206 protein-coding genes and 10 pseudogenes (2 of these 216 cut by a window edge) are annotated in these 228,923 nt (G+C 70.2%); 101 read left to right on the top strand and 115 right to left on the bottom strand.

Translation table 11 applies throughout. The features are described 5' to 3' along the window. The 11 genes from AB0I51_RS05380 to AB0I51_RS05330 form a co-directional block, all read left to right on the top strand. Positions 1-38, top strand: partial view of an AMP-binding protein gene (locus AB0I51_RS05380; protein WP_362971637.1) — the 3' portion only. The gene continues 1,498 nt to the left of window position 1, outside the view; only the last 38 of its 1,536 coding nucleotides appear in the window; its start codon lies off the left edge, out of view; the stop codon is at positions 36-38. Positions 39-100: 62 nt separating this feature from the next. Next, on the top strand, positions 101-565 hold the full coding sequence (locus tag AB0I51_RS05375; RefSeq protein ID WP_362971635.1) for a hypothetical protein: 465 nt from the start codon (positions 101-103) through the stop codon (positions 563-565). 71 nt (positions 566-636) lie between these two features. Next, the gene (locus AB0I51_RS05370) at positions 637-1,710 is read left to right on the top strand and encodes a cytochrome P450 (protein WP_362971633.1); all 1,074 of its coding nucleotides are present in this window, start codon (positions 637-639) and stop codon (positions 1,708-1,710) included. Positions 1,711-1,728: 18 nt separating this feature from the next. Beyond that, the gene (locus tag AB0I51_RS05365) at positions 1,729-1,965 is read left to right on the top strand and encodes an acyl carrier protein (RefSeq protein ID WP_362971631.1); all 237 of its coding nucleotides are present in this window, start codon (positions 1,729-1,731) and stop codon (positions 1,963-1,965) included. 20 nt (positions 1,966-1,985) lie between these two features. Beyond that, positions 1,986-2,705: an SDR family oxidoreductase gene (locus tag AB0I51_RS05360; protein ID WP_362971629.1), complete on the top strand. Its 720-nt coding sequence runs from the start codon at positions 1,986-1,988 to the stop codon at positions 2,703-2,705. 24 nt (positions 2,706-2,729) lie between these two features. Then, the gene (locus tag AB0I51_RS05355) at positions 2,730-3,551 is read left to right on the top strand and encodes a PAS domain-containing protein (RefSeq protein WP_362971627.1); all 822 of its coding nucleotides are present in this window, start codon (positions 2,730-2,732) and stop codon (positions 3,549-3,551) included. 178 nt (positions 3,552-3,729) lie between these two features. After that, complete coding sequence (locus AB0I51_RS05350) at positions 3,730-5,109, top strand: nitrate/nitrite transporter (protein WP_362971625.1); 1,380 nt, start codon at positions 3,730-3,732, stop codon at positions 5,107-5,109. After that, positions 5,102-7,189 (top strand): molybdopterin oxidoreductase family protein, encoded by a 2,088-nt coding sequence (locus tag AB0I51_RS05345; protein ID WP_362971623.1) that lies wholly within the window; start codon positions 5,102-5,104, stop codon positions 7,187-7,189. Before AB0I51_RS05350 ends, AB0I51_RS05345 begins: the two co-directional genes overlap by 8 nt. Before the next feature lie 4 nt (positions 7,190-7,193). Beyond that, the gene (locus AB0I51_RS05340; RefSeq protein WP_362971621.1) at positions 7,194-8,603 is read left to right on the top strand and encodes an FAD-dependent oxidoreductase; all 1,410 of its coding nucleotides are present in this window, start codon (positions 7,194-7,196) and stop codon (positions 8,601-8,603) included. Beyond that, the gene (locus AB0I51_RS05335; protein WP_362971619.1) at positions 8,585-9,802 is read left to right on the top strand and encodes an FAD-dependent oxidoreductase; all 1,218 of its coding nucleotides are present in this window, start codon (positions 8,585-8,587) and stop codon (positions 9,800-9,802) included. Before AB0I51_RS05340 ends, AB0I51_RS05335 begins: the two co-directional genes overlap by 19 nt. 9 nt (positions 9,803-9,811) lie before the next feature. Next, positions 9,812-10,726, top strand: a complete 915-nt coding sequence (locus AB0I51_RS05330; protein WP_362971902.1) for a 2-hydroxy-3-oxopropionate reductase — start codon at positions 9,812-9,814, stop codon at positions 10,724-10,726. Between the two features lie 317 nt (positions 10,727-11,043). Here the strand turns inward: AB0I51_RS05330 and AB0I51_RS05325 are convergent, their stop codons facing one another. Further along, complete coding sequence (locus AB0I51_RS05325; protein ID WP_362971617.1) at positions 11,044-11,736, bottom strand: response regulator transcription factor; 693 nt, start codon at positions 11,734-11,736, stop codon at positions 11,044-11,046. A 150-nt stretch (positions 11,737-11,886) separates the two neighbouring features. Here AB0I51_RS05325 and AB0I51_RS05320 point away from each other — a divergent pair, with 150 nt between their 5' ends. The 13 genes from AB0I51_RS05320 (at position 11,887) to AB0I51_RS05260 (ending at position 22,945) form a co-directional block, all read left to right on the top strand. Next, positions 11,887-13,020, top strand: coding sequence for a sensor histidine kinase (locus AB0I51_RS05320; RefSeq protein ID WP_362971615.1), 1,134 nt, complete (start codon positions 11,887-11,889; stop codon positions 13,018-13,020). A gap of 179 nt (positions 13,021-13,199) precedes the next feature. Beyond that, positions 13,200-14,123, top strand: coding sequence for an ATP-binding cassette domain-containing protein (locus AB0I51_RS05315; RefSeq protein WP_362971613.1), 924 nt, complete (start codon positions 13,200-13,202; stop codon positions 14,121-14,123). Further along, positions 14,116-14,868, top strand: coding sequence for an ABC transporter permease (locus AB0I51_RS05310; RefSeq protein ID WP_362971611.1), 753 nt, complete (start codon positions 14,116-14,118; stop codon positions 14,866-14,868). The genes AB0I51_RS05315 and AB0I51_RS05310 overlap by 8 nt, the downstream gene beginning before the upstream one ends. A 116-nt stretch (positions 14,869-14,984) precedes the next feature. Next, the gene (locus AB0I51_RS05305; protein ID WP_103079660.1) at positions 14,985-15,113 is read left to right on the top strand and encodes an aborycin family tricyclic lasso peptide; all 129 of its coding nucleotides are present in this window, start codon (positions 14,985-14,987) and stop codon (positions 15,111-15,113) included. A gap of 73 nt (positions 15,114-15,186) precedes the next feature. Then, positions 15,187-17,028 carry a lasso peptide isopeptide bond-forming cyclase gene (locus AB0I51_RS05300; protein ID WP_362971609.1) on the top strand — a complete coding sequence of 614 codons (1,842 nt, stop codon included), beginning with the start codon at positions 15,187-15,189 and terminating at the stop codon, positions 17,026-17,028. Further along, the gene (locus AB0I51_RS05295) at positions 17,025-17,288 is read left to right on the top strand and encodes a lasso peptide biosynthesis PqqD family chaperone (RefSeq protein WP_362971607.1); all 264 of its coding nucleotides are present in this window, start codon (positions 17,025-17,027) and stop codon (positions 17,286-17,288) included. Before AB0I51_RS05300 ends, AB0I51_RS05295 begins: the two co-directional genes overlap by 4 nt. Continuing rightward, positions 17,285-17,734, top strand: a complete 450-nt coding sequence (locus tag AB0I51_RS05290) for a lasso peptide biosynthesis B2 protein (RefSeq protein ID WP_362971605.1) — start codon at positions 17,285-17,287, stop codon at positions 17,732-17,734. The genes AB0I51_RS05295 and AB0I51_RS05290 overlap by 4 nt, the downstream gene beginning before the upstream one ends. Next, complete coding sequence (locus AB0I51_RS05285; RefSeq protein WP_362971603.1) at positions 17,731-18,696, top strand: ATP-binding cassette domain-containing protein; 966 nt, start codon at positions 17,731-17,733, stop codon at positions 18,694-18,696. Before AB0I51_RS05290 ends, AB0I51_RS05285 begins: the two co-directional genes overlap by 4 nt. Further along, positions 18,693-19,562 (top strand): ABC transporter permease, encoded by an 870-nt coding sequence (locus AB0I51_RS05280; RefSeq protein WP_362971601.1) that lies wholly within the window; start codon positions 18,693-18,695, stop codon positions 19,560-19,562. The genes AB0I51_RS05285 and AB0I51_RS05280 overlap by 4 nt, the downstream gene beginning before the upstream one ends. Before the next feature lie 20 nt (positions 19,563-19,582). Next, positions 19,583-20,119, top strand: a complete 537-nt coding sequence (locus AB0I51_RS05275; protein WP_362971600.1) for a MauE/DoxX family redox-associated membrane protein — start codon at positions 19,583-19,585, stop codon at positions 20,117-20,119. Between the two features lie 5 nt (positions 20,120-20,124). Beyond that, the gene (locus tag AB0I51_RS05270) at positions 20,125-20,856 is read left to right on the top strand and encodes a thioredoxin domain-containing protein (RefSeq protein ID WP_362971599.1); all 732 of its coding nucleotides are present in this window, start codon (positions 20,125-20,127) and stop codon (positions 20,854-20,856) included. Continuing rightward, on the top strand, positions 20,853-22,175 hold the full coding sequence (gene mslH, locus AB0I51_RS05265; RefSeq protein WP_362971597.1) for a lasso peptide C-terminal Trp epimerase: 1,323 nt from the start codon (positions 20,853-20,855) through the stop codon (positions 22,173-22,175). The genes AB0I51_RS05270 and mslH overlap by 4 nt, the downstream gene beginning before the upstream one ends. Before the next feature lie 95 nt (positions 22,176-22,270). Next, entirely contained in the window at positions 22,271-22,945 is a 675-nt protein-coding gene (locus tag AB0I51_RS05260; RefSeq protein ID WP_362971900.1) for a response regulator transcription factor, read from the top strand. Positions 22,946-22,963: 18 nt separating this feature from the next. Here the strand turns inward: AB0I51_RS05260 and AB0I51_RS05255 are convergent, their stop codons facing one another. The 3 genes from AB0I51_RS05255 to AB0I51_RS05245 form a co-directional block, all read right to left on the bottom strand. Next, complete coding sequence (locus tag AB0I51_RS05255; protein ID WP_362971595.1) at positions 22,964-24,073, bottom strand: DUF475 domain-containing protein; 1,110 nt, start codon at positions 24,071-24,073, stop codon at positions 22,964-22,966. Between the two features lie 184 nt (positions 24,074-24,257). Next, positions 24,258-25,388 carry a GNAT family N-acetyltransferase gene (locus AB0I51_RS05250; RefSeq protein WP_362971593.1) on the bottom strand — a complete coding sequence of 377 codons (1,131 nt, stop codon included), beginning with the start codon at positions 25,386-25,388 and terminating at the stop codon, positions 24,258-24,260. Between the two features lie 176 nt (positions 25,389-25,564). Next, on the bottom strand, positions 25,565-26,752 hold the full coding sequence (locus AB0I51_RS05245) for an MFS transporter (protein WP_362971591.1): 1,188 nt from the start codon (positions 26,750-26,752) through the stop codon (positions 25,565-25,567). Between the two features lie 71 nt (positions 26,753-26,823). On the opposite strand from AB0I51_RS05245, the gene AB0I51_RS05240 reads away from it, so the two are divergent. From AB0I51_RS05240 to AB0I51_RS05230, 3 genes are all read left to right on the top strand, one after another. Continuing rightward, complete coding sequence (locus tag AB0I51_RS05240; protein WP_362971589.1) at positions 26,824-27,798, top strand: helix-turn-helix domain-containing protein; 975 nt, start codon at positions 26,824-26,826, stop codon at positions 27,796-27,798. 57 nt (positions 27,799-27,855) lie between these two features. Continuing rightward, positions 27,856-28,359 (top strand): glutathione peroxidase, encoded by a 504-nt coding sequence (locus tag AB0I51_RS05235; protein WP_362971587.1) that lies wholly within the window; start codon positions 27,856-27,858, stop codon positions 28,357-28,359. Positions 28,360-28,427: 68 nt separating this feature from the next. Next, positions 28,428-29,309, top strand: coding sequence for a MerR family transcriptional regulator (locus tag AB0I51_RS05230; protein ID WP_362971585.1), 882 nt, complete (start codon positions 28,428-28,430; stop codon positions 29,307-29,309). Between the two features lie 116 nt (positions 29,310-29,425). Here the strand turns inward: AB0I51_RS05230 and AB0I51_RS05225 are convergent, their stop codons facing one another. The 3 genes from AB0I51_RS05225 to AB0I51_RS05215 form a co-directional block, all read right to left on the bottom strand. Then, entirely contained in the window at positions 29,426-29,635 is a 210-nt protein-coding gene (locus AB0I51_RS05225; RefSeq protein ID WP_362971583.1) for a DUF397 domain-containing protein, read from the bottom strand. A 241-nt stretch (positions 29,636-29,876) separates the two neighbouring features. Continuing rightward, positions 29,877-30,734: a helix-turn-helix transcriptional regulator gene (locus tag AB0I51_RS05220; protein ID WP_262062656.1), complete on the bottom strand. Its 858-nt coding sequence runs from the start codon at positions 30,732-30,734 to the stop codon at positions 29,877-29,879. 357 nt (positions 30,735-31,091) lie between these two features. Beyond that, the gene (locus AB0I51_RS05215) at positions 31,092-31,844 is read right to left on the bottom strand and encodes a GPP34 family phosphoprotein (protein ID WP_026179532.1); all 753 of its coding nucleotides are present in this window, start codon (positions 31,842-31,844) and stop codon (positions 31,092-31,094) included. 276 nt (positions 31,845-32,120) lie between these two features. Here AB0I51_RS05215 and AB0I51_RS05210 point away from each other — a divergent pair, with 276 nt between their 5' ends. Continuing rightward, on the top strand, positions 32,121-34,901 hold the full coding sequence (locus tag AB0I51_RS05210; protein WP_362971580.1) for a D-alanyl-D-alanine carboxypeptidase: 2,781 nt from the start codon (positions 32,121-32,123) through the stop codon (positions 34,899-34,901). A 187-nt stretch (positions 34,902-35,088) separates the two neighbouring features. After that, positions 35,089-36,939, top strand: a complete 1,851-nt coding sequence (locus AB0I51_RS05205; protein WP_362971578.1) for an MFS transporter — start codon at positions 35,089-35,091, stop codon at positions 36,937-36,939. 7 nt (positions 36,940-36,946) lie between these two features. Here AB0I51_RS05205 and AB0I51_RS05200 read toward each other — a convergent pair whose 3' ends face one another. Further along, positions 36,947-37,786, bottom strand: a complete 840-nt coding sequence (locus tag AB0I51_RS05200) for a hypothetical protein (RefSeq protein WP_362971576.1) — start codon at positions 37,784-37,786, stop codon at positions 36,947-36,949. A gap of 81 nt (positions 37,787-37,867) precedes the next feature. Between AB0I51_RS05200 and AB0I51_RS05195 the strand changes: the two genes are divergently transcribed. Both AB0I51_RS05195 and AB0I51_RS05190 read left to right on the top strand, forming a co-directional pair. Next, a complete protein-coding gene (locus AB0I51_RS05195; RefSeq protein WP_362971574.1) occupies positions 37,868-38,656 on the top strand; it encodes an SDR family oxidoreductase in 789 nt (262 codons plus the stop codon). 135 nt (positions 38,657-38,791) lie between these two features. Beyond that, positions 38,792-40,372, top strand: a complete 1,581-nt coding sequence (locus AB0I51_RS05190) for a sodium:solute symporter family protein (protein ID WP_362971572.1) — start codon at positions 38,792-38,794, stop codon at positions 40,370-40,372. Positions 40,373-40,382: 10 nt separating this feature from the next. Here the strand turns inward: AB0I51_RS05190 and AB0I51_RS05185 are convergent, their stop codons facing one another. The 6 genes from AB0I51_RS05185 to AB0I51_RS05160 form a co-directional block, all read right to left on the bottom strand. After that, the gene (locus AB0I51_RS05185; protein WP_362971570.1) at positions 40,383-41,519 is read right to left on the bottom strand and encodes an ADP-ribosylglycohydrolase family protein; all 1,137 of its coding nucleotides are present in this window, start codon (positions 41,517-41,519) and stop codon (positions 40,383-40,385) included. A 125-nt stretch (positions 41,520-41,644) separates the two neighbouring features. Next, positions 41,645-41,905: a hypothetical protein gene (locus AB0I51_RS05180; protein ID WP_362971568.1), complete on the bottom strand. Its 261-nt coding sequence runs from the start codon at positions 41,903-41,905 to the stop codon at positions 41,645-41,647. After that, the gene (locus tag AB0I51_RS05175) at positions 41,902-42,249 is read right to left on the bottom strand and encodes a DUF6247 family protein (RefSeq protein WP_362971566.1); all 348 of its coding nucleotides are present in this window, start codon (positions 42,247-42,249) and stop codon (positions 41,902-41,904) included. Before AB0I51_RS05175 ends, AB0I51_RS05180 begins: the two co-directional genes overlap by 4 nt. A gap of 856 nt (positions 42,250-43,105) precedes the next feature. After that, positions 43,106-43,219, bottom strand: a complete 114-nt coding sequence (locus tag AB0I51_RS05170) for a DUF397 domain-containing protein (protein ID WP_362971564.1) — start codon at positions 43,217-43,219, stop codon at positions 43,106-43,108. A gap of 152 nt (positions 43,220-43,371) precedes the next feature. Beyond that, positions 43,372-43,923, bottom strand: a complete 552-nt coding sequence (locus tag AB0I51_RS05165) for a hypothetical protein (RefSeq protein ID WP_362971562.1) — start codon at positions 43,921-43,923, stop codon at positions 43,372-43,374. Between the two features lie 93 nt (positions 43,924-44,016). Further along, positions 44,017-46,602: a bifunctional FO biosynthesis protein CofGH gene (locus AB0I51_RS05160; RefSeq protein WP_362971560.1), complete on the bottom strand. Its 2,586-nt coding sequence runs from the start codon at positions 46,600-46,602 to the stop codon at positions 44,017-44,019. Between the two features lie 240 nt (positions 46,603-46,842). On the opposite strand from AB0I51_RS05160, the gene AB0I51_RS05155 reads away from it, so the two are divergent. After that, a complete protein-coding gene (locus AB0I51_RS05155) occupies positions 46,843-48,372 on the top strand; it encodes a CehA/McbA family metallohydrolase (RefSeq protein ID WP_362971558.1) in 1,530 nt (509 codons plus the stop codon). 9 nt (positions 48,373-48,381) lie between these two features. Here AB0I51_RS05155 and AB0I51_RS05150 read toward each other — a convergent pair whose 3' ends face one another. Both AB0I51_RS05150 and AB0I51_RS05145 read right to left on the bottom strand, forming a co-directional pair. Continuing rightward, positions 48,382-48,855: a GNAT family N-acetyltransferase gene (locus tag AB0I51_RS05150; protein ID WP_362971556.1), complete on the bottom strand. Its 474-nt coding sequence runs from the start codon at positions 48,853-48,855 to the stop codon at positions 48,382-48,384. Continuing rightward, the gene (locus tag AB0I51_RS05145) at positions 48,852-49,676 is read right to left on the bottom strand and encodes an endonuclease/exonuclease/phosphatase family protein (RefSeq protein ID WP_362971554.1); all 825 of its coding nucleotides are present in this window, start codon (positions 49,674-49,676) and stop codon (positions 48,852-48,854) included. The genes AB0I51_RS05150 and AB0I51_RS05145 overlap by 4 nt, the downstream gene beginning before the upstream one ends. A gap of 52 nt (positions 49,677-49,728) precedes the next feature. On the opposite strand from AB0I51_RS05145, the gene AB0I51_RS05140 reads away from it, so the two are divergent. Then, the gene (locus AB0I51_RS05140; protein WP_362971552.1) at positions 49,729-50,121 is read left to right on the top strand and encodes a nitroreductase/quinone reductase family protein; all 393 of its coding nucleotides are present in this window, start codon (positions 49,729-49,731) and stop codon (positions 50,119-50,121) included. An 18-nt stretch (positions 50,122-50,139) separates the two neighbouring features. Here AB0I51_RS05140 and AB0I51_RS05135 read toward each other — a convergent pair whose 3' ends face one another. The 4 genes from AB0I51_RS05135 to AB0I51_RS05120 all read right to left on the bottom strand — a co-directional run bounded on the left by AB0I51_RS05135 (position 50,140) and on the right by AB0I51_RS05120 (position 55,418). Then, positions 50,140-51,603 (bottom strand): aldehyde dehydrogenase family protein, encoded by a 1,464-nt coding sequence (locus tag AB0I51_RS05135; RefSeq protein ID WP_362971550.1) that lies wholly within the window; start codon positions 51,601-51,603, stop codon positions 50,140-50,142. Next, positions 51,600-53,339: a D-aminoacylase gene (locus tag AB0I51_RS05130; protein WP_362971898.1), complete on the bottom strand. Its 1,740-nt coding sequence runs from the start codon at positions 53,337-53,339 to the stop codon at positions 51,600-51,602. Before AB0I51_RS05130 ends, AB0I51_RS05135 begins: the two co-directional genes overlap by 4 nt. Positions 53,340-53,440: 101 nt before the next feature. After that, the gene (locus tag AB0I51_RS05125; RefSeq protein WP_362971548.1) at positions 53,441-54,559 is read right to left on the bottom strand and encodes an LLM class flavin-dependent oxidoreductase; all 1,119 of its coding nucleotides are present in this window, start codon (positions 54,557-54,559) and stop codon (positions 53,441-53,443) included. Positions 54,560-54,647: 88 nt separating this feature from the next. After that, complete coding sequence (locus AB0I51_RS05120; protein WP_362971896.1) at positions 54,648-55,418, bottom strand: SDR family oxidoreductase; 771 nt, start codon at positions 55,416-55,418, stop codon at positions 54,648-54,650. A 253-nt stretch (positions 55,419-55,671) separates the two neighbouring features. Between AB0I51_RS05120 and AB0I51_RS05115 the strand changes: the two are divergent. Continuing rightward, a pseudogene (locus AB0I51_RS05115) lies at positions 55,672-56,304 on the top strand (hypothetical protein); the annotation flags it as partial. Positions 56,305-56,334: 30 nt separating this feature from the next. On the opposite strand, the gene AB0I51_RS05110 reads toward AB0I51_RS05115, so the two are convergent. The 4 genes from AB0I51_RS05110 to AB0I51_RS05095 form a co-directional block, all read right to left on the bottom strand. Then, positions 56,335-56,571 (bottom strand): LuxR C-terminal-related transcriptional regulator, encoded by a 237-nt coding sequence (locus tag AB0I51_RS05110; protein WP_362971546.1) that lies wholly within the window; start codon positions 56,569-56,571, stop codon positions 56,335-56,337. Positions 56,572-56,654: 83 nt separating this feature from the next. After that, a complete protein-coding gene (locus AB0I51_RS05105) occupies positions 56,655-56,990 on the bottom strand; it encodes a hypothetical protein (RefSeq protein WP_362971544.1) in 336 nt (111 codons plus the stop codon). 81 nt (positions 56,991-57,071) lie between these two features. Then, complete coding sequence (locus AB0I51_RS05100) at positions 57,072-57,995, bottom strand: LLM class F420-dependent oxidoreductase (RefSeq protein ID WP_362971542.1); 924 nt, start codon at positions 57,993-57,995, stop codon at positions 57,072-57,074. Continuing rightward, on the bottom strand, positions 57,992-59,236 hold the full coding sequence (locus AB0I51_RS05095) for an amidohydrolase family protein (protein WP_362971540.1): 1,245 nt from the start codon (positions 59,234-59,236) through the stop codon (positions 57,992-57,994). The genes AB0I51_RS05100 and AB0I51_RS05095 overlap by 4 nt, the downstream gene beginning before the upstream one ends. A 209-nt stretch (positions 59,237-59,445) precedes the next feature. Between AB0I51_RS05095 and AB0I51_RS05090 the strand changes: the two genes are divergently transcribed. Both AB0I51_RS05090 and AB0I51_RS05085 read left to right on the top strand, forming a co-directional pair. After that, positions 59,446-62,400: a BTAD domain-containing putative transcriptional regulator gene (locus tag AB0I51_RS05090; RefSeq protein WP_362971538.1), complete on the top strand. Its 2,955-nt coding sequence runs from the start codon at positions 59,446-59,448 to the stop codon at positions 62,398-62,400. A 238-nt stretch (positions 62,401-62,638) separates the two neighbouring features. Continuing rightward, complete coding sequence (locus AB0I51_RS05085; protein ID WP_362971536.1) at positions 62,639-62,821, top strand: hypothetical protein; 183 nt, start codon at positions 62,639-62,641, stop codon at positions 62,819-62,821. An 83-nt stretch (positions 62,822-62,904) separates the two neighbouring features. Here the strand turns inward: AB0I51_RS05085 and AB0I51_RS05080 are convergent, their stop codons facing one another. Genes AB0I51_RS05080 through AB0I51_RS05070 form a run of 3 tightly spaced genes read right to left on the bottom strand, consistent with a single transcriptional unit; the run spans position 62,905 to position 65,180 of the window. Then, positions 62,905-63,282, bottom strand: coding sequence for a hypothetical protein (locus tag AB0I51_RS05080; protein ID WP_362971534.1), 378 nt, complete (start codon positions 63,280-63,282; stop codon positions 62,905-62,907). Positions 63,283-63,300: 18 nt separating this feature from the next. Next, positions 63,301-63,579 carry a hypothetical protein gene (locus AB0I51_RS05075; protein ID WP_362971532.1) on the bottom strand — a complete coding sequence of 93 codons (279 nt, stop codon included), beginning with the start codon at positions 63,577-63,579 and terminating at the stop codon, positions 63,301-63,303. Positions 63,580-63,599: 20 nt separating this feature from the next. After that, positions 63,600-65,180 carry a FadD3 family acyl-CoA ligase gene (locus AB0I51_RS05070; protein ID WP_362971530.1) on the bottom strand — a complete coding sequence of 527 codons (1,581 nt, stop codon included), beginning with the start codon at positions 65,178-65,180 and terminating at the stop codon, positions 63,600-63,602. A gap of 112 nt (positions 65,181-65,292) precedes the next feature. Between AB0I51_RS05070 and AB0I51_RS05065 the strand changes: the two genes are divergently transcribed. Genes AB0I51_RS05065 through AB0I51_RS05055 form a run of 3 tightly spaced genes read left to right on the top strand, consistent with a single transcriptional unit; the run spans position 65,293 to position 67,651 of the window. Beyond that, the gene (locus AB0I51_RS05065; protein ID WP_362971894.1) at positions 65,293-66,441 is read left to right on the top strand and encodes a lipid-transfer protein; all 1,149 of its coding nucleotides are present in this window, start codon (positions 65,293-65,295) and stop codon (positions 66,439-66,441) included. 23 nt (positions 66,442-66,464) lie between these two features. Next, positions 66,465-66,881 carry an OB-fold domain-containing protein gene (locus AB0I51_RS05060; RefSeq protein ID WP_362971529.1) on the top strand — a complete coding sequence of 139 codons (417 nt, stop codon included), beginning with the start codon at positions 66,465-66,467 and terminating at the stop codon, positions 66,879-66,881. Continuing rightward, positions 66,878-67,651, top strand: a complete 774-nt coding sequence (locus AB0I51_RS05055; protein WP_362971528.1) for an enoyl-CoA hydratase/isomerase family protein — start codon at positions 66,878-66,880, stop codon at positions 67,649-67,651. The genes AB0I51_RS05060 and AB0I51_RS05055 overlap by 4 nt, the downstream gene beginning before the upstream one ends. A gap of 3 nt (positions 67,652-67,654) precedes the next feature. Here AB0I51_RS05055 and AB0I51_RS05050 read toward each other — a convergent pair whose 3' ends face one another. From AB0I51_RS05050 to AB0I51_RS05040, 3 genes are all read right to left on the bottom strand, one after another. Continuing rightward, entirely contained in the window at positions 67,655-68,188 is a 534-nt protein-coding gene (locus tag AB0I51_RS05050; RefSeq protein WP_362971526.1) for a hypothetical protein, read from the bottom strand. 32 nt (positions 68,189-68,220) lie between these two features. Further along, positions 68,221-70,566, bottom strand: a complete 2,346-nt coding sequence (locus tag AB0I51_RS05045) for a PQQ-binding-like beta-propeller repeat protein (protein WP_362971524.1) — start codon at positions 70,564-70,566, stop codon at positions 68,221-68,223. 179 nt (positions 70,567-70,745) lie between these two features. Beyond that, positions 70,746-71,468, bottom strand: coding sequence for a VOC family protein (locus tag AB0I51_RS05040; RefSeq protein ID WP_362971522.1), 723 nt, complete (start codon positions 71,466-71,468; stop codon positions 70,746-70,748). A gap of 134 nt (positions 71,469-71,602) precedes the next feature. Here AB0I51_RS05040 and AB0I51_RS05035 point away from each other — a divergent pair, with 134 nt between their 5' ends. Next, entirely contained in the window at positions 71,603-72,238 is a 636-nt protein-coding gene (locus tag AB0I51_RS05035; RefSeq protein ID WP_019075507.1) for a TetR family transcriptional regulator, read from the top strand. 45 nt (positions 72,239-72,283) lie between these two features. Here the strand turns inward: AB0I51_RS05035 and AB0I51_RS05030 are convergent, their stop codons facing one another. Further along, the gene (locus tag AB0I51_RS05030; RefSeq protein WP_362971520.1) at positions 72,284-72,769 is read right to left on the bottom strand and encodes a nitroreductase/quinone reductase family protein; all 486 of its coding nucleotides are present in this window, start codon (positions 72,767-72,769) and stop codon (positions 72,284-72,286) included. Next, complete coding sequence (locus AB0I51_RS05025) at positions 72,766-73,956, bottom strand: acyl-CoA dehydrogenase family protein (protein ID WP_362971518.1); 1,191 nt, start codon at positions 73,954-73,956, stop codon at positions 72,766-72,768. The genes AB0I51_RS05030 and AB0I51_RS05025 overlap by 4 nt, the downstream gene beginning before the upstream one ends. 76 nt (positions 73,957-74,032) lie before the next feature. Here AB0I51_RS05025 and AB0I51_RS05020 point away from each other — a divergent pair, with 76 nt between their 5' ends. Continuing rightward, positions 74,033-75,205: an acetyl-CoA acetyltransferase gene (locus AB0I51_RS05020; RefSeq protein ID WP_362971516.1), complete on the top strand. Its 1,173-nt coding sequence runs from the start codon at positions 74,033-74,035 to the stop codon at positions 75,203-75,205. Between the two features lie 253 nt (positions 75,206-75,458). Here AB0I51_RS05020 and AB0I51_RS05015 read toward each other — a convergent pair whose 3' ends face one another. The 9 genes from AB0I51_RS05015 to AB0I51_RS04975 all read right to left on the bottom strand — a co-directional run bounded on the left by AB0I51_RS05015 (position 75,459) and on the right by AB0I51_RS04975 (position 87,086). Beyond that, on the bottom strand, positions 75,459-76,229 hold the full coding sequence (locus AB0I51_RS05015; RefSeq protein ID WP_362971514.1) for a hypothetical protein: 771 nt from the start codon (positions 76,227-76,229) through the stop codon (positions 75,459-75,461). Positions 76,230-76,298: 69 nt separating this feature from the next. Further along, the gene (locus AB0I51_RS05010; protein ID WP_362971512.1) at positions 76,299-76,838 is read right to left on the bottom strand and encodes an SMI1/KNR4 family protein; all 540 of its coding nucleotides are present in this window, start codon (positions 76,836-76,838) and stop codon (positions 76,299-76,301) included. A gap of 230 nt (positions 76,839-77,068) precedes the next feature. Then, on the bottom strand, positions 77,069-77,689 hold the full coding sequence (locus AB0I51_RS05005) for a hypothetical protein (protein WP_362971510.1): 621 nt from the start codon (positions 77,687-77,689) through the stop codon (positions 77,069-77,071). Next, positions 77,665-83,937: an RHS repeat-associated core domain-containing protein gene (locus tag AB0I51_RS05000; protein WP_362971508.1), complete on the bottom strand. Its 6,273-nt coding sequence runs from the start codon at positions 83,935-83,937 to the stop codon at positions 77,665-77,667. Before AB0I51_RS05000 ends, AB0I51_RS05005 begins: the two co-directional genes overlap by 25 nt. A gap of 65 nt (positions 83,938-84,002) precedes the next feature. Next, positions 84,003-84,680: a pyridoxal 5'-phosphate synthase gene (locus AB0I51_RS04995; protein ID WP_362971506.1), complete on the bottom strand. Its 678-nt coding sequence runs from the start codon at positions 84,678-84,680 to the stop codon at positions 84,003-84,005. A 10-nt stretch (positions 84,681-84,690) separates the two neighbouring features. Continuing rightward, positions 84,691-85,572 (bottom strand): GNAT family N-acetyltransferase, encoded by an 882-nt coding sequence (locus AB0I51_RS04990; RefSeq protein ID WP_362971504.1) that lies wholly within the window; start codon positions 85,570-85,572, stop codon positions 84,691-84,693. After that, positions 85,569-86,168, bottom strand: a complete 600-nt coding sequence (locus tag AB0I51_RS04985; RefSeq protein WP_362971502.1) for a GNAT family N-acetyltransferase — start codon at positions 86,166-86,168, stop codon at positions 85,569-85,571. Before AB0I51_RS04985 ends, AB0I51_RS04990 begins: the two co-directional genes overlap by 4 nt. Before the next feature lie 37 nt (positions 86,169-86,205). Beyond that, positions 86,206-86,637, bottom strand: a complete 432-nt coding sequence (locus AB0I51_RS04980; RefSeq protein ID WP_362971500.1) for a Zn-ribbon domain-containing OB-fold protein — start codon at positions 86,635-86,637, stop codon at positions 86,206-86,208. Continuing rightward, positions 86,634-87,086: a DoxX family protein gene (locus AB0I51_RS04975; RefSeq protein ID WP_362971498.1), complete on the bottom strand. Its 453-nt coding sequence runs from the start codon at positions 87,084-87,086 to the stop codon at positions 86,634-86,636. Before AB0I51_RS04975 ends, AB0I51_RS04980 begins: the two co-directional genes overlap by 4 nt. A gap of 241 nt (positions 87,087-87,327) precedes the next feature. Here AB0I51_RS04975 and AB0I51_RS04970 point away from each other — a divergent pair, with 241 nt between their 5' ends. From AB0I51_RS04970 to AB0I51_RS04950, 5 genes are all read left to right on the top strand, one after another. Beyond that, entirely contained in the window at positions 87,328-88,917 is a 1,590-nt protein-coding gene (locus AB0I51_RS04970; protein WP_362971496.1) for a subtype B tannase, read from the top strand. A gap of 164 nt (positions 88,918-89,081) precedes the next feature. Continuing rightward, positions 89,082-90,275: an NAD(P)/FAD-dependent oxidoreductase gene (locus tag AB0I51_RS04965; RefSeq protein WP_362971494.1), complete on the top strand. Its 1,194-nt coding sequence runs from the start codon at positions 89,082-89,084 to the stop codon at positions 90,273-90,275. Between the two features lie 126 nt (positions 90,276-90,401). Continuing rightward, the gene (locus AB0I51_RS04960) at positions 90,402-92,627 is read left to right on the top strand and encodes an acetate--CoA ligase family protein (protein ID WP_362971492.1); all 2,226 of its coding nucleotides are present in this window, start codon (positions 90,402-90,404) and stop codon (positions 92,625-92,627) included. Beyond that, on the top strand, positions 92,624-93,424 hold the full coding sequence (locus AB0I51_RS04955; RefSeq protein ID WP_362971490.1) for an enoyl-CoA hydratase-related protein: 801 nt from the start codon (positions 92,624-92,626) through the stop codon (positions 93,422-93,424). The genes AB0I51_RS04960 and AB0I51_RS04955 overlap by 4 nt, the downstream gene beginning before the upstream one ends. Positions 93,425-93,461: 37 nt before the next feature. Next, positions 93,462-94,949, top strand: coding sequence for an oxidoreductase (locus AB0I51_RS04950; RefSeq protein ID WP_362971488.1), 1,488 nt, complete (start codon positions 93,462-93,464; stop codon positions 94,947-94,949). A gap of 67 nt (positions 94,950-95,016) precedes the next feature. Here the strand turns inward: AB0I51_RS04950 and AB0I51_RS04945 are convergent, their stop codons facing one another. Beyond that, positions 95,017-95,610, bottom strand: coding sequence for an HAD family acid phosphatase (locus tag AB0I51_RS04945; protein ID WP_362971486.1), 594 nt, complete (start codon positions 95,608-95,610; stop codon positions 95,017-95,019). Positions 95,611-95,833: 223 nt separating this feature from the next. Here AB0I51_RS04945 and AB0I51_RS04940 point away from each other — a divergent pair, with 223 nt between their 5' ends. Further along, positions 95,834-96,442, top strand: a complete 609-nt coding sequence (locus AB0I51_RS04940) for a flavin reductase family protein (protein ID WP_362971484.1) — start codon at positions 95,834-95,836, stop codon at positions 96,440-96,442. A gap of 102 nt (positions 96,443-96,544) precedes the next feature. Then, positions 96,545-97,105 (top strand): VOC family protein, encoded by a 561-nt coding sequence (locus AB0I51_RS04935; RefSeq protein WP_362971482.1) that lies wholly within the window; start codon positions 96,545-96,547, stop codon positions 97,103-97,105. Between the two features lie 232 nt (positions 97,106-97,337). Here the strand turns inward: AB0I51_RS04935 and AB0I51_RS04930 are convergent, their stop codons facing one another. Together AB0I51_RS04930 and AB0I51_RS04925 are read right to left on the bottom strand one after the other, a co-directional pair. Next, complete coding sequence (locus AB0I51_RS04930) at positions 97,338-98,666, bottom strand: hypothetical protein (protein WP_362971480.1); 1,329 nt, start codon at positions 98,664-98,666, stop codon at positions 97,338-97,340. A 202-nt stretch (positions 98,667-98,868) separates the two neighbouring features. Continuing rightward, on the bottom strand, positions 98,869-100,179 hold the full coding sequence (locus AB0I51_RS04925; protein WP_362971478.1) for an MFS transporter: 1,311 nt from the start codon (positions 100,177-100,179) through the stop codon (positions 98,869-98,871). A gap of 84 nt (positions 100,180-100,263) precedes the next feature. Here AB0I51_RS04925 and AB0I51_RS04920 point away from each other — a divergent pair, with 84 nt between their 5' ends. Further along, complete coding sequence (locus tag AB0I51_RS04920; protein ID WP_362971476.1) at positions 100,264-101,325, top strand: helix-turn-helix domain-containing protein; 1,062 nt, start codon at positions 100,264-100,266, stop codon at positions 101,323-101,325. 33 nt (positions 101,326-101,358) lie between these two features. On the opposite strand, the gene AB0I51_RS04915 is transcribed toward AB0I51_RS04920, so the two are convergent. The 5 genes from AB0I51_RS04915 to AB0I51_RS04895 form a co-directional block, all read right to left on the bottom strand. Beyond that, positions 101,359-102,528 carry a beta-propeller fold lactonase family protein gene (locus AB0I51_RS04915; RefSeq protein WP_362971474.1) on the bottom strand — a complete coding sequence of 390 codons (1,170 nt, stop codon included), beginning with the start codon at positions 102,526-102,528 and terminating at the stop codon, positions 101,359-101,361. 179 nt (positions 102,529-102,707) lie between these two features. Beyond that, positions 102,708-103,946 (bottom strand): MFS transporter, encoded by a 1,239-nt coding sequence (locus AB0I51_RS04910; protein WP_362971472.1) that lies wholly within the window; start codon positions 103,944-103,946, stop codon positions 102,708-102,710. A gap of 112 nt (positions 103,947-104,058) precedes the next feature. Then, on the bottom strand, positions 104,059-105,108 hold the full coding sequence (locus AB0I51_RS04905) for a Zn-dependent alcohol dehydrogenase (RefSeq protein ID WP_362971470.1): 1,050 nt from the start codon (positions 105,106-105,108) through the stop codon (positions 104,059-104,061). Continuing rightward, entirely contained in the window at positions 105,108-106,256 is a 1,149-nt protein-coding gene (locus tag AB0I51_RS04900) for an acyl-CoA dehydrogenase family protein (protein ID WP_362971468.1), read from the bottom strand. Before AB0I51_RS04900 ends, AB0I51_RS04905 begins: the two co-directional genes overlap by 1 nt. Before the next feature lie 97 nt (positions 106,257-106,353). Next, positions 106,354-107,265 (bottom strand): SDR family oxidoreductase, encoded by a 912-nt coding sequence (locus AB0I51_RS04895; protein WP_362971466.1) that lies wholly within the window; start codon positions 107,263-107,265, stop codon positions 106,354-106,356. A gap of 95 nt (positions 107,266-107,360) precedes the next feature. Between AB0I51_RS04895 and AB0I51_RS04890 the strand changes: the two genes are divergently transcribed. Continuing rightward, positions 107,361-108,308: a cyclase family protein gene (locus AB0I51_RS04890; RefSeq protein WP_362971464.1), complete on the top strand. Its 948-nt coding sequence runs from the start codon at positions 107,361-107,363 to the stop codon at positions 108,306-108,308. 341 nt (positions 108,309-108,649) lie between these two features. Here AB0I51_RS04890 and AB0I51_RS04885 read toward each other — a convergent pair whose 3' ends face one another. The 4 genes from AB0I51_RS04885 to AB0I51_RS04870 all read right to left on the bottom strand — a co-directional run bounded on the left by AB0I51_RS04885 (position 108,650) and on the right by AB0I51_RS04870 (position 112,862). Then, positions 108,650-109,120 (bottom strand): ATP-binding protein, encoded by a 471-nt coding sequence (locus AB0I51_RS04885; protein ID WP_362971892.1) that lies wholly within the window; start codon positions 109,118-109,120, stop codon positions 108,650-108,652. Between the two features lie 509 nt (positions 109,121-109,629). Beyond that, positions 109,630-110,529 carry an acyl-CoA dehydrogenase family protein gene (locus tag AB0I51_RS04880; protein WP_362971462.1) on the bottom strand — a complete coding sequence of 300 codons (900 nt, stop codon included), beginning with the start codon at positions 110,527-110,529 and terminating at the stop codon, positions 109,630-109,632. 3 nt (positions 110,530-110,532) lie between these two features. Beyond that, positions 110,533-111,666 (bottom strand): acyl-CoA dehydrogenase family protein, encoded by a 1,134-nt coding sequence (locus AB0I51_RS04875; protein ID WP_362971460.1) that lies wholly within the window; start codon positions 111,664-111,666, stop codon positions 110,533-110,535. Further along, positions 111,666-112,862: an amidohydrolase family protein gene (locus AB0I51_RS04870; RefSeq protein WP_362971458.1), complete on the bottom strand. Its 1,197-nt coding sequence runs from the start codon at positions 112,860-112,862 to the stop codon at positions 111,666-111,668. Before AB0I51_RS04870 ends, AB0I51_RS04875 begins: the two co-directional genes overlap by 1 nt. A gap of 86 nt (positions 112,863-112,948) precedes the next feature. Between AB0I51_RS04870 and AB0I51_RS04865 the strand changes: the two genes are divergently transcribed. Further along, complete coding sequence (locus AB0I51_RS04865) at positions 112,949-114,466, top strand: AMP-binding protein (RefSeq protein ID WP_362971456.1); 1,518 nt, start codon at positions 112,949-112,951, stop codon at positions 114,464-114,466. On the opposite strand, the gene AB0I51_RS04860 is transcribed toward AB0I51_RS04865, so the two are convergent. Further along, positions 114,445-114,957: an EF-hand domain-containing protein gene (locus AB0I51_RS04860; protein WP_019075570.1), complete on the bottom strand. Its 513-nt coding sequence runs from the start codon at positions 114,955-114,957 to the stop codon at positions 114,445-114,447. The two genes, AB0I51_RS04865 and AB0I51_RS04860, sit on opposite strands and share 22 nt — an antisense overlap. A gap of 143 nt (positions 114,958-115,100) precedes the next feature. After that, on the bottom strand, positions 115,101-115,526 hold the full coding sequence (locus tag AB0I51_RS04855; RefSeq protein ID WP_362971453.1) for an STAS domain-containing protein: 426 nt from the start codon (positions 115,524-115,526) through the stop codon (positions 115,101-115,103). Positions 115,527-115,847: 321 nt separating this feature from the next. Between AB0I51_RS04855 and AB0I51_RS04850 the strand changes: the two genes are divergently transcribed. Then, positions 115,848-116,429: a sigma-70 family RNA polymerase sigma factor gene (locus AB0I51_RS04850; protein ID WP_362971451.1), complete on the top strand. Its 582-nt coding sequence runs from the start codon at positions 115,848-115,850 to the stop codon at positions 116,427-116,429. A gap of 95 nt (positions 116,430-116,524) precedes the next feature. Further along, positions 116,525-117,715: a maleylpyruvate isomerase N-terminal domain-containing protein gene (locus tag AB0I51_RS04845; protein WP_362971890.1), complete on the top strand. Its 1,191-nt coding sequence runs from the start codon at positions 116,525-116,527 to the stop codon at positions 117,713-117,715. Between the two features lie 149 nt (positions 117,716-117,864). Here the strand turns inward: AB0I51_RS04845 and purU are convergent, their stop codons facing one another. Next, positions 117,865-118,746 (bottom strand): formyltetrahydrofolate deformylase, encoded by an 882-nt coding sequence (gene purU, locus AB0I51_RS04840; protein WP_362971449.1) that lies wholly within the window; start codon positions 118,744-118,746, stop codon positions 117,865-117,867. Positions 118,747-118,826: 80 nt separating this feature from the next. Then, positions 118,827-119,327 carry a hypothetical protein gene (locus AB0I51_RS04835; protein ID WP_362971447.1) on the bottom strand — a complete coding sequence of 167 codons (501 nt, stop codon included), beginning with the start codon at positions 119,325-119,327 and terminating at the stop codon, positions 118,827-118,829. Between the two features lie 117 nt (positions 119,328-119,444). On the opposite strand from AB0I51_RS04835, the gene AB0I51_RS04830 reads away from it, so the two are divergent. After that, positions 119,445-120,761, top strand: a complete 1,317-nt coding sequence (locus AB0I51_RS04830; protein WP_362971445.1) for an ABC transporter substrate-binding protein — start codon at positions 119,445-119,447, stop codon at positions 120,759-120,761. Positions 120,762-120,788: 27 nt separating this feature from the next. Here the strand turns inward: AB0I51_RS04830 and AB0I51_RS04825 are convergent, their stop codons facing one another. Beyond that, positions 120,789-122,492, bottom strand: coding sequence for a hypothetical protein (locus AB0I51_RS04825; RefSeq protein ID WP_362971443.1), 1,704 nt, complete (start codon positions 122,490-122,492; stop codon positions 120,789-120,791). 200 nt (positions 122,493-122,692) lie between these two features. Continuing rightward, positions 122,693-124,078, bottom strand: a complete 1,386-nt coding sequence (locus tag AB0I51_RS04820; RefSeq protein ID WP_362971441.1) for a transcriptional regulator — start codon at positions 124,076-124,078, stop codon at positions 122,693-122,695. 256 nt (positions 124,079-124,334) lie between these two features. Here AB0I51_RS04820 and AB0I51_RS04815 point away from each other — a divergent pair, with 256 nt between their 5' ends. From AB0I51_RS04815 to AB0I51_RS04805, 3 genes are all read left to right on the top strand, one after another. Beyond that, positions 124,335-124,997 (top strand): bifunctional DNA primase/polymerase, encoded by a 663-nt coding sequence (locus AB0I51_RS04815; RefSeq protein ID WP_362971439.1) that lies wholly within the window; start codon positions 124,335-124,337, stop codon positions 124,995-124,997. 84 nt (positions 124,998-125,081) lie between these two features. Continuing rightward, positions 125,082-125,855 carry an ABC transporter ATP-binding protein gene (locus tag AB0I51_RS04810; RefSeq protein ID WP_362971437.1) on the top strand — a complete coding sequence of 258 codons (774 nt, stop codon included), beginning with the start codon at positions 125,082-125,084 and terminating at the stop codon, positions 125,853-125,855. Then, entirely contained in the window at positions 125,852-127,459 is a 1,608-nt protein-coding gene (locus tag AB0I51_RS04805) for a transporter (protein ID WP_362971435.1), read from the top strand. Before AB0I51_RS04810 ends, AB0I51_RS04805 begins: the two co-directional genes overlap by 4 nt. Before the next feature lie 95 nt (positions 127,460-127,554). On the opposite strand, the gene AB0I51_RS04800 is transcribed toward AB0I51_RS04805, so the two are convergent. Continuing rightward, entirely contained in the window at positions 127,555-128,412 is an 858-nt protein-coding gene (locus tag AB0I51_RS04800) for an alpha/beta hydrolase (RefSeq protein WP_362971433.1), read from the bottom strand. A 518-nt stretch (positions 128,413-128,930) separates the two neighbouring features. Further along, on the bottom strand, positions 128,931-129,623 hold the full coding sequence (locus tag AB0I51_RS04795; RefSeq protein ID WP_019075666.1) for a metal-dependent transcriptional regulator: 693 nt from the start codon (positions 129,621-129,623) through the stop codon (positions 128,931-128,933). Between the two features lie 249 nt (positions 129,624-129,872). On the opposite strand from AB0I51_RS04795, the gene AB0I51_RS04790 reads away from it, so the two are divergent. Continuing rightward, positions 129,873-130,628 carry an SIS domain-containing protein gene (locus tag AB0I51_RS04790; RefSeq protein WP_362971431.1) on the top strand — a complete coding sequence of 252 codons (756 nt, stop codon included), beginning with the start codon at positions 129,873-129,875 and terminating at the stop codon, positions 130,626-130,628. 7 nt (positions 130,629-130,635) lie between these two features. Here AB0I51_RS04790 and AB0I51_RS04785 read toward each other — a convergent pair whose 3' ends face one another. After that, complete coding sequence (locus AB0I51_RS04785) at positions 130,636-132,054, bottom strand: PAS domain-containing protein (RefSeq protein WP_362971429.1); 1,419 nt, start codon at positions 132,052-132,054, stop codon at positions 130,636-130,638. 156 nt (positions 132,055-132,210) lie between these two features. On the opposite strand from AB0I51_RS04785, the gene AB0I51_RS04780 reads away from it, so the two are divergent. Further along, positions 132,211-132,825, top strand: coding sequence for a nucleotidyltransferase family protein (locus tag AB0I51_RS04780; RefSeq protein WP_362971427.1), 615 nt, complete (start codon positions 132,211-132,213; stop codon positions 132,823-132,825). A 172-nt stretch (positions 132,826-132,997) separates the two neighbouring features. On the opposite strand, the gene AB0I51_RS04775 is transcribed toward AB0I51_RS04780, so the two are convergent. Then, the gene (locus AB0I51_RS04775) at positions 132,998-133,489 is read right to left on the bottom strand and encodes a DUF3592 domain-containing protein (protein ID WP_362971425.1); all 492 of its coding nucleotides are present in this window, start codon (positions 133,487-133,489) and stop codon (positions 132,998-133,000) included. A gap of 118 nt (positions 133,490-133,607) precedes the next feature. Then, positions 133,608-134,297: a pyridoxamine 5'-phosphate oxidase gene (pdxH, locus tag AB0I51_RS04770; RefSeq protein ID WP_362971423.1), complete on the bottom strand. Its 690-nt coding sequence runs from the start codon at positions 134,295-134,297 to the stop codon at positions 133,608-133,610. Between the two features lie 152 nt (positions 134,298-134,449). Between pdxH and AB0I51_RS04765 the strand changes: the two genes are divergently transcribed. Further along, on the top strand, positions 134,450-135,550 hold the full coding sequence (locus tag AB0I51_RS04765) for a citrate synthase 2 (RefSeq protein WP_362971421.1): 1,101 nt from the start codon (positions 134,450-134,452) through the stop codon (positions 135,548-135,550). A gap of 97 nt (positions 135,551-135,647) precedes the next feature. Here AB0I51_RS04765 and AB0I51_RS04760 read toward each other — a convergent pair whose 3' ends face one another. The 12 genes from AB0I51_RS04760 to AB0I51_RS04705 all read right to left on the bottom strand — a co-directional run bounded on the left by AB0I51_RS04760 (position 135,648) and on the right by AB0I51_RS04705 (position 150,635). Further along, the gene (locus AB0I51_RS04760) at positions 135,648-136,262 is read right to left on the bottom strand and encodes a TetR/AcrR family transcriptional regulator (RefSeq protein WP_362971419.1); all 615 of its coding nucleotides are present in this window, start codon (positions 136,260-136,262) and stop codon (positions 135,648-135,650) included. Then, complete coding sequence (locus tag AB0I51_RS04755) at positions 136,250-136,984, bottom strand: enoyl-CoA hydratase family protein (RefSeq protein ID WP_362971417.1); 735 nt, start codon at positions 136,982-136,984, stop codon at positions 136,250-136,252. Before AB0I51_RS04755 ends, AB0I51_RS04760 begins: the two co-directional genes overlap by 13 nt. After that, positions 136,981-138,558: a 4-coumarate--CoA ligase family protein gene (locus AB0I51_RS04750; RefSeq protein ID WP_362971415.1), complete on the bottom strand. Its 1,578-nt coding sequence runs from the start codon at positions 138,556-138,558 to the stop codon at positions 136,981-136,983. Before AB0I51_RS04750 ends, AB0I51_RS04755 begins: the two co-directional genes overlap by 4 nt. Before the next feature lie 39 nt (positions 138,559-138,597). Beyond that, a complete protein-coding gene (locus tag AB0I51_RS04745; protein WP_362971413.1) occupies positions 138,598-139,728 on the bottom strand; it encodes an acyl-CoA dehydrogenase family protein in 1,131 nt (376 codons plus the stop codon). 70 nt (positions 139,729-139,798) lie between these two features. Continuing rightward, a complete protein-coding gene (locus AB0I51_RS04740; protein WP_362971411.1) occupies positions 139,799-141,649 on the bottom strand; it encodes a biotin carboxylase N-terminal domain-containing protein in 1,851 nt (616 codons plus the stop codon). Positions 141,650-141,657: 8 nt separating this feature from the next. Beyond that, complete coding sequence (locus tag AB0I51_RS04735; RefSeq protein ID WP_362971409.1) at positions 141,658-143,256, bottom strand: carboxyl transferase domain-containing protein; 1,599 nt, start codon at positions 143,254-143,256, stop codon at positions 141,658-141,660. Next, positions 143,253-144,956, bottom strand: coding sequence for an acyclic terpene utilization AtuA family protein (locus AB0I51_RS04730; RefSeq protein ID WP_362971407.1), 1,704 nt, complete (start codon positions 144,954-144,956; stop codon positions 143,253-143,255). The genes AB0I51_RS04735 and AB0I51_RS04730 overlap by 4 nt, the downstream gene beginning before the upstream one ends. Then, the gene (locus tag AB0I51_RS04725) at positions 144,953-145,753 is read right to left on the bottom strand and encodes a TIGR03084 family metal-binding protein (protein ID WP_362971405.1); all 801 of its coding nucleotides are present in this window, start codon (positions 145,751-145,753) and stop codon (positions 144,953-144,955) included. Before AB0I51_RS04725 ends, AB0I51_RS04730 begins: the two co-directional genes overlap by 4 nt. 98 nt (positions 145,754-145,851) lie before the next feature. After that, positions 145,852-146,772, bottom strand: a complete 921-nt coding sequence (locus tag AB0I51_RS04720; RefSeq protein ID WP_362971403.1) for an EamA family transporter — start codon at positions 146,770-146,772, stop codon at positions 145,852-145,854. A gap of 173 nt (positions 146,773-146,945) precedes the next feature. Next, complete coding sequence (locus tag AB0I51_RS04715) at positions 146,946-149,021, bottom strand: ABC transporter ATP-binding protein (protein ID WP_362971888.1); 2,076 nt, start codon at positions 149,019-149,021, stop codon at positions 146,946-146,948. A gap of 112 nt (positions 149,022-149,133) precedes the next feature. Then, on the bottom strand, positions 149,134-149,262 hold the full coding sequence (locus AB0I51_RS04710; protein ID WP_317882125.1) for a hypothetical protein: 129 nt from the start codon (positions 149,260-149,262) through the stop codon (positions 149,134-149,136). Positions 149,263-149,510: 248 nt separating this feature from the next. After that, positions 149,511-150,635, bottom strand: a complete 1,125-nt coding sequence (locus tag AB0I51_RS04705; protein WP_362971401.1) for a peptidoglycan bridge formation glycyltransferase FemA/FemB family protein — start codon at positions 150,633-150,635, stop codon at positions 149,511-149,513. A gap of 206 nt (positions 150,636-150,841) precedes the next feature. On the opposite strand from AB0I51_RS04705, the gene AB0I51_RS04700 reads away from it, so the two are divergent. Next, on the top strand, positions 150,842-151,390 hold the full coding sequence (locus tag AB0I51_RS04700) for an N-acetyltransferase (RefSeq protein WP_362971398.1): 549 nt from the start codon (positions 150,842-150,844) through the stop codon (positions 151,388-151,390). An 80-nt stretch (positions 151,391-151,470) separates the two neighbouring features. Next, positions 151,471-152,001 (top strand): helix-turn-helix domain-containing protein, encoded by a 531-nt coding sequence (locus AB0I51_RS04695; RefSeq protein WP_362971396.1) that lies wholly within the window; start codon positions 151,471-151,473, stop codon positions 151,999-152,001. A 464-nt stretch (positions 152,002-152,465) separates the two neighbouring features. On the opposite strand, the pseudogene AB0I51_RS04690 reads toward AB0I51_RS04695, so the two are convergent. Both AB0I51_RS04690 and AB0I51_RS04685 read right to left on the bottom strand, forming a co-directional pair. Next, positions 152,466-153,221 (bottom strand): annotated as a pseudogene (locus AB0I51_RS04690) (metallophosphoesterase family protein); the annotation flags it as partial. Continuing rightward, complete coding sequence (locus tag AB0I51_RS04685; RefSeq protein ID WP_362971394.1) at positions 153,218-156,070, bottom strand: FAD-binding and (Fe-S)-binding domain-containing protein; 2,853 nt, start codon at positions 156,068-156,070, stop codon at positions 153,218-153,220. The pseudogene AB0I51_RS04690 and the gene AB0I51_RS04685, both read right to left, overlap by 4 nt. Before the next feature lie 197 nt (positions 156,071-156,267). Between AB0I51_RS04685 and AB0I51_RS04680 the strand changes: the two genes are divergently transcribed. The 8 genes from AB0I51_RS04680 (at position 156,268) to AB0I51_RS04645 (ending at position 164,188) form a co-directional block, all read left to right on the top strand. Then, positions 156,268-158,070: an ATP-binding protein gene (locus AB0I51_RS04680; protein WP_362971392.1), complete on the top strand. Its 1,803-nt coding sequence runs from the start codon at positions 156,268-156,270 to the stop codon at positions 158,068-158,070. Continuing rightward, positions 158,067-158,474: a roadblock/LC7 domain-containing protein gene (locus AB0I51_RS04675; protein WP_266771250.1), complete on the top strand. Its 408-nt coding sequence runs from the start codon at positions 158,067-158,069 to the stop codon at positions 158,472-158,474. Before AB0I51_RS04680 ends, AB0I51_RS04675 begins: the two co-directional genes overlap by 4 nt. After that, positions 158,471-158,815: a DUF742 domain-containing protein gene (locus tag AB0I51_RS04670; protein ID WP_362971390.1), complete on the top strand. Its 345-nt coding sequence runs from the start codon at positions 158,471-158,473 to the stop codon at positions 158,813-158,815. The genes AB0I51_RS04675 and AB0I51_RS04670 overlap by 4 nt, the downstream gene beginning before the upstream one ends. Next, a complete protein-coding gene (locus AB0I51_RS04665) occupies positions 158,796-159,434 on the top strand; it encodes an ATP/GTP-binding protein (RefSeq protein ID WP_362971388.1) in 639 nt (212 codons plus the stop codon). Before AB0I51_RS04670 ends, AB0I51_RS04665 begins: the two co-directional genes overlap by 20 nt. Continuing rightward, on the top strand, positions 159,431-160,636 hold the full coding sequence (locus AB0I51_RS04660) for a cytochrome P450 (RefSeq protein ID WP_362971386.1): 1,206 nt from the start codon (positions 159,431-159,433) through the stop codon (positions 160,634-160,636). The genes AB0I51_RS04665 and AB0I51_RS04660 overlap by 4 nt, the downstream gene beginning before the upstream one ends. A gap of 53 nt (positions 160,637-160,689) precedes the next feature. Continuing rightward, positions 160,690-161,904 carry a cytochrome P450 gene (locus AB0I51_RS04655; RefSeq protein WP_362971384.1) on the top strand — a complete coding sequence of 405 codons (1,215 nt, stop codon included), beginning with the start codon at positions 160,690-160,692 and terminating at the stop codon, positions 161,902-161,904. Positions 161,905-161,991: 87 nt separating this feature from the next. After that, positions 161,992-163,110, top strand: coding sequence for a phosphoserine transaminase (gene serC / locus AB0I51_RS04650; protein WP_362971382.1), 1,119 nt, complete (start codon positions 161,992-161,994; stop codon positions 163,108-163,110). A gap of 265 nt (positions 163,111-163,375) precedes the next feature. Then, positions 163,376-164,188 carry an acyl carrier protein gene (locus AB0I51_RS04645; RefSeq protein WP_362971380.1) on the top strand — a complete coding sequence of 271 codons (813 nt, stop codon included), beginning with the start codon at positions 163,376-163,378 and terminating at the stop codon, positions 164,186-164,188. A 1-nt stretch (position 164,189) separates the two neighbouring features. Here the strand turns inward: AB0I51_RS04645 and AB0I51_RS04640 are convergent, their stop codons facing one another. Beyond that, positions 164,190-164,375, bottom strand: coding sequence for a DUF397 domain-containing protein (locus AB0I51_RS04640; RefSeq protein ID WP_362971377.1), 186 nt, complete (start codon positions 164,373-164,375; stop codon positions 164,190-164,192). Beyond that, on the bottom strand, positions 164,372-165,241 hold the full coding sequence (locus AB0I51_RS04635; RefSeq protein ID WP_362971886.1) for a helix-turn-helix transcriptional regulator: 870 nt from the start codon (positions 165,239-165,241) through the stop codon (positions 164,372-164,374). Before AB0I51_RS04635 ends, AB0I51_RS04640 begins: the two co-directional genes overlap by 4 nt. Positions 165,242-165,428: 187 nt before the next feature. On the opposite strand from AB0I51_RS04635, the gene AB0I51_RS04630 reads away from it, so the two are divergent. Beyond that, on the top strand, positions 165,429-165,848 hold the full coding sequence (locus tag AB0I51_RS04630) for an ATP-binding protein (RefSeq protein WP_362971375.1): 420 nt from the start codon (positions 165,429-165,431) through the stop codon (positions 165,846-165,848). Between the two features lie 934 nt (positions 165,849-166,782). On the opposite strand, the gene AB0I51_RS04625 is transcribed toward AB0I51_RS04630, so the two are convergent. Together AB0I51_RS04625 and AB0I51_RS04620 are read right to left on the bottom strand one after the other, a co-directional pair. Next, complete coding sequence (locus AB0I51_RS04625; protein ID WP_362971373.1) at positions 166,783-167,310, bottom strand: hypothetical protein; 528 nt, start codon at positions 167,308-167,310, stop codon at positions 166,783-166,785. A 376-nt stretch (positions 167,311-167,686) separates the two neighbouring features. Next, the gene (locus tag AB0I51_RS04620) at positions 167,687-167,983 is read right to left on the bottom strand and encodes a hypothetical protein (RefSeq protein WP_362971371.1); all 297 of its coding nucleotides are present in this window, start codon (positions 167,981-167,983) and stop codon (positions 167,687-167,689) included. 119 nt (positions 167,984-168,102) lie between these two features. Here AB0I51_RS04620 and AB0I51_RS04615 point away from each other — a divergent pair, with 119 nt between their 5' ends. Then, positions 168,103-168,783, top strand: coding sequence for a hypothetical protein (locus AB0I51_RS04615; RefSeq protein ID WP_362971369.1), 681 nt, complete (start codon positions 168,103-168,105; stop codon positions 168,781-168,783). Here the strand turns inward: AB0I51_RS04615 and AB0I51_RS04610 are convergent. The 4 genes and pseudogenes from AB0I51_RS04610 to AB0I51_RS04595 form a co-directional block, all read right to left on the bottom strand. Further along, positions 168,782-169,012: pseudogene (locus tag AB0I51_RS04610) on the bottom strand (hypothetical protein); the annotation flags it as partial. The gene AB0I51_RS04615 and the pseudogene AB0I51_RS04610 overlap by 2 nt on opposite strands. 4 nt (positions 169,013-169,016) lie before the next feature. Next, positions 169,017-170,543 carry a cellulase family glycosylhydrolase gene (locus tag AB0I51_RS04605; protein ID WP_362971367.1) on the bottom strand — a complete coding sequence of 509 codons (1,527 nt, stop codon included), beginning with the start codon at positions 170,541-170,543 and terminating at the stop codon, positions 169,017-169,019. 126 nt (positions 170,544-170,669) lie between these two features. Continuing rightward, the gene (locus AB0I51_RS04600) at positions 170,670-171,545 is read right to left on the bottom strand and encodes an ABC transporter permease (protein WP_362971365.1); all 876 of its coding nucleotides are present in this window, start codon (positions 171,543-171,545) and stop codon (positions 170,670-170,672) included. Then, positions 171,542-172,537: an ATP-binding cassette domain-containing protein gene (locus AB0I51_RS04595; protein ID WP_362971363.1), complete on the bottom strand. Its 996-nt coding sequence runs from the start codon at positions 172,535-172,537 to the stop codon at positions 171,542-171,544. Before AB0I51_RS04595 ends, AB0I51_RS04600 begins: the two co-directional genes overlap by 4 nt. 85 nt (positions 172,538-172,622) lie before the next feature. Between AB0I51_RS04595 and AB0I51_RS04590 the strand changes: the two genes are divergently transcribed. Then, positions 172,623-173,396 (top strand): TetR/AcrR family transcriptional regulator, encoded by a 774-nt coding sequence (locus AB0I51_RS04590; protein WP_362971361.1) that lies wholly within the window; start codon positions 172,623-172,625, stop codon positions 173,394-173,396. A gap of 15 nt (positions 173,397-173,411) precedes the next feature. Here AB0I51_RS04590 and AB0I51_RS04585 read toward each other — a convergent pair whose 3' ends face one another. Then, positions 173,412-174,416 (bottom strand): WD40 repeat domain-containing protein, encoded by a 1,005-nt coding sequence (locus AB0I51_RS04585; RefSeq protein WP_362971359.1) that lies wholly within the window; start codon positions 174,414-174,416, stop codon positions 173,412-173,414. Between the two features lie 78 nt (positions 174,417-174,494). Here AB0I51_RS04585 and AB0I51_RS04580 point away from each other — a divergent pair, with 78 nt between their 5' ends. Next, positions 174,495-175,271, top strand: a complete 777-nt coding sequence (locus tag AB0I51_RS04580) for an SGNH/GDSL hydrolase family protein (protein WP_362971357.1) — start codon at positions 174,495-174,497, stop codon at positions 175,269-175,271. Here the strand turns inward: AB0I51_RS04580 and AB0I51_RS04575 are convergent. Next, positions 175,202-175,978: a Stf0 family sulfotransferase gene (locus AB0I51_RS04575; protein WP_362971355.1), complete on the bottom strand. Its 777-nt coding sequence runs from the start codon at positions 175,976-175,978 to the stop codon at positions 175,202-175,204. The two genes, AB0I51_RS04580 and AB0I51_RS04575, sit on opposite strands and share 70 nt — an antisense overlap. A gap of 147 nt (positions 175,979-176,125) precedes the next feature. Here AB0I51_RS04575 and AB0I51_RS04570 point away from each other — a divergent pair, with 147 nt between their 5' ends. Together AB0I51_RS04570 and AB0I51_RS04565 are read left to right on the top strand one after the other, a co-directional pair. Next, on the top strand, positions 176,126-176,719 hold the full coding sequence (locus tag AB0I51_RS04570) for a Uma2 family endonuclease (RefSeq protein ID WP_362971353.1): 594 nt from the start codon (positions 176,126-176,128) through the stop codon (positions 176,717-176,719). 43 nt (positions 176,720-176,762) lie between these two features. Then, a pseudogene (locus AB0I51_RS04565) lies at positions 176,763-176,912 on the top strand (aldo/keto reductase); the annotation flags it as partial. 84 nt (positions 176,913-176,996) lie between these two features. Here AB0I51_RS04565 and AB0I51_RS04560 read toward each other — a convergent pair. Together AB0I51_RS04560 and AB0I51_RS04555 are read right to left on the bottom strand one after the other, a co-directional pair. After that, complete coding sequence (locus tag AB0I51_RS04560; protein WP_362971351.1) at positions 176,997-177,989, bottom strand: aldo/keto reductase; 993 nt, start codon at positions 177,987-177,989, stop codon at positions 176,997-176,999. A gap of 276 nt (positions 177,990-178,265) precedes the next feature. Next, a pseudogene (locus AB0I51_RS04555) lies at positions 178,266-178,745 on the bottom strand (transposase); the annotation flags it as partial. Between AB0I51_RS04555 and AB0I51_RS04550 the strand changes: the two are divergent. Beyond that, a pseudogene (locus AB0I51_RS04550) lies at positions 178,746-179,138 on the top strand (aldo/keto reductase); the annotation flags it as partial. It abuts the pseudogene before it with no gap. Between the two features lie 199 nt (positions 179,139-179,337). Here AB0I51_RS04550 and thpR read toward each other — a convergent pair. After that, the gene (thpR, locus tag AB0I51_RS04545; RefSeq protein WP_362971349.1) at positions 179,338-179,910 is read right to left on the bottom strand and encodes an RNA 2',3'-cyclic phosphodiesterase; all 573 of its coding nucleotides are present in this window, start codon (positions 179,908-179,910) and stop codon (positions 179,338-179,340) included. 41 nt (positions 179,911-179,951) lie between these two features. Between thpR and AB0I51_RS04540 the strand changes: the two genes are divergently transcribed. Beyond that, positions 179,952-180,464, top strand: a complete 513-nt coding sequence (locus AB0I51_RS04540; protein WP_362971347.1) for a GNAT family N-acetyltransferase — start codon at positions 179,952-179,954, stop codon at positions 180,462-180,464. Between the two features lie 15 nt (positions 180,465-180,479). Here the strand turns inward: AB0I51_RS04540 and AB0I51_RS04535 are convergent, their stop codons facing one another. Together AB0I51_RS04535 and AB0I51_RS04530 are read right to left on the bottom strand one after the other, a co-directional pair. Continuing rightward, positions 180,480-181,832, bottom strand: a complete 1,353-nt coding sequence (locus tag AB0I51_RS04535; RefSeq protein WP_362971345.1) for an MFS transporter — start codon at positions 181,830-181,832, stop codon at positions 180,480-180,482. Positions 181,833-181,857: 25 nt separating this feature from the next. Next, a complete protein-coding gene (locus AB0I51_RS04530) occupies positions 181,858-182,295 on the bottom strand; it encodes a MarR family transcriptional regulator (protein WP_362971343.1) in 438 nt (145 codons plus the stop codon). A 163-nt stretch (positions 182,296-182,458) separates the two neighbouring features. On the opposite strand from AB0I51_RS04530, the gene AB0I51_RS04525 reads away from it, so the two are divergent. Together AB0I51_RS04525 and AB0I51_RS04520 are read left to right on the top strand one after the other, a co-directional pair. Then, positions 182,459-182,641 carry a ribbon-helix-helix protein, CopG family gene (locus tag AB0I51_RS04525; protein WP_362971884.1) on the top strand — a complete coding sequence of 61 codons (183 nt, stop codon included), beginning with the start codon at positions 182,459-182,461 and terminating at the stop codon, positions 182,639-182,641. A 90-nt stretch (positions 182,642-182,731) separates the two neighbouring features. Next, a complete protein-coding gene (locus AB0I51_RS04520; protein WP_362971341.1) occupies positions 182,732-183,787 on the top strand; it encodes a hypothetical protein in 1,056 nt (351 codons plus the stop codon). 24 nt (positions 183,788-183,811) lie between these two features. Here the strand turns inward: AB0I51_RS04520 and AB0I51_RS04515 are convergent, their stop codons facing one another. Then, entirely contained in the window at positions 183,812-185,206 is a 1,395-nt protein-coding gene (locus AB0I51_RS04515) for an NCS2 family permease (RefSeq protein WP_362971339.1), read from the bottom strand. 132 nt (positions 185,207-185,338) lie between these two features. Here AB0I51_RS04515 and AB0I51_RS04510 point away from each other — a divergent pair, with 132 nt between their 5' ends. Both AB0I51_RS04510 and AB0I51_RS04505 read left to right on the top strand, forming a co-directional pair. After that, a complete protein-coding gene (locus AB0I51_RS04510; RefSeq protein ID WP_362971337.1) occupies positions 185,339-185,608 on the top strand; it encodes a DUF2530 domain-containing protein in 270 nt (89 codons plus the stop codon). A gap of 113 nt (positions 185,609-185,721) precedes the next feature. Then, on the top strand, positions 185,722-188,118 hold the full coding sequence (locus tag AB0I51_RS04505; protein WP_362971335.1) for a cation-translocating P-type ATPase: 2,397 nt from the start codon (positions 185,722-185,724) through the stop codon (positions 188,116-188,118). A 22-nt stretch (positions 188,119-188,140) separates the two neighbouring features. On the opposite strand, the gene AB0I51_RS04500 is transcribed toward AB0I51_RS04505, so the two are convergent. The 5 genes and pseudogenes from AB0I51_RS04500 to AB0I51_RS04480 form a co-directional block, all read right to left on the bottom strand. Then, on the bottom strand, positions 188,141-188,920 hold the full coding sequence (locus tag AB0I51_RS04500) for a calcium-binding protein (RefSeq protein WP_362971333.1): 780 nt from the start codon (positions 188,918-188,920) through the stop codon (positions 188,141-188,143). Between the two features lie 420 nt (positions 188,921-189,340). Continuing rightward, entirely contained in the window at positions 189,341-192,466 is a 3,126-nt protein-coding gene (locus tag AB0I51_RS04495) for a molecular chaperone Hsp90 (protein ID WP_362971331.1), read from the bottom strand. A gap of 253 nt (positions 192,467-192,719) precedes the next feature. Further along, complete coding sequence (locus AB0I51_RS04490) at positions 192,720-193,388, bottom strand: Type 1 glutamine amidotransferase-like domain-containing protein (RefSeq protein ID WP_362971329.1); 669 nt, start codon at positions 193,386-193,388, stop codon at positions 192,720-192,722. Continuing rightward, positions 193,385-193,603 (bottom strand): DUF397 domain-containing protein, encoded by a 219-nt coding sequence (locus AB0I51_RS04485; protein WP_362971327.1) that lies wholly within the window; start codon positions 193,601-193,603, stop codon positions 193,385-193,387. The genes AB0I51_RS04490 and AB0I51_RS04485 overlap by 4 nt, the downstream gene beginning before the upstream one ends. Then, positions 193,600-194,476, bottom strand: a pseudogene (locus tag AB0I51_RS04480) (helix-turn-helix transcriptional regulator). The gene AB0I51_RS04485 and the pseudogene AB0I51_RS04480 overlap by 4 nt, the downstream one beginning before the upstream one ends. Positions 194,477-194,633: 157 nt before the next feature. Between AB0I51_RS04480 and AB0I51_RS04475 the strand changes: the two are divergent. From AB0I51_RS04475 to AB0I51_RS04460, 4 genes and pseudogenes are all read left to right on the top strand, one after another. Beyond that, positions 194,634-194,978 (top strand): annotated as a pseudogene (locus AB0I51_RS04475) (ATP-binding protein); the annotation flags it as partial. 35 nt (positions 194,979-195,013) lie between these two features. Further along, positions 195,014-195,426 (top strand): annotated as a pseudogene (locus AB0I51_RS04470) (helix-turn-helix domain-containing protein); the annotation flags it as partial. A 67-nt stretch (positions 195,427-195,493) separates the two neighbouring features. Continuing rightward, on the top strand, positions 195,494-195,841 hold the full coding sequence (locus tag AB0I51_RS04465) for a hypothetical protein (protein WP_362971325.1): 348 nt from the start codon (positions 195,494-195,496) through the stop codon (positions 195,839-195,841). After that, positions 195,838-196,095: a hypothetical protein gene (locus AB0I51_RS04460; RefSeq protein WP_362971323.1), complete on the top strand. Its 258-nt coding sequence runs from the start codon at positions 195,838-195,840 to the stop codon at positions 196,093-196,095. The genes AB0I51_RS04465 and AB0I51_RS04460 overlap by 4 nt, the downstream gene beginning before the upstream one ends. A 27-nt stretch (positions 196,096-196,122) precedes the next feature. Here AB0I51_RS04460 and AB0I51_RS04455 read toward each other — a convergent pair whose 3' ends face one another. Beyond that, positions 196,123-197,049, bottom strand: a complete 927-nt coding sequence (locus AB0I51_RS04455) for a DUF3027 domain-containing protein (protein ID WP_362971321.1) — start codon at positions 197,047-197,049, stop codon at positions 196,123-196,125. A 421-nt stretch (positions 197,050-197,470) separates the two neighbouring features. Between AB0I51_RS04455 and AB0I51_RS04450 the strand changes: the two genes are divergently transcribed. The 4 genes from AB0I51_RS04450 (at position 197,471) to AB0I51_RS04435 (ending at position 200,930) form a co-directional block, all read left to right on the top strand. Beyond that, positions 197,471-198,895 (top strand): MFS transporter, encoded by a 1,425-nt coding sequence (locus AB0I51_RS04450; protein WP_362971319.1) that lies wholly within the window; start codon positions 197,471-197,473, stop codon positions 198,893-198,895. A gap of 72 nt (positions 198,896-198,967) precedes the next feature. Next, positions 198,968-199,432 (top strand): DUF2771 domain-containing protein, encoded by a 465-nt coding sequence (locus tag AB0I51_RS04445; RefSeq protein ID WP_093632010.1) that lies wholly within the window; start codon positions 198,968-198,970, stop codon positions 199,430-199,432. Beyond that, positions 199,402-200,082: a futalosine hydrolase gene (locus tag AB0I51_RS04440; protein ID WP_362971883.1), complete on the top strand. Its 681-nt coding sequence runs from the start codon at positions 199,402-199,404 to the stop codon at positions 200,080-200,082. Before AB0I51_RS04445 ends, AB0I51_RS04440 begins: the two co-directional genes overlap by 31 nt. Further along, positions 200,079-200,930: a 1,4-dihydroxy-6-naphthoate synthase gene (locus AB0I51_RS04435; protein ID WP_362971317.1), complete on the top strand. Its 852-nt coding sequence runs from the start codon at positions 200,079-200,081 to the stop codon at positions 200,928-200,930. The genes AB0I51_RS04440 and AB0I51_RS04435 overlap by 4 nt, the downstream gene beginning before the upstream one ends. A 126-nt stretch (positions 200,931-201,056) precedes the next feature. Here the strand turns inward: AB0I51_RS04435 and AB0I51_RS04430 are convergent, their stop codons facing one another. Further along, a complete protein-coding gene (locus AB0I51_RS04430) occupies positions 201,057-201,440 on the bottom strand; it encodes a cold-shock protein (RefSeq protein ID WP_019072514.1) in 384 nt (127 codons plus the stop codon). Positions 201,441-201,578: 138 nt separating this feature from the next. Here AB0I51_RS04430 and AB0I51_RS04425 point away from each other — a divergent pair, with 138 nt between their 5' ends. Next, positions 201,579-201,827, top strand: a complete 249-nt coding sequence (locus AB0I51_RS04425) for a hypothetical protein (protein ID WP_026179132.1) — start codon at positions 201,579-201,581, stop codon at positions 201,825-201,827. Here the strand turns inward: AB0I51_RS04425 and AB0I51_RS04420 are convergent. Continuing rightward, positions 201,806-202,450, bottom strand: coding sequence for a haloacid dehalogenase-like hydrolase (locus tag AB0I51_RS04420; RefSeq protein ID WP_362971315.1), 645 nt, complete (start codon positions 202,448-202,450; stop codon positions 201,806-201,808). The two genes, AB0I51_RS04425 and AB0I51_RS04420, sit on opposite strands and share 22 nt — an antisense overlap. Positions 202,451-202,530: 80 nt before the next feature. Next, positions 202,531-203,511 (bottom strand): hypothetical protein, encoded by a 981-nt coding sequence (locus AB0I51_RS04415; RefSeq protein ID WP_362971313.1) that lies wholly within the window; start codon positions 203,509-203,511, stop codon positions 202,531-202,533. A gap of 130 nt (positions 203,512-203,641) precedes the next feature. Here AB0I51_RS04415 and AB0I51_RS04410 point away from each other — a divergent pair, with 130 nt between their 5' ends. Next, positions 203,642-206,215, top strand: a complete 2,574-nt coding sequence (locus AB0I51_RS04410) for a helicase C-terminal domain-containing protein (protein ID WP_362971311.1) — start codon at positions 203,642-203,644, stop codon at positions 206,213-206,215. 10 nt (positions 206,216-206,225) lie between these two features. Here the strand turns inward: AB0I51_RS04410 and AB0I51_RS04405 are convergent, their stop codons facing one another. The 6 genes from AB0I51_RS04405 to fxsA all read right to left on the bottom strand — a co-directional run bounded on the left by AB0I51_RS04405 (position 206,226) and on the right by fxsA (position 214,980). Next, entirely contained in the window at positions 206,226-206,708 is a 483-nt protein-coding gene (locus AB0I51_RS04405; protein WP_362971309.1) for an NUDIX domain-containing protein, read from the bottom strand. Beyond that, the gene (locus tag AB0I51_RS04400; RefSeq protein WP_362971307.1) at positions 206,692-207,786 is read right to left on the bottom strand and encodes an HEXXH motif-containing putative peptide modification protein; all 1,095 of its coding nucleotides are present in this window, start codon (positions 207,784-207,786) and stop codon (positions 206,692-206,694) included. The genes AB0I51_RS04405 and AB0I51_RS04400 overlap by 17 nt, the downstream gene beginning before the upstream one ends. A gap of 56 nt (positions 207,787-207,842) precedes the next feature. Next, positions 207,843-209,054, bottom strand: coding sequence for an FxsB family cyclophane-forming radical SAM/SPASM peptide maturase (locus AB0I51_RS04395; protein WP_362971305.1), 1,212 nt, complete (start codon positions 209,052-209,054; stop codon positions 207,843-207,845). 151 nt (positions 209,055-209,205) lie between these two features. Then, positions 209,206-213,228: an FxSxx-COOH system tetratricopeptide repeat protein gene (fxsT, locus tag AB0I51_RS04390; protein WP_362971303.1), complete on the bottom strand. Its 4,023-nt coding sequence runs from the start codon at positions 213,226-213,228 to the stop codon at positions 209,206-209,208. Continuing rightward, the gene (gene fsxC, locus AB0I51_RS04385) at positions 213,212-214,609 is read right to left on the bottom strand and encodes an FxsC protein (RefSeq protein ID WP_362971301.1); all 1,398 of its coding nucleotides are present in this window, start codon (positions 214,607-214,609) and stop codon (positions 213,212-213,214) included. Before fsxC ends, fxsT begins: the two co-directional genes overlap by 17 nt. A 188-nt stretch (positions 214,610-214,797) precedes the next feature. Continuing rightward, positions 214,798-214,980, bottom strand: coding sequence for an FxSxx-COOH cyclophane-containing RiPP peptide (gene fxsA, locus AB0I51_RS04380; protein ID WP_362971299.1), 183 nt, complete (start codon positions 214,978-214,980; stop codon positions 214,798-214,800). Positions 214,981-215,188: 208 nt separating this feature from the next. On the opposite strand from fxsA, the gene AB0I51_RS04375 reads away from it, so the two are divergent. Next, on the top strand, positions 215,189-216,832 hold the full coding sequence (locus AB0I51_RS04375) for a DNA repair helicase XPB (RefSeq protein ID WP_362971297.1): 1,644 nt from the start codon (positions 215,189-215,191) through the stop codon (positions 216,830-216,832). Positions 216,833-216,864: 32 nt separating this feature from the next. Here the strand turns inward: AB0I51_RS04375 and AB0I51_RS04370 are convergent, their stop codons facing one another. After that, entirely contained in the window at positions 216,865-217,047 is a 183-nt protein-coding gene (locus AB0I51_RS04370; protein WP_362971295.1) for a hypothetical protein, read from the bottom strand. Positions 217,048-217,327: 280 nt separating this feature from the next. Between AB0I51_RS04370 and AB0I51_RS04365 the strand changes: the two genes are divergently transcribed. Continuing rightward, the gene (locus AB0I51_RS04365) at positions 217,328-219,403 is read left to right on the top strand and encodes a UvrD-helicase domain-containing protein (protein WP_362971293.1); all 2,076 of its coding nucleotides are present in this window, start codon (positions 217,328-217,330) and stop codon (positions 219,401-219,403) included. On the opposite strand, the gene AB0I51_RS04360 is transcribed toward AB0I51_RS04365, so the two are convergent. Next, complete coding sequence (locus tag AB0I51_RS04360; protein ID WP_362971291.1) at positions 219,400-219,729, bottom strand: ArsR family transcriptional regulator; 330 nt, start codon at positions 219,727-219,729, stop codon at positions 219,400-219,402. The genes AB0I51_RS04365 and AB0I51_RS04360 overlap by 4 nt on opposite strands. Before the next feature lie 105 nt (positions 219,730-219,834). Between AB0I51_RS04360 and AB0I51_RS04355 the strand changes: the two genes are divergently transcribed. Then, complete coding sequence (locus AB0I51_RS04355) at positions 219,835-221,016, top strand: MFS transporter (protein ID WP_362971289.1); 1,182 nt, start codon at positions 219,835-219,837, stop codon at positions 221,014-221,016. Between the two features lie 35 nt (positions 221,017-221,051). On the opposite strand, the gene AB0I51_RS04350 is transcribed toward AB0I51_RS04355, so the two are convergent. Together AB0I51_RS04350 and AB0I51_RS04345 are read right to left on the bottom strand one after the other, a co-directional pair. Next, positions 221,052-221,741, bottom strand: a complete 690-nt coding sequence (locus AB0I51_RS04350) for a copper homeostasis protein CutC (RefSeq protein WP_362971287.1) — start codon at positions 221,739-221,741, stop codon at positions 221,052-221,054. A 117-nt stretch (positions 221,742-221,858) separates the two neighbouring features. Next, positions 221,859-222,576 (bottom strand): annotated as a pseudogene (locus AB0I51_RS04345) (maleylpyruvate isomerase family mycothiol-dependent enzyme). A gap of 44 nt (positions 222,577-222,620) precedes the next feature. Between AB0I51_RS04345 and AB0I51_RS04340 the strand changes: the two are divergent. Beyond that, positions 222,621-223,283 (top strand): hypothetical protein, encoded by a 663-nt coding sequence (locus tag AB0I51_RS04340; protein WP_362971285.1) that lies wholly within the window; start codon positions 222,621-222,623, stop codon positions 223,281-223,283. Positions 223,284-223,347: 64 nt separating this feature from the next. After that, a complete protein-coding gene (locus tag AB0I51_RS04335; RefSeq protein ID WP_362971283.1) occupies positions 223,348-224,415 on the top strand; it encodes a GNAT family N-acetyltransferase in 1,068 nt (355 codons plus the stop codon). A gap of 13 nt (positions 224,416-224,428) precedes the next feature. Here the strand turns inward: AB0I51_RS04335 and AB0I51_RS04330 are convergent, their stop codons facing one another. Together AB0I51_RS04330 and AB0I51_RS04325 are read right to left on the bottom strand one after the other, a co-directional pair. Beyond that, positions 224,429-224,695: a DUF4031 domain-containing protein gene (locus tag AB0I51_RS04330; protein WP_362971281.1), complete on the bottom strand. Its 267-nt coding sequence runs from the start codon at positions 224,693-224,695 to the stop codon at positions 224,429-224,431. After that, entirely contained in the window at positions 224,692-225,066 is a 375-nt protein-coding gene (locus AB0I51_RS04325) for a hypothetical protein (protein WP_362971279.1), read from the bottom strand. The genes AB0I51_RS04330 and AB0I51_RS04325 overlap by 4 nt, the downstream gene beginning before the upstream one ends. A 55-nt stretch (positions 225,067-225,121) precedes the next feature. Between AB0I51_RS04325 and AB0I51_RS04320 the strand changes: the two genes are divergently transcribed. The 4 genes from AB0I51_RS04320 to AB0I51_RS04305 form a co-directional block, all read left to right on the top strand. Then, complete coding sequence (locus AB0I51_RS04320; protein WP_362971277.1) at positions 225,122-226,033, top strand: MurR/RpiR family transcriptional regulator; 912 nt, start codon at positions 225,122-225,124, stop codon at positions 226,031-226,033. Between the two features lie 53 nt (positions 226,034-226,086). After that, entirely contained in the window at positions 226,087-227,022 is a 936-nt protein-coding gene (murQ, locus tag AB0I51_RS04315) for an N-acetylmuramic acid 6-phosphate etherase (protein ID WP_362971275.1), read from the top strand. A gap of 16 nt (positions 227,023-227,038) precedes the next feature. Further along, entirely contained in the window at positions 227,039-228,412 is a 1,374-nt protein-coding gene (locus tag AB0I51_RS04310) for a PTS transporter subunit EIIC (protein WP_362971273.1), read from the top strand. Between the two features lie 127 nt (positions 228,413-228,539). After that, positions 228,540-228,923 carry the 5' portion of an RICIN domain-containing protein gene (locus AB0I51_RS04305; protein WP_362971271.1) on the top strand. 129 nt of this gene lie beyond the right edge of the window, so 384 of the gene's 513 nt are visible here — the first part of the coding sequence; it begins with the start codon at positions 228,540-228,542; its stop codon lies off the right edge, out of view.

Below are 228,923 nucleotides of genomic sequence, written 5' to 3'. Positions count from 1 at the left end.
AGAGGGAGCTCTCGGCGCGCTTCGGCTACACCTCCTGAGCGCCCGCCCAGATTCCCGAACCACAGGTGCCAGACCCCGTGCACAGGCAAGGAATCAAATCTTGAGTACACAGAATCGTACGGAAGAGAAATTCTCCGTTGCGCTCGAATCCATCCAGAGTAAGCGACGGATTGAACGAGTACAGGAGGCGGCGAACGCCCTCCTCGATCGCTATTCCGCACAGCCCGACCCCGAAGAACGCCTGAAGCTGACCTTTGAGCTCATCCGACGAAACTTCACCCCGGAAATAGCCATCGTCTTCGGAAGCCTGGCCTTGGGCACCGACGGGCTGGTCGGGTTTGCTGGTACCGAAGCCGTGCCTCTCGTACCTTCTGAGGGACTCAGAGGCCAGGCGATTTTCCACTGCAAAATATATGGCCCCGGTGGTAGGAACGGATCGCTCACCGCGTTCTACACGGAACCCGGCTCCATGGGACTGACCAACGCCGAATGGCTCTCAGCTATGCGGCTGCTGGCCGGTATCAGCGGCCTGGGCGTCGGGGGGCATGTGACATGCCCGGCGTAGCGACGATGGGGTCTCCGGCGAGTCTTCTGTCACAGCCGTACTGGTACCGGCACTTGCCGGCAGAGGCTGACGTGCACCAGCTGGACGAGGGGCTCTTCGCCGTGACGAGCAACGCGGCCGTGCAGGAAGCGCTGGCCCACCCCTTGATCGTGGCTGAGCACCCACTCAAGGCCAGCGCGCGCGCCTTCGGCCCCAATGTGCTCGACGCCGATGGGCCGAGTCACAGGGCTTTCCGCGCCCTACTGGCGCCGATTCTGTCCGCCGGGCGCATCGCGGAGTACAAACAGGCGCTGATGCCCAGGCTCATTCACGGCCTGGCGGACAGCCTGGCGGGCATCGAGACTGACAACTTCTACGACTCCTTCGCGCACAAAGTGCCGTACGGAATCGTGTGCACGATCCTCGGTATCGACGCCTCGCTGGAGGACCGGTTCCACAAGCTGACGCGGCCGCTGGCGCGGCTTCTGGACTATCCCACCCAGGAGACCGACGAGACGCACGCCAACGTCGCCGAGCTGCTGCGGCTGATCGAAGAACAGCGGGCTGCCAGGACCGGCGGCGGACAGTCCCTGCTGGAGACGATCGAGCGGACCCGAGACCGCAAGGGCATCTCACTGACGGACGGCGAAGTGCGGTCCACGGCGCTGCTGTTCTTCCTGGCCGGTACCGAAACCAGCAGCGCGTTCATCACCTCGCTCGTGTACTGCTTGGGCCGTGGCATCTTCCGCCTGGACGAACTTCTCGACGAGGCGATCCGGGACGCGTACATCGAAGAGGTCCTGAGGCTGTATCCACCGGTGCAGACGATCGTCCGGTTCGCAAGCGAGGACCTGACCGTTCAAGGCGTGGAAGTACCACGGCACTCGGCGGTACTGGCCTCGATAGCCGGAGCCAACCGCGACCCTCGGGTCTTCAACCACCCTGACCGGTTTCAGACGGGCAGGAGCCTGAAGGGCTCGATTCCCTTTGCGGCCGGAGCACACGCCTGCCCGGGAGCGATGCTCGCCAAGACGGAGTTCTCTCTGCTCATCCAGGAGATCATCCAGCGCTGCTCGGACGTCGTCATCACCCGCGATCGCCTCGGCATGGAGAGCCAGTCGTTCTCCCATCCCACCGACTTTTCTGTCGAGTTCAGGACAAGGTAAAGAAGGAGAGAGAGCACAGTGGAAAGCAAGATAGTGTCGCTGCGCAAGTGGCTCGACGGCCTGCACGAGGCGCCGCTCGACATCCAGGACGACACCGACCTGATCCAGTCGGGCGCGGTGACCAGCCTCCAGTTCGTCCAGATGGTGATCGAGATCGAGCGCCTGCACGGTCAGAAGCTGGATCCGGGCGTCATCACCATCGAGTCCATGCGCACGCTCAAGGCCATCGAGACGGCCGTCTTCCAGGCCGCTTGATGGGAGTCAACGCCTCCCCGGTGGCGGTGGTCTCCGGAACCTCGTCCGGGATCGGCGCGGCCGTGGCAACGGAGTTCCTCCGCCGGAAGTACACCGTCATCGGCCTGTCTCGACGCGGCAACCCTGCCCTCGCGAAGGAAAACAGCTACGTCGACTGCGTCGCCGACCTGCGTGACGCTGAAGCTGTGCAGGCCGCTCTCGCTTCCGCCGCCGATGCCGCCGCGGACGGGGTCAAGGCCGTGGTGCTCAACGCCGGCGCCTCACCGGATCCGGTCGACCTGGTCAAGGTCGAGTGGCCGGTAGCGGCGGAAACCTACGAGACCAACATCCGCACGGCACTGAACCTCATCCAGACAACGGCTCCGCTGCTCAAACAGAGCGGCGGAGGCTCAATGACGTTCGTCGGGGCGAGCCTGGCGAACGGCTACAAGCCCGAACGCTGGGCGTACGCGGCCAGCAAGGCCGCGATGACGACCTTGATGCGAGCGTGCTCGGTCGAGTTCGCCGACGACGGCGTCGTGGCGAACGAGGTACGTCCCGGCCCCGTGGCAACCGCCATGACGATGGCTGGGCTGGATGGCGAGGTGAGCGACCAGATCATCCGCGCCATCAACGCGGGATTCGGAACGGACTGGCTCAAGTCGCCGCGCACCGTGGCGGAGTGGATCGTCGCCATCGCCGAGTTCCCGTCGAACGGACCCACCGGTCAGGTCTTCAACTACAGCCGCAAGGTTTTGTAACAAGAGAAAGGCAGACAGACAACCATGTCCAACTACCCCTCTTCCGAGCAGCTTCTCGACCTGTTCAACTGGGCCTCCCCCGGCATGCTGGTCACCGACGCCGACGGCACCGTGGCGCTGGCCAACAAGGCCGCCGCGGAGCTTCTGGGAGGCAACGCCGCGGCCGGCACCAAGCTCGCCGATGCACTGGGTATCGACGACTACGACGCCCTGCTGGCGGCCGGGACGCCGGTTGAGAACCAGGCGGCGACCTTCACGAACCCCGACTTCGCATCCGGGTACGCCAACGTCGGCTTCGGTGAGGTCGACGGCAAGACCTACGGCTTCTGGGCCCTGCGACCGGTCACCACCCACCCCACCCCGTCCCCTGCGTCGGGCGAGGGCTCCTCCACCGCCCAGGCATGGATCAAACAGGTTGACCACGCCAACGAGTCCTACACGCCGGTCGGTGAGGACGCGCTCAAGTTCATCCAGGCGTACTACGACAACTGCCCGGTCGCCATCCATCTCATCGAGGAGGACGGCACGGTCGCCCACGCGAACTGGAAGGACGTCGCGATCGTCGGGGCGAGCGAGCAGCCGGACACCTACGTCGGCCACCACATCCGGCACATCTACGCCGACCAGGACGTCGTAGAGGACTTCCTGGGCCGATGGGGCGAGGACGCGCCAATCATCGACTTCCGCGCGGACTTCCTCAACAAGGGGGAGCGGGTCCCGGTGGTGATCTTCTCCACGGCCAAGGTCGAGGACAACAAGCTGAAGAACACCCGCTGCTTCGTCTTCCCCGACAGCCACCCGGATCGCGAGCGGGACAAGGTCAAGGCACTGGACCTCAGCTTCTGAGCCGCCTGACGCCACAAGCCGCGTTCCAGACCGTCTCGTTGTCGATGCCCTCGGTCTGAGACGCGCTCCGCCCCTTCCGCTGAAACAGCGGTGCTCAACCGATACGCCGGGCCCCGGCGAGCAACCCTCGCCGGGGCCTGTCTGTGCCCACAAAGCCCGTCACGCACCCGGAGTGAACATGGCTCACACATCTGCCCGACGAGACGGCTGGCTCACCGGCTGGGATCCCGAGGACGAAGATGCCTGGCACAAAGGAGGCCATCGTGTAGCCCGCCGCAACCTCATCCTCTCCGTCCTCTCCGAGCACGTCGGGTTCTCGGTATGGACGCTGTGGTCCGTCCTCGTCCTGTTCATGTCTCCCGAGATCGGCCTCGGCTTCAGTCCTGGTGAGAAGTTCCTGCTGGTTGCCACGCCCACCATCGTCGGCTCACTGCTGCGCCTGCCCTACAGCTACGCGGTGACCCGGTTCGGCGGACGGAACTGGACCGTGTTCGCCACCGGGATCTTGCTCGTGCCCACGCTCCTGGCCTTGTACTTCGTGCAGCGACCGGGCACCCCTCTGTGGGTATTCCTGGCAATCGGCGCTCTGGCGGGCGTCGGCGGAGGCAACTTCGCCTCCTCGATGACGAACATCACCGCCTTCTACCCGCAGCGCCATCAGGGCTGGGCACTCGGTCTCAACGCGGGCGGCGGAAACCTCGGCGTCGCGGCGGTCCAGCTCATCGGACTCACGGTCATCTCCGTCGCGGGCGATACCCACCCCTCGTACGTCGCGGCCGTATACCTGCCGCTGATCGTTGTGGTCGCACTGCTGTCGGCCTGGAAGATGGACAACGTCGACGCCGTACGGGCCGAGCCCGGCGCCCAACGCGAGGCGGTCCGAGACCACGACACCTGGTGGATCTCGCTTCTCTACATCGGTACGTTCGGCTCGTTCATCGGCTACGGCTTTGCTCTCGGCCTCGTCCTGCAGAACGAATTCGGAGCCTCGCCGCAAGAAGCCGTCAGCTACACGTTCCTCGGCCCGCTGTTGGGATCCTTCTCCCGTCCGCTGGGCGGCTGGCTGGCCGACCGCTTGGGCGGCGCGCGGGTGACCTTCTGGAACTTCCTCGGCATGGGTGTCGGCACCGTCGTACTCATCGTGGCGTCCAAGCAAAACTCCTTCGGCACGTTCATCGCCGGCTTCATCGCCTTGTTCATCCTGAGCGGCCTCGGCAACGGCTCCACATACAAGATGATCCCGGCCGTCTTCGCGAAGAAGGCCGAGGACGAGGTCACTTCCGGCCGCAACGCGAGTGATGCCTTCGCCCGGACCCGGCGCTTGTCCGGTGCGGTCATCGCCATCGCCGGAGCCATCGGCGCGCTCGGCGGTGCCGCCATCAACCTCGCGTTCAAGCTCTCCTACACCAACGGATCCGGATCCGGCGCCTCCGCCTTCATCGCCTTCCTCACCTACTACGTGCTGTGCATGGCCGTGCTCCGAACCGTCTACCTGCGCCGCATTCCGGCCGAGGACAAGAAGGACACAGACCCCGTGAAGGAAATCAGCAGTGTCTGAACTGCCCGCCCCCGTACCCGAAGCGAACACCCACTGCCCGTACTGCGCCCTGCAGTGTGGCACGCAGCTGCGCGGCGACTCGGAGGTCGGGGTCAAGGTGCAGCCAACGAACTTTCCGGTCAACCGCGGCCGGCTATGTCAAAAAGGCTGGACCGCCACCGAGGTGCTGAACACCGCTGACCGGCTGACCCGACCGCTCGTCCGCGGTGCAGACGGTCGACTCAAAGCAGCCTCCTGGGACAGTGCCCTGGACACCGTGGCAGAGGGCCTGCAGAGGATCCGCGCCCAGCACGGCACGGATGCCGCGGCGGTCTTCGGCGGCGGCGGTCTGACCAATGAGAAGGCATACATGCTGGGCAAGTTCGCCCGCCTCGCCCTGGGCACCAGCCAGATCGACTACAACGGCCGGTTCTGCATGTCGTCCGCCGCGGCGGCCGGCAACGCGGCGTTCGGCCTGGACAGGGGCCTGCCCTTCCCTGTTACCGATCTCAGTAGCGCAGAGACGGTACTGCTGGCAGGCGCGAACGTCGCCGAGACCATGCCGCCTCTGATGCAACACCTCGACCAGGCTCAACTCATCGTCATGGATCCCCGGCGCACCGCCACCGCCCGGCGCGCGGCGCTTCATCTGCAGCCCATGCCGGGCACCGACCTCGCGCTCGCGCTCGGCCTACTGCATGTCGCCCTCGTGGAAGGGCTGATCGACCGAAGTTACGTCTACGAGCGCACCCTCGGCTTCGACGCCGCGGCGCAACGGGCAATGGCATGGTGGCCGGAGCGGGTCGAAGAGGTCACCGGTGTGCCCGCAGGCACGCAACGCAAGGCGGTCCGGATGCTCGCCGAGGCCCGAAGCGCGTATGTCCTGACTGGTAGAGGCGTCGAGCAGCACAGCAAGGGCACCGACACCGTCGCGGGATTCGTCAACGTCGCGCTCGCCCTTGGCCTGCCAGGGCAGTTCGGCAGCGGGTACGGATGCCTCACCGGCCAGGGCAACGGCCAAGGCGGCCGGGAACACGGGCAGAAGGCCGACCAACTGCCTGGCTACCGGCCTATTACCGATCCGGCAGCGCGCGCCCACGTCGCCCACGTATGGGGCGTGGCACCGGATGATCTGCCAGGCCCCGGACGTACCGCCTACGAACTCCTGGACGCGCTGGGCCGTGAACAGGGCCCGCGAGGGCTCCTGGTGTTCGGTTCAAATCCCGCCGTCTCTGCCCCGCACGCCTCGCACGTGGCAGAGCGGCTCGCGTCACTCGATCTCCTGGTCGTGGCCGACTTCGTGCCCTCTGAAACGGCCCGCATGGCTGATGTGGTGCTGCCCGTCACGCAGTGGGCCGAGGAGGAGGGAACGATGACCAACCTCGAAGGCCGCGTACTGCGCCGTCGTTCGCTGCTGCCACCTCCGTCCGAGGTACGGAGCGACCTTCATGTCCTGCACGACATCGCCGTACGGCTGGGCGAGCCTGCAAACCGCTATCCGACAGATCCGCAAGAGGTGTTCGAGGAGTTGCGCGCCGCGTCTCGCGGCGGTAAGGCCGACTACTCCGGCATTTCCTACGAGCGTCTGGATGCCGGCGAGACCCTGCACTGGCCCTGCCCTGATGCCCGGGACCCGCACCCCGGCACGCCGAGGCTCTTCTTGGACCGGTTCGCGCACGCCGACGGCAAGGCCCGGTTCGCAGACGTGGACTATCGAGGGCCAGCAGAGGAGATCAGTCCCGCCTATCCTCTCTACGCCACGACCGGCAGGGTGCTGGCCCACTATCAGTCGGGCGCCCAGACCCGCCGCATCGCGGAGTTGAACGAGGCCGTTCCCGCGGCATTCCTAGAAATCCACCCCGACACCGCAGCCCGGTGCGGGCTGGCCGACCACAACCTCGCCCTGGTTGCCTCCGCGCGCGGCAGCATGACGGCCCGGGTCCGAACAGACGTGACGATGCGCCTGGACACCGTCTTCGTGCCCTTCCATTTTCCGGACGAGAGCCGAGCCAACCTGTTCACCCACCCTGCGCTGGATCCTCACAGCGGTATGCCCGAGTTCAAGGTGTGCGCCGTGCGGATCGCCCCCTATCAGGAGTGACACCTTGAGCAACATCCTCATCGTCGGCAACGGGCCAGCGGCTCAGCGGCTCGTGGAACGAATGCGCTACCACGGTTATGAGGGAACTCTCACCGTGCTGGGTTCCGAACTGGAGACCTCCTGCCGTCAGTCGGCGTCTCCGTTCAGTTCCGTAACGCCGTACGCCTCCGACACCCTCGGCTTGTCCTCTCTGCCCACGATCCACATCCACGTGGCTTCTGCGGTAACCAGCATCGATCCGGAACACCACCGCGTACTGGCACAAGTGAGTGGGGCAGAGGTCGCGTATTCCTACGACACTCTGGTCCTCGCCCCAGAGACCCGCCCCCTGATACCTGACATCCCTGGCCTGGTCAGTGCCGAAGGGCACCTGACGGAGGGCGTTGTCGCACCAGGCACAGCCGCCATCTTGCCGCGGATCACAGGGAACGCCGTCGTCGTCCTCGGAGAGGGCCCCCACGCGGTGGAAACAGCAAGCGTGCTCGCCGCTCGCCGTGGCAAAACCACCCTGGTCTGCGCCACCCCCCAGCCCCTGTCCACGCATCTGGGCGAAACCTGCAGCGGCATGCTCTCCGAGCAACTGGAGCAAGTCGGGGTCACCGTGATCGCCGGGAGGCCCGCTGTGCGCCGTCTACCGGGCAGTCTCTGTCTGGTAGACGGGACCACAGTGCCCGCTGACACGCTCATCCTGTGCACCGGGGCCGCTCCCGACACCCGTCTCGCTCGCGAAGCGGGTCTGGACGTCCGCAACGGGACAGTGGTCAATGACCAGTTGCGTACCAGCGACCCGCGTATCCACGCCATCGGTGACTGCGCTGAACACGACGGCCAGGTCATGGCTGGTCTCAGCGCCGCCTGGGAGCAGGCAGAAACCCTCGCCGAGATCCTCACCGGCCGCGCTGCGGACTATCGACCCCGCCCCGCCTCACTGCGTCTGCGCACCGATGTGGCGGACGTGTCCGCCATCGGCTCACTCGCCGATCTGCATCAGCCCGGTACTCGGTTGATCAGCCTGACCGACCGGGCCAACCGACGGTACGCGCGTCTCGCACTGCGCGACGAACGCGTCGTTGCGGCTGTGCTGCTCGGCCTCCCTCAGGCCATCGCCACGATCGGGCTCCTCCACAGGCGCATGGAGCGCCTTCCCTCCGACCGGCTCGGCTTGCTGCTGGACCTGCCTCCCAGGCTGGCGTCTGACAGCGCCGCAGCCGACGAGAAGACTCCGATCTGCCTGTGCAACAACGTTTCGAAGCAGACGCTGCTCCACGCATGGCGAGCAGGCTCCCGCACGGTCACTGCGCTCGCCGAGGCGACCCGTGCCACAACGGGCTGCGGCGGCTGCAGTCAGTCCGTCGAGGAGCTGTGCGACCTCTGGACGCGCGAGACCCGATACGAATGGGAGAAGGCATCGTGACGCGGACACTCCTCGTCATCGGGCACGGCATGGTGGGCCACCGGCTCGTCGATCAGCTCAGAGCTCTGGACACCGACCATGCCTGGCGCATCGTCATCGCAGCAGAGGAGCACTACCCCGCGTACGACCGCGTCGGCTTGTCCTCGTACCTGGATGGCAAGAGCAAGAGTGACCTCACCCTTGCCGGAGCGGACTTCCTCACCGACCCCCGTATGGATCTTCTATTGGGATGCCCTGTCATCTCGGTGGATCGGACCGCTCGTACGGCGCAGACAACCCACGGCGACCGGATCTCCTATGACGCCCTGGTACTGGCCACCGGTTCACGCCCGTTCGTCCCCCCGGTTCCCGGTAACAATCTGACCGGCTGTTTCGTGTACCGCACCTTCGACGACCTCGATGCCCTGCGCGCCGCCGCGCGTCCCGGGCGCCCGGGCGTCGTCGTCGGGGGCGGACTTCTCGGTCTGGAGGCAGCGAACGCATTGCGTCTGCTCGGCATGCGCCCCCATGTCGTGGAAACCGGCCCTCACTTGATGCCGGCACAGCTCGACTCGGGCGCCGGACGCGTGCTTCATCAGCATGTCACGGAGCTGGGCCTGCGTGTGCACTGCGGCACAGCGACAGCCTCGATCGACACCGGGGCCAACGGCAAGGTGCGTGCCGTCACGCTCTCGGACGGCACGGTTCTGGAGGCCGACCTGGTTGTCTTCTCCGCCGGCATCCGACCACGGGATGAACTGGCCGATGCCATGGGCCTCGAGCGCGGTGAGCGCGGTGGCTTCGCCGTCGACGATCTCTGCCGCACCGCTGACGAGCGGGTATGGGCCATCGGTGAATGCGCAGCCGTGAACGGACGCTGCTACGGCCTGGTCGCTCCCGGATACCGCATGGCCGAGAGCGTGGCACACCAGTTGACGGGGCAGAAGCCTGAACCCTTCACCAGCACGGACAACTCCACCACTCTCAAGCTCCTCGGCGTGAAGATCGCGGCCTTCGGCGCCGTCAGGCCCGACCACGGCCGCGCGGTCGAAGTCGTCTTTGCCGAAGGAACCGACCGCTACGCCAAGATCCTTCTGAACGAGGACAGCGGTGACCTGCTGGGCGGAATCCTCGCCGGAGACACCGGCTCCTGGACGGCGATCCGTTCCCTCGTCGGTCACCGGCCGCCCACAGACCTGGAGCAACTGCTCCTCCCTTGAACGTCTCCTCTGCCACCACCCTCACAAAGGAACCTCACGTTGAAGACGATCGGCTTCCTCGGCCTCGGCACCATGGGCAGCCCGATGGCTGTCAACCTGTGCAGAGCCGGACACACCGTGTACGGCTGGAACCGCAGCGACGGCAGGACGGGGCCCTTGCTGGCAGCAGGTGGCCGAGCCGCGATGTCGATACGCGAAGCGGTCCGCGACGCCGACATCGTGATCACGATGCTGCCGGACGCCCCCCAAGTAGAGAAGGTCGCCTACAGCCCTGACGGAATCCTGGCCAACGCCCGGCCGGGAGCCCTGCTGATCGACATGTCCACCATCGCCCCGCAGAATTCGATCAAGCTGGCCAGCAACGCCGACGAACAGGGAATTCGCGTTCTGGATGCCCCGGTTGCAGGCGGCGAGGCCGGTGCCATCGAAGGCATCCTGTCCGTCATGGTCGGTGGGGAAGCCAACGACTTCGAGGAGGCGAAGCCCGTCTTCGAAGCGCTGGGCAGGACCATCACGCACTGCGGCTCCCATGGCCTTGGTCAGACGGTGAAAGCCGCCAACCAACTGATCCTGGCGATCAACATTCAGGCGTGCGCGGAAGCCATCATCTTCCTCGAAAAGTCGGGTGTGGATCTCGAAGCCGCCCTCGACGTCCTGAGCGGCGGCCTCGCCGGCTCCAACGTCCTCACCCGCAAGAGGACCAACTTCCTGGATCGCGACTACACGCCCAGCTTCAAGATGGCCCTCCACCACAAGGACATGGGCATCGTCGCCGACACCGCACGCGCGATCGGCGCCGCCATCCCCCTGGGCAGCATCGCCGCCCAGCTCGTGGCGTCCGCCGTGACCCGTGGAGATGCAGCCCTCGACCACTCCGCCCTGCTCCGGGGCGTCGAACTCCTCAGCGGATACGACCATGAGTAAGGCAACGCGCCCATAGGCCGTCACCACACAGGAACAGCTTCGTCGCAGGCAGGAACGCCCCCGCACGCGTGAGCGATGCGTGAGCGGATGGCGGAGCAGCACCCGTCATGAGCTGGATCAAGAATCATGCCGGACGGCACTGACCTGCGAGGACAGCGCCACCCGGCATGAACCAGCACCCCCGATCATGGATTCGATCCCACTCCTAGAGCGGGTGTCGCAGGTTCGAATCCTGCCGGGGGCACCATGCACCACGTCGCCGACCCGGGGTTTCCTCCCCGGGGAGGCGCTCCGTGCGCGCTCGGGCTCCGGTGTTGTCAGGCGTGCTGCGGCAGTACCGTGTCCGGCTGGTCGCCGAAGCCGGCGTCCCGTGCGCGCAGTACGGCGGCGGCCCGGTCGTGCACCTCCAGTTTGGTGAAGATGCGGGAGACGTAGTTGCGTACGGTCTTCTCGGCGAGGAAGAGGCGCCGGGCGATCTGGCGGTTGTTCATGCCGTCCGCGAGCAGTTCCAGTATCTCGGTCTCCCTGCTGGTCAGTTGGGAGAACTCGGGCGGCTCGGGGAGTCTTTGGATCGTGGCGAAGAAGCTGCTGAAGCGGGCCGCGATCGTCGGGCTGAACGCGGCTCCCCCGCGGGCCACGATGTGCAGGGACTGGAACAGTTCCTCCGGCGACGCGATCCGCGCGAGATAGCCGTTCACGCCGAGACGGAGGGCGGAGACGATGACGTCGTCGTAGTCGTTCTGCGACACCACGACGATCTGCGGGCGGGACTTCTCCTGGCGGTACAGGGAGACGATCCAGGCGACGTTCCTGCAGATGGCGCGCTTTGACGGTGGTTCGGCGATGAGCACGACGTCGGGGCGGAGCGGGTTGTTCTCCAGACATCGAAGGCCGTGGGACTCGTCGACCGCTGTGCCGATGAGGTTGACGCTGTCGTCCTGTTCGACGATCGCCTCGAGTCCGGCCAGGGACACCGGGTCCTCGCTGAGAATGAACAGGTTGATCCGCATAGCTTTGCACCCCCGTGGTAAGCGTTGAACGCCTGCAAAGACCGTGCCAGCCTAGGCAGACGAAACGGACGGACCGCAGCGACTTAAGCGGTCATGGTCCTGTTCCGGCCGTGTTGGACGTCCGGCTGATCAGGCGCATAGGTTCAGGACATGGGAGATGTCTCGCGCCGACGCCTGATCCTCCTCGACGGGGCGGCGGCCCTCGGGTTCGCCCTGCTTCCACAACTGACGCTGGTACGGCCCGACGGCGGCGGTGCGCCCGGTGGGCTGACCGTGTCGCTGCTCTCGTTCGCCACCGCGCTGCCGCTCGTCGTACGGCGGTTGTGGCCCGTCGCGGTGTTCGCGATCGTCCTCGTCGCGTCCTGTGCGGCGCTGGCCGCCGGTCTCGGCCCTGTCGTCTTCCTCGCCGCCGCCTACGCCCTGTACCTGGTCGCGACGACACGGCGACGGCAGTCGGACCGGTCGGCGGTGATCGTCGGCGGGGCGTGCACGGCGGGCGCGGCCCTGCTGACGGTGACGGGCGGGCAGCACTACACGGGCGGCACCCTGGCAGTTCAACTGTTGTTCGGGTTACTGATGTTGGGGGCGACGTGGGCCGCGGGGACGGCCGTACGGGAGCGGCGCGAGAGCCTGCGGCGGACCATCGTGCAGGCGGCCGAGCAGGCCAAGGTCGAGGAACGTATACGGATCGCCCGGGACATCCACGACGTCGTCACCCACAGCGTGGGCCTGATCGCGATCAAGGCCGGGGTCGCCAACCACGTCATCGCCACCCACCCCGAGGAGGCCAAGGAGGCCCTCACCGTCATCGAGGACATCAGCCGCAGGGCGCTGCGCGACATGCGGGCCACGCTCAAGGTGCTGCGCCGGGAACACGTCGACCAGCAGCAGGACCTCCAGCCGGTGCCCGGACTGTCGGACCTCCCCTCCCTCGTCCGTACGGCCGAGGCGGCGGGCGTCAGCGTCGACCTGCGCTCCGACTGTGCGGAGGAACCGCCCGACGGGGTCGCGCTGACCGCCTTCCGGATCGTCCAGGAGGCCCTGACCAACGTCGTCAAACACGCTGCTCCGACCCGCTGCCTGGTCAGCGTGACCGCACAGGACGGCGTGCTGACGATCGGCGTCACCGACGACGGCCCCGGCCCCGGGCACCGACCGACCGTGCCCGGCGGCAACATGGGGCTCGTCGGGATGAGGGAACGGGCCGTCGCGCACGGCGGGACCCTCACCGCGGGCCCCGGCCCCGGCGCGGGCTTCCGGATCCTCGCGACACTGCCGTACTAGCGCCACGCCGATCGCCCTACGTGACCGTACTGGTGCCACGCGAGCCGCCCTACGTCACGCCCGCCGCATATGGCTGAAACAGTCTCATACCCCGGTATGGGTCCGGTCCGCGGAACCGGCCCGTGTCGTCCCGACCCCGGTCCGATGTGTGGTGCGGCCGGCGCGGCCAGACTCGTCGCGTGATTGACGTCCAGAACCTGACCAAGCGGTACGGGCCGGCCACCGTCGTGGACGGTCTGACCTTCACGGTGCGGCCCGGAGCCGTCACCGGCTTCCTCGGCCCCAACGGCGCCGGGAAGTCGACCACTCTGCGGATGCTGCTGGGCCTGACCCGCCCCGACACCGGAACGGCGCGGATCGACGGACACGCCTACGGCGACCTGACCTACCCCCTGCGCCACATCGGCGCCGTGCTGGAGACCTCGGCCCCGCACCGCGGTCTGACCGCGCGCGACCATCTGCGCTGGCTCGCCCAGAGCAACCGGATCGCCCGCGGCCGGGTCGACGAGGTCCTGGAGGCGGTCGGGCTGGCGGACGCGGCCCGGCGCCGGACCGGCACCTTCTCCCTCGGTATGGGCCAGCGGCTGGGCCTGGCCGCCGCGCTCCTCGGGGACCCGCCCGTGCTCGTGCTCGACGAGCCGGTCAACGGCCTGGACACCGAGGGCATCCGCTGGCTTCGCGACCTGCTCCGCTCGATGGCCGCCGAGGGCCGTACCGTCCTCATCTCCAGCCATGTGATGAGCGAGATGGCCCTGGTCGCCGATCATCTGGTCGTCATCAGCCGGGGCCGCCTTCTCGCCGACACCGGGATGTCGGACTTCATCGAGCGTCACGGACGGTCGTACGTCCGGGTCCGCACCACCGAACCCGACCGGCTCGGACGGGAGTTGGAAGGTCGCGGCGCCACTGTGAGCCGGGTTCCCGGCAGCGGTCTGGACGTCGTGGGCATGGCGGCCGCGGACGTCAGCCGGATCGCCGCGGCGGGCGGCTTCCCTCTCGACGAACTCGCCACCCACGCCGGGTCGTTGGAGGAGACGTTCCTCGACGTCATCGGAGAGGGCCGCCACGCCCTCGGTGAGGAAGGCAGGAACACGCATGTCTGAGACCCTCGCGGCGGTCCGCGCCGAGACCACCAAGCTGCGCGGTATTCGCGGCACGCAGATCTCACTGCTGCTGTTCGCCGCGGTCAGCGTCCTCATCGCCGCCCTTGACGGCTGGTCCGCGAAGAACGCGCTGGAGTCCGACAACCCGAGCCTGCGTTCCGACTTCACCCCGGAGCAGGCCGGTCTCGACGGCATCCTCTACGGCCAGTTGGCGCTGATCGTGTTCGGTGTGCTCGTCGTCACCAGCGAGTACACGTCCGGCATGATCCGTGTCTCCCTGCTCGCCGTGCCCCGGCGCGGACGGCTCTACATGGCGAAAACGGTCGTCACCGCCCTGGCGGCGGTGACCGTGTCCGTCCCCGTCACCGTCCTCGGCTATCTGGCCACCCAGGCGGCTCTCGGGTCCCACGGTTCCTCGCTCGGCGCGAGCGGTGTCCCGCGCGCCCTGGCCGGGGCGGTCGTCTATCTGACCCTGATGTGCCTGTTCGCGGCCGGTATCGCAGCGATCGCCCGCAACGCCGTCGTACCGCTGGCCGTACTGCTGCCGATGGTGCTCGCCGGGACGCACATCCTGTCCCTCATCGGGGCCACCAAGGAGATGGCCCGGTACTTCCCCGACCAGGCGGGAAACGAACTGCTCACCGTCCGCTCCCCGCACACGGCCTTCGGCTTCACGGTGCTGCTCGCCTGGACTCTCGCCGCCCTCGGCTGGGGCTGGGTGCGCCAGCGCCGTTGGGACAGCTGACAGGACGGGTGTGGGACAACTGCCCCATGCCGGTGGGACATTCCGCCCCGTAACTTCCGTGACAGATCACAGGCCGAACAAGGTCGGCCTGACCGATCCGATACGGGAGGTCCCCCATGTCCGCGATCTACGAACCCCCCATGCTCCAGGAAGTCGGCGACTTCGAGGAGCTCACGAAGTGCCTCGGCGTCGGAAGCTGCAACGACTTCGCCGGCTGCGGCTACGCGATCGTCTGCTTCTGGTGATCACGTCCGGTGCCGGTGCGTTCACACGCACCGGCACCACCCGGGGCAACGAGGAGACGGGGAACGAGGCGACATGGAATTCGTGGTTCTTCCGGACTGCCCGGCGGGTGCCGCGGCGGCCGGCCGGCTGCGGGCGACGCGGCGTATCGACCACGCGTCGGGGCGGCCCTGGATCGTCGGCGACTGGCCCGGAGCCGAGGCCGTCGTCGTCGGGGCGGGCCCACGGCGGATGGTCGTACTGGGCCGCACCCGGCTCGACGAGACCGCCGCTACGGCGGCGCTCGGCCGGCTGCGCTCACTGCACGACGTGGACGCGACCGCGTCCCGACTGCCGGGAAACTTCCACCTGTTGGTTTCACTGGACGGCAGGACCAGGGTGCAGGGTTCGGCCGTCGGCGTACGACAGATCTTCACGGCCGTCGTCGACGGGGTCACCGTCGCCGCGAGCGGGGTGGAGCCCCTGCTGCGGCTGACCGGCGCCGGCCTCGACGAGACCGTGCTCGCCGCCCGCCTGCTGGCCCCGGGCGGACCACCCTGGCCACTCGCCCAACGCCCCGTCCGCCGGGGCGTCGAGGCGCTCGCCACCGGCCACTGGCTGGAACTGGACCCGGGCGGCCGGGCCCGGCAGATCCGCTGGTGGGAACTCCCGGAGCCGTCGCTCACGCTCGCGGAGGGCGCGGCCGCCGTCCGCTCCGCGCTGGACGACGCGATCACCACCCGGGTCGCCGCGGGCGGCACCCTCAGCGCCGACCTGTCCGGCGGCCTGGACTCCACCTCACTGTGCTTCCTCGCCCACGCGGCCGGGGCCGACCTGGTCACGTACCACGTGATGCCGATCGACAGCGCCAACGCGGACACGATGTGGGCCCAGCGGGCCGCGGAGTGCCTGCCGGCGGCCCGGCACCACACGCTGTCCGCCGACCGCGCCGAGAACCTGTTCGACATCGGCTACACCGCCGACCTGGTGGGCGCGGCCCCGGAAGGTCCCTCGACCTGGGCCTCCGGACTGGCCCACATCCAGGACCTGGCCAAGCGGGCCACGGCGGAGGGCGCCACGCTGCACCTGACCGGTTTCGGCGGTGACGAGCTGTTCGGCCGGATGCCCGCCTGCGCCTGGTCCCTGGCCCGGGCCACCCCGGTCGGCGGGCTGCGGCTGGTCAACCGCTACCGGCTGGCCAATCGCTGGCCGTGGCGGGCGACCGTACGCTCGCTGCTGGACCGGTCGACGTTCGCGCGGAACCTCGGCCGGGTCGCCGCCCGCATCGACGCCCCGCCCCCGCCCGTCGACGAACCCGACTTCGGCTGGGTGTTCGCGCCCCGCATGCCGGCCTGGGCGACCCCCGACGCCGTGGCCGCGGTCCGCACCCTGCTCACCGACGCCGCCACCGAGGGACCCGGGCCCCTGGACGCCGACCGGGCCCGGCACCAGGCGCTCGCCTCGCTCGTCTTCGAGGGAACCACCGTCCGCCAGGTCAACACCGCCCTCGGGGACGCCGGCATCACCTGGGACGCGCCGTTCCTCGACGACCGGGTGGTGGAGGCGGCCCTGGCCACCCGGATCGACCAGCGCCTGCTCGGCGGCCGGTTCAAGCCGCTGCTCACCTCGGCCGCACAGGGTCTCGTCCCCGCGGACATCCTGGGCCGCCGCGACAAGGGCGAGTTCAGCGCGGAGGCGTTCCGGGGCCTGGCCCGCAACCGGGCCCGGATCCTGGAACTGTGCGAGGACTCCCAGCTCGCCCGGCTCGGCCTCATCGACCCGGCGGCCTTCCGGTCCGCGGTGCTGAACCCGGGGCCGATGTCCCATCACCTGCAGCCGATCGACACCACCGTGGCCTGCGAGAGCTGGCTGCGGACCCACCCGGAGACACACCCCCTGCCACCCGCCCGGAACACCCCCACGGGAGAACTCCGATGAAGCTGACCCTCGCCCGCGACGTCACCCTCACCGACATCGAGTCCGGGGCCGTACTCCTCGACGGGCGCCACGGCCGCTACTGGCAGTTGAACCACTCCGGCGCGGGCGTCCTGCGCCAACTCCTCGACGGACAGGCGCCCGACACGGCCGCCGCCGGCCTGTGCGCCGCGGCCCCGGTCAGCGACGACCAGGCACGGCAGGACGTCCAGGCACTCATCGACGCGCTCAGCGCGGCCAAGCTCGTGGAGGTGGCCTCGTGACCACCCCCGCCGTGGCGGAACAGGCCCCGCGGCTGCCCTGGTGCCGGCAGTTCGGCCCCCGGTGCGCCGCGGGGGCGGCCCGGCTGCTGGTCCGGTTGCCGCCGGCCCGGCTGCACCGCGTGCTGGGCGTGGTCAGCAAGGGGTCCCGGCCCGCCGGATACGCCGAGGTGGCGTACGCCCGCCGGTCCGTCGTCTCGGTCAGCACCCGCTGCGCGGGCCTCGGCTGCCTGCAGCGCTCCGTGGCCACCGTCCTGCTGTGCCGGGCGCACGGCAGGTGGGCCGACTGGTGCACGGGATTCAGGACCGAACCGTTCGGCGCGCACGCCTGGGTGGAGGCCGGCGGGCGGCCGGTGGACGAGCCGGGCGAACTCAGCGTGTTCCGCACGGTCCTGGCGGTCCGCCGCCCGGACGAACGCCGGAACACCCCTGAAAGGAGTCGCTCATGACTGCGATCCGGGCCGAGGGCCTCTACGCGTACTACGGCACGACGCCGGCCGTGAACGGGCTCGACCTGACCGTGCCCACGGGCAGCGTGTACGGCTTCCTCGGGCCGAACGGCGCGGGCAAGACCACCACCATCAACATGCTGACCACCCTGCTGCGGCCCACCGCGGGCCGCGCCGAGGTGGCCGGCTTCGACGTCGCCGCCCGGCCCGCCGAGGTCCGCCGCCGTATCGGCATCGTGTTCCAGGAGTCGACCCTCGACCTGGATCTCACCGCCGCCGAGAACCTCCGCTTCCAGGCCGACCTGTGCGGTCTTTCCCGGCGCGCGTCCCGCGACGCGATCGCCTCGATGCTCGACCTGATGGACCTCTCCGAGCGCCGCAGGGTGCCGGTACGGCAGTTCTCCACCGGACTGCGCCGCCGTCTGGAGATCGCGCGTGGCCTGCTCGCCGAGCCCAGCGTGCTGTTCCTCGACGAGCCGACGACCGGGCTGGACGCCCAGACCCGCGCCGCCGTCTGGGAGCACCTGGAGCGGCTGCGGCGGGAGCGGGGCATCACGGTCTTCGTCACCACCCATCAACTGGACGAGGCCGAGCACTGCGACCGGATCGCGATCATCGACCGGGGCAAGGTGGTCACGGAGGGCACGCCCGCGGACCTCAAGTCCGTCATCGGAGCCGACCTCGTCGTCCTGCGCACCGACGACGACGAGCGCGCCGCCGAAGTCCTCGGCGACCGGTTCGGTCTCCCGGCGGAGTCCACTCCGGACGGCCTGCTGCTCCGGGTGGAGCGCGCGGCGGCCCTGGTGCCGCGTCTGTGCACCGGACTCGGCGTGACCGTACGCGAGGTCGCCATCGCCCCGCCGACGCTCGACGACGTCTTCCTGCACCACACCGGTCTCGCCATCCGGGAGAGCCCGACCGGTCCACGCACGCTCGGCAACCTCGGGGAAGGACTGCGATGAGCCGGACCGACACCGCACCCGCCGCACTCAGCGACGTCACCGCCGCCGCGCCACCGACCGACCGGTCCCGCAACCCGGCACGCCCCGTCCTGCTGCTCTGGCGGCGGGAGATGACCCGGCTGCGGCACAACCCCGTGCGCCTGGCCATGGGCCTGGTGACACCCCTGCTGTTCCTCGTCGTCCTCGGCACCGGCCTCGACGCGGCGTCGTCCAGCCTCGGCAAGGCCCAGCTGAACGACTACCGGGCCTACTTGTTCCCCGGCACGCTGGTCATGTCGGTGCAGGCACCGGCGATCGCGGTGGGCATCTCGCTGGTGTGGGACCGCAGGCTGGGGGTGCTGCGCCAGATGCTCGTGGCACCGTTCCCGCGCGCGTCCATCGTGTTCGGACTGGCTCTCGGCGGCGCCACCACCGGCGCGGTCTACGGCCTCATGGTGCTGTCCGTCGGCGGGATCGCGAGCATCCGCTACACGCCGATGCTGCTGGTCGTCCTGCTCGAACTCCTGCTGGTCTCCCTCATGTTCACCTCGCTCGGGCTGCTCGCCGCCGTCACCATCCGGCAGGTCGACACCTTCCAGGTCGTGGTGAACCTGAGCCTGATGCCGCTGATGTTCTTCTCCGGCGCGATGTTCCCGCCCAACGGCCTGCCCGGCTGGCTCGACACCGTCGTCAAGCTCAACCCGCTGACGTACGGGGTCGACGCGGTCCGCCGGACCCTGCCGGGACCGAGCGTGCTCACCTCGGAGCAGACCCGGCTGATGCTCGGCGACTGGCACCCGCCCGTGGCCGCCGAACTGGGTGTCCTGGCCGCCCTCACCGCGGTCGCGCTGGGTCTCGCCGGCTACCGGTTCTCCCGTACGTCATGAGCCGGGGAGGACAGAGCACGGTGGACGCGAGCGCGACGGACGCGGGCACGGCGGATGCCACCAGGAGGGCGAACAGCCGTACCACGGCCGGGAATCGGGCGGGCGCGGCACGGCTCGCAGCCCGGCTGCTGCTGGCGGCGGTCCTGGCCTACGCCGGCCTGGTGAAGATCGGGGACCTCACGGAGGCCGGCCGGACGGTCGCGCTCTACCGCATCGTGCCCGACGGCTGGGCCCAACTCGTCGGTGGTGTCCTGCCGTTCGTCGAGGTGGCGCTCGCGCTGCTGCTCGTGGCCGGGCTGGCCACCAGGGCGGCGGCGGCCGGTGCGGCCGTCCTGCTGGTCGCGTACGCGGCGGCCATCGCCTCGGTGTGGGCACGGGGAATGTCCATCGACTGCGGCTGTTTCGGCGGCGGAGGCACGCTCAGCGGTGGCGCCGCACGCGGTTACGCGCTCGACATCGCGCGCGACCTGCTGCTGCTCGGCGCGGCCGCCCTCCTGGTCCGGAATCCCCGCACCCGATACGCGCTGGACAGCTGGGTCCTGGACCCGAAGGAGTGAGGGGCATGACGAGCACACAGACGACGGACGCCACGGTGCGGGAGATGGTGCACCGACGGCACCGGCGACGGCGCACGGTGCTGGTGTCGCTGCTGGCCGCTTTGGTGGTGGTCGGCGCCGCACTGGTCGGCGCGGGCCTGGTCCGGGCGAACAACACGGCCCCCGGCAAGGCACCGAGCCGCGTACCGGCCGGGCTCGCCGCCGACAAGTCGGGCGTGGCCGCCTCCAGCGGCGCCGTACGCGTCGACGTGTATCTCGACTACCTCTGCCCCGAATGCCGTCGTACCGAACGGGCCCTGACCACCGCCCTGGACGGTCTGCGGTCGCACGGCGGGGTGAGCGTCGTCTTCCATCCGGTCGCCTTCCTCGACGGCCGCAGCACACCCTCGGGCTACTCGACACAGGCGGCCTCCGCGGCTGCCTGCGCGGCGGACGCGGGGAGGTTCGAGCAGTACTCCACGGTCCTGTTCTCGAAGCAGCCCGCCGAACAGGGCCCCGGGCTCAGCGAGGCCCAGCTGATCGCGGCGGGCCGGGACGCCGGCATCACCTCGGCGTCCTTCGCCCGCTGCGTCGAGGACGCCCCGTACCTGCCCTGGGTGCGGTACGTCTCCGATCTCGCCGCGTCCCGGAAGGTGGCGCTGACTCCGACCGTGCTGGTGGCGGGCCGACGCGTCGACGTCACCGGCTCCGATCCGGGTGGCGCGCTGACCGGCGCGGTCACGGCGGCCCGGCGGTGACCCGGCTGACCGTGGCCCTGTCCGGCGACTGCATGGCGACACGGGGAGCGCTGATCGGCTCCGACCCGGCCGCCGGACAGCTCCGCGAACTCCTCCACGGCGCCGACTTCGCCGTCACCAACCTGGAGGTGGTGCCCGGCGACGGACGCGGGCATCCGGTGCGCAACGCGGCCGGTGGCGGCTGTCTTATCGCGGACTCCGGTGTCCTGGACGAGATCACGGCGGCCGGGTTCACCGTGCTGGGCTGCGCCAACAACCACGCCATGGACCTGGGCACGGAGGGTGTGCTCGGCACCGTGGACCAACTCCGGTCCAGGCGGATCCCGTTCGCCGGGATCGGCGCCGACCTCACCACGGCACGCCGGCCCGTCTACGTCGACCGGCCGGGCGGCAGCCTGGCGCTGCTCGCCTGCACCGCGACGTTCCTGCCCGGGCAGGAAGCGGCCGATCCGTCGCCGGAGCTGCCCGGACGGCCGGGCCTCAACCCGCTGCGCCACTCCGCGACCCTGCGGGTGACGGCCCCGCAGATGGACGTGCTGCGGGCGATCGACGCCGAGACGGGCCTGCGCGCCCGCCGGGCCGAGGCCCGCTCCCTCCTCGGCGTCGACCCCGCCATCCTCGGATCCGACCGGCTCAGTCTCTTCGGCACCCGCTTCCTGACGGCGGACGAACCGGGCTTCACGACCGAGTGCGATCCGCGCGACCTCGACGAGCTCTCCCGCTGGGTCGGCGAGGCCCGCCTCCGCGCGGACCTCGTCGTGGTGAGCGTGCACTCCCACGAGCCCGGCCCGACGCCCGAGACACCGGGCGAGTTCCTGCGAGCCTTCGCCCACCGCATGATCGACGAGGGCGCGGACGTCGTGGTCGGGCACGGCCCGCATTTCCTCCGCGGCATCGAGCTGTACCGGAACAGACCGATCTTCTACAGCCTCGGCAACATCGTCAGCCAGATCGAACTCACCGACCGCGTCTCCGCCGAGGACTACGCCAAGGTCCCCACCGACCGGCCGCCCACGCCGGGCCGCTACTACGACCGGCTGAGCGGCCACGGCACCCGGTTGTTCGCCCCGCACCGCCGCTACTGGCAGTCGCTCGTGCCGGTCCTCACCTTCGACGAGGGCACCCTGGTGACGGCCCGACTCCATCCCGTCGAGCTCGGCTTCGGCCTGCCGGTGCACCGCAGGGGACGCCCCCGCCTGGCCGGCCGAACCGAGGCCAAGGAGATCCTCACCGAGGTCGCCCGGCTGTCGGAGCCGTACGGTACGACGGTCGGGGCGGAGGCCGACGGAACGGCGGAACTGCTTCCGAACATGGCGTGAAGAGCCTTGCGGGGCGCGCGGGTTGACGGGAGAGCCTGGCTAAAATGCCCGATGTCACCAAGCTCTACGAACGGACGAGGAACCGGGGAACACGCATGGCGGAGGCGGTCCGGGTACTGATCGCGGACGACCAGGCGCTGCTGCGCGGAAGCTTCCGGGTCCTCGTCGACTCCACACCCGGCATGGAGGTCGTCGGCGAGGCGGGCGACGGCGCCACGGCGGTCCGGCTGGCCCGTGAACTCGCCCCGGACGTCGTCCTGATGGACCTCCGGATGCCGGTGCTCGACGGTATCTCGGCCACCCGGGAGATCTGCTCCGACGAGACGCTGGCCGGCGTCCGGGTGCTGGCCCTGACCATGTTCGACATGGACGAGTACGTCTACCCGGCCCTCCAGGCGGGCGCCAGCGGCTTCATGCTGAAGGACGCCTCACCGTCCGACCTGGTCGACGGCATCCGGGTCATCGCCACGGGCGAGGGTGTCCTGGCCCCGACGGTCACCCGACGCCTCATCGCCAACTTCTCCCGGCGCGGCGAGCCGACCCGCCCCGCTCCACGTCTCGTCGGCCTCACCAAACGCGAACACGAGGTCCTCGTCCTGATCGCCAACGGCCTGTCCAACGCGGAGATCTCCGACCGCCTGGTCATCAGCATGCCGACCGTGAAGACCCACATCGGCAGCCTTCTTGCCAAACTGCACGCCCGGGACCGCGCGCAGCTGGTCATCATCGCGTACGAGAGCGGCCTGGCGGAGCGCGGAATGCCGACGTGACCCGGAGCGCGCTCGCGGTCAGGGAACCCTGGCCGCGTCCACGGGCGTCGCTTCCCCCTCCGTCTCCGCAAGCACCCGGTTCCGCCGCACCGACGACCAGAACGACCAGCCGATCAGGAGGACGCCGACGAGGCCGGTGATGACCTCGTTGATCTGGTACTGGATGGTGACCATGAGGATCACGGCGAGGGCGCCGATCGCGTAGTGCGCGCCGTGCTCCAGGTAGACGTAGTCGTCCAACGTGCCCTGGCGGACCAGGTAGACCGTCAGCGAGCGGACGTACATCGCTCCGATGCCGAGACCCAGCGCCATGAGCACGATGTCGTTGGTGATCGCGAAGGCGCCGATCACGCCGTCGAAGGAGAACGACGCGTCCAGGACTTCGAGGTACAGGAACATGAAGAACGCGGCCTGGCCCGCCAGCACCACCGCCGAGCGTTCGCCCTCGCGTTCCCGTTCCTCCTCCGCCTCCAGGCGGCTCTCGAAGAAGCCGGAGAGGCCGCCGACGATCATGTACGTGATCAGGCCCGCGATGCCGGAGACGAGAACCGTCTGTGCCTTGTCCGCGTGGACGCCGCCGTGCTGGTGGGCGTGGGTCGCGAAGGTGAAGGACGTGATCAGCAGGACGATCAGGGCGAGGCAGACCGAGAGCATGTCGACCTTGCCGAGCTTGGCGAGCGGGCGTTCCAGCCAGTCCAGCCACTGGATGTCCCGGTCCTCGAAGATGAAGTCGAGGAAGATCATCAGCAGGAACATGCCGCCGAAGGCCGCGATCGCCGGGTGGGCGTCGGTGACCAGCTGTTCGTAGCGGTCCTTGTCGGTCAGGGCCAGGTTGACCGCGTCGATCGGGTTCTTCTTGGCGGTGACGGCGACGATGACCACCGGGAAGGCCAGCCGCATGCCGAAGACGGCGATGAGGACGCCCACCGTGAGGAAGATCTTCTGCCAGAAGGTGGACATCTTCTTCAGGATCCCGGCGTTGACCACCGCGTTGTCGAAGGACAGCGAGATCTCCAGAACGGCCAGGATCGCGATGACGCCGAACGCCGTCCAGCCGCCGTACCAGACTCCCAGGGCCAGGCCGAGCGCGGTGACCGCGAACGACCAGCGGAAGGTCTTCAGAAGCACGGGTTGCCCCTTCCTGTTGTCGCGCGGTCGCCCGCGGGCCGGGTACCCAACAACTCCGACCTTCATCGGCGTTGTCTACCACGGCCGCCTGTCGTGCGGGTGACGGGGCCGATCAGGAGCACGAAAAAGGGGCCCTCGGCCTTCCCGGCCGAGGGCCCCTTCCGGAGTCGACGTTGCCGCGTCGTCACTTCTTGAGCGCCGGCCGGCCCGACGTGCGCAGCGCGCCCACCGCCTTCAGCAGGCGGTCCGCCGGGTCGCGCAGGGACTGGTGGGCCAGGACCGTGTTGCGCAGGCCGCGGACCGGCCGGCGCCACAGGCGGTGGGCCGTGGCCACCGGGTGGGGGCGGGTGGCGAAACCTTCCCCCACGCGCAGTTCGCGGGTCTTGAGCCAGTCCTTCCACTCCTTGTCGCCGCGCCCCAGGTCCATGAGGCGGACGCCGTGCCGGCCCGCCTCCTCGGCCATCCTGAGGTGCATGATCAACCCGGGTGAGTAGTAACGGAGTTCGGGGTCGTACGCCGTGAACCAGGCCGCGAACAGCGTGCGGGACGTCGGTCCGAAGTGGGCGGCGACCGGGCGGTCCCCCGCGTAGAGGACCGACAGGACGCCGGTGAAGTGTTCCTCGCGGACCCGGAAGAAATGGTCCACCAGATCCACGATCCAGGGGCGGGCGAAGCGGTCCATGCGGCCGGTCCTGCGGTACTGGGCGGACTTCCACCGCATCAGCGTGTGCAGCACCTCGGGGTTCCGGTCGTCGTAGACGAAACGCATCTCTCCGAGGTCGCGGCCCAGCCGCCGTTCCTTCTTCAGCGTCGTCTTGGCGATGCCGGGGTACGCGCCGCGCAGCCACTCCGCGTAGGGGACCTCGCCGTCGCCGTCCTTGAGATCGATCACCGGGGAGGCGAAGGTGCCCGTGACATGGCGGCCGAACGGCTGCTGTTCCTCCACCAGATGGTCGAACTCGAAGACCGACAGGCCGCAGGCGCGCAGGAGTTGCTGAACGTCCCAGGTGACACCGGGCCGGTGCACCAGGGCCTGGCAGTCGGAGAGACCGAGGCCGATGGCCCGGCCGACGCCGAAGGGGTTGCGTTCGTACGGGAAGAAGCCGACCGGCTCCCCGCCCTCGTGCAGCACCGCCACCTGCGCGCCACCGCGGTGGCGGCCCACGCCGTCCGCGAACTCCGGTGCCAGGAAAGGGTTCGCGTAGTCCGGCGACTCGTCCATCGCCTTGTGCCAGGCCTGGCGGAGCGAGGTGCTCAACTCCTCCGGTCTGTGGATCGTGATGTCCGCCTTGCCATTGGATCGCATGGATCGCATGAGCGACCGTCCCCCCACATTTCCCCCACGACGCGTCGTCCGCGCCCTTGCCTACTCGTTCCACGGTACGACGAGACACGAACAGTTCGGCAGGTCTCAAACGTCGCGAAACAGTACGGACGCTGTCAAGGATGCCTGTGGTCACGGAAAAGCACGGATCGCCCGACCGGGAACGATCAGGACACTCCGGCGGAGACAGTCACCGGCCGGTCCTGTCGGGCGCATGCCGCCAACACCCCTGTCACGGCTGCCGATCCGGCCGCCATGAAGGTCATCGCCGTTCCGGGGGAGGACAGTTGGGCCACCGTGCCCGCGAGGGCCGCGCCGACGCCCTGCATGGCGAGCAGGCCCGCGGAACGCAACCCGAGGGCGTGGCCCGCGAGTTCGTCGGGGGTGAGTTCCATCAGGCGTTCCTGGAGGACGAGGCTCGCGCCGTAGCCGACGGAGGCGACGCACACGGCGATCGCCGCCCACGGCATGCCCGGCCGCAGCGCGAAGAACAGGTACGGCGCGGCCAGCAGCAGGCGCAGCGGGATGTCGAGGCGGGTGCGCAGGGCGGCCGGCACGAAGCGGCCGAGGGTCAGGTCGCCGACGAACATGCCCAGCGCCGCGCTCGCGAACAGCGTGCCCGCGGCCCCGGAGTCGTAGGGGACGTAGAGGGATTCGCAGCCGACCACCAGGCCGTTGGGGACCCACAGGCCCAGGTAGGTGAGGCGGCGGGGCCGGGAGGACCACAGGAGGGCGTTCGTGCGCCAGGTCGCCGAGACCGAGGGGCGGCCGGTGGAGCGGGGCGGGCGGGCGGTCAGGCCGAGGCGGACGACGAGGCTCGTGGTGGCGTAGAGGGCCGCGGCGAGGAGCAGACACAGGCGCGGGGAGAGGAGGGCCAGCAGGGCGCCGCCCGTCGCGAAGCCGGTGACCTGCATCAGGCCGGTGGCCATGTTGAAGACCGAACGCCCCAGCAGGAAGCCGTTCTTGGGCAGGATCTCGTTCAGCAGGCCCCCGCTCACTCCCCCGGCCAGCGAGGCGATCAGGCCCTCCGCGAACACGACGCCGAAGGCCGCCCCGATCGGCAGGCCGGGCAGTGCCAGCAGTGCCGTACAGACCGCGAAGGCGGAGTTGACGCCGGCCAGGGTGGCGCGCGGGGGCAGCCGGTCGGAGCCGGAGAGGAAGAGGGTCGCGCCGAGCAGTTGGGCCAGTTGCGGTCCGAACATGCTCACCGCCGACAGCAGCGGCGAGTTCGTCGCCCGGTAGACCAGTGTGGCGAGCGCCAGCCCGCTGATCGTCTGGGCCGCGTTCTGGACGGCGTAGGAGAGGAAGAACGGCGTGTACTCGGGGGTGCGGAAGAGCTCGCGGTAGCTGCGCATGGGCGGAGTCTGCGGCGGTGCGCGCGGGGGTCGTACTCTTTCGCGCGGATGCGAAACAACCGGGGGTGCGGATGGGTTGGTGGCAGATCAACGCCGACACCCTCGCCCGGAGCCGGTTCGTGCTGTCGTCGTTCACCGAGACCTTCGCCGCGCTGAGACTGCTGCACACAGGGATGGCCGCGCACCGCGGCGAGCAGTTGTGGCTGCGGGACCATCTGCCGGGCTACCGGCGGCTGTTGGCGGCCGATCCGGTCACCGGACTGCTGGTGCGGGCGGGCCTCGGACGGGACTGGACCGCCGACTTCCTCTCCCCCACGCCCAGGGACCGGGAGCCGTTCGAGGCGGCCGTCGCACGGGTGCGGGCGGTACCTCCCGCCACCGCGCGGGCCGACCTCAGGGTCTCCCTCGCCGGACCGCTCCCCGCCGCCCTGGAACGCGACGACCTGCCCGAGCGGGCGGCTCGGCTCCTGGAGTACGTGTGGGAGGAGACCGTACGGCCGTCCTGGGAGCGGCGTCGGCGCGTCCTGGAGGCCGATGTGGTCGCGCGCACCGCACAGGTGAGCCGGGGCGGCTGGGCGGCCGTGCTGGACGCGCTGCGGCCCGGGCGGACGCGGTGGCTCGGGGAGAACCGGCTCCAGGTGAATCTGCACGAGTATCCGCCGCGCGAGATCTCCGGCGCGGAACTGGTCTTCGTGCCGGTGACGTCGAACGAGTCGAACGGCGGGTGGGTGTCGTGGGAGGAGCCCGACCGGTACGCCATCGTCTACCCGTGCGCGGGGGCGCTCGCCGACCGGGACGGGCGGCCGGCGCCCGCGGCCCTCGGCGCGCTGCTGGGGACGGCCAGGGCCGGGGTGCTGGTGCTGCTCTCCGCGCCGATGAGCACCAGCCAGCTGACCGCCGTGACCGGTCAGGGGCTCGGCTCGGTGGGCCGGCATCTGAGGGTGCTGCTGGACGCGGGGCTCGTGGAGCGGCGGCGGGCGGGGCGCTCGGTGCTGTATTCGCGGACGGCGGCCGGGGAGGTCGTGGTGAAAGCCGCCGGTGTGTAGGTCCGAAGGCGCGGGGCCCCCGGCGAGAACGACATTTACCGGAGTTAGCATCCGGTTATGACGACTACAGAGAACACGGGTCCCCTCGCCGTCGAGATCGGGTCGCTCAAGGGCGGCTCCGCGGACCTCTCGCAGTACGCGGGCAAGGCCGTCCTCGTGGTGAACGTGGCCTCCAAGTGCGGGCTGACCCCCCAGTACACGGGCCTCGAACGACTCCAGGAGCGGTACGCGGCACAGGGCTTCACCGTGCTGGGCGTGCCCTGCAACCAGTTCCTCGGGCAGGAGCCCGGCAGCGCCGAGGAAATCGCCGAGTTCTGCTCGGCGACCTACGGCGTGACCTTCCCGCTGACCGAGAAGGTCGAGGTCAACGGCGACGGCCGGCACGAGCTGTACGACCGGCTCGTCGGCTTCGCGGACGCGGAGGGCCACACCGGCGACATCCGCTGGAACTTCGAGAAGTTCCTCATCGGCCGCGACGGCGCGGTCGTCGCCCGCTTCTCCCCGCAGACCGAGCCGGAGTCGGCGGAGGTCGTGGCGGCGGTGGAGGGTTCCCTCGCCTGAGAGGGTGTTGACCTTGCCCCTGGGGCAGGGCTGAGCGTCCTTGTCGCCGGGCGGAAAGGAACCGCCCGGTGACGGAGGATGCAGGCGTGGACGACGAACTGCTGACCATCGGCGCGTTCGCGGCCCGGGCACGGCTTTCGGCCAAAGCGCTGCGGCTGTACGACCGCCTCGGGCTGCTGACCCCGGACCGGGTCGACGCGGCCAGCGGCTACCGCTACTACCGCGCCGGCCAGGTCGAGCGGGCCCGACTCGTGGCGCTGCTACGGCAGTTGGACATGCCGCTGGCCCGGATCGCCGAGCTGGTCGAGGCGGACGGGACGGACGCGGCCGAACTCCTCGCCGCGTACTGGACGGACGTCGAGACCCGGATCGCCGGGCAGCGCACGCTCGCCGAGTACCTCCGTGCACGCCTTTCGGGGAGGAGCTCCGAGATGTACGGAAAATTCGTGGTCGAGACGGTCGAGGTACCCGAGCAGGTGCTGATCACCGAGACCCGGCACACCCTCGCGGACGAGTTGCCGGCCTGGATCGGGGCCTCGCTCGGGCGTCTGGAGGCGGCGGCCGAGGAGTGCGGGGGCACGAGCGGTTCGCCGTTCGTCGTCTATCACTCCGAGGTGTCGACGGAGAGCGACGGGCCGGCCGAGTCCTGTGTACCGGTCGCGGACGAGGCGGCGGCGCGGGCGTGGGCCGCGCGGCAGGGCCGGACCCGGCAGACGACGGTGCGGGTGGAGCCGGCCCGGCGGCTGGCGTATACCCGCATCACCAAGGCGCAGGTGGCGCATCCGCAGATCATGGCCGCGTTCGAGGCGGTGGAGCAGTGGGTCGCCGCGAAGGGCCTGCGGTACGCCGGTCCGTGCCGCGAGGTGTACTTCGCGGACTGGACGGCCGCTGGGCCCGGGGACGCGGTGTGCGACGTGGCGTTCCCAGTGGAAGGCGATCCGTCCCAGTAGCCGTGGCACGGGCCAGTCGGTCGCTTGGGTGGTCATGGCCGAGCCCCCTCGGCCGGGACGGCGGACCAGTCGAGAGGGCTCTTTCGGTGTACTTATGAAATTGGAGTGGTCATCCGTCACGCGAGGCCGACAGCCCCCCTGCCGACCTCGGCCACGAAGGCGTTCCACGCGTCGACGGGAAACGCCAGCGTGGGGCCGTCGAGGGTCTTGGAGTCCCGTACGGCCAACGCCGCGAGAGCTGGGGACGTGACCTCGACACACGCACCGTTTCCGGCCGAGTACGAGGACTTGATCCAGTTGTCGTTGGCGCCTTGCTGAATTGCCATTTTTGCTCCGGTTACGCCAGTTGATGAGTCGCTGTCCCCGCGCGTCCCGTCCGGCCACGAACACTCCGGACGTACAACACGGTTTGCGCCAAAGCCTGTTGCTCGATGGCGCGATCGACGCTACTCGCCAACATCGGTAGGCGAAGCGGCCATTCACTCGACCGGGTGGCATATTCCCCTGGTGCTTCCATCCTGGCTGGTGGAAGGTGTAAGGTGCGGCACCTTCCACCGGACGGGCCTCTCAGCGGGCGTACTCCTTCGCGATGTCCGCGATGAACTGATGCGACTGGTCCACGTTCAGGGCCTGGGCGCGCAGATGCTCGTACATGACGCTGTACTTCTGCACGTCGGCCGCCTTCTCCAGGTACAGGTCGCTGGTGACACCCTCGATGTACACGACGCTGGAGTCCGCCGCGTCGGGGAACTCCAGGATGGCGTACTGACCGTTGAGACCGGGGTGTGCGCCCACCTCGTACGGCAGCACCTGCACGGTGACGTGCGGCAGTTGGGACATCTCGGCGAGATTCTCCAGCTGCTCGCGCATCACCTGGCGGCCCCCGACGACCCGGCGCAGGGCCGCCTCGTCCAGCACCGTCCACAGACGCAGCGGGGATTCCGCGGCGGAGACACGTTCCTGCCGGCGCAGCCGCACCTCGACACGCTTCTGGATGTCGCTCGGCGAGGTCTCGGGCAGCGCTCCCCGGATGAGCGCCTCGGCGTAGGGCCGGGTCTGCAACAGGCCCGGGATGATCTGGGGTTCGTAGGCCCGCAGTGACGCCGCGTCCGTCTCCAGGCCGATGTAGACGCTGTACGGGATGTCGCCGAAGGAGTGCCACCAGCCCTGCTGGCGCGAGTCCTTGGCCATCTGCATCAGCGAGTCGACGATCCGGACGTCCTCGACCTCGTAGACCCCGCACAGATCGCGGACGTCACGCTGGCTGATGCTGCGCCGGCCGTTCTCCAGCCGGCTGATCTTCGACTGCGACACCAGCAGCCGCTCGGCGACCTCTTCGGCCGTCATGCCCTTGAGCTCTCGGAGCCGACGCAACTCCTGGCCCAACCGGCGTCGCCTGACGGTGGGATTGACACTTGACGCCACGGGAACGTGCACCTCCGGCTGCATGCCTCTGCTTGCCACTGCTTGCTGCTACTTGCTGCTCACTGCTTGCCACTTTGCGTATCTGCTGTTGAGCAGACTGCCACCAAGGTGGTTTCTACCGCTGGGAAACGGTGGATATGCGGCAGGTACTGGCCAGGTTCCGGTTTCCCCCGGTGTCCGTAGATGCGGCCGAGCGGGGTGGAGTGACGTTACGTCTACTCCACCCCGCTCGGACCAGCGGCTCCCGAACCGGGTCTTGGGGACTGGCGGTGCGGCGGTACTGCGTGTGGTGCGGTCGTGCGGTGGTACCGGTCGTGCGTTGCTCTGCGGTGCCGGCGTGCGCCGTGGAACTGCGGCTCAGTGAGCCACGGCGCGCGCCATGGTGCCGCGGTGCGGCTGCATCGGAACACCACGAGCCGGTTCCGGTGGCCTTGATCCGGGCGCGGCCTGACGGCCGGCCGGGGCCGGGCTGCGGCGTGGCTGTGCCGCCACACCGTTCTGGACGTCCATCACGGCGTGCGCCACGAGTCCGCCCATGGGGTCGTGCCTGATCAGGTCCCGCAGCCGGGAGCGGGACGAACGTCCCTCGTTACCCGGATACAGGTGCTTGCCCAGACCCACCGCGTGCGCCAGTGCGGCGAGCGCGGCCGTCCGCGGGTCCGGCGGTACGCCGGTGCGGATCGCGGAATCGAGTCGCGCCCTGATCTCACGGCTGATCTCGTTGTCCGTCGCCTGATAGCGAGTCGTGGGCAACACCCCGCACATTTGTCCCGCCACGGCATGCACCATGCCGCACCGCTCCAGATGCGAGAGGTAGGTCTGGCGAAGTCCCAGTCGGGGTCCGCCAATCCAGTTCACTGCACGCACGGGAGCGCCACGCCTTCGCAGCAACTCCAACGCGCAGTCCAAAGTTGGATCTCCAGTCGGCCGTGGGACTACCACGGCGATACGATCCCCGTCTGGGGCTATCCGTCCGGCCAGCGCCAGCTCCACTAGCTGTGCTCCGGCCAGACCGAGGTCGAGCGACTGCGGCTGCGCAGTGGTACCCGTGGCCGGGTCCAATGCCAGCAGCAGAAGCTCCTCCGGAAGTGTTCTGCGGCTCCTGCCCATCCATGCCTCCCCGCGTGGATGAATGACAGGGTGACCCCTCTCACATTGGTCTGTCGAGAGCGCGTGACCGCTTCGTAGTGGAACCGGTAGGTATGTCGTTCTCGTCTACCGCAGGGGTCAAGCCCGCACACAGGACACTGGTACATCGTTCGGACAACGGTGTTTGATGCGTTGTCCGGGCCGCGGGTAGGAGATTTACCGGCTGTTTTCAGCTGTTTTTGTAGCTGTCTCGGCTATCTCGGTCGGTTCGGTTGACGCACGGTGGGCGTGCGGCTCATGGAGGAGGCATCGGTGGCGGGCGAGTCCCCCGACAGGTCGAAGCAGCGCGAGTCGTCGGCAGAACCGACGCCGGGGAGCGCGAGTCCGGTTCCCGAGGCGAGGTCCGAACGCGACCCGCGCATGGCGGTGGCCCGGGAGGCCACGTCGACGTCGTCCCAGCGCGGGGGTGTGGACACCGCGACGAAGGTCTTCTCGATCCGGGAACTGCGGGCGGGGGCGGCCGAGGACGACGAGGCCAACGAGTCTGATGATGCCGGTGAGGCCGACGGGTCCCGCGAAGCGGCGGGCGCCGGCGAAGCCGGTGACTCGGAGGGCCCCGAGCCTGCCGAGGGCACCGAAGTCTCCGAGGACGTCGAGGGCGCGGAAGCCTCCGGAGCCGACGATGCGCAGAACCCTTCCGCCAAGGGCACCCCGGCGGGCGATGCCCGGCTGCGGGCGGCTGTGGCGGCCTGGGTGGCGGGGTCGGACGACGAGCCCGAGGACTCGGAGGACTCGGAGGACTCGGACGGCCGGGAGCCTGCCGGGGCTGAGGCTGCCGACGACGCGGGCGAGGCTTCTACGGCCGAGGACGCGGCGAAGTCCGCCGAGAGCGCGGAGACCGTGGTCGTGGCGACCCGACCCGCGAAGGGGCGCTCCCAGGACGCGGAGGGCGCTACGGAGGCCGAGGAGGGCTCCGTGAGTGCCGTGGCGGCCGACGCGGCCGACGCCGGGCAGGGTGCCGGCTCCGAGGACGGTCCGCAGGACGCGGTTCCTGGGACCGCCGAAGCTGACGGGGCCGACGGGGCCGGAGCCGACGACGAGATCGCGGACGCCCGTCCGGAGGCCACCGGCACTCCCGAGGACGCGGCTCCCGACCCGGACGAGACGCCGGAGACCGACGGGGACGCGGACCAGGAACCACAGGACGCCGCCCCCTCCGCATCCGAGGACGAGCCGGAGGACACCACCCCCGACTCGTCCGCAGCCGAGCCGGAGGACACCGCACCGGACACGTCCGAGGACGAGCCGGAGGACACGGCACCTCGCACATCCGAGGACGAGCCGGAAGACGCGGCACCCCGTGCATCCGAGGACGAGCCGGAAGACGCGGCACCCGAGCCGCAAGACACTCCCCCGGCCTCCGAAGCACCCACCACTCCCGGGCCGGAGGCCGCCGACGGCGCTCGCGCCCCACAGGCTCCGCCCGCAGCCGACGATGCGACCCGCACAGGTGGTGCGGGTGGGAAGACCAGGGCGGACGACGGCGTAGCCGAGGGCGTCGATCAGCCCACCGCGATCTTCAAGGCCGTGCGGCCGCCCAAGCCCGCGGTGGACCAGCCGACGACCACTCTCAAGGCGCCCAAAGCCCCCGAGGCTCCCGAGGCCCCTGCCGAGCGCACCAGCAAGTTCGTCGCGCTGAAGCCCCTCGACGAGCCTCGGGCTCCCCGCGCGCCCCGCCCGGACGCGACCCGCCCCGTCGCCCAGGTCGGCCCCGAGCGCACCACCCAGCAGCCGCTTCCCCCGAAGCCCCCGCTGGACCTCCTCGCCGAGCTGACCAACACTCCGCCACCGCCGGAAACCCCGGTCCGCACGGCGATCCGCAGGGTCAAGATCTGGACCCCGCTGGTCGTCCTCCTGGCGATCGTGTTTGCAGTAGTGCAGGCTCTGAGGCCGCTGCCGACGCCCTCCCTCACGCTCACCGCCGACGACTCGTACACCTTCGCCGGCAGCAAGGCGAACCTCCCGTGGCCGAGCGAGGGCCAGGGGTGGATGGACGTCAACGGCATCGGCACGATGGGCAGCTTCGGCAAGCAGACGCCGGTCGCCATCGGCTCGGTCGCCAAGGCGATGACGGCGTACATCGTCCTCAAGGACCACCCGCTGAAGTCGGGTGCGGAGGGCGCGAAGATCACCGTGGACGCGACCGCCGAGAAGGAGGGCGGTTACGACAAGGACGGCGAGTCCACCCTCAACACCGTCAAGGCCGGCGACGTCCTCACCGAGAAGCAGGCGCTGTCGGCGATCATGATCCCGTCGGCGAACAACATCGCGCGGCTGCTGGCCCGCTGGGACGCGGGCTCCGAGGCGGCGTTCATCAAGAAGATGAACGACACCGCCAAGTCGCTGGGAATGACGAACACGACGTACACGGACGCCTCGGGCCTGAAGGAGACCACGGTCTCCACCGCCGAGGACCAGGTGAAGCTGGGCAACCAACTGGTCAAGATCCAGGCGCTGATGGACATCACCAAGCTGCCGAGCTGGGTCGACCCGTCCGGCAAGAAGTGGACCAACTACAACCGCCTGGTGCCGTACAACAACTCGCTGGGCATCAAGACCGGCACCACCACCGCGGCCGGCGGCAACCTGCTCTTCGCCGCCACCAAGGAGGTCGGCGGTGAGACGGCCGTCGTCGTCGGCGCGATCCTCGGCCAGCACACCGCGCCGATCATCGACACCGTCAACGCGGTCAGCAAGACGGCGATGCTCGCGGCGCAGGACGCGATGACCTCGGCGAAGATCCTCAAGAAGGGTGACGTCGTCGGGTACGTCGACGACCAGCTCGGCGGTCACACCCCGGTCGTCGTCACCAAGGACGTCGCCGCGGTCGGCTGGGCCGGCCTCAAGGTGAAGCTGTCCTTCGCCCCCGACGCCGTACCGCACACCGCGAAGGCCGGCACCAAGGTGGGCACGCTCACCGTGGGCGACGGTTCGGGCGGCGCGGTCAAGGTGCCGGTCGCCCTGCAGAAGGATCTCGCGGAACCGGCCCTGACCGCGAAGCTGAAGCGTCTCGGCTGACCCACGAGGCGTTGTACGTCACCGCACCCCGCCGACCGGCCACCCGCACGGGAGCCGACCGGCGGGGTGCGTGCTAGCGTCGCGAATCGGGGCACGTCGCCGGTCCGGTGGACGTGGCGTCGAACAGGCCGGGAACGGGACGGGACGCGGCCGGGAACAGAAGACGGGACACGGGGAGTGCCTTCAGGTGGCCACAGCGGAGCCGACACGCGCCGACGATGCCGATCCGGGCCCGGGAGCCGGCCCGCGAATACACCTGCCCGTGCACCACACGGACCACGACGCGACACGTAGCGGAAGCACCCGCCGGGCGGAGCTCGTCGACCGCCTCCGCGCCCCCTTCCTCCGTCACCCGGTGATCGGCTTCACGCTGCTCTCCGGGGTCCTGCACATCGCCTGGTTCTTCACGTTCGCGAACAGCGGCGGCGATCTCGCCGCACAGGACGCCTGGGCGGAGTTCGTCGGCCGGCACCCGGACTCGGCGTACAACCTCGCCTGGTACGGCGGCATGCACCCGGTGTCGTACAGCGTGGTGTCGCCGTATCTGATGTCGGTCCTCGGTGTGCGTACGACGATGATGATCGCCGGGACGATCTCGGCGGGCCTGCTCACCCTGATCCTGATCCGCAGCCGCTCGGTGAAGAACCCGCTGTGGGCCTCGCTCGCGGGTGTCTTCGCGCTGCTGTGCAACGCGGCGTCGGGCCGGGTGACGTACGGCCTGGGCATGGTGTTCGGGCTCGGCGCGGTGGCCGTCGTCTTCTGCTGGCCGTACCGCTGGCGCTACAAACGCTGGGCGAAGGCCCTGTGCGCGGCCCCCCTGGCCGCACTCGCGACGATGTCCTCGCCGGTGGCCGGGTTGTTCGTCGGGCTGGTCGCCGTGGCCCTCTTCCTCCAGAAGCGCCGCCCCGGCGCCTGGGCTCTCGGCCTCGCGCCCGCGGCAGTGGTAGCAGTGTCCGCTTGGCTGTTCCCGTTCTCCGGCACCCAGCCGATGCTGTTCGGCTCGATGATCCTGCCGCTGATCTCCGGGGTCCTCGTCTACTTCCTGGTGCCGCGCGAGTGGACGACCGTGCGGATCACGGCGGCCGTGTACAGCATCGGGGTCATCCTGGTCTGGCTGGTCAGCTCGCAGATCGGCTCGAACATAAGCCGGCTGGCGATGCTGTTCGCCGGTGTGGCCCTGATCTCCGCGCTGCCGTTCGCCGTGCCGCGCTCGCGCAAGTGGTACGCGATCGTGCTGTCCTTCGTCGGCTTCACCGGCTGGATCGGCTTCAAGTCGGTCGACGACGTCGTCAACACGGCCCCCGCCGCGTCCTGGTCGCACGAACTCGCGCCCCTGGTCAACGAACTCCAGGAGGTCGGCGCCGAGCGTGGCCGGGTCGAGGTCGTCCCGGCCCGCTCCCACATCGAGGCCTCCGCGCTCGCGCCGTACGTCAACCTGGCCCGCGGCTGGAACCGCCAGGCCGACATGGAGCGCAACCCCCTCTTCTACGACGACACGCTCAACTCGGCGAACTACCACGAGTGGTTGCAGCGCTGGGCCGTCCACTACGTGGTGCTGCCGAAGGACAAGCCGGACGGTGACGGCGGCGAGCGCGAACGGGACCTGGTGCAGCGCGGGATGCCGTATCTGAAGCAGGTCTGGGGCGACGCGAACTGGCAGCTGTTCCAGGTCACCGACCCGGCGCCGCTCGCCGAGCCGAACGCGGTCGTCGACCGGGCCGAGCAGGGCGAGCTGACCATCGAGGTCAAGAAGAAGGGCCGGATCCTCATCCGCATCCCGTACTCGCCGTGGCTGAGCGTCGTCGACGCGAAGGGCAAGAGCCTCAAGCCGCCGCAGGAGACCGAGGCGTCCAAGCACCGCGCCGAAGGCACGCCGAAGACGTTCGACAATCTCAACGGCTGCCTGATGGAGACCGCGGAGGACTCCAAGGGCGACAAGTGGACGGTGCTGCTGGCCCCGAAGGCGGGGACATATCGGTTGGCGGCGCCTTACCAGTTGCCCCGGGGTACGCCCTGCCCCGACGAGTTGAAGAAGTAGTCAGGAGTCAGCGGAGCCGGTCGACGTACTTGTCGGTGCCGGGGACGGTGGGAATGAAGGGCGCCACCAACTCAACCGTCCCCAGGCCCGATTCGGCCACGGCCGTGTCCAGTCCCGTGAAGTACTCCTCCCAGCAGTCCCGGGGATCGGCCTCCAGGAACCAGAGCAGCGTGAGCCGGGTGTCGACCCCCTCGACCTGTTTGACGTAGGTCATGCGGTCGCCCGGCAGCGGGGTGGGACGGAACACGGTCACCATCGCGGCCGGGGAGCCCGCGAGCCGCTTGGGCAGGTGCCGGGAGCGCAGCCACTCCAGCAACTCGGCGCGCTGCTCCGCCGATTCACTGTCGACGACCTCCAACACCAGCCCGGCATAAGGGTGGTCGAGGGCGTGGAAGTCCCTCGGTCCGGCCGCGCCGTCGCGGTACACGGTCGCCTCGTGGTCCTGGAACGCGGTGAAGACGTGCGTACGGTCCTGGTAGACCCGGCCGTCGCGGTTGAGCCGTTTGTTGATGCCGACGGTCCACTTCATGTGGTCGTCGTAGCGGCCCTCGGTGACCCAGTACGTGGAGAGGTAGCAGCCGGCGGTGACGGGCTGGGCGATCGCCGACTTCTCGGGGTGGCGCAGGAGTTGGAGGTCGCGGGTGGCGACCCAGCGGCGGCCGGCGTACATCCAGGGCATGGCCATCGCGCCGGCGTAGTAGTGGTCGTCCTCGTACCAGCGGTTGTAGGCGTACTCGTGGCCGGGATGCGGTTCGACCATGGTGATCAGCGCGTGGCCGGGCCGGACTCCGTACGGTCCTACGGCGGCCAGTTCGGCGTACACGTCGCTCCGGGTGTCCTCGCTCACGTCGCTCCCCTTCCGTCCTCCGCCGGTCGCCCATACTCTGACGCCCCGTCAGATAAACCGCCAGACCCCGGGAGGGATCGGATGTCGCTGCTCGCGGGCAAGACCGTCGTCGTCTCGGGGGTCGGGGCCGGACTCGGCCACCAGGTCGCCGCCGCCGTCGTACGGGACGGGGGAAATGCCGTTCTCGGCGCGCGGACGGAGGCGCATCTCGCCAAGTCGGCCGCCGAGATCGATCCGGACGGGTCGCACACGGCGTACCGGTCGACCGACATCACGGACGAGGGACAGTGCGAGGCGCTGGCGGAGATGGCGCGGGAGCGGTTCGGGCGGATCGACGCGGTGGTCCATGTGGCCGCGTGGGACAGCTACTTCGGCGGGATCGAGGACGCGGACTTCGCCACCTGGCAGTCGGTGATCGACGTGAACCTGCTCGGGACGCTGCGGATGACGCGGGCGTGCCTGCCCTCGCTGAAGGAGGCGGGCGGCGGCTCGGTCGTCTTCATCGGGACGCAGTCGGCGGTGGCCGCGCCCTCGCAGGTGCGGCAGGCGGCGTACGCGGCGTCGAAGGGGGCGCTGACGAGCGCGATGTACTCGCTGGCAAGGGAGTTGGGGCCGTACCGGATCCGGGTGAACACCGTGCTGCCGGGGTGGATGTGGGGGCCGCCGGTGGAGGCGTACGTGCAGTTCACCGCACACACGGAGAAGGTGCCGGAGGCGGAGGTCCTGAAGCGGCTGTCCGACCGGATGGCGCTGCCGGAGCTGGCGACGGACGGGGATGTGGCCGACGCGGCGGTGTTCCTGGCGTCGGAACGGGCGCGGGCGATCACGGGTCAGTCGTTGCTGGTCAACGCTGGGGAGCTGATGCGATGAGTTCTTGTATGTGAACACAGAACATCAATCCGAACGATTTTACTTCCCTTTGACCGTGCGCTTACTTGTCGTGCTCACGCGCGACCGCCCACGATGAGCCCCGGGCTGAACCGGCTCAATCGTGGGAGGGCGCATATGAACGGGCTCGACTGGGCCGTGCTCATCGGCTATTTCGGCGTGATGGTGGCCATCGGCGTGTGGTCGCACAAGCGTGTCGACAGCGTGAGCGACTTCTTCACCGCCGGCGGCAAGATGCCCTGGTGGCTGTCCGGCATCTCGCACCACATGTCGGGCTACAGCGCGGTCATGTTCACCGGCTACGCGGGCATCGCCTACACCTACGGCGTCACGTCCTTCATCACCTGGTCGTTCCCGATCGCGCTGGGCATCGCCATCGGCTCCAAACTGTTCGCGCCGCGCATCAACCGGCTGCGCTCCCGCCTCCGTGTGGCGTCCCCTCTCGAGTACTTGAAGAACCGCTACAACCTGCGCACCCAACAGGCGCTCGCCTGGTCCGGGATGCTGCTGAAGATCGTGGACGTGGCCGCGAAGTGGGCGGCGATCGCGACCCTGCTCTCCGTGTTCACGGGTGTGTCCCTGAACCAGGGCATCCTCATCACCGGCGCGATCACGGCGGTCTACTGCACGATCGGCGGCCTGTGGGCGGACGCGCTGACCGAACTCGGCCAGTTCGTCATTCAGTTGCTCGCCGGCATCTCCATGTTCGTCGCCGTCGTACTGAAGCTGAACGACAAGGGCATCGGATTCCTCGGCGCCTGGGACGAACCGGCGCTCCAGGGCCACGGCAAACCGCTCGTCGGCCCCTACGGCACGGTGTTCCTGCTCGCCTTCCTCTTCATCAAGCTCTTCGAGTACAACGGCGGCATGCTCAACCAGGCCCAGCGCTACATGGCCACCAAGAGCCCCCACGAGGCCGAGCGTTCGGCCCGGCTGTCGGCGGCGCTGTGGCTGATCTGGCCGACGGTCCTCTTCTTCCCCATGTGGATGTCCCCGCTCCTGGTCCACGCACAGAAGCCGGACGGCTCCGACTCCTACGGCCTGATGACCGAACAGCTGCTGCCGCACGGGCTGTTGGGCCTGGTCGTCGTCGGCTTCTTCTCCCACACGATGGCCATGTGCTCGTCCGACGCGAACGCGATCGCGGCCGTCTTCACGAGGGACGTGGCACCGGTCGTATCGGCCAAGGCCCGTGCGTGGAACGACCGTTCGGGCCTGATCGCGGCCCGCGTGACCACGGTCGTCTTCCTGGGCCTGTCGATGGCGGTGGCGACGCAGGTCAACTCGCCCACGTTCAAGGACATCATCACCGTCGTCATCAAATGGGTCGCGGGTCTCATGGGCCCGATCGCGATCCCGATGATGCTCGGTCTGCTCCGCCCCTTCCGCAAGTCCGGCCCCACGGCGGCCCTGACGAGCTGGGCGGCGGGCCTGTTCGCCTTCTGGCTGGTCAACTACCCCATCAACTGGGAGGTCGACGGCGGCGTCCCGCTCCAGTACCAGGTGTCGATACCCCTCGCGGTCTCCCTGGTCCTCTACATCCTCATCGGCTACCTGAAGCCCGAGGACACCCCGGAGCGGGACGCCCTGATCGAACGGATCAACGGCGGCGGGGACGACGACGGGGACGCGGTCGCGGTGGCCGTACCGGCACGGGCGGGAGCGGGGGACGACGTGGTGGGCAGCAGCCAGCCGTGACGACCACCGGCTAAACCCCTCTCGGATACCGGGCGATCCAGCCCGGAGAGGCCCCGGCGGGCCCGTGCAACGCGGGCCCCTGGGTCATCTCCACGGCGAAGTCGTCCGCGAGCACGAGCAGTGTGGGACGGCCCTCCAGCTCGGCCAGCCAGGCCGGCGGCAGGGCCGTCTCGCCGTACAACGCACCGAGCAGCCCACCGGTGAGCGCACCGGCAACCCCGGACGGCCCACCGTGGTTCACGGCAAGGCACAACGCGTGCCGTACGTCCTCCCCGACGAGCGCGCAGTACACAGCCCCCGAGAGCACCCCCTCCGCGCTCCCCTCCCCCACGAGCTCCTCGACCCGCCCCGAGGTCGGCATCCCCTGCCGCACGGCACCGAGGGCTCGCTGCAGCCCGTCGGAGACGGCCTGATGCCCGGGCCGGGCGGCCAGCAGCGCAAGCGCCCGCTGCACAGCCGCGTCGAGACTCTCCCCGCGCGCGAGCCCATGCACAACGACGGCGTACGCACCTGCCGCCAGATACCCCACCGGATGCCCATGGGTCTGCGCCGCGCACTCCACCGCAAGCTGCATCACGAGCTGCGGCTCCCACCCGACGAGCAACCCGAAGGGCGCGGAACGGGCAGCCGCCTCGCCCCCCACCTCACCGGGATTCTTGGGCGCGTCGAGAGTTCCCATCCGCTCGTCCCCAAACCCCAGCAAACAGGCCCGAGTCGGATCCCGCCGAGCGTAGAGCCACTCCTCGCGCGCGAGCCACCCGTCGTCCTTACGACGTTCATCGGGCCCCCAGTCGTGCTGGGTGGCGGCCCACCGCAGATACGCCCGGTGCAGATCGGTGGGCGGATGCCAGGCCCCGGTGTCACGCCTCACCTGCGCCCGGATGAGCCCGTCGACGGTGAACAGGCTGAGCTGCGTGAGATGAGTGACGGCCCCGCGCCGCCCGTACCCGAACGCGAGATCCACGAGGCCCTCCGCGCCGTAGGCCTCCCGGATCTCGTCCATCGCCAACAGGTCGACGGGCGACCCGAGCGCGTCCCCCACGGCGGCCCCCAGCAACGTCCCCCGCACCCGGCTCCGAAAGTCCTGCTGCTCCCCCCGCCCCCAGACGGCCCCGGCTGCGGTTGCGGTTGCGGTTGCGGCACTCACCAAGACCTCCTCAGGCGCCGTCCATACGTACGAGTCAGCTCAGCACTGTAATCGAACGGGGACGGTGAGTTGAGGGGGTGGATCGGCATGTGCGGCATTGCCGGAATCGCGCAGGACGGTCGCCGTCAGCCGTACCAGGTGACATTGCAGACGTAGACACACGCGTGACGGGGTACAGGCAGGAAGCTGATGAAGCCGCGCCCGCCGAGGATGTCGAATTCGCGCAACCCACCCTCGCGGTCGAGAGGCCTGCCGACCTTCACGGAGTCGTGTCCCAGCGCCGCCAGTTCGGTGGCCAGGCGCTCCACCTCCGCCACCACACCAGTTGGCAGACCATCGGTGACGTACTCGGCACTCGGGTTGTAATCCCAGGCCCAGTCCGTCACAGTCCCGCCTCCGCCTCGGCCGTCTCCCGGATCGCGCGGATCTCGGTGATGGCCTCAGTCGGGTCCTGCTCCCCCGTGTCCACGACGCGTTCAAGTGCACGGAGGCGGGCGGCTCGTTCCGGGTGGCGCTCGACAGCCACGAAGACGGCCCAGGAGTGCACGAAGGCTCGAAGCGGCGCGAGGCTCTGCGTCTGCTGCGCGTTCGTCGTCGCTTCGAAGAGGTGCTGTGTGAGGGCCGGGATCCGGCTCGGCGCGATCCGCGCGACGGCAGCCCGCAACGCGTCCGGGGTCAGCTCGGGCATGGGGATCAGCGGTCCGTACGGGCCGTCGGTCTGGGCACTCACGGTGACCTCCGGTGCGGATGGGGCGGTCTTCGTACCGTACCGGCGAATACGGCGGTGGGGTGCTCGGGCAGCACTCGTCATCGGGTTCACTTCCGGGTCTCTGGATTTGGGGGCTGTGCTACGCCGCCGTGGCATACGGACGGCAGTCCCGACAGCGCCCCGGCCCCGAGGCCCGGAAAGCCCGGTCGCAGCCGTCGCAGTTCTGGAGCGGGTCGGGGCGGGCGGCGACCGCATCCGGCTGTGACTCGAAAGGTGGCGGCAGAAGCTCGGTGAGGCGATGGGCCAGGAAGCCTGCCGGGTGGTGTACGCCTTCCCGTGGCAGCCCTGCCGCGAGCGTTCGTCGTACCTACCTCGTCGGGGGCCACCCCGCGCTCCAACCAGACAGCCACGGCCGGGGCCAGCCGGTGGACGTCCCGCTCGGCGAGATGAAGGCGGGGGTCGCGGGTGCGAAGGCCGGCCAGTACGTCACGGGCAGCCGAGAGATCGTGTGTATCCGGGGCGGGAACCGGAAGCGGGGCGGACTGCGTCAACTGCCCCGGTTGCTCGGGCTCCTTGGGGTCCGGGGCCGGTTCGCGGCGGGGAGCGGGAGCTGTGCGAGTCCTGCGGAGGTGGGGCGGCTTGTTGTACGAGGTTGTCCGCGTCACGATCTGCCCCGACGGAAGGCGCTCCTTGGTGCGGGTCAGATAGCCGTGCTGCTCCAACTCGCGCGGCGCCGAGGCGATCCGCGTCTCTCCCTCGGGGAACTTCGCCGCCAGGACCTTGATACCGACGAGGCTTCCGGACGGCAGCGACTGGATGTGGGTGGCCAGGCCGATGGCCGTCAGCGACAGCTCGGGGTGCTGGGCCAGATAGTTTCCTACGACCGTGAATTCTTGGTTGTATCGAAGTAGGCGACCTCCACGCAATCGCCCCCCGAGTTGGAGTAGCTGCTCTTGCGCCAGTGAACTGCGCGCGGATCCCCCTCAGCCACGCCCACCTCCCCGTGCGCGCGGGCCGGCGGTGCCGAGACATCCGTCGCGCGTCCATCCACTGTAGTCGGGCACGAAGTAGCCGTGGAGGGGCGCGGGGATGATTGGCCAAAGCCGGTCGTGCTGCTTGTCCACCTTCCGGGGAACCGCACGACTACTTGACCACGATCACCTTCGTGCTCGTCGTCCCGAACGTCCACAGTGCCGCGCCGTCCGCCTTCCCCATCCGCACACCCCCCGTCTCCTTCCCCGCGGCCGGTGGCGGGGACGAGCCGTCGACGGCGTTGGAGAAGGCGATGTTGAGGCCGGACTTGGTGGCGAAGTAGACGATGTTCTCGATCTGGACGCCGTCGGAGCCGGTCGTGGCGTCCTTGCGGACCGACACCGTGTAGGTGCCAGGGTCGGGGCTCACCGTGCCGGGCCAGACCGGGAACGTACGGCCGGCCTTGTCGCTCGCGTCGACCAGCCAGACCCGTTTCTGGCCGACGGAGTAGACGATGCGCCGCCCGGTGCCGGAGGAGGCGGGTACCGCGGCGGCCGTGACGCGCGGCTCGGGAGACTTGGACGCGTGCGCGGACGCCGAGGCGCTGGGGCGGGCGGCGGACGCCTTCGGGTGCGGCCCCTTGTCGGCCTGCACGGCCAGGACCGTGACCGCGGCGATCGCTCCCACCGTCAGACCGGTCACCCAGACCTTCGAGGCAGGCACGGGCACGCATCTCCTCAGCTACTCACAGCCCCCACATCCCGATCGAACAGGGGTCGGATCATCGTACCGGCCCCTGTCCGGCCCCCCAGACCCTCAGTCCAGCACCGGCAGCAGCTCCGGCAGGTGCCCGTCCGAGACGGACGCGGCCCGCTGCCGCTCCTCCGGCACCTCCCCGTACAGCGTGGTGCGCGGTCGCGCCGGCCGGCCCGCCAGTTCCGCTACGGCGACCAGGTCACGCACCGACTTGTAGGAGCCGTACGACGAACCCGCCATCCGCGAGATCGTCTCCTCCATCAGCGTGCCGCCGAGGTCGTTCGCGCCGGAGCGCAGCATCTCCGCCGCGCCCTCCGAACCCAGCTTCACCCAGCTCGTCTGGATGTTGGGGATCCAGGGATGGAGCAGCAGTCTCGCCATCGCCACCACCGCCCTGTTGTCGCGCATCGTCGGACCCGGGCGCGCGATGCCCGCCAGGTACACCGGCGCGTTGGTGTGGATGAACGGAAGTGTCACGAACTCCGTGAAGCCGCCCGTGCGTTGCTGGATTCCGGCCAGGGTCCGCAGGTGGCCCAGCCAGTGCCTCGGCTGGTCCACATGGCCGTACATCATCGTCGAGCTCGACCGGATGCCCAACTCGTGTGCCGTCGTGACGACTTCGATCCAGGTCGCCGTCGGCAGCTTGCCCTTGGTGAGGACCCAGCGGACCTCGTCGTCGAGGATCTCCGCCGCCGTGCCGGGGATGGTGTCGAGGCCCGCCTCCTTCGCCGCCGTCAGCCACTCACGGATGGAGAGACCGGTGCGCGTCGCGCCGTTGACGACCTCCATGGGGGAGAAGGCGTGGACGTGCATGCCGGGGACGCGTTCCTTGACCGCCTTCGCGATGTCGAAGTAGGCCGTGCCGGGCAGGTCGGGGTGGATACCGCCCTGCATGCAGACCTCGACTGCCCCGACCTCCCAGGCCTGTTGGGCCCGGTCCGCCACCTGGTCGAGCGAGAGCGTGTACGCGTCCGCGTCCGTGCGGCGTTGCGCGAAGGCGCAGAAGCGGCAGCCCGTGTAGCAGACGTTCGTGAAGTTGATGTTCCGCGTGACGATGTACGTCACCTCGTCACCGACCACCGACTTCCGCACGTCGTCCGCGATCCGCGTCAGCGCGTCCAGTGCCGGGCCGTCCGCGTGCAGCAGGGCGAGCGCTTCCGCGTCGGTGAGCCGGGTGGGGTCGTCGGCCGCCGTCGCCAGTGCCTGCCGTACGTCCGTGTCGATGCGCTCGGGCACCATGCCGGGCGCCGCCGCCTCACGCAGGGCGGCCCAGTCGCCGTAGACCTCGTCGAAGTCGTCACGGCGGTCGGACGTACGGCCCTCCGTGTCGATCGTGGTGTGGAGATCCGTACGGCCGGACGCCACGAACGCCTCCTCCGGCTCCTGCCAGGCGTGGCCCTCCACCACCGCGTCCTCGCGCGCCAGGCCCGTCTCCGGGTCGGCCAGGGCCCGTACGTGCGGCAGCAGGCGTGGGTCCAGCCAGGGTTCGCCGCGGCCCACGAACTCCGGGTAGACGCACAGGCGTTCGCGGAGTTCGAAGCCCGCCTTGGCGGACTGCTCGCGCAGCAACTCGATCTGGGGCCAGGGGCGTTCGGGGTTCACATGGTCGATGGTGAGGGGGGACACCCCGCCCCAGTCGTCGATGCCCGCGCCGATCAGGCGCTTGTACTCCGAGTCGACGAGGTTCGGGGGAGCCTGAAGGCAGGCGGACGGGCCCATGATGTGGCGGGCCACCGCGACCGTCGCCACCAGCTCGTCCAACTCCGCGTCCGGCATGCCCCGCATCGCCGTGTCCGGCTTGGCGCGGAAGTTCTGGATGATGAGTTCCTGGATGCCGTGGTAGGACCGGGAGATCTTCCGCAGCGCGAAGAGGGAGTCCGCACGCTCCTCGTACGTCTCGCCGATACCGATCAGGATGCCGGAGGTGAAGGGGACGGACGAGCGGCCCGCGTCCTCCAACACCCGCAGGCGCACGGCGGGCTCCTTGTCCGGGGAGCCGTAGTGCGGGGCGCCGGGCTCAGACCAGAGACGGGTCGCGGTCGTCTCCAGCATCATGCCCATGCTCGGGGCGACCGGCTTCAGGCGCTGGAAGTCCGTCCAGGTCATCACGCCGGGGTTGAGGTGGGGCAGCAGGCCCGTCTCCTCCAGGATGCGGACGGAGATGGCGCGGACGTAGGCGATCGTGTCGTCGTAGCCGTGCGCGTCGAGCCACTCGCGCGCCTCCGGCCAGCGGTCCTCGGGCTTGTCGCCGAGGGTGATGAGGGCTTCCTTGCAGCCGAGGGCCGCACCCTTGCGGGCGATGTCGAGAACCTCGTCCGGGGACATGAACATGCCGTGGCCGGCTCGGCGGAGCTTGCCGGGGACGGTGACGAAGGTGCAGTAGTGGCACTTGTCGCGGCACAGGCGGGTGAGGGGGATGAAGACGCTCTTCGAGTACGTGATCACACCGGGGCGGCCGGCGGCCTCCAGGCCCGCGTCACGCACCCGGGCGGCGGACGCGGTGAGGTCGTCCAGGGCCTCGCCGCGGGCCTGGAGCAGCACCGCCGCTTCCGTCACGTCGAGGGCGACGCCGTCACGGGCGCGTTTGAGGGCGCGACGCATGGAGTTCTCGGTCGGGCCGGTTCCGGAGCTCGCGGGTGTCGTCATCCTTCGAGCATACGATCGGTCTGATCAGGCCAAAGAGGGGCGCCCGATTCATTCCGGCCGGGCAGGTCGTTACACGGTGTCACTGGCAGTGGGAGCACTCCGCACTCCCCCGTGCCGGCTCCGGTTTCCCGTCACCCGCCGATTCCCTTTCCTTGTCCCGGAGTTCACAGCCGACTATCAGAGTCGTACAGGTCACCTCTGCACCATCCCCGTCACTCACGACACCCCGGGAGCAGCAGCATGTGCGACGACGATCACGGAAACGGCATCGGCCGGCGCGCGCTGTTCGTGACGGGCGCAGCCGCCGCGCTTACGTTGGGAAGCGTGAGCTTCGCGAGCGGCGCCGAGGCCGCGGCAGACGGCGACCAGGAGAGCCGGACGGTTCGGGGCACCCTCCCGACCGGCTCGCCCGACTACGTGTACGTCCCCGTCGAGGTCCCGGCGGGGGTCAGCGAGCTCAGGGTGGCGTACACCTACGACAGACCGTCCGTCCCGGCCGGCACCCAGGGCAACGCCCTCGACATCGGCGTCTTCGACCAGCACGGCACGGACCTCGGCGGCCGGGGCTTCCGCGGCTGGTCGGGCGGGGCGCGCACGGAGTTCTTCGTCCGCGCCGACGACGCGACGCCCGGCTACGTCCCCGGCCCGGTGCACGCCGGCACCTGGCACGTCGCGCTGGGCCCGTACACGGTGTCCCCGCAGGGGCTGTCGTACGAGCTCACGATCACGCTGACGTACGGCGAACCGGGCGTCGCCCCGGAGCCGGTGTACCCGCCGGAGCGGGCGAAGGGGCGGGGCCGGGACTGGTACCGGGGCGACTGCCACCTCCACTCCTGGTACTCGGACGGGCGCCGCACACCCGCCGAGATCGCGGCGCTGGCGCGGGCGGCGGGCCTGGACTTCATCAACACGTCGGAGCACAACACCCACTCCTCGCACCCCCATTGGGCCTCGGAGGCGGGTGACGACCTGCTGATCCTGCTCGGCGAGGAGGTCACGACCCGCAACGGTCACGTCGTCGCCCTCGGCACCGAGCCCGGCACCTTCGTCGACTGGCGGTACCGGGCGCGCGACAACCGCTTCGGCCGGTTCGCCCGCGAGATCCGCCGCTCCGGCGGCCTGGTCGTACCCGCGCATCCGCATGCCACCTGCATCGGCTGTGCCTGGAAGTTCGGCTTCGGGGAGGCGGACGCGGTCGAGGTGTGGAACGGCCCCTACACGCCCGACGACGAGGTGGCCCTGGCCTCCTGGGACGCGACCCTCGTGGCCTCCGTCCGGGAGAACCGGGAGTGGCTCCCGGCGATGGGCAACAGCGACGCCCACCGCGAACCGGACGCGGTCGGTCTGCCCCAGACCGTCGTCCTGGCCGACGACTTGACGAGGGCGGCGATCCAGGACGGTATTCGGGCAGGGCGTTCCTATGTCGCCGAGTCGAAGAACGTCTCCCTGGCCTTCACGGCGACGGGGACAAAGGGCGAACACGCCGGTATCGGCGAGCGGTTGAAGGTGGCCGCCGAAACCCCGGTCACGGTACGGCTGGAGGTCACGGGCGCCCCGCGCTGCACCGTCCGCCTCGTGACCGACCAGGGCGTGCTGTTCACCAGCGATCCACTGCCGGTCGCGGGCGCGGGCACCGTGGAATGGCGGACGACTCCGGCCTACGCGGCTTACGTACGGGCCGAGTTGAGGCACGAGACGGCGGCGGGGGTGGTGCCGGGGGCACTGGCGGCGTTCACGAATCCGATCTTCCTGGGTGACGCCGGACGGTGAGCCAGGGGCTCAGCGAGCGGGCGGCCCCTGGTCCGGCGGTCGGCTCAGGAGCCGCCCGGACGACGCGAAGCCCAGCCGCTCGTACACCGGCACCGCCCTGCGACCGGAGTGGACCGTCACGCGAAGGGACCCGAGGTGTGCCGCATGCTCCGCAGCGGCCTCCACGAGCGCCGAGCCGATCCCCGTGCCTCGGTGCTCGGGCATGACGAAGACGCTCTGGATGTCCGCGGACAGCCGACTCGTCGCTCCGGGGCTCGGCACACGGGGGACGGGCGCGACCCAGGCCATGCCGACGATCTCGGGGCCGAGGAGCCGGGCGGCGAACGCGAGATGCTGGTCCCGGTGGGCGGACCACCACTGCGCGAGTTCGGCCGCGAACGCGTCCAGGGACGGCTGTGCCGGCTCCTCACCACGGGTGTCCAGCCACAGCAGCCGGGCCAAGCCGGCGGTGTCGTCGTCCGCGTGCGCCTGGCCGATCCTCACGAGGTGAACCCGTCGCTCAGGTCGACGACAACGGCCGCGTGATCCGTCGGCCACACCCCGTCGACCGGCCCGTCCCCCGCCCGCCGTACGCCCCGCACATGCCCGAGCCCGCCCTTCCCCGTCGGCACCACGAAGACGTAGTCGATGCGGACACTGGGCCCGAACGTGCCCGCCACATAGGGATTCGCGAGGTCCCAGGTGGCGGAGGGAGCACCCGGCTCCGCGAAGTCCCAGGCGTCGACGAGGACTTGGCCGGGCACGGGCGGTGCCGTCTTGTAGCCGCCGAAGAGGCGGACCTCGTCGGAGTCCGGCCAGGCGTTGAAGTCGCCGGTGACGACGGGCGGGAACGGGCCGTCGCCGGTGTGTGCGGCGACGAACTCGGCGAGTGCGGTGACCTGTTGGCACCGTACGGCCGAGGCGTCGGTGGCGGAGGAGAGGTGGACGGTGAAGAAGGGCACGCGGTGGTGGGGCGCGTCGAGCGCCGCGTACAGCGCGAGCCGGCCGCCGTCCCCGTCGCCCGGCGGCAGCGGCAGTACGGCCCGCTCGGCGACGGGCCAGCGGCTGAGGATCGCGTTGCCGATGCCGACGGTGGGGTCGCCGAGGCGCCGCTGCCAGAACCCGGGGTCGTGAGAGGCTCCCCACGTCCAGTGCATACCGAGCTCACCGGCGAGCCACGCGGCGAGATTCGTACCCTCGGCGTCCCACACCTCCTGCAACCCGACGACATCGGGCCGCAGTTCACGCAACACGGCGAGAATCGCCTGCTGCCGGGCCTCCCAGGGGCCGTACCGCCACCACAGGTTCCATGTCACGACGCGCACGGGATCATTGAAGTCCACGGACGCAGCCAGCCGACAGGAGATCCGGAAACCGATGCCGAGCACACCCGAGTCCAAGTACCGCAGCATCCGCCGAATCCAGCGGGTGCTGAACCCGGTCACCCGCCGCCTACCCACCCAGACCGTCCTGGAGACCACCGGCCGCGTCTCCGGGCAGCCGCGCCGCACCCCGCTCGGCGGACGCCGTGTCGGCGACACCTTCTGGCTGGTCTCGGAGTTCGGCGAACTCTCCCACTACGTCCGCAACATCAAGGCGAACCCGGAGGTCCGGGTCCGCATCATGGGCCGCTGGCACACCGGTACGGCACACCTGCTCGCGGACGACGATCCCCGCGCCCGCCTGCGCACCCTGCCCCGCTTCAACAGCGCGGCGGTGAAGGCGATGGGGTCGAACCTGCTGACGGTGCGGGTGGATCTGCGGGACTGAACCTCCAGGGCCGTTTCCTCACCCCGGCCAGACGATCGCCTGCACCTCGCTGTACGCGTGCAGCGCGTACGAGCCGACGTCCCGGCCGACGCCGCTCTTCTTGAAGCCTCCGAACGGAGCCTCCATGTTGCGGCCGACCGTGTTGACTCCGACCCCGCCGGCCCGCAGCAGCCGTGCCACGCGGAAGGCCCGTGCCACGTCGCCGGACCAGACGTAGTCGATGAGGCCGTAGTCGCTGTCGTTGGCGAGGGCGATCCCTTCCTCCTCCTCGTCGAAGGGGGTCACCACGACGACCGGACCGAAGATCTCCTCGCGCACGACGCGCATCTCGGCGGTGCAGTCGGCCAGGACGGTGGGGGCGACATGGAACCCCGGCCCGTCGGACGGGCGTTCGCCGCCCGCGACGACCACCGCGCCTTCCTTGCGGCCCAGTTCGACGTACGACTCCACGCGCTCCCGGTGCGCCGCCGAGATCACCGGCCCGACCACCGTGTCCGGCGAGCGCGGGTCACCGACCTTCAACCGACCCGCGTAGGCGGCCAGTTGCTCAACAACCCGGTCGTACACGCCCCGTTGGGCCAGCACCCGCGTCGGCGCCGTGCAGATCTGCCCGCTGTAGAAGGAGAAGGTCGTGCCGATCCCGGAGACGGCGGAGGCGAGGTCCGCGTCGTCGAAGACGACCGCCGCGCCCTTGCCCCCCAGCTCCATCAACTGCCGCTTCATGCCCCGCCCGCACACCTCGGCGATCCGCTGTCCGACCGCCGTGGACCCGGTGAAGCTGACCATGTCGACGTCCGGCGACTCCACGGCCGCCTCCCCGACCTCCACGGCACGCCCGTTGACGACGTTCACGACCCCGCGCGGCACCCCGGCCGCCTCCAGCGCCTCCGCCATCCGGTAGACGGACAGCGGGTCCTGCGGGGCGGGTTTCACGACGACCGTGTTGCCCATGGCGAGGGCGGGGGCGATCTTCCCGGCGGGGTTCGCCCACGGGTTGTTGTACGAGGTGATGCACGTGACGACACCGACCGGCTGCCGTACGGCAAGCGCCCCCATGACGGCCGCCCGCCCGAACGGTCCGGCCTCGTTGACCTGCGGCGGGATCGCCCACTCGGCCGGCTCCACGGTCGCGTACCGCCGGAACCGGGCCGCGGCCACCCCTACCTGCATGCCCCGCGCGGTCCCGGTCGTGGCGCCGGTCTCCGCCTGGCCGAGTTCGGCGTACGGCACCAGCTTGCCGCGGATGATGTCCGCCGCCCGACCGAGGATCGCCGCGCGTTCCTCGGGCGGTGTGCGCGACCACGGCCCGAAGGCGTCCCGGGCGGCAACAGCCGCGGCGAACACCTGCTCCCGCGAGGCCTCCGGCGCCCACCCCACGGTCTCCTCGGTCGCGGGATCGACCACGGCGTAGTGCCCGCCGTCCGGCTCGACCCACTCCCCGCCGACGAACAACCGCTGCCCGTCCGACACTTGGGAACTCACCTGGTGCTCACCGTCCTGGTGTCCCGCCCCGACCGCAGCACCCGCCCCGGCACGGACCCGCTCACCACGTCGTCCCGGATGGCTTCGACTCCGTTGACCCACACGGCCCGTATCCCGATCGCCTTGGAGTCCAGGCGCGGGCTGTCACCCGGCAGGTCGTGCACCAGGGTGGCCTTGCCGGCGTCGATCCGCTCCGGGTCGAAGAGCACCAGGTCCGCATGCCAGCCCTCCCGCACCTGCCCGCGCTCCCGCAGCCCGAACAGCCGCGCCGGATCGTCGGTCAGCATCTTCACCGCCTGCTCCAGCCCGACCAGCTTCCGCCCTCGCAGACAGTCCCCGATGAACCGGGTCGTGTACGGCGCCCCGCACATCCGGTCCAGATGCGCCCCCGCGTCGGAACCGCCGAGCAGCACGTCCTCGTGCTGCCAGGTCTCGGCACGCAGGGCCCAGGAGGCCGGGTCGTTGTCGGAGGGCATCGGCCACAACACGGTCCGCAGCCCGTCGGCCGCACAGATCTCGACCAGGCACTCGAAGGGCTCCTGACCGCGCTCGGCGGCGATGTCCTTGACCACCCGCCCGGTCAGCCCCTCGTTGGCCTCGCTGTACGTGTCCCCGATCACATACCGCCCGAAGTTCGCGAGCCGCCGGAAGACCCCGGCCTCCTTGCTGTTCGCCCGCAGCAGCATCTGCGCACGTACGCCGGGTTCGCGCAGCGTGGCGATCCGCTCCGGCACGGGCAGGCTCAGGATCGGCCCCCACCCGGGTATCAGGTTCAGCGCACAGAAGGTGCCGAGGGACATGTTCATCGGCGTGAGGATCGGCATGGTGAGCGCGACGACCCGGCCGCCGGCCTTCCGCGCCCGCTCGCTCGCGAACAGCTGCCGGGGCACGCGCTCGGGGACGGCGGCATCGATGGTCAGCACATTCCAGTTCAACGGCCGCCCCGCCACCGCGCTCATCTCGACGAACAGATCGATCTCCGCGTCACTGAACTGATCCAGACACCCGGCGACGATCGCCTCGATCTGCGTCCCCTCGTGCTCCCCGACGGCCCGTGAGAGGGCCAGCAGCTCCTCCGGCCGGGCGTGCCGCGAGGCGACGGGCTGTCCGTCGCCGTCCGAGTGGGTGGAGGACTGGGTGGTGGAGAAACCCCAGGCGCCCGCGTCCATGGCATCGTGCAACAGCCTTACGATCTCGGCGAGTTGCTCCTCGCTGGGCTGCCCGCCGACCGCATCCGGCCCCATCACGTACCGGCGCAGGGCACAGTGCCCGACCATGAACCCGGCGTTGACGGCGATCCGCCCTTCGAGCGCGTCCAGATACTCGCCGAAACCACGCCAGCTCCAGGGCGCCCCCTCCTCCAGCGCGACCAGCGACATCCCCTCGACCTTGGACATCATGCGGCGCGTGTAGTCGGCGTCCCCCGGTTTCAGGGGCGCGAGCGTGAACCCACAGTTCCCGGCGGCGACGGTCGTCACGCCGTGGTTGAGGGAGGGCGTCGCATACGGGTCCCAGAACAGCTGGGCGTCGTAGTGGGTGTGGGGGTCGACGAATCCGGGCGCGAGCACGAGATCGTGCGCGTCTTCACTGGTGCGGGACTCCTCGGTGATCGTCCCGATCGCGGCGATCCGCCCGTCCCGCATGCCGACATCGGCGGTGTACGCGGGCGCGCCCGTCCCGTCCACGACGGTCGCACCCTTGATGACGTGATCAAACACAGGGTGACTCCTTGAGATACGTGACGCATACCTACCTAGGGGCGCGGGGCTGTATCGATTTGCGGCTGTCGCCGCGTGAGCGCGACCAGCCCCCACACACCCGCAGCCGCCGTACAACCTCAGGCGGTCTCCCGGAACCGCGTAGTCCGATGAACAGGATCCGTGTCGATCTTCGGAATCACGTGCTCCCCGATCAACCGAATCGTCTGCAGCGTCTCCTCCTTCGGCACCCCCACCGGCAACCCGAAGCTCAGCTGATCCGCCCCGGCCTGTTCCCACCGCTTGCACTGCGTGAGCACCTCGTCCGGATCCCCGCAGATCAACAGCTCTTCCTCCACGAGGAGTTCGACGAACTCGGGCGTGTACTCGGGCAGCGTCTCCGGCCACACGGGGAACCCCTCGGGCCGCGGGAACGTGTCGTGGTACCGGAACACCAGCGAGGGCAGATAGTGCAGCCCCCCGCTCGTGGCGATCCGGATCGCCTCGTCGTGCGTGGGAGCACAGATCGCCGTCGTCGTCACCATCACGTTGTCGTTGACGAACGCCCCCACCGGCTCGGCGTTCACGATCGCCGTCTTGTACTGCTCCAGCACCCACTCCATGTCGGAGACCTTCTGGATGCTGAACCCTAGGACGCCCAGCCCCTTACGGGCGGCCATGGCGTACGACGGAGGCGAGCCGGCGGCGTACCACATCGCGGGGTGCGCCTTGCCGTACGGCTTGGGCAGGATCTTGCGCGGCGGCAGCTGCCAGTGCTTGCCCTGGAAGCCGACGTACTCGTCCTGGAGCCACATCTTGGGGAACTCGGCGATGGTCTCTTCCCAGATCTCCTTGGTGTAGTTCATGTCGGTGACGCCCGGTATGAACCCGAGGATCTCGTGCGACCCGGCACCCCGCCCGCTGCCGAACTCGAAGCGGTTGCCGGAGAGATGGTCGAGCATGGCGACCTTCTCGGCGACCTTCACCGGGTGGTTGACCTGGGCGAGCGGGTTGAAGATTCCCGAGCCGAGGTGGATGCGTTCCGTCGCGTGGGCGAGGTAGCCGAGGTAGACGTCGTTCGCCGAGAGGTGCGAGTACTCCTCCAGGAAGTGGTGCTCGGAGGCCCAGGCGTACTTGAAACCGGACTTGTCCGCCTGGATGACGTACTCGGTCTCCTCCATCAGCGCCTTGTGCTCGGCCAGCGGGTCCGTTTCGGCACGCTTGCCCACGTATCCCTGTACAAAGAGCCCGAATTCCAAGGAGGTTCACCGTCCCAAGTCCAGGTGGTACCTATGAGTGCTACGACTTTCTGACGTAGCGTCAGATTCGTCAATAGATGACGCCCCGTCAGATGACGCTGACTCCCGCCAGCCAGCCCCCGTCGATCACGAAGGGCTGCCCGGTGATGTAGGAGGAGTCGTCACAGCTCAGGAAGAGCGCGAGGCGGGCGACCTCCGCCGGCTTCCCGATCCGGCCCAGCGGCACGAGCTTGCGGTACAGCTCGTCCAGGGCCCGGGACATCTCCTCCGCGTCGGCGTCCGGGTCGAGTTGGGCCGGGTTGGACATCGCCGTGTCGATGGCGCCGGGGCACATCGCGTTGACCCGTATCCGCCGGCTCGCCAACTCCAGCGCGGCGACCCGGGTGAGCCCGAGGATCGCGTGCTTGGTCGCCGCGTACGTCCCCACGGCAGCCATCCCCGTCAGCGCCGTGTACGAGGCCGTGTTGACGATCGTGCCGCCGTCCTCCATCGCCGCCGCCACGGTCTTGATCCCGAGGAAGCAGCCGACCTGGTTGACCCGCACGACCTGCATGAACTCGTCGAGAGGCGTGTCCACAAGGGAGTTGAACCGCAGGATCCCCGCGTTGTTGACCAGCCCGTCGATCCGCCCGTACATCTCCTTCGCGGCCCCCACGGCGGCCCCCCAGTCCGCCTCCTCGCCGACATCGAGATGCACATAGGACGCGCCCAACTCCTTGGCCAGCGCCTCCCCTTGCTCATCCAGCACATCCGCCACGACGACGCTCGCGCCCTCCGCCGCGAACAGCCGCGCCTCCTGCTCCCCCTGCCCGCGCGCCGCTCCGGTGACCAGAACGACACGCCCGTCCAGCTTGCCCATGCGGGCCTCCTCGGGATCGGTGGATGCGGGCATCGTAGCGCCGCATCTGACGAAGCGTCAGATGCGGAGACGGGGCACCTTCAACGGGAGGCAGGCCTTGCACAAGCACACTTGAAGTGACCGCAGAGTAGGAACATTCAACCCTGGCCATATCTCTGCTTGACTCCAAGAATGCCGGTCGTGGCAAAGCGGAGATTACGCAACAGGAAAGTCAGGTACGTCGCGATCGCCGCGGCACTCGCCACCGGCGGCGGACAAACTCGCCGACTGCCGGTTCATCGACGTCCAGTTCAAGGCGAACAGCCTCGGACCCAACGAACGCGTCTCCGCGGTGACCGACAACTGCGGTTCCACGGGCACCGCGACGAAGACCTTCAACGTCAGCACCTCGGTGACGAGGACCATTCAACTGGAGGAGGGGTCCACCACCGATGCCGGCACGAAACTCGGGAACTCGTTCTTCGAGATCGGTCTGAAGTTCAGCACGTCGACCATCAACATCACCCGTGACGACAAGACGACCACCTTGGCGTTCAGCCGGACGGACACCGTGCAGGCCGACAGCATCGCCTTCTGCATGTGGTCCGCCAAGCGCACCGATGTGAGCGGATTCCTCAGGGCCACGTACAAAGAAGCGCAGGACGGACAGACGGTGTTCTTCGCGCCCAGCGAGGGGGCGGCGACGGTACACGTCTTCCATCCCCAGATCCTGAACAACGGAACGCCCGACGGGCGGCTGTGGCTGCGGAACGTGAAATGTGGAACGAACGAGGCCAGTGGAATCCAGAACTCGACGAATTCCCTTCGGTCGGAACCCGGATTCGGTCAGGGCGGCGACAACATCGCCGACGTGGAGATACCGTTGACGGAGATCCCGGCACCGTGATCGCCCCGATCTCCCGGGTTCGCCCGGTTCTCAGGTGCGAAGCACGGGCGTGGTTCCCAGCCGGCGCAGGACCGCGTCCGTGCCGCTCCTGGCGTCCAGCTTGGCGTAGATGTTGCTGAGGTTGTTGCGGACGGTCTTCTCGCTCAGCCGTAGGCGCTGCCCGATCTGCCGCGCGCCCAGGCCGGTCGACAGGAGTTCCATGATCTGCTGCTCGCGGGGCGAGAGCAGCGCGCGCAGCCGCTCCATCACGTCGTCGGCCGCGGCCATTCGCTGGGCTCCCACCCGGAGGGCGGCGGCCGCGGACGGCGAGAGGTAGATGTGCCCGCTGGCGGCCGCCTTGGCCGCCGAGGTCAGTAGCTGGTCGCAGTAGTCGGCCTCGACCAGATAGCCCGCCCCGCCCCGCTCCGGAACACCTCGACCACCGTCCCGGTGTCCCGGCGCGGACTGATGACGATCACCGGAATGCCCCGGGATCCGAAGTGGTCCAGCAGCCCGGGGAAGGACACGGCCTGATCCACGCAGCGCAGCAGGACGACGTCCGCCGTGGTCTCGCGCGGCCCGTGGTGGGGCGGTGACAGACTCAGCACGTCGCTGACGAACGGGTCGTCCGGGGTCGGCCAGTCGTCAGGGGGCCAGGGATTCCCGGCGGAGGCCAGCAGGACGGTGAGCCGCTGGGAGGATCGCACTTCGGGGTCCTTCCGCCGGAGCCATGGCGTCCGTACGTCCGCATACGCGGCTCGGCGTGACCGTGTTCAAACAGGGCGTGATCAGAGCAGGGGCGCCACCTCTGTGCCGAACTCGCTTATCTGGTCGGTTAGTTCGGTGCGGTCGCGGCAGCGGAACCGCACCTGGATCTGGTCCACACCCATCGCCCGGTAGGCGCGGAGGGACTCGGCGAGGCAGTCGGGGGCTCCGGTGAGCGTACGCCGCCCGACCTCCCAGCCGGGCTCACCGACGTACAACGGCTCGGTGATGGCCCCGAACACGAACGGCCCCTCCACGGCGGCCTCTTCGCGCAGCCGCCGGATCCGCTCGATCTGCGCGGGCAGCCGGTCGCGCGGGTCGCCCTGCGGCAGCCAGCCGTCCGCCTTGAGGGCGGCCCGGCGTACGGCGGCGGGTGAGGAGCCGCCGACCCAGATGGGCACGTGCTCCCGCGCGGGCCTGGGCCGCTGTCCCAGCCCCTGGAAGTCGTACAACTTGCCGTGGTGCTCGGGGAATTCGTCCGGGCCGAGGGCGGCGCGCAGGGCGTCGATCGACTCGTCGAGGACGGGCCCGCGGCGGTCGAAGTCGACGCCCAGCGCCTCGAACTCCTCCCGTACGTGCCCGGCGCCGACCCCGAGGAGCAGCCGGCCCCCGCTGAGGTGGTCGAGGGTGGCGTACTGCTTGGCGGTGATCAGCGGATGGCGCAGCCCAACGACCGCCACGTGGCTGAGCAGTTGGACCCGCTCGGTCACTCCCGCCAGGAAGGAGAGGGTGGCGACGGGGTCGTACCAGATGGTGCTCATCGCGGCGGCGAGGCGGCGCGGGACGCCGACGTGGTCGCAGCCCGCGATGTAGTCGAAGCCGGAGCGGTCGGCGGCGCGGGCGATCTCGACGAGGTCGGCGGGGCCCGCGTCGGCCTCCCAGGGTTCGGCGTAGATGGTGCTCTGGGACTGGACGGGCAGCTGGATGCCGTAGGCGAGGCCGCTCACTCGGGGCCCTCCCACAGGCCTTCCGGCGTCAGCCCCAGCAACTCGATCGCGTTCCCGCGCACGATCCGCTCGACCACGTCCGGTGCCAGGTGGCCCATCTGTGCCTCGCCGACCTCGCGGGACTTGGGCCAAGTGGAGTCGGAGTGGGGGTAGTCGGTCTCGTACAGCACATTCCCGACGCCTATGGAGTCGAGGTTCTTCAGGCCGAAGGCGTCGTCGAAGAAGCAGCCGTAGACGTGCTCGGTGAAGAGTTCGGACGGCGGGCGGTGGACCTTGTCGGCGACGCCGCCCCAGGCGCGGTTCTCCTCCCAGACCACGTCGGCGCGCTCCAGGATGTAGGGGATCCAGCCGATCTGGCCCTCGGCGTACATGACCTTGAGGTCGGGGAAGCGTTCGAACTTGCCGCTCATCAGCCAATCCACCATCGAGTAGCAGCAGTTGGCGAAGGTGATGGTGGAGCCGACCGCCGGCGGGGCGTCGGCGGAGGTGGAGGGCATACGGCTGCTGGAGCCGATGTGCATGGCGATGACCGTGCGGGTCTCGGCGCAGGCCGCCAGGAAGGGGTCCCAGTCGTCGGTGTGGATGGACGGCAGGCCGAGGTGCGGGGGTATCTCGGAGAAGGCGACGGCGCGGACGCCGCGGGCCGCGTTGCGGCGGACCTCGGCGGCGGCCAACTCCGCGTCCCAGAGCGGGATGAGGGGAAGGGGTATGAGGCGGCCCTGCGCCTGGGGGCCGCACCACTCCTCCACCATCCAGTCGTTGTAGGCACGGACGCAGAGCAGCCCGAGCTCGCGGTCGGCGGCCTCGGTGAACGTCTGGCCGCAGAAGCGCGGGAAGGTCGGGAAACACAGCGCGGACTGGACGTGGTTGACGTCCATGTCGGCGAGCCGGGACGGAACGTCGTACGACCCCGGACGCATCTGCTCGTAAGTGATGACTTCGAGCTTGATCTCGTCCCTGCTGTAGCCGACTGCGGTGTCGAGGCGGGTGAGCGGGCGGTGCAGATCCTCGTACACCCACCAGTCGCCGATCGGTCCGTCGTCGCCCGGCTCGCCCATCACGGGCTTGAACCGGCCGCCGAGGAACGTCATTTCCTTCAGCGGCGCGCGCACTACGCGCGGGCCGGTGTCCAGGTACTTCTTGGGCAGCCGGTGCTGCCAGACGTCGGGGGGCTCCACGGTGTGGTCGTCGACGGAGATGATCGGAGGGAGGGTCGTCTGGTCGGTGTTCTGGGTGTCCATGGCGCCACGGTAGCGCCGATCTGACGACCCGTCAGCTAGCTGGATCCGGGTTCGGGGTGCTCGGTTCTGTGCGGAACTGCGCGCAGGCCGTGTGAGGGCCTTGTGATATCCCGCGCGGCGACCTGTGAGCGGTGTCTCCGAGTGCTGACGCGACCGCCGCGAACAAGGCAAACTGTCGTAGTTATCAGGCATGCCTAGGGGGAACGGCGATGGACGGTGGACCGCGAGTACCGGAGCAGCGGCGCCCCGACTCCGACTCGGAAGAGTCGACGGCGCTGTGCTTCAGCGTGCTCGGTCCGGTACGTGCCTGGCGGGGCCCCGATTCCCTCGCCACCGGCTCGCCGCAGCAACGCGCCCTGCTGGCCGCGCTGTTGCTGCGCGAGGGCCGCACGGCGACCGCCGCCGAGCTGATCGACGCCCTGTGGGGCGAGGAACCGCCCTCGCAGGCGCTGGCCGCGGTGCGCACCTACGCGTCCCGGCTGCGCAAGGCGCTGGACGCCGGGGTGCTGGTCAGCGAGTCGGGCGGGTACGCCGTACGGGGCCTGCCCGAGGGCGCGCTGGACGCGGCGGTGGCGCAGGACCTGGCGATGGAGGCGGAGAAGGCGAAGTCGGCGGGCGACCTGTGCCACGCACGGGACCTGCTGGGCCGCGCGCTCGCCCTGTGGGACGGGGAGGCGCTGGCCGGCGTACCCGGCCCCTACGCGGAGGCGCAGCGCGTCCGCCTGGAGGAGTGGCGGCTCCAACTCCTGGAATCCCGCCTCGACATGGACCTGGAGCAGGGCTGCCACGCGGAGGCGGTCAGCGAGCTGACGGCCCTGACGGCCGCACATCCCCTCCGGGAACGCCTCCGTGAGCTGCTGATGCTCGCGCTGTACCGCTCCGGCCGCCAGGCCGAGGCCCTCGCGGTGTACGCCGACACCAGGCGCCTGCTCGCCGACGAACTGGGCGTGGACCCGCGCCCCGGTCTGCGCGAGCTCCAGCAGCGCATCCTCCAGGCCGACCCGGGCCTCGCGGAACCGTCCGCACCGGCGCCGGAGACCGCGCCCGCACCGGTTCGTCCCCACCAACTCCCGGCGACGGTCCCGGACTTCACGGGCCGCGCGGCCTTCGTGTCGGAACTGAGCGAGGTCCTGGCATCGGCCGAAGGCCGCGTCATGGCGGTCTCGGCGCTGGCCGGCATCGGCGGCGTCGGCAAGACGACCCTCGCGGTCCACGTCGCCCACCAGGCCCGGTCCGCTTTCCCCGACGGCCAGTTGTACGTCGACCTCCAGGGCGCGGGCTCGCGTGCGGCGGAACCGGAGACCGTACTCGGCGCGTTCCTGCGGGCGCTCGGCACCGCGGACTCCGCGATACCGGACTCCCTGGAGGAACGCTCGGCGCTGTACCGGTCGGTGCTGGACGGCCGCCGGATCCTGGTGCTGCTGGACAACGCGCGGGACGCGGCCCAGGTCAGGCCGCTGCTGCCGGGCACGGAAGGCTGCGCGGCGCTGGTGACTTCGCGGGTGCGGATGGTGGACCTGGCGGGAGCCCATCTCATCGACCTCGACGTGATGTCGCCCGAGGAGGCGTTGCAGCTCTTCACGAAGATCGTGGGCACCGAACGCGTCGCCGCCGAACGGGAATCCGCCCTGGACGTGGTCGCCGCGTGCGGCTTCCTCCCCCTGGCGATCCGCATCGCTGCCTCCCGGCTCGCGGCCCGCCGCACCTGGACGGTCTCGGTCCTCGCGGCGAAACTCGCCGACGAACGGCGGCGGTTGGACGAGTTGCAGGCCGGCGATCTGGCCGTGAAGGCAACCTTCGAGCTGGGCTACGGCCAGTTGGAGCCGGCGCAGGCGCGCGCGTTCCGCCTCCTTGGGCTGCCCGACGGCCCGGACATCTCCCTCGCCGCGGCAGCGGCCGTACTGGACCTGCCCGTCGAGGAGACCGAGGACCTGCTGGAGTCCCTCGTCGACACGTCGCTGGTCGAGTCGGCGGCTCCGGGGCGGTATCGCTACCACGACCTGGTACGGCTCTACGCGCGTGCGTGCGCCGAGCGGGACGAGCGGCCGCCGAGCGAGCGGGATGCGGCGGTTTCGCGGTTGCTGGACTTCTATCTGGCCACGGCGGCGGGGGTGTACGGGATCGAACGGCCGGGAGACCGGCTGGTGGACCACCTGGAGGTCACCCAGCATCCGGGCCTGGTCTTCGACGACCGGCATCGCGCCCAGGACTGGCTGTTCGCCGAGGCCAACAGCCTCCTCGCGTTCGTCCAGCAGTGCGCGCGGAGTTCCACACTGCGGCGATCGGTCGACCTCCTCTGGGCCGCGAAGGATCTCGCCGAATCGGGCGCCAACGCCAAGCAGTACGAGGCCGCCGCCGTTGTCCTGCGTGACGCGGCCGAGGAGGCGGACGACCCTCAGGCGTGGAGCCGCGCGCTCACGACACTGACCAACGTCCATCTGGTGGCCGGCCGCTTCGACCAGGCGGACGAGCAGGCACGCCGGGCCATGGAACTGGCCCGGATCGCGGACGACCTGGCCCCTGGCTGCTGGGCCGCGAACGACCGCGGCATCATCGCGCTCTACCAGGGCCGCCACGCGGACGGCGAGGCATATCTGCAACAGGCCATCGAGAGCTTCCGGCTGGACAAGAACCTCGCCGGCGAAGCGAGCGCCCTGTGCAATCTCTCGCGTATCCATCTGGCCATGGGCCAGATCACCAGCGCGGTGGAACTCGCGCAGCAGGGCATCGTCATCTACGACCAGTTGGGCCACACCCTGCGCGGCGCCAACGGCCGCTACGCCCTGGGGCTCGCGCTCACCGGGCAGATGCGGCTCGACGCCGCCGTGGACCGGCTGACCGAGGCGCTGGAGATCTTCCGGGACAGCAGACAGCGGCTGTGGGAGGGGATGACCCTCTTCCGGCTCTCGGAGGCGCACCTCGCGGGGCACCGGTCCGCGGACGCCGCGGCTCTGGCGGAACAGGCTCTCGCCGTCCTGCGGGGAATCGGTGGCGAGTGGCGGCGCGGCAACGTCCTGACCGTTCTGGGCCGCGCGCTCAACGGGCTGAACCAGAGCGTCCGGGCACAGGCCTGCTGGCAGGAGGCTCTCGTCATCTTCGATCAGCTGGGTTCGCCGGAGGCCGCGGAGGTGCGGTCGCTCCTCCGCCCGGCGGCTGCCGCCTAGGGGCCGCCGCGTCCTCGGGGAGGTGCCCGGGAGACCAGCTTCCGGGCCGCGACGGGGCGTTCATCGTTCGTTTATCGCGCCGGGTCACTCTTGGTTCATCGATCCGTCGCGTCGGGGGGCAGACGGGTCAGCGGTGATCACCACCGCTAGGGTGAATGACCCTGATATGCCCGCCCGGAGGCCCTCGGGGGAGTCGCCGGGCGGGTATTGCCCATCACATAACGGGAGTTGCAAGTCCATGAGCGATGTCAAGAAGGACTCCGTGGTCAAGCCGCTCGACAACCACGCCACGGACGTCGAGAACGTAGTCACCACACTCGACAACCACGCGACCGACGAAGAAGCAGCCATCGTCCTGGACGCCGCCGCCGACGGCACGGTGTCCCCGCTCGACAATCACGCGACGGACGAGAAGGCCTGAGCCGGTCTGCTCCGACGGGGGATCGGCCGCGGTGGCACCGAGGGGGAGCCGCCGCGGCCGACGTGTGTCCGGGGGCCGGAGTCCTACAGGCCTCTGACGGCCACTCCCGGCGGGCACAGCTTCCGCATGTCGTCCACGTCGGACGTGTACAGCACGACACCGCCCGGCTGACGCCCGGCGACGACCGCGAGGGCGGCGTCGATTGCGTATTTGTGGCCGTGCAAGCCGGTGTCACGCAGGAGGTCGATCGCGGCGTCGGCGATCTCCCGCGTCACGGGGTCCACGACGATGCGGGACATCACCCACGTCCAGGCCTCCCGTCGGACCTGGCTGTGGTGGGCCTCGATCAGGGTCGTCGAACTGGTCACCACCCGAAGCCCCTTCTTGTGGGCAACCGCCAGCAGAGCCGCCATCCCGCGGTCCCGCAGCGCCGCCCGCGACAGGCCTTCGCTGTCCAGCACCAAACAGCCGAGTGACATTCAGCCCGCCAACGGAAGCTCGCGACGACCGGACGCGGCGGCTTCGTCGAACTGGTGCTCAGCATCGCCCAGCTCGGACCCCGCCGCCAGTTCCTCGGGGGTGAGCGGCCCGCCGCTCTCCTCCTGCATCCACGCCACCAGCTCCCCCAGCCGATCCCGCTCGTGCTGACGCTCTACGGCTCTGGTGACATACGCGCTGAACCCCCCGCTCCCGACCTCCCGCCGAATCTCCTCGGCAAGCTCTTCCGGCAGCGTGACGGTGTACTTCTTCGTTGCCATACCAATCGCCGTACCGTGCGTCACGACCCCCGCAATTCCCCCTTGACCACCTTCCCGCTCGCGTTCCGAGGCAGCTCCCCCACGAACTCCACGACCCTCGGCACCTTGTAGTTCGCCATCTCGCGCCGGGCCCAGGCGATCAGGTCGTCGGACGTGAGGGTCACCCCCGGCCGGCGTACGACATACGCCTTCCCGACCTCTCCCAGCCGCGCGTCCGGTACGCCGATCACCGCGACGTCGGACACATCGGGATGCAGACCCAGCAGTTGCTCTATCTCCGCCGGGTACGCGTTGAAGCCGCCGACGATGAACATGTCCTTGATCCGGTCGGTGATCCGGAGGTTGCCGTCGGCGTCCAGGACGCCCACGTCACCCGTGTGCAGCCAGCCGTCCTCCCCCAGGACCTCCGCCGTCGCCGCCGGGTCCTCGTAGTAGCCGCGCATCACGTTGAAGCCGCGGACCAGCACCTCGCCCGGGGAGCCGAGCGGCGCCTCCACCCGGATCTCCGTGCCCGGGATCGCCCGGCCCGACGTCGACGCGATCACCGACGGGTCGTCCCCGCGCCGGCACATGGTGACGATGCCACTGGCCTCCGAGAGGCCGTACGCCGTCAGGACCGTGTCCACGCCCAGTTCGCCCCGCAGCCGCTCCACCAGCCGCAGCGGCACCACCGCCGCGCCCGTGACCACGAGCCGCAGCGCGGAGAGGTCGTGCGCGTCCCGGGCCGGGTGGTCGAGGAGGGACTGGTGGAGAGTGGGTGGGCCGGGGAGGACGGAGACGCGTTCCGCGGCGATGTTCGCCAGCACCGTGTCCACGTTGAACACCGGCTGCGGGATCATCGTCGCGCCCCGCATCAGACAGGCGATCACGCCCGCCTTGTAGCCGAAGGTGTGGAAGAGCGGGTTCACGATCAGATAGCGGTCGCCCTGCCGCAGCCCCGCCAGGTCGCTCCAGATCTCGTAGCTGCGGAGTGTCTGCGCGTGGGTGATCACCGCGCCCTTCGGGCGGCCCGTCGTGCCCGAGGTGAAGATGATGTCCGAGACCGTCGAGCCGTCCAACTCCCGGGCCCGCTCCCGTACTTCCGCCTCGCCCACGCCCTCGCCGCCCGCCAGGAAGTCCTTCCAGGTGCGGAAGTCGGCAGGGGCGTCGTCCGCCAGCACCACCACCTGCTCCAGTGCCGGGAGCCCGGGCAACGGTCCGTCGCCCGCCCCCTCCCCCGCCGCCCGGCGCAGCGAGGCCACGTACGACGTCCCCAGGAACGTCCCGGTCACGAACAGCAGCCGCGCCCCGCTGTTGCGCAGCACGTACGCCGCTTCGGTCCCCTTGAAGCGCGTGTTCAGGGGCACCAGTACCGCGCCCGCCGACACCGCGCCGAGCGCGGAGACGATCCAGTCCAGCGAGTTCGGCGCCCAGATGCCGACCCGGTCGCCGACCTCGACACCGGCGGCGAGGCAGGCGGCCGCCGCGCGTTCCACCCGGGCGCCCAGTTCGGCGTACGAGATCCTCGTCCGGCCGTCCACGACCGCCTCGGCGTCCGCGTACCGTTCCGCGGCCGACCGGACCAGGCCCGGGATGCCGCCCCACTCCTCGTCTCCGCGCATGAACGGCCTCCCTGTACCAGTAGCTGACTGTCCGTCAGATTAGCTGTAGCCTGACGCCCTGTCAGCTGCCCCGGTGTCACGCGGAGGTGCACGGAGAATGGCCGGACAGCGCATGGCCGGACTGAAGGACGCGACCGCGATCGTCGGCATCGGACAGACCTCCTTCGCGAAGCAACTCCCCGAGGACGAACGGACCTTGGCCTGTCGCGCCGTACTCGCCGCGCTCGACGACGCGGGCATCGCCCCGGGCGAGGTCGACGCCCTCGCCTCCTACACGATGGAGGAGACCGACGAGGTCGAGCTCGCCAAGGCGGTCGGTTTCGGGGACCTGACCTTCTTCAGCAAGATCGGGTACGGGGGCGGGGGTTCCTGCGCGACCGTCGCGCATCTCGCCACCGCCATCGCCGCCGGGCAGGCGACGGTGGGCGTGGCCTGGCGGTCGCGGAAGCGCGGCAGCGGCCCCAGACCCTGGACCAACACCGCCCGCCAACTCCCCACCCCCGCCCAGTGGACCCGCCCTTTCGGGCTCCTCCGGCCGGCAGATGAAATAGCCATGCTCACGCGCCGCTACATGTACGAGTACGGCGCCACCCGGGACCACCTTTTCAACGTCGCCCTCGCCTGCCGGAACCGCGCCAACCAGAACCCGGCCGCGATCATGTACGACCGCCCGCTCACCCGCGAGATGTACATGACCTCCCGCTGGATCAGCGAACCTCTCTGCCTCTTCGACAACTGCCTTGAGACGGACGGGGCGTTGGCCTGTGTCGTCGTCTCGCGCGAGCGCGCCCGTGACTGCCGCCGCACCCCGGTCCACATCCACTCCGCCGCCCAGGGCCTCCCCGCCCAGCACCACGGCATGGTCAACTACTGGAACGACGACCCCCTTACCGGCCCCGCCTGGACCGCCGCCCGACACCTGTGGAAACACGCCGACTTCACCCCGCAGGACGTCGATGTCGCCCAGATCTACGACGCGTTCACCGCCCTCGTCCCGCTCTCCTTGGAGGGCTACGGCTTCTGCGGGCGGGGCGAGGGTGGCGGGTTCACGGAAGGGGGCGCCCTCGAAATCGGCGGGCGGCTCCCCCTCAACACCAGCGGCGGCGGGCTCTCCGAGGCGTACGTCCACGGCTTCAACCTGATCAACGAGGGCGTACGGCAGTTGCGCGGCACCAGCACCGCCCAGGTCCCGGACGCCGCCACCTGCCTGGTCACGGCGGGCGAGGGCGTGCCCACCTCCGCCCTGCTGCTCACGAAGTGAAATGAAACGAGGAGTCGACCGCCATGCTCACTCCCCTCACCGACACCGACGGCGCCCCCTTCTGGCAGTACGCCCGCGCAGGCGAACTCCGCGTCCAGACCTGTGCCGACTGCGCCGAACCCCGCTTCCCGCCCCGCCCCTGCTGCCCCCACTGCCAGTCCTTCGCGAGCGAGTGGCGGCAGGTGAGCGGGCGGGGGAGGGTCTGGTCGTACGTCTTCCCGCATCCGCCTCTGCTGCCCGACTACGCCGCCGTCGCGCCGTACAACGTGATCGTCGTCGAGCTGGTCGACGCACCACGGATCCGGCTGGTCGGAAATCTCGTGAGCGAAGCGGGGGCCGCTATCAACTCCCTCTCCCCGAACCGAATTCGGATCGGGGCGCGGGTGCAGGTCGTGTTCGACGCGGACGGGCTTCCGCAGTGGGTTCTGGAGCGGCCATGACGCTGCGGATCGCCGCCGACAAGGACACCGGTGTCGCCGTCGTCACTCTCGACCGGCCGCACAAGCTGAACGCCGTCGACCTCACCATGGCCGCCGAACTGGCCGCCGTATGGCGGGAGTTGCGGTTCGACGACACCGTACGGGCCGTCGTTCTCACCGGGGCCGGAGAGCGGGCCTTCTGCACCGGACTCGACCGGGACGCGGTCGTGCCGCAGCCCAACTCGGCCTACATGCAGGACGATCCGCTGCTCAACATCGGGCCGAAGGCCAACGACCTGTGGAAGCCGGTGATCTCCGCCGTGTCCGGGATGGCCTGCGGCGGGGCCTTCTATCTGCTGGGCGAGAGCGAGTTCGTCGTCGCCGATCCGACCGCCGTGTTCTTCGACCCGCACACCACCTACGGCATGGTCAGCGCGTACGAGTCGGTGCTGATGGCGCACCGGATGCCGTACGGCGAGGTGGCGCGGATGATGCTCATGGGGACGGCGGAGCGGATCTCGGCGCGGCGGGCGTACGACATCGGGCTGGTGTCAGAACTCGCACCGCCCGGCGGGGCGTTGGAGGCCGCCGTGCGCTGCGCGACCGTCATCGCCGGGTATCCGACCGAGGGTGTCCAGGGCACCGTACGGGCACTGTGGGCGGCGAAGGAGGCGGCGCGGGCGCAGGCCTATGCGCAGGCTCCGCCGCTGATCGCGCTCGGGAACCTGCCCGGCGAACGGCAGGCGGAGCTGTTCGCCGGGCGGCGGAGCGGCGAGTTCCGGACCCGGTGAGGGTCAGGTCCCCGGGGTCGCCCTGGGGTCGACCTCACAGTGGTCGATCGGGGTGGAGGTACCGAGCACGCGCACCCGGACGGTCGCCCTGCCCTTCGCCGGGACCTTGACGTCCGCGTAGTCGAAGTCGACCTCGTTGTCCTGGGCGTCCTTGAAGGTGACGTCGACGGAGAAGGTGGCCTTGCGGTCGTTCGGGTTGCTGACCTCGACCGTCGCGTACCGCTTCTGCTCGGTCGCACAGCTCACCAGCTTCGCCGTACCGTCCTGAAGGCCGCCGGTGCCGCTGCCCGAGGAGGCCGTGGAGGTGGGTGTGGAGCGGTAGTTGGGCCGGTGGGTGTACGAACTGCCGCCCGACGAACCGCCCGTTGTACTGGTCGAGGCGTCGTGGTCCTGGCTCGAACTGCTGCACCCGCCCCCACCGCTGCCGCTCCGGTGCCGGCTGCTGCTGTGGTGCCGTCCGGTGGAGAAGCCGGTGAGGGTGAGAACCGTCAGTGCCAGTACTGCCGTGAATCTGAGCCTGCGCCCCCGCGTTTGCATCCGATCATGGTACCGACCTCGACGGGCGCCGCTCACGCGGTCCTTGCGGTGCCCGTCCCCTTCTCCGCGTCGAGGGCGTACACACAGCGGTCCTTGCTGCACGCGTACACGACGCCGTCTCTCACCACCGGTGCCCCGGTGATCTCGCCGCCGGTCGCGAGCTTCCAGCGGAGCCTGCCGTCGTCGGCCTTGAGGGTGTAGAGGAGGTGGTCTGTGGACCCGAAGTGGATACGGCCCTCGGCGACCGCGGGGGCGCCCACGATGTCGCCGCCCGCCTGGAAGCGCCATTTGGGGGTGCCGGTGACCGCGTCGAGCGTGTAGAGACCCTTGCCGCTGCCGACGTGGACGTGTCCGGCGGCGACCAGGACGGGTTCGATGGAGGCACGCGGTTCGGTCGCGATGCGCCAGCGGTCGCGGCCGTCGGCGGCGTCGAGGGCGTAGACCGTGCCGAGGTAGTCGGCGAGGTAGATGCCGCCGCCGGTGACCGCGGGGCCGGGGGCGAAGGTCGGCGCGCAGAGGAAGACGGCCGGGGCCTCGAAGTGCCAGCGGACCCGGCCGCTCGCCACCTCGACGGACAGGACCCGGGTGCCGGCGGTGACGTAGACCTGACCGTCCGGGGCGGCGGTGATCCGTACGGGTACGCCCCCGCAGGAGGCCGCGTCGCCGATCGGGTACGACCAGCGTTCCTTGCCCGTCCGGGCGTCGAGGGCGCGCAGCCGGGCGTCCTGCCACACGTACACGGTGCCGTCGTGCAGCGCCGGGCCGGCCTCCGGGGACTCGAAGTCGGTCTGCGCGCCGGTCAGCTGCCACAGCTGCTGCCCGGTGGCCGCCTCCCATGCCTGCACTCCGCCGCCGCGCGTGCCGGTGACGACGGTGCCGCGGTCGGCCTTGAGGGAGTACACCCAGGCCTCGGTGGACAACCGCCACAGGTCACCGCCCTCGCGGGCGTCCAGGGCGAAGAGGGTGGGGCCGTCCGAGGCGTGGATACGGCCGTCCGCGACCGCCATCGACCAGGCGACGTCCCTGGTCTTGAAGGAGCGGCGGCCGGTCTGCACGTCCAGGGCGTGCACCTCGAAGGAGGTGACGTAGACGAGGTCGCCGGCGACGGTCGGGGTGCCCCAGACGTCGTTCGACATGCGGAACCGCCAGGGGCGCCAGCCGGAGGCGGTTTCCGGGGGCAGCGGGGGCGGTGCGGGTACGGCGGGTCCCACGGCGGCGTCGGTGCCGTTGACGCCGGGGCGGGGCCGGGACCAGGAGGCGACGAGGCCGGCCTCCGGAGGGGGTGCCTTCACGGCGGCGGCGCGGGCGTCGGCGACGCGCGGGCCGGGGCCGATCGGTACCGGGGCGCCGGCCAGCCGTACGGGCCCGGTGTCGGGGGCGCCGGCCGGGACGGGCACGACGGGGTCGTGGGAGGGCGGCGGCGGTACGGCGGCGCGGCCACCGCCGCTGCGGCCCGCGGTGGGCGTCGGTTTCACGGGCGGGCGTCCACCGCGGCGGGTCTCGATCAGGGTCACCGCGCGCTCGGGCAGCCAGGCCGAGGCCGTACCGCTGTCGTCGGAGCCGGAGCCGAAGAGGTGGGGCGCGAGCTGGGCCTGGAGGTCGGCCGGATTCGGGCGGCCGGTGGCCTCCATCTGCATACAGGACTCGATGAGGGGCCGCAGTTCGTCCGGGAGGCCGGCGAGGTCGGGGCCCTCGCGCAGCAGCATGAAGACGGTCTCGACCGGGTTGGCGCCGTGGAACGGGGGGTGTCCGGTGGCGGCGAACACGAGCATCGAGCCGAGGGAGAAGACGTCGCTCGCGCCCGTGACGCTGCGGGAGTCCTTGGCCTGCTCGGGGGACATGTAGGCGGGCGTACCCACCGCCACATTCGTCATCGTCAAACGGGTGTTCGACACACCGGAGGCGATACCGAAGTCGATGACCCGCGGCCCGTCCTCGACGACGAGCACATTGGACGGTTTGAGGTCACGGTGAACGAGACCCGCCCCGTGAATGGACTGCAGCGCCTCCGCGACCCCCGCCGCGAGCCAGCGCACCGCCTGGGCCGGCATCGGCCCGCACTCGTTCACTATCTCTTCGAGGGAGGGCGCCGGCACGTACGCGGTGGCCAGCCACGGCACGGCCGCCCGTGGATCGGCGTCGACCACGGCAGCCGTATAGAACCCGGAGACGGCCCGCGCGGCTTCCACCTCACGCGTGAAACGGACCCGGAACAGCTGGTCCTCGGCGAGTTCCGTCCGCACGGTCTTGATCGCCACACGCCGGCCGGACGCCGAGCGCGCGAGATAGACCAGCCCCATGCCGCCCGCGCCCAGCCGTCCCAGCACCTCGAACGGCCCGATCCGCCGCGGATCGTGCTGCGTCAGCTGATCCACCACTTGCCTGCCACCTCCCCGTACGGGCCGCGCCACCCACATATGTACGCGACCCCGTGCAGCGTCTCACCACCGCACCGCCATGGCGGCACGCACCCTGATTCTTCCTGGCCGGGCCACAGGTTGCGAACCCGGCGACTAATCGGGGTGTCTCGGCATATCTCCGGACAAAAATCCAGGTGTCAGCGTTGCTGCAGCGCGAACGACGCCCCTTGATTGTCGGTGACGACGGCCACTTTTCCGTACGACGTCTCGAAGGGCGGAACCTGAACCCGCCCGCCGAGCCGCTGCACGGCCCCCAGAACGGCGGTGAGGTCCTCGACCCGGAAGTGAACGAGGAAATGCGGCGGCATCTCCACCGGGAAGACGTCGGAGACGGGCGCCCGTCCGAAGTCGGGAGCGGCCTCCGGCCCGAAGAGGGCGTCTGTGAAAAGTCCGCCGTAGAAAGTGTTCGCGGTCTCCGTGTCGCGGGTGTACAGCTCGGCCCAGCCGAAGGTGCCCGCCTTGTGCCGGAGGCCGAAACCGGGGTGCCGGGCCGCCTGCCACAGCCCGAAGACGGCACCCTCCGGATCGGCGGCGAGGGCCGCCGTGCCCAGCTCCCCCACGGGAATCGGCGCCATGACCTCCTGTCCGCCGGCGGCCCGGATCCGCCCGGTCAGCCGCACCACGTCCGGCGTCGCGAAGTACACCGTCCACACGGTCGGCATCCGCCCGTCCGCCTTGTGGGCGAGCCCCGCGACCGCCTCGCCGTCCTTGCGGGCCCATACGGAGCCGCCGTACGCCTCCTCGAAGGTCCACCCGAAGAGCTCACCGTAGAACCGCCTGCCCGCAGCCAGGTCCGGCAGCTGCGCGTCCACCCAGCAGGGGACGCCCTCTCCGTACGCGGATGCCCTGTTTTCGGCCATACCGTCAAAGTAGCGGCGACACACGCACCCCGCAGACCAGGCACACCACCCTCCGGACCCTCGTGCACCCCATTTGCAGTCGGCCGAATCGCGCTCCGATCACCCCTCGGTAAGCTGACGGCATGACAGGACAAGTGCGTACCGTCGACGGCCGCGTGGCCGGCCGGCGTGGGCAGGCGACCCGGCAGAAGCTGCTCGACTGCCTAAGCGAGATGCTCAGCTCCTCCCCCTACCGGGACGTCAAAGTCATCGATGTCGCCCGGAAGGCGGGGACTTCACCCGCGACCTTCTACCAGTACTTCCCGGACGTCGAAGGCGCCGTCCTGGAAATCGCCGAGCAAATGGCCACGGAGGGCGGGCAGTTGACCGAACTGCTCGCCGGCCGGTCATGGGTCGGCAAGGCCGGCTGGCAGACCTCGCAGGAACTGGTGGACGGGTTCCTGGAGTTCTGGCGCAGGAACGACGCGATCCTGCGGGTCGTCGACCTCGGAGCGGCCGAGGGCGACAAACGCTTCTACAAGATCCGCATGAAGATCCTCAACTCCGTGAACAACTCCCTCTCGGACGCGGTCGCCGAACTGCAGTCCAAGGGCAGGGTCGACAAGGACGTGAACCCGGCGGCGGTCGCCGGTTCACTGGTCGCGATGCTCGCGGCGGTCGCCTCGCACCAGAAGGGTTTCCAGACGTGGGGCGTCAAGCAGGCTGAACTCAAGCCGAATCTGGCGCTGTTGGTCCACCTGGGCGTGACCGGCAAGAAGCCGACGAAGTAGCGGTTCCTGCTTCCAGGTCCCAAGTCCTGTCTCGCGGGCGGCGGTTCACCCAGGTGGACCGTCGCCTGCCCTGCGTGTGATCCGGAACAGCCGGATCTCCCGGTCGACCCGCGCCTGGTACACGGCGTACGGCGGCCAGAAGACCAGCGCCGCCTTCCACACCTCGGCCCGCTCATCGCCCTCCAACAACCGGGCGGTTACCGGGATTTCCTCCCCCTTCCAACTGATCTCCGCGTCGGGATGGACCATGAGGTTGCGGGTCCAGGCCGGGTGGCCCGTGCGCCCGAAGTTGGAGCCGATCAGAATCCACCCGTCCTCAACAGGCATGCAGGCGAGCGGAGTACTCCGCCGCTGTCCGCTCCGCGCACCCCTCGCGGTCAGGATCACCCCCGGCAGCATCTGCGCACTGAGCAGCACCTTTCCGCGCGTAAGCCGGTGCACGGCCCGATCGAGGGCGGGAATGACATGCGGGGCGACGCGAGCGAACCCGGGCGTCGAGGACACTTTCTGCACCAGCCGCACACCGATCACACCGTCACCTCACGGCTCTCGAAGAGACGCGCACCCTCGGCGGCGTGCGCCCGCAGCCGGTGCACCGGCCCGAAGAGCAGTTCGTCGCCGGCGGCACGCTTGAAATAGAGATGGGCCTCGTGCTCCCAGGTGAAACCGATCCCCCCGTGCAACTGGATCCCTTCGGCGGCAGCCCCGCGCAGGGCCTCCAGCGCCTGAGCGAGGGCGAGCCCGCCGACCCGCTCCCCGTTGCCGGTGGCCCAGGCGGCGTAGTAGGCAGCCGACCTGGCCGCCTGCACCTGCACATACACATCGGCCAACCGGTGCTTCACCGCCTGGAACGACCCGATCGCCCGCCCGAACTGCTCACGCTGCTTGACGTGTTGAACGGTCAGCTCCAGCACACGGTCGGCAGCCCCGACGGCCTCGGCGGCGAGCACGGCGGCGGCGGTGTCACCGAGCACGGAGAGCGCTCGCAGCACCCGCGGGCTGTCATCGGCACCCAGCAACTCCCCTTCCACGTCCCGCAGTTCGAGCCGCGCCTGCGGCCGGGTCGCATCGAGGGAGGTCTGCCGGGTCCGTACGAGCCCGGCCGCGTCCTCCGCGACGAGGAAGAGGAGAGTCCGCGACCGGGCGAACCCGCCGGTATGGGCGGCGACCAGGAGCAACTGGGCACTGTGCCCATCGAGAACCTGCGCGACCTGCCCGTACAACCGCCAGCCGCCGTCGCCCAGTTGCCTGGCCTGCACACCGCCCGCCCGCCCGCCGCCGGCCCACTCGCCGTCGTTGGGGCCGGTGAGGGCGAGGGCGGTGGTGAGGGCGGTGCCGGGAACGGCGAGGGCGGCGGTCAGGGAGCCGGCGGCGATCCGGGGCAGCAGCCGGGCGCGCTGGGCCTCGGTGCCGAGTTCCAGAACGAGCGGCGCGACGAGCACTGCGGTGGCGAGGAGCGCCGCGGGCGCCAGGAAACGGCCGGTCTCCTCTGCCGCGAGGGCGAGTTCGGTCGGCGAGCAGCCGACACCGCCGTAGGCCTCGGGGAGGGCGAGTCCGGGCAGGCCGAGCTGCTGGGCCAGGGCGGTCCAGAGGGCGGGGTCGTGTCCGGCGGGGGTATCGACGGCGGCACGCAACTCGTGGGGACCGCACCGCTTTTGGAGCAGTTCGCGGAGGGTACGGCGGATCTCGTCCTGCTCGGCGGTGAAGCTGGCGTCCATGACACTTCCCTCCAGATCTGACGGTCCGTCATATTAGGAGTCCGGGCACGATATGCACAGAGGGAGGAGGCCCCTCATGACACCGGGGAGCCGCAAGGTCGCCGTGGTGGGCGTGGCACTGTCCGACTGCGGGCGGGTCGACGACACAACCCCCTACGCCCTGCCCGCCCAGGCGGCCCGCCGCGCACTTGCGGACGCGGGCCTGGACCGGTCCGTGGTGGACGGCTTCGCGTCGGCGGGTCTGGGCACGCTGCCGCCGGTGGAGGTGGCCGAGTACCTGGGCCTGCGTCCCACCTGGGTCGACTCCACCGCGGTCGGCGGCTCCACCTGGGAGGTCATGGCGGCGCACGCGGCGGACGCGATAGCGGCGGGCCACGCGAACGCCGTGCTGTTGGTCTACGGCTCCACGGCCCGCGCCGACATCAAGGCCGGCCGCAGAACCGGCAACCTCTCCTTCGGCGCACGGGGCCCGCTCCAGTTCGAGGTCCCCTACGGCCACACGCTGATCGCCAAGTACGCGATGGCCGCGCGCCGCCACATGCTCGAATTCGGCACGACCGTCGAGCAGTTGGCGGAGGTGGCGGTACAGGCCCGCGCCAACGCCGCCCTCAACCCCGAGGCGATGTTCCGCGACCCGATCACCGTGGACGACGTCCTCTCCGGCCCGATGATCGCCGACCCCTTCACCAAACTGCACTGCTGCATACGGTCCGACGGCGGAGCGGCGGTACTGCTGGCCGCCGAGGAGTACGTACGCGACTGCCGTACGGCACCGGTCTGGATACTCGGCACCGGAGAACACGTCTCGCACGCCGCGATGTCCGAGTGGCCCGACTTCACGGTCTCCCCGGCGGCGGTGAGCGGCCGACTGGCCTTCGAACGGGCCGGCGTCCGCCCCGAGGAGATCGACTTCGCGGAGATCTACGACGCGTTCACCTACATGACGCTGGTGACGCTGGAGGATCTGGGCTTCTGCGCGAAGGGTGAAGGCGGCGCCTTCGTGGAGAAGGGACGACTGCGGGTGGCGGGCGGCGAACTCCCCGTGAACACGGACGGGGGCGGCCTGTCGGCCCAACATCCGGGTATGCGGGGGCTGTTCCTGCTGGTGGAGGCGGTACGGCAGCTGCGGGGGGAGGCTGGAGCCCGGCAAGTCACCGGCGGGGACGGGGAGTTGCCGCGCCTGGGGGTCGCCTCGGGTACGGGCGGGTGGTTCTGCTCGTCGGGGACGGTGGTGTTGGGGCGGGGGTGAGCGCCGCCGGCTCTCGGGCCGAGCGATGATGACCGCCTCGTCGGTGGCCTGGATGCGCAGGGTGTCGGCGACGGCGTCAAGCGTGAGCCGGAAGCCCCTGCGTACGGTGACTGTGGAGTACGTGACGTACGCGTCGGGGAGCTGATCGCGCGAGGCGTCAACTAAGCGCATCCCGCGCCCGGTCGACGCCTGGCGCGGGGCGCACACCTGTCTCACTCCTCCGCTCGCGGTAGAGGAGTGGTGCGGGTGTGGATCAGGCGAGCTTGTCGGCCTGTGCGGTCACCAGGTCGGCAGGGAAGGTGAAGTCCTTGCCGGAGACCATGGAGCCCGCGTTGCTCACGACAAAGTGAGCCAGAGTGGCACCCTCACGGAAGACGACGACCTTCCACGGCGCGGAGACACCGTCGACGGGCGTCGCGGCGCTGAACGCGACCGCTTCCTCGCCGACCGCCGGCGCCTTGTCCTGCCCCACCTTGCTCGCCTTCAGCAGCTCACCGGCCGCGGTCCACTGGAACCCGCCCGCACACGCGGTGACCGCGTCGGCGACCGACTTCAGCGCGGCAGCGGCATCGTCCGGGCCGGCGTAGGAGGCCAGGGTGACCATGCCGACATTGATATCGACGGCCTCCTCCTCGGCTGTGAGCTCATCGGCACCGTTCCCCGTCACCCGCCGCGACACCTTCGCCTCCGGCTCCCCCACCGCAGACCCGGCCACCGCCCGCCCCAACGGCTCACACCCAGCACCGGTCACCTTCACCGCATCCGCGGCAGTGACCTCGGCCTTCGTAGCCGCCTTCACCTCGTACCCCGCCACATCCGCCTTCACCAGCGACGCCTTGTCCAACTCCTCGGCAGTCAACGGCTTTACGGCGGTGGCAGCGGACGTCTCCACACCAGCCGACGCCGACGAGTCCGCTCCGCCGGCCGCCTCGCCGCTGTCGGAGCCCCCACAGCCGGTGAGCACGGTGAGAGATATCAGGGTGGAGGCAACGAAGACGGAGGTACGGAAACGAGGGTGACGCACGCAGGATCTGTTCACGATATCGCGTTAACTTTCTCTTTGAATTAGTTACAGGCGTCCGACCGGACGCTCTCAGAAGCTCCCCGAAGCCCTGAATTCATGAACCAGCAACGGGAAGGAGCTGGAAAGAATTTCCGATCGAACCTCTCCGGTCAGCAGTTGGACAAGGAGTTCGACACACCCGACATCGAAGGATTCCCACCAGTCACCCCTGGCTTCGTTGACCATGACGGTCCACTCGTCTGGGCGACTCCCTGGCTCAACAAGCCAGTAGAGATATTCACCGTTGTCCGTCGAAGCCCAGGGTATTACTCGGGCACCAGGCGATTCCAATTGCGTTGGCTTCGGCTCGCCGTCCTCCCACAACATCTCGAATGCCTCGTCATGCTCCGCGACGGACCGGAGCAGTTCGTAATGACGATTCGGACAGCGAGGCTCAAGCACCCACAGATACCCGTCGACCCGGCCACCCCCGAAGGTGTCCATCAAATCTCGGTAATCACTGGGCAGTCCGACCCCGAGTTCGCCGGTCACACCTCCCCAGTCCGTCAGCCGGGTAACACCTTCAGGAGGCGTGACAAGCCGGCTCAACCGCTCGACATGTATGTTCATGGTTTCGACCTGTTGAAAACCGTCTGGAATATGCCAGGTCCGCCCATCCCACCGCGAACAGGAGCGATTATCACGCATGCCGGATCTGTTTGCGATAACCTTTTCGATTCCTCTGTGAAATGCCACAGAAGACCGACCGAAACATTTCGACCGATCCCCACGCGCGCGAGGACCGGAAGAGCTCAGCAAGGCCACGACCAAATAGCTTCGGCCACCCAGCCCTCCCCACATCAAATGAACCGGGTAACCTGCCCCAGTGCCGTTCGGGTACGGAGATTTCCCTGCTCAGCAATCTCAAGAACGCTGTGTCGAACTTCCGGATCAGAGCTGCCAAGCCGCACCAGGGTCGAGATCTGGTCGCTGATCTCCAAACCCTCCAGGGGGCTCAGGTCGGGAATCGTTCCCGCAGGAATAAAAACAGCTGCCGTCGTTTCGTTTCCCTCACTCAACAAAGAATCGAATTGTTGATGAATGTCAAGACCGAGCGTCGAGCACCAATCCGACCAGTCATTCAATTCCATCCCATCAGCGAAGAATCGCAGGACCATTTCAGAAGCCATTGAGTACAACTCGCCGATTTCTTCAGGAGCATCCTCAGAACGCTCCGGGTCGATTACTTCACGTAGCGCCTCAAGAACTTCCCGCATCCGATTTGGCAACGTCTCAGGGAACCACATTCCGGACCTTGTCACATCTTCGTACAGGCCTGACGGGGCCCGCCAAAAAAGGATCGGAAGCACCCTGTAGATACACATGGCTCCCGAGACGAGCACGGCATCCGTCGCAGCATCCGCAAGTAGGCGGGTCAGGGACTCGTGCGACATCTCTACGGCTTCCAAAACATCCTCCATGGAGAGTTGCTCTTGCTGCTCTTGAACTCTGGGCCGCCAATCGTAGCCCCTTCATTACCGAGAAGGGGCGTGCATCTCGCCCAGCAGACACCTGTCGACGTACCCCCCTCCACAATGTCCCATTTTCCGTCCAGAGCTTGGATTATCGACTCCTCCGCATGTCCTTCGAGTTGGACAAATATCTCTCCTGGATTCAAGGAATTGTTCTTTTTCCAACCTGTAGGCATGTACGTCTTGTTGCTCGCTACCCAGGTCTCGACCCGACTCGGATCGGCAATATTCCTGACACGCACCACTGCTGTCGTTCCACTCCAACCGGCTTCTGACTGAAGCTGGGTGGCGCGATCCATCAGTTGTTGTGCGCCAGCCTCCGTACCACCACAATTGTGTACGAGAACGGGCGTCCCGCCCGCCACCACATAGTACGTATGCAGCATCGCAACGGTCAGGTTGTGAACCGTCGCATCCAGCGCCGTCCACCGCTCCACCGCCGTGATCTGGACGTACGTGCCGGCGCTGGTGCGCAGCCACTCGCCCGCCGTGAGGTCGGTCGCGTCGATCCAGTCGCCCAGCTCGGGGACCCAGAAGGGGTGGCCGGCGGTCGCGGTGACCTGGGCGGTCTTCGTGCCCTTCTTGCCGTCGGTGTCGACGGTGACCTTGACCAGGTGCTTGACGCCCTTGCCCAGGATCTCGGCGGTGACCGTCTGCGCCACCGTCTCGCCCGTCTCCGGGTCGGTCGCCAGGACCTTGTCGCCCGCCTTGACGTCCTTGATCTTCTTGGTGGAGCCGTCGGCCATGAGGACCCGGGTGTCGGGGGTGAAGCTGTTGGCCGTGCAGCTCGCGCCTTCGGAGCCGCCGCCGCCTTCGCCGCCGCCGGAGTTGTCCTTGCCGGACCCGTCGCGCGAGCCCCCGGACTTCTCGTCCGCCTTGCCTCCGCCCTTGGAGCCCTTGGACTGGGCCTGGGCGCGTGCCTTTGTCTGGACCGGGTTGCCCTTGGCGCCCTTCGAGCCCGTGTGGGATTTCTTCCTCGCCGCCTCCGCGGCGCGTTTCGCCGCTTCTCTCGCCTTGCGTTTGGCCTCCGCTGCCGCGGCCTCCGCCGCCTTCTTCGCCTTGATCAGCGCCACCTTGGCGGCCTTGGCCGCCTTCATGCCGATCTCGGCCGCGCGCTTGGCCGCCTTGAACGCCTTGACCGCGCTCATCGTGCCCTTGAAGGCACGCCACATCTTCTTGCCCTTGGAGAAGACGCTGGTCCAGGGGATGGCGTCCATCAACAGGCTGCCGCACGCCCACAGGTCGCCCTGGGTGAAGCAGCCGACCACGTCGTTCCAGCCGATGAACTCCTTGAACACGGCCCAGCCGGTCGCCAGGATCACATCGCCGATCGAACGGCTCAGGGTCTTCTGGTAGGCGGCGATCTTCGCGTCCAGTGCCGCGATCGACGCGTCGAAACTCGACGCCGACGACGTCAACCCCGACGGATCCGCGTACGTGACCGGGTTGTTGTTCGCATACGAGTAGCCGTTCGCCTGGAGCGGGTCGCTCTCGTCCAGGACCGGGTCCGCCGAGATGAAACGGCCGGTGGCCGAGTCGTACTCCCGGGCGCCCATATGGGTCAGGCCCGTCTCCACGTCGTCGTCGCCCGTGTGGAAACCGGTGTGGGAACGCGCGGTCGTGCTCACCGCACGGTCCTCGCCCCACGGGTCCCGCTTCGTGACCCGCACGGTCATCCCGCCGTCGAGGCGGACCTCCGCCAGCGGGGTGCCGTTGAGGTCCGTCGCCTGGGCGTAGACGTGTTCGCTTGCGCCGGCCGTGTTGTCGACGCCCTCGCGGAAGCGGGTCACCGACGGGCCGCCGATGCCCGCGTACGTCCGCTCGACGTAGCGGACCTTCCCGGCCGTCGTCAGCGACACCTTCGTGTCGGGCAGGTTGAGCACCGCGCCCGCGCTCGTGCGCTCCAGCAGACGGTTGCCCATCGCGTCGTAGACGTACGTCGTCTTCGACGCGGGCTTCCACAGCTGGCCCGCCACTGTCGAGCTGCACGCGGCGAGCGTCAGGTCGGTGCCGACCGTCGATGCCGGCGCCGCCAGGCACAGGCCGGTCGAGACATGCTTGACCTGACCCGTGCTCAGCGTCTGCCAGCGCTGGGCCGCCACCGCGTTGTCGCAGGCCTGGATCAGGGCTGCCGCTCCGGCCGCCGTACCGTTCGGCTGGACGCAGCGCCCGCCCACCACCAGCTGACCGACTGTGGCGTCCTCGACGGTGCCGTCGCTGTTGGTGTCGGCGGCCTTCAGGCGCACCTGCTGCGACCTGCTGCCGTTGCAGACGTACACCTGCATCGCCGTGCCGGCCGTCGTGCTGCCGCCCGACAGGTCCATGCACAGGCCGCCGACGCCGATCCAGGCCCCCGACCCGTCGGCGCCGAAGCCGGTCACGGACTCGACCTTGCCGTCCCATGTCCAGGTCATCGTCTGCGCTGTGTCGCCGCCGGTGGAACGGGTCTCCATCTCGCCCGCGGCGTCGTAGGTCTGCGTCGAGCGGGCGGTCACCTGCGCGCCCGCCGCCGTCGTCGACGACGTGGTGTACGAGGTCAGCGTGTGCGGCTGGGCGTTCTTGGCGGTGGTGCTGGTTCCGTAGGCGTAGTCCGTGACCGTGTCGCCCTTGGTGTCGGTCGCCCCGGAGGTGAACGTCGGGTCGGCCTTGTGGACCGTCTTCTTCGTGCGGTTGCCCAGCACGTCGTAGTCGTACGACTGCCAGTAACCGTCGTTGCCGGACGAGACGTTGACCGTGTTGTCGGAGTAGACGGGCTCGGCCGTCGACTTGCCCGTGGCCACACAGGCTCCGCCGCCCGGTGTCGTCCACGCCTCCTTGAGCTGGCCGAGGGCGTCGTACGTGAAGCACTGCTGGTCGGTCGTTGTGCCCATACGGTCGGCGACCGACAGCACATTGCCCGACGCGTCGTAGGAGTACGAGCGCCTACTGACCTCGCTGCCCGGCACGACCGTCGTGTCCGTGGCGCTCTCCCGGACGAGCCTGCTGGTCGAAAGCTCGCCGGTCGACTCGTTGAACGTGTTCTCCTGCCACAGCCGGTGGCCCTGCTCACCGGTCGTGGAACGCAGCACCTGCCCGTACGGCGAGTAGGCGGCCTCCGACGAGTACCAGTCCTTGCCGGAGACCGAGGTCGGCAGGCCCGCCGCGTTGTAGCGGGTGATCACGTCCTCGGCGTCCAGACCGCCGGCCGCCGGGGCCGTGTACGTCTCCAACTGGCCGTCGTCGTTGTACTTGTACGTGTACTTGTACTGGGTGGCGAAACCGTCGGCCGTCTGCCCGGCCGTCGAGCCGGGCGGCAGCGCCACGGTCATGTCCGTGGGCTGGTAGTCGGCCGTGTAGCCGCCGATCGTCGTCGTGTACGCCTTGCCGTCCGTGTAGCGGGTCGCCGAGACGAGCTGGCCCTTTCCGCCGCTCGCGCCGTCGTAGGCGTACGTCTGCGCGAGGGTGGAGGTCGTCGAGCCCTTCGGGGTGACCTTGACCTGCTCCACGCGGTTCAGCCGCTCGTAGCCGTACGAGACGGTCTGACCGCGGGCGTCGGTCGCCTTGTCCACCCGGCCGTAGGCGTCGTAGTCGGTGTGCGTCGCGCCCGTGTCCGGGTCCGTGGTGTCCGTGACCCGGCCCAGCGCGTCGTACGTCCACGTCCGTGTGTTGCCGACGTCGTCGGTGGAGGTCACCATGTCGCCGCGCAGGTCGTAGTCGTACGTCGTGGTGATCGCGCCCGCCTCGGTCAGCGCGGTGTCGGCGAAGGTGTCCTGACGGGTCGTGCGGCCCAGCGCGTCGGTCCACACCCGGGAGGCGGGCGTGCCCTTGGGCTGGCGGACGACCGTGTAGTCGAGGGCGTACTCGTAGCGGGTGCGGCGGTCGACCGTCGGCACGGCCTTGCCGGCGTTGGTGAACGTCTCGCCCGTCTGCGGGTAGGAGTTGTGCACCGGTGTGACGGTCAGTACCCGGCCCAGGCCGTCGTACGTGTACGAGGTCGCGTTGGGGACCAGCGACTCCGAGGCGGGGACCACCAGTTCCGTGCTCGGGTCGCCCTCCATGTAGTACGCGTTGCGGGTGTAGCGGACCTGGCCGGCGCTGTTGTGGAGCGTGTCGGTGACCAGCCGGCCGCCGCCCACGGCCGGGGTCTGGGTCTGACGCTCGCGGCCCAGGCCGTCGTAGATCGTGGTGGAGGACTCGTACGTCCCGTCGCCCGCCGCGGTGTTCGGGTTGTCGGCGAGGGACCGTGTCACCACCGACACCGGCTTGTCCGGGTCGATGTTGTACGCGTACGTGACCGTCGGGTCGTCCGTGGCGGTCTGGGTGGCGTCCCAGGCGGCGACGGCGCGCCCGAGCGGGTCGTACTCGTAGGACTCGGTCCGGTTGTTGGCGTCCGTGGGCTTGAGGGTGGTACCGCGTCCGGGTTCCAGGACGGTGGTGTCGGTGAAGCCCGCGACCACGGCGCCGTCGACGACCTTGTTCCCGGTGACCGTCTCGATCTTGTAGACCTGACCGCTCGACGGCGTGTACGTCGTGGTGTTGTACACCCCGGTCGGGTCGGTGACCTTCGTGACGCGGCCGGTGGAGTCGTACTCGGTGCGCGACTCGGGGTGGGTGGTCTCCCAGCCGGTGCCGGCGCCGGTCGGCGCCTCCGTCCTGGTGACCAGGCCCTTGGCGGGTGTGGCGGTGGACGAGGTGGCGCCGTCGTAGAACATGCGCGAGGCGCTGACCAGGGTGGTGCCCGTCGAGCTGGACAGGTCCGTGGAACAGGTGCTGGTGCCGGTGGTGGCGACGGTCCGGGCGACCAGGCCGACCAGGTAGTTCGTGCCCGAGGTGTTGTGCACGTACGAGGTCGCGGTGCACGACTCGTCGCCGGAGACGGCTGTGTCGCCGTACTCCTTGACCTTCGTCGGCAGACCGTAGGTGGAGTCGTACTCGGTCTCGGAGGTCACCGTGTGCAGGGTCAGCTTGTCGGAGGCCTTGCCCGAGGCCTTGGAGATGGTCGAGGTACTGCCGAGCGTCACGCGCTCGGAGACCACGTCCGGGCCGTCGGTACGGTCGCGGGTGGCCAGGCGGACCGGGGCGTCCGGGAAGTTGACGGTGCGGGCGACCCAGCCCGTGGTGGTGTCGGCCGACGCGTCCGGGTAGGTGAGCGACTCGGCGACCATGCCGGCGTACGCCTTGCGGTCGGTGGCCAGGGTCGCGCCGGTGACGTCGGTCGTCACTACCGAGCGCTTGACGTCGTCGGAGGACTTCTCCGGAGTGTCGTCGGCGAGGACGTCGTCGTCCATGCCGCGGAAGTAGCGGGTGACGGACTTGGAGGCGGCGCTGCCGCCGACCGCGTCCGTGGTGCCGGTGGTCGTGGTCACGAGCGGGAAGCCGCGGAAGTCGTCCCAGGTGCGCTTCTTGGGGCGGGAGAACTCCGACTGGCTCTTGGCCCACAGCGCGCCGTCGACGGCGTCGTCGTAGGTCTCGTACGTGTACGTCGTCACGATGTCCTTCGCGTCGGCGAGACGCGGGAACTCGGTGATCTTGTCGACGACATACTTGTGGAACCAGGAGATCCGTTTGTCCTCCAGCTCACCGTCGGCGTGCCAGTACGCCGGGTAGCACAGGGAGTGGTTCCTGTCGGTGGTCGGGCGGCCCGAACCGGTGAGGCACTTGCCCTCGGGGTCCTTGTAGTCGACGTGGGTACGGCCGCCGTACTCGGAGACGACGTCCTGGATACGCAGTCGCGCGAACAGCGGGGACGTGTCGGAGGAGCCGTTCTTGACGCGGTTCGGCAACGCGTTCTGGTTGTGGCCGAAGGACACCGGGTTGAGGCGGTCGGTGGAGCCGTCCACCGCGTAGCCGGTACGGGTGACGGACTCCAGCCAGAGCGCGGTGTACTCACCGGTGAGGTTCCAGGGGAAGGACTGCTTCAGCCCCCAGGAGTCGACCTTCGACAGCGAGGTCGTGGTCGTCGAATCGCCGTCCAGGCCACAGGCGTTGCGCTGACCGGTCTCGTTGCCGTCGGCGTCCGAGGAGTACTCGGTCAGTGTCACGCCCTGCTCGCGCTGGGTGCAGGAGTCGACCGAGGCGAGGCGCTTGCGGGAGAAGAAGGTGGGGGCGTACGTACCGCACTTCTTTCCGGTCGCGCAGGCGAGGTCGGCGGGGGTGTCGAACCAGGGCCGGGTCCGGTCGGACTGCTTGGAGTCGAAGTTGGCGTTCGAGCACGCCACGTTCAGCGCGGGGTCCTCGAAGCAGCGCTCCCGGGTGTGACCACGTACGGCACACCGAACGGGGCTCAGGGCCAGAGCAGTTCTCTGGCCCAGCCCCGCTCCTCACGCACATAACTCAGTCGAACATGCCGCCGTAGCGCGTCCCCTTGGAAAAACTCGGCCTCGTCAGGGAAGACGCGGTACAGGGTCCAGGACGGAACCGGTGTCTGTGGCTCGCGTTGGGCGAGTTCCCAGGCTGCTTCGGAGGTTTGGGTCAGCTCGTCCAAGGACGGGAGGACTTCGCTCTGGTGGCCGGTCAGTGCTGCTGCCAGGGCTCCTGTCGAGCGGGCGTGCAGGTCCGCCCGGGATTCGGCGGGGGTTGCCGGGAGGACCGGGCCGCGCAGGCGGATCTGGCGGCCCAGGCGGGGCCAGTAGAAGGAGAGGGCGGCGTAGGCGAAGTGCGTCAACTGGTGGCCTTTGCGGCTTGTGGCGTGGGTCGCGAAGGACCAGCCTTCCTCGTCCGCGCCGTGCAGCATCACCATTCGTACGTCGGGGAGCCCCTCGTCGTCCCTCGTCGCCAGGGACATCACGTGCGGCTCGGTCTCCCCCGCCGCCACCGCCTCCGCGAACCACGTGGTGAAGAGGGCGAGGGGGGTGTCCGGTGCCGTCGTCGGGTCGAACGCCCGTAGTTCGGTCGTCTCGGGGGCCCATACCCGTAGGGACTTCAGCAGGTCGTGGAGGTCCGGTCCGGTTTCCGTTGCCATAAGTCGAGTATCACCTTTGACCGGTGCCGGGTCCGAAGTCGTATGCGGTGAAGTCCGCGACCGGGCGGTATCCGATCCGTTGGTAGAGGGCGTTGCTGGTCGGGTTCGCGAGGTCGGTGAAGAGCAGGACCTCGGCCGCGCCCGCCGCGCGCGCGGCCCGGCTGACCTCCGCCGTGGCGGCGCCGGCGTAGCCGCGGCCCCGCAGGTCCGCCGGGGTGTACACGGGGGCGACCCGGATCTGGCCGGCCACCTTCGCCGTGACTCCGGCCATCGACACCGGTGTTCCGTCGGGGGTCTCCCAGAGCGTGACGCCGCCGTAGGAGATCCGTGCGTCGGCCCATTCGGCCGAGCCGATCATGGCGCCGTGCTCGCCGATCGCCTGTACGAACTCACCGTGCCAGCGCATGAGTTGTTTGCGGTCCTTTGCCACCGCGACTCTCGGGCTGCCGGGAGGGGAAGGCGCTGGGATCGTCAACTCGCCCAAGCGGTAGAGGCGTTGGCGGACGCTGATCTCGCCTTCGGCTCCGGTTCGTCCTCGCCACGCCTCCGCGAAGGCCGTCGCCGTGTCCTGTTCGGCCATGACGCCGGGCAACTCGGTTCCCCGGTCGGCGAGTCGGGAGGCCAGTGCTTCGGCCTCGTCGGGGGTGAGGCGGGTCGACATGAGGCGGCCGGGGGGTGTGCGGAAGTAGGCGGCCGTGACAGTGCCGTCGCGTTCCAGGACGCCGAACTCGGGGTCGTCGTCGCCGTAGATGTGCCGCCCGCGTCTGCGCAGGGTGTCCGTCACCGTCAGTTGAATGGTGTGGTGTGCGGGGCGGGACTGGAGGAAGTCCCCTGCCAGGAGCAGGAACTGGTCCAGGTCCGCGGTGAGGTGCCAGGTGGGGATCGTCGTCACAGTTCTACCTCCGGGTCGGTCGCCAGGCGGCCGTGCAGATGGACGTCGCGGAAGGCGTCGCGGCGGCCCGCCTCGAACATCGCCCCGCGCAGTGTCCCCTCGGCGGGGAAGCCGCAGCGTTCGGCGATGTGGCAGGAGACGTGGTGGCCGAGGGCGTGGCCGAGTTCGAGGCGGTGCAGGCCCAGGTCGGTCAGGGCCCAGCGGGCGGCGAGGGTGAGGGCACGGATCGCGACGTGCCGGCCGCGGGCCTCGGGGAGGGTCCAGTAGCCGACGCGGGCGACGCTGATGAGGCGGTCGATGTCGTTGACGCCGATGTGTCCGAGGGTCGTGCCGTCGGCGGCGTCCATGACTCGGAACGAGGCGCTGACGCCGTCCTCGGCGCCCTCGGCGCGGGAGCGGAGCGAGTTGCGGGCTCCGGTGAGGTCCGTGATGGGGCGGAGTGGGGTGTTCCAGCGCTGGAAGTCGGGGTCGGACACTCCGCGCAGCCAGTCCGCGACATCGGTGTCGTCGTCGGGGTTCCAGGGGCGCAGCCGCAGTCCGTGGCCGTTCAGCTCGGGCAGGGGGTGCTGAACGGACCGCTCGCGTATGTGGGCCATCGCGCCATTGAACCAAGTGCCCCGTGCACCGGGTGTGTCATTTTCCCCCGGGCGGAAGCCTGAACACCGGCACTCCCTCCCGGAACACCGCCTCGACCGGCGTTCCGGCCCTCAGGGCGGCCGGGTCGGAGTCCACCAGTTCCGTCATCATGCGCGGGCCCTCCGCCAGGTCGACGACGGCGGCGACGTACGGCACCCGTCGTCCGAAGGGCGGCAGGTCGTTGCGGTGGACGACGGACCAGGTGTAGAGGGTGGCGCGGCCGCTCGCGGTCTCCCAGGTGACGTTCTCGCTCCAGCAGTGGGGGCAGAACTCGCGCGGGTAGTGGTGGGGCCGGCCGCAGTCGGCGCAGTGGCGGATCAGCAGTCTGCCCTGGCCGGCCGCGTCCCAGTAGGTCCGGGTGAACGCGTCGGGCTCGGGGAGGTCGAAGCGGAGTTCCGAGCGGGGGTCGGAGCGCGGCTCGCGGGTCATCGGAACCATCCGATCGCGTCGTCCAGCGACCACACCTGCCAGGACATCGCGAACAGGGCCACGACCGAGATGAGCGCCATCATCGCGTTCTGCCCCTGCTCCGCCCAGTCGTGGATCATGAGGGTGAAGTAGAGGACGTTGAGGAGCAGGCCTCCGACGAGGGCGACCGGGGTGAGGAGTCCCGCGACCAGGCCGAGGCCGACGGCGAGTTCGGCGTAGACGACGATGTACGCCATGGTGCGCGGGCGTGGGGCGACCATCACGTCGAAGCCCGAACGGACCGCGGTCCAGCGGTGTTCGGCGGCGACGTCGGCGGCCCAGGCGATGCCGGTGCCGCGTTCGAACCAGGCTTTCTTGTCCTTGTGCCGCCAGCTCTCCAGCCACCACAGGCCGAGTCCTATGCGGAGGACCGCGAGCCATTCCGCTCCGTCGAGCCAGATCGCATCCATGAATCTGACGGTACGTCAGAAGCTGGAGAAAGCCGAGAGGGGGCCATGAAAATCCTGTGCGCGGGCCGTGCCGCTGTGGGCCGGCCATGAATCCCGGCAGATTGTTGACGATTTCGTTCGCCGCCGATTACGTTCGCAAGCGCAAGGCCAGGAAGCGGTCCGGAAGACGCGGTCGGGAACGGTCAGGAAGACGAGAGGCAGCACGGTGAAGCACAGGGCAGTGAAGCGCAGGACGGTAGTCATGGGCATCGGCGCCACCGCCGGTGTCGCGGCGGTCGGCGGCATCGCGCTCAGCGCGAACGCGAGCGACTCGAAGTCGTCGTCGTCCTCGGACGCCCTGGTCTTCGACCCGGACGCCTACACGAAGCTCACGAAGACGATCACGGACGCCGAGGGCACGGAGCACAAGGTCGTCTACCACTTCTGGAAGGCGATCACCTACGTCGCCGAGCCGGTGGACGCCACCTACCAGTCGCTGATCGTCAGCGCCCCGGTGGAGATCGACGGCAAGGCGGTCGACGCGAGCAACGCGCCGATCCTGTTCGCCAACTCCGTCGGCGGCTACCTGCCCGCCTCCGTGGCGACCGCCACCGAGGTCGGCGGAGGCGGTTCGGCGATGGGCGGCGGCGCGGCCCCCAGCGGCGCGCCCAGCGCGTCTTCGTCCGCAGGCGCCTCCGCCCCCGGCGCCAACGGCAACACCAACGCCACCGGCGGCGCGACCTCCAGCAACCAGCTCCTCGCGCTGGCCGCCGGCTACGTCGTGATCGAGCCCGGCGCCCGCGGCCGTACCCTCAAGAACTCCAGTGGCGAGTACTACGGCACCGCCCCGGCCGCGATCGTCGACCTCAAGGCGGCCGTCCGGTACATCAGGTCCAACAAGGGCCGCATCCCCGGCAACGTCGAGCGAATCGTTTCGGCAGGCACCAGCGCGGGTGGCGCCCTCTCCTCCCTGCTGGGCGCGTCCGGCGACAGCCCGATCTACGACAAGTACCTCAAGGAGATCGGCGCGGCCGACGCCTCCGACGCGATCTTCGCGACCGGTGCCTGGTGCCCGATCACCGACCTGGAGCACGCGGACGGCGCCTACGAGTGGAACTGGGGCGCCAACGACCTCAGCACCGGCAAGCAGGTGGACCAGACGGTGTCGAAGGCGCTGCAGGCGCAGTTCGCCGAGTACCAGGCCGGCCTGAAGCTGCGCGGCCTCGGCGGCTTCGGTCCGCTCAGCGCCCGCAACCTCGACGAGTACATGGTCGAGCAGTACCTGGAGCCGTCGGCCACCACCTACCTCGCCGCCCTCTCCGACTCCGCCCGCGAGACCTATCTGAAGGCCAACACCTTCATCACCTGGTCCGGCGGCAAGGCCACCTTCACCTGGGCCGACTTCCTCACCCACGTCGGCGCCCGCAAGAAGGACACCCCGGCCTTCGACGCCTTCGACCTGTCGGCCGGCGAGAACAACGAGTTCGGCACGGGCACGACCCAGGCCCGCCACTTCACGGCGTACGGCGCGAAGAACGACTCGACGGGCCTCAGCAGCAAGCGCGTCGCGAGCGACATCCCCGCGAAGCTCGACCTGATGAACCCGATGCACCACCTGGTCGCGAAGGTGAACCCGAACCGCTCCAGGCACTGGTGGATCCGGCTCGGCACCAAGGACTCGGACACCGCGCTGACGGTCGCCGCCAACCTCGCCGCCCGCCTCGACAACCTGGGCGACGACGTGAACCACATCTACTACTGGGACGAGGGCCACGGCGCCAACACCGACCCGGGCGACTTCATCAAGTGGATCGCCCAGGTGACCGGCCACAAGGCCAAGCGCGGCAAGTAGTCCGCGAGGGCGGGGCGGGTCCCGCGACCGCGCTCACCCCGCCCCCACAACCAGAGGCTCTACGCCACCGATCCCACCCGGTCCTCCACACCCGTGATCAATCCGCAACCAATTCCGGTCTTGACCGAGACCCATCAACGTGGGACGTGATTACGCTCGCGCTCATGGCCGACTCCACAGCGTCTCCGACCCCGGCGCCGCAGAACCACGCAGACCGCCCCGTGTACGTCGTCGGCGGCGGCCCCGGCGGACTCGCCGCCGCGTACGCGCTGCGCGCGCGGGGCATCCGTGCCGTCGTACTGGAGCGGTCGGACCGGGTCGGGGCGTCCTGGCGCGGGCACTACGACCGCCTCCACCTGCACACCACTCGCCGGCTCTCGGGGCTGCCGGGCCTCGCGATCCCGCGCCGTTTCGGGCGCTGGGTCTCGCGCGACGACGTGGTGCGTTATCTGGAGAAATACGCGGAGGTCCACGAGCTGGAGATCGTCACCGGTGTCGAGGTCTCCCGCATCGAGCGCTCGGCCGACGGCACCGGCTGGCTGCTGCACGCCACCGGCGGCCGTGAGCTGACCGGCCGCGCGGTCGTCGTCGCCACCGGCACCAACCACACCCCCCGGGTGCCCGACTGGCCCGGCCGCGACACCTACACCGGCGAGCTGCTGCACGCCGCCGACTACCGCAACCCGCAGCCGTACGCGGGCCGGGACGTCCTGGTCGTCGGCGTCGGCAACACGGGTGCGGAGATCGCGGTCGACCTGGTGGAGGGCGGCGCGGCGCGCGTACGGCTCGCGGTGCGCACCACCCCGCACATCGTGCGCCGCTCGACCGCGGGCTGGGCGGCCCAGTACACGGGCATCGTCGTACGGCGGCTGCCGGTCCGTCTCGTCGACCGGCTCGCGGGGCCGATGGCCAGGCTGAGCGTGCCGGACCTGGCGGCGCAGGGGCTGGCGCGGCCCGACACGGGGCTGTACAGCCGGGTCAAGGACGGGTCGATCCCGGTGCAGGACGTCGGTCTGATCGACGCGGTGCGCAAGGGGCGGGTGGAGGTCGTGGCGGCCGTGGAGTCGTTCGAGGACGGCAAGGTGGTGCTGGCCGACGGTGAGCGGATCGAGCCGGACGCCGTCGTCGCGGCCACGGGTTACGTCCGTTCACTGGAGGGTCTGGTCGGCCATCTCGGTGTGCTGGACGCGCGCGGCAGGCCGGTCGTGCACGGCGCCCGCTCCCCGAAGGACGCGCCCGGCCTGTACTTCACCGGCTTCACCAACCCCATCAGCGGCATGCTCCGCGAGCTGGCGATCGACGCGGAGAAGATCGCGAAGGCCCTCGCCAGGTCCGTCCGCAAAAGTGCCGTGAGCTAGGACCTGTCCCGGGTTCCGACCGTTCTTTGCGTGCACGACAGTTCCTGACGCAGTGTCAGTTCAGTAATCTGACAGTGCGTCAGTTAATTGTGCTGTCACGACTGTCACACAGGAGCGGGCGGACCGATGCTTGGATCAACCCACGGCACCCTCACCACCGACTCCCGCCGGGCCCGGGTCATCGCCTGCGGTGAGCAACCCGGCCCCGCCGTCCACGGAAGGCCCGCCGACGTCGACGATCTCGATGTCGGCGGGCGGCCGTTGTACGCCGGCGTACCCGACCTGGACCGTTTCTTCCGCCCCGAGACGGTCGCCGTGATCGGCGCCTCGGACGCGGAGGGACGCCCGAACACGGGCATCACCCGCCAACTCATGGCCTGGGCCGACCGGGTGGGGGCGCGCCTGCATCCGGTGCATCCCACCCGTACGACGGTCTTCGGCGTCCCCTGCTTCCCCTCCGTCCCCGATCTCCCCGAACAGGTCGACCTGGCCGTGGTGCTGGTGGCCGACCCGCTCCCCGTGATCGAGCAACTGGCAGAGGCCAAGGTGAAGTTCGCGGTCGCCTTCGCGTCCGGCTTCGCGGAGACGGGCGAGGAGGGCGCACTGGCGCAGGAGCAACTCGCCGCCGCCGTAGGCCGGTCCGGGCTCCGTCTGCTCGGCCCGAACACCAACCTCAACGCCTTCGAGAACTTCCGCGAGGACCTCGACGGCCCCGCGATCGCCCTCATCACCCAGTCGGGCCACCAGGGCCGCCCGGTCTTCGCCCTGCAGGAGCTCGGCATCCGCCTCTCCCACTGGGCACCCACCGGCAACGAGGCCGATCTGGAGACGGCCGACTTCATCTCCTACTTCGCCGAACGCCCCGAAGTCGGCGCCATCGCCTGCTACTTGGAGGGCCTCAAGGACGGCCGCGCCTTCCTCCTCGCCGCCGACCGCGCCGCCCGCCGCAAGGTGCCCGTCGTCGCGGTGAAGGTCGGCCGCACCGAGACCGGGGCCCGCACCGCCGCCTCCCACACCGGCAAACTCACCGGCGCGGACACGGTGGTGGACGCGGCGATGCGCCAGTACGGCGTGCTCCGCGTCGACGGCCTCGACGAACTCCAGGACACCGCGAGCCTGTTGGCGCGGGCGAAGGCTCCCGTCGCCGACGGGGTCGTCGTGTACTCGATCTCCGGCGGAACGGGCGCCCACTTCGCCGACCTGGCGAGCGAGGCGGGACTGCACCTGCCACAGCTGTCCACGGCCAAGCAGGCCGAACTGCACGAGTGGATACCGCCGTACCTGAGCGTGGCGAACCCGGTGGACAACGGCGGTCACCCGGTGGGCGACTGGCGCGGCCGGAGGATCATCGACGCGATCCTCGACGACCCGGAGGTGGGCGTACTGGTGTGCCCGATCACGGGCCCCTTCCCGCCGCTGAGCGACAAGCTGGTCGAGGACCTCGTCGCCGCGGCCGAACGCACCGACAAGCTGGTGTGCGTGGTGTGGGGTTCACCGGTCGGCACCGAACCGGCGTACCGGGAAGTCCTGTTGGGCTCCTCCCGGGTGGCCACCTTCCGCACGGTCGGCAACTGCATCACGGCGCTGCGCGCCTACTTCTCCCACCACCGCTTCGTCCGCGCCTACCGGTCCCCCTTCGACGAGGCCCCCCGCGCCCTCTCCCCCTCCTTCCGCAAGGCCCAGGCCCTGATGCGCCCGGGTCAGCAGCTGAGCGAGCACGCGGCGAAACAACTGCTGCGAGCCTACGGCATCCGGGTGCCCCGCGAGCAGCTGGTGACCAGCGCGGCGGCGGCCGTACGGGCGGCGGGGCTGGTGGGCTACCCGGTGGTGATGAAGGCGTCGGGCGGCCAGATAGCGCACAAGACGGAACTGGGCCTGGTAAAGGTCGGACTGACCTCGGCCAGCCAAGTCCGGGACGCCTACCGCGAGTTGACGGACATCGCCCGCTACGAGGACGTGACCCTGGACGGTGTGCTGGTCTGCCAGATGGTCGAGCGGGGCGTCGAGATGGTGGTCGGCGTCACCCAGGACGACCTGTTCGGGCCGACGGTGACGGTCGGCCTTGGCGGGGTGCTGGTCGAGGTGTTGCGGGACGTGGCGGTACGTGTGCCACCGTTCGGGGAGGACCAGGCGGGCGCGATGCTCGGCGAGCTGCGCGGCCGTCCCCTGCTCGACGGGGTACGGGGGCGCCCTCCGGCGGACCTGGACGCGCTGGTGGAGGTGATCCTGCGGGTGCAGCGCATGGCCCTCGAACTGGGCGACGTGCTCTCCGAGTTGGACATCAACCCGCTGATGGTGCTGCCCCGGGGGCAGGGCGCGGTGGCCCTGGACGCGCTGGCGGTTTGCCGATGACCGGGCCGACGTCGGAGATCACGCACACCGTCACGGACGGCGTCACGTACCTCACCCTCAACCGTCCCGAGACTCTCAACGCCCTCACCCCGCCCCAACGGGACCAGTTGATCGCCCTGTTGGCCGAGGCGTCGGCCGACCCTTCCGTACGGGCGGTGGTCCTCACCGGCACCGGGCGGGGCTTCTGCGCGGGCGCGGACCTGAGGGGAGGCGGGACGGCGACCGCCGAACGGGTGGCCGGGGACGTGGCCCGCACGATCCGCCTGGGCGCGCAACGTCTGATCGCAGCCGTCCTGGACTGCGAGAAACCGGTGATCGCCGCGGTGAACGGCACGGCGGCGGGCCTGGGCGCGCACCTGGCTCTCGCCTGCGACCTCGTCCTGGCCGCGGAGTCGGCGCGCTTCATCGAGGTGTTCGTACGCCGGGGCCTGGTCCCGGACGGCGGCGGCGCCTATCTGCTCCCCCGCCTGATCGGCCCGCAACGGGCGAAGGAGCTGATGTTCTTCGGCGACGCCCTGACCGCCACGGACGCGGAACGCCTCGGCCTCGTCAACCGGGTGGTGCCGGACGGGGAGCTGGAGAAGACGACCCGCGAGTGGGCGCGGCGCCTGGCAACCGGCCCGACCCGCGCCCTCGCCCTCACCAAGCAGCTCGTCAACGCCTCCCTGGACAGCGACCGGACGTCGGCGTTCGCGGCGGAGGCGGCGGCCCAGGAGATCAACATGACGACGGAGGACGCGAGGGAGGGCGTGGCGAGCTTCGTGGAGCGGCGGAGTCCGGAGTACCGGGGGCGCTGACGCCCACACCGGAGGCCTTGGTCTCTACGCTGTGTCGATGCTGTCGTACGAGGAAATGACCCCGCCCGAACGGGAGTTGTGGAACGCCTTCCCCGAAGGCCGCCTGGTGGACCTGCGCGTGGGCGCACCGGACGAGAACGATCCTGCGGAAGGACCGGGCTGGGGACCCGAGCGCACGCTTCGGGCCGCTGTCGTGACGGCACTGGCGCGGGGAGCCAACACCGCACCGCCGGGGGCGGTCACCGCGCTGCGGGTCATCGGCGCGCGGATCACCGGTCGGCTCGACCTGGCCGGCGCGGAGATCGGGCACCTGTTGCGGTTCGAGGGCTGCTGGTTCGAGGAGGGGCCGAGTCTCGACGGAGCCGCCACCCGGACGATCGGGTTCGTCGGCTGCCAAGTCCCCGGCATCGACGCCGCGTTGGCCTCCGTCGAGGGCACCCTCGACCTGAGGCGTTCGGTTCTGCACGGCAGGCTCTCGCTCATGCGGGCGCGGATCGCGGGCGAACTGCAGCTGGGCGGGGCGGTGTTGTCGGACCCGGAGGGCTGGGCGCTGTTCGCCGGAGGTCTGGTCATGGAGGGTGGGGTCTTCTGCCGTCGGGGATTCACGGCCCACGGGGGCATACGCCTGCTGGGGGCCCACCTGCCCGGCGGCCTGTTCATGGAGGGCGCCAGACTGGACAACCCCGACGGCCCGGCGCTCCTCGCGGACAACGCCGTGGCCCAGACCCTGGTCTTCTCGCAGGGGTTCACCGCCACCGGGACCGTGCAGCTGCGCGGCGCCCAGATATCCGATCAACTCACCTTCGACGGCGCCTTTTTGAGCGGCGCGGACATGGCCCTGGACTGTTCGCGGATGCGGGCGGGGGAGCTCCACTTCACGCCCGCCGCAGCCCCGTCCGGTGCGGTGGACCTGCGCGGGGCCCACGTCTCGGTCCTGCACGACGGCGAGAACAGCTGGCCGGGCGTCGTACGGCTTCAGGGTTTCGACTACGTCTCCATCCAGTCCGAGGACGGTCTGCGGGGGTATGACGTGGCCCGCCGCGTCGAGTGGGTCCGCCGCGAGCCCGGCTACGCCCCGCAGCCCTACGAGCAGTTGGCGAGCTGGTACCGGCAGGTCGGCCACGAGGACGACGCCCGCAAGGTGCTGCTGGCCAAGCAGCGCCACCGTCGCGGCACTCTGCATCCGGCGGGACGGGTGTGGGGACAGCTGCTCGACGCCCTGGTCGGCTACGGCTACCGCCCCTGGCTGGCCGGAGTGTGGATCCTGGCGCTGACCGCCCTCGGCACGGCCGTCTTCGGCGGCGAGACGCCGAAGCCGGTCCAGACCGGCCAGGGCCCGTCGTTCAACGCCTTCGTCTACACCCTCGACCTGCTGATCCCGATCGGCGGCCTCGGCCAGCGCACCGCCTGGTACTGGCCGGACGGCAGCCTCTCGCAATGGCTCTCCTACACCCTGATCGCGGCCGGCTGGCTGCTGACGACGGCGGTCGTCGCGGGCGTGACACGGTCGTTGAACAAGAGCTGAACAAGAACCGGGACCCCCGCCGACGTGGTCGGCGGGGGTCCCGGGGGTGCCGGGAGTGCGGCGCTCGTCAGTCCAACAGGCCGTCGTAGTCGGGCAGCTTGTACGTCGTGTCGGCGTAACCGCCCGTCAGGTCCGTCGTGTTGTTGCCGATGTTGGCGACGATGTCGTATCCGTTCGCCTCGATCGCCTTGCGCTGGGAGGTCTTGAAGTCGGCGACGCTCTCGCTCGCGATGTCGATGAGCGTGCGGGTGTAGAGGCCGTCGACGGTGTAACCGACGTTCGTCAGGTTGTACTTGGTGGCCACGTCGATCAGGTTGGTGCGGGCGCTGACGAAGAAGACGCTGACCCCCTTGGCGTGCGCGTCCTTGGCCAGGGCGAGTACCGGTGCGGTGGCCGGGGTGGGGTAGCCGCCCTCGAAGTAGGACGCCAGCGAGGTGTTGTCGATGTCGAGGACGATCGCCAGCCTGGCGCCCGAGGTGTTGGCGGCGGCGCGGGAGTCGACGTAGGTCTGCGCGGGGCCGGTGACGGCGGCGACGTCGGACAGCCACTGGGACTCGGTGACGGTCGAGTCGGCGGCCTGCGCGGGCAGGGCGGCGGCGAGGGTCAGGGCGAGGCCGGCCACGGCGGCAACTGCGGTGCCGCGTGCGGTGAGACGGTTCATCGGGTGGATGCTCCTCGGGGTCGCGGCGGCCACCGGTTCCGTACCGGCGGCGGTCGTTGCGGAACTCTGCTGCGGGCGGGTGTGCGGGGAGTGACTCAGGGAGGTCCGTGCGGCGTCGTAACTCCCATGTTCTTCCCGGGAGTCTGTGAACGAGCTGTCGGAACCCCCCGGCGCCCCGCACCCCTTCCTATCTGATGACCCGTCAGCTTCAATGGGTGGTGTGATGGGACACGCAGGAGCGGCCGCCGCCGCCGTCCGCTACCTCAGGTCGTCCGGAGGCGCTCCGGCCGCGCAGCCTGTCGAGGCGCTGCCGCGGCCGGAGCTCCGGTGCGTCGCGGACGACGAGCGCGCACCGGTCGAGCACGGCGAATTCCGGCGCGTACTGGGCCACTTCGCGACCGGCGTGACGGTGATCACCGCCCCCGCGGCGGCCGGCGAACCCGGCCCCGCCGGCTTCGCCTGCCAGTCGTTCTCCGCGCTCTCCCTCGACCCGCCGCTCGTCGTCTTCATGGTCGGCCGTACGTCCACGACCTGGCCCCGCATCGCCCGCGCCGGCGTCTTCTGCGTCAACGTACTCGGCGCCCACCAGGGCGAGTTGTGCCGCGGCTTCGCGGCCAGCGGCACCGACAAGTTCGCGGGCGTCCCGTACGACGCGTCCCCGGTCTCCCGCTCCCCACGGCTCACCGGCGCCGCCGCCTGGATCGACTGCACGATCCACGCGGTGCACACCGGGGGCGACCATCTGATCGTGGTGGGCCGGGTGGACGGGCTGGGTGTCATGGGGAACGGCGACGATGCGCCCCTGCTGTTCCACCGGGGCCGGTTCCTCTGAGCGTCGCCAGGACAGAAGCCGGCCGATCACCAATAGGCCAGAAGCTGACCCAACCTGCCCCTAGCGTCGCCCCGACACCTGGCAGCGACGAAGGGGCACCCGATGACCGACCGACAGCACACCCACACTCACACCCGTGCCAATGCCACTCCGGAGGGCTACACCACCGTCGCGCCATGGGTCGTCACCGACGACACCGGAGCCTTTCTCAACTTCGTCGCGGCGGCGTTCGGCGGGGAGGAGCTCGGGCGGGTGGTGACCGAGAGCGGGTCGATCGGGCACGGGGAGATCCGAGTCGGGGACACCGTCGTGCCGGCCTTCGACCGAAGCGCGGACTGGCCCGTGCTGCCGAGCCTGCTGCGCGTGTTCGTGCCGGACGCGGACGAGGCGTTCGCCCGGGCCGTCGACGCCGGCGCCCAGGTCGTCACCCCCCTCGCGAACCACGCCTTCGGACAGCGTGGCGGCCGGGTCAAGGATCCCTTCGGCAACATCTGGTGGGTGGTCGCCCAGGTGGAACACGTTCCCGAGACCGAGATGTGGGAACGGCTGCGGCAACCCGAGTACGCCGAGGCCATGCGCATCGCCCAGGAGACCTTCGACGCCGAACTCAGCGGCCGGGGCCAGGGACGCAGCAGCGCGCCCGTGCGGACGACGACCGGGTGACGGAGCGGAGCAACCGGCTGACGGACCGGGACAGACACGGACCGAAACAGACGCGTGTCCCGGCGTCCCAGGGCCGACCGGACACCCGGGCCGACCGGGCCCCGGGGCCGGCAAGTCGCCTTTCGGACCACGACGGCATGCTGGTGGCCTCGCACGACGGAAGCAGGCCGACACCGTCCGGTCGACGGCGGCGGCCACACCCGCCTCCCGCCGGGCGACCCGTCACCCGTCCCTAGTCGGACGCCGGCACGAACACCGTCTGTGAGACGGCCGACTGGAAGTTGTCGTCGGCGTCGAAGACCGCGCGGTAGTAGCCGGCGGCACTCTGGTCGAGGTCCGCGGCGAAATCGTTGCCGTCACCGCCCCAGGAGGCCTCGACCGTGGTGAGCGTCGTCCAGTTCACGCCGTCGGGCGAGTACTGGAGACGGACGTAGATCCAGGCGGGCGTCCATCCGTCGGGGAAGTCGATGAGCCCCTCGGCGTGGACCTGCCCCGGGCCGGATCGGGCGGCCGTGAAGGCCGTGAACTTCGACGCCCGGTGCACATGGACGGTGTCGCTCGTACCGGTCCCGGCCTGGAGGAACGGATCGTCCGAGGTGTCCAGGGCGAACTGGAAGTGGCCGCCCTGCCAGGGCGTGTACTCCATGGTGAAGGTGCCGTCGCCGGCCGTGGTGAAGCGGCCCACCAAATCGGTCTGCGCGTCGTCGGGGCCGAACAGGACACCGCCCGGGCGTCCGGCCAGCGGCACCCAGCCGTCCGCGGTCTTCTGCTCGACCTTGACGTTCACCGTGACCGGCCGACCGAGGTCGACGTCGGTCGCACTCACCGTGGACGTGAACCGGGTGGGGATCTGGTCGACACCGATCTGCACGGGCTCGGACTCCCCGTACAGGACCGCCGGTGTGCCACCGTCCATACCGAAGACGGCCTGGACGGGCGCGGCGTAGTCGAGTCGCACCGACGCGGTGAAATGCCCAGAGGCGTCGGTGGTCACCGTGGTCTGCGTCAGGTAGTCGACATTGATCTCGACCTGGCGTGCCGCGAGCGGCCTGACCTGGCGGGTCGGCCAGCGACCGTACAGCGTGCCCTCCACCCGCACATCACGGTGTTCCCGGTCGATGGCGGTGCGGTCGACGGCAAGCGCGCCGAACTTCGCCACGACGTAGTAGGCGAAGTCCCCCGCGGACTGCCGCAGCACATGAGCGCCGTCGGCGTCCGTCACCTCCACGTCGACGCGATAGGAGCCGAACTCGGGCAGCTTCAGTGGCTTCTTGGTGCGCCAGGTACCGTCCTGACGGGTGCCGGAGAAGAGCCGGAAGTCCTTGGTCCCGATCTCGGCGACCTCGGTCTGCGAGGTGTACGAGACCAGGTGTGCCGTGATGCCCGTGATGCCGGCCGAGGACCGGGCACCGATCTGCAGGGTCCCCAGGTCGTCCGACACACTCGTCGCGAACATGACCTCCGGCGGATCCGCGGCGTGCGCCGCCGTCACACCTCCCATGCCGAGCGCGGCGGCCGCGACGGCCACCGTGATCCATCTGCGCAGTCTCTGCAACACCACTGCCGATCCCCACCCCTGACGCGTTTCGGAACGGCGGGGGTCAGTTCCGGACCGCCCGCCCGGCCATCCGGCCATCCGGGTCTTTATACCGATCACCCAGCACGGACGCGCAGCAATTAGGCGCGGGCGGGAGCTTCGGAGGACTCGGCCAAGTAGGCCTGGGCCGAGCGGAGTTGGTACGGCTCCGGTGCCGGGTCCGCCGTTACATCGCCAACGCCGCCGCAGGTGTCAAGCCCCGCCGCCGGATGACCAGCGCCATCAGCGCCGCCACCGCGCACAGCGCCCCGGACACGTACCAGACCATGTCGTACGAGCCGAACGCGTCCCGTGCGACCCCGCCCAGGAAGGCGACGAGCGCCGCGCCGATCTGGTGCGAGGCGAGCACCCAGCCGAAGACGATCGCGCTGTCCTCGCCGTACTGCTCGCGGCACAGGGCGAGGGTCGGAGGGACGGTGGCGACCCAGTCGAGGCCGTAGAAGACGATGAAGAAGAGCATGGGCGGGTGGACCGTCGGCGCCAGCAGCATGGGGAGGAAGAGGAGGGAGATGCCGCGCAGGGCGTAGTAGACGGCGAGCAGTCGGCGGGGTTCGAAGCGGTCGGTGAACCAGCCGGAGGCGATCGTGCCGACCACGTCGAAGACGCCGATCACCGCGAGCAGCGAGGCCGCGGCCGTGATGGGCATGCCGTGGTCGTGGGCCGCGGGCACGAAGTGGGTCTGGATCAGGCCGTTGGTGGAGGCGCCGCAGATCGCGAAGGTGCCGGCCAGCAGCCAGAACGGGCCGGTGCGGACCGCCTTGAACAGGACGGTGACCGTGCGGCGGGCCGCGCCCTGCACCGGTTCCGGCTTGGGGACGAACTCGGTCGCGCCGTACGGCTTCGCGCCCACGTCCGCCGGGTGGTCGCGCAGCAGCAGCCACACGAAGGGGACGACCGCGAGCGCCGCGAGGGAGACGGTCACGGCCGCCGGGCGCCAGCTGTGCTCCTCGACTATCCAGGACAGCAGCGGCAGGAAGATCAGCTGGCCGGAGGCCGAGGCGGCGGTGAGGATGCCGGTGACCAGCCCCTTCCGTTCGGTGAACCAGCGGTTGGTGACCGTCGCGGCGAAGGCCAGCGCCATCGAACCGCTGCCCAGACCGACCAACAGGCCCCAGCACAGCAGGAGTTGCCAGGGGGCGGTCATCCACACCGTCAGGCCGGAGCCGAGCGCGATCACGGTCAGCGCGACGGCGACGACGCGCCGGATGCCGAAGCGGTCCATCAGCGCCGCCGCGAAGGGGGCCGTCAGTCCGTACAGCGCGAGGTTGATGGAGGCCGCGGCCCCGATCGTGCCGCGCGACCAGCCGAACTCCTGGTGCAGCGGATCGATCAGCAGGCCCGGCAGCGAACGGAAGGCCGCCGCGCCGATGATCGTCACGAAGGTGACGGCGGCGACGAACCAGGCGCGGTGGATGCGGGTGCGCCGGGCGGGCGTGGCCTCGTTCACGGCTGTGGTCGGTTCGGTTGTCTGGGTCACGCCATACAGCTTCCGGCCTGCGGCCGGTCCGATCCATTGGCCCGGGGGACAGCATTCGCTAGGATCGGGCCATACAATCGGGTCATGGCCACAGCCACAGCTGCCACCTCCGACGGTTTCCGCCCGCACCGCGTAGTCGTGCTCGCCCTCGACGGACTGCTCCCCTTCGAGCTGGGCATTCCGCACCGGATCTTCGGCCGCCCCAGGGACGCCGAGGGGCGGCTGCTGTACGAGGTCGTCACCTGCTCGGTCCGGCCACCGGGCCCCGTCGACACCGACGCCGACTTCGCCGTCCAGGTCCCGAACGGCCCGGAGGCGCTGGCCACCGCCGACACCGTGATCGTCCCGGCGTCGTACGAACTCGGCCCGGTCTTCGAGAAGGGTGTCCTCACCCCCGAACTCGCCGCCGCCTTCGCCCACATCCGCCCCGGCACCCGCCTCGCGTCCATCTGCACGGGCGTCTACGTCCTCGCCGCCGCAGGTCTCCTCGACGGGCGCCCGGCGACCACGCACTGGGCGGACGCCGAGCGCTTCCAGCGGCTCTTCCCGCGGATCGAGGTCGACGCGGACGTGCTGTTCATCGACGACGGCGACGTCCTGACCTCGGCGGGTGTCGCGGCCGGGATCGATCTGTGCCTGCACATGGTCCGCCGGGACTTCGGCACGGCGGTCGCCAACGACGTGGCCCGCCGCACGGTCGTACCGCCGCACCGCGACGGCGGGCAGGCGCAGTACATCCACCGCCCGGTCCCCGACCCGCAGTTGGCGACCACGACCGCCGCCCGCGCCTGGGCGCTGGGCCGGCTGCACGAACCGATCCAGCTGCGCGACATGGCGGAGCAGGAGGCGATGTCCGTGCGCACCTTCACCCGCCGCTTCCGCGAGGAGGTCGGGGTCAGCCCCGGCCAGTGGCTCACCCAGCAGCGTGTCGAACGCGCCCGGCACCTGCTGGAGTCCACCGACCTGTCCATGGACCAGGTGGCCACGGACGCGGGCTTCGGCACCGCCCAGTCGATGCGCCAGCATCTGCAGGCGGCGCTCGGAGTCACTCCGACGGCATACCGCCGCACGTTCCGCACGGGCACCGCCGGCAGGTCCGAGGGCAACGGGTCCAGGAGCTACGGCGGTGTCGGCGCCGCACCCTGAACCCGCGCCCCGGGCATCTCGCCCCCTTGCCGGTCAGCCCGCGACGATGCCCTCCCCGCCGACGGCGCCCGGCACCACGACCGAGCCGATCCCGGTGAGCGACCCGTTCTTGTCGACGCGGAACTCGTCGACGATGCCCTTGATTCCGGTCTGGACGTACAGGTACCGGCCGTCCGAGGAGGCCGCCGCGTCCACCGTGCCGGCGTCGGTGGCGGTGTTGCCCAGCGCCGTCAACTTGCCCTGGGGGCCCACCCGGTAGCCGGACACCGTGCCGCTGGCGGCGTTGGAGACATACACGTTGCCTGCGGCGGTGACCGCCCAGCAGGTGGCGGTCTGGCCGGTCGCGACCGTGCCCTTCGCGGTCAGTGCGCCGTCACGGGCGACGGCGAAGGTGCCCACCGAGTTCGTCCCGGCCTCCGTCACATGGATCCGTCCGGCGGAGTCGAAGTCGAAGCCGAACGGCACGGCCCCCGGCAGCAAGGTCACCACGGGCTGCGCGGAAGGCCCGCCGTACCGGCCGACCGGGAAGACGTCGATGCTCTGTCCGGCGGCCTTGGTGGTGACCACGAGCTTGGAACCGTCGGGCGTGAAGGAGATCTGTCCTACGGCCGAAGCGGCCGTGCCCAGGCCGAGTTCGCGGTGCCAGGCCGGGACCCCGACCAGCCGCTCGCCGTTCCGCACGAAGCCCTGTATCGAACCGCCGCCGAGCGCGTTGGCGACGTAGACCCGGTCGCCGTGGAAGGTGACGCCGACCGGGAACTGCCCGCCGCTGGAGATCTCCTGGACGCGGCGCAGGTGGGTGCCGTGCACGGCGAAGACGGTCACGGTGTCGCTGCCCGCATTGACGGCGTAGAGCAGCTGGTTGTGCCGGTCGTAGGCGAGCGACCCCTGCGAGGCCAGGTGGTCGGCGACGGTGCCGGCCAGGACTCCGCCCTTGCCCCCGGTGCGGTAGACGCCCTTCTGGCCGAGGGTGCCGTCGGCGGCACGCTCATAGGCGACCACGGAGTTGGCGGTCGTGTCGTCGGTCTGCACGAACACCGTCGAACTGCCTTGGTGCGCACGGGAGTCGGAGCCGCGGTGCCCGTCGGCGGCACTGGCGGCGGGGGCGGCGAAGAGGGCCGCGGCGGCGAGCGCGACGGCGCCCGTACCCGCCGTGCGGGCGATCCGGACGGCGCGGGAGGCACGGGCCTTGGCGAGAGCCATGTGTGGGTACTCCTCTTACGGAAAACGGCATGCGGAACGAACGCGGAGCGCGGGATCAGGAGCCGGCGGAGCGACTCGCGCTCACTGCCGGACGGCTGTAACGCTAGCCCGCGACCGCAGTACACAAGCGGACAAAAAGCACGCCGTGGCCCGACGTCCGAGCTTCGTAAGAATCACCGTCAACTCCGCTTCGAGGCACCTGACTTCGCCGCCGACCGCACTACGGCGACATCGACACCCCGCGCCACCCGGCCCGCGCGCCGCACCTCACCCCACCACCCGGTCACGGTCAGCAGCGCGGTCAGGACCGCCCCCGCCAGAATCGCCGTCGACGGCGCCGCGACCTTGAGCAGCGCCCCGGCCAGCGACCCCGTCGCCGCGTAACCCGCGCCCGCCGCCGCGTACATGACCGAGTAACCGGCGGCCAGGGCGCCGGGCGGCAGCACCTCGCGCAGAGACAGGTTGCGGGTGATCATCGCGCCCGACTGGAGCGTGCCGCCCGCGACGAGCGCGACCGCGATCACGGGCGTGGCCGGTATCAGCGCGGCGAGAACCACGCAGGCCGAGGTCCCGAGGGTCAGCACCAGGCTGCGGGTGCGCAGCAGTCCCGGCCAGCCGCGCAGGCCGTGGACGAACGCGCCGAGGCCGCCGCCCACCGCCATCCCGGTCAGCAGCGGACCGGACCAGCCGACACCGATGCCGCGCTGTTCGAGCAGGGCGGGCAGGACAAGTTCCGACAGCCCGAGGACGGCGAGACTGGCCGCGCCGGTGACGTAGACCGGCCAGGCACCGACCAGCACCCGGAGCACCGGAGCGCCGGCCCCGTCCGCCCCGTCCGCCCCGCCCGCGTCCCAGCCCGCCGGCAGCAGCCACAGCCCCCCGACCGAGGACGCCATCAGACCGGCCGCGAGCAGCAGCGGAACGCGCGCCGCGACGCCGAGCGCCAGCCCGGCCACGGCGGCCGGGGAGAGCGCCCAGACCACCGCCATGAGTATCGACTCGACGGACAGTGCCTGCGCCACGGACCGCTCCGGCACCAGTGAACCGAGCAGGGTGCGCAGCGCACCGGTCGCGGCGGCCGGCGCGGCCCCGGCGAGACAGGCGAACCCGGCGAGGACGACGGGATGCGCGCCCGGGAACATCCCGAGCCCCAGGAAGCCCGCCGCGCCGAGCACGAGCCCGGCCGCCAGCTGCCCCCGGGGCCGCTCCGGCCGCAGCCGCATCCCGAGCACCGGGGCGCCGACGATCTCCCCGAGGACGTACGCCGCCGCGATGACCGCGCCCAGCGAGTAACCGCCGGGCCGCTCCCGCACCAGGAAGACCAGGGCGAGCGGGGCCATGGCCACGGGCATACGGGCGCCGATGGCGGTGCAGGCCCAGGTCAGGACCTGTCGGGAGACGACGTCGCGGTAGGTCATGCAGGCACGCTACGGTCCGGGACCGACAACGCCCCACGGGATTTCCCCACCTGTGGACAACTCCCGTCGTGCACCCGTCACGCACCCGCCGGGACACGAGAGCCCCGGACCGTCAGAAGGTCAGAACGCCCCGGGCCACCCGCCCCGCCTCCGCGTCCGCCGCCGCCTTCTCGAAGTCCTCGACGGGATAGGTCTCGGTCACCAACTCGTCGAGCATCAGCCGCCCTTCGCGGTACAGCCGGGCGTACAGGGCGATGTCCCGCTGCGGCCGGGAGGATCCGTACCGGCATCCGAGGATGGACTTGTCCAGGTACATGGACGAGACGAGGAAGGACGCCTCGGCGGTGGCCGCGGGCACCCCCAGCAGAATGGCCTGCCCGTGCCGGTCCAGCAGATCGACGGCCTGCCGGATCAGCTCCACCCGCCCCACGCACTCAAACGCGTGATCGGCCCCGTTCGGCAGAATCTCCCGCACGCCGTCCGTCGAGGTGAGGAAGTGCGTGGCGCCGAACTGTCGTGCCACGCCCTCCTTCGCGGGGTTCGCGTCGACGGCGACGATCGTCGACGCCCCGGCGATCCGCGCCCCTTGAATGACATTGAGCCCGATCCCCCCGGTCCCGATGACGACGACGCTCTCCCCCCGGTCGACCCGCGCCCGGTTCAGCACGGCGCCGACCCCCGTCAGCACCCCGCACCCGATGAGCGCGGCGGACGGCATCGGAATGTCCTTCGGTATCCGCACGGCCTGCACGGCCTTGACCACGGTCCGTTCGGCGAAGGCGGAGTTGGAGGCGAACTGGTGGACCGGCTGCCCACCCCGCGTGAACGGCTTCCCCGGCCGTCCGATGGCCTGCCGGCACATGGTCGGCCGCCCCCGGTCGCACTCGGCGCAGGTCCCGCAGTTGGCGAGCGTGGACAGGGCCACATGGTCTCCGGGCGCCACATGGGTGACGCCCACACCCACGGCCTCCACCACTCCCGCACCCTCATGCCCCAACACCACAGGAACGGGGAAAGGTATGGTCCCGTCGACAACGGACAGATCGCTGTGACACAGCCCGGCCGCCGAAATGGCGACCAGCACTTCCCCCGCCCCGGGCTCCCGCACCTCCAGATCCCCCACGACCTGGATCTGCTTGCCGTCGAAGACCACACCGCGCATCAGACGACCCCCTTGGGTTCCCTGGGCAGACCGAGCACCCGCTCGGCGATGATCGTGCGCTGAACCTGGTCCGAGCCGCCGTAGATCGTGTCGGCCCGCGAGAAGAGGAACAGGTGCTGGAACAGGTCGAGTTCGTACGACAGCGACGGCGACCAGTCCACCGGCCCCACCGCCGCCCCGGCCCCCCGCACCGACATCGCCAGCTCCCCGAGCCGCTGATGCCACCCGCCCCACAACAGCTTGGCCACACTGGGCGCCCCGGCGTCCCCGGCCCGCCCCAGCGTCCGCAGGGCGTTCCACCGCATGGTCCGCAACTCGGCCCACTGCCGCACGAGTCGATCGCGTACGACGGGATCGAGCACGGCACCCGAAGCGACGGCGGCCTCGACGACCCGCCCCAACTCCCGTGCGAACCCGACCTGTTGGGCAAGGGTGGACACCCCCCGCTCGAACCCGAGCAGACTCATGGCGACACCCCAGCCCCCACCCTCACCCCCCACGAGATGCTCGCTCCGCGCCGACGCCCCGTCGAAGAACACCTCGTTGAACTCGCTGGTCCCGGTCAGCTGCCGGATGGGCCGCACCTCGATACGCCCCGGCTGATCCATGGGCACCAGCAGAAAACTCAGCCCGTGATGCCGCCGCGACCCCGCCTCGGTCCGCGCCAGCACAAAACACCAGTCGGCCTCATGGGCGAGCGAGGTCCAGATCTTCTGCCCGCTGATCCGATACCCGTCCGCCTCCCGTACGGCCACGGTCCGCACCCCGGCCAGATCGGACCCCGCCCCTGGCTCGCTGTACCCCTGACACCACAACTCGTCCCCGGCGGCAATGGCAGGCAGGAAGCGGGACTTCTGCGCGTCGGTGCCGTGTGCGATGAGGGTGGGGGCGAGCAGGTTCTCACCTATGTGCCCGGACCGGGGCGGGGCGGCCGACCGCGCGTACTCCTCGGCCCAGGCGACCTGTTGAGTGAGCGTGGCGCTGCGATTCCCGTACCCGGATTCGGGCCAACCCAGCCCGATCCACCCGCTCTTGCCGAGAGTGCGTTCCCAAGCCCGCCGATCCTGGCCACTTTCGGCATGCGCAGAAAGCCAGGCCCGAGCTTCCACCCGAAACTCTTCGTCCTCACCAGCGAATCCAAAATCCACAGGGGCTCCTAAAAACACCGCTCAGGTTTCCCACCCAAGGGGCGCGGGGAACTGCGCGACCAGCCCCGACGCACCCGCAACACAACGCACCGCCCCACTAGGCGTTGGGCCGGCTCCCCTCCCGCGCAGCCCTCTCCATCTCCTGCAACCGAGAAAGCATCGGCATCGGATCCACCCCCACAGACCCCGGCAGAAACTCCGCGATCCTTTCAGCCGTCCATCCGCCGGAGGCGTATGCCGCCCGCAGCTCCCGAGGCTGTGCCCACACCGCGATCTTCGGCCCGGCAACGGTATAGACCTGCCCGGTGATCCCGACCTCCCGAGCCGAATCCGACAGCAGATAGACGACCAGCGCCGCCACGTCCTCCGGCGACCCGATCTCCGCCAACTCCATGGGAACGTTCGCCGACATCCGCGTACGAGCGACAGGCGCCACCGCGTTGGCGGTCACCCCGTACTTGTTCAGGCCCAGCGCGGCGCTCCGCACCAGCGAGATGATCCCGCCCTTGGCCGCGCTGTAATTGGCCTGCGAGACCGATCCTTGATGATTCCCGCTGGTGAACCCGATCAACGTCCCGCCCCGCTGTTTCCGCATGACGGCCGACGCAGCCCGAAAGACGGTGAACGTCCCCTTCAAATGTGTGGCGAGAACGGGATCCCACTCTTCCTCGGACATGTTGAAGAGCATCCGCTCCCGCAGAATCCCGGCAACACACACCACACCGTCGAGCCGCCCGTACGAGGACATCGCGGCATCCACAACGCGCTGCCCACCGGCCATCGTGGAAATGTCGTCGGCGACGGCGACGGCCTCGCCCCCCGCCGCCTCGATCTCCTTGACCACACCCTCGGCTATCTCGCTCGTCGGTGACGCGCCGTCCATCGAGACGCCGTAGTCGTTGACGACGACCCGCGCCCCCTCGGCCGCCGCGGCGAGCGCGACCGCCCGGCCGATGCCCCGGCCCGCGCCCGTGACGGCGACGACCTTGCCTGCCAAGAAGTTCCCCATGTCCGGCCCCTCCCGCAGTTTCTGACGGTCCGTTAGATTCGAATCAGATTCTACGACCCGTCAGATGCCTGAGGACAAGCCCCGGGGAGGCCCCGATGTCACTGCCGACGTCACCGCCATCACTTGGTCCGGAGTTCCACGACATCGCCAAGCGCGTGAACAACTGGGGCCGTTGGGGACCGGACGACGAGATCGGCACCCTGAACCTGATCACCGACGAGGTGGTCCGGGCGGCAGCCACCGAGATCCGGACCGGCCGCCGCATCCCGCTCGCCCTCCCTCTCCAGCACGACGGCGTCCAGACGGGGATGATCCCGGGCAGGGTCAACCCGCTGCACGCGATGGTGCAGATCAACCAGGAGCTCTTCGGCCCGGGGACGGTCGCATGCAGCGACGACGCGGTGACAATGGGGCTGCAGGCGGGCACGCACTGGGACGCGCTGACCCATGTCTCGCACTCGGGGAAGGTCTACAACGGCCGCCCGGCCGGCACCGTGACCGCGCACGGGGGCGCCGAGTTCAGCGGTATCGACAAGGCGCGGCACATCGTCTCGCGCGGGATCCTGCTCGACGTGGCACGAGCGCGGGGCGTCGACCGGCTGGCGGGCGGGCACGCGGTCACCCCGGAGGACCTGGAGGCGGCCGAGGAATTCGCGGGCGCACAAGTCCGCGCGGGCGACATCGTGCTCGTAAGGACCGGGCAGGTGCAGGTGTATCTGGCCGGCGACAAGCAGGGGTACGGCTATCCGTCCCCCGGTCTTTCGGTCCGTACGCCGGAGTGGTTCCACGCGCGGGATGTCGCGGCGGTCGCCGACGACACCCTCACCTTCGAGATATTTCCGCCGGAGATCGAGGACTTGTGGCTGCCGGTGCACGCCCTCGACCTGGTCGAGATGGGGATGCTGCAGGGGCAGAACTGGAATCTCGAAGAGTTGTCCACAGCTTGTGGACAAGAGAACCGCTTCACGTTCTTCCTGTCGGCGATGCCCGAACCTTTCGTGGGCGCCACGGGAACCCCGGTGGCCCCCATCGCCATCCTCTAAGACAGTCCGGTTTTGACGAGGGCCGGACTTACGGTCGGATGGCGGCGCGCTGCTGCCCGCCCCGAGCACGGCACCGCGCTGCCGCCATCCGACTCCGGCGTACCCGTCCCGGCCCCCGGCCCCGAGGGAACCCACGCCGAACACGACCCACACTCGCCGAGGGCCCCCGTCACCGAAGCCCTCGTCGTCCCCTCGCGGCGAATCGCTGCCCATAAGCGTGACCAAACGGTCACGTCGCGTCAACGCCCATCCGAGGATTTGTTCCTTAAGAACCAATTTGCCGCAGGGCGCGCGCGGAAGCACGGCCCGGCGCATCTCCGCCCGGCACTTGCAGACAGCACCTACACGACTTCGTACGCGAAACCCTCGAAGCCCCCGTACGCCGTGACACCGCCCCCGAACGCGGCGGCCGCGTCCCGGGGTTGACTGCCCCGGTCCAGCTCGCACCAGATGCGCTTGCCGGTGCCCTCCGCGCTCCAGCCCCAGCGGTCGGCGAGGCCGTCCACCAGCGCCAGTCCGCGACCGCCGGTCTCGTCACCGTCCGCGCAACGCGGCACGGGGGCCGTACAGCTGGTGTCGGCGACCTCAAGACGGACCGTGGCCGACTCGTCCGCCTCGTCCGGCAGGGAGAGCCGCAGCACGGCCGGACAGCCGGTGTGCACCACCGCGTTGGTGACGAGCTCGGAGACGAGCAGGATCAGCGTCTCCGCCAGCGGTTCGTCTGCTCCTATCCCGGACCCGGCGAGCCGGGAGCGCGCCCATCTCCTGGCCCGCCCCACCTCTGCGGGGTCGGGCCGGATCTCCAGCTGCACTTGAAGCACCTGCACCGCTCACACCATCCGAACCGGCGGACACATAGCCTCGCGCCTCACGAGGGCCACGATCGTAGCCATTTTCTGCATGGCCAGAACAACGACCGGAGCCAGGGTCACGGAACGTGAATCCCTTGCGAGACAGCATGATTGACGTTCCGTCACCCCAACAAGCGCTTCGGGCATATTCCAGCGCGAAGGAGTACGCGTGCGGGATACTGTGCGACGCTCATTGCGGAGAGTCGAACAGGCAGGGGTGAAAGCCCGTTCTGCCATACGAACTGCGGAGCGCACCGCCCGATCCGGAGCCGCCCCACAGGCAACACCGGCATGGCTCGTACCTTGAACCACTCGCATCCCACACAAGGTACCGGAGCCCCGAGGCGACTCCAGGCCGTGACGAGTCACGCCTGGGACACAACCCGATATCAACGCTGTGTGATTCCTGTGTGCCACGATCCGCGACACCGTTGTCGGAGCCGTTCCGGTCGCCGCAGGCAGGGGCCCCACTACACCGCTCCGCCCACCAGATCGACCGCGAGCAGCTCCTCACTCTCCGTGCTTCCACCGCCACGCTGGGCCCGCACCCACGCCCGTTTCAGATGCAGATGGACCTCGGACTCCCAGGTGAAACCCATCCCCCCATGCACCTGCAGACAGTCCCGGGCACCGCGCACGGCGGCCTCGTCGGCCAGCAGCCGGGCCGCCGCGATGTCCACCGGATCACCGGTCACGGCCGCCGCGTACACCGCGGCCCGCGCCACCTCGACCCGCACCAGCGACCGCGCGCACAGCTGCTTCACGGCCTGGAACGCCCCGATCGGCTGCCCGAACTGCTCACGCGTCCGGGCGTGTTGCACCGCGAGCCCACACACCCGCCCGGCCGTACCGAGCTGCTCGGCAGCGGTCAGCAGAACGGCCACGGGGTCGGTGCGCGCCGGCGCCGGCACCCGGTGCAGCGGCGTCAACGGATCCACCGACCGCAGCGCTACGGCCCCCTCGGCCCCCGGCAGCACGACATCGGCCTCCTCCAGCCACTCCACGAGCCTGCCGTCGGCAGCGGCGACAACGGTTTCCCCAGTGGCGGCCCCTGGAACCACCCCGGCAGCAAGATGCGTAGCGACCAACGGCCCGGGCACCAAGGCCGCCCCGACTTCCTCAAACACCAACACGGCTTCGGGCAACCCGAGTCCGGCACCTCCATCGGCTTCAGGCAGTCGCAGGGAAAACACACCGAGCTCTCCGAGAGCCCGCCAGAAACCCCGGTTCAGGGGCGCGGGGCTGTGTGCATCGGCGGCTCCGCCGCGGGGCGCGCCCCGCCCCCACCCACCCGCACCCGACCAACGACCGATCACATCCCGCACTGCGTCCCGCAAGACCCTTTGATCATCGGTCAGTTGAAACCGCATGGCTCACCTCCCCTTCGGCAACCCGAGAATCCGCTCGGCGACGATGTTCTGCTGAATCTGCGAGGTCCCGGCGGCGATCGTGTACGACAGCGACGACAGTCGGTCGAGCACCCAAGGCCGCTCCAGATCCAGCGACTCCACCCCCAGGACCTCCGCCGCCGCGTCATACAGCTCCTGACGGGCGTGCGAGTAGCGGAGTTTGAAGACCGAGCCGCCCACACCCGGGACGCCGCCGGAGGCTTCCGCCTCGCTCACATTCCACTGCGTGAGCCGCCACAACGCCCGGAACTCGGCATTCAGCCGCCCCAGTTGCCGCCGGAGCACGGGATCGTCCCACCGCCCGTTCCGCCGCGCCTCGTCGGCCAGCTCGCCCAACACCCGCCGACAGGCGACGACCTCACCCACGAAGGCCGTACCGCGCTCGAAGGACAGCGTCACCATCGTCACGCGCCAGCCGTCGTTCTCGTCCCCGACCCGGTTGGCCACCGGCACCCGCACCTCGTCGAGGAACACCTCGGCGAACTCCGCGGACCCGGCGAGCGTCCGCAGCGGCCGTACGGTGATGCCCGCCGCGTCCATGGGCATGGCGAGCCAGCTGATCCCCCGGTGCTTCGGCGCGGAAGGGTCCGTACGGACCAACAACTCGCACCAGTCGGCGACTTCGGCATGCGAGGTCCAGATCTTGGAACCGGTCACCACGTAGTCGTCGCCGTCCCGCCACGCGCGCGTGCGCAACGACGCGAGGTCGGAACCGGCCTCGGGTTCGCTGAAGCCCTGGCACCACACCTCGTCGCCCCGCAGCACGGGCGGCAGCCAGCGCTCCCGCTGCTCGGGCGTGCCCTCGGCGGCGATCGTCGGCCCCGCGTGCAGCAGCCCCACGAAATTGGCCCCGACGTAGGGCGCGCCCGCCTTCTCGGTCTCCTCCAGGAAGATGAGGCGGGTGGTCGGGGAGGCGTCCCAGTGCACGTCCGCGTACCCGGCGTCGTACAACATCCGCTGCCAGCCGAGGTCGTAGACGCGCCTGCCCGGCCAGTCGTCCGGGGACGGCTTCGCGGGGAGGGTGGGGAGCACCTTGGCGAGCCACTCCCGCAGTCGGGCCCGGTACTCGTCCTCCTCGGCCGTGTACGAGAGGTCCATTACCGGTCGAGGTCCAGGCCCAGCATGCGGATCGCGTTGCCCCGCATGAGCTTGTAGACGGTCTCGTCGTCGAGGCCCTTGACGTGGTCGAGGGCGACCTCCCTGGTGTTCGGGAAGGTCGAGTCGACGTGCGGGTAGTCGGTCTCGAAGGTGGCGTTGTCCCGGCCCACCACGTCCAGCGAGGCGACCCCGTGCTTGTCGCGGAAGAAGCAGCAGAACATCTGGCGGTAGTAGTACGTGGAGGGCGGGTCCGGGATGAGGTCACGGACCCCGCCCCACGCGCGGTGCTCCTCCCAGACGTCGTCGGCCCGTTCCAGGGCGTACGGGATCCAGCCCATCTGACCTTCGGAGTAGGCGAGTTTGAGGGTCGGGAACTTCACCAGGACCCCGCTGAAGAGGAAGTCCATCATCGAGGCCATGGCGTTGTTGAAGGAGAGGGAGGCCTGTACGGCTGGGGGTGCGTCCGGGGAGGCGGCGGGCATCTGGGAGCTGCTGCCGATGTGCATGTTGACGACCGTGCCGGTCTCCTGGCAGACGGCGAAGAACGGGTCCCAGTAGCCGGAGTGGATGGACGGCAGTCCGAGGTAGGTGGGGATCTCGGAGAAGGTGACCGCGCGGACGCCGCGGGCCGCGTTGCGCCGGATCTCCCCGACCGCCAGCTCGACGTCCCACAAAGGGATCAGGCAGAGCGGGATGAGCCGGCCGCCGCTGTCGCCGCACCACTCCTCGACCATCCAGTCGTTGTAGGCGCGGACGCAGGCGAGCGCGACCTCCTTGTCGTGCGCCTCGGCGAAGGTCTGGCCGCAGAAGCGCGGGAAGGTCGGGAAGCAGAGCGAGCCCTCGACATGGTTGAGGTCCATGTCCGCGAGCCGCGCCTTGGGGTCCCAGCAACCCCTGCGCATCTGCTCGCGGGTGATGCCCTCCAGGGTCATCTCGTCGCGGTCGAAGCCGACGGCGGCGATGTTGCGCTTGTACGGGAACTTGAGATCTTCGTAGATCCACCAGTCGGTGGGCGGGCCGTCCGGGTCCATCGTGATCTGGTATTTGCCCGCCACGTAGGCGAGTTCACCGATTCCGGCGGTGAGCGGCTGGGGGCCGCGCTCGCGGTACTTCGCCGGCAGCCAGGTCTCGAAGAGGTGCGCGGGTTCGATCACGTGGTCGTCGACGCTGATGATGCGGGGCAGTTCGGTGGTCATGGGTTCCCCTCCGCCGGACGGTACTTATCTGATGACCCGTCAGATAGCATGTCACCTGACGAGTCGTCAGCCAAGGAGGGGGCACCATGAACGAGACGCCGTACTCCCTGAGTTCCGCCCCCACGCTGTGGGAACTGGTCGTCCGCCGCGCCGACTTGACCCCGGACCGGCCCGTTTTCCTCCAGGACGACCGCGCCCTGACCTTCGGCGAGCTGCGGGACCGGGCGGAGCGGGTGGCGGCGGGCCTGTACGGCATGGGCGTACGGCCCGGCACGGTCGTCGCCTGGCAGCTGCCCACCCGGATCGAGACCGCCCTGCTCTCCTTCGCGCTGGCCCGCCTGGGCGCCGTCCAGACACCGGTGATCCCCTTCTACCGGGACCGCGAAGTCGGCTTCGCACTGCGGGAGTCGAAGGCCGAGTACTTCGCGGTGCCGGGCACCTGGCGCGGCTTCGACCACACGGAGATGGCGCGGCGACTCGGCGCGAAGGGGATCTTCGAGGCGTACGAGAGTGATCAACTCCCGGACGGAGACCCGGCCTTGTTGCCCTCGCCGCCCGCCGACGGCACCTCCGTCCGCTGGATCTACTGGACCTCCGGCACCACCTCCGACCCCAAGGGCGTGCTGCACACGGACCGTTCACTGATCGCGGGTGGCTCGTGCCTCGCGCACGCGCTGCGGCTGACGGCGGACGACGTGGGGTCGATGGCCTTCCCGTATGCGCACATCGCGGGGCCCGACTACACGGTGATGCTGCTGCTGTACGGCTTCCCGGCGGTGATGTTCGAGCAGTTCGCGCTGCCGGACGCGCTGGAGGGCTACCGCAAGCACGGGGTGACGGTGGCCGGCGGGTCGACCGCCTTCTACTCCATGTTCCTTGCCGAGCAGCGCAAGCAGCCCGGCACTCCCGTGATTCCCTCGCTACGGCTGCTCGCGGGCGGCGGTGCCCCCAAGCCGCCGGAGGTCTACCACTCCGTCGTACGGGAGATGGGGGTCCAGCTCACCCACGGCTACGGCATGACCGAGGTGCCGATGATCACCATGGGCGACCCGGAGGACACGACCGAGAACCTGGCCACGACCGAGGGACGGCCGCCGGAGGGGATGGAGATACGGATCGCGGACGGCGGGGAGGTGCGGCTGCGCGGGGAGGCCGTGTGTCAGGGGTACTTGGACCCGGCGCAGACCGCGGAGGCCTTCGACGCGGACGGGTTCCTGCGCACCGGGGACCTGGGGGTCCTGACCGACAGCGGGCATCTCGTCCTCACCGGGCGGCTCAAGGACGTGATCATCCGCAAGGGCGAGAACATCTCCGCGAAGGAGATCGAGGATCTGCTCGCCGCGCATCCGGACGTCGGGGACGTGGCCGTCGTGGGGCTGCCGGACGCGGAGCGCGGGGAGCGGGTGTGCGCGGTGGTCGAACAGCCGCCGGGGGCCGGTGAGTTGACCTTGTCCGTGGTGACGGACTATCTGCGCGCGGAAGGGCTGTCCGTGCACAAGCTGCCGGAGCAGCTGGAGATCGTGGACGCCCTTCCGCGCAACGAGACGCTGCGCAAGGTGCTCAAGTACAAGCTGCGGGAGCGTTATTCGGGAACGGTGAAGTAGCGGGCGAAGGCGGAGACGATCTCCGCCTCGCCGACCTTGCCGTCGCTGTCCGTGTCGAGGGCGTCGGCCGCCATGGCGGCGATGTCGTCGGGCACCCCGAGTGCCTTGAGGACGCGCACGGTGTCCGCGATGGTGGCCGAGCCGTCGCCGTCCGGGTCCGCGACGTCGAGAGCCGCGTGCAGGAAGGGGCGGCCGATCTCGGCGAAGCGCTCCGGGTTGTCGCGCAGCCGCTTGACCGCGCCGCCCACGAACTCCTCACGGCTGACGCGCTGGTCGCCGTCCCGGTCGGCGATGCCCGCCATGCCCTGCCAGAACGCCTCGGCGCCGATGTACAGGGCCTGACCCTTGTCGGAGCGGGCCGCCGTACCGAACTCCGCGAGCAGCGCCTTGGCCGCCGAGTTGAAGTCCTCGCGGTCGATGAAGCCGTTGCCGTCCTGGTCGAAGGTGGCGAACCGGGCGGCGATGCGTCGCTCGTACTCGGTGCTGACCATGTCTTTCGGGCCGCCTTACTCATGTGGGGGTGCACTTGGCAGGGAGCGTACGACGCCGGAGCGGGTCCGGGAGCAGGAAAACGTCGCTTGTACCAAGACCGGGGAAATTCCGAAACAACGGCGTCACCCCGGAAACCGACGCGTCACGCCGAGAGGGGGTCCGCCTCTTCTTCGGGCTCCTCTTCCGTGGCCGCCATCACATCGGGATAGACGTCGAAGAGGCGGCGCACTCCGAGGGCGCCGAGCACCCGGTTGACGTGCGAGCCTCCCCCAATCTCGAATTCGCCCGATCGGGAGGTGCCCCCATCCGCGCCCTGCGCGGGCAGGATCAGCCGCAGATGCCCCTGGCAGGACCGGATCAGACGGCGGGCGGCGATCAGGACGCCGACCCCGCTGGAGTCGCAGAACAGCACCTCGGAGAGGTCCACGACCAGGCTGTGGTGGCCGTCCGCCACCACGTCGTGCACCCGCTGGCGCAGCACCGGCGAGGTCACCAGGTCCAGTTCGCCGGACACCAGGAGCACGGACCAGCCGCCGCGCTCGCCGTCGTTCACTTTGAAGGCCACCATCGCGCCTTTCGCTAGCCGGAACTCCCGGAAACCGTCCGGAAACGGAAGCCGTACCTACGCTTCCTTGCAGCGCGGCTGCCCAGCGGCCGTTCCCTGAAACACAGGGACAGAAACGGAAACCGGTCCGAAGAGGCTTGTTTTAGTCGCCTTCGATCCTGTTCGATCAGTTGTGGACCGGGTAGGCGCACGTCCGCTACCACTCGCGTCCCTTCGGGGGCGTGCGATTGCACGAAGGGGCGTGCGCTGTCCGAGGTGCCGACTACATTCGAAGAGACGGTGGGCGCACGCTTGACTTGGGCACGGACACGGTGAGGGGGCCTCATGGCGACGAAGGACGCACCGCCCCGATGGGACCGCAAGATGCAGCAGCGGCTGGCCCGCGGCGAGGCGGCGGCCCTCGGTGAGCTCTACGACCGCTTCGCCTCCCTCGTGCACGCCCTCGCCCACCGCGTCCTCGGCGACGAACGCGCCGCCGACGGCATCACCCGTGAGGTCTTCGCCCACGTGTGGGAACACCCCGACACCTACGACCCCAAGCAGGGCCCACTGCGCTCCTGGGTGGCCGCACTGACCGCCCGCCTCGCCGTGCAGCGGCTGCGCGCCACCGAGACCGCCGCCCTCGCCCAGGACGGCCGGGGCTCCACCGAGGAACTGGAGCGCAAGGTCCGCCGCGCCTCCGTCGCCGCCCGCGCCGACTACATCGTCACGTCCATGCCCGCCCCGCTGCGGGCCGCCCTGGAGCTGGCCTACTTCCAGCGCCGCGACTACCGCCAGACCGCCGTCGACCTCGGCGTCACCGAGGACGAGGCCCGCCGCCGGCTGCGCCTGGGCCTCCAACTCCTGTCCACCGCCCACGACACCGGCGCACCGCCGGAACCAGCGGGACCAGGGGGTGCGGTGTGAGCGACGCGAACGACGAGCACGACGACCACGAGGCGTACGACGGGAGTCCGTCCGGGGAGAGCGAGGGCCGGGGGTCCGTGCCGCCGCGCATCCCCATGCCCCGGGCCTCTGTGGAGGACGGTGGAAGGCCGTTGCCCGAGCTCGACGAGTCCGCGTCCCGGCCCGCAACGCTGGTGCTGGAACACCCGGTACTGAAGGCGCTGCTCGGCGCGTGGGCGCTGGCCGCGTGCTCGGCGGCGGAGACGGCCGCCGTGGAGGAACACCTCGGCGAGTGCGGCTCCTGCGCGGACGAGGCGCTGCGGCTGCGCGGAGCGGTCGGCCTGCTGCACCCCGTCGAACCCCTCGACCTCGACCCCGGCCTGCGCACCCGCGTCCTCACCGGCTCCTTCGACCGCCGGCCACCGCGCATCCCGGTCCCCGAGTGGGCGACGCCGTACGACGCCGAGACCGCGCGCCTGGACGCCCTGCTGCAGGACATTGGCGACGCCGAGTGGCACGCGCCCGTGCGGCTGCGCTGGTTCGACGGACAGGCCCCGACGAGCCGCCGTACGACCGTCGCCGGGGTCATCGCGCATCTGCTGACCGTCGACGGCCTGGTCGCGACGGCGCTGGGCCTGGACGACCCGCTGACCGGGGAAGCGGCCGACAAGGCCACGAATCCCGCCGCGCGCACCGAGGCGTACTGGCGGGCGTCGTACTTCCCGCCCACCCGCTCCATCCGCGCGCCCTGGCGCGAACAGAGCCACACCATCGTCCGTACGGTCTCGTTCACCGGCACCACCACCGGCAAACGGGCCGTGTCCTACGGCGACTTCGAGCTGCCGCTGCACGACGCGATGCTCGACCGGGCCTTCGAGTGCTGGGTCCACGCGGAGGACATCGCGGACGCCGTGGACTATCCCTACGAACCGCCGTCACCGCGCAGCCTGAACCGGATGATCGACCTCGCGGCCCGCATGCTGCCCGCGATACTGGCCGAGCGAAGGCGCCACGGGTTGGCCGCGCCGGCCGAGGGGCGGCATCTGGTGCCGGCCGGCGATCCCGGGCGCAGCCTGCGGCTGGAGATCGAGGGGCACGGCGGGGGTGAGTGGTTGATCCCTCTCGACTCACCCGGCGCGGTGGGGTCGGCCGAGCGTGAAGTGGCCCATATCGCCCTGGACGGCGTGGAGTTCTGTCATCTGGCGGCTGGGCATGTGTCGCCGGAGGACGCGGCTGCGGGGCAGTTGGGGGATCGGGGGGCGATCAGGGATGTGCTGTTCGCGACGGCGTCGTTGAGCCGGATGTAGCGGGGCGGCTGCGGGTGCGTTGTGGCTGGTCGCGCAGTTCCCCGCGCCCCCAAAAACGAAACTGGGCCCGAGTTGCGAAGGGGCGCGGGAAACTGCGCGAACGGCCCCCACCGGCCCGCAGCCGCCCACGCACCAGAACCCCCGAGCTCCTAGGCGAACACAACCGTCCGGCGCCCGTTGAGCAGAATCCGCCGCTCCGCGTGCCACTTGACGGCCCGCGCCAACGCCTGGCACTCCACGTCACGCCCGATCGCCACCAGCTGGTCCGGAGTCACGTCGTGCCCCACCCGCTCGACCTCCTGCTCGATGATCGGGCCCTCGTCGAGGTCGGCGGTCACATAGTGGGCCGTCGCGCCGATCAGCTTGACGCCCCGCGCGTGCGCCTGGTGGTACGGCTTCGCGCCCTTGAAGCTCGGCAGGAACGAGTGGTGGATGTTGATGATCCGGCCGCTGAGCGCCTTGCAGAGGTCGTCCGAGAGGACCTGCATGTAGCGGGCGAGGACGACGAGTTCGACGTTCTCCTCGCGGACCAGGTCCAGGACCCGCGCCTCGGCCTCGGCCTTGTTGTCCTTCGTCACCGGGATGTGGTGGAAGGGGATGTGGTACGACTCCACCAGCTCGGCGAAGTCGGTGTGGTTGGACACCACGGCCGCGATCTCCACGGGGAGCGCCCCGATACGGGCGCGGAACAGCAGGTCGTTCAGGCAGTGGCCGAACTTGCTGACCATGAGGACGATGCGCATCTTCTCGTCGGCCCGGTTGATCTGCCAGTCCATGTGGAAGGAGTCACCGATCGCCGCGAAGCTCGCGCGCAGCTTGTCCACGGTCACCGGAGGCTCCGCGGAGAAGTGGACGCGCATGAAGAAGAGACCCGTGTCGTGGTCGCCGAACTGCTGGCTGTCCTCGATGTTGCAGCCGGTCATGAAGAGGTAGCTCGACACGGCGTGCACGATGCCCTGCTTGTCGGGGCAGGACAGGGTCAGGACGTACTGGTCGGCGGGCGCCGCGGCTCGGGTGGACTGCGCGTTCATGCGGAACAGGGTCCCATATCCCCCTGAGCAGGGGGACCGGCGTCCGCCACCCGGACCGGCGGCCCGCGCCGGTCGGCGGACTACGCGGACCGCGTCATGATCTGCAGCACCTCGAGCGTGCGCGGCGGCGCGTCCGGGTTCTCCCCGTCGCTCGCCGCCATCCGCACGTGCGCGTCGCGTGCCGCCCGCACCGCTTCCGGCCACGCCTGGTGGTCGACGTACGCGGAGACCGGGGCGTCGGGCCCGACCTGGTGCATGATCCGCAGCACGCGCAGGACGGCGGAGTCGACGAGGGCCGCCTCCTGGGAGTCCCGGAAGATCGTGCCGACGTATTTCTCGGCGGACCAGTTGTCCAGCCAGGTGTCCTCGACGAGGCGGTAGACGGCGTCGGTTACGTCCCCGTACCCGTCGACACCGGCCAGCCAGACGTTCTGCTGGAACACCGGATCGGAGAGCATGTGCAGCGCGGAACGCACGTTGCTGCGCCAGCGCCACCACGGCATGTCGTTCAGTGGCATGCCGCCCATGGTGGAGGAGCGACGGGGGCGACGGGAAGAGTTCTCCGGAGCTTGCACGGTCATCGATCGTACGTTCCTTGTCACACTCACAGGAACGCCCCCCGCAATTCACCTCCGCGTCACCACTTGTTGACCACGAGTCACTCCCGGGTTGGCCATGTGGCGGAAGCGTGTGTGTACATGACCGGCAGGCGGCGCAACCACAGCACCTTCCTCCCCACGATCACCCGGCCCGTCAGAGCCGCCGTCATGTCGGCGGCGGCACTGGTGGCATGCGCGTCGTTCGCGGCCGGCTGCGGGGTCATCCCCGGGACCACGGGGGGCTCCGGGGATGACCCGATCACCGTGATGACCTGGGCGCCCTGGGACACCAGCGCGACCAACAAACCCGGCATGCCCGCCATGGCGACGGCGTACGCGAAGTGGATCAACAAGCACGGCGGTCTCAACGGCCGCAAACTCAAGGTCCTGACCTGCAACGACCACAACACCAGCGTCTCCGCGGCGCAGTGCGCCCGGCAGGCCGTCAAGGAGAACGTCGTCGCGGTCGTCGGCTCCTACAGCGAGTTCAGCGACTCGTTCTTCGCCCCGCTGGAGGGCGCCGGCATCCCGTACATCGGCGGCTACGGCGTGACGAGCGAGGAGTTCACCCGCGCCCTGTCCTACCCCGTCAACGGCGGCCAGCCCGCGCTGCTGGCCGGTCTCGGCAAGGAACTCGCCCCCGGCTGCGGCACGGTCACCCTGGTCCGGCCCGACTCCATCGCGGGCGACGACCTGCCCCCGCTGCTGAACGCGGGGCTCACGGCGGGCGGGCACTCGCAGGCCACCGACCAGCTCGCGGCGGACGACGCCACCGAGTACTCCAGCCAGGCCACGCGCGCGCTGGAGAGCGCGTCCGGCGGCTCCTCGTCGAAGGAGGGGTGCGTGGTGCCCTCGCTCGGGGACCGCACCGACACCTTCATGGACTCCTTCCGGCGTGCGCGCGCGGACTATCCCGCCGTGCACACCGCGACCGTGCTCGGCAGCGTCGACCAGACCGAGATCAACGCTACGGGCGGGCAGTCCGGGCCGTACGAGGGGTCGTACATCACCGGCTGGTACCCGGTCGCGGGCGACCCGCGCTGGGACCCGATGAAGAAGGCCGTCGCCGAGGTGGCCTTCGGCGACAACCGCATCGACCCGGCGGACGCGGGAGTGGAGACGACCTGGATCGCGTACACCGCGTTCAAGACCGTCGTGAACTCGCTCGGCAACGGCGAGGTGACCGCCGACACCGTACGGCGCGCCCTCGACGACGGCGTCAAGGTCACCACGGGCGGGCTCACGCCGACGCTCCAGTGGAGCTCGACCGACGACGACGATCTCGCCTCCGTGGGTCTCTCCCGCCTGGTCAACGCCTCGGTGACCCTTCAGGTCGTACGCAAGGGCGTTCTGGTGTCGGCGAAGAAGGGGTTCTTCGACATGACGGGGACGCTGGAGAGCGCGAACCTCGACTGAGGTCCGCGCCCGTCCGTTCCTGTCTCCTCAGAGCTGGGTCGGCTGGCGCTGGGTCAGACCGTAGGTCTTCGCGATCGTGTTCCAGAGCGCGGCGGCCTTGGTCTTCTGGTTGCTGGCGACGCCGCTCGCCGCGTTGCCGGCCGCGGTCTGGCCGGTGGTGCGGGCCTGGCCCTTCTTGCAGCCGTGCTTGCCCGCGGCCTGGTCGGCCCAGGCCGCGTAGTGGTTGTCCGCGGACGCGGACGCCTTCCACGCGTTGGTGAGGGCGCTGGTCAGGGCCGCATTGTCAGGCAGCTTGTCCACCGTCAACTGCGAGAGTTTCGTGACCAGTTCGGTGCGCTGCTGGGCCGCGTCCCGCAGGTCGGAGGCGGAGTCTCCGAGGCTGTTGCAGGCCTTCACATTGCCCACCGCGCGGATCACCGAGGCACGGCTGCTGCCGCTGTCGGCCAGCAACTTGTCCAGGGCGACGGCCTGTTCCTTGGCGGCGTCGGTGCCCGCCGAAGAGGAACCGTCGGTCGCGGGCGACGTGGCGGCGACCGTCTTGTTGTCGTCGCTCTTGCTGCCGCCACCGCTGAGCAGCGCCCCGGCACCGACCCCGAGGATCGCGATGACGATCCCGACCCCGGCGATCAGCGGCACCCGCGAACGGCGCCCGCCCCGGCCGTCGTCGTCCTGCCCGGGCGGGGCGTAGGAGGGATCGGCGTAGGCGGGTTGGGCGTACGACGGCTGCGCGTAGCCCTGCTGTCCGTGGCCCGGCCGGCCGTAGCCCGGCTGCTCGGCCCGCGGCGGCTGCTGGAAGCGCGGCAGCTGCTGCGTGGACCCGGCCGGAGCCTCCCCGCCGCGGAAGAGGTTGTCGAACTCGGCGGGCGGCTGCCGGTCCTCCGCCCCGCCCCCGTACCCGGGAGCGCCGCCCTGTGCGGGCACCGGCGGGAGGAACTGCGTGGGCTGCGCGTCGGGATGCGCGGCCGGCGGCATCGGCCCGGCACCGCCGGACACCTCGGGCGGCAGCGCCCCCGGCAGCACGGGCGGGATGAACTGTGTCGCCCCCTCGTCCGCCGGGGCGGCCGGGACCGGCGGCAGGAACTGGGTGGCACCCTCGTCGCCGGGAATGTTGACCACCGGCGGGATGTACTGCGTCGCGCCCTCGTCGGCCGGCGGCAGCGGGGCGCTGGGGAACGCGGACGAGGCGGAGGACGCGGGGGGCAGGGGCGCGCCGCCCGAACCGGAAGCGCCGTATCCGTAGCCGTAGTCCTGTGCGCCGGATCCGTAGCCCTGTGCGCCCGCCCCGTACCCGGCGGACTGCTCCGGGGCGTATCCCGGTGCCGGCGAGTACTCCTGTGCGTACGACTGCTGCTGCACGCCGTAGGCCGCGTGCTGGGCGCTCTCCTGCGGCAGCGCCCCCGGCTGGCTCGGGATGCCCTCCTGGGCGCCCCACGGGGACGGCTGCTCGGGCGCGGTGCCCCACTGCTGCGGTTGCTGCTGTGCGTCGCCCCAGCCCTGGCCCGGCGGCGGGGCCGGGGTCCGGTGCTGCGGGTCGTGCTGCTGGTCCGGGCCCCACGAGCCGCCCCAGGCCTGGCCGCTCGGGGGCGTGCTCGGCGGCTGCCCTGCCGACTGCTGGTTACCGCGTCCGCCCGTCATACCCGGATGGAGGGGTTCACCTCCGTCGGAGGGCAGCACGATGCCTTCGCGCGCGGGCCGCGCCGAGGGCTCCTCGCCCTGTCCACTCTGCGTCACCGGGACTCCTACGAATGGGGGACCTTCGGGATCGTCGGTTCACGCTACCGGGTACCCCGAGCCCGGTGCCACGCAGCACTGGACTGGACCTCTCCACTTGTGACCCCGGTAACAGTTCCGGCCCCTCATCCGCGCCAAATCCCGTCCTTCGTCCTCCTTTCGCCACCGGATCACCACCGGAGGCTTCTTTCACTCCCGGTTCACGCGGCGGCCTGCAACTCCATCCGCGCCCCGAACTCCCGCACCACCGGCTCGTCCCGGTACGGCTCCAGGCGCTGCTGGAGGTCCTCCAGGTACTCGGCGCCCCGGTTGGACCGCAGCGAACCGAGCAACTCCACCGCTTTGAGGCCCGTGTTGCAGGCCTGCTCGACCTCGCGCTGCTGCACCTGCGCGCTCGCCAGCAGTACATAGCCGATGGCCCGGCGGCGCGCCCGTGACTCCGGGTGCCCGTCCAGGGACTCCTGCGCGCACCTGGCCGCCGCCTCGGCCTGCCCGAGGTCGCGGTGGCAGTGCGCCAACTCGTCGGCGAGATACGCCTCGTCGAAGTGCCCGATCCACGCCGGGTCGTCCCCGGACGACGGATCCGCCGCGTCCAGCGCGCTCACCGCACGCCCCGACGCCAGCTGCGCGGACCGCGCGTCACCCATCAGGGCGTGCCCGCGCGCCTCCGCCGCGTGGAACATCGCCTCGGCCCGCGGGGTCACACGACCGCGTGCCCCCTCCTGCGCCGCCCGCGCCAACTGCGCGATCTCACGCGGGTTCCCGAGCTGCGCGGCGAGATGACTCATGGACGCGGCGAGGACGTACCCGCCGTATCCCCGGTCCCCGGCCGCCTGCGCGAGGCGCAGCGCCTGGATGTAGTACCGCTGCGCCAGGCCGGGTTGACCGGTGTCGACGGCCATGTAGCCGGCGAGTTCCGTCAACCGGGCGACGGCGGCGAACAGTTCACGCCCCACGGCCTCCCGGTACGAGCCCGCCAGCAGCCCGGAGACGACACTGTTGAGGTAGTGCACGACGACCGGGCGGACATGCCCGCTGCCGTACTGGTGGTCCAGCTCGCCGAGCGCCTGCGTCATCGCGCGCACGGCCGCCACGTCGGACTGGCCCACCCGCGGCCCCGCCGCGCGCGCGACCTGCGAGTCCGGCGAGGAGATCAGCCAGTCGCGGCTCGGCTCGACCAGCGCGGACGCGGCGACCGACGAACCGGACAGGAAGTCCCGGCGCCCCACGTCACTGCGCCACAGCTCACACACCTGCTCGATGGCCCCGAGCACGGTCGGCGAGAACTGCAGGCCCACACCCGACGCGAGATTCTTGCCGTTGGCCATGCCGATCTCGTCGATCGTGACCGTACGGCCCAGCTTGCGGCCCAGCGCCTCGGCGATGACCGCCGGAGCCCGCCCGCGCGGCTGCTGTCCCCGCAGCCAACGGGCCACGGACGTCTTGTCGTAGCGCAGGTCGAGACCGTGCTCGGCGCCGCACATGTTGACCCGGCGGGCCAGCCCGGCGTTCGAGCACCCCGCCTCCTGGATGAGCGCCTGCAGCCGTTCGTTCGGCTGCCGCGCGACAAGTGGCCTTGCGGCCATGGCGTACCCCCTGGGAACAACCCCTGAAGCGAAAAGATCCGGCCGAGAAGATCAATGCCCAGCGAACATGGCGAAAATGCGAAGCATGCGAGGAATGCCGGGGTGAAGGCTCGTGGCCGCCCCTCACGTGGCTACCCCGATCCCGCCCTCGGTCCTCCCGCGCGCCCCCGCACATGCCTCCATGCGCCCCAGTTGCGGAATCGATGCTCCTCCCCCGCGCGCGCTACAGCCGTAACCCGAGGTGGGTGCGGGAGTTGTGTTGGGCGTGGAAGAGACGATCGCGGGCACCGAAGCCGCTCAGATTCCGAAGCAGCGCGGGGAATCGCTGCTGGAGACAGCCGTACGCTACGCCGAGGAGCGCCACTGGGACGTCTTTCCCGGCACCTGGCTGGAAGCCGTCGACGGGGTGCAGCGCTGCTCGTGCGAGGACCCCGCGTGCGCCGCACCCGGCGCACATCCGGCGCGTGAGGACTGGGCGACGCAGGCGACGGGCAGTGCGACGGTCGCGCGCCGGATGTGGCAGAAGCAGCCGGGGGCATCGATTCTGCTGCCGACCGGACGGACGTTCGACGCGATCTCCGTTCCGGAGACCGCGGGGTTCCTGGCGCTGGCGCGGATGGAGCGCATGGAGTTGACGCTGGGTCCTGTCACGTTGACGCCGTCGCGGCGGATGGAGTTCTTCGTGCTGCCGGGTGCGTCGGTGAAGGTGCCGGATCTGGTGCGGAAGATCGGCTGGTCGCCGTCGTCGCTGGATCTTGTGGTGCTGGGCGAGGGTGGGTATGTGGCCGCGCCGCCCACCCGGTTCGGGTCCCGGGGGGCTGTGCAGTGGGCCTGCCGGCCGACCGCGGCCAACCGTTGGCTGCCGGATGCGGAGGAGTTGATCTCGCCGCTCGCCTATGCGTGTGGGCGGGATCGGTAGTTCGGCGGGCGCGGGTCCGGTGGGGGCTGGTCGCGCGGTTCCCCGCGCCCCTTGGGGAGGACCCCTGACCGTAGGCTGCAAGGTATGACGTCTCCTGCCGTGCGTGTGCGTGGGCTCTGGAAGCGGTTCGGGCAGCAGGTTGCTGTTGCCGGGATCGATCTGGAGTTGCCTGCCGGGAAGTTCATCGGGCTGGTCGGGCCGAACGGGGCCGGGAAGACCACCACCCTCTCGATGGTGACCGGGTTGCTGCGGCCCGATCAGGGGACGGTCGAGGTCGTCGGGCACGACGTCTGGGCGGATCCGGTGGCCGTGAAGGCGCGGATCGGGGTGCTGCCCGAGGGGCTCCGGCTCTTCGAGCGGCTCTCGGGGCGTGAACTCCTCGGCTACAGCGGGCGGTTGCGGGGGCTGCCCGGGGCCGAGGTCGACAAGCGGGTCACGCAGTTGCTGGACGTGCTCGACCTGGCCGGGGCGCAGCACAAGCTCGTCGTCGACTACTCCACCGGTATGCGCAAGAAGATCGGGCTCGCCGCCGCTCTCCTCCACAACCCCGAAGTCCTCTTCCTGGACGAGCCGTTCGAGGGTGTCGACCCGGTCTCCGCACAGATCATCCGGGGCGTCCTGGAGCGCTACACCGCCTCCGGCGCCACCGTCGTCTTCTCCTCCCACGTCATGGAACTCGTCGAGTCGCTCTGCGACTGGGTGGCCGTCATGGCCGCCGGCCGCATCCGCGCCCAGGGCACCCTGGCCGAGGTGCGCGGCGAGGCCCCCACCCTCCAGCAGGCGTTCCTCGAACTCGTCGGCGCCGGCGCCCGCGACCACGGCTCCGACCTCGACTGGCTGGGCGGCGGCACCCGATGACCGACACCACGCCCCCGGCCTCGATCACTCCCGTCTTCGTACGTCTGAAGCTGTCGTTGTTGCGCAACGGTCTACGGCAGTCCGGGGGCCGGCGGGCCGCGTATGCCGCGTCGGCGGTCGTGGCGCTGCTGTTCGCGGCGCTCCAGCTGCTCGGGCTGATCGCTTTGCGCGGGGATGCGCACGCCGACTCCGTGGTGGTCGTCCTGGTGTCGGTGCTGGGGCTGGGCTGGGCGGTGATGCCGCTGTTCTTCCCGACCGGTGACGAGACCCTCGACCCGACCCGCCTGGTGATGCTGCCACTGCGGCCCCGGCCTCTCGTACGGGCGCTGCTGGCGGCCTCGTTGGTCGGCATCGGTCCGCTGTTCACGCTGGTGCTGCTGCTCGGTTCGGTGATCGCGGTCGCGCACGGCGCCGCCGCCTGTGTCACGGCGGTCCTGGCGCTCCCGCTCTCCCTGCTGGTCTGTGTGGCCCTCGCGCGGGCCGTCGCCGCCGCCAACATCCGCCTGCTGACCAGCCGGAAGGGCCGGGACCTCGCGGTGCTGAGCGGGCTGGTGATCGCGGTCGGGGCGCAGTTGGTCAACTTCGGCGCGCAGCGCCTGGGTTCGTCCGGGCTGTCCCAACTCGACCCGGCGGCCCAGGTGTTGCGCTGGGTGCCGCCCGCGTCGGCGGTCGGCGCGGTGGACTCTGCGAGCAAGGGCTCCTACAGCCTCGCCGTCGTCCAACTCGCCGTGTCGGCAGGCGCTTTGGCGGCCCTGCTGTTCCTCTGGTCGCGCAGTCTCACCAAGTTGATGACCTCGCCCGACGGCTCCACCCTGCAGTCCGCCGAACCGGCCGCGAAGGACAGGGCGTCCGCCGGTGGTCTGGCCCGTCTCCTCCCGGCCGGCCGCACCGGCACGGTCATGGAACGCAGCCTGCGCTATGTCTGGCGTGACCCCAAGACCAAGGCGGCGTGGGTGACTTCACTGGCGATCGGTCTGATCGTGCCGGTGTTCAACGCGCTGCAGGGCACGGGCTCGGTCTACTTCGCGTGCTTCGCCGCCGGGATGCTCGGCATCCAGATGTACAACCAGTTCGGGCAGGACACCTCCGCGTTCTGGATGGTCGCGATGACGATCTCCACGACCAGGGACGCCTACGTCGAACTCCGCGCCCGCGCCCTCGCGTTGCTGCTGATCACCGTGCCGTACGCGGCGCTGGTGACCATCCTGACGACGGCGATGCTCGGCGACTGGCACCGGCTCCCGGAGGTCCTCGGCCTCTCCTTCGCCCTCCTCGGCGCGATGCTCGCGACCGGCGCCTGGACCTCGGCCCGCTTCCCGTACTCGATCCCCCAGGGCGGCCACAAGAACGTCGCCCCCGGCCAGGCCGGTCTGGCCTGGATCTCCATCTTCGGCGGCATGATCTCGGCGGCCCTGATCTGCTCCCCCGTCATCACCCTCACGATCTGGTCCAACGTGAGCGCGGACGGGGACAGGTGGAGCTGGCTGCTGCTGCCGGTGGGGGCGGGGTACGGCGCGGCGATCACTTACGCGGGGCTGCGGCTGGCGGCACCGGGAACGGCGAGGCGGCTGCCGGAAATCCTGGCGGCGGTCAGCAAGGGGTGACTTGCGGCTTTGCCGTCAGGGACGCGGGGAACTGCGCGACCAGCCACAACGCACCCGCACCCGCCCCACAACCGCCCCCACCCCCATGGGCGATCTCACACCAGCACCCCGTCGAGAAACGGCTCGACAGCCGCCCGCCAAGCCGCCGGCTGGTCGTAGTGCACCAGATGCCCGGCGTCGGCAACCTCCGCATACTCCCCTCGGGGAAGCACCCGCACCATCTCCTGCGCCTCGGCTCGCCCCAACTCCCCGTCCAGGCCCCGCACCACAAGCGCAGGGCACTGAACCTGGGCCAGCTCCTCCCAGTGCGCGTCGTACACCCACGTCTCCCGCGACTTCAGCATCTGCTCCGGCTCGAACACCGGCCGCCACCCGTCGGGAGACTCCTGCATGACCTCGGCGTAGAACTCCCCCCGGGAGGGATTGGGCCGCTCCACCCACGGGTCGTCCTCGCCGAACCACTTGCGGACATCCGCGAGCGTGGCGAAGGGCACGGGCCAGGACTTGAACCAGTCGGACCACTCCCGCTGCGAGGCCGCGCCCAGCGCGGACGCCCGCATGTCGCAGATGATCAGCCCCCGCACCAGATCGGGCCGCTTCGCGGCGAGCTGCCACGCGGTCAGCGCGCCCATCGCGTGGCCGACGAGGACGACCGGGGCGAGCCCCAGCTGTTCCAACGCGGCCTCCGCGTCCTCGACGTAGGCCTCACGGGTGAACGCCGCCTGCGGCGGCTTGTCGCTCCGGCCGTGGCCGCGCTGGTCGAGTGCGACCGCGCGGTGCCGTTCGGAGAGCCAGCGGGCGGTGGACGCCCAGTGCGAGGCGCGGCCCATCAGGCCGTGCAGTAAGAGAACTCCGGGTGCCCGCTCGATCTCCCCCGATTTGGGCGGGTCCGCGAACTCCCATGCGGCCAGGCGTACGCCGCCTGCCCCGGTCACGTCGATGCGCCGCGTCATTGGTCCTGGCACCCCCCTAGCCACGCTCTGCCGCTTGTGCCGTTCGTTCCTGCTGCTGTCTCTTCTCTTGCTCGTCTCTTCCTACAGGTCACGCCCCGCGCGTTTCATCACCCACAGGTTATCGAATACAGATTCGATAATGCGGTCTCCGGCGGCAACACCCCTCGTTCGAGTGACCCGGCTCAAGGAATGATCGCCGCCGCCGGGGGGAGATCTCCTCCGGGAGGCGGACCGCTCGGGGAAACCGGTCCGAAGGGGATGACCTTGAGAGCTCGGGGCTCCGGGTCAGAACAGGGGAGGACAGGCCCCGGCGCCGCACGGCGCCGGGGCCTTCCCCACGTTTGCGGCACATCCTCCCGCCCCCTCACGGTCATATGCCTCACGCGACAGCCTGGCACGCGAAACGTCCCCGCGCTGCGATTCAGCGCACTGAATCTTGGAAACTCCGCGACCGGCGGAACGTCACAACTGCCTCTCCAGCCCCGCGAGTTGACGGTCCCGCCGGGCGAAAGGCACGGTCAGCGCTTGGCGACGAACACATGCGAGGCGATGTCCGAGTCCAGCTCGGCCGCCTCGCCACCGCTGCCCACCAGCACCCCGCCCGCCGACTCCGTCACACTCACCACCGAGCCGGGCTGCACACCCGCGCGGCGCAGTGTGTACATCAGCTGGGCGTCCGTCTGGATGGGCTCGCCGATCCGGCGCACCACGACCGTCTTGCCGTCCAGGCCCGGGTCCAGCTCGGCCAGCGACACCATGCCCTCGTCGAGGAACGGGTCGGCCCCGTCCTTCTCGCCCAGCTCCTCGAGACCGGGGATCGGATTGCCGTACGGCGACTCCGTGGGGTGGCGCAGCAGCTCCAGGACCCGCCGCTCCACGGCCTCGCTCATCACGTGCTCCCAGCGGCAGGCCTCGGCGTGCACCTGCTCCCACTCCAGGCCGATCACGTCGACGAGCAGACACTCGGCGAGCCGGTGCTTGCGCATCACACGCGTGGCCAGGCGGCGGCCCTCGTCGGTCAGCTCCAGATGGCGGTCGCTGGCGACGGCCACCAGACCGTCGCGCTCCATGCGTGCCACCGTCTGGCTCACCGTCGGGCCGCTCTGGTCGAGCCGCTCGGCGATGCGGGCGCGCATGGGGACCACACCTTCCTCCTCCAGCTCGAGGATGGTGCGGAGATACATCTCCGTGGTGTCGATCAGTCCGGACATACGTGCCCCTCGATTACCTCTGCCCGAAGCTCGGCGGCTCCGCGGCGCGTGCGCTGGCCCTGGACTCAATTCTGACGCATCGCACTGACAACCGTGCCGCACCGTTGAAACCAGCCGGTTACGGCGGTCCGCGAACCCCCTCTCCGCCCGCTCCGCAGCGGACCGGATCGCCCTCGACGCCGTATTGACATCCACTTGGTCCAGACCGCACGGTGATCCGCGACACAAACTCACCGAGGGGGCTCCCGCATGAGCGACCGTACGCCGGCCGGCCAGTTCTTCGACGCCGCGATCACCCTGCTCCAGCGGGTCAGCGACGAAGAGGCCGACTCCGTCGGGGCGGCCGGCACGCTCCTCGCGGACACCGTGGCCGACGGCGGGCGCCTCTTCGCCTTCGGCGCCGGGCACTCCTCGCTCGCCGCGCAGGACCTCGTCTACCGCGCGGGCGGCCTCGCCCTGATGAACCTGCTCGTGGTGCCCGGAGTCCTCGGCGTCGACGTCATGCCGGCCACGCTGGGCTCCGCCCTGGAGCGCGTCGACGGCCTCGCGGGCGTGGTCCTGGAGACGTCACCGCTGCGCTCCGGCGACGCCCTGGTGATCATCTCGCTGTCCGGGCGCAACGCCCTGCCCGTGGAGATGGCCATGAAGGCCCGCGCCCTCGGCGTCCGCGTCATCGGCGTGACCTCGGTGGCCTACGCCTCGGAGACGACGTCACGGCACTCCTCGGGGACATATCTCAAGGACCACTGCGACGTCGTACTCGACTCGAAGATCGCGATCGGCGACGCGGAACTCACCCACGACGCCATCCCCGCCCCCTTCGCCCCCGCCTCCACGGTCGTCACCGCGGCCCTCCTCCAGGCCGTCATGGCGACGACGGCGGCGACCCTGGCCGACCGCGGCATCGAACCGCCGCTGCTGCGCTCCGGGAACGTGGACGGCGGCCACGAGTGGAACGGCCGGGTGTTCGAGGAGTACCGGGACCGGATCTTCTACCAGTACTGAGCCACCCCTACTGCTTCCCGCCCGCCTCCGCCGCCAGATCCAGCGCCGCCGCGATCCGTACGGCCACGTCCTCGGCGTAGATCGAGTCGGACCGTTCGAACTGGCTGCGGCCCGCCCCGCGCAGGAACGTCACCACACCCAGCGTCCGGCCCCGGCTGCGCAGCACCGCGCACAGCGCGTGCACGGCGTCCTGGGGCCACTGGCGGGCCCGGGCCCACTCCCGGGCCTGCTCGGGCGGGGCGGTGCCGATGCCGGCCCGCACCGAGCCGACGCGTTCGACGCACTGCAGGGCGGGATGCCCCTCTCCGTAGCGCACGGGCAGCCCGGCCGCGCCGGACAGCAGGCTGGGTCCCGGCGCCCCCGTGGGCGTGGCGGCGACCCGGACGAGCCGTACGGCCGCTGCCGGCGCGGCGTCGGTATCGTTCAACGATCCGCCCACGACCCGGTCGACGAGCGCGTGGTCGGCGAAGCCGGCGAGGGCGAAGTCGAGGTGGACGGTGGCCGCGTCGCGCGGGTCCTCGCACTCGGCGGCGGCGCGCGCGGCCCGGTGCAGCTGCTGGGCGCGGAAGCGCAGTAGCGAGGCCTCCTGCTCGATCTGCTTGGCCTCGGTGACGTCCTGGAAGAGCCAGCCGACGCCGAGCGGCACCGGTTCCTCGGTGAGCGGCGAGGCCAGCCGCAGGAACCCGCTCCGCCAGCAGCGCCGCAGATGCCCCTCGGGCGTCCGTACGCTCACCCAGATCTCGGCCGGCGCGGGCGGCGCGCCCTCGGCCAGCACATGTGTGAGCGCGGCCTCCAACTCCTCGACACCCTGGGCCAGCAGCTCGCCGAGAGGCCGTCCGAGGACGGAGGTGCGCCCGGTGCCGAGCGCCCGCGCGGCATGCGCGTTGACGACGGCGGGCCGCAGATCGGCGTCTACGAGCACGACCCCCCAGGAGGCGTCCTCGAAAAGAGCCTCACTGAGGGCGATCGACCGCTCCAGGTCGATCTGGGCATGCACCTCACTGAAGGCGCAGTAGACCCCGGCGGGCTTCCCGTCGGGCCCGCGCACGGCGGCGGACTGCGTGCGCACGAGCACCCGCCCGCCGTCCTTGGTCAGCAGGGCGAATTCATTCACCTGCCGCCCGGGAGCCTGCATGGCGGACATCAGCCGCCCCTCGACCTCCTCGGCGTCCGCACTCCGTACGGCCCACCCGGCCAGCCCCTGCCGCCCCACGGCCTCGGCCGCGGTCCAGCCGAGAATGCGCTCGGCCTCACGGTTCCAGTGGGTCAGCACCCCGTCGGCGTCGAAGGCACACAGTGCCGCGTCCATTCCGTCCAGCAACGCGGCGAGCAGATCGGACCCGCCGACCGCCTCGGGACCACCGTCCCGCTCGGGCTCGTCGGGACCCAACTCGTCGGTGGTCCCACTACGCCGGGAAGCACTCACCTGGACCCCCTGCTGCAGGCTGCGTCCGCGGACACGGAGCGTCGGTTCACTCACTCACCATCATTCAACTCGAACGTGACGCAGCACACACCGCGTTCCCGCAAGATTGAGGGAATCGTTGTACGGCGCCGCTTCCGGCACCGGCACACTCGACCGATGCCCGCCCGCCTCCCCCTGGACGAACAGCTCACCGCGCTGCGGACGACGCTGTCCCGCAACCGGACCCTCCTGGAAGTCCTCGACCGCACCGCGGCTCTCGGCCTCCCCGACTGGTACCTGACCGCGGGCTGCCTCTTCCAAACGATCTGGAACGCGGTCACCGGCCGTCCCCCGGCCCACGGCATCAAGGACTACGACGTCTTCTACTACGACTCCACGGACCTCTCCTGGGAGGCGGAGGACACGGCGATCCGGGCCGGCCGCGAAACCTTCGCCGGTCTCCCCGCCGAGGTGGAGATCCGCAACGAGGCCCGGGTCCACCTCTGGTACGAGGAGAAATTCGGCTCCCCGTGCCCGCCTTACGACTCCGTGGAGTCCGCGATCGACTCCTTCGCGTCGACCACCTGCTGCCTCGCCGTACGCCTCAAGGAGGACGGCGACTGGCGCGTCTACGCCCCGCACGGCCTCTCCGACATCTTCAACCTCGTCGTACGCCCGAACCCGGTTCAGGCACCACAGGAGGTCTACGAGACGAAGGCGGCCCGCTGGCAGCGGGTCTGGCCGGAGCTGACGGTGCTGCCGTGGCCTATGCCGTCCGCGAAAAGCGGTTGATCCGTCGGCGCGGGGTTCTTAGGGTGGCCAGTACTTCGGAAAGGAGGTGGTTCGGCAGATGTATGAATACCGGACGGAAGAGGTGGCTGCGGGCTAGTTGCCCGCCGTCGTACTCGGTTCGGCGCCGGGCCCGCGTGTGCGAGTCGCACGCAACCGGCCTAACCCAACGCAGTCACCCGACCCGCGAGCTCGCCGGTACGTCCGGCCGGCTCCCCCGCCGTGAGGCGGAGGGACCTGAGCTCGCGGGTCGTCTGCGTGTCAGGCGCGCGACGATCGTTGCGATCACGACCGTTGCCAGGCCGATTCCGCCGAAGATCAGGGGCAGCAGCCACAGGGAGGCGAAGCCGTTGATCCGCGCGTCCCCGGGGGAGTCCGCGTGGTAGAGGACCTCGACGCGGTCGCCCGTCTCGTACGACGGCGGATTCGAGCCCGTGGAGCCGCGGAACGTGCGCCGTGCGCCGTGTGCCGGGGTGAACTCGACGACCGGGTACGCCATCGGGCCGCTGTTGGCGCGGCTCGTGCGGGAGGTGCCGGTGCTGTGGCCGGGCCGCCGGTCCAGGGACACGACCGTGCCCGGGGCGCGGTCCGCGCCCGTCAGGAACGAGACCGACACCCCGGCCAGGATCAGCCCGACGGTCAGGAACAGCGATCCGAACGTGATCACTCCGACGAGGATCCATCGGCGGGCGCCCAGCCCGCCCGACTGAAACCGAAACCGCACGTCATCCCCTGTCCCTGGGCCGGAGTCAGGGACCTTATCCCAGGTCCGGGACCGGAAGAGTTCAGGGGCTGAGGCGCTCCACCCGCCAGCTGCCGTCCTGTTGCGCGGTGTAGCGGAGGCGGTCGTGAAGGCGGTTCTCGCGGCCCTGCCAGAACTCGACCGTCTGCGGGGCGATGCGGAAGCCGCCCCAGTGGGGCGGGACCGGGACCCGTTCGCCCTCGGGGTAGCGGGCGGCCAACTCGGCGTAGGACGACTCCAGTTCGGTCCGGGAGGCGATCACCGAGGACTGGGCGCTGGCCCAGGCGCCGAGCTGGGAGCCGTGCGGGCGGGTGCGGAAGTACGCGGCGGTCTCGTCCCGGCCGGTACGGCGGGCGGTACCGGTGACCAGGACCTGGCGGGCCATCGGGTGCCAGGGGAAGAGCAGGGAGACGTACGGGTTGGCGGCGAGTTCGCGGGCCTTGCGGGACTCGTAGTTCGTGTAGAAGACGAAGCCCTGGTCGTCGTAGTCCTTGAGGAGGACCGTGCGGGAGCTGGGGCGTCCCTCGGGGTCGGCGGTGGAGACGACCATGGCGTTGGGCTCGTAGACCAGCTCCTGGACGACGGCCTCCTCGAACCAGCGGCCGAACTGGGCCATGGGAGCGGCGGCCAGGTCGCTCTCGTCGAGGCCCGCCATCCGGTACTGCTTGCGCATCGCGGCGGGGTCGAGGCGGGGATCACGGGCGGCGGGGTCGCGGTCGGTCACGGCGGTCATCTTGCCGTACGGCCGGTGCGGCCACGAGTTCGGGTGGCACTGAGTGCCGCAGCCCTCCCTATCCGTGGCACCCGGCGTTATGGTGCTGATGTCTCTACCTTCGGCCCGCGAGTCCCCCGCGACCGTGGAGCCACAGCATGAGGAGCCGCCTGATGTCCGACTTCGTACCCGGTCTCGAAGGAGTCGTCGCGTTCGAGACGGAGATCGCCGAACCGGACAAGGAAGGCGGCGCCCTGCGGTACCGGGGCGTCGACATCGAGGATCTGGTCGGTCATGTCTCGTTCGGCAACGTCTGGGGGCTGCTCGTCGACGGCGCCTTCAACCCCGGACTGCCGCCCGCCGAGCCGTTCCCGATCCCGGTGCACTCCGGTGACATCCGCGTCGACGTGCAGTCCGCGCTGGCCATGCTCGCGCCCGTGTGGGGCCTCAAGCCGCTCCTCGACATCGACGAGGAGCAGGCCCGCGACGACCTCGCCCGCGCGGCCGTCATGGCGCTGTCCTACGTCGCCCAGTCCGCGCGCGGGCAGGGGAACGCGATGGTGCCGCAGCGCGAGATCGACAAGGCGCAGTCCGTCGTCGAGCGGTTCATGATCCGGTGGCGGGGCGAGCCCGATCCGAAGCATGTCGCGGCTGTCGATGCCTACTGGACGTCCGCCGCCGAGCACGGCATGAACGCGTCGACGTTCACGGCTCGGGTCATCGCGTCGACCGGGGCCGATGTCGCCGCCGCGCTGTCGGGGGCCGTGGGCGCCATGTCCGGGCCGCTGCACGGTGGTGCGCCGTCCCGTGTGCTCGGGATGATCGAGGAGATCGAGCGGACGGGGGACGCCGAGGCGTACGTCAAGCAGGCGCTCGACAAGGGTGAGCGGTTGATGGGGTTCGGGCACCGGGTGTACCGGGCCGAGGATCCCCGGGCACGTGTACTGCGGCGTACGGCGCGGGAGTTGGGGGCACCGCGGTTCGAGATCGCGGAGGCGTTGGAGAAGGCCGCGCTCGCGGAGTTGCATGCTCGGCGTCCCGACCGGGTGCTGGCGACCAACGTCGAGTTCTGGGCGGCGATCGTTCTCGACTTCGCCGAGGTGCCGGCGCACATGTTCACGTCGATGTTCACGTGTGCGCGGACCGCGGGGTGGTCGGCACACATTCTTGAGCAGAAGCGGACGGGGCGGTTGGTGCGGCCGTCCGCGCGGTATGTGGGGCCTGCGAGTCGCGGTCCGCAGGAGATCGAGGGGTTTGGGGACATCGCCCACTGAGAGGGGTGGACCGGTTCGTGGGCGAGTGCGGGTGCGGGTGCGTGGGGGCTGGTCGCGCCCACGCGGCGGAGCCGCAAGTCGGCACAGCCCCGCGCCCCTAAAGGGCGCCCTCCAGCAGGTGGGTCCATTGGGCGACGACCCTCTCCCTGCGTCCCCTGTCGTCCGTGAGCAGGTTCGCCAGGCCCAGGCCTCTTGCCATGTCCAGGAGGCCCTGGACCGTCTCTCGTACGCCCGGTCTCGACTCGTCCGCGCCCAGGAGGTCCACGGCGATTCTGTGGGTCTCTCGGCCTACTCTCGCCTCCAACTCCGTTACCCGGGGCCGGAGTTGGTCCTCGTTCGACGCGGCCACCCATAGGTGGAGGGCCGCGCGGAACAGGGGGCCCGTGTAGAGGTCGACCAGGGCCTCGACCACTGCGCGGCGGTCTTCGGCGCCCTCCGGGAACAGAGCCCGGAGGGCCGTGGAGCGTTCCTCGGCCACGTACTCGACGGCCGCCGTGAAGAGGTCCTCGCGGGTGGGGAAGTGGTGTTGGGCGGCGCCCCGGGAGACGCCGGCGCGTTCGGCCACGACGGCTACCGTGGAGCCCGCCCAGCCGTGTTCGGCGAGGCAGGACACGGCGGCTTCCAGGAGGCGCTGCCGGGTGGCCCGGCTGCGGTCCTGCTTGGGTCTGCGGTCGACCGTGCCCGGCGCGGGCGCCGCGCTCACACCAGCCATACGGGGTCCCGTCGTTCGAGGAAGGCCGTCATCCCCTCGCGGGCCTGCGCGGAGGCGAACAGCCGTGCCGAGAGCGCGGTCAGGTCGGCCGCGTCCCGGTCGAAGGTTTCCAGCACCCTAGCCGTGAGCAGCCGTTTCGTCTCGGCCAGGGCCTCGGGGGCGGAGCGGCGCAGGCCGTCGAGGACGGGGGCGAGGGATTCGTCCACGTCCTCTCCCGCTGTCGTCAGCAGGCCGATGCGGGCCGCTTCCGGCGCGTCGAAGCGTTCGCCGGTGAGGTAGTAGCGGGCGAGGGCGCGGGGGTCCGTGCGGGGCAGGAGCGGGAGGGAGATCACCGCCGGGGCGACCCCGATCCGTACCTCCGTGAACGCGAAGGTGGCCGCTCCGGATGCCACCGCGATGTCGCAGGCCGCGAGGAGGCCCAGACCGCCCGCCCGTACGTGGCCCGTCACTCGGGCGACGACCGGCTTGGGCGTCTCCACGATCTGGCGGAGCAGGGCGACCAGGGCGTCCGGGGGCGGTGGGTTCCGTAGGTCCGCGCCCGCGCAGAACGTGTTCCCGGTGTGGGTCAGGACGATCGCCCGTACGTCCGTGTCCTTGGCGCAGTCGGTGAGGGCGTCCGCCAACTCGGCCACCAGGGGCGCCGACAGCGCGTTGCGGGTGTCCGGTGAGTCCAGGCTGAGGGTCTCGATGCCACGTTCGCGTGTCCGGCCGATCGGTGTCATGAGCGGCCTCGGAGTTCGCGGCGCAGGATCTTGCCGGAGGCGGCGCGCGGGACGGCGTCGATGAAGGTGACCCGGCGGACCCGCTTGTAGGGGGCGACGCGTTCGGCGACGTACATCATGACCTCGCCTTCGGAGAGTTCGGAGGGTTCTACGGCCGCCTCTTGGCGGACCACGTAGGCGTGCGGGACCTCGTTGTTGTCCTCGTTGTACTCGCCCACCACGGCCGCGTCGGCGATGCCCGGGTGGGTGAGCAGGAGTGCCTCCAGTTCGGCGGGGGCCACCTGGAAGCCCTTGTACTTGATGAGTTCCTTGACCCGGTCGACGACGAACGTCCAGCCGCCGGCGTCCACATGGCCGATGTCCCCGGTGTGCAGCCAGCCGTCCTCGTCGATCATCGCGGCGGTCTCGTCGGGGCGGCCCAGGTAGCCCTTCATCACCTGGGGGCCGCGGATGAGGAGTTCGCCGGCCTCTCCGATGCCGAGGTCCTTGGCGGGGTCGTCGAGGGAGACGATCCGCATCTCGGTACCGGCGATGAGTTTGCCGACCGTGCCCGGGGGTGCCGTGGGCATGTCCCGCACGGGGACCACATGGGTGCCCGGGGACAGTTCCGTCATGCCGTACGCCTGGCCCACGGGCGGCAGGCCGAGGCGCCTGGAGCAGGCCGCGGCGAGGTTCGCGTCGAGGGGGGCGGCGGCGCTGATGATGTACTTCAGGGACGAGAGGTCGTACTGCGCGACCGCCGGGTGCTTGGCCAGGGCCAGGACGATCGGCGGGGCGACGTAGAGACCGGTGATGCGGTGGTTCTGGATGGCCGCGAGGAAGGTTTCGAGGTCGAAACGGGGCAGCACGACTACCGCGGCGCCCTTCCGCAGGGGTGCGTTCATCAGGGCCGTGAGGCCGTAGATGTGGAAGAACGGCAGGACGGCGAGGATGCGGTCGCCCGGGCCGGCGGGGACCGCAGGCTCCAACTGGGCCAGGTTCGTGGCTATTTGACTGTGTGTCAGCATCACGCCCTTGGGGACGCCGGTCGTTCCCGAGGAGTACGGGAGGGCCGCGACGTCCTCCACGGGGTCGATGTCGACCACCGGCTCGGGGGCCGTCGAGGCGAGCATGTCGGCCAGCGAGCGGTGTCCGGGCGCACTGTCGCAGACGAATATCTCCTCGACGCCGCCCGCGAGTTCGGCCGCGCGGCGGGCCGCCTCCAGGAGCGGTGACACGGTGACGATCCAGCGGGCCGCCGAGTCCCGCAGCTGCTTGGCGAACTCCTCCGGCGTGGCGAGCGGGTGCACCGTCGTGACGGAGGCACCCGCGCGCGTGGCGGCGTAGAAGGCCAGCGGGAAGGCGACCGTGTTCGGGCTGTGCAGCGCGAGGACGTCCCCCTTGCGCACGCCCGCGTCGGCGAGGCCCGCCGCGATACTGCGATGGAACCGGTCCACCTGGGCGTACGTGAGGGTGGTGCCGTCCGTGCCGTCGATCAGCGCGGGCTCGTCCGCGAACTCCGCGACCCGGGCCAACACCGCGTCGTGGATGGGGAGTTCTACGGCCGGAACGTCTGCGTACTCGCTGCGGAACATGGTTCCTCCTGGCACGAACTGACATGGGCCGCCGAGTGACTAGTACGACTTGGGCAGGCCCAGGGTCTGGTGGGAGACGTAGTTGAGAATCATCTCCCGGCTCACCGGAGCAATACGAGCCACACGCGCGGCGGTTATCAACGACGCGAGCCCGAACTCGCGCGTGAGGCCGTTCCCGCCGAGGGTGTGCACGGACTGGTCCACGGCCCGCACGCACGCCTCCCCCGCCGCGTACTTGGCCATGTTCGCCGCCTCGCCCGCCCCGACGTCGTCCCCCGCGTCGTACAGATACGCCGCCTTCTGCATCATCAGACGGGCCAGTTCGAGGTCGATGTGCGCCTGTGCGAGCGGGTGCGCGATGGCCTGGTGGGCGCCGATGGGGGCGTCCCACACGGTGCGGTCGCGCGCGTACTCGACGGCGCGGGCGAGCGCGTAGCGGCCCATGCCGATCGCGAAGGCGGCCGTCATGATGCGTTCCGGGTTGAGGCCGGCGAAGAGCTGCAGCAGACCCGCGTCCTCGTCGCCGACGAGCGCCTCGGCGGGCAGTCGTACGTCGTCCAGGGTCAGCTCGAACTGCTTCTCCGCCGCCTGGAGTTCCATGTCGATCTGGCGGCGCGTGAAGCCCTCCGCGTCGCGCGGGACGATGAACAGGCAGGGCTTGAGGCGGCCCGTGCGGGCGTCTTCCGTGCGGCCGACGATCAGGGTCGCGTCGGCGAGGTCCACCCCGGAGATGAAGACCTTGCGGCCGGTGAGCAGCCAGTCCGCGCCGTCCCTGCGGGCGGTGGTGGTGATGCGGTGGCTGTTGGAGCCGGCGTCGGGTTCGGTGATGCCGAAGGCCATCGTGCGGGTGCCGTCGGCGATTCCGGGGAGCCAGTCACGTTTCTGTTCTGCTGTGCCGAAGCGGGCGATTACCGTGCCGCAGATTGCCGGTGAGACGACCATCATCAACAGGGGGCAGCCTGCTGCTCCCAACTCCTCCAGGACTATGGAGAGTTCGGAGATACCGCCGCCTCCGCCTCCGTATTCCTCGGGGAGGTTGACGCCCAGGTAGCCGAGTTTGGCCGCCTCGGACCAGAGTTGTTCTCGGTCGTAGTCGCGGCCGTGGCGTTTGCCCAGGGCGGAGACGGCCGCGCGTAGGGCCTTGTGTTCTTCGGTTTCGGTGGTGGGCATGTGGCTCCCTCGTTGTGGCTGGTCGTGCTCGCGCGGCGGTAGCCGCATATCGATACAGTCCCGCGTCCCTTCAGGTGGGCTGGACTATCGCCAATAGAGAGGCGAGGGGCACCTGTTGGCCAGGCACCGCATTCAGGGCCGTCAGTCGGCCTGTGACCGGGGCTGTGATCTTGTGTTCCATCTTCATCGCCTCCAGCCAGAGGAGGGGGTCTCCGGCCTTCACGGATGCCCCTACGGCCAGGCCCTCCGCGACTCTCACCACCGTGCCCGGCATCGGTGCCAGCAGGGAGCCGGGGGCCAGTTGGGCGGTCGGGTCGGGGAAGCGGGGCAGGGCCGTCAGGGTCGTCGCGTTCACGTGCACCTTGTCGGCGTTGTACTGGGCTACCTCGAACTTCCTTCGTACGCCGTCCACTTCGAGTACGACCAGGCCCGCGTCCGCGTGGATGACGCGCACCCCTTCCGCGGTCAGGCCGTCCCTCGTGTGGCGGTAGTGGACCTCGTGCTCCTCGCCCGCCATGACGTAGCGCTTGGTCTGTGGCTGGGACGGGAGGTTGCGCCAGCCGGTGGCGAAGCGGGAGCGGCCGTGGGTGTCGGCCAGGGCCGCGGCCAGGGGGGCGTGCGGGTCCGGGGCCGAGGTGGTGAGTTCGGTGAGGTGACGGTCGTAGAAGCCCGTGTCCATGTGGGCGGTGGTGAACTCCTTGTGGCGCAGGGAGCGTACGAGAAGGTCGCGGTTGGTGAGCGGGCCGTGGACCGTCGCCCGGTCGAGGGCTCCGGCGAGTTTGCGGACGGCTTCGGCGCGGGTGGGGGCGTGTGCGACGACCTTGGCGAGCATCGGGTCGTAGTGGACGCCGATGTCGTCGCCGTCGGCGTAGCCGGTGTCGAGGCGGACGCCGTCCGGGACGGACAGGCGGTGCAGGGTGCCGGTCTGGGGAGTCCAGTCGGCCGCCGGGTCCTCGGCGTAGAGGCGGGCCTCCACGGCGTGGCCGCGGGGGCGGGGAGGGGCTGTCTCCAGGGGCTCGCCCTCCGCGATCCGTAGTTGCAGGGCCACCAGGTCGATGCCGAACACGGCCTCCGTGACGGGGTGTTCGACCTGGAGGCGGGTGTTCATTTCGAGGAAGTGGGGCCTGCCGTCGGGGGAGATGAGGAACTCGACCGTCCCTGCGCCCTCGTAGGCGACCGCGCGGGCGGCGCGTACGGCCGACTCGCCCAGTTCCCGCGCGAGTTCCTCGGTGAGGCCCGGCGCCGGGGACTCCTCGATCACCTTCTGGTGGCGGCGCTGGAGGGAGCAGTCGCGGGTGCCGAGGGCCCAGACCGTGCCGTGGGTGTCGGCGAGGATCTGCACCTCGACGTGCCGGCCGCCCTCCACGTAGGGCTCGACAAAGACCTCACCGTCACCGAAGGCGCTGGTGGCCTCCGCTCGGGCCGCCGTCAACTCGGCGTCGAGGTCGGCGAGTTGGCGTACGACGCGCATACCGCGGCCGCCACCGCCCGCCGCCGCCTTCACCAGGACGGGGAGGTCGGCCTCGGTGACATGGTCCAGGGAGGCGATCCCCATGAGTTCCTTTGCGCGGGTCTTGGAGGCCATCGCCTCGATCGCCTCGGGGGGCGGTCCGATCCACACCAGGCCGGCGTCCAGGACGGCGCGGGCGAAGTCGGCGTTCTCGGAGAGGAAGCCGTAGCCGGGGTGCACCGCGTCCGCGCCCGACGCGACGGCCGCCTTCACGATCGACTCACCCCGCAGGTACGTCTCTTGGGGCGTCGCTCCGGGCAGCCGTACCGTCGCGTCGGCCACGCGTGCGTGCAGCGCGTGCTCGTCGGCGTCGGAGTGCACGGCGACGGTCCGGATGCCCAGTTCGCGGCAGGTGCGGAAGACCCGGCAGGCGATCTCGCCCCGGTTGGCGACCAGTACTGTCGAAATCACGTGATCCCTCACATCCGGAAGACGCCGAAGCCACCGCGCGCGCCCTCGAAGGGCGCCGTGTGGAGGGCGGACAGGCACAGGCCGAGGACGGTGCGGGTGTCGCGCGGGTCGATGACACCGTCGTCGTACAGCCGCCCCGACAGGAACATCGGCAGGGACTCCGACTCGATCTGCTGCTCCACCATGGTGCGCAGCGCCGCGTCCGCCTCCTCGTCGTAGGGCTGCCCCTTGGCCACGGCCGACTGGCGGGCGACGATCGACAGGACGCCGGCGAGCTGCTGGGGGCCCATGACGGCGGACTTGGCGCTGGGCCAGGCGAAGAGGAAGCGGGGGTCGTAGGCGCGCCCGCACATGCCGTAGTGGCCGGCGCCGTACGAGGCGCCCATGAGTACGGACAGGTGCGGTACGCGGCTGTTGCTGACGGCGTTGATCATCATCGCGCCGTGTTTGATGATGCCGCCCTGCTCGTACTCCTTGCCGACCATGTAGCCGGTGGTGTTGTGCAGGAAGAGGAGGGGGATGTCGCGCTGGTTGGCCAACTGGATGAACTGGGCGGCCTTTTGGGACTCCTGGCTGAACAGCACGCCCTGCGCATTGGCGAGGATGCCGACGGGATAGCCGTGCAGGGTGGCCCAACCGGTCACCAGGCTGGAGCCGTAGAGGGGCTTGAACTCGTCGAAGTCGGACGCGTCGACGAGGCGGGCGACGACCTCGCGCGGGTCGAAGGGGGTCTTGAGATCCCCCGGGACGATGCCCAGCAGCTCGTCCTCGTCGTACTTGGGGGGTGCGGCCGGGCCCGGATCGTCGTACGCCTTGCGGTGGTTGAGGCGGGCGACGACGCGGCGCGCCTGCCGCAGCGCGTCCTGCTCGTCCACGGCGAAGTGGTCGGCGAGTCCCGACACACGCGCGTGCATCTCGGCGCCGCCGAGCGACTCGTCGTCGCTCTCCTCGCCGGTCGCCATCTTCACGAGCGGCGGCCCGCCGAGGAACACCTTGGCGCGCTCCTTGACCATGATCACGTGGTCGGACATGCCGGGGATGTACGCGCCGCCCGCGGTCGAGTTCCCGAAGACGACCGCGATGGTGGGGATACCGGCGGCCGAAAGGCGGGTCAGGTCACGGAAGATGGCGCCGCCGGGGATGAAGATCTCCTTCTGGGAAGGGAGATCGGCGCCGCCCGACTCGACGAGGCTGATGCAGGGGAGCCGGTTGGCGAGCGCGATGTCGTTCGCGCGCAGGGCCTTCTTCAGCGACCAGGGATTGCTCGCGCCCCCGCGCACGGTGGGGTCGTTGGCGGTGATCAGGCACTCCACGCCCTCGACGACCCCGATGCCGGTGACGAGCGCGGCGCCGACCGCGTAGTCGCTGCCCCAGGCGGCGAGCGGCGACAGTTCGAGGAAGGGCGTGTCGGGGTCGAGCAGCAGCTCGATGCGCTCGCGGGCGAGCAACTTGCCGCGTTTTAGGTGCCGTTCGACGTACTTCGGCCCGCCGCCCGCGAGCGCCTTCGCGTGCTCGGCGTCCAGTTCGGTGAGCTTGGCGAGCATGGCCTCGCGGTTGGCCCGGTAGTCGGGACCGTTGATGTCCAGGGCGGACGGAAGGACGGTCACAGCAGGGCCTCCGGAATGTCCAGTCGACGGGAACGCAGCCACTCGCCCAGGGCCTTGGCCTGCGGATCGAAACGGTGCTGGGCGGCGACCCCCTCGCCGAGAATGCCCTCGACGACGAAGTTGAGGGCACGAAGATTGGGCAGGACATGTCGGACGACCGTGAACTCCTCGGTCTCCGGAAGGAGTTGGCGGAACCGCTCGACGGTCAGCGCATGGGCGAGCCAGCGCCAGGCCTCATCCGTACGCGCCCACATCCCCACGTTGGCGTTCCCTCCCTTGTCACCGCTACGGGCCCCGGCGACCAGACCAAGGGCCGCCCGCACCGTGGGCCCGTCCGGCGGAGGCTCGGGGAGGGCAGGCTCTGGAACGTCTTCCAGTACGAGGGTGTCGTGGGCCGGGGCCACAGCAACCCGGCGCCCGTCGTGGAGGACGGCCGCATGGTCGACGGCGCCATGGGGGACATACACATCGTCGAAGACGCCATAGGGCGCTCCCTTTCCAGGTGGGGTCAGCACATGGAAGCCCGGGTAACTGGCCAGCGCGAGCTCGACGGCAGCCGCACTCAGCGCCCGCCCGACAACCTCCTGATCGGCATCCCGGACGACGAGCCGAAGCAGCGCACTGGCGGTCTCCTCGGTCGGCGCGTCTGCGTGATCTGTACGGGCGAGATCCCAACGGAGTTCACCGGGCCGGGACTTGGCCGCGCCGAACGCGAGGTCCATCTGTTCCTGGACGAGAGCGGCCTTGCGCTCGATGTCGAGCCCGGTGAGCACGAAGGCGACCTCGTTGCGGAAGCCCCCCAGCCGGTTGAGACCGACCTTGAGCGTCGACGGCGGAGCCTCCCCCCGCACCCCGTCGATCCGCACCCGATCGGGCCCGTCCTCGCCCAGCCGTACGGTGTCGAGGCGGGCGGTGACATCGGGACCGGCATACCGCGCCCCCTGCGTCTCGTAGAGAAGCTGAGCGGTGACGGTACCGACGTCGACGACTCCCCCCGTGCCCGGATGCTTGGTGATGACGGACGAACCGTCCTCATGGATCTCGGCCAGCGGAAAGCCGGGGTGGCGAAGCTTCTCCGCCGCATGCTCGGTGAAGAAGGCGTAGTTGCCGCCGGTGGCCTGGGTCCCGCACTCCAGCACATGTCCGGCGACCACGGCACCCGCGAGCCGGTCGTGGTCGCCGGGCCCCCACCCGAAGTGGGCGACAGCGGGTCCGGTGACCAGGGCCGCGTCGGTGACCCGCCCGGTGACCACGACATCGGCCCCCGCGCCGAGACAGGCGGCGATGCCGAACCCGCCGAGATAGGCATGAGCGGCGAGTGACCCCGGATACCGGGCGACGAGATCGTCCCCCTCGACGTGCGCGACCCGCACGGACATCCCCAGCCGGTCGGCCAACTTCCGTACGGCATCGGCGAGTCCGGCCGGATTGAGCCCACCGGCGTTGGTGACGATCCGCACCCCGCGATCGTGTGCGAGACCGAGACACTCCTCCAACTGCTTCAGGAAAGTGCGGGCGTACCCGGCACTCGGGTCCTTCAGCCGGTCCCGGCCCAGGATGAGCATGGTGAGCTCGGCGAGATAGTCGCCGGTGAGGACGTCGAGCTGTCCACCGGTGAGCATCTCGCGCAGGGCGTCGAAGCGGTCGCCGTAGAAGCCGGAGGCATTGCCTATTCGGAGGGGCGCGGGGCGGGGACTCACTGACCGGCCCCCTTCGACTTCGGCTGTCGCCCGGCACCGGGTGGGCCCGCGAACGCCTGGGCGATGTCGAGCCATCGACCGGCATCGGGTCCTACGGCCTCCACCGCGAGGTCGGCGCGGTGGGCTCGCTGGGTGACGAGAAGACAGAAGTCGAGGGCGGGCCCGGTGACACGCTGCGGAGCGTCGCCGGGACCGTAGGTCCACAACTCACCGGAGGGTGCGACGAGTTCGACCCGGAAGTCCTCACTCGGCGCCGTCAGCCCATGCACACCGAAGGCGAAGTCGCGCGCCCGTACACCAATACGCGCCACATGCCGGAGCCGGTCCGTAGGCGTCCTGACCACACCTACCGCGTCCGCCACGTCCTGGCCGTGGGCCCAGGTCTCCATGAGCCGACCGGTGGCCATGGAGGCGGCCGACATGGGTGGGCCGTACCAGGGGAAGCGGGTCTTTGCGGGTGCGGCGTACAGGGCGGCCAACAGGGCCGTCCGGCCGGCCCGCCAGTCCGCAAGAAGCTGGGCGGGAGGCTTCGCGGCACCCTCCTCCGCACCCTGGTCCACGAACGACTCGGGTGCGGCGAGCGCCTTCTCGACCAGCGCACCGAACGCGTCCTCGTCCGTCACGGCGAGCAAGGCCGAGTGGTCGGTCCAGGCCAGGTGGGCGATCTGGTGGGCGACGGTCCAGCGGGCGGCGGGAGTCGCGACCGCCCAGCCCTCCGGGCTCAACTCGGCGATCAGCCGGTCGAGTTCCTCGCTCTCCTCACGCAGGTCGTCGAACACGTGCGTTGGATCGGACATGAGGGGAGCATGGCAGGGGCGCCAGAAACAATCAAGCGTGCTTGCATTATTTGGGTGGGATGGTGTTTACGTGTGTGGTGAAGTCGCCGTTGGGCCGCCTACGCCTGAGGAGCAACCCCAGCAGCCTCCTCAGCCGCCTCCCGCTTCGCCTTCCCCCGCCCCACCTGAGTCCGCACAGCCCCCATGCTCGCCCCGATAACCAGCCCAATGGCCAGGACTTCAGCGACAGACAGTGCCTGGTGCAGGATCAGGAAGCCCGCCGTCGCAGCGATGGCAGGCTCCAGGCTCATCAGGATGGCGAAGGTGGAAGCAGGCAGCCGTCGCAGCGCCAGAAGTTCGAGCGTGTAGGGAAGAACGGAAGAAAGAACCGCCACCGCCGACCCGAGCGCGATGGTCACAGGGTTCAGCAGCCTCGTACCCGACTCCGCGACACCGAGCGGCAGAAACACCACCGCCGCCACGACCATCGCCAGCGCCAACCCGTCGGCCTGCGGAAAGCGGCGGCCCGTACACGCACTGAAGACGATGTACGTCGCCCACATGGCGCCGGCACCCAGCGCGAAGGCCACCCCCACAGGGTCCAGGCTGCCGAAGCCTCCCCCGCCGAGCAGGAACACACCCGCGAGGGCGAGTCCCGCCCACACCGCGTTCAGCGCACGCCGAGATGTCAGCACAGACAGGGCGAGTGGGCCCAGTACCTCCAGGGTCACCGCCGGTCCCAGCGGGATGCGGGCCAGTGACTGGTAGAAGAGCCCGTTCATGGCGGCCATCGTGACACCGAAGACGACGACCGTGCCCCAGTCCGTACGCGAGTGACCGCGCAGGCTCGGGCGGCAGACCACGAGCAGAACCACCGCCGCCACCAGCAGGCGAAGCGTCACCACACCCAGCGATCCCGCCCGCGGAATCATCGTCACCGCCAGTGCCCCACCGAACTGCACCGAGATCCCCCCGGCCAGCACGAGGCCCACCGGACCGAACCGGCGAGGGGCGGCAACCGGGGTCGGGCTCGCCGCCACGGGGGCGGTCGTAGACGTACTGGGGATGCTCACGGCGCTTCCAGGGGATCAGTTCGGGGTTCGTTCATCATGGTGCACTGCTCGGTCCATGGTAATGGACTGAGACAGGTGTGAGAACCCTTTATGCAACTGTCCTGGAGCCGTCCTGCCTGCCCCTCCGGATGATCAGTGACTCAGATGCCGCTCCAGGGAACCTCGTCACGGAACAGCGGCCGACCGTCGGGGAGGGTGGTGGGCAGAGGCCCGAAGAGCGGATCGGAGGCGTACTCGGCCTCGACGTACGCAGGTTGGTACACCGGCTGCGTCTGTTGCACTTGCTGCGCCTGATGCATCTGCTGTGGCTGCGGCGCCCAGCTCTCCACGAAGACCGGAGGCACGGCGTACTGAACCCCTGCCGCCACCCCCACCCCCACCCCGACCCCTGCCCCCGCCTCGGCGAACAACGGCAACCGCAACTCCCCGGTGTCCATCACCGCGTTGTTCTGCGAACGGTGCAGCCGCGAGTACGCCCCGCCCCGCGCCATCAGCTCGTCATGCCGCCCCGTCTCCACGATCCGGCCCCGGTCGACGACCAGGATCCGGTCGGCGTCGGGGGCGAGGTTGAGGTCATGGGTGATCATGATCGTCGTACGGCCGGCCATCAGCCGTCGCAGCGGTTTCACGACCCGCCGGGCGGCCATCGAGTCCAGCCCGGTCGTCGGTTCGTCGAGGACGAGGACCGGGGCGTCGCGCAGGATCGCCCGGGCGATCGCCAGCCGTTGGAGCTGACCGCCGGACAGGCGGGCCGAGTTGGGGTCGACCCTCGTGTCGTAGCCGTCGGGCAGGCGGAGGATGAACTCGTGGGCGTCGGCCGCGATCGCCGCGTCCATGATCGCCTGTTCGCTCGCGCCGGGTCGGCCGCAGGCGATGTTCGCGCGGACGGTGTCGTGCAGGACGAGGGTCTCCTGCGGGAGCAGGGTCACGTACTCGCGCAGGCGGGCGAGCGGGAGGTCCCGCAACGGGACGCCGTCGAGAAGGACTTCGCCGGCGTCGGGGTCGTAGAAGCGGAGCAGCATCTTGGAGACCGTGGACTTGCCGGCGCCGCTGGGGCCGGTGACGATCACCAACTCGCCGGGGTTGACGGTGAAGGAGAGGCCCTCCAGGGCCGTCCGGTCGGCGCCCGGGTAGCTGAACGAGACGTCGCGGAGTTCGACCGTGCCGTCGGGACGGCCGAACTCCGTGCCGTGGCCGGGGTCGGCGACCGACGGTCGTACGTCCAGGATCTCGATCAGGCGCTCGGCGCCGGCGGTGGCGGCGGTGATGGTGAGGCCGAGTTGGGCCAGGCCGCGGACGGGCGGGTAGAGGTAGCCCAAGAAGGCGGAGAAGGCGAGGAGTTGGCCGAGGGTCATGCGGCCGGTGGAGATCTCCCAGGCGCCGATGCCGATGACGGCGAGCACGCACACGGTCTCGATGACGCTGACGAGTTGCTCGTACGCCTCGTTGAGGCGGGTCGAGCGGACGGAGGCGCGGAACCAGGCGCTCGCCTCCTCGTTCAGGCGTCGGCGTTCCGCGTCGCGGCGGCCGTAGGCCTGGGTGAGCACGATGTTGCCGAGGGACTCCTCGACGACGGAGGTGATCGCGCCGTCGGCGACCCGGCCCTCGCGCGAGACGTCCTTGATGGAGCCGGAGAAGCGGCGGGCGGCCAGCCAGAAGAGGGGGGCGAGGACGAAGGTGGCCGCGGCGAGGTCCCAGCGCAGCCAGAACGCGGCGGCGGCGTAGAAGAGTGCGGAGAAGACGGCCGAAGCGGTGCCTACGACGCCGGAGACCACGAGCGTCTCGATCGCCTCGACGTCACTGGTGAGGCGGGACAACAGGTCGCCCTGGCGGTGCCGTTGGAAGAAGTGCGGCGGCAACTGCTGTACGTGGTCGAAGACATGCTCGCGCAGCCTCATCACGAAGCGTTCGGTGGCCCAGGCGGCGAGGGAGTTGCCGGCGTAGGCGACGACCGCGCCGACGAGCGCGACACCCAGCCATTTGACGGCTGGGCTCCAGAACGCGGCGAGCGATCCCTTCGCCAGGGCGCGGTCGGTGAGGTCGCTGAAGAGGAGGATCGACTCGGTCTCGGCGAGTGCGGCGACCACCGTGCACACCCAGACGAGGATCAGCCAGCGTCTGAGGCCAACGGTGAGCGGCCAGAAACGGCGGAAAGCCGTGCGGGCGGGAATGGTGGGGGTTTCGTCGCCCTCGTATTCGAGGTCTTCCTCTTCCATATCCATGTCCACAACGCCCTCCACTTTCCGTCATCAGAATTCTTTGGATTTTCGAATTCAGGAAAGAAAAGAGGGCCGACTGCGTGGGTCGGCCCTCCTCACTACTGCCGGATCAGCTGTCCTGGCCGGGCAGCGGCTTCGGCAGCGGCTTCGGCGCGTGCTTCTTGCGGGGCTTCGGGGGCGGGGGCGGCAGCTGCTGCTTCTTGGGCTTGGGCAGCGGGGCGAGCTTGTTGAGGCCCATTCCGAACTCCTAGGTTGTGCAGAGGATTTTGTGCGTCAAAGTCGAGCGTTTTACCGCCCGGGGAATTCCCGACACCGATGAACTTACACGCCCCCGACGCCAAGAAGCAGCAAAGTCGGCAAGCGAACGGCAAGCAGGTGCTGTGAATACCTATGCGAATCCTGAGCGACGTCCGCCAACCTGAGAGTTCTCTAATAAACCTGAGAACAGCCTTAACGAACCTGTGCTTCCGCCCTCAGGCGAGGCCCTCAGCGGCGCGCCATGTAGAGGTCCAGCGCCTTGTGCAGCAGCCGGTTGAGGGGGAAGTCCCACTCCCCCAGGTACTCGACGGCCTCACCACCGGCGCCGGCCTTGAAGCGGAGCAGCCCCAGCAGGTGGTTCGATTCCTCCAGGGTGTCGGTGATGCCCCTGAAGTCGTATACGGCGGCGCCGAGTTGATGGGCGTCGGCCATCATGCGCCACTGCATCGCGTTGTTGGGCTGCACTTCGCGCTTGCGGCTGGTGGAGGCGCCGTAGGAGTACCAGACGTGCCGGCCGACGGTCAGCATCGTGGCCGCGGCGAGGATGTCGCCGTCGTGGTGGGCGAGGTAGAGGCGCATGCGGTCGGGGTGTTCGGTGGTGAGGGCGGTCCACATGCGCTGGAAGTAGGGCAGGGGGCGCGGGATGAAGCGGTCACGTTCGGCGGTCTCGGCGTAGAGCTCGTAGAAGGCGGGGAGTTCGTCGTAGCCGCCCCGGACCACCTTCACGCCGGCCTTCTCGGCCTTCTTGATGTTGCGGCGCCACTGCTGGTTGAGGCCTCGGTGGATCTCGTCCAACGACCGTCCGGCGAACGGCACTTGGAACACGTACCGCGGCTGCCCGGCCGCGAACCCGTCCTCTCCCCCGGGCTCCGTCTGCTGCCAGCCGGCGCGGCGCAGTCGGTTGGCGATCTCGTAGGCACGCGGTTCGTAGGACGTGGGCTCCGCGTCCCGCAGCCGCCGCGCGTCCGGGTCGGCGATCGCCGCCTTCACCGCGTCCGCGCTCCACCGCCGTACGACGACGGGCGGCCCCATCTTCACCGTGAACGCGCCCTGCGACTTGAGATGCGCGAGCATCGGGTCGAGCCAGCGGTCGAGATCGGCGGCGTGCCAGTCGATCACCGGCCCCTCGGGCAGATAGGCGAGGTACTTCTTCAACTTGGGCACGGGCCGGTACAACACGAGCCCGACCCCGACCAACTCCCCACTCCCCTCGAACCACCCGAGACTCTCCGCCCGCCAGTCGGGCTTCACCTCGCCCCACGACGGCACCTGCATATGACTGGCGGAGGGGCGGGTCGCGACGAACGCCAGGTGTTCGTCGCGGGTGATGGGCCGGAGGCAGAGGCTGGTCATACGCAGGGCTCCCTACTGATGATCGAACCGCCAGCGTAGGAGCCCACTCCGGTGGGAGCTCGTACTGCAGCTCGCAGAGGTGGCCGGCCTTGACCGTGGCGGTCGCCTCGATGGGGCGTTCGAGTGCAATTCGGTGTCACTCACCGCCAATCCTTCGGGCTTCAAACCGTGTGCGAGCGACTGAGACGGGCCCTTACCCTCCGGTCATGGATCTTCGCGAAGAACTTCCGGGCGACAGAGAGTCTGTGCGGGACCTCCACCTGCGGGCGTTCGGTGACCACGGCCTTGTAGTGGCCGACCTGGTCGATACCCTGCGGGACACGATCACGACCGCGGACGGTCTCTCCCTGGTCGCCGAGCTCGACAGGCAGATCGTCGGGCACATCATGTTCACCCGCAGTCTGCTCGATGCCCCTCGGCAACTGGTTGAGGTGCAAGTGCTCAGCCCATTGGCCGTCATGCCCGAGCATCACAGGCACGGTATCGGCTCGGCCCTGGTCCGACACGGGCTGCGGACCCTCGCCGAGCGGGCTGTCCCTCTGGTCTTCCTGGAGGGCGATCCGAGCTACTACTCCCGCTTCGGCTTCGAGCCCGGGGCCGACCAGGGCTTCCGAAAACCATCCCTGCGCATTCCAGATGGAGCTTTCCAGGCCCTCAGACTCCCGGAGTACGAGCCGTGGATGACGGGGACACTGGTCTACGCAGAGCCGTTCTGGCGGCACGACGCAGTCGGCCTCCGCGACCCCAGCGCATAGTGCCGCGAGAGCCTCTGCACCTGTCGTGAGGCGCCGTGCGGTTGCTGGTCCGGACGGCGCGATGTCGCCAGGCCGTCCGGGTGGCAGAACAAGTACGCGTCGGCCAGATCGAGGACGCGGGGCAGCGCCTGCACCGGATCGTCCGCCGAGGCACTGGGTCTGTGGTGACCTGGCGGCAAGCCCAGATGATGCCGCTGTCCGCGCAGGGCATGCCCGTCGCGAAGATCGCCGAGGTCGCCTTCACCAGCGCGGACCGGGTCCGGGACGGGATCCACGACTTCAACGCCGATGGCTTCGAAGCGCTCTGCCCGAAGTTCGGAGACGGTCGGCCAAGAACGTTCGCCCTGCCCGAGCGGCGCGAGAACAAGAAGACCGCCAAGTCCAAGCCGGCTGAGCGCGGTCTGCCGTCTTCGACCCGGAGTCCCGCCAAGCCGGTCGGCTTCCTGGTCGCCGCGGGGTGGTCGACGACATCAGCCACGAGGGCCTGCGCATCCTGCCCCAACCGGGAGCCCCCGTCCCCGACGGCGGGCGACCTACACCCGACCGCACAGGGTCCCGGCACGTGTTGGCCAGGTCGGCCTGGGCAAGGACAAGCTTCTCCCCTCACCTGACCACGAAGAAGGACGCCCTGGTCGGCGACTGGGCCGCGGCGCACATGGTGGAATTCGCCTACCCGCCGACCACCAGCTCACGGCCCACCGCATCGAGGCCCAGTTCACCACAAGGAACAGGGCAGCATGATCCGCCGCCACGTCCTCTGGCGGCACGAGCACGCCGCTGACGAGTAGGCGCTTGGAGGTCAAGTCCGGCCTCGGCCACCAGGCCCTCCCAGTGCATGGGGAACGCCCCTGATCCAGGCGGACCGGCCCGGCTCCTTCGCGGCGATGCGCTCCAACGCCTCGGTGAACCGCCCGCGCTCGGCCGAATCCATCATGCCGAGCTCATGGGCGACCTCTTCCAGGGTGCTCAACGCCGCATGCGAGTCGTGCCCCGCCTCGACGAGGTCCTCCAAGGTCGCCATCGTCGTCAGCAGGGCCCTGACCACTTCGTCTCCCTGAACCACAGCTTCTCCCCGTCGCCCGTCCCGCGGTCCGAACGTCTCCAGTGCCTCCGTGTCCGAGGCCCGTGCGTTGAGGTAGTAGTCCGCCCAGTCGGCGATCTCCGGGTAGGCGGACTCGCGGACGAGGCGGGTGATCGCGGTGGGGATGTCGTACGGCGTGACGCGCAGGTCCGTGCCGGGGCCCAGCAGGCACCAGTGGGCGCCGGTGCGGCCGTAGGGCATGCCGACGCTGCCGGGGTTGACGATCAGGCGGCCGTGGGCGAGGCGGACGTACGGCATGTGGGTGTGGCCGCAGACCACTGTGCGGATGTCTTCGGCGAGGTCGGCCAGGACCTCTGCCCAGCGGGACGAGCGAGTGTCGACCAGGACGACTTCCTCGTCGTCCCGGGGAGTCGAGTGGCAGAAGAGGACCTTGCCCAGGCCTCGGACCGAGAGGGTCAGGGTTGCGGGGAGGGTGGCGAGGAAGTCGATCTGGTCGGGGCGGAGGGCCGTTGCCGCGCAGGGGGCGATCGGGTCGGGGATTTCGGTGCGTTCGCCTCTGCGGTACTCGACCAGTTCGCGGTCCGCGTTGCCCGAGATCCACAGGGCTCGGTCGTCCTGCTCGCGCAACAGGTCTACGACTTCCGCCGGTTGGGGGCCGGCCGTGATGTCGCCGGTGAGAACGACGCGGTCGGCGGCGGCCACCTCCGGTTCGGCGAGGACCGCCTCCAGGGCGGGGAGCACGCCGTGGATGTCGGAGAGGACCGCTACCCGGTCCAGTTCGCCAGTCACTTTCCGTCCGCCTCCAACGCCTCCGCCAGGACCTCGGCCAGGTGCCTGCCCCGTACCCCTGCCAGCTGTTCCAACTGCGTGCGGCACGAGAAGCCGTCCGCCAGGACCACCGCGTTCTGCGGGGCCTCCCGTACGGAGGGGAGGAGTTGTTCCTCCGCGCAGGTCGCCGACACCTCGTAGTGCCCCTTCTCGAAGCCGAAGTTGCCCGCCAGCCCGCAGCAGCCGCCGGACAGTTCGCCCGTGATGCCGGCCGCCGCGCGCAGCCTGCGGTCCGCGGTGTCGCCGAGTGCCGCGTGCTGGTGGCAGTGGGTCTGGCCGACGGCCGGGCGGTCGACTCGGGGCGGGGTCCAGTCGGGGGCGAGGCGTTCCAGGGCCTCGGCGAGGGTGAGGACCGAGGCGGCGAGGCGGGCCGCCCGGGGGTCGTCGGGGAGGAGTTCGGGAAGGTCGGTGCGGAGCGCCGCGGCGCAGCTCGGCTCCAGGACGACCACGGGCGGGGCGCCCTCGGCGGCCACCAACACGCCCATCCCGTCCAGTGTGCGGCGCATGACCTCGCGGGCGCGGTTCAGTTGGCCCGTCGACACATACGTGAGTCCGCAGCAGACGGGCTTCCCCGCCATCACCGGCAGGACGGGGAGCACGCCCAGTCCCGCCGCCTCCAGTACCCGCACGGCCGCGTGGCCGACGGACGGTGAGAGGTGCTCCGTGAAGGTGTCCGGCCACAGGTGGACATGGCCGCGGGCGGGCGTCTCCACGTACTCCACTCCGTCATGCGTGTTCCGCCGTGACTCCGCCCGGACCTCGCGCCGCCACGCCCGCGTGAACGGCACTCCCGCCACCCGCGGGATCTCCCGCTCCCCCGCGATCCCGCCCAGCCGTTTCGCCAGGGCCGCCAACGGCCCCACCGAGGCGAGGGAGTTGACCAGCCACGCGGTGCGGGTGCGTGCCACCAGCCGGAGCCAGCGCGGCAGCCAACCCATCGTGTAGTGGGACGCGGGCCGACGCCGGCCTCCGTAGTGGTGGTGCAGGAACTCCGCCTTGTACGTGGCCATGTCGACCCCGACCGGGCAGTCCGTGCGGCAGCCCTTGCAGGACAGGCACAGGTCCAGCGCGTCCCGGACCTCCGTCGACTGCCAGCCGTCGGTGACCAGTTCGCCCGCGAGCATCTCGTGCAGCAGCCGGGCCCGCCCGCGCGTGGAGTGCGCCTCATCGCCGGTGGCCCGGAACGACGGGCACATCACCGAGGCCCCGGACACCTCTGCCGTACGGCACTTGGCGACCCCCACGCAGCGCCGTACCGCCGCCGCGAAGTCGCCGCCGTCGGACGGATAGCCGAAGGCCACGTCCACCGGTTCGCGGGGCAGGACGGCGAAGCGGAGGTTCGTGTCGAGGGGGGCGGGCCTCACCAGCATCCCGGGATTGAGGAGGTCGTCCGGGTCCCATACCTCCTTCGCCCGCTCGAAGAGGGTCACCATCTCGTCGCCGTACATCTTCGGCAGCAGCTCCGCGCGGGCCTGGCCGTCGCCGTGTTCGCCGGAGAGGGAGCCGCCGTGGGCCACCACCAGGTCGGCCAGGTCCTCGGAGAAGCGGCGGAAGCGGCCGATGCCCGGCTCGGTCAGCAGGTCGAAGTCGATGCGGACGTGGATGCAGCCGTCCCCGAAGTGGCCGTAGGGCGTGCCGCGCAGGCCGTATGTCCCCAACAACCCCCTGAAGTCCCTCAGATACGTGCCCAGTTGAGCCGGTGGTACCGCGCAGTCCTCCCAGCCGGGCCACGCCTCGGAGCCGTCCGGCATCCGTGTCGCCGTACCGCTGGCGTCCTCACGGATGCGCCACAGCGCGCGTTGGACTGCCGGGTCCGTCACCACGAGGGAGTCGACGACGTCGGCCGCGCGGACGATCGCCCCGGCGCGCGCGTGCGCCTCGGCCGCCGTGTCGCCGCCCGTTTCCACGAACAGCCAGGCGCCGCCCCGGGGGAGGTCGGCCGTGGACCGCACCAGGTCGGCGGCCATCCCCTCGACCGTGAGCGGCCCGTGGACCAGCAGGCCCGCCGCCGCCTGCGCCGCCGCGCTCTCGTCGGCGTACGCGAGCACGGCGAGGGCACGGGCGCGGGGTGCCTCGACGAGTCGTACGACCGCTTCCGTGAGGATGCCCAGCGTGCCCTCGCTGCCGCAGAAGGAGCGGGCGACGTCGGCGCCCTTCTCGGGGAGGAGGGCGTCCAGGGCGTAGCCCGAGATACGGCGGGGGAGGTCGGGGAAGCCGGTGCGCAGGCGGGCCAACTCGCCCTCCACGAGGGGGCGTAGACCCGATGGGGCGCCCGTCCAGTCGCGGCCGAGGCGCAGGGCGTCGCCGCGTGCGGTGAGGACCGACAGCTCGCTCACGTTGTCCGCCGTCGTGCCCCAGGCGACCGAGTGGGAGCCGCAGGAGTTGTTGCCGATCATGCCGCCGAGGGTGCAGCGGCTGTGCGTCGAGGGGTCGGGGCCGAAGCGCAACCCGTGTGGGGCGGCGGCCTGCTGGAGGCGGTCGAGGACCAGGCCGGGCTGGACGACGGCCGTGCGGGCGGCGGGGTCCAGGGACACCAGGCCGTTCATGTGGCGGGTGAAGTCGAGGACGACGCCGGTGCCGGTCGCCTGGCCGGCGATGGAGGTGCCGCCGCCGCGTGCCACGACCGGCACTCCGTGCGCCCGGCAGGCGGCGAGGGTCGCCGCCACGTCGTCGGCGTCACGGGGCGCGACGACGCCCAGCGGAACGCGTCGGTAGTTGGACGCGTCCATCGTCGTCAGCGCCCGGGACGTGACGTCGAAGCCGACCTCGCCCCGGACGGTCCTCGTCAGCTCAGCCTGAAGATCCGCCATGCCCCCAGCATGAAGGGATTCTGTAAACGCATCCAGAACCTCCCCAGTTCGATCACTAACTCTCATATAGTGACCGTCAGTTGAGCACCCGGTGTCGCTTCTCGCCCAGGAACCCGACGAGCACCCCCCGAGGACACGACCGAGGACGACAGAGGACCCGACCAAAGACGCCCGAGGACCGACCGAGGACCCCCTTCATGACCGCCCCCATGCTTCCCGGCGAACGACCCACCTTCCGCACCCTCGCCCCCGCGCCGCTGCTCACCGCCGTCCTGGCCGGACTCGCGGTCGCCGGCGCGGTCTCCGTGGCCCCCAGTTCGCAGCGCCTCGCGGTCGCCTGCGCGGCCGGCGCCGGCGCGCTGCTGCTGTGCGCGGCCGTCGCGGCCGCCGCGCACGCCTACCAGACCGCGCGTGTCACCCGCCGCCGGTTGGAGGCCGTCACCCTGGACGCGGGCCGGCTGCTGCAGGAACGGGCGCGGCTGAGCACGGAGTTGGACCGCGAGCGCGTTCAGCTGACCGAGGAGCTGACCCATGAGCGGGCTCGGCTGACCGCGGAACTCACGCAGGAACGCGCCCGGTTGACCTCCGAGTTCTCCCAGGAGCGGATGCGGCTCACCACGTCCTTCGCGGAGGAGCGCAGCCGCCTCACGGAGGAATCCACCCTGGAGCGGGCCCGACTGACCGCCGAGAACAAGCAGTTGGCCGAACGGGCCCGCCGGGACTCCCACGAGCGCGCCGCCGCGCTCTCCGCGACCGCCAACGCGGCGGGCCGTATGCAGGCGCTGGCCACCGGCATGCTCGCCGACCTGCGCGCGATGGAGGAGCGGCACTCCGACGAGGACGTCCTCGCCGACCTGCTGCACCTGGACCACCGCACCGCGCAGGCGGGCCGTCTCGCCGACTCCGTCGCCGTCCTCACCGGCGCCCGCTCCGGCCGCCGCTGGGCCCGCCCGATCGCCATGGAGTCGATCCTGCGCGGCGCGATGGGCCGGATCAGCGGCTACCAGCGGGTGCGGGTGCACTCCGCGAGCGATGCCGCCGTCGCCGGGCACGCGGCCGAGGGCGTGATGCACGCGCTCGCCGAACTCCTCGACAACGCCGCGAACTTCTCGCCGCCGACCGCCGAGGTGCATGTCTACGTCGAAGAAGTGCCCGCCGGTGTCATCCTCTCGGTGGAGGACAGCGGACTGGTCATGGGTGACATCCAACTCCGGCGCGCCGAACGGGCCGTGAGCGGCGACTCCGCCGAGCTGGGCGGTCTCACCGGCACCCGTCTCGGCCTCGCGGTCGTCGGCCGGCTGGCCCGCAAGTACGGGCTGAAGGTGTCGTACCGGCCCTCCGCGCGCGGCGGCACGGGTGTCCTGATGCTCGTACCGCAGGACATCCTGGTGCCGCAGGACACCCCGGCGGCTCCGCAGGAGGCCGTCGCGCTTCCCGAGCCGGTCGCGGTGTCGCGCCCGGAGCCGGAGACCGTGCCGGAACCGCTCGTCCCGGGACAGCTGCGCGTGTCGTACGCCTCCGCGCGCGCCGGCTCCGAGCTGGACCCGGACCCGGTCCCCACGCACGAGTCACCGGACCGCGACGAGCTGTCCGACGCCTTGTCCGAGGTCCTGGCCGAGTCTCGGCCGGAGGTTCCGGGCGGCCTCCCGGAAGGCCTGCCCAAGCGGCGCCGGGGCCAGGCGCTGGCGGCGGCCGAGCGTTCCCGCGCGCGTGCGGAGGCCGCGGCCTCCCTGTCGCACCCCGCGCCCACGGCCGACGACACCCTGGCCCGGGCCGCCCGCTTCAACAGCTTCCGCCAGGCCGTACGCGGCGCGATGACCGAGCAGTTGCCGCCCGTACCGGAGTCCGGCGCGGCAGCCGAACGGTCGGCACCGGTAAAGGAGTTCGGCACGACGGCCGAACCGTCCGCGTCCGTAACGGAGTCGGAGCCGGAGCCGGAGCGCTCCGAACACGCCACGTCCCTCACCCACCCGTACCCGGAAGGCAACCCCACCTCATGACCGGCACGACCACCGCCGACGAGAAGCTCACCTGGCTCATCGAGGGCCTCCTGGAGCGCACCCCGGGCGCGCGCCACGCGCTGGTGCTGTCCCGGGACGGCCTGAAGCTGTGCCGGACGCCCGAGCTCTCCGTCGACCAGGCCGACCAGCTCGCCGCGATCGCGGCCGGGATCCAGTCGCTGTCGCACGGGGCGTCGGTGGAGTTCGGGGACGGCAGCGGGGGTGTGCGCTCCGCGATGACGGAGTTCTACGGCGGGGTGCTGTTCATCGTCGAGGCCGGTGAGGGCGCGCACCTGGCGCTCGTCACCACGGAGGACGCGGACGCCGGTCTGATCGGGCACAACATGAGCGAGCTGGTCGAGCAGCTCGGCGAGCACCTGCGCGCGGAACCCCGTACGTCATGAGCCGCCCCGGCAGGGACGACTCACCCGACCGCCTCTACACGCTCACCGGAGGCCGCACCCGTTCCGCACCGGACAACCCGTTCGACCTGGTGACCCTCGTGGTCGCCGAGGACGATCCGGTGACCGGTATGCAGTCGGAGCACGCGGCGATCCTGCGGCTCACCGAACACCCCACCGCGGTGGTGGAGTTGGCGGCCGAACTGCGGCTCCCGGTGAGCATCACCAAGATCCTCCTCTCCGACCTTCTCGCGGCCGGCCGGGTCAGTGCCCGGCATCCGCGGAGGGCCGTGTCCGATCCCGACGTCCTGGAACAGGTGCTCGTTGGACTCCGCAACCTCTGACGCGCGCACCCCCTTGGGTGCCTCCGCCGACAACGGCATCAAGATCGTGGTCGTCGGCGGCTTCGGCGTCGGCAAGACCACACTGGTCCGTTCGGTCAGCGAGATACGTCCCCTCAACACCGAGGAGACGATGACGAAGGCCGGCGAGGCCGTCGACGACATCAGCGAGGTGCGCGGCAAGTCCGCGACGACCGTCGCCTTCGACTTCGGCCGCATCACGCTCGACGCCCGCAATGTGCTGTACCTGTTCGGCGCCCCCGGCCAGGAACGCTTCTGGTTCCTCTGGGACCGCCTGTTCTCCGGCACGCTCGGCGCGGTCGTCCTCGTCGACACCCGCCGGATCGGCGACTCCTGGTACGCCATCGACCGCCTCGAACACCACGGCACCCCCTTCATCGTGGCCTGCAACGACTTCGGCGGCCCCGCCTACACCCCGCAGCAGATCCGCGAGGCCCTCGACCTCGACCCGCACGTCCCCCTCCTGGAGTGCGACGCCCGCTCCCGCGCGTCCGCGAAACAGGTCCTGATCACCCTGGTCGAGCACGTCAGGAGTTCCTACGGCACCCAGGGTCCCGCCCGTCTCCAAGTCCCCGTCCCCCACCAGGAGTTGGCCCTGTGACCGCGCCCGTACCGCTGAGTGGACCCAGGTTCCAGACCGAACCGGCGCGGCTGTACCGGGAGATGCGGCGCGAGCACGGCTCCGTGACGCCCGTGGTGCTGGACGGCGGCATCCCGGCCTGGCTGGTGCTCGGTTACCGCGAACTGCACCAGGTCACCGGAGATCCGGTCCTGTTCAGCCGTGACTCGGACCTGTGGAGCCAGTGGGACCACATCCCCGACGACTGGCCGCTGCTGCCGATGATCGGCCGCAAGCAGCCGTCGATCCTGTACACGGTCGGCGAACGGCACCGTGAGCGCGTCGGCATGATCAGCGACGCGCTGGAGGCCGTGGACCCCTCCGAACTGCGGTCGTACGCCGAGAAGTTCGCGGACGAGCTGATCGACGGGATCTGCGCCAAGGGCGAGGCGGACATCGTCGGCGACTACGCGATGCTGCTGCCGGTGCGGGTGCTGGCCCGGCTCTACGGCTTCCGGGACGAGCAGGGTCCGGGTCTGGTCACCGCGCTCAACGACATGATCGACGGCCGGGATCGCGCGATCGCCGGGCAGACCCATCTCGCCACGTCCATGGGGCGGTTGCTGGCCGACCGGAAGGACGAGCCGGCCGACGACGTCGTATCGCGGATGCTGGCGCACGAGTCCGGCTTCGACGACGTGGAGATCGCCCAGGACCTGATGGTGATGATGGCGGCCGGTCACCAGCCGACCGCCGACTGGATCGGCAACTCGCTGCGCCTGATGCTGACCGACGACCGTTTCGCGGCCTCCCTCTTCGGTGGCCGCAACAGTGTCGCCGAGGCGATGAACGAGGTCCTGTGGGAGGACACCCCGACCCAGAACGTGGCCGGGCGCTGGGCCTCCCGCGACACCCAGCTCGGCGGCCGGCGCATCCGCACCGGCGACCTGCTGCTGCTCGGCCTCCAGGGCGCCAACTCCGACCCGCAGGTCCGCACCGACGGCTCCGCGCTCACCGGCGGCAACAACGCGCACTTCTCCTTCGGACACGGGGAGCACCGGTGTCCGTTCCCCGCGCAGGAGGTCGCCGAGGTCATCGCGCGGACCGGCATCGAGGTCGTACTGGACCGGCTGCCCGACATCGACCTGGCGGTCCCCGCCGAGTCCCTGACGCGCCGGCCCTCGCCGTGGCTGCGGGGACTGACCGCGCTGCCGGTGCGGTTCACGCCCGTACCCGCGCTCTGAGTTCCGAGTTCCGACTTCCGATCTTCGAGCCCTGCCCTTGGAGGCACGCCCGTATGAGCACGCGCATCGTTCTGGACCCCTTCGTCGGCGACCTGGACGGCGAGAGCGCCAGGCTTCGCGCGGCCGGTCCGCTGGCCGCCGTAGAACTCCCCGGTGGGGTGCCCGTATGGGCCGTGACCCATCACGCCGAGGCGAAACAGCTGCTCACGGATCCGCGGCTGGTGAAGGACATCAATGTCTGGGGGGCCTGGCAGCGCGGGGAGATACCCCCGGACTGGCCGCTGATCGGGCTGGCGAACCCGGGCCGTTCCATGCTGACCGTGGACGGCGCCGACCACCGCCGGATGCGCACGCTGGTCGCGCAGGCGCTCACCCCGCGCCGGGTGGAGCAGATGCGGGAGCGGATCGCGAAGCTGACGGAGGGCCTGCTCGACGGAGTCGAGGCGGCCGAGGGTGAAGTCGTGGACCTCAAGGCGGAGTTCGCGTATCCGCTGCCCATGTACGTCATCGCCGACCTCATGGGCATAGCGGAGTCGCAACTCCCGCGCCTGAAGGAGCTGTTCGAGAAGTTCTTCTCGACGCAGACGCCGCCGGCCGAGGTGATCGCGACGCTGACGGAGCTCGCGGGCATCATGGCGCAGACGGTCGCGGCGAAGCGCGCGGAGCCGGGTGACGACCTGACCTCGGCCCTCATCGCGGCCTCCGAGGACGGCGACCACCTCACCGACGAGGAAATCGTCTCCACGCTGCAGCTAATGGTCGCGGCGGGCCACGAGACGACGATCTCGCTGATCGTCAACGCGGTCGTCAACCTGTCGACGCACCCCGTCCAGCGCGCCCTGGTGCTGGCCGGCGAGGCCGACTGGTCCTCGGTGGTCGAGGAGACCCTGCGCCACTCCACACCCACCTCGCACGTCCTGATCCGCTTCGCCACGGAGGACGTCCAGGTCGGCGACAAGGTCCTCCCGGCCGGGGACGCGCTGATCGTGTCGTACGCCGCGATCGGCCGCGACGAGCAGGCCCACGGCCCGACGGCCGGCGAGTTCGACATCACGCGCACCAGCGAGAACCGGCACATCTCCTTCGGCCACGGCCCGCACGTCTGCCCCGGCGCGGCCCTGTCCCGGCTGGAGGCGGACGTGGCCCTGCCGGCCCTCTACGAGCGCTTCCCGCACCTGGACCTGGCGGTCCCGGCGTCCGAGCTTCGCAACAAGCCGGTGGTGACGCAGAACGACATCTTCGAGCTGCCGGTGCGGCTGACGTCGTAGATCATCGTCGGTCCAGGGGCCGGAGCGGTCGTCTCATCGAACGGACGCGTTTCCGTCCGGTTTCACCGAGGGGATACGCTCCGGCTCGTGGCTGATATCGAGATTCCCGCTGACATCAAGCCCGCCGACGGACGGTTCGGCGCTGGCCCCTCCAAGGTGCGGACGGAGGCGCTGGACGCGCTGGCCGCCACCGGTACGTCTCTGCTGGGCACCTCCCACCGCCAGGCCCCGGTGAAGAACCTGGTCGGCAAGGTGCGCGAGGGCGTCTCCGCGCTCTTCTCCCTCCCCGAGGGCTACGAGGTCGTCCTCGGCAACGGCGGCTCGACGGCCTTCTGGGACATCGCGACCCACGGCCTCATCGAGAACAAGTCGCAGCACCTGACTTTCGGCGAGTTCAGCTCCAAGTTCGCCAAGGCGGCCAAGCTGGCCCCGTGGCTGGCCGAGCCGACCGTCATCTCCTCCGACCCCGGCACGCACCCGGAGCCGGCCGCCGAGGCGGGCGTCGACGTGTACGCGTTCACGCACAACGAGACGTCGACGGGTGTGGCCGCGCCCATCAAGCGCGTCGCGGGCGCCGACGAGGGCGCGCTGGTCCTGGTGGACGCCACCTCGGGCGCGGGCGGCCTGCCGGTCGACATCGCCGAGACGGACGTCTACTACTTCGCTCCGCAGAAGTCCTTCGCCTCCGACGGCGGCCTGTGGATCGGCGTCTTCTCCCCCGCCGCGATCGAGCGCGCGGAGCGCGTCCACGCCTCCGGCCGCCACGTCCCGGAGTTCTTCTCGCTCCCGACCGCGATCGACAACTCGCGCAAGAACCAGACCTACAACACCCCGGCCCTGGCCACGCTGTTCCTCCTCAACGAGCAGCTTGAGTGGATCAACAGCCAGGGCGGCCTGGCCTGGTCGACGGCCCGCACGAAGGACTCCTCCAGCCGCCTCTACAGCTGGGCCGAGGGCTCCAAGTACGCGACCCCCTTCGTCGCGGACGCCACCAAGCGCTCGCAGGTCATCGGCACCATCGACTTCGCCGACGAGATCGACGCGGCGGCGATCGCCAAGGTCCTGCGCGCCAACGGCATCGTCGACACCGAGCCGTACCGCAAGCTCGGCCGCAACCAGCTCCGCGTCGCGATGTTCCCGGCGATCGACCCGGCGGACGTCGAGGCGCTGACGAAGTGCATCGACTATGTGATCGAGAAGCTCTGACTTCTCGGCCACGAATTTTCGGCTACGACACCGAAGGCGCCCCGCGGAGCTGGTTGCGGGGCGCCTTCGGTGTCGTAGAAGACGGCGGGCGGCGTACGCCCGACATCGAGGTGAACCCGGAACCGGGACAAATCAACCCCCCGCCACAGCCGCGTAACAGGGAAGGCACAGAGAACAACTCCCACCCCGCTCCACCGGTCGAACCTGCCGCGTCGCACCCTCGCGGCGCAACTCCCGCACTCCCGCACGAAGTTGGAGTTGCCCCATGACCAGGAAGTCCCTGCCTACGCGGCTCGCCGTCACCGCCGCACTGCTGCTCGCCGCCGGCGTCCTGTCCGCGCCCACCGCCTCCGCGGCGCCCTCGGACGCCTCCCCCGGCGACACGTACGTGCTGACGGTGACCACCAACCCGGCCGCCACCAGCTACGGCAACCGCCGCGTCGACGTCACCGGCACGGTCACCAAGGCCGACGGCACGCCCGCGCCCAACATCCCCGTCACCGTCCAGGAAGTCGTCAAGTTCACCACCTGGAACCCGTGGGGCGACCCGATCGACCCCACCTACTACGAGCCGCGCGACCTGGGCACGCCGGTCACCGACGCGAACGGGAAGTTCACCATCCCGGGCGTCGACATCGACCACACGGGCGGCAGCAGCCTGCTCAACGTCCAGCAGGGGGTGGAGATCACAGCCCTCTACGACGAGGACGGCGACCTCAACACCCCGCAGGACGGCTACTACGCGGACACCATCGTGAACGCCAAGGCCCTTACCAGTTCGGTCAGTTACCGCGTCAGCAAGAGGAAGGTGAAGGCCGGCGACATCCTCACCGTCTCGGGCAGGGTCACCCTCCCCAAGGGGGTCCAACCCGCGGGCACCGAGGTCTTTCTGCAGACCTACTGGGAGCAGGAGTACGACGTGAAGACGATCGCCACGTACGGCGGCTACTTCGTCCTGTCGGTCCGCGTCTCGGGCTACGGCGACACGTTTGCGCTGCGCACGGCGCCGCGGGACTTGTACGTGGCGGGGGCGCAGCAGGCCCTGCCGATCACCAACACGTCTTCGTCCCGCGGGTAGTTCAGAGGTACTGGACGAAGCTGCGCCAGGCTTCCCGGGAGACGGTGAGGAGGGGGGCACCGTCTCCCGGGCGCTGCTTGCTGTCGCGGACGGCTCGGCCGTGGTCGGTTGTGTCGGCGACCTCTACGCAGGCGTTCTCCTGCCCGGAGTACGAGGACTTCCAGAAGGGGCTTACAACCTTGGTCACGATGTGTCTTCCTTCAAGCTCCGCAGTACGCCCCGGATGAGCTTCGCGCTCGCGTCCGGCGTCAACGCTGACGATCGTAGTAGGTCGTATGCATTGGCGTAAGCGGCAAGATCCTCTGCGCCTTCAAGGACCGAGGTGCCTCGCAGGTTGTCCATGGCGACGGCTTCGACCGTCGGCTCCTCGTCGAAGCTGAAGGAGTAGAAGGCGGAGGAGTAGCCGGCCAGGACTCCCGCGCTGAACGGCAGTACCTGCACGGTGACGTTCTTCCGCTCTCCGATCTCAAGGATCGCGGACAGCTGCTCCCGGTGAATCCCGACGTTCACCAACGGGTGCGCGACAACACCCTCCCAGAGAATGACCGAGTACGACGCCCCGCCCTCGTCGATCTTCGCCTGCCGTCCCATCCGCACCTTCACCAGCTGGTCGATCCTTTCCGGCTCAAGGTAGTGGGGACCGCCGGCGATAACTGACTCCGCGTAGGCCGGAGTTTGCAGGAGTCCCGGCACCGTGACCGGCTGCCACTCGCGGATGTAGGTGGCGTCGTCCTCCAACGCGATGTGGTCGACGTAGTCCGGTCGCAGGTGTGCGGCATGCTCAAGCCACCAGCCCCGGTTCTTCGAGTTCTTGGCCAACTCCTCCAGCTTGCTGCGTACTTCCGGGTCCGTGACGCCGTACGCATCCAGCAGCAGCCGCACTTCGATCACGCGTGGGGTGGCGTGGCCGCTCTCGACGCGGCTGATCCTGGCCTGACTTGATGCGATCACATCGGCGGCCTGCGGCTGGTCGAACTTGGCAGCCAGCCTGTACTGCCTGAGTGCCGTACCCAAGCGCCTGCTGCGCACCGTCGGTCGTCCACCTGCGGGCATGGGCCCTCCCCTCTTCTGCGGCAACGATGCCACACCGAGCGTCAACCTCAGGGCTACATCACTCGATCGAGTGACACTCACGAATATATTCGACGATTCACATTGCGCGGATCTGGAATCCACCCCTAGCTTCATGAACGCGCCGCAGCGCAACCCACCTTGACGGCACATCAGGACGGAGTTCCCCATGCCCGCGTCCGAGAGCTTCCGCATCCCCAAGCACCGCCGGCACGTCCCCGCCGCCCGCCAACGCGTCCGCAAGACCCTCGCCGACTGGGGCATCACCGACGAACTCGCCGACGCCGTAACCCTGTTGGCGAACGAACTGGTCACCAACGCCGTGACCCACTGCCGGGTCTCCCACTCCCAGATCAAGGTCGAACTCACCCTCGACGGCGCGGAGTTGGTCCTGGAGGTCTCCGACCCGGACCGGGACAGCCTCCCCCGGCCTCACGACTCGACCCCGGACGAGGAGGGCGGCCGGGGCCTCGCGCTCGTCGCCGCGCTGGCCGACGACTGGGGGTGCCGACAGGAGCCGTACGCGAAGTGCGTGTGGGCGAGGTTCGACCTGGAGGGGGTTCGGGCTCATGCTCCGGCGACTTCATGAGGCCGCGGCCCGCCTCCTCCGTCCCCGAACCCCCTTGAGCGACAAGGATCTTGTACGGGAACCCCGGACACCGGACCCATATGTCTGGCTCCTCCTGAACCCCTACGACACACGCTGGCACAGCCCACCGCACCGGCAACTCCCGCCATGGCAGGGCGAGAACGACCCCGTCCACCCCTACGTGCTGTGCTCAGACGTCGAGGTCCCGACGGACTCAGGCGGCGATCCGCCCGGTATCGGCTCCGTACGCGGCGGATGCGGCGCTCGGCGTACCAGTCCTCGATCACGACGGGGCGTTCGTCCGCCATCGTGAAGGCACTGGCGGGACTGACGCTGCGGCCGGCCGGGCCTGCTCGTTCGCCGCGATCGGTGCCGACCCGGGCGGCTCCGACGCCCTCCCCAAACACAACGTCGGCCTTCATGACCACAACGGGTCACAAAGGCCGACGTCACGATCGAGGTTAACCGGGGGGATCTATGGCTTTGGTCCATCCTACCGAGAGTCCCCAAGAACCACTTGTCTTTGCACTAACCGATACAGCAACGTTCTTGTGGCTGCGCTTTAGACCTATTTCATTGAATTGTCCGGGGTCGCCGTTCGCACAGACAACGGTGCAGCTCACGAAAGAGCCGACATTAACATCGATGGTCCCGGAACCCGAACAGATCACTGCCACTTCCAGGGTTCCCCGCTGAATTTGAGGGATTTCTGGGAACGAGTGAGGTCCAGTCTTTCCGCCCACTTCGATGAACTTTTTCTGCGCATCTGGAAGTTGGGGTGGAATGCGAGGGTCTGCGGTGGCGGAAGTCGGGGCGGAATGCCCACCGGGTGAAGCCGTTTCAACCGGTGCTTCACTCGTGGTTGTCCGGTCCCCGGTTGACGTCGCGCTGGTGCATCCGGCCAATGCGAGGAGGGCTACTGGAATGACTATCCCTATTCGCCCCATGTGTACCATCCAACACACATGGGACCGTAGCCTGTCACATTATTGTGCGTCAGATAGCAGGTGTGATGCTGGTAGTAGGCGATGCCGGTGAACTTGCGGCGCCATACACCGCATTGTGCATGGACGGTCTTTCCCGGAGGAACGTTCTTGACGTGGACCGCGTTGCCGAGTTCAGCGGTAACCGATGCATGCAACGTGACGCTGAATTGGGTGGCGGTGAAGTCCATGTCTTGTTTTTCATGGGTTCCGTTATAGTTCGACTGGCCTGCACCTACAGCGAAGTGGTATTTGCCGCCGAGGGAAGCGGGCTTGAACCACTTGCTCTCGTCGCAGTCACCAGCTGCGGGGCATTTCTGTCCCGGCGCGCACGTGTCACCGGGGATGTCAGGCTCATCATCAAGTGCGGGATCGGTCGGAGCATCACTCAGAGACTCCGTCGGAGTGGCCGGTGGCGCAGTGTTGAGGAATCCTGCGCTGTCATCGTTGCCGTCTTGGGGCGTTGCCGTAGCAGCCACAGGAGACGAGGTTGTATCAGCAGCCAATGCTGGGGTTGATATCCCCAAGACCATGGCACTTGCGAAAACTATCGAGCCTGCGAGTAGGCGCACATGCTCCCCCGGTTTCTTACGAGTGGAATGGTTGGTCAGACCGCCGAACGTCGAACTTAAGGATCAATGAGTATGCTGTGTGCAAAATTGAGCGAACCTTGAGGTGGGAGTCCCGGTCGGGTCGTTGCAAAGGGACCTGCACCACGCGGGTCTACATGGGAACTGGCCTTGGGCGCCGCGGTGGAGATCGACGTGATCCCCGAAATCGCCGGCCGGTTCCCGTGCTTGCACTGAGGTCTCCGCCTCTCGTCGTCCTCGGATCAGTACAGGGCCTCGCTGACTTTCACGACGGCGGATGGTCGTCGGCGGTCGTGGAGTTGTGGAGGCGGGCGCCCTGGGCCAGGCCCCGTAAGCCGAGGCGTGAGCGGGGGATCAGGGTCATCGCGGCGCTGAGCGCGGCCTCGCGGCTGCCGCGTACGTGTTCCGCCATCGCGCGCTCGTGGGCGGGGACGGCGCGCTCGTGGTCGCCGCCGACCCGGATCAGCTCCCATGCGAGGACGTACGCGCCGACGACGGCCAGGCTGGTGCTGCCGCCGACGGCGGAACCGGAGCCGTAGCCCACGTCGCCGACGAGTGTCACCCTGCCGCGCGGGTAGTGGGCCCTGCGTCACACTCACATAAGACCGTCATTGCTCACATCATCGAGTGTGGCTGCTAGCGTCCGCGCGACCCCTCAGAGATCCGCAACAGGAGACGCAGATGGATATCGCCCTCATCCTCGCGAGCGGCATCGCCTGGACGATCGTGTACATCCAGGCGATCCGAGTCGGGTTCCGTGAACGCACCTACGCCATGCCCGCCGTGGCGCTGGGCCTGAACTTCGCGTGGGAGTGGACGTACGCGGTGCACAACCTGGCCTTCGACCCGTCGGTGCAGGGCGGTATCAACCTGGTGTGGGGCATCGCCGACGCGGTCATCGTGTACACGTTCTTCCGGTACGGCCGCGCCGAGTTCCCGTCGTTCGTCACGCCACGGATGTTCGCCGGCCTGAGCGTGCTGCTGTTCGGGATGTCGTTCGCCGTGCAGTGGCTGTTCCTGGCGAAGTTCGGCGCGGAGGACGCGGCCGACTACTCGGCGTTTCTCCAGAACCTGCTGATGTCCGCCCTGTTCATCGCGATGTTCGTCGCGCGGCGCGGACTGCGCGGGCAGTCGGTGACGATCGCGGTGGCCAAGTGGCTCGGCACGCTCGCGCCCACGGTTCTCTTCGGCGCCCTCCAGCACAACGGTTTCCTGCTCGGGCTCGGCATCATGTGCAGCGTGCTCGACCTGGTCTACGTCTGGTTGTGCGTGGGGGCGAGGCGGGACGGCGGCGTGGGTGACGTACCCGAGCCGCCCCGCACCGTGACAGATCGGGCCGACAGTACGTCCATGGAGGCATGAGCAGGAACGCCGCGGCTTCCAGCGGAGTCATCTCCTCCTTGGTCCAGTCTCCGTACCGCTGACGCCACAGGTTGGGGCTCCGTTCGGAAGCCGCGGCGATCACCAAGCCGGCCATCATCGGGATGGCCTCGGGGGGACAACTCCTGGGCATCATCCGCATCGTGGCCACGGGGGTGGGCACCATGTACTCGATGGCATCCTTGCCCTCGCTCTCGTGGGCCTTCCTCAGCCCCTCACATCGCCGTACAGCTCAGGCTCGGCACGCTCCCGCCCCCCGGAGCACCCCCGAACCCGAAACTCGCCGAACCCCCCACGCCCACACTCCCGTTGTGATCCGCGTTCACCGCGGTCACACTCGCCCCGCTCTGCGTGTACGTCGCGTTCCACATGTTCGCGATCTGCTGGGTGCCGGACCATGTCCACTTCACCTGCCAGGACTTGAGGGTGGAGGTCCCGGAGTTCTTCACCGTCACGTCGGCGTTGAAACCGCTGCCCCAGTCGCTGGTGACGGTGTAGGTCGCCGTGCACGCGGCCGTACTTCCGCCGCCCGTTCCCGTCCCCGTGCTCGGAAACCCGGCCGCCTTGATGCTCGCCAGATATCCGTCCTTCACCGTGTCCACAGTCGCCCAGTCGTCCTTCAGGATCCCGCCCGTGTCACCGGAGTTGGGGTTCCACGACCAGAAGGTCCAGGAGAAGGTGTCGGCGCCGTACGTCGATGTCGGGCGGAGGTAACTCACCAGCGCCGCGAGCCATTTCTGGTCCACCGTCGATGCCAGCGTCGTACCGAACTCGCCCACCCACACCGGCGCGATGTTCTGCCGGAAGAGATAGCCCCAGTACTTGTCCCACACCCCGGGCATGTTCGCCGGGAAGGTCGGGTCGCTGAACCACGGCTGCTGGGCCACGCTCGTCGCGTAGTCGTGGGCGGAATACACCACCCGGTTGGGCACGGTCAGTTGAACCGGGTACTGGCCCGCGCCCATCAAGTTGCCGCCCCACCAACCCGATACGCCGGCATACGTCTGCACGCCCTCCACGAAGATCAGCAGGTCGGGGTTGACCGACAGCACCGCGTTGCCCGCGCGCTCCGCAGCCAGCCGCCAGTCCGTCGCCACGTCGCCGCAGCCCCAACACGCCGGATCGTGCGGCTCGTTGTGGAGGTCGATGCCGATGACCGTCGACTGGCCCGCGTAACGGGCCGCCAGCGAACGGAGGTTGGCGATCCAGGTCGACTCCGGCACCGCCGCCGTGTACCAGAGCGCCGACTGCCCCGACGCGTCCGGGCGGTGCCGGTCGAGGATCACCTTCAGGCCGTCCTGGCCGGCGTAGGCGACGAGCTTGTCCATGATCTGGAGTGAGTTCAGGCCCTGGAGGTCCGCGTTCTTGCCGCTGGAGAAGTCGATGCTGTTGGGGACCGTGCCGGACTTGAAGATGTCGTCGCTGTAGGGGAGGCGGATGGTGTTGTAGCCCAGCGACTTCATCTGGTCGATCATGCTCTTGTAGTCGCGTGACCAGAGGCCGTGGACAACGTAGTTGGCGGTCTCGAAGCCGAACCAGTTGATACCGGCGATACGGACCGGTTGACCCGCCGCGTCCAGGATCTGGCGGCCACTGGTGTGCCAATAGCCGGCGCCGGGGGTGTCAGCGGACGCACTCGCCGTACTCGCCGAATCGGCCGCCTGTGCCGTGTGGACTCCGGCCAGCGGCAACAACAGCGCCGCGGCAACAACCCCCAGCGCTCTTCTCAAGCTGCGGAACATGTCGCTGCTTCCTCTCGGGAGGCGCGGGTCCGGAACCGATGGGAGCGCTCCCACCACCCGACATCCTCCATGGAAGCCACGTCACATGAGCACGTCAAGGGAACGGACGCCGACAATCGTCCACGGCTACCGGCTGAGCCTGCGGAACCTCCGTACCGCCAGCGGAAGGAACAGCAAGGTCAGCGCCACCGGCCACACCCCCGCCAGCAGCAACGCGTGCTGCTCCGGCCAGGACGCGCCCCGCGCGGTCGGGGCGCCGAAGAGTGCCCGGGTGGCGCCGGCCGTCGAGGAGAGGGGGTTCCAGAGGGCGGCCTGACCGAGCCAGTGGGGCATCTGCTGCGGGGAGACGTAGATGCTGGAGATCATCGTCAGCGGGAAGACGATCGCGAAGAGGCCGCCCACCTGCTCGGGGCCCGGCAGCAGCAACCCCAGCCAGACACCCACCCAGATCAGGGCGAAGCGCAGGGAGAGGAGGAGTACGACGGCTTTCACGAAGCCCAGGCCGTAGCCGAAGAGGGGGCCGGTGCCGAACTCCGGGCGCCAGCCCATGCCGTAGGCCGTGGCCATCATGATGCCCAACTCCGCGCAGGACACGATCAGATCGGTCGCCCCGCGTCCGGCCACCACCGCGGACGGCGCCATCGGCATGGAGCGGAACCGGTCGATGACGCCCTTCTTGGAGTCGTTGACGAAGATCGTCGCCGTGGAGACGAACCCCATGGCGACGGTCATCACGAACATCCCCGGCATCAGGAACGCCTTGTAGTCGCCGCCGCCCGGCACCTGGATGGCCTTGCCGAAGACGTACCCGTACAGCAGCACGGACAGGATCGGGAAGCCCAACTGCCAGAGTATGCTGACCGGTTGGCGCCGGTAGTGGGTCAGACCGCGCCGCACGACGTTCCAGCAGTCGGCGACCGTCCAGAAGAGGCGGCCGTGCTGCGGCCGTCTGCGGTACGTGCGTCCCGTGCCGTCGGAAGCCGTCGAGACGCCGCCGCTCATACCGCCGCTCCCTCGGTCTCCGGTGCCGGCGCCGGTTCTTCTTCGGTACGGCGGCCCGTCAGCCGGAGGAACACGTCGTCCAGGCTCGGGCGGCGCAGGCCGATGTCCTCGACCGGGATGCCGAAGTGCTGGAGAAAACGGGCGACTTCTGTGAGGGAGCCCACCCGGTCGGCGACGGGCGCGTGGACGCGCAGTTCCGCGATGTCGGCCTCCGGTCCGCCGCCGTGGGCGACCCGGGCGACGGCCTGCAACGCGTAGGGGATGTGGGCGGGTTCGCGGACCACGACCTCGACGCGGTCGCCGCCGACGCGGTTCTTCAGGCCGTCGAGGGTGTCGTCGGCGATGGCCCGGCCCTGGTCGATGACGGTGATGCGGGAGGCCAGTCGGTCGGCCTCCTCCAGGTACTGCGTGGTGAGCAGGACGGTGGTGCCGTCCGCGACCAACTCCCTTACCGCTTCCCAGACTTCGCCCCGGCTGCGCGGGTCGAGACCGGTGGTCGGTTCGTCGAGGAAAAGGACGGCCGGGGCCAGGATCATCGATGCCGCGAGGTCCAGGCGGCGGCGCATGCCACCGCTGTAGCCGCCCGCGCCCTTGTCCGCCGCGGCCTCCAGGTCGAACTGGCGCAGGAGCTGGGTCGCCCTCAACTTGGCCCGCCTGCGGCCGAGATGGAAGAGACGGCCGAACATCTCCAGGTTCTGCCGGCCGGTGAGGATCTCGTCGATCGCCGCGTACTGGCCGGTGAGCCCGATCCGGGAACGCACCTGTCGCGGCTGCCGGGCCACGTCGAGTCCGGCCACGGTCGCCCTGCCGCCGTCGAGCCGGACGAGCGTGGAGAGGATGCGTACGGCGGTGGTCTTGCCGGCGCCGTTCGGGCCGAGCAGTCCGTGCACAGTGCCCTCGCGGACGGCGAGGTCGAAGCCGTCGAGGGCGCGCTTGTCGCCGTAGCGCTTCTCCAGCCCTTCGGCCTCCACGACGTATCCGTGGCTGCTCATGGTTCCCTCCCTCCCGAACTGAGTGCACCGTATCCGATGGTGCGTACGGTGTACTCGGTTTTCGCTCCGGACCTAGACTCCCCCCATGACGAGCAGGCCGGCGAGCGGCGGTCAGGAATCCAGCGGCAGCGGTGACATCGGCCGCACCCTCGAACTGCTGTGGGACACCGGCCCCCGCCCCAGCCGCGGTCCGAAGCCGGGCCTGAGCGTCGGCCGGATCGTGGACGCGGCCATCCGCATCGCGGACGAGGAGGGGCTCGACGCGGTCTCCATGCGGCGCGTGGCCACCGACCTGGGCACGGGCGCGATGTCGCTGTACCGGTACGTCCCCGGGAAGGCCGAGCTCCTCGACCTGATGCTGGACCGCGTCCGCTTCCCGGACCGGCCCACCTCCAGCACGCTCCCCGACGGCTGGCGCGGCGCCCTGGAGGCGGCCGCCCGCGACGCGCTCGCCGTCCACCGCCGCCACCCCTGGCTGCTGCGCGTCAACCAGTCCCGCCCGCTGCTCGGCCCGCGCGCCCTCGCCACCCTGGAACACCTGCTCGCCCGCATCCGCCCCATGGGCCTGACCGACCCGGAACTCGTCTCGACGGTCGTGATGATCGACGGCTATGTCGTCGGCGCCGCCCGCACCCAGGTCCACCAGGAGGAGGCGGCCCGCTCCACCGGCCTGACCGACGCGGAGTTCTACGGCGCCCAGGTCCCGGCCCTGGAGAAGGCCATGGCCACCGGCGCCTACCCGACCCTCGCGTCCCTCTCCCCCGACACGTTCACCGCCGGTTTCGACCACTTCGAGTTCGGGCTGGGCCGCATCCTGGACGGACTTGAGGTCCTGGTCCAACAGCGGGGCGGGAACTGAGAGTTCAGCAGCGACTCAGCCACGACGGGTCAGCCGCCGTAGCCCGATCACGGCCCCGCAGACGATCAGGACGGCGACGGCACCCACTTTCAGGGTCTTCCCGGTGCCGCTGCCACCGCCGTCGCCGCTCGCGGAACTCCCGCCCCCCGAGGGCGACTTGGACGAGGACGAGGCCCCGTCGGGCGCGTCCTCGGCCTGCACCGGACTGTCGGTGCCCTCGCTGCCGTACATCAGCTTGGTGCCGTCGGCGGAGTAGCTGACGGACTCGCCCTGCCCCTGCAAGGGCACGTCGAGGCGACCCTCGCGCTTGATCTTCCCGCCGTTCCAGTCGTAGTAGATGCCGCCGAAGTAGCCGCGTACGGCGAGCTGTTGACCATTGGGGGAGAAGGCGGCGTCGGTGGCCCAGAGGTCGACGGAGGCGATGGGCTTGAAGTAGTTGGTGCCGGAGGAGGAGAGCTTGGCCGGGCCTTCGAAGAGGTGCCCGCCGTCCTCCTTCTTGTCGATGATGTAGACGCGCCCGGTCTTGGGGTGCACGACCAGCGACTCGGCGTTGCGCGCGCCGTCCGAGTACTTCACGACGTACTGCGTGGCCCGGATCGTCTGGTCCTTGAGGACCTTCGGCTCGGGCAGTTTGTAGATCCAGACGTAGGCCCAGGTCCCGTCGAGGTTGTCGCCGATGTCACCGACGTAGATCTGGTTGTCCGGCCCGATGGAGATCGCCTCGACGTCACGCGGCTTGCCGACACCGCTGAAGGTGACCGTCGCGACCGTCTTGCCGGTGCTGCTGTCGACGGCGTAGATGTACGGGCCGTCGTTGCTGTCGTTGTGCGTCCAGTAGATGCCCGGGTGCAGGTGGGAGGCGGCGAGGCCGCTGGACTCGGTGATCCGGGAGTCCGTGATCGTGAACCCCTTGTCGCCCTTGCCGCCGTCGTCGGCGACGGCCGGTGCTGCTGCGGTTGCGGGCAGGGCGAGCGCACCGACGAGGAAGCCGGCGCCGAGGAACGCGAGGAAGCGACGCATGCCCCAAGCCTGCCATCGTGGCAGGCCTCACACCCCACCGGCTCCAGCGATCGGCCACTGATCGTCCATCATGAGCGGATGCTCAGGTTCATGCCCGTAGGCGACTCCATGACGATCGGGAGCGCGGGCGAACACACATGGCGCTACCGCATCTGGCAGCACCTGCGCGCGACCTACGGCGGCCCGTTCGCCGTGGTCGGCCCGCGCGAGACGCTGTACGACAAGGCGACGGACACACCCACGTCGTACGAGTACGCCGACCCCGACTTCCCGCACTTCCACCTCGCCGGGTGGGGCGAGGGCTGGCTGCACATGGCCCCGCTGATCGGCGAGGCGGTACGCGCGCACCGGGCGGACGTGCTGCTGGTCTCCCTCGGCCTGATCGACCTGGGCTTCTACACGAACGCGGCGCAGACGGCGGAGAACGTGCGGGCCTTCGTAGCGGAGGCCCGCGCGGCGAAGCCGTCCGTCCGTATGGTGTTCCTGCCGGTCATCCCGAACGTCCGCGCCCAGTCGGACGCCCCCTTCGCCGCCGAGGTCGCCCTCTTCAACGAACTCCAGGCCAAGGCGGTCGCCGACCTCGACGACCCGCGCTCGCCCCTCCTCCTGGCCTCCCTCCCGGAGTCGTACGACATCAACCACGACACGTACGACGGCACCCACCCGAACGCCTCCGGCGAGCACCGGATCGCGGGGGCGTTCGCGGGGGCGATGCATCAGGCGTGGGGGGTGGGCGGGGAGTACGACGGGGACGGCTCGGACACCTCGTCCACCACACCTGACGATCAGACGCCGGGGGGTCGCAGCCGATATCGCTCGACCCACTCCTCGTTGAGGCGGTCGGCCTGGCGCTGATGGCTGGGGGTGACGCTGCGTCCGGCGGGGAGCGCGAGGCCGAGATGACCGAGGACGCGGAGAGTGACGGCTTCCGGGTCGGCGGAGAGGTCCTCGTAGCGGACGTGGTACGGCTCGATGCCGTGGGCCTCGAACCACCGCTCCCACCCCGCGTTGTGCTCCTCGATCGTCCACACGATGCGGGTGATGGCGTCGCGGTCGTAGACGGGCCGACCGCCGGCGGGGGCGGCCCGGCCTCCGCCGATCTCGCCCTTCCCGCCGACGAACCAGACGCCGGTCTGCTCGGCGCGCAGCCATGAGACGGCCTGGGCGAGGACATCGTCCCGGCTCAGATGAACGAACCTGATCCGCGTCCCGAACTCCCGCTCCAGCAGGCCCAGTTCGTCACCGGCGAGGTCAGGGTGCAGGCGAGCGAGCCGAGTTGTGAGTTCGGCGTGCGTCCCCCACATGAGCTTGGCCCCGAACACTCCGTTGCCGGTCCGCCCGGAGGCGAGCGCGGCCTGCACGAAGTCGCCGTAGTCCAGGGCGCGTTGGGACGCGTGCAGGATCCCCCACCGCTCGGCCCACGCCACCTCGTCCGGTGACCGGAAGTAGGCCTGGGGGTGCCCGGCGACTCCGGTGGAGTCGAGGAGGCCGAGGAGGAGGGAGCTGCCGGTTCGGGGGGTGGCGCAGATGAAGTAGGTGTCCGTGTCCGTGGGGTGGGTCACGGGGAACAGGGTCTGGGGTGGGGGGTGCGGCGGCAACCGAATAACGACCGTGACGATGGCGTGATCACCGCATAGCCCGGTCACCGTGCGTATCTTTGTACTGCGCGGCTGCACTTGCGTGGAGGGCGGCCGGGGAGGAGCGCCACGATGACCGTCCTTGAAGACAGGATCGAGATGGCCGACGCCGACGCCAACACCGAGCGCTTGGACGAGTGGTTCGAGCGGCTTGAGCGGATGCCCGTCCCCGAAGGATTCAGGGTCGAGATCGTCGGGGGCAGCGTCTTCATGACACCGCAACGGGACACACACTGGGAGATCATCCGCGAGTTCCTGTGGGCCATCGAGGACAGGTTCGGGAGGAAGGTCAAGGTGTTCTCGGACGTCCGCATCGACTTCCCCGGACACCAGAACGGCTTCTGCCCGGACATCGCCCTGCTCAAGGACTCGGCGAAGAAGGATGCCAAGGGGCACTGGCGCTACCAGGACGTGCGGTTCGTCGCGGAGGTCATCTCCAAAGGCACGGCCGACAACGACTACGTCGCCAAGAGGCTCGCGTACGCGGAGGCCGAGGTCCCCCTCTATGTCATCGCCGATCCCTACCAGGGCCGGTGTCACATCTACACCGACCCTAAGAGCGGCGACTACGACGACCCGGTACGAGTGGACTTCGGCACCGACGTCGACCTGACGGGCACGGTGGTCGACCTCGTCCTCAAGACCGCCGACTTCCCCCGCGACTGACCCCCTTGCGTCGAGCGCACTCGAAGTCGTTGGCTAAGTACCCATGAAGTACACGCAGCTCGGACGCACAGGCCTCAAGGTCAGCCGACTGGTCCTCGGCACGATGAACTTCGGACCCCAGACGAACGAGGCGGACAGCCACGCGATCATGGACGCGGCGCTGGACGCGGGCATCAACTTCTTCGATACCGCCAAGCAGTCATTTTGATACATCGCGACAAGCAATGACCGCCGCCCCGTAGTGGAGCGGCGGCCGTCCGCTCGGAGAACCTGCTGATTACCAGGCGAAGGCTTCCGGGGAGGGTCCCGGGCCGGGGAAGATTTCATCCAGGCCGGTCAGTAGCTCGTCACTCAGTTCCAGCTCCACCGCCCTCAGTGCGGAGTCGAGCTGTTCGGCGGTGCGGGGGCCGACGATCGGGCCGGTGACGCCGGGGCGGGTGAGGAGCCAGGCCAGGGCGGCCTCGCCGGGTTCGATGCCGTGCTTGTCGAGCAGGTCCTCGTACGCCTGGAGCTGGGCCCGCGTCGTGGGGTTGGCCAGCGCGTCCGCGGCCCGGCCGCTGGCCCGGCGTCCGCCCTCGACCTCCTTCTTGATGACGCCGCCCAGGAGACCGCCGTGCAGCGGTGACCAGGGGATGACGCCGAGGCCGTACTCCTCGGCGGCGGGCAGGACCTCCATCTCGGCCCGGCGTTCGGCGAGGTTGTACAGGCACTGTTCGCTGACGAGGCCGATGGTGCCGCCGCGACGGGCGGCGATCTCGTTGGCCTGGGCGATCTTGTAGCCGGGGAAGTTGGAGGAACCGACGTACAGGATCTTGCCCTGCTGGACCAGGACGTCGATCGCCTGCCAGATCTCCTCGAACGGGGTGGCGCGGTCGACATGATGGAACTGGTAGACGTCGATGTAGTCGGTCCGCAGCCGCTTCAGGCTGGCGTCGACCGCGCGCCGGATGTTCAGCGCGGAGAGCTTGTCGTGGTTGGGCCAGGACGGGCCGTCGCCGGCCATGTTGCCGTACACCTTGGTGGCGAGGACCGTCTTGTCGCGGCGGCCGTCGCCCTTGGCGAACCAGTTGCCGATGATCTCTTCGGTACGGCCCTTGTTCTCACCCCAGCCGTAGACATTCGCCGTATCTACGAAATTCAGCCCCGCGTCCAGCGCCGAGTCCAGGATTGCATGGCTGGTGGGTTCGTCGGTCTGAGGTCCGAAGTTCATGGTGCCGAGGACGAGTCGGCTGACCTTGAGTCCCGTACGTCCGAGCTGCGTGTACTCCATGGCCCCCAAGCCAACGCCTTCGAGTCCGCTCAAGGCAAGCAGCGCCTTGGGCGTCAGGTTTATGGCTACGCGCATAGTCACGTGACCGCATAGACGTCCAGTCACACCTCCTCGCACCGTCGTACTCGACGCCCCAACCGGGGCCATGAACCAGGGGGTTTCGACATGGCTCGCGAGGAACTGACCCGGCTTACGCGAAACGGCAACGGCGAGTGCGGTGGGTCACGTCCGCGGGAGTGGTGTATCGACGGCCACTCGGTGATCTCTTCTTTGAGGCTAGGCGGTGAGTTGGGTCGGGACGATGGTCTCGTCGGTTTGTGACTCGATCGGGTGGAGGCGGGTCTTGGCGAGGATTTCGAGTCCCATGTAGCGGCGGGCTTCGGTCCATTCGTCGTTCTGCTCGGCCAGGACCGCGCCGACCAGGCGGATCAGGGCGGTGCGGTCGGGGAAGATGCCGACCACGTCGGTGCGTCGGCGGATCTCCTTGTCGAGTCGTTCCTGGGGGTTGTTCGACCAGATCTGCCGCCAGATCTCGCGCGGGAACGCGGTGAACGCCAGGACGTCGTGCTGGGCGGCGTCCAAGTGGGCTGCCGCTTTGGGGAACTTGGCGTCCAACGCGTGGAGGACGTGGCGCATCTGGGCCTTCACGGCGTCGGTGTCGGGCTGTTCGAAGACGGTTCTCAGCAGGGTGGCCACCCACGGCTGGGCCGACTTGGGGACCTGGCTCAGCAACGCGCGGGCGTAGTGGGTGCGGCAGTCATCCCGGCCGCGCAGGAGTAAGGCCTGGGGGTCATCCCCTGGTCTCCGCTCCAGGGCGGGCTGCTGGGCGGGGTCATCAAGAAGGAGATCTCGGGCGGGCGCCGGGCGAGCGGCCGGGCCGCGGACACCCTCGCCAACCCGGCCTCACGCGCCCAGATCCAGGCCTACGAGGACCTCCTCGACAAGCACGGCATCGAGCCAGGAGAGGCCGCCCTGGCCTGGCTCCTCACCCGCCCCGGCGTCACCGGCCCGATCGTCGGCCCCCGCACCGCCGAACAGCTCGACTCCGCACTGAGGGCCGTAGAGCTGGAACTGAGCGAGGAGGTTCTGACCTCGCTCGACGAGATCTTCCCGGGCCCGGACCCGTCTGCGGAGGCCTTCGCCTGGTAGCCACACCGTGAGGGCGAGCGCCCCTCTTGGGGGCGCGGGGAACTGCGCGACCAGCCACACTCGGCCGCAGCCGAACTTCGACCCGCAGTTCCCCAGTCCTCACTTACCGAGCGCAGCAGCAAGCCCAACAACAACGAACAACAGCACAAGCACACCGGCCATGATCCGGTTCCGGAATTTCGGGTCCACGTACCCGAGCCTAACCGCCCGCCCCCAGCCCCCAGCGGGCGACCGCCCGATACCGCGGCTGCTCCCCCGGAACCCCGGACCTCGGCAGGTTGCTGCGCACGAGCACCAGCTCGTCCACCGTCCACGCCCGCCCCGCGAACTCGTCGAGCCGGTCGAGGTAAGGCCCTACGTCCACCGCGTCGCGGCTGCGCGCCAGGGTGAGGTGGGCGCGGTGGCGCCGGTGGCCGCCCATCTCCACGCCCGCCTTCCGCGCCGCCGCCTCGCAGCGGTCCGCCAGCAGCCGCAGGACCGCGAGGTCCCCCTCCGCCCCGGCCCACAGCGCCCGCCCCTGCCCGAACTGCCCGCCCCCGCGCACGGCCAGCCAGAACGGTTCGGTCCGCCGCGCCGCCCGCTCCAGCCGGGCCGACAGTTCCGGTACGACGTCCTCGTCGACCTCGCCGTAGAACGCGAGGGTGTAGTGCCAGCCGGGGCGACCGGTCCAGCGGAGCGTGTCCGCGCCCGGCAGCTGCCTCAACTCGTCGACCACCGAGGCGAGTTCGGTGACGATGTGCTCCGGAGGCAGCACGGCGGCGAAGAGTCTCATGAACCCCAGCCTGCCACTGTCCGCACTGCCACTATGAGTGCATGGCCATCAGCATCAGGGAGGGCGGGCCCGACGACATCCCCGCGATACTCGGCATGTTCGACGGCGCGGTGGCGTGGCTCGCCGCGCAGGGGCGGACCGGGCAGTGGGGCAGTACACCGTGGTCGGAGAATCCGAAGGCCGTGGCGATGGTGGAGCGGTATGTGGTGGAGGGGTCGCCGTTCGTCGCCGAGGTCGACGGAGTCCCGGCCGGCACACTCACTCTCACCGACTCGCCCGGGTCGTACGTCGAAGCCGTCGACGAGCCCGAGCGGTATGTGCATCTGCTGGCCTCCGACCGCCGGTTCAAGGGGTACGGCGTCGGCAGCGCGCTGCTCGCGCACGCGGCGGAGGTGACCCGGGCGGCCGGGATCTCGCTCCTGCGGGTGGACTGTTACGCGGGGGACGACCGCAAGCTCGTCGCCTACTACGAGGCCAACGGGTTCACCCCGACGGAGGCCTTCGTCGTCGGTGAGAACGACTGGCCGGGGCAGGTGCTGGCCCGGAGGGTGTAGCACCTGCCCCAAGTGTCATGCCGCCGCGGTCAGTTGCTCCCGGTCTCTCGGGACGAAGGCCACGCTCGGGTGGCCGTGGTTCCAGCCGACGGACAGGCGCAGATCGCCGATGCGGGCCAGGACCAGGCCGATCGTGGCGGCGGCCGCGGCCGCTACGACACCGCCCAGGGCGAAGCTCACCCGGGGGCCGTAGGCGTCCGTGATCCAGCCGACGATCGGTGCGCCCACCGGCGTACCGCCCATGAAGACCATCATGAACAGGGCCATGACCCGGCCGCGCATGGCCGGGTCGGTGCCCATCTGGACGGCGGTGTTGGCCGTGACGTTCACGGTCAGGCCCGCGATGCCGATCGGGATCATGAGCAGGGCGAACAGCCAGTAGGAGGGGGTCACCGCGGCCACGATCTCCAGCAGGCCGAAGGCCGCGGCCGCCGCGATCAGGACGCGGAGACGGGTGGTGCCGCGGCGGGCGGCGAGCAGGGCGCCGACCAGGGAGCCGACCGCCATCAGGGTGTTGAAGAGGCTGTAGGCGCCGGCGCCCGCATGGAAGATGTCGTCGGCGTAGGCCGACAGCCACACCGGGAAGTTGAAGCCGAAGGTGCCGATGAAGCCGACGAGGACGATCGGCCAGATCAGGTCGGGGCGGCCGGCGACGTAGTGCAGGCCTTCGCGGAGCTGGCCCTTGCCGCGCGGGGCGCGCTGTACGGCCTTCAGGTCGCGGCCCCGCATGAGGAGGAGACTCGCCAGGGGGGCGACGAACGACAGGCCGTTGAAGAGGAACGCCCAGCCGGTGCCGACGCCGGTGATCAGGACGCCCGCGACGGCGGGGCCGACCAGGCGGGCGGACTGGAAGTTCGCGGAGTTGAGGCTGACAGCGTTCTGCAGCTGCTCGGGGCCGACCATCTCGGAGACGAAGGACTGGCGGGCCGGGTTGTCGACGACCGTGGCGAGGCCCACGGCGAAGGCGGCGACGTAGACGTGCCAGACCTGGACGTGGCCGGAGATGGTGAGGAAGGCGAGGACGAGGCCGGTGAGGGCCATCGCGGACTGCGTGACGAGCAGGGTGGGGCGCTTGGGCAGCCGGTCGACGAGGACACCGCCGTAGAGCCCGAAGAGGAGCATCGGCAGGAACTGGAGGGCGGTCGTGATGCCCACGGCGGCGGAGGAGCCGGTGAGGCTGAGGACCAGCCAGTCCTGGGCGATGCGCTGCATCCAGGTGCCAGTGTTGGAGACGACCTGGCCGATGAAGAACAGCCGGTAGTTCCGGATCCTCAGCGAGCTGAACATCGAGGACTTGCGCGGGGGTGCGGACAGGGAGTCGGGGGTGGCTGGCGCGGGGGCGGAGTCTGCTCCGGGTCCCGAACTCAAAAGGTCGCCTCCTACATGGACGGGATTACAGGTGTGCGAGTTTCTCCAGTACGGGGGCGGCGGCGGCGATCTTCGCCCACTCGTCCTCGTCGAGGCCGTCGACCAGTCCGGCCAGGAACGCGTTGCGCTTGCGGCGGCTCTCTTCGAGCATCGCCTCGGCCTGAGGGGTCTTGGTGACGACCTTCTGGCGCCGGTCCTCGGGGTGCGGCTCCAGCTGCACCAGGCCCTTGGCTTCGAGCAGCGCGACGATGCGGGTCATCGAGGGCGGCTGCACATGCTCCTTGCGAGCGAGCTCGCCAGGGGTCGCGCTGCCGCAGTTGGACAGGGTGCCCAGCACCGACATCTCGGTGGGACTCAGTGACTCGTCGACCCGCTGGTGCTTGAGTCGACGGGACAGGCGCATCACGGCTGATCGCAGGGAGTTCACGGCGGCAGCGTCGTCGCCATGGGTTAGGTCCGGCATGTTCTTTAGCATAACTCATTACTCTCGCTAAAGACCAACTGGAGACCGATGCGACACGCCGAGATGCCCGTGACCCCGGCCACCGAACCCTTCCGTCACCCATATGAGTGATCCCGGAGCGGAACGTGACGCGGCGGCCGGAGCCGCCCCCGACCCTCGATTCATGGGGACCAGCGTGCTCAGCCTGCGGATAGACGGGGAGCTGCTAGAGCGGCTCCGGCACCATGCGGCGAAAAGGGGAATGAGCGTCCAGGACTATGTGGTCCAGACGCTCATCCGGGACGACTTCGACGAGCGGTTCCAGACCGCCGTGAAGGAGACCGAGAAGTTCTACGGGGTCACGTGACCGAATTCGATGCGACGTCAACTCCCGTTCACATAAGGTCAACCCTTCACGCCGGGCACCCGCCCGGCCGACGGCAGGGGGTTGCGACTCATGATCGACGGGATATCCGGAAGAGACCTGCGGGGACCGAACAGGCGTCAGATCCTGCGGGGCGCAGCCGGAATCGCCGGCGCGGCCGTGGTCGGCACGGCGGCCCCACTGGTGGCGGCGGGCACAGCCTCGGCCACCGTGGCCGCCTCGCAGCACTTCTCACTGTCCGGCAGCGGCGGGAACCCGATCTGGCGGGCCACCCTCCACCAGCCGTACTGGGCGATGCAGTCCTTCGCCTACGACAACGTCAACAGCCGCATCTACTTCGCCCAGCACCGCATCGGCGACAGCGCCGGGAACAACGGCGACCTGTGGATCTCGCAGACCGACCTCTCGGGGAACGTGCTCGGCACGATGGCTCTGCACGGGTTCGGCCACGGCTCCTCGATGGGCGTCGAGCCGACGGGTTCGGGCACGACGCCCTACCTGTGGATCGAGGGCAGCGACTCCGACGACAACGGAGCCGGCGAGAAGCTGTCCCGCTTCCGGTTCACCGACGGGCTGACCCTGGAGTACACCGCCCCCTCGATCACGATCTACGACCGCACGCCGACCATCTCCAGCTTCGTCAAGCTGCCCCGGCCCGCGATCGACCCGTACACGAACCGGCTGCTGATCCGCTACGCGACCAGCGACTCCGCCTCCAGGGTCTGGCGCCTGGTCGTCTTCGACATGGCGGACGCCGTCGCCGGGCGCCTGAGCGACGGCTACCGGCTCGTCGAGCGGGCCATCCCCAACAACGACGAGCTCGGTCTCACTGCCGCCGACCTGTTCCAGGGCATCACCCTGTGCGGGCAGTACGCCTATCTCCTCTACGGCGGCCCCGGCGGCCCCTCGTACCTGGTCACGCTCGACCTGAACGACTCCGGCGGCTCGTACTACGACAAGTTCGAGACCACCGCGGGTGCCTCCCTGCCGGGGCGCGAGCCCCAGGGCGCCGCGATCTGGCTGGCCTCCGGGGCACCCCGGCTCGCCTTCGGCTTCTCGTCGAAGACCAGCGGGGATCCGGACACCCTGGACGCCAGCGTGTTCTACAAGAGCGACTTCGTCTCCTGAACCGACCGGCCGGCCCCGCTCACCTCAGGTGAGGCCGAGGGCCGGCATCAGGTAGTAGAACCCGAACACGGCCGCCACGACGTACATCGGCACCGGGACCTCCCGGCCCCGGCCCGCCACCAGGCGCAGCACCACGAAGGTGATGAAGCCCATGCCGATGCCGTTGGTGATCGAGTAGGTGAACGGCATCATCACCATCGTGATGAAGGCCGGGATGGCGATGGTGTAGTCCGCCCAGTCGATCTCCTTGACAGAGCCCGCCAGGATCAGGAAGCCCACCGCGAGCAGGGCCGGGGTGGCCGCCTGGGAGGGGACCATCGTGGCGATGGGCGTGAGGAACAGCGCTACGGCGAAGAGGGCGCCCGTGACGACGTTCGCGAAGCCGGTGCGGGCGCCCTCGCCGACGCCGGCCGTGGACTCCACGAAGCAGGTGGTGGCCGAGGAGGAGCTGGCGCCGCCGGCCGCGACCGCGATGCCGTCGACGAAGAGGACCTTGTTGATGCCGGGCATGTTGCCCTCGCCGTCGGTCAGCTTCGCCTCGTCGCTGATGCCCATGATCGTGCCCATCGCGTCGAAGAAGCACGAGAGCAGGACCGTGAAGACGAAGAGCACGCCGGTCAGCACGCCGACCTTGGAGAAGCCGCCGAACAGGCTGAACTTGCCGATCAGGCCGAAGTCCGGGGTGGCGACCGGGTTTCCGGGCCACTTCGGGGTGGTCAGGCCCCAGGAGGGGATCGTCGCGACCGCGTTCACGATCACCGCGAGGACGGTCATGGTGACGATCGAGATCAGGATCGCGCCGGACACCTTGCGGACGATCAGCGCGAGGGTGAGCAGCACACCGAGGATGAAGATCAGCACCGGCCAGCCGTTGAGGTGACCGTCGGCGCCGAGCTGGAGCGGGACGGTGGTCTGGGCGGCGTCCGGGATGCGGGTGATGAACCCGGAGTCCACGAGCCCGATCAGCATGATGAACAGGCCGATACCGATGGAGATGGCCTTGCGCAGGCCGTAGGGCACCGCGTTCATGACGCGCTCGCGCAGCCCGGTGGCCACCAGCAGCATCACGACGAAGCCGGCCAGTACGACCATGCCCATCGCGTCCGGCCAGGTCATGCGGGGCGCGAGCTGGAGGGCGACGACGGAGTTCACGCCGAGTCCGGCGGCGAGCGCGATCGGCACGTTGCCGATGACACCCATGAGGAGCGTGGTGAACGCTGCCGTGACGGCGGTGGCGGTGACCAGCTGGCCGTTGTCGAGGTGGTGCCCGTACATGTCCTTCGCACTGCCCAGGATGATCGGGTTGAGCACGATGATGTACGCCATCGCGAAGAAGGTGGCGAACCCGCCCCGGATCTCGCGAGGGAGGCTGCTGCCCCGTTCGGAGATCTTGAAGTAGCGGTCGAGGGCGGTCTGCATTGGATGTTCCTACGAGCAGAAGTGGACAGACGGAAACCGTTTCAGTATGAACATATGAAGACGTCAGGCGCTATCTCCGCGCGTAGACCCACGGTGATCCACTGGTCTTGTGTCGCCTCGTAAGCTGTGGGCATGGCGAAGTGGACACCGACACACGAGGCACCGGAGCCCCTGGAGGGCCCGATCGTCCCGACCATCATCGGCGGCACGATCCTCTGGTTCGTCCTCTTCCTGGTACAGCTCCCCTTCTACGGCTGGTTCGACGACCACGGCCATCTGTGGTGGCTGTGGACCTGTCTGGCCGGGGGCGGGCTCGGGCTGATCGGCGTCTGGTACGTCCGGGGGCGGGACGCCGCCCTCAAGCGCGCGGCGGAGGCCTCCCCGTCGACTGCTGCCGAGTAAGGACACTCCCCTACAACCACGGCATCACTCCGCCCGGTCCGCCGTCCTCCCCTGGTCGGATCTTCCGGGCACTCGGCGGGTGAAGCCGTAAATCCGCACGTACCGTCGAATGCATGACGCACACCGACGCGGGCGCCGAACTCGACCCGGTGCACCCCGTGCCCGTCCCGGCACGGCGGGCCCCTGGACTCAGCACCGCCGAGGTCGCCGACCGGGTGGCACGCGGGGAGGTCAACGACGTCCCGGTGCGCAGCAGCCGTTCCCTCGGCGAGATCGTGCGCGCCAACGTCTTCACCCGGTTCAACGCGATCATCGGTGTGCTCTGGCTGATCATGCTGTTCGTGGCGCCGGTGCAGGACAGCCTGTTCGGGTACGTGATCATCGCCAACACCGGGATCGGGATCGTCCAGGAGTGGCGGGCGAAGAAGACCCTCGACTCCCTCGCGGTGATCGGCGAGGCGAAGCCGACGGTACGGCGGGACGGCACCGCTGTGGAGGTGAGCACCTCCGGGATCGTGCTGGGCGACCTCATCGAGATCGGGCCCGGGGACAAGGTCGTGGTCGACGGGGAGTGCGTCGAGGCCGACGGCCTGGAGATCGACGAGTCGCTGCTCACCGGTGAGGCCGACCCGGTCGTCAAGCGGCCGGGGGACGCGGTCATGTCCGGGAGTTTCGTGGTCGCCGGCGGCGGCGCGTTCGAGGCGACGAAGGTGGGGCGCGAGGCCTACGCCGCCCAACTCGCCGAAGAGGCCTCCCGGTTCACGCTCGTCCACTCCGAGCTGCGCACCGGTATCTCCACGATCCTCAAGTACGTGACATGGATGATGATCCCGACCGCCATCGGCCTGGTCATCAGTCAACTCGTCGTCAAACAGCACGGGTTCAAGGACTCGATCGCGCGGACTGTGGGCGGGATCGTTCCGATGGTGCCCGAGGGGCTGGTCCTCCTCACCTCGGTGGCGTTCGCGATCGGGGTCATCCGGCTTGGCCGGAAACAGTGCCTCGTCCAGGAGCTTCCGGCCATCGAGGGCCTCGCCCGCGTCGACACCGTCTGCCTCGACAAGACGGGCACGCTCACCGAGGGCGGCATGGACGTCACCGAGCTGCGCCCGCTCGGCGGGGCCGACGAAACGTACGTACGCAAAGTCCTCGGCGCGCTCGGCGAGTCGGACCCGCGGCCGAACGCGTCGCTGCAGGCGATCATCGCCGCCTACCCGGACAGCGAGGAGTGGCGGTGCGTCGAGTCGCTGCCCTTCTCCTCCGCGCGGAAGTACAGCGGGGCGTCGTTCAGCGAGGGGAACGGGGAGTCGAGTGCGTGGCTGCTCGGGGCGCCCGACGTACTGCTGGGTGCGGATGATCCCGCGCTGGCCGAGACCGGGCGGCTCAACGAACAGGGGCTACGGGTGCTGCTGCTGGCCCGGGCCGCGGGTGAGCTGGACAACCCCGGGGTCACGCGCGGGGCCGAGCCCACCGCACTGGTGGTGCTGGAGCAGCGGTTGCGGCCCGACGCGGCACAGACGCTGCGCTACTTCGCCGAGCAGGACGTCCACGCCAAGGTCATCTCCGGGGACAACGCGGTGTCCGTCGGTGCGGTGGCCGGGAAGCTCGGGCTCACCGGGCAGGTCGTGGACGCCCGTCAACTGCCCTCGGATCAGGGGGAGATGGCGAAGTCCCTGGACGAGGGCACGGTGTTCGGGCGGGTCACTCCGCAGCAGAAGCGGGACATGGTGGGGGCGTTGCAGTCGCGCGGGCACACGGTCGCGATGACCGGGGACGGCGTCAACGACGTACTCGCCCTCAAGGACGCCGACATCGGGGTGTCGATGGGCTCGGGGTCCGAGGCCACCCGGGCGGTCGCGCAGATCGTGCTGCTCAACAACAGCTTCGCGACGCTGCCTTCGGTCGTCGCCGAGGGGCGGCGGGTCATCGGGAACATCACCCGGGTGGCGACGCTGTTCCTGGTGAAGACGGTCTACTCGGTGCTGCTGGCGGTGCTGGTTGCGTGCTGGCGGGTCGAATATCCCTTCCTGCCACGGCACTTGACGATGTTGTCGACGTTGACCATCGGCATCCCGGCGTTCTTCCTGGCACTCGCGCCCAACACGGAGCGTGCGCAGCCCCACTTCGTGCGGCGGGTGATGCGGTACTCGATCCCGGGTGGCGTGATCGCCGGGGCCGCGACCTTCGTGACCTATCTGATCGCCCGTCACTACTACACGGGGAAGGGGTCGTTGGAGGCGGAGACCAGCGCGGCGACCCTGACCCTGTTCCTGATCTCGATGTGGGTGCTGGCGATCATCGCCCGGCCGTACACCTGGTGGCGGATCACGCTGGTGGCGTCGATGGGGGCGGCGTTCGTGGTGGTGCTGATCGTGCCGTGGCTTCAGCACTTCTTCGCGTTGAAGCTGGTGGGGGTGACCATGCCGTGGGTCGCGGTGGGGATCTCGGCGGTGGCGGCGGTCGCCCTGGAACTCGTCTGGAGACTGGTCGACCGCCGCGTGCCCGCGTAGGGCGGTTACTGCCTAATTCACGCTACTTCACGTCGATGAAGTCACCCGCGGCGTTGACCGCCGGGGTGGTCGAGGTGCCCGCGAAGCTGTAGCGGAAGTAGCCGTCGACGGTCGCCGTGACGGTGGTCTTCAGGGTGCCCGTGGAGCTGGTCTTGATGGTCTTGACGGTGGTGTAGGTGCTGGAGCCGTTCTTGCGGAACTGGAGCTTGACCGGCTGGGTCGAGTAACCGGAGTAGGTGCCGGCGTCCCAGTTCGCGCGGGTCAGCTTGCCGGTGACCGTGATGGTCTTGCCCTTCTTCACGGGCTCCGGGGTGGCGTCGGTCGTGAGCTTCGACAGGCGCTGGACCTGGAAGCTCTTGGCGTTGTCCTTCTGGACGTAGTCGTTGTCCTTGCCCGTGGCGATCGCCCAGACCTTCCAGCTGCCGGCCGCGAAGTTGAACACTTCGGTGTTCGGCGTCAGGTCGAAGGTCGACTTGCAGGTCGATGTCGTGGCGTTGACCGCGGTGCAGGTGGCGCGGTGGTTGCTGCTGGTGGCGACCGAACCGGTGTCGGAGGAGTCGATGTCGGCACCGTGGTACAGGATGGCCTGCGCCCAGCCGACGCCCGAGGCGTCCTTCACTGTGAAGCTGACGGTGATGGTCTTCTTCGCGGTCGCGCCTACGACGACCGCCTTCCCACCGTTCACCACGACGCCCGAGATCGTGGTGTCTCCCTGCACCTCGTCCGCCTGCGCGGCGGGGACGGCGAAGACAGAGAGGGCCAGGGCGCCGGAGACGGCAGCCACAGTGGCGCGTATGCGCATGCGTTCCCCAAGTGGAGAAAGGGGGCCCCGGCGCGGTGGTCGTTCCGTACGGCTCGTCGTCGGCGCCGGGGCCCAAGTGATGGCGGAGCCTGTTGGCTCACAAGATGTGATCCGTGAGGGGTGGGACTGGTTGTACGGCGGATCGAGACTTTGCACGGGTATTGCGAACCCGTGGTGAAGTGCGGAGACTCCGCCATCGCTCCCTGGGCTACTTCACGGCGACGACGGTGGCACGTATGCGTATGTGTTCCCGCAGTGGAACGTGAACGTGATCGTGGAGCCGAGTGGCTCCGATGATCGGATTCGTGAGGCGAGGGGACGATTGTGCATCTCGTGACTTTTTCTTGGGGTATTGGTGAAGATCACATGCGCCCGCCTGTCCGATCAGCCGGATCAACCAGATCAGTTGAATCAGCCTGGTCAGTCGAACCAGCGGTCCCGTGCCAGCTCCTGAGTCCGTGACGGGTCCTCCAGCAGCGCCGCCACCTCGAAGCGCCGGGGCCACTGCCCGGCCGCCCAGGCGAGTCCGGCGGCGACGCCCTCCAGGGTCGAGGCGTGCAGCACGCCGTCGCGGGTGCGGCGCCAGTCGATCTCGACGCCGTCCACGACGAGTTCCTCGTGCTCGACGTAGGTCGCGGGGGTGAGGGGGCCGAGGAGGACGCGGACGGATTCCGGTACGTCGTGTTCGGTGCCCTCGGAGGTGACCTCGCCGGTGATGGACTCGCTGAGGCGGCGGACCTGGAAGAGTTCGGCCAACTCGGCGGCGCGGGACGGGCGTACGGGGAGGAGCGGCACGCCTGCGGTGAAGGGCAGCAGGTCGGGTGAGTCGACGACCACGGCGTCTGCGGCGTCCACGACAGTGATCTCGCCATCGACCACCGCCCTCAAGTCGTCCGGCAGCGTGACCTGTTCGGGGTCCAGGTCGGCCAACGCGCCGTACAAGGCGTGCAGTTGGGCGCCGGTGACCTCGCGGTCCGGGTCGGCGAGGCGGTCGAGGAGTTCGGCGGCACCGCCGGGCTCGTCGAGGAGGGCGGCGACGGAGGTGCGGACGCCGAGGGCCCGCAGGACCTGCTCGTCGTCGAAGCCGGTCGCGTCCGCCTCGTCGTAGAGGCCGCGCAGGAGCGGGTCGCCGCCGGACGCCAGCAGGCCGGCCGGGCGGCGGCCGTCGAGCACCGGGTGGCCGCGCAGCCACCAGGCCGTGTAGGGCCGTACGACCTCGTAGGAGCCGTCGGGGAGCAGGATGCGGACCTGTTGGGTGATCGCGTCGCGCAGCGGCGGCTGGGCGAGGAGGGCGAGGGCCTGGGGCCAGCGGTCGTCGTCGACGAGGTCCAGGTCGCGGACCGCTACCAGTTCCGTGGCCACGGGCGGGACGGGAGTGTCGGGGAAGCGGTCGAGTACGTCCTCCGACCACACGTCCACGGAATCCAGCAGGCCGGGGTCGTCGGGTTCGGCGAAGTCGCTGTCGCGGGGCTCCAGTTCGTCCGGGTCGAGGACGACGTCCGTGGCCCGGACGAGGGCGAAGTTGGCGAGCACTCCGCAGGCGGCGAGCGGCTGTTCGCCCCAGCGCTCGGCCAGTTCCGCGTCCACGAAGGCCAGTTCGTCCTCGCGCATCACCTGGGCGAACGGGCTGCCGGGGAGGACCAGTTCGCCGGCGGGGGCCAGTTCGCCTTCCTCGTCGGGGAGGGCGAGTGCGCCGAGCCAGGGTTCGTCGCCGGGTTCCAGGTCCGCGTCCCGGACGAGAGCCAGCACCGTGTCCGCCAACTCCTCGGCGTCCAGGGTGGGTTCATCCCATACGGCGCCGCCCTCGTCGTCGAGGGAGGCGGCCACGGCGACCCGCACCTGGGGTGTGGTGAGCACCGCGCGGGGGGTGGCGGGCAGCGCGCCGAGCTTCTCCAGGAGGGGGTGCGCGGCGTCCGGGTGGGCGACCTTGAGGCCGAGCCTGGCGAGGACTTCGGGCGCGACGTGGGCCGAGTCGGGGGTGGGGAGGAGGACCTGTCGGGGTCCGATCGTCGTCCGTCCGTCGGCGAGCGGTACGGGGAGGCCGGTGAGGCGGTCGGGGTCCACGCCCGCGAGGCTGTCGTAGAGCCTCCGCCACCAACCGGGGTCCTTCTCCAGGCCGGCCAGTCGGTCCACGGCGTCGCCGAGCGGGACCCGGGCGACGCCCAACGTGCGTAGTTCCACGCGCCGTTCGAGGCCTGCGGGGAGGAGGGTGGGGAGGACCTCGGCGAGGACGCGCACGGTGTCGGTGCCTGCGCCCTCGACCACCTCGGCGTCCCGGGGCCGTAGCGACTCGGGCAACTCCGAGTCCTCGGTGGGGGGTTCGACGGCGGGCGGCAGGAAGGAGGTGCGCGGCAGCCGCTCCAGGATGGCCTGCCGCAGGGTGCCGTCCAGTTCACCCTTGCCCAGCGGGCCGGGCACCAGGTCGATGATGCCGGCGGTCACCGGCCGCCAGGCGGCGAGGAGTTCGACGTAGGCGTCCGCCGCGCGCTCCACCAAGAAGTCGGTCAGCGGGCCGGGGGCGGCGTGGCGGCGGGTGGTGTCGAGCGGGAGGGAGGCGATGAGGAGGGCGGGGACGCCGAGGGGTTCGTCGCTGGGCGTGGGTGCGTGCACGACGGGGCTGGTGCGGGGGTGGGCCGGGGTGCCGTCGGCGTCGACGGGCACGGCCCAGGTGACGGACCAGTAGGGCCGCAGCCGCTCCTCCACGGGCCGGTCGGCGAGGAGTTCCTTGGCGAGTTCGCCGTGTGCGGAGACGGTGCGCCAGCGGGTGGTGCCGTCCCGGGTGTCGTCGACGACGGTGTCGGCGTGGTCGCCGCGGCGGGTGAGGGTGCGGGGTGCGCCGTCGCCGACCTCGATCACGACCTCCGCGAGCCCGGGCAGGGCGAGGAGCAGCGCGTCGTCGACGGCGTTCAGGAGGCGCTCGGCCAAGTCCTCGGCGGCGGTGTCGCGGAGGGGAAGGATGACGACCGTGTCGTAGGAGTCGGGGGCGCTGCCGACGGCGGCGAACGGGAGGCGGAGGAGGGGGATGTGGCCGTCTCGGCGGCGGATCTCGGTGCCGAGGCCGGGGCTGTGCCGGGCGGTCTCGTCGGCCAGTTCGCGGGCCTCGGCGAGGGACCAGCGGACACCGCCGTGGCGTCCTACGAGGGCGGGTTCGTCGGTCACGGCGACGACGGCGGCGAAGCCGACGCCGAAGCGTCCTACGGCGCTGTCGCCTGCGTCGCGTTTCGCGGATGCTCGGAGGGTGGAGAGGGATTCGACACCGGCCGCGTCGAGGGGGGCGCCGGTGTTGGCGGCGCACAGGACGCCGTCGCGGAGGGTGAGGCGGAGGCGGCCTGCCACGCCGGCGCGGGCGGCGGCGTCGGCGGCGTTCTGCGCGAGTTCGACGACGAGTCGGTCCCGGTATCCGCCGAGGACGAGATCCTCCTCGGCGTTGGCGTCCTCCCGGAACCGGGCCGGGCTGGTCGCCCAGGCGTCGAGCACCCCACGCCGCAGACGGGCGGTCCCGAACGGGTCGGCACCCTCGGCAGCGGGCCGCACGAACTTACTCACGTACGTTCACTCTCCTCATCGACGTCGCGATGAAGGTACCGCGCGGAGGGGGTTGCTGTGTTTTCGCCCGCGGAGCGGTGGTGGGGTCGGGGTCGTGGCGGTACGGCGGGCCCGCCGCCGGTTGTGCCCCTCTGTTTGTTGCCATGGTGGACAGCGTGGGGACCAGTTAAGGCGGCGGGCTGCGCCGTACCGCCACGACCCGCTCCCGTTTCGTTGGCGGGTGCCGGTGCGTGGCTCCACACCGGTTGCTGAGTTACGGGTGGAATCGCCACCGGCCTTCGGAGATCACGTCCGCCTCGCCGTCCCTGACGCGGAGGGCCGTGTCGTCGTCGATGAAGTAGATGGGGAAGTCCGCGCGTGCGGTGATGCGGTCGGCCCAGGCGTCGTCGCGCTCGCGGAAGTCCGGCGAGTACAGGTGGGGCTTGAGATACCAGTCGAAGAGGCCGAACGGCGGCTCCACGGTCGTCGCGCCGAGGAGGTGGAGGTCGGCGGTGTCGCCGATGACGTCGGCGGAGTGGGTGGTGAGGTGCTGGCTGAAGATCATCGATCCGGCGCTGACGCCCACGTAGACCCGGCTCTCCAGCGCCTCCAGGAAGCCGTCGGCCAGGTTGTTTCCGGTGATGCTGCGGGCCAGGTGGTAGTGGTTGCCGCCCTCGACGTAGACGACGTCGGCGCGGAGCAGGCGGTCGAGCACCAGCTGCCGGGGCAGGCCGTTCAGCTCCAGGACGTCGAACTCCCGCCAGCCGAGGCCGTGCAGCCGGTTCATGTCCGCGACGAGCCAGCCGTGGTCCCCGGGTTCGGCGACGGATGCGGTGGGGACGAAGACGACGTTCGCCGACTCGAACGGTTTGCCCAGCATGTCCCGCAGGGCGTCCCGCAGCGTCTCGTTGCGCAGCCCACTCGCCGTCAACAGAAGATTCATCCGGCGAGCCGAGCACGGGTGTACGTCACGAAATCCGCCCAGGCGAGCGGGGTGACGGTGAAATTGGGGCCCTCGGTGTTCTTCGAGTCACGGATGTGGACGGCGCCGGGGGCGGCTGCTATTTCGACGCAAGACTCGCCGTTGGTACCGCCGCTGTAGCTGCTCTTGAACCACGCCAGTTCAGAGGCGTCCCTGATGGGGGCGTTGCGGATCATGTCTCTCCCAGCAGTTGCTCAATGAAGGCCAGCGACTCCCGTGGCGGGAGAGCCCGCGCCCGGATGGTGCCATATTGCAGCTCGATGATGCGAAGCTGTTTTGGGTCGGTGGTCGGTCGCCCGTTGAATTCACCGTCGGCACGCCCCACCGTCGTCCCGTCCCGGAACTTCAGCAACTCGATCCTGCCGTCCAAGCCTGGATGCGCCTCGGTGTTCGTCGGCATGATCTGAAGCGTGACGTTACGCAACCGCCCCACCTCAAACAGACGTTCGAGCTGCCGTCGCCACACCATTGTGCCCCCAACTTCTCGGCGCAGCGGGGCCTCTTCCAGTACGAAGTGGATCGACGGAGCCGGGTCTCGCTCGAAGACCGCCTGCCGGGCCAGACGGGCGGCAACCATCCGCTCCAAGTCGTCCGGCGAGTACGGCGGTTGCCTGGCCTCAATCACCGTCCGCGTGTGCTCCGGCGTCTGCAACAGCCCGGCGATGATGTTGCACTCGTAGATGCCGATCTAAATCGCCTGGGCCTCCATCTTCGCCAGCGCCTGCACCTTCTTCGGGTACCGGACCTTCGCCACGTCCTCCTTCATCGCCGAGATGAGTCCATGCGCGCCCAACTTCTCCTCGGACTTGTCCAGATACTCGGGCCGAGGGATCCGCTTCCCCGCCTCGATCTTGTAGACCAGATCCTCGCTGTACCCGATCGCCACCGCGAAGTCGGCCACCCGCATCCCCACCGCCTCCCGCCGCAGCCTCAGTTGTCGCCCGACGGTCGCGAGGACCGCCAGCCCCCCACTCGTCGTCGGGGTCCACCTCCCAACCCGGCTCGTCCGCCTCCGTCTTGAGCTGTCCCTCGCCCACATCCAACGACATCTCGCGCCCCTCCTGATCCGTACGACCGTGCCGGGGCGCACCTACCCGTGCGGCCGGTCTCGACAGCTTGGACACGACCGGACAACGCCTGGACAGTCACCGTACGCAACGGCCATGTCACTGTTCACGGTAAGCACGCACGGCCACGCTGAGTGACGTGATTCAGAAAACCCCCGCCCCCGAGGCCCAACCCGACTACTCCACGCGCAACTTCAGCGTGCAGCTGTCCTCCACCCCACGAGGCGCACGTCTGGCCCGCCTCCTCGCGACGGAACAACTCCGCGCCTGGGGGCTCCCGTTGGACCCGGCTCGCCAACTCGTCGCCGAACTCGCCACGAACGCGAGCAGCCACGGCCGTGTCCCCGGCCGGGACTTCAGACTCACGCCCTACGTCATCGACAACACCCTGCGCATCGAGGTCACCGACACCCGCGGTGACTGTCCGCCCCGCCCCCAAGACCCCACGGCGGACGGGGAGTCGGGCCGTGGCCTGCTGCTGGTCAGCCCGGCAGCCACCGTAGGGACAAGGCACCCGCAGCCGCACCCCGGCGAGAGCGGGCTCCCCGCAAGGCGCTGCCGCCCGTACCGCGCCCGTCCTATCCCTCCCCCGCGCTCGTCCAACGGGCCACGGACCTCCTCACGGACCTCCGCCGCCACGACTCCCGCCTGCTGCTGTCGGCCTGCGACACGGCCCACCTCGCGCCGGGCGTCGCCGCCTGGCTGGAGCGAGACGTCAGCCCCAGCGCCGTACGCCACGCACTCACCGCGGACCTGCCACCCGAAGGCCTACGCCGCCCCACCGCCTGACGGCCCAACCACCGTTCCGGGCCCCGACCCCACCAGCAGCCGTACGGCACCCGCTTCAGAACTGTGAGGGCTGCGACCGCGCCTTCCGCTCACCGACCCCGGGACACTGCCATGACTGCCGCACCACTGTTGCCGCCGCCTGAGACCGTTGTGTCCTGTTCTCCGGCCTCAGCCTCGTTACGCTGGCCGGGGCACACTCTGGAGGACACCATGAGCACTCAGGCCGACCACGGGCACGACTTGATCCCCCGTCCCGAGCTGACTCCCGATGCCCTGCGCGCAGCCCTTGCCGTCGTCGCTCCAAGTCGGCTGGACGAGATGCAGACCACAAAGGACGACGCCTTCGCCAAAGCGGTCGAGTGGCAGTCCCTCAGCCCGGTGCAGAGTTGGGTCCTGATCTGGGCCAGAGAGATCGAGATCGCCCGTCGCCCCGATCTGGCGACCCGCTACGCCCAGGCGGAGAGCAACCTGGAACACGAAGATCCGGCCGTCGCGCGGGAAGCTCTTGGAGAACTGAGCGCGGTCCTCGACGAGGCCATGCAGGCAGTTCGCGGGTGAGCTGGAAATGGGAGTTCGCCTTCGGCGCCGAGGAAGCCGCCCGCACCGCTCCCGCAGACTTCCTCGCCGCCGTGGAACGCAAGGCCGCTGAAGTGGTCAGGGCTGCCGAAGCCTTCCACGTCCACGGCCGCGCCCATGAGGGGATCGACCCGAAGGGCAGCGACGTCGTCGTGCCCGGCGGGATGTTCACGTATCAGGTCGTCGTGCGCAGCGAGCGTGTCTACGTCGTCCAGATCACGTATCTGGGCTTCTGAGCCACCCCACCGCGCCCGCCGCAGCCCCTAGGAGTGCCCCAGCTCCGCCGAATCCTCGTCCACGCCCACCGGCACCGACCCCGAATCCGCCGCCGGCCGCAGCGGGAACGGGTCGACCCTCGTCTCGTCGATCACCGGGGCGGGGGGCTGGGGCGGTTTGGGCATGATCGCTGCTTCCGAGTGGCCGCCACAGCCGTAGGACAAGGACACCACGTGGCCGTCGGCCGGGGAGAACTCGTTGGCGCAGACGCCGAAGGCCTGGCCGAGGGAGCCGCCGATGGCGACCAGGAAGCCGCAGCTGACGCAGGCCGCGGGGGCCGCCTGGGCCATGGGGGTCTTGGAGCCGAAGCCGTCCTCCCAGCGGTCGGCGGCGACGTGCAGGCCGTAGCGGGAGAGGACCCGGGCGCGGCGGATGCCCAGTTCCTCCGCGACCGCGGCGATCGAGCCGCGGGTGGGGGCGACGGGGAGGGTGGCGGGGGTGCCCGCCGTGACTTCGGCGTCCTCCGCCTCGACCAGTTCCGCCATCTCCTCGGAGACCGCCGAGTTCGGCGGGGGCTCGTCCTCGCCGGTGTAGCCGGGCTCCAGGCGCAGGTCCTCGGCGTCCGTGGGGAGCAGGTCGCCGGGGCCCATGTCGCCGGGGCGCAGGCGTTCGCTCCACGGCACCCATTCGGGGGCCAGGAGCGAGTCCGGGCCTGGGAGCAGGACGACCTCGTCCAGGGTGACCAGTTTCGCGCGGGACGCCCTCGCGACCGTCACCGCCCAGCGCCAGCCCCGGTAGCCGAACTCCTTGCACTCGAAGAAGTGCGTGACCACCCGGTCACCCTCGGATTCGAAGCCCGCGTGCTCGCCGACCACGCCGGGCGCGGCGGCCTCCTCGGCTGCGGCGCGGGCGAGGTCGACGGCCTCGGCGCACAGGCGGTCGGGGGTGCGGCTTCGCGTGGTCGCTGCGCTCACAGGTATCGCTTCTCTCCTACGCCGTCTCACGGGTGCGCCTGTTGCGGCGAAGGGAGCGGACGGAGCGGCTGAAAGACATGTACCAGGCCCTTGGGGGCACTGGTGAGGGGCCGCGTCGACGTCCGCGCCCGATCGCGCTCGGGCGCGCCTACGCCATCCATTCTGCGGGATGGCCGAGAGGCGCGCGGCCGAGAACAATCGCCACGGCGCGCTACGCACGCTACCTTCTCCCGGGCCATGCGCCCACACCGACGGCCTCTTGGGCGGTGCGCGGCGATCAAACAGATACCTGCGGGGCCTCTGCGGACACCTGCGCTGCCGTCCCCCCAAGACCTGTGCAACGGCACTGAATCCGCCCCCGCAGGCCGCCATACGTGCGGTAACGGCACTACTCGCCCCGTTCTCGGGGCACTATGACGGGGTGGCAGCCGCGAGGTCGCCCCAAGGTGCCACCGGCGTCGGTGGAGCCAAGGGGAACATCCGAGGTGGCGGTTCGGGCCGGGTCGGCGGTTCCGTCCGCGCGATGGGTCGTGCCCTGCACTTCCCCGTCACCGGTACCGCCCGGGGCATCCGCAAGGCGACCCACGCCCACGGCGCGGGCGAGTCGGGCCTCGGCCGGCTGATCGAGCTGCACGCGGTGAACGGCGCCGGCGATGTCATGATCACCGTCGCCCTCGCCTCCACGGTCTTCTTCTCGGTGCCGACCGACGAGGCGCGCGGCCGGGTCGCCCTCTATCTCGCGATCACGATGGCGCCCTTCACGGTCCTGGCTCCGGTGATCGGGCCCCTCCTCGACAAGCTCCCGCACGGCCGCCGCGCCGCGATGGCCGCCGCGATGCTGGCCCGCGCGCTCCTCGCGCTGATCATCTCCGGCGCGGTCGCCAGCGGCAGCCTGGAGCTGTATCCGGCGGCACTGGGCGCTCTAGTGGCCTCGAAGGCGTACGGCGTCGTCAGAAGCGCCGTGGTGCCCCGGCTGCTGCCACCCCGCATCTCCCTGGTGAAGGCGAACTCCAGAGTCACCCTCGCCGGGCTCCTCGCCACCGGTGTCGCCGCCCCGATCGCGGGCGGCCTGCACGCCATCGGCGACCCCTGGCCGCTCTACGGCGCCTTCGTGATCTTCGTGGCGGGCACGGTCCTGTGTTTTTTCCTGGACCCCAAGGTCGACTCCGCCAAGGGTGAGGACACCGCGCTGCTCGCGGCCGACGAGAACCATCTGCACGGCCCGCATCCCAAGGAGGTCAAGCGGCCGGGGCTGCGCACGGTCGGTATCGCCGTCACCCACGCGCTCGGCGCGAACGCGGCGCTGCGCTGGCTGTCCGGCTTCCTGACCTTCTTCCTCGCGTTCCTGCTGCGCGAGCATCCGATGACCGGGCAGAGCGCGGCCGTGTCGCTGGGCATTGTCGCCGTCTCGGCGGGCGTCGGCAACGCGCTCGGTACGGCGGTCGGGTCCTGGCTGCGGCAGCGGGCTCCGGAGCTCATCATCGTGACGGTGATGGCGGTCGTGCTGGGTGCGGCGATCACGGCGGCGATCTTCTTCGGCGCGGCCCTGGTGGCGTGTCTCGCGGCCACGGCAGGGTTCTGCCAGGCGCTGGCCAAGCTGTCCCTGGACGCGCTGATCCAGCGGGACGTGCCCGAACTGGTGCGTACGTCGGCGTTCGCGCGCTCGGAGACGATGCTCCAGATGGCCTGGGTGCTGGGCGGCGCGATCGGCATCGTGATGCCGCTGAACGGCTCCCTCGGCTTCATGCTCGCCGCCGCGGTCATCGCCCTGGGCTGGCTGACAACCCTGCGCGGCCTGCTCGCTTCGGCCCGGCACGGTGGTGGCGGGCGCCCGCGAGTGGCCTAACCCTGGCGCCCGGCCCGGCACGCCGCACCCCAGGTGGGGGGAGGACTGGACGGGCCCGATAGCCTTCGCCCCATGACCATGCAATCCGCTGTGCGACGCCGCCGCGCCGTCGCCGCCGCCGGCGCCGTTTCCGCCGGACTGCTCGTCCTGTCGGCGTGCGACAAGCCGACGCCGATCTCGACGATCACTGTCGGGAGGAACTCGGTCCACACGGAGGCCACCTGCTACAACGACGGCGACGCGGTGAAGACCGCGGAGCTGGCGAAGTGCCTGAAGGCCTCCACGTCGATCTCGGTCGACCCGGACGAGACCGTGCGCTTCGGTGTCGACCCGAAGATCGCCGACAGCGGCTGGACGATCCTGATGAACGGTCAGCCGCTGACCGACTCCAGCAAGAAGACCTACCGGACGATCCCGGGCAGCGTGTTCTTCAACACCCAGTACGGCGCGACCGGCAACTCCACCGTCGTCTCCATCAAGGAGGGCGACAAGACGGTGAAGGGCATCTGGTCCTTCAAGTTCAAGAAGGACTCCTGACCACGTCGTCCCCACGCGTCCTCGTCGCCACCGCCGTCCCGGCCGAACGGGACGCGGTGGCACGGGCGTTGACCGGCCTCACCTGGGATGTCATCGCCGCCGGGGTGGGCCCTGCCGCAGCCGCCGCAGCCACCGCAACGGCCCTCGCGCGCACCCCGTACGACCTCGTCGTCTCCGCCGGGATCGCCGGCGGCTTCCAGCCCGGGGCGCCCGTCGGCTCCCTCGTGGTCGCCGACGAGATCACCGTCGCCGACCTGGGCGCGGAGACCCCCGACGGGTTCCTCCCGGTCACCGAACTCGGCTTCGGCGCCGTCACCCACCGTCCGCCGGCCGCACTCGTACGAGCGCTGGCGACCGCGACCGGCGCCCGCACCGGCACCGTACTGACCGTGTCCACGGTGACCGGAACGGCCGCCCGCGCGGCGGAACTCCGCGCCCGCCACCCGCGGGCCCTCGCGGAGGCCATGGAGGGCTTCGGCGTGGCCGAGGCGGCCGCCGTCCACGGCGTCCCCGTCCTGGAACTGCGCGCGGTCTCCAACCCCGTCGGCCCGCGCGACCGCGCCGCCTGGCGCATCGGCGACGCGCTCGCGGCCCTGACCGAGGGATTCGGGAAGTGCGCGCCCGTACTGGAGAGTTGGGAACAGGTATGACCACATCGACCGAGCCTCTGCAGATCGCGTACTCCCCCTGCCCGAACGACACCTTCGTCTTCGACGCCCTGGCACACGGCCGCGTCCCGGGCGCACCGGCACTCGACGTGACCTTCGCGGACATCGACATCACCAACGGCATGGCCGAGCGCGGTGAGCTGGATGTGCTGAAGGTGTCGTACGCCGTGCTGCCGTACGTTCTCGACGAGTACGCGCTGCTGCCCTGCGGCGGCGCGCTGGGGCGGGGCTGCGGGCCGCTGGTCCTCACCCGGGAGCCGGGGGATCTGACGGGTCGTACGGTCGCCGTGCCGAGCGAGCGGTCGACCGCGTATCTCCTCTTCCGGCTCTGGGCGGCGGACACGGTCCCGGACGGGGTGGGCGAGATCGTGGTCATGCCGTTCCACGAGATCATGCCGGCCGTGCGGGACGGGAAGGTCGACGCGGGGCTCGTCATCCACGAGGCGCGCTTCACGTACCAGAACTACGGGCTGCACAAGCTCGCGGACATGGGCGAGCACTGGGAGGACACGACGGGGCTGCCGATCCCGCTGGGCGCGATCATCGCCAAACGCTCACTGGGCACGGACACGTTGACGCTGCTCGCCGACGCGATCCGGTCGTCCGTGCGCGCCGCCTGGGACGACCCCGAGGCCTCCCGCCCGTACGTCATGGCACACGCCCAGGAGATGGACCCGTCCGTCGCCGACCAGCACATCGGCCTGTACGTCAACGAGTTCACCGCCGACCTCGGCGAGGACGGCTATGCCGCGGTCCGGGGGTTGCTGACGCGTGCGGCGGCCGAGGGGCTGGTACCCGCCCTCGGACCCGACGCACTGTCATTTCCCTGAACTCCCCGTCACCGGCCGCCGGACGGAGTCCGGCACGGGCCGTCGACGCGTGCGGCGGCCGAGGGGCTGGTGCCGCCCCTCGGGCCGAACGCGCTCGAATTCCCGTGGAACAGGCTTGTGAAGCGGCTATACGTCCAACTGGTCGGCGACCGCGCGCAGCAGGCCCGCGATCTTGCCGCCGGAGGCCTTGTCGGGGTAGCGGCCCTTCTCCAGCATCGGGGTGATGTTTTCGAGAAGGGTCGTCAAATCCTGGACGATGGAGGCCAGTTCGTCAGGCTTCTTGCGCTGGGCCGCCGCGACCGAGGGGGTCGGGTCGAGCAGCGTGACCGAGAGTGCCTGGTCGCCGCGCTGACCGGCGACGACCCCGAACTCCACGCGCTGTCCGGGCTTCAGGGCGTCAACTCCGGCGGGCAGTACCGAGGAATGGACGAAGACGTCGCCGCCGTCGTCGCGGGAGAGAAAGCCGAAGCCCTTCTCGCTGTTGAACCACTTGACCTTGCCGGTGGGCACGTCTGTCCTCGTCCTCGTACTCGTCGGAAAACTGCTCGGAAAACGCTGGGGAACTGCCGGTACCAAGGCTAATGGTCTTCAGGCCGGTGACAAGACGTCGCCGGACTGTTCCTGTGCGCAGGGAACTACCCTGGTCCAGTGCGTGACAAAACCCAAACGAATTCCGCCGTGGCCGGTGACCGACTGATCCGTGCCGGTGCCATCGTCTTCTTCGTCGGTGCGGTGGCCACACTCGTCACCGTGGTACCGCTGCTGCTCCACACGACGCCTTTTCCGACGTACATGTACCTCTTGAGCATGCTCATGGGCGTCGGATTTCTGCTCGCCGCCGCCGGTGTGCTCCAGTCCGTCGCCGCCGGGCGGCGTCAGGCGCGCGTCACGAGGTAGTCCGAAAGCCATCGCGGGAACTCGGTGAGATCGCCGAGCACGAAATCCGCACCGGCCGTCCGCAACTCCTCCGCATCGCACGGCCCGGTCGTGACCGCGACCGACAGCGCCTCGGCGCCGCGGGCACCGCGGACGTCCCCGACATGGTCGCCGACGTAGACCCTCGCGCCCTCCTCGCGCAGTGCCTCCGCCTTCCGCTCGGCCCACAGGTCGCCGATCACGGCGTCGGCGTCTATGCCGAGATGCGCGAGGTGCAGCTTCGCGTTGGGCTCGTACTTCGCGGTGACGACGACCGCCCGCCCACCGGACCCGCGGACGGCCGCCATCGCCTCGCGGGCGCCGGGCATCGCGGGGGTCGCGGCGATGGCGATCGCCGGGTACATCTCGCGGTACAGGTCGGACATGGCGGGCACCTGGTCCGCCGGGAACCAGTTGATCAACTCGTCGGCGAGCGGCGGCCCGAGCCGGGTGATCGCCAGATCGGCGTCGATGTACGTCCCGGTCCGCTCCGCCAGCGCCAGATAACAGGCGTGGATGCCGGGCCGGGAGTCGATGAGGGTCATGTCGAGGTCGAAGCCGACGGTCGGGGCGGGCGGGACGGGGTGCTGAGCGCGCGAGGTCATATGGGCCATTGTGCCCAGTGCCCATGAACGGCCCTGAAGTCGCGCCTCCGTCCCGCCGCCTGCCTCCTGCCCGCCGCCTCCTACCTCTGCCGCTGTGAGCGCCACACCAGGAACAGCGCCGACGCGACGGCCGCGCCCCGCACCACCCACGGCCAGGTCTGGGAGATGGCGTCGTTCATGTGGCCCTGGGCGACGGGGGTGCCCCAGCGGCCGTCGTTGCGGCCCCAGAGCCAGACGATCCCGGCCACGACGGCCGCAGTCGGCATACCGATCACCGCCCACTTCGTCTCCGCGTCGGTCAGCCGCCGGGACGCGTACGCGATGAGCCAACCGAGCAGCAGCGCGAACCAGTTGCCGAGTACGGCGCCCACGACGAGCAGCGCGGCGGCGATCAGGAGGAGCGGGTTGGACCAGCCACCGGCGGGGAGGCGGGGGACGACTCGGCGCCGGCGGGCGGGGGCTTCCGGCGCCTGCTCGACGACCGGTGCGGATACCGGCTCCGGTTCCTTCTGGAGCGCCTTCGGGGGCTCTTTCGACGGCGGGGGCTTGAGCAGTTCCGGGATCTCCACCCCGCCGGTGAACCCGGGCACACTGTCGCCGAGCGCGAAGCCGTTGCCCTCCGTCCGCCACCAGTCGGGCTGCAGCACGCTGTCGCCGAGCTCGGCCGCGCTCGCGAGATGCGGCGGAGCGGCCGCGTCGTCGGGTTCCTGTGCGGGCGCGGCCTTGGTGAGGCGCGGGCGCGGTACGACCCGGCGCAGGCCCTTGGGCCGCAGATCGTCCTCGTGGTCTCGCTGTACGGGGACGGAGGTGGACGGTGCCCGGGGGACACCGGCGCCGGCGCCGGCCGCGGCGACGACCTCGTCCGGGGTGCCGAGGTTCTTGAGGATGCGCTGGACGGCGGCGGGGGTGTCGGCGGTGGCTCCGGCGCGGCGCCGGTCGATCTCGTTGCGCAGCTCCGACACCAGCCGCATCCGGGTGACCGAGGGCAGCTGGCGTTGCTGCGCGACGTCACCGACGCGGCTCAGATACTCGTAGACGACCTGGTCGCTCTCGATACCCACGAAGTCCCCTCCGGGGCGGGTGCGTTGGATACCCCGTGGTGACAGACGTTACCGCCAGCGGGCCCGGTGCCGGGAACCTCACGTCGTGCGCGCTCCCCCACGGTCACACCCACCCGCTACCGTGGGTCGGATGAGCACTCCGGCCACGCCGCCCCGTTCGCTCGCGGAGGCACTCCGAACCAGGGACGACGTCTCCCTGGCCGCGCTGCTGCGCAGCCGCCCCGACCTCATCACGCCCGTGCCCACCGATCTCACCCAGCTCGCGACCAGGGCCGGAACGCGCGCTTCGGTGGTGCGGGCGCTGGAGCGGCTGGACCGCTTCACGCTGCAGACGGCCCAGGCGCTGGCCGTGGCGGCGGACCCGGCGCCGTACGACGAGCTGCTCGGGCTGATGGCGGGCGACGCGCGCGATCCGGCGGTGGTGAACGCGCTGCCGCGCGCCGTCGCGGCGCTGCGCGAGCAGGCGCTCGTGTGGGGTGCGGACGACCGGCTGCGGCTGGTGCGGACGGCGCGTGAGCTGCTGGCGCCCGCGCCGCAGCATCCGTCGCCGACCGGGCTCGGTCCTACGGTCGCGGAGGCCACGGCGGGCATGTCGCCGGGCCGGATCCAGGAGATCGTGACGGCGGCGGGCCTGCCCTCCACCCATGACCCGGTGTCGGCGGTGGCCGCGCTCACCAAGCTGTTCACGTCCCGGAGGCGGATGAAGACGCTGCTGGCCGGTGCCCCCGAGGAGTCCCTGGAGGTGCTGAACCGGCTGGTCTGGGGGCCGCCGTACGGACAGGTGACGGCCGACCCGGCGGCCCGGCTGCGCTGGCTCATCGACCGGGGACTGCTGCTGCCGACGGCGCCCGGGACGGTCGTACTGCCGCGTGAGGTGGCCCTGCATCTGCGGGCCGGGCGGGCGCACCGGGAGACGGAGCCGGTGGCGCCGCCGGTCGAGGCGAAGGCGACGCACCGTCCACAGGTTGTGGACGCGGCGGCGGCCGGGCAGGCGTACACGGCGCTGGCGACGGTCGAGGAGCTGCTGAAGGACTGGGACGAGGGCGGGCCGACGGTGCTGCGGGCCGGTGGCCTCAGCATCCGCGACCTGAAACGGACCGCCGTCGCGCTGGACCTGGCGGAGCCGGTCGCCGCATTCTGGGTCGAACTCGCCTATGCCGCGGGCCTGTTGGCGTCCGACGGCGAGGCGGACGAGCGGTATGCGGCGACCCCGGCCTACGACGAGTGGCTGCAACAGCCCGCCGCGCAGCGGTGGGCGCACCTCGCGGAGACCTGGCTGACCGCGACCCGGACGGCCGGGCTGGTGGGCGGGCGGGACGCGAAGGAACGCACGCTGTCGGCGCTGGGCCCCGGCCTGGACCGCTCGGCCGCCCCGGAGGTACGGCACCGGGTACTCACCCTGCTCGCCGCGCTCCCCGAGGGCACCTCGCCGTCCACGGAATCGGTGCTGGCCCGGCTGCGCTGGGAACGACCGCCGCGCGGGACGGGAGGCGCGGCGCCGCAGTCCGACGACGACCTGCGCAGCCGCCTGGCCCGCTGGACCCTGAACGAGGCGGAGCTGCTGGGGGTGACGGGGCGGGGTGCCCTGTCGGGGCAGGGGCGGGCGTTGCTGGGGGCGGCGAAGGGGACGGCGGCGGGGAGCGCCGCTACGGCGGCGAAGGGCTCGGTGGCCGAGGACACGCCCTCAGATGCCGGTGACAAGCTCCCCGTCCACCACCACCGCACGCCCACTCCCCCCGAACCCCTCTCCCCGGCCGAGCAGGCCGTGGCGAGTGCCGCCGCAGCTCGGCTGCTCGCCCCGCTGCTTCCCGAACCGTTGGACCATGTCCTGCTGCAGGCGGATCTGACGGCGGTGGCCCCGGGCCCGCTGGAACGGCCGCTGGCCGATGTGCTGGACGTGCTCGCGGACGTGGAGTCGAAGGGCGGTGCCACGGTGTACCGCTTCACGCCGGGCTCGGTGCGCCGCGCCCTGGACGCCGGCCGCTCGGCCTCGGATCTGCACGACTTCCTCACCGCGCACTCCCGTACGCCCGTCCCGCAGCCCCTCGCCTATCTGATCGACGACGTGGCCCGCAGACACGGCCATCTGCGGATCGGCGCGGCCTCGGCGTATGTGCGCTGCGACGACGACGCGGTGCTCAGCGAGATCCTCGCGGACAAACGCTCGGCGGGCCTGCGGCTGCGCCGCCTGGCGCCGACCGTGCTGGCGGCGCAGGCGGATCCGGCGGCGCTCCTGGACGGGCTGCGCGCGATGGGCTTCGCGCCGGCCGCCGAGTCCGCGGACGGCGATGTCGTCATCACCCGCGCCCATGCCCACCGCACCCCGCCCCGCACGGCTCCGGAACCGGTACCGGACGGCCCGCCGACCCCCGACACCACCCTCCTGTCGGCGGCGATCCGCGCGATCAGGGCGGGCGACCGCGCCTCCACCACTCCCCTGAAGCCGTCGACGACCCCGGCCCCGGCCGGTGAACTCCCCCGCACCGGCTCCGCCGAGACCCTCGCCACCATGCAGGCCGCCGTCCTCACCGGCACCACGCTCTGGATCGGCTACGTCAACGCCGAGGGCGCCGCCAGCCAGCGCGTCATCGCACCCATCCGCGTGGAGGGCGGCTTCGTCACGGCGTACGACCACACGGCGGACGAGGTCCGGACGTATCCGCTGCACCGGGTGACGGGGGTCGCGGAGCTGGCGGAGGGGTAGGGGGCAGGCCTCAGCCCAGACAGCGGCTCAGGGCCTCGACGGAGTCCGCCACGAATGTCGGGCGCCGGGCCATCTCCCGCAACTCGTCCTCCGTGACCCACGCGTACCAGGCGATCTCGTCCGGGTCGGGGGTGACGTCCGTGCGGACGACCGCTTCGTGGACGCCCATCCAGTACGGGCTGATCACACCCCGGCACAGGTACTTGAAGGCGAACCGGACCGGCGCCACCACCCCGAGTTCCTCGGTGAGTTCACGGGCCGCCGCCTCCTCGTAGGACTCCCCGACCTCAGCGGCGCCACCGACCAGGAAGTTGTACTGCCCGGGGAACCGCGACATGTCCGCCGCCCGCCGGTGCACCAGGACCCGGCCCTCCCCGTCCCGGCAGACGGTCGTCGCGACGCGGTGCAGCCAGTGCTGCGCGATGGCCTCACCCCGGTCCACCGTCCCCAGCACCCGATCCTGCTCGTCCACCCGATCAACCAGTTCTCCCATGGGCCTCACCCTCGCAGACGCCGCCCGGCGGGTGGAGCGCGCGGAGGGCCCGGCGCATCTCCTCGGTGAAGCGGAGGCCGGCCGGGAGGAGTTCGCCGCTGCCGAGGAGTGTGTCCACGGCACCGCGCGTGTGTCCGAACCAGGTGGTGTACTCCCGCTCGGCCCGATGACGTGGCTCCGCCGTGGCCGCCTCGGTGGACCAGAAGTCGCAGACGCCCAGGTGGGCGTAGGTCCCCTGGAGGAGCGCGTCCAGCGGACGCGGGTCGGGACGCCAGGGGGCGTGGTAGCGGGCCGGTGACGCCGGGCCGTGCAGCGGGACCAGGTCGAGCAGGGCGCCGAGTTGGACGTGCAGGAACTCGTGGACGAGGGTGAGGGCGAGGAGCACGGGATCGCCGGACGGGGAGAGCGCGACCGCGCCGTAGGCCCGCCGGGCCGCCGAACTCACCGCCGTACCGCCCGGCCCCGGGCTCAGCGGCACCAGGGTGGACAGACAGGCGGCGACGGCCCCGGCGTGCCAGGGATGACGGCGGACCAGGACCCGCCAGGCGCCGTCCAGCGCACGCTGCCAGCGGCGGACCTCGTCGGCGCTCTGCTCACCGGCGGGCGGGTGGCCGTGGACGGCGCGGAAGGGGCCGCGGTCGGCCAGCCGGACGCTCAGCACGGCGCCGTCGCACTCGGCGGACAGCAGGTGCGGTCCGGAGAGCGCGGCCGGTCCGTCGTGGACCAGTTCGCCGAACCAGGCGAGATCGGGGCGCCCGCCGCGTGCGCACTCGGCCAGTGCGCGGGCCAGTCCCTCGTCGAGATAGGGGTGGAGCAGCGTCCCCTGCCAGCGGTCCGGATCCTCGCGGCGCATCCGGGACAGCAGCCGGTAGGGCTCCTCGAAACCGGCGCCGGGCGGCAGCGACCGGCGTACGGCCGCGGTCAGCACCATGCGTTTGCCGAGCTGGCCGCGCCGCAGCACCGCCACCGCCACCGGGCCGCCCCGGGCGCGGGCGACGGAGTCGAACAGGTCCGGGTCGAAGTCCGTCGGGGCGAGGGCGTCCAGGGCGGAGGGGGCGTCAGGGGGGAGGACCGACACTGAGGGCTTGTTCCTCTCGGGCGGGGCGGGCGTACGGCGCCACCGACAGGACGCCGTCATCCGGGGGCCGGCCCCACCACCGCGAGCAGCGTCGCCGTGACGTCCCGGCTCAGCCGGCCGGCGATGTGGTCGACGAGGACGGCGAGGTCCGCGCAGTAGACGGAGGGGGCGGCGAAGGGGGTCGGCGTCGCGGCGGGGTGATAGCGGTGGGCGTACAGACCGCCGCCGCAGACCGCCGCGCGAGGGCAGGCCGCGCAGACGGGGGCGAGTCCGGCGAGGCCGCGCTGCCGGGCGCGGAAGGCCTCGTGCAGGGCCGCGTCGGTGAAGGTGTGGCGAAAGACGTCCAGGCCGGTGGCCGGAGCCCCCGGATAGGTGACCTTGAGGCTGTCGGCCTGTTCGATGGTGCCGTCGGTCTCCACGACCACGAGGTCGACCGGGGCCAGTCCGACGGCCTCGCTGCGGGCGGTGCCACCGAGGAGCAGCGCCATGATCTCCTCGAAGAGCCGGATCCCGGTCTCCCGCCGCGGGGCGCCGTACCAGCGGTCGAACACCGCGCACAGCCAGCGGGCGTACGGCACCGGCTCCTCGGGGGCGGCGCCGGGGGCCGTGCGGGGTGGGGTGGTGCGGGCGGGGAGGCCGGGTGGGGGGGTGTGCCAAGTACCGTGCGGCAGCAGCAGGTTGAGCCGCGGCGGGGCGAACTCCAGCAGCGCCTCGTAGGTCTCGACCGGGTCGGCGGCAAGATCGATTGTGGACAGCAGCCCGGCGTACAGGGCGCGGTGGGGGCCGTCGGTGAGAAGCCGCAGGGCCCGGACGACAGCGGCGTGGCTGCCGCGCCCGTCGGGACGCCGGCGGTGCCGGTCGTGGGTGGCCTCGGTGCCGTCGAGGCTGACGCCGATCCGGACGCCGTGGCGGGCCAGGACCGGGAGCAGGGCGGGGTCCTCGGCGAGCCTTACACCGTTGGTCTGGAGGGTGACGCGCAGGGCCGCCACCCCGTCCAGGGCCTCGGCGAGAGTGCGCAGCACGGCGTCCAGCCGTGCGGCGCCCACCAGCAACGGTTCCCCGCCGTGCAGCACTGCGTGGACCTCGCTCAGGCCGTGCGTGCGGGCGTGTTCGGCGATGTGGGCCGCCGTGCGGAGCACGGTGCCGGGGGCCATGGCCCGGGGGCGGTCGCGCCAGCTCTGGTCGGCGGACTCGTAGACGTAGCAGTAGTCGCACGCAAGGTTGCAGCGGCTGTGGATCTTCAGCAGGAACTGCCGAAAGGGAACCATGGGCCGGCCTCGCTGGATCGCACCGGTGCCGAAACCGCTCCCGCCGACGGCCCGGGCGACACGGGAAGAGGTGGCTTGGCGGATGGCGGCATCCTACAGCCCGTCAGCTCCCGTGCACGCCGGGTCGCGAGGCCGGCCGGGGCCGGCCGCGTCAGGTGGTCGGCGGCTCGATGTCGGAGTCCAGCCGCACCCCTCGGGTGATCGCCAGCGTGGTCGGATGTTCCGCCCCCAGGGTGCGCCTGGCCCGCTCCAGGGCGTCCTCGCGCAGGTTGTCCGCCTCCTCCGTACGGTGCAGCGCGCGCAGGCTGAGCGACAGGTTGGAGGTGCTGCCGATGACGTCGTAGTGGTCGGGCCCGAGGGCGGCCAGCAGCCCGTCCCGCGCCGTGGTCTCCAGGTCGGCGGCCTCCTGGAGCCGGTCCGCCGCCGCCAGGTCACTGGCGTGGTTGAGCATGCAGCTGAGGGTGTAGGGGTGGGACTCGCCGAGGACTCTGCGCAGTTGCTCCAGGGTGCGTGCCGAGAACGCGAGCGCTTCCTCCTTTCGGTCCCGCAGCCTCAGGTAGACCGCGATGTTGCTGGCGCAGACCAGGGTGACCGGGTGTTCCTCGTCCAGGTAGTCCTTGTAGCGGGCGAGGGCCCGCTCGGCCAGGTCCAGTGCCTGCGCGGTGTCACCGAGCGCGGCCAGGTCGCTGGCCAGGTTGGAGGCGGCGGCGAGGGTGTCGTAGTGGTCGGCGCCGTGGGCCAGGAGGTAGCGGTTGTAGATGTCGTGGTCGATGTCGTGGGCCTCGGCGTAGCGGCCGTCGCGGCGCAGTGCGACGGCCAGGTTCTTGCGGGCCCGCAGGGTGTCGCTGTGCCCGTCGCCGAGGACCTGCTGGTAGAGCCGGGTGGTCGTCTCCAGCAGCCGCAGCGCCTCACCCAGCTCTCCGGTCTCGCGCAGGTCGCGGGCGTAGTTGTTGGCCAGGTTCAGGGTGCGCGGCTTCATGCTGCCCTGGTTCTGCCGCTGCCGTTCGTAGGCCGAGCGGTGCAGGTCGAGGGCGGCCAGGCGGTCTCCCGCCAGGTACTCGGACATGCCCAGGTTGTTGGTGTACATCAGGGTCCGCTGGTGGTCCTCGCCGAACTCCCGGACCGCCACCTCGCAGGTGTTCCGGTCCAGTTCGCGGGCCTCCTGGTAGCGCCCGAGGGCGCGCAGGTCGGCGCCGACGTTGCCGGCCGCGGCGAGGGTGGCCGGGTATTCGACCCCCTTGGTCGCGGTGAAGCGCCGCAGTACGTCGGAGTCCACCTCGTACGCCTCCACGAGCCGCCCCTGCGAGCGCAGTACGTTGCCCAGCTGGGTGCGCAGCAGCAGGGTGTGCACGTCGTCGCCGTCACCGCCCGGGAAGCCGGGCCGCGCCCAGCGCTCCAGGGTGCGTACGGCTAGGTCGTGGGCCGTGCCGTAGAGGCTGCGCTTCCACAGGTAGCGCACCGAGTCGATGATCAGCTTGCGGACCTCGGGGTTGGGGTCGGAGGCGGCGCGCGAGGGCTCCAGATGAGGCAGGAGTTCGTCGTACTCGTCCCAGTCGGTGGTGGCTTCCGGGTTGCCGGGGTTGGCGTCCGCCAGCGCGGTGTGCACGACCCCGCGCAGTTCTCTCCAGCGCTGGGCGCCGACACCGTCCCGGATGACCGCCTGGACCAGCCTGTGCACGGTCAGGGTCTCGCTGCCCTGGTCGCTGCGGGCGAGCCCGAACCGGTTGAGGGCGCGCAGCAGTTGGGCGACGGCCATCTCGTCGCGGGGCTCGTGCTCGTCCAGGGTGAGGGTGTGGGTGACGGCGCGGCTGTAGAGCAGCCGCATGGGGATCGGGTCGGGGCCGAAGAAGGAGCAGATCTCCAGCATCTCGGCGGCGGCCTGGTTCCGTTCCCGCAGTTCCTCCACCGCGATCTGCCAGGTGCGGGCCGCGGAGTTGGGGTACTCGCGGGGCGGAAGCGGGGTGTGGTCGAGGATGTCCATGGGGCGCTCGCGGAGCCGGGCGAGGTAGATGTCGACCGGCATGCTGCTCTGGCTCAGCCAGAGCGCCGCCTGTCCCACCGCGAGCGGCAGGTCGCCGAGTTCGTAGGCCACCTGTTCGGCGTCCTCGGCGGCGAGCTGCGGGCTGAACGTGTGCAGCAGCTCGACGCTCTCCTCGCGGGTGAAGACCTCCACCTCGGCCCGGCCCACGCTGTTGACCCAGGCCCGGTCCCGCGAGGTGATCAGCACATGCCCGCCGGGCTGCCCCTCGGGAAGGAGGCCGTCGAGTTCTGAGGGGCTGCCCGCGTTGTCGTACACCAGGAGCCAGCGCTTGTACGGCAGTCCCTGTCCGAGGGCCCGCAGTACGGCCTCGGCGGTGCTGCCGACGTCCTCGCCCTCCTCCAGGTCGAGATAGGGGGCGAGGTCGGCGAGGGCGGAGCGGATCAGGCCGGGCTGGGCCGCGTTCATCCACCAGACCACGTCGTAGGCCGACTTGTAGCGGTGCGCGTACTCCAGGGCGGTCTGCGTCTTGCCCATGCCGCCGAGGCCGTACAGCACCTGGCTGGGCACGGCGGCGGCGGGTCCGGCGGTGAAGTGGTCGCGCAGCCGCTCCAGCAGCGGACCGCGTCCGGTGAAGCCGAGGTTGCGGGAGGGCAGGCGCTGGGCCACCGGGATCGAGCCGGGGAAGGTGGGCAGAACGGTGTCGAGCGGCGGGCTCGAACCGTCCGGGAGGCGCCGGTTCGGGGGCGGCCCCAGGACGGCCAGGAGTTGCTCGAAGGCCTCGGCCGGGCCGCTGCGGCTGAAGTCGGCGGCCGTGCTGTCGAGGTAGGGCTCCGCGGCCTGCGGGGCGAGGTCCTGGAGGCGGACGGCGACCAGGCCGGGGCCGCCGGCCGTCTCGTGCCCGGCGAGCTGGAGACGGACCGCGACGGACCGCGGCTGGACCGCGTACTCCGGCGACAGCAGGGCCAGCACGCGGCCCAGGCCGTTCAGGGTGCCGGCCACCTCGGGCATGACGCCGCTGTCCGGGCCGACCGTGCCGTGCAGCGAGACCTGGTAGCCGGCCGACTCCAGTGCCTCCGCCGCCCACTCGGCCCACATGCGGCCGAGGGGCGCGTAACTGACGTAGATCTGTGTGGGCAGGGTGCGGGGGACGCGCAGATAGGCGGTGCGCAGTTCGGCGCGCCGCTCGGCGGGCAGGGGGGCGAGCCGCCGCACACGGCCCTCCGAGATCCACTCGGTGAGCCGCTCGAACGCGGTGAGCAGCGAGCGCTCCTGGTGCGGCCGGTCGGCGACGGTCGCGGGGATCTCCTCGTAGGCGTAGAACGCCTTGTAGGGGATCTCGATCTCACCCCAGTAGCGGCTGCGCTCCTCGTCCCGCAACCAGTCCAGGAAGGGCTCGAACTCGGTGCGGCAGTAGTCCCGTCCGGCCTCCAGCCGCTCGGTCTCGGCCTCCTCGACCCGCATGGGGACCGGCAGCACCCTGATGGGGCGGGGTGCCGAGCGCTGTACGGCGGCTGCCGCGTCCACACCGCCGCGGATGCTCTGGACGCTCATGGTGAAGCAGTCGACGAGGATGTCGGGCAGGAGGATGGTGCAGATGCCCGAGGTGTCGCTGACACCGGTCCGGCTGTCGATCAGCACGTAGTCGTAGGTGGAGATCAGTTCCTCGCGCAGGGCCTGGAGGAAGTGCCCGCCGAAGTGCCGGTCGTAGAAGCTGTGCCAGTTGAAACTGGTGACGGCGGCGGAGTAGGCGGCCGACTGCCGCCCGGCGGGCAGAAAGTCCAGCCGGCCGCCGGAGGGCAGCTCCAGCAGCAGTCCAAGGGTGTACGGGGCCGGGTCGGCGGCGGCCCGCAGCCAGTCGTCGGCCTCGGCGGTGGCCGTGCGGCCCGCCGAGTGCGGCTCGGGGCCGCCGACGCCTGTGCGGACGGTGGGCTCCTGGGGGCGCAGCACGGTGCGCACATAGGCCTGCATCATGTTGATCAGGCCGTTGGACGAGCGCAGTTCGGGGTCGACCAGCAGCGGGTGCAGATAGCGGTGCAGGCCGGGGGCCTCCAGGTCCCAGTCGACCAGCAGCACCCGATGGCCACCGCTGGCGAGGATCCAGCCGACGTTGGCCAGCGCCATGGTGCGTCCGGTGCCGCCCTTGTACGAGTAGAACGTGACGATCTTGCCCGGTCCGTCAGTCGTACTGGTCATCGTCGTTGTGTCCTTGGTCGCGGGTCGGGGGCGGTTGGCCGGCCGGCTCCTCGGGGCCGCGGGTGCCGTGGCCGCCGAAGTCCCGGGGTGGTTCCTGCGGGTGCGGGACCGCCGGGCGTGGGCCCATGGGCGGAGGGTGGGGGCCGGTCGGTTCGGCCGGGATGGTGAGGCCGCTCAGCGGAGGCGGGGGCGGCCCCGCCGGAAGCCGCCGCAAGGGGGTGGTGCTCTCCATCTCCATCAGTCGGTTCTGCGCCACCGCCAGCATCACGGCGAGCTGGTCCTCGAACTCCTCCGCGCCGACCCGGACCCGGAACAGCGGATCGTTCGGGTCGTTCCGCCGGCGCCAGTTGCGCCAGAACACCTGGCTGAGGTCCCGCCAGATCGCCTCGTCGCCTGACTCCTCGTCGGCGTCGTGGCAAGGCACCAGGACACCGGTGGCCGGGCGGTTCTGGGCGTCGTAGCCGGCGAGGGCGTCCCGGTAGGTCTCGGTGCGCACGGCCCACGGGTCGACGAGCAGGATGCTCGTCTGGTTGTTCACCATCGTCTCGTCGAGGCGGCCGCTCAGTCCGTCGTCGACGACCTCGATGTTGCTGGTGTACCCCTCCTGCACGATCACCTTCTGCGCCCGGTGGGCGACCGTGGGGTGCTTGGGCGGGTGGTACGGCGTCCACTCCCGCGGCGAGCGCCCGTAGTACTCGGGCCGGTTCCGTCCCTCCGGAAGCGGGTCGGCGACCCCGGCGGCCAGGAAGACCTGGACGTGCCCGTCGCCCGGTGCGGCGGCCCGCTGCGGCCCGGCCACCGGGAACAGGCCACGCACGCCGCCCAGGTCGAGGCCGGGGGTGAACGGCAGCCGGAACCGGTCCGCGGCGATCCGCACCCGCACGGCGATCTTCTCGACCACCCTGCGGTACGCCTCTCCCGTCGGGTCGGTGCGCAGGATGTGCATCAGGCCGTGCGTGGAGTACTCCGGGCCCATGCCCGCCTCGTGGTACTGGAAGCGGGCGATCTCGTCCGGCACCTCGCCGTCCATGGGCGCCCACAGCACCGGTACGAGCGCCGGGACGTCGATCTCGGTCTCGCGGCGGTACTCCTGGAGCCGCTCGCGGAAGGCGGTCCACTCTTTTCCGCAGTACTCGCTGCTCAGATAGGTCGGGGAGTACAGCGCGACGAAGGCGCGGCAGTGCCCGACAGCCATACCCAGCACCCGGGCCCAGTCCGCGCCCAGACCGAGCCGCTCCACGTCCCTGAACGGCGGCTGGGCCGCCGGGTCGGCACCGATCCGGCGGAGCTCCAGCACGAGATCGTCGTAGAACCGCTTCACGAACTCGTCGCGATCGTCCTTCCGCGCATAGCTGAGGAAGAAATACGGCTCCTGAACCAAGTCGCCCCCCGATGCCTCCCTGGCCGACCTGACGGTATGCCACCTGTTAGCCGGAGCACGTCCCGGTCATACCCAGCGCGGCGGCGCCTCAAGCGATCGGCTTCGGACACCCGTCCGGGGTGTGGGAAACGCGGGCGCGGGAGGAGGATTCGGGGAGGGGGATGCAGAGAGGGGATGCGGGGAGGGGCTCAGATGGAGGAGTCGAAAGCGGCGTACGGTACACCGACCGGGTTGACCGCCTCGTCCACCACGCGTCGCAGCATCGCGCCCAGCACGGTGTCGGGCAGCTCCTCAAGCAGCCCGTCCAGCGCGTCCATACTCAGGTCTGCGACATCGAGCAGGCATGAGTCGATACGGGCGCTAGCGTCCATCGGCATCCTTTGTACAAACGCGTGCACTGCCGGGGCCGGGGCACGCGGAAACTTCCGCACCCCATGAGGGATCCGGCGCACGCGCACCCTATAGGGATTGTGATTGCGGACACCACAGCCGCGCTCGCTCTGTCACTCTCGGCAACGCCCGCGGGTCGCACGGCATGAGGCACACTGGAGGTTTGGCTCGCGCGGAAGGATGTATTACGTGAACGGTCCTCTCATCGTCCAGTCCGACAAGACGCTCCTGCTCGAAGTCGATCACGAGCGAGCCGACGACTGCCGACGAGCCATCGCGCCGTTCGCCGAGCTGGAGCGGGCGCCCGAGCACATCCACACCTACCGGGTGACGCCGCTGGGGCTGTGGAACGCGCGGGCCGCCGGGCACGACGCCGAGCAGGTCGTGGACGCGCTGGTGGAGTACAGCCGGTATCCCGTGCCGCACGCGCTGCTGGTCGACATCGCCGAGACCATGGACCGCTACGGCCGCCTCACCCTCTCCAAGCACCCGGCGCACGGGCTCGTCCTCACCACCACCGACCGGCCGGTGCTGGAGGAGATCCTGCGCTCGAAGCGGGTCGCCCCGCTGGTCGGCGCCCGGCTCGACCCCGACACCGTCGCCGTGCACCCTTCCGAGCGCGGGCAGATCAAGCAGGTGCTGCTGAAGCTGGGCTGGCCGGCCGAGGACCTCGCCGGGTACGTCGACGGCGAGGCGCACGCGATCGAGCTGGACGAGAACGGGTGGGCGCTGCGGCCCTACCAGAAGCAGGCCGTGGAGAACTTCTGGCACGGCGGCAGCGGTGTCGTCGTGCTGCCTTGTGGGGCCGGCAAGACCCTGGTCGGCGCGGGGGCCATGGCGCAGGCCAAGTCGACCACGCTCATCCTCGTCACCAACACCGTCTCCGCCCGGCAGTGGAAGCACGAGCTGATCAAGCGGACCTCCCTGACCGAGGAGGAGATCGGCGAGTACAGCGGAACCCGGAAGGAGATCCGGCCCGTCACCATCGCCACCTACCAGGTGCTGACGACCAGGCGGAAGGGGATCTACCCGCACCTGGAGCTGTTCGACTCCCGTGACTGGGGGCTGATCCTCTACGACGAGGTGCATCTGCTGCCCGCGCCCGTCTTCAAGTTCACCGCCGACCTCCAGGCGCGGCGCCGCCTCGGGCTGACGGCGACCCTCGTGCGCGAGGACGGCCGGGAGTCGGACGTGTTCTCCCTCATCGGGCCGAAGCGGTTCGACGCGCCCTGGAAGGAGATCGAGGCGCAGGGCTACATCGCGCCCGCCGACTGTGTGGAGGTGCGCGTCAATCTCACGGACTCCGAGCGGCTCGCGTACGCCACCGCCGAGGCCGAGGAGAAGTACCGCTTCTGTGCGACGACCGCGACGAAGCGGAAGGTCACGGAGGCGATCGTGCGACGCTTCGCCGGTCAGCAGATTCTCGTCATCGGCCAGTACATCGACCAACTCGACGAGCTGGGCGAGCACTTGAACGCGCCGGTGATCAAGGGCGAGACGTCCAACGCGCAGCGGGAGAAGCTCTTCGGCGCCTTCCGCGAGGGCGAGATCAGCGTGCTCGTCGTGTCCAAGGTCGCCAACTTCTCCATCGACCTGCCGGAGGCGACCGTCGCGATCCAGGTCTCCGGCACGTTCGGCTCCCGCCAGGAGGAGGCACAACGCCTCGGGCGGGTACTTCGGCCGAAGGCCGACGGACACCAGGCCCACTTCTACTCGGTCGTCGCCCGCGACACGATCGACCAGGACTTCGCCGCCCACCGCCAGCGCTTCCTGGCGGAACAGGGGTACGCGTACCGGATCATGGACGCGGACGAGATCCTCGCGGAGAACTGAGCATCGGGGATCGCCGTGAGTGACCCCAGCGGTCACTTACGGCGTATGCTCGCTTCCTCGCCGTACTCTCCGAGGACGACCACGCTGAACGCGGCGCCCGCGAACACTTTTATGGCGCGCAGGGCATTGCCCAGGCGATGGTGGTGGCTGCCGCCGGTCGCCGGTGTGGCACCGGACGGGCGGACGGGGACCGGGTGGATGGTTGCTGCGCTCATGAATCCATGGTGCGACTTGGGACATAAGGCCGGCATCGGTCCAGAGAGCCAACCTGCGGGCGGCCCGTGTACGCCTCCGGGCTGACCCGTTCCCCTCCTGGGTGGAGGGGGTGTCCCCCAGGGGACGAAAAACGATTGGCACCCACCTGGCCCGCCTCACTAAACTCTCCGCTCTTGCCCGCCTCCCCGCAGGGAGTGCCGCCGCCCGGACGGAAACCGGTCGGCACCCATCGAGCACACACCCAGCAGCCGCACCAGCAGGCCCTCCGGAGGCACCCCCTTGTCCACGCCCGCCACCGACCCCGTCGGCGCTCCCCTCGACGACGCGCTCGACGACCCTCTCGCCCGCGAACGCAGCCACCTCGCCTCCTCCCGTTCCGCGCTGCGCGCCATGCGCGAGGACGTCGAGTCGCTCGACATCAAGGACGTCACGGCAAACTGGGTCAACGCCGAGGTGCTGGCCCGCCAGATCGACGAGCGCATCAAGGCGCTGGCCGACCTCAGCGACACCCCGCTGTTCTTCGGCCGCCTCAACTACCTGCACGCACCCGGCGCCGAGCAGGCGGAGGGCGCGGAGGGCGAGCAGTTCTACATCGGGCGCCGGCATGTGCACGACGGCGACGGCGACCCGATGGTCATCGACTGGCGGGCGCCGGTCTCGCAGCCGTTCTACCGGGCGTCGAAGAAGGACCCGCAGGACATCTCGCTGCGCCGCCGCTTCGGTTACACGGGCGGCGACCTCACGGCCTACGAGGACGAGCACCTCATGGACCCGGCCGAGGCCGCCGCGACCAGCAAGCTGCTCCAGCAGGAGATCGAGCGGCCCCGCGTCGGCCCGATGCGCGACATCGTCGCCACCATCCAGCCCGAGCAGGACGAGATCGTGCGGTCGGGACTCGGCGGGACCGTCTGTGTGCAGGGCGGGCCCGGTACCGGAAAGACCGCCGTCGGCCTGCACCGCGTCGCCTACCTCCTCTACGCCCACCGCGAGCGCCTCGCCCGCACCGGCACCCTCGTCATCGGGCCGAACAAGTCCTTCCTCCACTACATCGAGCAGGTCCTGCCCGCACTCGGTGAGTTGACGGTCCGCCAGGGCACGGTCGACGACCTGGTCGCCCATGTCGAGGTGCGCGGCACGGACGAGGCACCGGTCGCCGTCATCAAGGGCGACGCGCGGATGGCGGAGGTCCTGCGCAGGGCCGTGTACTCGCATGTGAGCATGCCGGCCGAGCCGTTGATGGTGGTGCGCGGCTCGCGCCGCTGGCGGGTCCCGGCGTACGAACTCGAAGCCATCGTGCGGGAGTTGCTCGACCGCGACATCCGCTACGGCGCCGCCCGCGAGGCCCTGCCGCAGCGCATCGCGCATGCCGTGCTGGTGCAGATGGAGCGGTCGGGAGAGGCACCGGACGACCGGGTGCAGGACGCCGTGGCGCGCAACGCGGCGGTGAAGGCGGCCGTGAAGGCGGTGTGGCCGCCGGTCGAGCCGGAGAAGCTGGTGCTGCGGCTGCTCACGGACGCGGACTTCCTCGCCGTGCACGCGGACGGCATCCTCGACGAGGACGAGCAGAAGACGATCCTCTGGGCGAAGCCGGTGCGGAGCGTGAAGGCCGCCAAGTGGGCTGCCGCGGACGCGGTGTTGATCGACGAGGCGACCGACATCGTCCAGCGGACGCACTCGCTGGGGCATGTGGTGCTCGACGAGGCGCAGGACCTCTCCCCCATGCAGTACCGGGCGGTGGGCCGGCGCTGCACCACCGGTTCCGCGACCGTCCTCGGCGACCTGGCGCAGGGCACCACGCCCTGGGCGACGCGGAGTTGGGACGAGGCGCTGGCCCATCTCGGCAAGTCAGACGGTGTGATCGAGGAGTTGACGGCCGGTTTCCGTGTGCCGACGGACGTCATCACCTACGCCTCCCGGCTGCTCCCCCACATCGCGCCGGGCCTGACCCCGGTCGCCTCGGTCCGTGAGAACCCGGGCTTCTTCGACCTCCGCAAGACCGCCGGGACGGCCGAAGTGGTGGCCGCCTGCGAGGAGTTGCTGCGCAACGAGGGTTCGACGGGCCTGATCGCGGCGGATGCCCGTGTCCGCGAACTGGCGGAGGCCCTGACGGCGGCGGGCATCGGCTACATCGACCCCGGCGAGGAGACGACCGTGGACACTCGTCTGACGCTGGTCCCGGCCTCGCTCGCGAAGGGCCTGGAGTACGACTACGTGGTCCTCGACGAGCCGCAGGCCGTGGTCGACGGCGAACCGGACGAACGCACCGGCCTGCGCCGCCTGTACGTCGCTCTGACCCGAGCGGTGTCGGGCCTGATCGTCACGCACGCGGCCCCGCTGCCGCCCCAACTCGCCTAATCGGGCAGGGATTTGATCAGAGAGTCCAGGAGGCCGGGGAACCTCGCGTCCAGGTCGTCCCGCCGCAGCTGTACATAGCGGTTGCGGCCGGCGGCCCGGGTCGAGGTGAGCCCGGCCTCGCGCATGATCTTCAAGTGGTGCGAGACGGTCGACTTGTGCAGATGGGCGACGCCGAGCGCGTCGGGCGCACAGCTGAACTGCTTCCCCGTCGAGTACACCTTCAGGAGGCCCAGCCGCACCGGGTCACCGAGCGCCTGCAACACCTTGACCAGCTCGATGTCCTCGACGTCCGGCTGCGGCAGCCACTCGCTCTCCGCCTCGCTCACGCGCGCACCCCTCTCCGTACCGTTTGACAATCATCCAACAGTCCTTATTGTTTGGCCAACGTCAAACCGTTGCGCAGCCCTGCGCCGGACGCACCTGGGGGACTCGTGCGCCTACGCCTGCTCCTGCTCGCCCTCGGAACCTTCGCCGTCGGAACCGACGGCATGGTGACGGCCGGCATCCTGCCGCTCGTCGCCCGCGATCTGGACGTCTCCATCTCGGTCGCCGGACAGATGGTCACCGTCTTCGCCCTGTCCTACGGCGTCCTCGCCCCGACCCTGGCCACCGTCACCGCCCGCTGGCCGCGTCGCCGCGCCCTGCTCACGGCACTCGCCGTCTTCAGCGCCGCCAACGCCCTTACGGCACTGGCCCCTTCGTACGACGCCCTGCTGGCCACCCGCGTGCCGGCCGCCGTAGGAGCCGCCCTCTACACACCCACCGCGAACGCCGTCGCGACGACCCTGGTGCCCGCCGAGCGGCGCGGGCGGGCGATCGCGGTGGTGATGGGCGGGCTGACCGTCGCGACCGCGCTCGGGGTGCCGCTGGGCACCTGGATCGGCCGTACGGACTGGCGGCTCACGATGTGGCTGGTGACCGGGCTCGGCGTGGCCGCTTTCGCGGGTCTGGCGACGCTGCTGCCCGAACTCCCGCAGCCCGCAGCCGCGTTGAGCCTGCGCGCGCGGTTCGCCCCGCTCGCCGACCGCCGGGTGCTGGGCGCGGCCGGCACCACCTTCCTGGTCTTCCTGGCCTTCCAGACGACGTACATCTATTACACGGTGGCCACCCACCCGGCGACCCACGGCTCCCAGGACCGGCTGACCCTGCTGCTCCTGCTGTCCGGCTGCGCGGCGGTCGTGGGCTCGACGGCGAGCGGGCGGCTGATCGACCGGTGGGGACCCCGGGTGGTGATCCTCTCGGCGAGCACGGCCTACGTGGCGCTGGCTGCCGCCTCTCCGTGGACGCTGCGCACCATGCCCACCGCGCTCGTCGCCTCCGCGCTCGCCCCGGTGTTCGGCTGGTCCATCATGGTCGGCCAGATCGCCCGCGTCACCTCGCTCGACCCCGCCAACGCACCCGTGCTGATCTCCCTCAACAGCAGCACCCTCTACCTCGGCATGGCCGCGGCCGGCGGCACCGGCAGCCTGGCACTGAGCCTCTTCGGCGACCGCTGGTTCCTGCTGGCGGGGGCAGGACTCGCCCTGCTGGCCACGGGCGTCGCGGCCCTGACGACACGGCCGGTACCGCAGCCACACACGTCCACCAAGACCCCGGAACCGGCGCGCGCTTGAGGGCGCGCACGGCGCCCGGCACGGCTGACCGCGTCTCAGCCGTCGAGCGCCGCTCGCCACTCGCCCACCGCCGCCGCCGACACCGGCCGCTCCCAGCCCTCCGGGCGGGCGGCGGCGCCGATGTGGAAGGCGTCGACTCCGGCGGCGCGCAGGGTGGGGACGTGGTCCAGGCGAAGGCCGCCGCCGACCAGGATGCGCTGTTCGTAGCCGGGTTCGCCGTGCAGGGCCGCCTCGCGGAGCAGTGCGGGGAGGCCGTCGTCGACGCCGTCGGCCGAGCCGGCGGTGAGGTAGGTGTCGAGGCCGGGCAGGTCCGCGAGCTGCTTGCGCAGGGCGTCGCGGTCGGCGGCGCGGTCGATCGCGCGGTGGAACGTCCAGGCGCAGCCGTCCAGTTCGGCGACGACGCGTTCCACCGCGTCCAGGTCGACGCAGCCGTCCGGGTCGAGGAACCCGAGCACGAACTGGTCGGCGCCGGCGGTCCTCAGCTCCCCGGCGACCCGTACCAGCCGGTGCACGTCGCCCGCGGCGAAGCCGTCCGCGAGGCGGATCATCACGCGCAGGTCGATGTCCACGGCGGCGCGGATCGCGGCGAAGGTCTCGACCGGCGGGGTCAGTCCGTCGGCCGCGATGTCGGTGACCACTTCGAGGCGGTCCGCGCCTCCGGCCTGGGCGGCGATCGCGTCCTCGGCGCCGAGGGCGATCACCTCCAGGACTGCACGCGTGCTCATAGGACCCCTTCCGTCGTGTTCCCTGGAGCGGCTACAGGTCTAGTCCAATATCAGGGTACGCGGGCGGGTCGGGGGCCGCGAGATCACCCCCGCGAACGGCGAACGGCCAACGGCGGCCTACGGCCATGAACCGAAGATGTTCAGCTCCGCCGGTTCAGCCCCCGCCAGCTCGTATGCCGTCCCGTCCGGCACCCGGCGCCCCGAGTACAGCCGTACGAGCGTGGCCGCGTCGCCGATGTACCGGGCCGGGGTCCGCTCGCCCGACACATCGCCCAGCCGCAGCGAATCGTCCAGGTCGTCGAGGTCGGCGTGGAGAGGCAGATGGCCTTTCTGACGGGTCACGGCCGAGAAGGGTCAGAGCGGACCCCAGCCTTTCGCCCCCATAGGCCCCGGGCTCGCCGAGCGTGTCCCGTACGTCGCCGGCGTGCACCCTCCCCCACTGCCCGAAAGGCGTGGGGGGACCTCCAGCCGAACGCGACCGCGTCCGGCACACCGCCCGCGCGGGCGATCACCGCACCGGCCTCGGTCATCCCGCGCTCCAGTTCGTCGACGACCCGCGCGTTGCTCCAGTCGGCCCGCTCGGCGATGTCCCGGTCGTTGGCCTCGGGCGAGAACACCCCCTCCTCGAACCGGCGCTCCACCACCCTGATCAGCGCGGACGAGCAGTGCGCGAGCACGTCACGCACGGTCCAGCCCGGACACGCGGCGGTCGCCAGCGCGAAGTCCTCCTCGGAGCGGGAGCGCAGAGCGGGATCAGCGCGTCGCGCTCGCCGGTGAGGAACCGTCCGGGCAGTTCGGGGTCGCATACGTCGTGTGTCGTGTCGGCGTAAGTCATGGGCTACACGCTAGGAGCGTCGCCACGGGAGGAAAATAAGCGCCATGGCCGATCTCGACGCCCTTCGCGCCCGCTGGACCCGTGCTCTCGAAGGAGCCCGGGCGCCCGGCGGCGGACCAGACCCCGCGCCGTACGCGGAGAATCTCCTCGCCCGCTGGCGGGAGCCACAACGCCACTACCACACGCTCGCCCACCTCACGGCGGTCCTGGACCACATCGACGTGCTGGCGGAGTACGCCGACGACCCGGACGTCGTACGGCTCGCGGCCTGGTTCCACGACGCGGTCTATCTCCCCGACCGGTCCGAGAACGAGGAGCGGTCGGCGCGGCTGGCCGAGCGGGCGCTGCCCGAGGCCGGGGTGCCGAACACGAAGACGGCCGAGGTCGCCCGCCTGGTCCGGCTCACCGTCACCCACGCCCCCGCCGACGACGACCGCGACGGCATGGTGCTGTGCGACGCCGACCTCGCGATCCTGGCCGCACCACCGTCGGCGTACGCCGCGTACACGGCCGCCGTCCGCGAGGAGTACCACTTCGTCCCCAACGACGCCTTCCGCGAGGGCCGTTCGGCGATCCTGCGCCAACTTCTGTCCCTGCCGAAGCTGTTCAGGACTCCGCACGGGCTGGCGGAGTGGGAGGCGACGGCGCGCTACAACCTGACGGGGGAACTGGCCCTGCTGGGCTCGGCAGACCCGAGTGCCGGGTGAGGACGGCGAGTGGTGAATTGTTTATTCACGGCAGGTCGCGGGGCGCGGCCCTATGCTCCCCGGCATGGGGACCACAGGCGCACCACAGGTGGAAGAGGCCGTAGCGAGCTGTCTCGCACTGCTGAGCACGGCGACGGACCGGGACTGGGACGTCGTGAAGGCCGAACGCCTGGAGTGGAGTTGCCGGTACACCGCCGAGCACATCGCCAGTGATCTCATCGCGTATGCGGGCCAGTTGGCCGGGCGCGCACAGCACGCCTACGTCCCCTTCGACATCGTTCTCGACGACGGCACCGACAACTCCGGGGTCCTGGACGTGATCCGGGCGACCGGCACCCTCCTCGCCACCACCGTCCGCACCACCCCCCGCGAGGTGCGCGCCTTCCACCCGTACCCGTTCCGCAGCGCCAACCGCGAGGGTTTCGCCGCGATGGGCACCGCAGAGGTGCTGCTGCACACCCAGGACATCGCCGCAGCCCTGGGGCTGGACTACCAACCGGCCCGGAAACTCGCCGAGTTCGTCCTCACCCGGATCTTCCCGCAGGTCCGCCCCGGCGCCGACCCCTGGCGCACCCTGCTGTGGGCGACCGGCCGCGGCGAACTCCCCGGCCGCGCCCCCGTCACCGAGTGGCGCTGGCACAACAACCTCGTCCTGCCCACCGAACGCCTCACCCTGGACGGCATCCATCCGGCGGCCGCCGCCGACCTGGCCGCCGGCGGCGACGGCGGCTTCGAGTGGATCGACGGCGGCCCCTTCCAGGGCACCCGGGAGGCCGCGACCTTCATGACGAAGGCGTACCAAGGGGGCTTGCACCGGCCGGAGTTCGGAGTGTTCACCCTGGTCCGCCGCGAGGACGGCCGCGCGGTCGGCGGCATGGGCTTCCACGGCACACCCGACGAGGAGGGCCGCGTGGAGGTCGGCTACGACCTGGTGGAGGGCGCGCGCGGCAAGGGCTACGCGACGGAGGCGCTGCGCGCGCTGACCGGCTGGGCCCTGGCGCGGGACGACGTGCACACCGTCCTCGCGACCGTCGAACGCGACAACATCGCCTCCCAGTCGGTGGTTTCACGCGTGGGCTTCAAACAGGTGGGCGAGGACACCGACGAGCTGACCTACGAACTGGGCGGCTGACCGACCAACTCGGCTACTGCGCCCGCCCCTTGGGTCGGCGCAGCCCCGCCGCCGTCAGCAGCCGCACCACTTCCCGGCTCCTGACCTCCACCGCTCCGGCGGCCACCGCGTCCGCGTAACGATGCGACGGAATGTCGTAGTGGTCCCGCTCGAAGGCCCGGCGCGGCACGCCCAGCTCCTCGGCGAACAGGTGGAGTTCGTCGTACGAGACATCGCTGACGAGATGCGACCACAGACGCCCGTGCCCCGGCCAGGTCGGTGGGTCGATGTACACGGTCACAGGGAACCCAGGTTTCCGACCGCGGCGACCTTCACTCCCGCCTGGTGGCACACCCAGTGCGGATCGGGTCCGAGCTCCGGTTCGACCTCCAGGGCGTGCGGGTCACCGGCCGAGCAGACCGGGCAGAGCGGCCAGCGCCCGTACGCCTCCAGCAGCGCGTCCTGCACGTCCTGCGCGACCAGGCCGGCCACGTAGTCGACGCCTTCCGGCCACTGCTCCACCCACCACCGCCGCTGCGCGACGGACTCCTCGACCATCGACACCACGTCCGCCGCCACGACCTCGCGCGCGGCCAGATCGGCGAGCACGAGCGCGCGGGCGGCGTGCAACGCCTGCTCCAGGGGGCTGACGGGGTCTCCGGTGGGATCCATGCACCCATTGTGCGCACTCTTGACCGGACCACCGTCACGAAAATATCTTTCAAAGGTGACCCAGGACGTGAAGGAAATTTTCGGAAACGGTTCCGGGAGTACGCCACCCGCGGCCCTGGCCGCCAAGGTGCGCACCCTCGCCCCCTCCATGACCCGCTCCATGCAGCGCGTCGCCGAGACCGTGGCCGCCGACCCGGCCGGCTGCGCGGCCCTCACCGTCACCGGCCTCGCCGAACTCACCGGCACCAGCGAGGCCACCGTCGTCCGCACCGCCCGCATCCTCGGCTACCACGGCTACCGCGACCTGCGCCTGGCCCTCGCCGGGCTCGCCGCCCAGCAGCAGTCCGGGCGGGCGCCGGCTCTCACCACCGACATCGCGGTCGACGACCCGATCGCCGACGTCGTCGCGAAACTCGCCTACGACGAGCAGCAGACCCTCGCCGACACGGCCGCCGGCCTCGACACCGCGCAGCTCGGCGCGGCCGTCACCGCGCTCGCGGGTGCCCGCCGTACCGACATCTACGGCGTCGGCGCGTCCGGGCTCGTCGCCCAGGACCTCACCCAGAAACTCCTGCGGATAGGCCTCATAGCCCACGCCCACAGCGACCCGCACCTCGCCGTCACCAACGCCGTGCAGCTGAAGGCCGGGGACGTGGCGATCGCGATCACCCACTCCGGGTCCACCGGTGACGTCATCGAACCGCTGAGAGTCGCCTTCGAGCGCGGGGCCACGACCGTCGCGATCACCGGGCGGCCGGACGGGGCGGTGACGCAGTACGCCGATCACATTCTCACCACGTCCACGGCTCGGGAGAGTGAACTGCGGCCGGCGGCGATGTCCTCGCGTACGAGTCAGCTGCTGGTGGTGGACTGTTTGTTCATCGGGGTGGCGCAGCGGACGTACGAGCAGGCCGCGCCCGCGTTGTCGGCGTCGTACGAGGCGCTGGCGCATCGGCACCGCCGCTAGCCGGACGGGACGAGCACAACCTCACACCGCACGATCGAAAGAGCCGCTTCTCCATGACCTCTACGTCCAACCCCCGTGATCTCCGTGCCGAGTTGGAGTCACTCACCACCGAAGCCTTCCGGCCGGAACTCGCCGGTATCGATCAGCTGCCCACCCCCGACATCGCCCGGCTCATGAACGCCGAGGACGCCACTGTCGCCGCCGCGGTCGCCCGCCGCCTCCCCGAGATCTCCGCCGCTGTCGACGCCGTTGCGGAACGCATGGGCAGAGGAGGCCGGCTGATCTACATGGGAGCCGGTACCGCCGGGCGGCTCGGCGTGCTGGACGCGTCCGAGTGTCCGCCGACCTTCAACACCGACCCCTCCCAGGTCGTCGGACTGATCGCGGGAGGTCCGACCGCCATGGTCACCTCCGTCGAAGGGGCGGAGGACTCCCGCGAGTTGGCGGAAGCCGACCTCGACGCGCTCTCGCTCACCGCCGACGACACCGTGGTCGGTGTCTCCGCCTCGGGGCGGACGCCCTACGCGATCGCCGCCGTCGAGCACGCGCGCGGCCTCGGCGCGTTGACCATCGGCCTGTCCTGCAACGAGCACAGCGCGCTCGCGGCAGCCGCCGAGCACGGCATCGAGGTCGTCGTAGGACCCGAACTCCTCACCGGATCAACGAGGTTGAAGGCGGGCACGGCCCAGAAGCTGGTCCTGAACATGCTGTCCACGATCACGATGATCCGGCTCGGCAAGACGTACGGGAACCTGATGGTCGACGTCCGCGCCTCCAACGACAAGCTGCGCGCCCGCTCCCGCCGTATCGTCGCGCTCGCCACCGGCGCCGACGACACGGAGATCGAACGGGCCCTCGCGGCGACCGACGGCGAGGTGAAGAACGCGATCCTGGTGGTCCTCGCGGGGGTCGACGGCCCGACGGCCGCCCGCCTTCTGGAGGAGTCCGGGGGCCGGTTGCGCGCGGCACTGACCACTGCGGGCGGCTGACCAGCACGCTCAGGGGGTGGATACTCCGTACGACACCGCCGCCACGCTCCTCCCCCTGGTCGGCGGCCCCGCGAACGTCACCTCCGTGGCCCACTGCATGACCCGCCTCCGCCTCGGCCTGGCCGACCGCTCACTGGTGGACGAGGAGGCGTTGCGCGCACTCCCCGCCGTGCTCGGGATCGTGGACGACGACACGTACCAGATCGTCCTGGGGCCGGGGGTGGTGGCCCGAGTGACCCCGGAGTTCGAGAAGTTGGCAGGTACGGGCGGTGAACTGGCCGCCCGGGGGGCCGAGTTGCAGGAGGAACGGCAGGCACGCAACGCGACCCCCGCCAAACTCCTCCTCCGCCGGATCGCGAACATCTTCGTCCCCCTCATCCCCGCCCTGATCGGCTGCGGGATCCTGGCCGGTCTCAACGGCCTGCTGATCAACATGAGTTGGCTGCCGGGCCTGACCCCGGCCCTCGCCGCCGTCGCCTCCGCCTTCCTGGCCCTCATCGCGGTCTTCGTCGGCCACAACACGGCGAAGGAGTTCGGCGGGACGCCGGTGCTCGGCGGGGCGGTGGCGGCGGTCGTCGTGTACCCCGGGGTGGCGAAGGTGACGGCCTTCGGAGTCGCCCTCTCCCCCGGCCAGGGCGGAGTGCTGGGCGCACTCGCGGCGGCGCTGCTCGGCACGTACGTCGAGAGGTGGTGCCGCACCTGGGTCCCCGCGACCCTTGACGTCCTCGTCACCCCCACCCTGACGGTCCTGGTCGCGGGCCTGGCAACGCTCTACGGCCTCATGTACGCGGCCGGCGAGATCTCCACGGCGATCGGCACGGCGGCGAACTGGCTCCTGTCCACCACGGGCCCCTTCGCGGGCCTGATCCTGGGCGGCCTCTTCCTCCCCCTGGTGATGCTGGGCCTCCACCAGGCCCTCATCCCCATCCACACCACCCTCATCGAACAGCAGGGCTACACCGTCCTGTTGCCCATCCTGGCGATGGCGGGCGCGGGCCAGGTCGGCGCGGCGGTCGCGGTCTACTTCCGCCTGCGCCACGACACTTCACTCCGCACGACCATCAAGGCGGGCCTCCCCGCAGGCCTGTTGGGCATCGGCGAGCCGCTCGTCTACGGCGTCTCCCTCCCCCTCGGCCGACCGTTCCTGACCGCCTGTGCGGGCGGTGCGGCGGGCGGCGCGTTCGTCGGCTTCTTCGCGACCCTCGGCGACAAGGTGGGCGCGACGGCGATCGGCCCTTCGGGCTGGGCCCTGTTCCCGCTGCTGGCGGGGAACAGGGGGCTGGGGACGACGGCGGCGATCTACGGGGGCGGGCTGCTGACGGGGTACGCGGTGGGGTTCGTGGCGACGTACTTCGTGGGGCTGAGCGGGGTACGGCACGAAGCCGGGTGAACAGCAACACCCTCGCCCCGGTCCGCTGAACGGAACAGCACACGACACCCGCTCCCCGGCCCACCAGGCTGCCCAGCACACGCACGGAAACCGAAGCGGCCCCGCACGGGGGAACGGAGGAAGAGGCATGCCCGAACGACGAAGAGTGTTCGCGCTCGTCACCGCGGTGCTGGCGATACTGGCCCTGGCCTGGGCCGGCGGCTCGCCCGCACAGGCCGCGGGCTTCACCCCGATCAACGTCTGGAACTCCAGCCACTGTCTCGACAACGCCACCGAGAACGCCGCGAAGCTCCAGATGTGGTCCTGCACCGGCGGCGCCGAACAGAAGTGGCTCGAAGGGTTCAACACCCAGACCGGCCTGTTCACCTTCACCAACCAGAACACAGGACGGTGCATCACCGCGCCCGCCTCCGGAACGGGCACGGTCACCATGGCGTTCTGCAACGCGGCGGCGACCAACCAGCAGTGGCGCGTCTACTTCGCCGACAACCCGCTCGGGCCGCCCTCCGGC

This window comes from Streptomyces sp. NPDC050549, assembly GCF_040655035.1.
GTDB lineage: Bacteria > Actinomycetota > Actinomycetes > Streptomycetales > Streptomycetaceae > Streptomyces.
Note: the sequence above shows the minus strand (reverse complement) of the source record. Positions and strands in the feature narration are given on the sequence as shown.

Bases quoted from the DNA above. Each gene is read 5' to 3' on its own strand.
- AB0I51_RS05355 (WP_362971627.1), top strand. From the start codon at position 2,730: ATGTCCAACTACCCCTCTTCCGAGCAGCTTCTCGACCTGTTCAACTGG.
- AB0I51_RS05350 (WP_362971625.1), top strand. From the start codon at position 3,730: ATGGCTCACACATCTGCCCGACGAGACGGCTGGCTCACCGGCTGGGAT.
- AB0I51_RS05335 (WP_362971619.1), top strand. From the start codon at position 8,585: ATGGGAGAAGGCATCGTGACGCGGACACTCCTCGTCATCGGGCACGGC.
- AB0I51_RS05325 (WP_362971617.1), bottom strand. From the start codon at position 11,736: ATGCGGATCAACCTGTTCATTCTCAGCGAGGACCCGGTGTCCCTGGCC.
- AB0I51_RS05320 (WP_362971615.1), top strand. From the start codon at position 11,887: ATGGGAGATGTCTCGCGCCGACGCCTGATCCTCCTCGACGGGGCGGCG.
- AB0I51_RS05310 (WP_362971611.1), top strand. From the start codon at position 14,116: ATGTCTGAGACCCTCGCGGCGGTCCGCGCCGAGACCACCAAGCTGCGC.
- AB0I51_RS05305 (WP_103079660.1), top strand. From the start codon at position 14,985: ATGTCCGCGATCTACGAACCCCCCATGCTCCAGGAAGTCGGCGACTTC.
- AB0I51_RS05300 (WP_362971609.1), top strand. From the start codon at position 15,187: ATGGAATTCGTGGTTCTTCCGGACTGCCCGGCGGGTGCCGCGGCGGCC.
- AB0I51_RS05295 (WP_362971607.1), top strand. From the start codon at position 17,025: ATGAAGCTGACCCTCGCCCGCGACGTCACCCTCACCGACATCGAGTCC.
- AB0I51_RS05285 (WP_362971603.1), top strand. From the start codon at position 17,731: ATGACTGCGATCCGGGCCGAGGGCCTCTACGCGTACTACGGCACGACG.
- AB0I51_RS05280 (WP_362971601.1), top strand. From the start codon at position 18,693: ATGAGCCGGACCGACACCGCACCCGCCGCACTCAGCGACGTCACCGCC.
- AB0I51_RS05270 (WP_362971599.1), top strand. From the start codon at position 20,125: ATGACGAGCACACAGACGACGGACGCCACGGTGCGGGAGATGGTGCAC.
- AB0I51_RS05260 (WP_362971900.1), top strand. From the start codon at position 22,271: ATGGCGGAGGCGGTCCGGGTACTGATCGCGGACGACCAGGCGCTGCTG.
- AB0I51_RS05250 (WP_362971593.1), bottom strand. From the start codon at position 25,388: ATGCGATCCATGCGATCCAATGGCAAGGCGGACATCACGATCCACAGA.
- AB0I51_RS05245 (WP_362971591.1), bottom strand. From the start codon at position 26,752: ATGCGCAGCTACCGCGAGCTCTTCCGCACCCCCGAGTACACGCCGTTC.
- AB0I51_RS05240 (WP_362971589.1), top strand. From the start codon at position 26,824: ATGGGTTGGTGGCAGATCAACGCCGACACCCTCGCCCGGAGCCGGTTC.
- AB0I51_RS05235 (WP_362971587.1), top strand. From the start codon at position 27,856: ATGACGACTACAGAGAACACGGGTCCCCTCGCCGTCGAGATCGGGTCG.
- AB0I51_RS05225 (WP_362971583.1), bottom strand. From the start codon at position 29,635: ATGGCAATTCAGCAAGGCGCCAACGACAACTGGATCAAGTCCTCGTAC.
- AB0I51_RS05215 (WP_026179532.1), bottom strand. From the start codon at position 31,844: ATGGGCAGGAGCCGCAGAACACTTCCGGAGGAGCTTCTGCTGCTGGCA.
- AB0I51_RS05210 (WP_362971580.1), top strand. From the start codon at position 32,121: ATGGAGGAGGCATCGGTGGCGGGCGAGTCCCCCGACAGGTCGAAGCAG.
- AB0I51_RS05195 (WP_362971574.1), top strand. From the start codon at position 37,868: ATGTCGCTGCTCGCGGGCAAGACCGTCGTCGTCTCGGGGGTCGGGGCC.
- AB0I51_RS05190 (WP_362971572.1), top strand. From the start codon at position 38,792: ATGAACGGGCTCGACTGGGCCGTGCTCATCGGCTATTTCGGCGTGATG.
- AB0I51_RS05160 (WP_362971560.1), bottom strand. From the start codon at position 46,602: ATGACGACACCCGCGAGCTCCGGAACCGGCCCGACCGAGAACTCCATG.
- AB0I51_RS05155 (WP_362971558.1), top strand. From the start codon at position 46,843: ATGTGCGACGACGATCACGGAAACGGCATCGGCCGGCGCGCGCTGTTC.
- AB0I51_RS05140 (WP_362971552.1), top strand. From the start codon at position 49,729: ATGCCGAGCACACCCGAGTCCAAGTACCGCAGCATCCGCCGAATCCAG.
- AB0I51_RS05120 (WP_362971896.1), bottom strand. From the start codon at position 55,418: ATGGGCAAGCTGGACGGGCGTGTCGTTCTGGTCACCGGAGCGGCGCGC.
- AB0I51_RS05110 (WP_362971546.1), bottom strand. From the start codon at position 56,571: ATGGCCGCGGCCGACGACGTGATGGAGCGGCTGCGCGCGCTGCTCTCG.
- AB0I51_RS05095 (WP_362971540.1), bottom strand. From the start codon at position 59,236: ATGGACACCCAGAACACCGACCAGACGACCCTCCCTCCGATCATCTCC.
- AB0I51_RS05090 (WP_362971538.1), top strand. From the start codon at position 59,446: ATGGACGGTGGACCGCGAGTACCGGAGCAGCGGCGCCCCGACTCCGAC.
- AB0I51_RS05085 (WP_362971536.1), top strand. From the start codon at position 62,639: ATGAGCGATGTCAAGAAGGACTCCGTGGTCAAGCCGCTCGACAACCAC.
- AB0I51_RS05075 (WP_362971532.1), bottom strand. From the start codon at position 63,579: ATGGCAACGAAGAAGTACACCGTCACGCTGCCGGAAGAGCTTGCCGAG.
- AB0I51_RS05070 (WP_362971530.1), bottom strand. From the start codon at position 65,180: ATGCGCGGAGACGAGGAGTGGGGCGGCATCCCGGGCCTGGTCCGGTCG.
- AB0I51_RS05065 (WP_362971894.1), top strand. From the start codon at position 65,293: ATGGCCGGACTGAAGGACGCGACCGCGATCGTCGGCATCGGACAGACC.
- AB0I51_RS05060 (WP_362971529.1), top strand. From the start codon at position 66,465: ATGCTCACTCCCCTCACCGACACCGACGGCGCCCCCTTCTGGCAGTAC.
- AB0I51_RS05055 (WP_362971528.1), top strand. From the start codon at position 66,878: ATGACGCTGCGGATCGCCGCCGACAAGGACACCGGTGTCGCCGTCGTC.
- AB0I51_RS05050 (WP_362971526.1), bottom strand. From the start codon at position 68,188: ATGCAAACGCGGGGGCGCAGGCTCAGATTCACGGCAGTACTGGCACTG.
- AB0I51_RS05040 (WP_362971522.1), bottom strand. From the start codon at position 71,468: ATGGCCGAAAACAGGGCATCCGCGTACGGAGAGGGCGTCCCCTGCTGG.
- AB0I51_RS05025 (WP_362971518.1), bottom strand. From the start codon at position 73,956: ATGGACGCCAGCTTCACCGCCGAGCAGGACGAGATCCGCCGTACCCTC.
- AB0I51_RS05020 (WP_362971516.1), top strand. From the start codon at position 74,033: ATGACACCGGGGAGCCGCAAGGTCGCCGTGGTGGGCGTGGCACTGTCC.
- AB0I51_RS05010 (WP_362971512.1), bottom strand. From the start codon at position 76,838: ATGAACATACATGTCGAGCGGTTGAGCCGGCTTGTCACGCCTCCTGAA.
- AB0I51_RS05005 (WP_362971510.1), bottom strand. From the start codon at position 77,689: ATGGAGGATGTTTTGGAAGCCGTAGAGATGTCGCACGAGTCCCTGACC.
- AB0I51_RS04995 (WP_362971506.1), bottom strand. From the start codon at position 84,680: ATGGCAACGGAAACCGGACCGGACCTCCACGACCTGCTGAAGTCCCTA.
- AB0I51_RS04985 (WP_362971502.1), bottom strand. From the start codon at position 86,168: ATGGCCCACATACGCGAGCGGTCCGTTCAGCACCCCCTGCCCGAGCTG.
- AB0I51_RS04980 (WP_362971500.1), bottom strand. From the start codon at position 86,637: ATGACCCGCGAGCCGCGCTCCGACCCCCGCTCGGAACTCCGCTTCGAC.
- AB0I51_RS04975 (WP_362971498.1), bottom strand. From the start codon at position 87,086: ATGGATGCGATCTGGCTCGACGGAGCGGAATGGCTCGCGGTCCTCCGC.
- AB0I51_RS04970 (WP_362971496.1), top strand. From the start codon at position 87,328: ATGGGCATCGGCGCCACCGCCGGTGTCGCGGCGGTCGGCGGCATCGCG.
- AB0I51_RS04965 (WP_362971494.1), top strand. From the start codon at position 89,082: ATGGCCGACTCCACAGCGTCTCCGACCCCGGCGCCGCAGAACCACGCA.
- AB0I51_RS04960 (WP_362971492.1), top strand. From the start codon at position 90,402: ATGCTTGGATCAACCCACGGCACCCTCACCACCGACTCCCGCCGGGCC.
- AB0I51_RS04955 (WP_362971490.1), top strand. From the start codon at position 92,624: ATGACCGGGCCGACGTCGGAGATCACGCACACCGTCACGGACGGCGTC.
- AB0I51_RS04950 (WP_362971488.1), top strand. From the start codon at position 93,462: ATGCTGTCGTACGAGGAAATGACCCCGCCCGAACGGGAGTTGTGGAAC.
- AB0I51_RS04945 (WP_362971486.1), bottom strand. From the start codon at position 95,610: ATGAACCGTCTCACCGCACGCGGCACCGCAGTTGCCGCCGTGGCCGGC.
- AB0I51_RS04940 (WP_362971484.1), top strand. From the start codon at position 95,834: ATGGGACACGCAGGAGCGGCCGCCGCCGCCGTCCGCTACCTCAGGTCG.
- AB0I51_RS04935 (WP_362971482.1), top strand. From the start codon at position 96,545: ATGACCGACCGACAGCACACCCACACTCACACCCGTGCCAATGCCACT.
- AB0I51_RS04920 (WP_362971476.1), top strand. From the start codon at position 100,264: ATGGCCACAGCCACAGCTGCCACCTCCGACGGTTTCCGCCCGCACCGC.
- AB0I51_RS04915 (WP_362971474.1), bottom strand. From the start codon at position 102,528: ATGGCTCTCGCCAAGGCCCGTGCCTCCCGCGCCGTCCGGATCGCCCGC.
- AB0I51_RS04910 (WP_362971472.1), bottom strand. From the start codon at position 103,946: ATGACCTACCGCGACGTCGTCTCCCGACAGGTCCTGACCTGGGCCTGC.
- AB0I51_RS04905 (WP_362971470.1), bottom strand. From the start codon at position 105,108: ATGCGCGGTGTGGTCTTCGACGGCAAGCAGATCCAGGTCGTGGGGGAT.
- AB0I51_RS04895 (WP_362971466.1), bottom strand. From the start codon at position 107,265: ATGGGGAACTTCTTGGCAGGCAAGGTCGTCGCCGTCACGGGCGCGGGC.
- AB0I51_RS04890 (WP_362971464.1), top strand. From the start codon at position 107,361: ATGTCACTGCCGACGTCACCGCCATCACTTGGTCCGGAGTTCCACGAC.
- AB0I51_RS04880 (WP_362971462.1), bottom strand. From the start codon at position 110,529: ATGCGGTTTCAACTGACCGATGATCAAAGGGTCTTGCGGGACGCAGTG.
- AB0I51_RS04875 (WP_362971460.1), bottom strand. From the start codon at position 111,666: ATGGACCTCTCGTACACGGCCGAGGAGGACGAGTACCGGGCCCGACTG.
- AB0I51_RS04870 (WP_362971458.1), bottom strand. From the start codon at position 112,862: ATGACCACCGAACTGCCCCGCATCATCAGCGTCGACGACCACGTGATC.
- AB0I51_RS04865 (WP_362971456.1), top strand. From the start codon at position 112,949: ATGAACGAGACGCCGTACTCCCTGAGTTCCGCCCCCACGCTGTGGGAA.
- AB0I51_RS04860 (WP_019075570.1), bottom strand. From the start codon at position 114,957: ATGGTCAGCACCGAGTACGAGCGACGCATCGCCGCCCGGTTCGCCACC.
- AB0I51_RS04855 (WP_362971453.1), bottom strand. From the start codon at position 115,526: ATGGTGGCCTTCAAAGTGAACGACGGCGAGCGCGGCGGCTGGTCCGTG.
- AB0I51_RS04850 (WP_362971451.1), top strand. From the start codon at position 115,848: ATGGCGACGAAGGACGCACCGCCCCGATGGGACCGCAAGATGCAGCAG.
- AB0I51_RS04845 (WP_362971890.1), top strand. From the start codon at position 116,525: ATGCCCCGGGCCTCTGTGGAGGACGGTGGAAGGCCGTTGCCCGAGCTC.
- purU (WP_362971449.1), bottom strand. From the start codon at position 118,746: ATGAACGCGCAGTCCACCCGAGCCGCGGCGCCCGCCGACCAGTACGTC.
- AB0I51_RS04835 (WP_362971447.1), bottom strand. From the start codon at position 119,327: ATGACCGTGCAAGCTCCGGAGAACTCTTCCCGTCGCCCCCGTCGCTCC.
- AB0I51_RS04830 (WP_362971445.1), top strand. From the start codon at position 119,445: ATGACCGGCAGGCGGCGCAACCACAGCACCTTCCTCCCCACGATCACC.
- AB0I51_RS04820 (WP_362971441.1), bottom strand. From the start codon at position 124,078: ATGGCCGCAAGGCCACTTGTCGCGCGGCAGCCGAACGAACGGCTGCAG.
- AB0I51_RS04810 (WP_362971437.1), top strand. From the start codon at position 125,082: ATGACGTCTCCTGCCGTGCGTGTGCGTGGGCTCTGGAAGCGGTTCGGG.
- AB0I51_RS04805 (WP_362971435.1), top strand. From the start codon at position 125,852: ATGACCGACACCACGCCCCCGGCCTCGATCACTCCCGTCTTCGTACGT.
- AB0I51_RS04800 (WP_362971433.1), bottom strand. From the start codon at position 128,412: ATGACGCGGCGCATCGACGTGACCGGGGCAGGCGGCGTACGCCTGGCC.
- AB0I51_RS04795 (WP_019075666.1), bottom strand. From the start codon at position 129,623: ATGTCCGGACTGATCGACACCACGGAGATGTATCTCCGCACCATCCTC.
- AB0I51_RS04790 (WP_362971431.1), top strand. From the start codon at position 129,873: ATGAGCGACCGTACGCCGGCCGGCCAGTTCTTCGACGCCGCGATCACC.
- AB0I51_RS04780 (WP_362971427.1), top strand. From the start codon at position 132,211: ATGCCCGCCCGCCTCCCCCTGGACGAACAGCTCACCGCGCTGCGGACG.
- pdxH (WP_362971423.1), bottom strand. From the start codon at position 134,297: ATGACCGCCGTGACCGACCGCGACCCCGCCGCCCGTGATCCCCGCCTC.
- AB0I51_RS04765 (WP_362971421.1), top strand. From the start codon at position 134,450: ATGTCCGACTTCGTACCCGGTCTCGAAGGAGTCGTCGCGTTCGAGACG.
- AB0I51_RS04760 (WP_362971419.1), bottom strand. From the start codon at position 136,262: ATGGCTGGTGTGAGCGCGGCGCCCGCGCCGGGCACGGTCGACCGCAGA.
- AB0I51_RS04755 (WP_362971417.1), bottom strand. From the start codon at position 136,984: ATGACACCGATCGGCCGGACACGCGAACGTGGCATCGAGACCCTCAGC.
- AB0I51_RS04750 (WP_362971415.1), bottom strand. From the start codon at position 138,558: ATGTTCCGCAGCGAGTACGCAGACGTTCCGGCCGTAGAACTCCCCATC.
- AB0I51_RS04745 (WP_362971413.1), bottom strand. From the start codon at position 139,728: ATGCCCACCACCGAAACCGAAGAACACAAGGCCCTACGCGCGGCCGTC.
- AB0I51_RS04725 (WP_362971405.1), bottom strand. From the start codon at position 145,753: ATGTCCGATCCAACGCACGTGTTCGACGACCTGCGTGAGGAGAGCGAG.
- AB0I51_RS04715 (WP_362971888.1), bottom strand. From the start codon at position 149,021: ATGGAAGAGGAAGACCTCGAATACGAGGGCGACGAAACCCCCACCATT.
- AB0I51_RS04710 (WP_317882125.1), bottom strand. From the start codon at position 149,262: ATGGGCCTCAACAAGCTCGCCCCGCTGCCCAAGCCCAAGAAGCAGCAG.
- AB0I51_RS04705 (WP_362971401.1), bottom strand. From the start codon at position 150,635: ATGACCAGCCTCTGCCTCCGGCCCATCACCCGCGACGAACACCTGGCG.
- AB0I51_RS04700 (WP_362971398.1), top strand. From the start codon at position 150,842: ATGGATCTTCGCGAAGAACTTCCGGGCGACAGAGAGTCTGTGCGGGAC.
- AB0I51_RS04685 (WP_362971394.1), bottom strand. From the start codon at position 156,070: ATGGCGGATCTTCAGGCTGAGCTGACGAGGACCGTCCGGGGCGAGGTC.
- AB0I51_RS04680 (WP_362971392.1), top strand. From the start codon at position 156,268: ATGACCGCCCCCATGCTTCCCGGCGAACGACCCACCTTCCGCACCCTC.
- AB0I51_RS04675 (WP_266771250.1), top strand. From the start codon at position 158,067: ATGACCGGCACGACCACCGCCGACGAGAAGCTCACCTGGCTCATCGAG.
- AB0I51_RS04670 (WP_362971390.1), top strand. From the start codon at position 158,471: ATGAGCCGCCCCGGCAGGGACGACTCACCCGACCGCCTCTACACGCTC.
- AB0I51_RS04655 (WP_362971384.1), top strand. From the start codon at position 160,690: ATGAGCACGCGCATCGTTCTGGACCCCTTCGTCGGCGACCTGGACGGC.
- AB0I51_RS04645 (WP_362971380.1), top strand. From the start codon at position 163,376: ATGACCAGGAAGTCCCTGCCTACGCGGCTCGCCGTCACCGCCGCACTG.
- AB0I51_RS04635 (WP_362971886.1), bottom strand. From the start codon at position 165,241: ATGCCCGCAGGTGGACGACCGACGGTGCGCAGCAGGCGCTTGGGTACG.
- AB0I51_RS04630 (WP_362971375.1), top strand. From the start codon at position 165,429: ATGCCCGCGTCCGAGAGCTTCCGCATCCCCAAGCACCGCCGGCACGTC.
- AB0I51_RS04615 (WP_362971369.1), top strand. From the start codon at position 168,103: ATGGATATCGCCCTCATCCTCGCGAGCGGCATCGCCTGGACGATCGTG.
- AB0I51_RS04605 (WP_362971367.1), bottom strand. From the start codon at position 170,543: ATGTTCCGCAGCTTGAGAAGAGCGCTGGGGGTTGTTGCCGCGGCGCTG.
- AB0I51_RS04600 (WP_362971365.1), bottom strand. From the start codon at position 171,545: ATGAGCGGCGGCGTCTCGACGGCTTCCGACGGCACGGGACGCACGTAC.
- AB0I51_RS04595 (WP_362971363.1), bottom strand. From the start codon at position 172,537: ATGAGCAGCCACGGATACGTCGTGGAGGCCGAAGGGCTGGAGAAGCGC.
- AB0I51_RS04590 (WP_362971361.1), top strand. From the start codon at position 172,623: ATGACGAGCAGGCCGGCGAGCGGCGGTCAGGAATCCAGCGGCAGCGGT.
- AB0I51_RS04585 (WP_362971359.1), bottom strand. From the start codon at position 174,416: ATGCGTCGCTTCCTCGCGTTCCTCGGCGCCGGCTTCCTCGTCGGTGCG.
- AB0I51_RS04580 (WP_362971357.1), top strand. From the start codon at position 174,495: ATGCTCAGGTTCATGCCCGTAGGCGACTCCATGACGATCGGGAGCGCG.
- AB0I51_RS04570 (WP_362971353.1), top strand. From the start codon at position 176,126: ATGACCGTCCTTGAAGACAGGATCGAGATGGCCGACGCCGACGCCAAC.
- AB0I51_RS04560 (WP_362971351.1), bottom strand. From the start codon at position 177,989: ATGGAGTACACGCAGCTCGGACGTACGGGACTCAAGGTCAGCCGACTC.
- thpR (WP_362971349.1), bottom strand. From the start codon at position 179,910: ATGAGACTCTTCGCCGCCGTGCTGCCTCCGGAGCACATCGTCACCGAA.
- AB0I51_RS04540 (WP_362971347.1), top strand. From the start codon at position 179,952: ATGGCCATCAGCATCAGGGAGGGCGGGCCCGACGACATCCCCGCGATA.
- AB0I51_RS04530 (WP_362971343.1), bottom strand. From the start codon at position 182,295: ATGCCGGACCTAACCCATGGCGACGACGCTGCCGCCGTGAACTCCCTG.
- AB0I51_RS04525 (WP_362971884.1), top strand. From the start codon at position 182,459: ATGGGGACCAGCGTGCTCAGCCTGCGGATAGACGGGGAGCTGCTAGAG.
- AB0I51_RS04520 (WP_362971341.1), top strand. From the start codon at position 182,732: ATGATCGACGGGATATCCGGAAGAGACCTGCGGGGACCGAACAGGCGT.
- AB0I51_RS04515 (WP_362971339.1), bottom strand. From the start codon at position 185,206: ATGCAGACCGCCCTCGACCGCTACTTCAAGATCTCCGAACGGGGCAGC.
- AB0I51_RS04510 (WP_362971337.1), top strand. From the start codon at position 185,339: ATGGCGAAGTGGACACCGACACACGAGGCACCGGAGCCCCTGGAGGGC.
- AB0I51_RS04505 (WP_362971335.1), top strand. From the start codon at position 185,722: ATGACGCACACCGACGCGGGCGCCGAACTCGACCCGGTGCACCCCGTG.
- AB0I51_RS04500 (WP_362971333.1), bottom strand. From the start codon at position 188,920: ATGCGCATACGCGCCACTGTGGCTGCCGTCTCCGGCGCCCTGGCCCTC.
- AB0I51_RS04490 (WP_362971329.1), bottom strand. From the start codon at position 193,388: ATGAATCTTCTGTTGACGGCGAGTGGGCTGCGCAACGAGACGCTGCGG.
- AB0I51_RS04485 (WP_362971327.1), bottom strand. From the start codon at position 193,603: ATGATCCGCAACGCCCCCATCAGGGACGCCTCTGAACTGGCGTGGTTC.
- AB0I51_RS04465 (WP_362971325.1), top strand. From the start codon at position 195,494: ATGAGCACTCAGGCCGACCACGGGCACGACTTGATCCCCCGTCCCGAG.
- AB0I51_RS04445 (WP_093632010.1), top strand. From the start codon at position 198,968: ATGACCATGCAATCCGCTGTGCGACGCCGCCGCGCCGTCGCCGCCGCC.
- AB0I51_RS04435 (WP_362971317.1), top strand. From the start codon at position 200,079: ATGACCACATCGACCGAGCCTCTGCAGATCGCGTACTCCCCCTGCCCG.
- AB0I51_RS04420 (WP_362971315.1), bottom strand. From the start codon at position 202,450: ATGACCTCGCGCGCTCAGCACCCCGTCCCGCCCGCCCCGACCGTCGGC.
- AB0I51_RS04410 (WP_362971311.1), top strand. From the start codon at position 203,642: ATGAGCACTCCGGCCACGCCGCCCCGTTCGCTCGCGGAGGCACTCCGA.
- AB0I51_RS04405 (WP_362971309.1), bottom strand. From the start codon at position 206,708: ATGGGAGAACTGGTTGATCGGGTGGACGAGCAGGATCGGGTGCTGGGG.
- AB0I51_RS04395 (WP_362971305.1), bottom strand. From the start codon at position 209,054: ATGGTTCCCTTTCGGCAGTTCCTGCTGAAGATCCACAGCCGCTGCAAC.
- fxsT (WP_362971303.1), bottom strand. From the start codon at position 213,228: ATGACCAGTACGACTGACGGACCGGGCAAGATCGTCACGTTCTACTCG.
- fxsA (WP_362971299.1), bottom strand. From the start codon at position 214,980: ATGGACGCTAGCGCCCGTATCGACTCATGCCTGCTCGATGTCGCAGAC.
- AB0I51_RS04370 (WP_362971295.1), bottom strand. From the start codon at position 217,047: ATGAGCGCAGCAACCATCCACCCGGTCCCCGTCCGCCCGTCCGGTGCC.
- AB0I51_RS04350 (WP_362971287.1), bottom strand. From the start codon at position 221,741: ATGAGCACGCGTGCAGTCCTGGAGGTGATCGCCCTCGGCGCCGAGGAC.
- AB0I51_RS04340 (WP_362971285.1), top strand. From the start codon at position 222,621: ATGGCCGATCTCGACGCCCTTCGCGCCCGCTGGACCCGTGCTCTCGAA.
- AB0I51_RS04335 (WP_362971283.1), top strand. From the start codon at position 223,348: ATGGGGACCACAGGCGCACCACAGGTGGAAGAGGCCGTAGCGAGCTGT.
- AB0I51_RS04325 (WP_362971279.1), bottom strand. From the start codon at position 225,066: ATGGATCCCACCGGAGACCCCGTCAGCCCCCTGGAGCAGGCGTTGCAC.
- murQ (WP_362971275.1), top strand. From the start codon at position 226,087: ATGACCTCTACGTCCAACCCCCGTGATCTCCGTGCCGAGTTGGAGTCA.